This window comes from Rhizobium sp. 25PS6 (assembly GCF_032464655.1).
Classification (GTDB): domain Bacteria; phylum Pseudomonadota; class Alphaproteobacteria; order Rhizobiales; family Rhizobiaceae; genus Rhizobium; species Rhizobium laguerreae.
The window spans coordinates 1-225,422 of sequence record NZ_JAWDIV010000005.1 but is presented as its reverse complement, the minus strand read 5'-3'; the positions used below and the strand labels follow the sequence as shown (position 1 = coordinate 225,422).

General features: G+C 59.9%; 216 protein-coding genes, 1 tRNA gene and 6 pseudogenes (1 of these 223 running past the window's edge). 117 read left to right on the top strand and 106 right to left on the bottom strand.

Annotated features, from left to right (window positions below; translation table 11 throughout):
- Positions 1 to 455, top strand: the 3' portion of a protein-coding gene (locus RWK44_RS09690) for a paraquat-inducible protein A (RefSeq protein WP_316028719.1). Its footprint begins 112 nt before the window's first position; 455 of the gene's 567 nt are visible here — the last part of the coding sequence; its start codon lies off the left edge, out of view; its stop codon occupies positions 453 to 455.
- A gap of 23 nt (positions 456 to 478) precedes the next feature.
- Here RWK44_RS09690 and sciP read toward each other — a convergent pair whose 3' ends face one another.
- Positions 479 to 754: a CtrA inhibitor SciP gene (gene sciP, locus RWK44_RS09685; RefSeq protein ID WP_007533628.1), complete on the bottom strand. Its 276-nt coding sequence runs from the start codon at positions 752 to 754 to the stop codon at positions 479 to 481.
- Positions 755 to 1,134: 380 nt separating this feature from the next.
- On the opposite strand from sciP, the gene RWK44_RS09680 reads away from it, so the two are divergent.
- The 3 genes and pseudogenes from RWK44_RS09680 to RWK44_RS09670 all read left to right on the top strand — a co-directional run.
- A complete protein-coding gene (locus RWK44_RS09680; protein WP_260692956.1) occupies positions 1,135 to 1,518 on the top strand; it encodes a hypothetical protein in 384 nt (127 codons plus the stop codon).
- A complete protein-coding gene (locus RWK44_RS09675) occupies positions 1,494 to 1,706 on the top strand; it encodes a hypothetical protein (protein WP_260692955.1) in 213 nt (70 codons plus the stop codon). The genes RWK44_RS09680 and RWK44_RS09675 overlap by 25 nt, the downstream gene beginning before the upstream one ends.
- Positions 1,707 to 2,060: 354 nt before the next feature.
- A pseudogene (locus tag RWK44_RS09670) lies at positions 2,061 to 2,213 on the top strand (LuxR C-terminal-related transcriptional regulator); the annotation flags it as partial.
- 130 nt (positions 2,214 to 2,343) lie between these two features.
- Here RWK44_RS09670 and RWK44_RS09665 read toward each other — a convergent pair.
- Positions 2,344 to 3,069, bottom strand: a complete 726-nt coding sequence (locus tag RWK44_RS09665; protein ID WP_026265403.1) for a sugar transferase — start codon at positions 3,067 to 3,069, stop codon at positions 2,344 to 2,346.
- Positions 3,070 to 3,706: 637 nt separating this feature from the next.
- Positions 3,707 to 4,504, bottom strand: a complete 798-nt coding sequence (cysQ, locus tag RWK44_RS09660) for a 3'(2'),5'-bisphosphate nucleotidase CysQ (protein ID WP_025395698.1) — start codon at positions 4,502 to 4,504, stop codon at positions 3,707 to 3,709.
- Positions 4,505 to 5,047: 543 nt separating this feature from the next.
- Between cysQ and RWK44_RS09655 the strand changes: the two genes are divergently transcribed.
- The 6 genes from RWK44_RS09655 (at position 5,048) to RWK44_RS09630 (ending at position 10,583) form a co-directional block, all read left to right on the top strand.
- Complete coding sequence (locus RWK44_RS09655; RefSeq protein ID WP_003542342.1) at positions 5,048 to 5,950, top strand: branched-chain amino acid ABC transporter permease; 903 nt, start codon at positions 5,048 to 5,050, stop codon at positions 5,948 to 5,950.
- Between the two features lie 4 nt (positions 5,951 to 5,954).
- A complete protein-coding gene (livM, locus tag RWK44_RS09650) occupies positions 5,955 to 7,346 on the top strand; it encodes a high-affinity branched-chain amino acid ABC transporter permease LivM (RefSeq protein WP_025395697.1) in 1,392 nt (463 codons plus the stop codon).
- Entirely contained in the window at positions 7,346 to 8,224 is an 879-nt protein-coding gene (locus RWK44_RS09645) for an ABC transporter ATP-binding protein (RefSeq protein ID WP_003542337.1), read from the top strand. The genes livM and RWK44_RS09645 overlap by 1 nt, the downstream gene beginning before the upstream one ends.
- Complete coding sequence (locus tag RWK44_RS09640; RefSeq protein WP_003542336.1) at positions 8,224 to 8,967, top strand: ABC transporter ATP-binding protein; 744 nt, start codon at positions 8,224 to 8,226, stop codon at positions 8,965 to 8,967. The genes RWK44_RS09645 and RWK44_RS09640 overlap by 1 nt, the downstream gene beginning before the upstream one ends.
- 19 nt (positions 8,968 to 8,986) lie before the next feature.
- A complete protein-coding gene (locus RWK44_RS09635; protein WP_017961754.1) occupies positions 8,987 to 9,340 on the top strand; it encodes a DUF6867 family protein in 354 nt (117 codons plus the stop codon).
- A gap of 121 nt (positions 9,341 to 9,461) precedes the next feature.
- Positions 9,462 to 10,583: a branched-chain amino acid ABC transporter substrate-binding protein gene (locus tag RWK44_RS09630; RefSeq protein ID WP_077979108.1), complete on the top strand. Its 1,122-nt coding sequence runs from the start codon at positions 9,462 to 9,464 to the stop codon at positions 10,581 to 10,583.
- Positions 10,584 to 10,855: 272 nt separating this feature from the next.
- Here RWK44_RS09630 and RWK44_RS09625 read toward each other — a convergent pair whose 3' ends face one another.
- Together RWK44_RS09625 and RWK44_RS09620 are read right to left on the bottom strand one after the other, a co-directional pair.
- A complete protein-coding gene (locus tag RWK44_RS09625; RefSeq protein WP_017961753.1) occupies positions 10,856 to 11,773 on the bottom strand; it encodes a response regulator transcription factor in 918 nt (305 codons plus the stop codon).
- Positions 11,766 to 15,152: a hybrid sensor histidine kinase/response regulator gene (locus RWK44_RS09620; protein WP_025395695.1), complete on the bottom strand. Its 3,387-nt coding sequence runs from the start codon at positions 15,150 to 15,152 to the stop codon at positions 11,766 to 11,768. The genes RWK44_RS09625 and RWK44_RS09620 overlap by 8 nt, the downstream gene beginning before the upstream one ends.
- 179 nt (positions 15,153 to 15,331) lie before the next feature.
- On the opposite strand from RWK44_RS09620, the gene RWK44_RS09615 reads away from it, so the two are divergent.
- The 20 genes from RWK44_RS09615 to ureG all read left to right on the top strand — a co-directional run bounded on the left by RWK44_RS09615 (position 15,332) and on the right by ureG (position 32,604).
- Positions 15,332 to 17,236 carry an acid phosphatase gene (locus RWK44_RS09615; protein ID WP_316028718.1) on the top strand — a complete coding sequence of 635 codons (1,905 nt, stop codon included), beginning with the start codon at positions 15,332 to 15,334 and terminating at the stop codon, positions 17,234 to 17,236.
- 196 nt (positions 17,237 to 17,432) lie between these two features.
- A complete protein-coding gene (gene urtA / locus RWK44_RS09610) occupies positions 17,433 to 18,725 on the top strand; it encodes an urea ABC transporter substrate-binding protein (protein WP_132613830.1) in 1,293 nt (430 codons plus the stop codon).
- Between the two features lie 115 nt (positions 18,726 to 18,840).
- Positions 18,841 to 20,478 (top strand): urea ABC transporter permease subunit UrtB, encoded by a 1,638-nt coding sequence (gene urtB / locus RWK44_RS09605; RefSeq protein WP_316028717.1) that lies wholly within the window; start codon positions 18,841 to 18,843, stop codon positions 20,476 to 20,478.
- Positions 20,475 to 21,638: an urea ABC transporter permease subunit UrtC gene (urtC, locus tag RWK44_RS09600; RefSeq protein WP_316028716.1), complete on the top strand. Its 1,164-nt coding sequence runs from the start codon at positions 20,475 to 20,477 to the stop codon at positions 21,636 to 21,638. The genes urtB and urtC overlap by 4 nt, the downstream gene beginning before the upstream one ends.
- Positions 21,639 to 21,643: 5 nt before the next feature.
- On the top strand, positions 21,644 to 22,399 hold the full coding sequence (gene urtD / locus RWK44_RS09595; RefSeq protein WP_316028749.1) for an urea ABC transporter ATP-binding protein UrtD: 756 nt from the start codon (positions 21,644 to 21,646) through the stop codon (positions 22,397 to 22,399).
- Between the two features lie 197 nt (positions 22,400 to 22,596).
- Positions 22,597 to 23,292 (top strand): urea ABC transporter ATP-binding subunit UrtE, encoded by a 696-nt coding sequence (urtE, locus tag RWK44_RS09590; RefSeq protein ID WP_003542323.1) that lies wholly within the window; start codon positions 22,597 to 22,599, stop codon positions 23,290 to 23,292.
- Positions 23,293 to 23,443: 151 nt separating this feature from the next.
- Entirely contained in the window at positions 23,444 to 24,265 is an 822-nt protein-coding gene (locus tag RWK44_RS09585; protein ID WP_077979269.1) for an urease accessory protein UreD, read from the top strand.
- Positions 24,266 to 24,298: 33 nt separating this feature from the next.
- Entirely contained in the window at positions 24,299 to 24,601 is a 303-nt protein-coding gene (locus tag RWK44_RS09580) for an urease subunit gamma (protein WP_003542318.1), read from the top strand.
- A gap of 10 nt (positions 24,602 to 24,611) precedes the next feature.
- Positions 24,612 to 24,863: a DUF1272 domain-containing protein gene (locus RWK44_RS09575; RefSeq protein ID WP_077979102.1), complete on the top strand. Its 252-nt coding sequence runs from the start codon at positions 24,612 to 24,614 to the stop codon at positions 24,861 to 24,863.
- Between the two features lie 10 nt (positions 24,864 to 24,873).
- Positions 24,874 to 25,179 (top strand): urease subunit beta, encoded by a 306-nt coding sequence (locus RWK44_RS09570; RefSeq protein ID WP_003542314.1) that lies wholly within the window; start codon positions 24,874 to 24,876, stop codon positions 25,177 to 25,179.
- Positions 25,180 to 25,201: 22 nt separating this feature from the next.
- Complete coding sequence (locus RWK44_RS09565; RefSeq protein WP_131639738.1) at positions 25,202 to 25,609, top strand: lysozyme inhibitor LprI family protein; 408 nt, start codon at positions 25,202 to 25,204, stop codon at positions 25,607 to 25,609.
- Between the two features lie 16 nt (positions 25,610 to 25,625).
- Entirely contained in the window at positions 25,626 to 26,264 is a 639-nt protein-coding gene (locus RWK44_RS09560) for a Urease operon accessory protein (protein WP_131639770.1), read from the top strand.
- An 11-nt stretch (positions 26,265 to 26,275) separates the two neighbouring features.
- Complete coding sequence (locus tag RWK44_RS09555; RefSeq protein WP_017961742.1) at positions 26,276 to 26,542, top strand: AbrB/MazE/SpoVT family DNA-binding domain-containing protein; 267 nt, start codon at positions 26,276 to 26,278, stop codon at positions 26,540 to 26,542.
- Positions 26,529 to 26,939 carry a PIN domain-containing protein gene (locus RWK44_RS09550; RefSeq protein WP_077979099.1) on the top strand — a complete coding sequence of 137 codons (411 nt, stop codon included), beginning with the start codon at positions 26,529 to 26,531 and terminating at the stop codon, positions 26,937 to 26,939. Before RWK44_RS09555 ends, RWK44_RS09550 begins: the two co-directional genes overlap by 14 nt.
- Positions 26,940 to 26,948: 9 nt before the next feature.
- Positions 26,949 to 28,661 (top strand): urease subunit alpha, encoded by a 1,713-nt coding sequence (gene ureC / locus RWK44_RS09545; protein ID WP_316028715.1) that lies wholly within the window; start codon positions 26,949 to 26,951, stop codon positions 28,659 to 28,661.
- A gap of 31 nt (positions 28,662 to 28,692) precedes the next feature.
- Positions 28,693 to 29,364 (top strand): TIGR02117 family protein, encoded by a 672-nt coding sequence (locus RWK44_RS09540; protein WP_316028714.1) that lies wholly within the window; start codon positions 28,693 to 28,695, stop codon positions 29,362 to 29,364.
- Between the two features lie 331 nt (positions 29,365 to 29,695).
- Complete coding sequence (locus tag RWK44_RS09535) at positions 29,696 to 30,559, top strand: GGDEF domain-containing protein (protein WP_168284854.1); 864 nt, start codon at positions 29,696 to 29,698, stop codon at positions 30,557 to 30,559.
- Between the two features lie 86 nt (positions 30,560 to 30,645).
- Positions 30,646 to 31,224 (top strand): urease accessory protein UreE, encoded by a 579-nt coding sequence (ureE, locus tag RWK44_RS09530; protein ID WP_131665209.1) that lies wholly within the window; start codon positions 30,646 to 30,648, stop codon positions 31,222 to 31,224.
- A 6-nt stretch (positions 31,225 to 31,230) separates the two neighbouring features.
- Entirely contained in the window at positions 31,231 to 31,902 is a 672-nt protein-coding gene (locus tag RWK44_RS09525; protein ID WP_017961736.1) for an urease accessory protein UreF, read from the top strand.
- A gap of 90 nt (positions 31,903 to 31,992) precedes the next feature.
- Positions 31,993 to 32,604 carry an urease accessory protein UreG gene (ureG, locus tag RWK44_RS09520; protein WP_003542294.1) on the top strand — a complete coding sequence of 204 codons (612 nt, stop codon included), beginning with the start codon at positions 31,993 to 31,995 and terminating at the stop codon, positions 32,602 to 32,604.
- Positions 32,605 to 32,623: 19 nt separating this feature from the next.
- Here the strand turns inward: ureG and RWK44_RS09515 are convergent, their stop codons facing one another.
- From RWK44_RS09515 to RWK44_RS09480, 8 genes are all read right to left on the bottom strand, one after another.
- Positions 32,624 to 33,307: a Crp/Fnr family transcriptional regulator gene (locus tag RWK44_RS09515; RefSeq protein ID WP_131639735.1), complete on the bottom strand. Its 684-nt coding sequence runs from the start codon at positions 33,305 to 33,307 to the stop codon at positions 32,624 to 32,626.
- Between the two features lie 167 nt (positions 33,308 to 33,474).
- Positions 33,475 to 36,801, bottom strand: coding sequence for an efflux RND transporter permease subunit (locus tag RWK44_RS09510; protein ID WP_131665208.1), 3,327 nt, complete (start codon positions 36,799 to 36,801; stop codon positions 33,475 to 33,477).
- 12 nt (positions 36,802 to 36,813) lie between these two features.
- Entirely contained in the window at positions 36,814 to 38,004 is a 1,191-nt protein-coding gene (locus tag RWK44_RS09505) for an efflux RND transporter periplasmic adaptor subunit (protein ID WP_131639733.1), read from the bottom strand.
- Between the two features lie 507 nt (positions 38,005 to 38,511).
- Complete coding sequence (locus RWK44_RS09500; protein WP_131665206.1) at positions 38,512 to 39,483, bottom strand: ABC transporter substrate-binding protein; 972 nt, start codon at positions 39,481 to 39,483, stop codon at positions 38,512 to 38,514.
- A gap of 58 nt (positions 39,484 to 39,541) precedes the next feature.
- Positions 39,542 to 40,669 carry an ABC transporter permease gene (locus RWK44_RS09495; RefSeq protein ID WP_131665205.1) on the bottom strand — a complete coding sequence of 376 codons (1,128 nt, stop codon included), beginning with the start codon at positions 40,667 to 40,669 and terminating at the stop codon, positions 39,542 to 39,544.
- A complete protein-coding gene (locus RWK44_RS09490; protein ID WP_130684414.1) occupies positions 40,666 to 41,595 on the bottom strand; it encodes an ABC transporter permease in 930 nt (309 codons plus the stop codon). The genes RWK44_RS09495 and RWK44_RS09490 overlap by 4 nt, the downstream gene beginning before the upstream one ends.
- The gene (locus tag RWK44_RS09485; RefSeq protein ID WP_316028713.1) at positions 41,592 to 41,972 is read right to left on the bottom strand and encodes an endonuclease domain-containing protein; all 381 of its coding nucleotides are present in this window, start codon (positions 41,970 to 41,972) and stop codon (positions 41,592 to 41,594) included. Before RWK44_RS09485 ends, RWK44_RS09490 begins: the two co-directional genes overlap by 4 nt.
- A gap of 179 nt (positions 41,973 to 42,151) precedes the next feature.
- Positions 42,152 to 42,928 carry an ABC transporter ATP-binding protein gene (locus RWK44_RS09480; protein WP_131665204.1) on the bottom strand — a complete coding sequence of 259 codons (777 nt, stop codon included), beginning with the start codon at positions 42,926 to 42,928 and terminating at the stop codon, positions 42,152 to 42,154.
- Positions 42,929 to 43,022: 94 nt separating this feature from the next.
- Between RWK44_RS09480 and RWK44_RS09475 the strand changes: the two genes are divergently transcribed.
- Entirely contained in the window at positions 43,023 to 43,436 is a 414-nt protein-coding gene (locus tag RWK44_RS09475) for a cupin domain-containing protein (protein ID WP_003542280.1), read from the top strand.
- Between the two features lie 58 nt (positions 43,437 to 43,494).
- Here RWK44_RS09475 and hydA read toward each other — a convergent pair whose 3' ends face one another.
- The 4 genes from hydA to RWK44_RS09455 are packed head-to-tail and all read right to left on the bottom strand — an operon-like array spanning position 43,495 to position 47,127.
- Positions 43,495 to 44,949, bottom strand: a complete 1,455-nt coding sequence (gene hydA, locus RWK44_RS09470) for a dihydropyrimidinase (RefSeq protein WP_131665203.1) — start codon at positions 44,947 to 44,949, stop codon at positions 43,495 to 43,497.
- Positions 44,950 to 44,982: 33 nt separating this feature from the next.
- On the bottom strand, positions 44,983 to 45,588 hold the full coding sequence (locus RWK44_RS09465) for a hypothetical protein (RefSeq protein ID WP_168284610.1): 606 nt from the start codon (positions 45,586 to 45,588) through the stop codon (positions 44,983 to 44,985).
- Positions 45,588 to 46,841: a Zn-dependent hydrolase gene (locus tag RWK44_RS09460; protein WP_017961725.1), complete on the bottom strand. Its 1,254-nt coding sequence runs from the start codon at positions 46,839 to 46,841 to the stop codon at positions 45,588 to 45,590. The genes RWK44_RS09465 and RWK44_RS09460 overlap by 1 nt, the downstream gene beginning before the upstream one ends.
- 28 nt (positions 46,842 to 46,869) lie before the next feature.
- Complete coding sequence (locus RWK44_RS09455) at positions 46,870 to 47,127, bottom strand: hypothetical protein (RefSeq protein ID WP_222414037.1); 258 nt, start codon at positions 47,125 to 47,127, stop codon at positions 46,870 to 46,872.
- 16 nt (positions 47,128 to 47,143) lie between these two features.
- Here RWK44_RS09455 and RWK44_RS09450 point away from each other — a divergent pair, with 16 nt between their 5' ends.
- A complete protein-coding gene (locus tag RWK44_RS09450; RefSeq protein ID WP_168284608.1) occupies positions 47,144 to 47,794 on the top strand; it encodes a TetR family transcriptional regulator C-terminal domain-containing protein in 651 nt (216 codons plus the stop codon).
- 4 nt (positions 47,795 to 47,798) lie between these two features.
- Here RWK44_RS09450 and RWK44_RS09445 read toward each other — a convergent pair whose 3' ends face one another.
- From RWK44_RS09445 to RWK44_RS09435, 3 genes are all read right to left on the bottom strand, one after another.
- Positions 47,799 to 50,366, bottom strand: coding sequence for an HWE histidine kinase domain-containing protein (locus RWK44_RS09445; RefSeq protein WP_168284607.1), 2,568 nt, complete (start codon positions 50,364 to 50,366; stop codon positions 47,799 to 47,801).
- Positions 50,363 to 50,899 carry a biliverdin-producing heme oxygenase gene (locus RWK44_RS09440; RefSeq protein ID WP_168284606.1) on the bottom strand — a complete coding sequence of 179 codons (537 nt, stop codon included), beginning with the start codon at positions 50,897 to 50,899 and terminating at the stop codon, positions 50,363 to 50,365. The genes RWK44_RS09445 and RWK44_RS09440 overlap by 4 nt, the downstream gene beginning before the upstream one ends.
- 141 nt (positions 50,900 to 51,040) lie before the next feature.
- Positions 51,041 to 51,940, bottom strand: coding sequence for a LysR family transcriptional regulator (locus RWK44_RS09435; protein WP_316028712.1), 900 nt, complete (start codon positions 51,938 to 51,940; stop codon positions 51,041 to 51,043).
- Between the two features lie 102 nt (positions 51,941 to 52,042).
- Between RWK44_RS09435 and RWK44_RS09430 the strand changes: the two genes are divergently transcribed.
- The gene (locus tag RWK44_RS09430; protein ID WP_316028711.1) at positions 52,043 to 53,065 is read left to right on the top strand and encodes a zinc-dependent alcohol dehydrogenase family protein; all 1,023 of its coding nucleotides are present in this window, start codon (positions 52,043 to 52,045) and stop codon (positions 53,063 to 53,065) included.
- A gap of 57 nt (positions 53,066 to 53,122) precedes the next feature.
- On the opposite strand, the gene RWK44_RS09425 is transcribed toward RWK44_RS09430, so the two are convergent.
- The gene (locus tag RWK44_RS09425; RefSeq protein WP_221942979.1) at positions 53,123 to 53,533 is read right to left on the bottom strand and encodes a rhodanese-like domain-containing protein; all 411 of its coding nucleotides are present in this window, start codon (positions 53,531 to 53,533) and stop codon (positions 53,123 to 53,125) included.
- 68 nt (positions 53,534 to 53,601) lie between these two features.
- On the opposite strand from RWK44_RS09425, the gene ftrA reads away from it, so the two are divergent.
- Both ftrA and RWK44_RS09415 read left to right on the top strand, forming a co-directional pair.
- Positions 53,602 to 54,603, top strand: coding sequence for a transcriptional regulator FtrA (gene ftrA, locus RWK44_RS09420; protein ID WP_221942977.1), 1,002 nt, complete (start codon positions 53,602 to 53,604; stop codon positions 54,601 to 54,603).
- Positions 54,604 to 55,073: 470 nt separating this feature from the next.
- Complete coding sequence (locus tag RWK44_RS09415) at positions 55,074 to 56,084, top strand: SDR family oxidoreductase (RefSeq protein ID WP_316028710.1); 1,011 nt, start codon at positions 55,074 to 55,076, stop codon at positions 56,082 to 56,084.
- Between the two features lie 168 nt (positions 56,085 to 56,252).
- Here RWK44_RS09415 and RWK44_RS09410 read toward each other — a convergent pair whose 3' ends face one another.
- Positions 56,253 to 57,938, bottom strand: a complete 1,686-nt coding sequence (locus tag RWK44_RS09410) for a glycoside hydrolase family 13 protein (protein WP_222011523.1) — start codon at positions 57,936 to 57,938, stop codon at positions 56,253 to 56,255.
- Positions 57,939 to 58,118: 180 nt separating this feature from the next.
- Here RWK44_RS09410 and RWK44_RS09405 point away from each other — a divergent pair, with 180 nt between their 5' ends.
- The 4 genes from RWK44_RS09405 (at position 58,119) to RWK44_RS09390 (ending at position 62,465) form a co-directional block, all read left to right on the top strand.
- Positions 58,119 to 59,762, top strand: a complete 1,644-nt coding sequence (locus RWK44_RS09405; RefSeq protein ID WP_221942965.1) for an alpha-amylase family protein — start codon at positions 58,119 to 58,121, stop codon at positions 59,760 to 59,762.
- A complete protein-coding gene (locus RWK44_RS09400) occupies positions 59,759 to 60,766 on the top strand; it encodes a TIGR03885 family FMN-dependent LLM class oxidoreductase (protein ID WP_131639720.1) in 1,008 nt (335 codons plus the stop codon). The genes RWK44_RS09405 and RWK44_RS09400 overlap by 4 nt, the downstream gene beginning before the upstream one ends.
- A 90-nt stretch (positions 60,767 to 60,856) precedes the next feature.
- The gene (locus tag RWK44_RS09395) at positions 60,857 to 61,291 is read left to right on the top strand and encodes a DUF6766 family protein (RefSeq protein ID WP_077979075.1); all 435 of its coding nucleotides are present in this window, start codon (positions 60,857 to 60,859) and stop codon (positions 61,289 to 61,291) included.
- Between the two features lie 337 nt (positions 61,292 to 61,628).
- Positions 61,629 to 62,465: an SIR2 family protein gene (locus RWK44_RS09390; protein ID WP_025395659.1), complete on the top strand. Its 837-nt coding sequence runs from the start codon at positions 61,629 to 61,631 to the stop codon at positions 62,463 to 62,465.
- On the opposite strand, the gene treZ is transcribed toward RWK44_RS09390, so the two are convergent.
- The 6 genes from treZ to RWK44_RS09360 form a co-directional block, all read right to left on the bottom strand.
- Complete coding sequence (gene treZ, locus RWK44_RS09385) at positions 62,462 to 64,450, bottom strand: malto-oligosyltrehalose trehalohydrolase (RefSeq protein ID WP_316028709.1); 1,989 nt, start codon at positions 64,448 to 64,450, stop codon at positions 62,462 to 62,464. The two genes, RWK44_RS09390 and treZ, sit on opposite strands and share 4 nt — an antisense overlap.
- A gap of 156 nt (positions 64,451 to 64,606) precedes the next feature.
- Positions 64,607 to 65,920, bottom strand: coding sequence for an NAD-dependent dihydropyrimidine dehydrogenase subunit PreA (gene preA / locus RWK44_RS09380; protein ID WP_316028708.1), 1,314 nt, complete (start codon positions 65,918 to 65,920; stop codon positions 64,607 to 64,609).
- A gap of 15 nt (positions 65,921 to 65,935) precedes the next feature.
- Positions 65,936 to 67,297 carry an NAD(P)-dependent oxidoreductase gene (locus tag RWK44_RS09375; RefSeq protein WP_222011521.1) on the bottom strand — a complete coding sequence of 454 codons (1,362 nt, stop codon included), beginning with the start codon at positions 67,295 to 67,297 and terminating at the stop codon, positions 65,936 to 65,938.
- A 408-nt stretch (positions 67,298 to 67,705) separates the two neighbouring features.
- A complete protein-coding gene (locus RWK44_RS09370; RefSeq protein ID WP_206116930.1) occupies positions 67,706 to 68,701 on the bottom strand; it encodes a sensor histidine kinase in 996 nt (331 codons plus the stop codon).
- 193 nt (positions 68,702 to 68,894) lie between these two features.
- Positions 68,895 to 69,689, bottom strand: a complete 795-nt coding sequence (locus tag RWK44_RS09365) for a response regulator (RefSeq protein WP_020051313.1) — start codon at positions 69,687 to 69,689, stop codon at positions 68,895 to 68,897.
- Between the two features lie 33 nt (positions 69,690 to 69,722).
- The gene (locus tag RWK44_RS09360) at positions 69,723 to 69,905 is read right to left on the bottom strand and encodes a hypothetical protein (protein WP_155247516.1); all 183 of its coding nucleotides are present in this window, start codon (positions 69,903 to 69,905) and stop codon (positions 69,723 to 69,725) included.
- A 153-nt stretch (positions 69,906 to 70,058) separates the two neighbouring features.
- On the opposite strand from RWK44_RS09360, the gene RWK44_RS09355 reads away from it, so the two are divergent.
- Both RWK44_RS09355 and RWK44_RS09350 read left to right on the top strand, forming a co-directional pair.
- Complete coding sequence (locus tag RWK44_RS09355) at positions 70,059 to 70,265, top strand: NepR family anti-sigma factor (protein ID WP_024319398.1); 207 nt, start codon at positions 70,059 to 70,061, stop codon at positions 70,263 to 70,265.
- A gap of 9 nt (positions 70,266 to 70,274) precedes the next feature.
- Positions 70,275 to 70,832 (top strand): RNA polymerase sigma factor, encoded by a 558-nt coding sequence (locus tag RWK44_RS09350; RefSeq protein ID WP_003542247.1) that lies wholly within the window; start codon positions 70,275 to 70,277, stop codon positions 70,830 to 70,832.
- 365 nt (positions 70,833 to 71,197) lie between these two features.
- Here RWK44_RS09350 and RWK44_RS09345 read toward each other — a convergent pair whose 3' ends face one another.
- The 7 genes from RWK44_RS09345 to hemP form a co-directional block, all read right to left on the bottom strand.
- The gene (locus tag RWK44_RS09345) at positions 71,198 to 71,599 is read right to left on the bottom strand and encodes a hypothetical protein (protein WP_027663891.1); all 402 of its coding nucleotides are present in this window, start codon (positions 71,597 to 71,599) and stop codon (positions 71,198 to 71,200) included.
- 9 nt (positions 71,600 to 71,608) lie between these two features.
- The gene (locus RWK44_RS09340) at positions 71,609 to 71,953 is read right to left on the bottom strand and encodes a hypothetical protein (RefSeq protein WP_316028707.1); all 345 of its coding nucleotides are present in this window, start codon (positions 71,951 to 71,953) and stop codon (positions 71,609 to 71,611) included.
- Between the two features lie 147 nt (positions 71,954 to 72,100).
- A complete protein-coding gene (locus RWK44_RS09335) occupies positions 72,101 to 72,895 on the bottom strand; it encodes a heme ABC transporter ATP-binding protein (RefSeq protein ID WP_316028706.1) in 795 nt (264 codons plus the stop codon).
- A 24-nt stretch (positions 72,896 to 72,919) separates the two neighbouring features.
- Positions 72,920 to 74,032 (bottom strand): FecCD family ABC transporter permease, encoded by a 1,113-nt coding sequence (locus RWK44_RS09330; protein ID WP_316028705.1) that lies wholly within the window; start codon positions 74,030 to 74,032, stop codon positions 72,920 to 72,922.
- A gap of 2 nt (positions 74,033 to 74,034) precedes the next feature.
- A complete protein-coding gene (locus RWK44_RS09325; RefSeq protein WP_077979069.1) occupies positions 74,035 to 74,964 on the bottom strand; it encodes a heme/hemin ABC transporter substrate-binding protein in 930 nt (309 codons plus the stop codon).
- Between the two features lie 11 nt (positions 74,965 to 74,975).
- Entirely contained in the window at positions 74,976 to 76,025 is a 1,050-nt protein-coding gene (locus tag RWK44_RS09320) for a hemin-degrading factor (protein ID WP_077979068.1), read from the bottom strand.
- 8 nt (positions 76,026 to 76,033) lie between these two features.
- Positions 76,034 to 76,216 (bottom strand): hemin uptake protein HemP, encoded by a 183-nt coding sequence (hemP, locus tag RWK44_RS09315; RefSeq protein WP_029872401.1) that lies wholly within the window; start codon positions 76,214 to 76,216, stop codon positions 76,034 to 76,036.
- 177 nt (positions 76,217 to 76,393) lie between these two features.
- Between hemP and RWK44_RS09310 the strand changes: the two genes are divergently transcribed.
- The 5 genes from RWK44_RS09310 to RWK44_RS09290 all read left to right on the top strand — a co-directional run bounded on the left by RWK44_RS09310 (position 76,394) and on the right by RWK44_RS09290 (position 79,433).
- Positions 76,394 to 76,816, top strand: a complete 423-nt coding sequence (locus tag RWK44_RS09310; RefSeq protein ID WP_131665237.1) for a hypothetical protein — start codon at positions 76,394 to 76,396, stop codon at positions 76,814 to 76,816.
- Positions 76,817 to 76,972: 156 nt separating this feature from the next.
- Positions 76,973 to 78,325 (top strand): energy transducer TonB family protein, encoded by a 1,353-nt coding sequence (locus RWK44_RS09305; protein WP_222011519.1) that lies wholly within the window; start codon positions 76,973 to 76,975, stop codon positions 78,323 to 78,325.
- Positions 78,326 to 78,432: 107 nt separating this feature from the next.
- On the top strand, positions 78,433 to 78,840 hold the full coding sequence (locus RWK44_RS09300) for a DUF2325 domain-containing protein (RefSeq protein WP_131665189.1): 408 nt from the start codon (positions 78,433 to 78,435) through the stop codon (positions 78,838 to 78,840).
- Positions 78,837 to 79,109, top strand: coding sequence for a hypothetical protein (locus RWK44_RS09295; protein WP_131665188.1), 273 nt, complete (start codon positions 78,837 to 78,839; stop codon positions 79,107 to 79,109). Before RWK44_RS09300 ends, RWK44_RS09295 begins: the two co-directional genes overlap by 4 nt.
- Positions 79,110 to 79,118: 9 nt before the next feature.
- Positions 79,119 to 79,433, top strand: a complete 315-nt coding sequence (locus RWK44_RS09290) for an antibiotic biosynthesis monooxygenase family protein (RefSeq protein WP_027663899.1) — start codon at positions 79,119 to 79,121, stop codon at positions 79,431 to 79,433.
- A gap of 300 nt (positions 79,434 to 79,733) precedes the next feature.
- Here RWK44_RS09290 and RWK44_RS09285 read toward each other — a convergent pair whose 3' ends face one another.
- Positions 79,734 to 80,105: a DUF423 domain-containing protein gene (locus RWK44_RS09285; protein ID WP_131665187.1), complete on the bottom strand. Its 372-nt coding sequence runs from the start codon at positions 80,103 to 80,105 to the stop codon at positions 79,734 to 79,736.
- Positions 80,102 to 80,512 (bottom strand): group II truncated hemoglobin, encoded by a 411-nt coding sequence (locus tag RWK44_RS09280; RefSeq protein ID WP_316028704.1) that lies wholly within the window; start codon positions 80,510 to 80,512, stop codon positions 80,102 to 80,104. Before RWK44_RS09280 ends, RWK44_RS09285 begins: the two co-directional genes overlap by 4 nt.
- A 168-nt stretch (positions 80,513 to 80,680) precedes the next feature.
- Here RWK44_RS09280 and RWK44_RS09275 point away from each other — a divergent pair, with 168 nt between their 5' ends.
- The 4 genes from RWK44_RS09275 to RWK44_RS09260 all read left to right on the top strand — a co-directional run bounded on the left by RWK44_RS09275 (position 80,681) and on the right by RWK44_RS09260 (position 83,634).
- The gene (locus RWK44_RS09275; RefSeq protein ID WP_131665185.1) at positions 80,681 to 81,244 is read left to right on the top strand and encodes a TetR/AcrR family transcriptional regulator; all 564 of its coding nucleotides are present in this window, start codon (positions 80,681 to 80,683) and stop codon (positions 81,242 to 81,244) included.
- An 18-nt stretch (positions 81,245 to 81,262) separates the two neighbouring features.
- A complete protein-coding gene (locus RWK44_RS09270) occupies positions 81,263 to 81,604 on the top strand; it encodes an SMR family transporter (RefSeq protein ID WP_131665184.1) in 342 nt (113 codons plus the stop codon).
- A gap of 191 nt (positions 81,605 to 81,795) precedes the next feature.
- Positions 81,796 to 82,581: a ThuA domain-containing protein gene (locus RWK44_RS09265; RefSeq protein WP_316028703.1), complete on the top strand. Its 786-nt coding sequence runs from the start codon at positions 81,796 to 81,798 to the stop codon at positions 82,579 to 82,581.
- Positions 82,582 to 82,590: 9 nt separating this feature from the next.
- Positions 82,591 to 83,634 (top strand): Gfo/Idh/MocA family protein, encoded by a 1,044-nt coding sequence (locus RWK44_RS09260; protein WP_131665183.1) that lies wholly within the window; start codon positions 82,591 to 82,593, stop codon positions 83,632 to 83,634.
- Between the two features lie 93 nt (positions 83,635 to 83,727).
- Here the strand turns inward: RWK44_RS09260 and RWK44_RS09255 are convergent, their stop codons facing one another.
- From RWK44_RS09255 to RWK44_RS09230, 6 genes are all read right to left on the bottom strand, one after another.
- Positions 83,728 to 84,123, bottom strand: coding sequence for a DUF1236 domain-containing protein (locus tag RWK44_RS09255; protein WP_017961691.1), 396 nt, complete (start codon positions 84,121 to 84,123; stop codon positions 83,728 to 83,730).
- A gap of 130 nt (positions 84,124 to 84,253) precedes the next feature.
- Positions 84,254 to 85,363, bottom strand: a complete 1,110-nt coding sequence (locus RWK44_RS09250) for an ABC transporter permease (protein WP_316028702.1) — start codon at positions 85,361 to 85,363, stop codon at positions 84,254 to 84,256.
- Between the two features lies 1 nt (position 85,364).
- Entirely contained in the window at positions 85,365 to 86,492 is a 1,128-nt protein-coding gene (locus RWK44_RS09245; RefSeq protein WP_168284590.1) for an ABC transporter permease, read from the bottom strand.
- On the bottom strand, positions 86,489 to 88,234 hold the full coding sequence (locus RWK44_RS09240) for an ATP-binding cassette domain-containing protein (protein WP_168284589.1): 1,746 nt from the start codon (positions 88,232 to 88,234) through the stop codon (positions 86,489 to 86,491). Before RWK44_RS09240 ends, RWK44_RS09245 begins: the two co-directional genes overlap by 4 nt.
- Positions 88,231 to 89,244 (bottom strand): secretion protein HlyD, encoded by a 1,014-nt coding sequence (gene hlyD / locus RWK44_RS09235; protein ID WP_168284588.1) that lies wholly within the window; start codon positions 89,242 to 89,244, stop codon positions 88,231 to 88,233. Before hlyD ends, RWK44_RS09240 begins: the two co-directional genes overlap by 4 nt.
- The gene (locus RWK44_RS09230) at positions 89,241 to 89,945 is read right to left on the bottom strand and encodes a CerR family C-terminal domain-containing protein (RefSeq protein WP_168284587.1); all 705 of its coding nucleotides are present in this window, start codon (positions 89,943 to 89,945) and stop codon (positions 89,241 to 89,243) included. Before RWK44_RS09230 ends, hlyD begins: the two co-directional genes overlap by 4 nt.
- Positions 89,946 to 90,391: 446 nt before the next feature.
- Between RWK44_RS09230 and RWK44_RS09225 the strand changes: the two genes are divergently transcribed.
- Positions 90,392 to 90,544, top strand: a complete 153-nt coding sequence (locus tag RWK44_RS09225; RefSeq protein ID WP_009988813.1) for a hypothetical protein — start codon at positions 90,392 to 90,394, stop codon at positions 90,542 to 90,544.
- Positions 90,545 to 90,804: 260 nt separating this feature from the next.
- On the top strand, positions 90,805 to 91,119 hold the full coding sequence (locus tag RWK44_RS09220; protein WP_221942903.1) for a hypothetical protein: 315 nt from the start codon (positions 90,805 to 90,807) through the stop codon (positions 91,117 to 91,119).
- Between the two features lie 107 nt (positions 91,120 to 91,226).
- Here RWK44_RS09220 and RWK44_RS09215 read toward each other — a convergent pair whose 3' ends face one another.
- Positions 91,227 to 92,243 (bottom strand): NAD-dependent epimerase/dehydratase family protein, encoded by a 1,017-nt coding sequence (locus RWK44_RS09215; RefSeq protein ID WP_168284585.1) that lies wholly within the window; start codon positions 92,241 to 92,243, stop codon positions 91,227 to 91,229.
- A gap of 282 nt (positions 92,244 to 92,525) precedes the next feature.
- Here RWK44_RS09215 and RWK44_RS09210 point away from each other — a divergent pair, with 282 nt between their 5' ends.
- Entirely contained in the window at positions 92,526 to 93,482 is a 957-nt protein-coding gene (locus tag RWK44_RS09210) for an endonuclease/exonuclease/phosphatase family protein (RefSeq protein ID WP_131665178.1), read from the top strand.
- 36 nt (positions 93,483 to 93,518) lie between these two features.
- On the opposite strand, the gene RWK44_RS09205 is transcribed toward RWK44_RS09210, so the two are convergent.
- The 3 genes from RWK44_RS09205 to RWK44_RS09195 all read right to left on the bottom strand — a co-directional run bounded on the left by RWK44_RS09205 (position 93,519) and on the right by RWK44_RS09195 (position 96,834).
- Entirely contained in the window at positions 93,519 to 93,824 is a 306-nt protein-coding gene (locus RWK44_RS09205; RefSeq protein ID WP_026158824.1) for a hypothetical protein, read from the bottom strand.
- A gap of 118 nt (positions 93,825 to 93,942) precedes the next feature.
- Positions 93,943 to 95,370: a mannose-1-phosphate guanylyltransferase/mannose-6-phosphate isomerase gene (locus tag RWK44_RS09200; protein WP_131665177.1), complete on the bottom strand. Its 1,428-nt coding sequence runs from the start codon at positions 95,368 to 95,370 to the stop codon at positions 93,943 to 93,945.
- A gap of 39 nt (positions 95,371 to 95,409) precedes the next feature.
- Positions 95,410 to 96,834 carry a phosphomannomutase gene (locus RWK44_RS09195; protein ID WP_316028701.1) on the bottom strand — a complete coding sequence of 475 codons (1,425 nt, stop codon included), beginning with the start codon at positions 96,832 to 96,834 and terminating at the stop codon, positions 95,410 to 95,412.
- 239 nt (positions 96,835 to 97,073) lie between these two features.
- On the opposite strand from RWK44_RS09195, the gene ung reads away from it, so the two are divergent.
- The 3 genes from ung (at position 97,074) to RWK44_RS09180 (ending at position 99,460) form a co-directional block, all read left to right on the top strand.
- Positions 97,074 to 97,775, top strand: a complete 702-nt coding sequence (gene ung / locus RWK44_RS09190; RefSeq protein ID WP_020051285.1) for a uracil-DNA glycosylase — start codon at positions 97,074 to 97,076, stop codon at positions 97,773 to 97,775.
- Positions 97,776 to 97,910: 135 nt separating this feature from the next.
- Complete coding sequence (locus RWK44_RS09185) at positions 97,911 to 98,843, top strand: VOC family protein (protein WP_131665175.1); 933 nt, start codon at positions 97,911 to 97,913, stop codon at positions 98,841 to 98,843.
- A gap of 11 nt (positions 98,844 to 98,854) precedes the next feature.
- Positions 98,855 to 99,460, top strand: coding sequence for an alpha/beta hydrolase (locus RWK44_RS09180; RefSeq protein ID WP_131665174.1), 606 nt, complete (start codon positions 98,855 to 98,857; stop codon positions 99,458 to 99,460).
- A gap of 104 nt (positions 99,461 to 99,564) precedes the next feature.
- Here RWK44_RS09180 and RWK44_RS09175 read toward each other — a convergent pair whose 3' ends face one another.
- On the bottom strand, positions 99,565 to 99,807 hold the full coding sequence (locus RWK44_RS09175; protein ID WP_003542164.1) for a KTSC domain-containing protein: 243 nt from the start codon (positions 99,805 to 99,807) through the stop codon (positions 99,565 to 99,567).
- Positions 99,808 to 100,090: 283 nt separating this feature from the next.
- Between RWK44_RS09175 and RWK44_RS09170 the strand changes: the two genes are divergently transcribed.
- Positions 100,091 to 100,480, top strand: a complete 390-nt coding sequence (locus tag RWK44_RS09170; RefSeq protein WP_376776733.1) for a TolC family protein — start codon at positions 100,091 to 100,093, stop codon at positions 100,478 to 100,480.
- The gene (locus RWK44_RS09165; protein ID WP_131665173.1) at positions 100,481 to 101,272 is read left to right on the top strand and encodes a metallophosphoesterase; all 792 of its coding nucleotides are present in this window, start codon (positions 100,481 to 100,483) and stop codon (positions 101,270 to 101,272) included.
- Between the two features lie 116 nt (positions 101,273 to 101,388).
- Here the strand turns inward: RWK44_RS09165 and RWK44_RS09160 are convergent, their stop codons facing one another.
- On the bottom strand, positions 101,389 to 102,717 hold the full coding sequence (locus RWK44_RS09160; RefSeq protein ID WP_077979043.1) for a UDP-glucose dehydrogenase family protein: 1,329 nt from the start codon (positions 102,715 to 102,717) through the stop codon (positions 101,389 to 101,391).
- A gap of 269 nt (positions 102,718 to 102,986) precedes the next feature.
- The gene (locus RWK44_RS09155; protein ID WP_131665172.1) at positions 102,987 to 103,586 is read right to left on the bottom strand and encodes a transglutaminase-like cysteine peptidase; all 600 of its coding nucleotides are present in this window, start codon (positions 103,584 to 103,586) and stop codon (positions 102,987 to 102,989) included.
- 307 nt (positions 103,587 to 103,893) lie between these two features.
- On the opposite strand from RWK44_RS09155, the gene RWK44_RS09150 reads away from it, so the two are divergent.
- The 5 genes from RWK44_RS09150 to RWK44_RS09130 all read left to right on the top strand — a co-directional run bounded on the left by RWK44_RS09150 (position 103,894) and on the right by RWK44_RS09130 (position 110,639).
- Positions 103,894 to 105,318 (top strand): O-antigen ligase family protein, encoded by a 1,425-nt coding sequence (locus RWK44_RS09150; RefSeq protein ID WP_316028700.1) that lies wholly within the window; start codon positions 103,894 to 103,896, stop codon positions 105,316 to 105,318.
- Between the two features lie 289 nt (positions 105,319 to 105,607).
- Complete coding sequence (locus RWK44_RS09145; RefSeq protein ID WP_131665170.1) at positions 105,608 to 106,819, top strand: polysaccharide biosynthesis/export family protein; 1,212 nt, start codon at positions 105,608 to 105,610, stop codon at positions 106,817 to 106,819.
- A gap of 80 nt (positions 106,820 to 106,899) precedes the next feature.
- Positions 106,900 to 107,604: a hypothetical protein gene (locus RWK44_RS09140; RefSeq protein WP_043294748.1), complete on the top strand. Its 705-nt coding sequence runs from the start codon at positions 106,900 to 106,902 to the stop codon at positions 107,602 to 107,604.
- 54 nt (positions 107,605 to 107,658) lie between these two features.
- Entirely contained in the window at positions 107,659 to 109,935 is a 2,277-nt protein-coding gene (locus RWK44_RS09135; protein ID WP_025395618.1) for a polysaccharide biosynthesis tyrosine autokinase, read from the top strand.
- Positions 109,935 to 110,639: a hypothetical protein gene (locus RWK44_RS09130; protein ID WP_131665169.1), complete on the top strand. Its 705-nt coding sequence runs from the start codon at positions 109,935 to 109,937 to the stop codon at positions 110,637 to 110,639. Before RWK44_RS09135 ends, RWK44_RS09130 begins: the two co-directional genes overlap by 1 nt.
- Before the next feature lie 147 nt (positions 110,640 to 110,786).
- On the opposite strand, the gene RWK44_RS09125 is transcribed toward RWK44_RS09130, so the two are convergent.
- On the bottom strand, positions 110,787 to 111,482 hold the full coding sequence (locus tag RWK44_RS09125) for an Ig-like domain-containing protein (RefSeq protein WP_017961667.1): 696 nt from the start codon (positions 111,480 to 111,482) through the stop codon (positions 110,787 to 110,789).
- A 689-nt stretch (positions 111,483 to 112,171) separates the two neighbouring features.
- Between RWK44_RS09125 and RWK44_RS09120 the strand changes: the two genes are divergently transcribed.
- The 4 genes from RWK44_RS09120 to RWK44_RS09105 all read left to right on the top strand — a co-directional run bounded on the left by RWK44_RS09120 (position 112,172) and on the right by RWK44_RS09105 (position 118,180).
- Positions 112,172 to 113,782, top strand: coding sequence for a right-handed parallel beta-helix repeat-containing protein (locus tag RWK44_RS09120; RefSeq protein WP_316028699.1), 1,611 nt, complete (start codon positions 112,172 to 112,174; stop codon positions 113,780 to 113,782).
- Between the two features lie 465 nt (positions 113,783 to 114,247).
- The gene (locus tag RWK44_RS09115; protein ID WP_131665167.1) at positions 114,248 to 116,014 is read left to right on the top strand and encodes a type I secretion system permease/ATPase; all 1,767 of its coding nucleotides are present in this window, start codon (positions 114,248 to 114,250) and stop codon (positions 116,012 to 116,014) included.
- A 15-nt stretch (positions 116,015 to 116,029) separates the two neighbouring features.
- Positions 116,030 to 117,337 (top strand): HlyD family type I secretion periplasmic adaptor subunit, encoded by a 1,308-nt coding sequence (locus RWK44_RS09110; RefSeq protein WP_029872369.1) that lies wholly within the window; start codon positions 116,030 to 116,032, stop codon positions 117,335 to 117,337.
- A gap of 147 nt (positions 117,338 to 117,484) precedes the next feature.
- The gene (locus RWK44_RS09105; protein WP_221998095.1) at positions 117,485 to 118,180 is read left to right on the top strand and encodes an SGNH/GDSL hydrolase family protein; all 696 of its coding nucleotides are present in this window, start codon (positions 117,485 to 117,487) and stop codon (positions 118,178 to 118,180) included.
- 42 nt (positions 118,181 to 118,222) lie between these two features.
- Here the strand turns inward: RWK44_RS09105 and RWK44_RS09100 are convergent, their stop codons facing one another.
- The 14 genes from RWK44_RS09100 to RWK44_RS09035 all read right to left on the bottom strand — a co-directional run bounded on the left by RWK44_RS09100 (position 118,223) and on the right by RWK44_RS09035 (position 131,662).
- Positions 118,223 to 118,699 carry a glycosyltransferase gene (locus tag RWK44_RS09100; protein WP_017961662.1) on the bottom strand — a complete coding sequence of 159 codons (477 nt, stop codon included), beginning with the start codon at positions 118,697 to 118,699 and terminating at the stop codon, positions 118,223 to 118,225.
- Positions 118,696 to 119,154 (bottom strand): glucuronosyltransferase, encoded by a 459-nt coding sequence (locus tag RWK44_RS09095; protein ID WP_011653119.1) that lies wholly within the window; start codon positions 119,152 to 119,154, stop codon positions 118,696 to 118,698. Before RWK44_RS09095 ends, RWK44_RS09100 begins: the two co-directional genes overlap by 4 nt.
- A gap of 209 nt (positions 119,155 to 119,363) precedes the next feature.
- Entirely contained in the window at positions 119,364 to 120,344 is a 981-nt protein-coding gene (locus RWK44_RS09090) for a glycosyltransferase family A protein (RefSeq protein ID WP_025395609.1), read from the bottom strand.
- Complete coding sequence (locus RWK44_RS09085; RefSeq protein ID WP_131665166.1) at positions 120,341 to 121,225, bottom strand: glycosyltransferase family 2 protein; 885 nt, start codon at positions 121,223 to 121,225, stop codon at positions 120,341 to 120,343. The genes RWK44_RS09090 and RWK44_RS09085 overlap by 4 nt, the downstream gene beginning before the upstream one ends.
- Entirely contained in the window at positions 121,222 to 122,196 is a 975-nt protein-coding gene (locus tag RWK44_RS09080; protein WP_316028698.1) for a glycosyltransferase, read from the bottom strand. The genes RWK44_RS09085 and RWK44_RS09080 overlap by 4 nt, the downstream gene beginning before the upstream one ends.
- Positions 122,197 to 122,287: 91 nt before the next feature.
- Positions 122,288 to 123,256, bottom strand: coding sequence for a glycosyltransferase (locus RWK44_RS09075; protein ID WP_221998004.1), 969 nt, complete (start codon positions 123,254 to 123,256; stop codon positions 122,288 to 122,290).
- A gap of 167 nt (positions 123,257 to 123,423) precedes the next feature.
- Positions 123,424 to 124,368: a glycosyltransferase gene (locus tag RWK44_RS09070; RefSeq protein WP_221998002.1), complete on the bottom strand. Its 945-nt coding sequence runs from the start codon at positions 124,366 to 124,368 to the stop codon at positions 123,424 to 123,426.
- An 83-nt stretch (positions 124,369 to 124,451) separates the two neighbouring features.
- Positions 124,452 to 125,273, bottom strand: a complete 822-nt coding sequence (locus RWK44_RS09065) for a galactosyl transferase (protein ID WP_131665162.1) — start codon at positions 125,271 to 125,273, stop codon at positions 124,452 to 124,454.
- 12 nt (positions 125,274 to 125,285) lie between these two features.
- Positions 125,286 to 126,317: a polysaccharide pyruvyl transferase family protein gene (locus tag RWK44_RS09060; protein ID WP_131665161.1), complete on the bottom strand. Its 1,032-nt coding sequence runs from the start codon at positions 126,315 to 126,317 to the stop codon at positions 125,286 to 125,288.
- Between the two features lie 29 nt (positions 126,318 to 126,346).
- The gene (locus tag RWK44_RS09055; protein WP_221942868.1) at positions 126,347 to 127,849 is read right to left on the bottom strand and encodes a lipopolysaccharide biosynthesis protein; all 1,503 of its coding nucleotides are present in this window, start codon (positions 127,847 to 127,849) and stop codon (positions 126,347 to 126,349) included.
- 151 nt (positions 127,850 to 128,000) lie between these two features.
- Positions 128,001 to 128,903 carry an exopolysaccharide glucosyl ketal-pyruvate-transferase gene (gene pssM / locus RWK44_RS09050; RefSeq protein WP_316028697.1) on the bottom strand — a complete coding sequence of 301 codons (903 nt, stop codon included), beginning with the start codon at positions 128,901 to 128,903 and terminating at the stop codon, positions 128,001 to 128,003.
- The gene (locus tag RWK44_RS09045; protein WP_003542119.1) at positions 128,900 to 129,406 is read right to left on the bottom strand and encodes an acyltransferase; all 507 of its coding nucleotides are present in this window, start codon (positions 129,404 to 129,406) and stop codon (positions 128,900 to 128,902) included. The genes pssM and RWK44_RS09045 overlap by 4 nt, the downstream gene beginning before the upstream one ends.
- Positions 129,406 to 130,557: a glycosyltransferase gene (locus tag RWK44_RS09040; RefSeq protein ID WP_131665158.1), complete on the bottom strand. Its 1,152-nt coding sequence runs from the start codon at positions 130,555 to 130,557 to the stop codon at positions 129,406 to 129,408. Before RWK44_RS09040 ends, RWK44_RS09045 begins: the two co-directional genes overlap by 1 nt.
- Before the next feature lie 31 nt (positions 130,558 to 130,588).
- Positions 130,589 to 131,662: an endo-1,4-beta-xylanase gene (locus RWK44_RS09035; protein ID WP_168272591.1), complete on the bottom strand. Its 1,074-nt coding sequence runs from the start codon at positions 131,660 to 131,662 to the stop codon at positions 130,589 to 130,591.
- 139 nt (positions 131,663 to 131,801) lie between these two features.
- Here RWK44_RS09035 and RWK44_RS09030 point away from each other — a divergent pair, with 139 nt between their 5' ends.
- Positions 131,802 to 132,242 carry a hypothetical protein gene (locus RWK44_RS09030; RefSeq protein WP_221942866.1) on the top strand — a complete coding sequence of 147 codons (441 nt, stop codon included), beginning with the start codon at positions 131,802 to 131,804 and terminating at the stop codon, positions 132,240 to 132,242.
- 30 nt (positions 132,243 to 132,272) lie between these two features.
- Here the strand turns inward: RWK44_RS09030 and RWK44_RS09025 are convergent, their stop codons facing one another.
- Complete coding sequence (locus RWK44_RS09025; protein ID WP_221943248.1) at positions 132,273 to 133,163, bottom strand: DUF6030 family protein; 891 nt, start codon at positions 133,161 to 133,163, stop codon at positions 132,273 to 132,275.
- Between the two features lie 124 nt (positions 133,164 to 133,287).
- On the opposite strand from RWK44_RS09025, the pseudogene RWK44_RS09020 reads away from it, so the two are divergent.
- From RWK44_RS09020 to RWK44_RS08985, 8 genes and pseudogenes are all read left to right on the top strand, one after another.
- Positions 133,288 to 133,485, top strand: a pseudogene (locus tag RWK44_RS09020) (class I SAM-dependent methyltransferase); the annotation flags it as partial.
- A 172-nt stretch (positions 133,486 to 133,657) separates the two neighbouring features.
- Positions 133,658 to 134,083: a helix-turn-helix domain-containing protein gene (locus RWK44_RS09015; protein ID WP_011653108.1), complete on the top strand. Its 426-nt coding sequence runs from the start codon at positions 133,658 to 133,660 to the stop codon at positions 134,081 to 134,083.
- A 6-nt stretch (positions 134,084 to 134,089) separates the two neighbouring features.
- The gene (locus RWK44_RS09010) at positions 134,090 to 135,937 is read left to right on the top strand and encodes a peptide antibiotic resistance protein (RefSeq protein WP_131667017.1); all 1,848 of its coding nucleotides are present in this window, start codon (positions 134,090 to 134,092) and stop codon (positions 135,935 to 135,937) included.
- Between the two features lie 20 nt (positions 135,938 to 135,957).
- A complete protein-coding gene (locus RWK44_RS09005) occupies positions 135,958 to 136,170 on the top strand; it encodes a hypothetical protein (RefSeq protein WP_003561841.1) in 213 nt (70 codons plus the stop codon).
- A 42-nt stretch (positions 136,171 to 136,212) separates the two neighbouring features.
- Entirely contained in the window at positions 136,213 to 137,421 is a 1,209-nt protein-coding gene (locus RWK44_RS09000; protein WP_221942856.1) for a YcaO-like family protein, read from the top strand.
- Positions 137,418 to 138,125 (top strand): TfuA-like protein, encoded by a 708-nt coding sequence (locus RWK44_RS08995; protein WP_131667019.1) that lies wholly within the window; start codon positions 137,418 to 137,420, stop codon positions 138,123 to 138,125. The genes RWK44_RS09000 and RWK44_RS08995 overlap by 4 nt, the downstream gene beginning before the upstream one ends.
- Before the next feature lie 103 nt (positions 138,126 to 138,228).
- Complete coding sequence (locus RWK44_RS08990) at positions 138,229 to 138,477, top strand: hypothetical protein (protein ID WP_003542090.1); 249 nt, start codon at positions 138,229 to 138,231, stop codon at positions 138,475 to 138,477.
- 78 nt (positions 138,478 to 138,555) lie between these two features.
- Positions 138,556 to 139,310 (top strand): IS5 family transposase gene (locus RWK44_RS08985; RefSeq protein WP_376775281.1). Its coding sequence is split into 2 segments (ribosomal slippage): positions 138,556 to 138,892 and positions 138,892 to 139,310, totalling 756 coding nucleotides; the frame shifts between segments, so codons are not numbered across the junction.
- 370 nt (positions 139,311 to 139,680) lie between these two features.
- Here the strand turns inward: RWK44_RS08985 and RWK44_RS08980 are convergent.
- From RWK44_RS08980 to RWK44_RS08950, 7 genes are all read right to left on the bottom strand, one after another.
- Positions 139,681 to 139,887: a hypothetical protein gene (locus tag RWK44_RS08980; RefSeq protein ID WP_003542083.1), complete on the bottom strand. Its 207-nt coding sequence runs from the start codon at positions 139,885 to 139,887 to the stop codon at positions 139,681 to 139,683.
- Positions 139,888 to 141,203: 1,316 nt separating this feature from the next.
- Complete coding sequence (locus tag RWK44_RS08975) at positions 141,204 to 142,328, bottom strand: glycosyltransferase family 2 protein (RefSeq protein WP_222000747.1); 1,125 nt, start codon at positions 142,326 to 142,328, stop codon at positions 141,204 to 141,206.
- Positions 142,325 to 144,079, bottom strand: a complete 1,755-nt coding sequence (locus RWK44_RS08970) for an ABC transporter ATP-binding protein (protein ID WP_131666901.1) — start codon at positions 144,077 to 144,079, stop codon at positions 142,325 to 142,327. Before RWK44_RS08970 ends, RWK44_RS08975 begins: the two co-directional genes overlap by 4 nt.
- Positions 144,072 to 145,148: a glycosyltransferase family 2 protein gene (locus tag RWK44_RS08965; RefSeq protein ID WP_222000748.1), complete on the bottom strand. Its 1,077-nt coding sequence runs from the start codon at positions 145,146 to 145,148 to the stop codon at positions 144,072 to 144,074. Before RWK44_RS08965 ends, RWK44_RS08970 begins: the two co-directional genes overlap by 8 nt.
- A gap of 7 nt (positions 145,149 to 145,155) precedes the next feature.
- On the bottom strand, positions 145,156 to 148,158 hold the full coding sequence (locus tag RWK44_RS08960) for a trifunctional glycosyltransferase/class I SAM-dependent methyltransferase/polysaccharide deacetylase (RefSeq protein ID WP_222000749.1): 3,003 nt from the start codon (positions 148,156 to 148,158) through the stop codon (positions 145,156 to 145,158).
- Positions 148,152 to 149,372: a glycosyltransferase family 2 protein gene (locus RWK44_RS08955; RefSeq protein WP_222000750.1), complete on the bottom strand. Its 1,221-nt coding sequence runs from the start codon at positions 149,370 to 149,372 to the stop codon at positions 148,152 to 148,154. Before RWK44_RS08955 ends, RWK44_RS08960 begins: the two co-directional genes overlap by 7 nt.
- A 31-nt stretch (positions 149,373 to 149,403) precedes the next feature.
- A complete protein-coding gene (locus tag RWK44_RS08950; protein ID WP_131644878.1) occupies positions 149,404 to 150,357 on the bottom strand; it encodes an NAD-dependent epimerase/dehydratase family protein in 954 nt (317 codons plus the stop codon).
- Between the two features lie 804 nt (positions 150,358 to 151,161).
- Between RWK44_RS08950 and RWK44_RS08940 the strand changes: the two genes are divergently transcribed.
- On the top strand, positions 151,162 to 151,317 hold the full coding sequence (locus RWK44_RS08940) for a hypothetical protein (protein WP_222000751.1): 156 nt from the start codon (positions 151,162 to 151,164) through the stop codon (positions 151,315 to 151,317).
- An 8-nt stretch (positions 151,318 to 151,325) separates the two neighbouring features.
- On the opposite strand, the gene RWK44_RS08935 is transcribed toward RWK44_RS08940, so the two are convergent.
- Positions 151,326 to 152,696, bottom strand: coding sequence for a DUF882 domain-containing protein (locus RWK44_RS08935; protein WP_316028696.1), 1,371 nt, complete (start codon positions 152,694 to 152,696; stop codon positions 151,326 to 151,328).
- 631 nt (positions 152,697 to 153,327) lie between these two features.
- On the opposite strand from RWK44_RS08935, the gene RWK44_RS08930 reads away from it, so the two are divergent.
- From RWK44_RS08930 to RWK44_RS35120, 6 genes and pseudogenes are all read left to right on the top strand, one after another.
- Positions 153,328 to 153,585 (top strand): hypothetical protein, encoded by a 258-nt coding sequence (locus RWK44_RS08930; protein WP_246644887.1) that lies wholly within the window; start codon positions 153,328 to 153,330, stop codon positions 153,583 to 153,585.
- Between the two features lie 115 nt (positions 153,586 to 153,700).
- Positions 153,701 to 154,123: a cysteine rich repeat-containing protein gene (locus RWK44_RS08925; RefSeq protein WP_025395584.1), complete on the top strand. Its 423-nt coding sequence runs from the start codon at positions 153,701 to 153,703 to the stop codon at positions 154,121 to 154,123.
- A gap of 24 nt (positions 154,124 to 154,147) precedes the next feature.
- On the top strand, positions 154,148 to 154,717 hold the full coding sequence (locus RWK44_RS08920) for an OmpA family protein (protein WP_316028695.1): 570 nt from the start codon (positions 154,148 to 154,150) through the stop codon (positions 154,715 to 154,717).
- Between the two features lie 18 nt (positions 154,718 to 154,735).
- Complete coding sequence (locus RWK44_RS08915; RefSeq protein WP_316028694.1) at positions 154,736 to 155,422, top strand: hypothetical protein; 687 nt, start codon at positions 154,736 to 154,738, stop codon at positions 155,420 to 155,422.
- A 21-nt stretch (positions 155,423 to 155,443) separates the two neighbouring features.
- On the top strand, positions 155,444 to 156,169 hold the full coding sequence (locus RWK44_RS08910) for an LssY C-terminal domain-containing protein (protein WP_222062771.1): 726 nt from the start codon (positions 155,444 to 155,446) through the stop codon (positions 156,167 to 156,169).
- 38 nt (positions 156,170 to 156,207) lie between these two features.
- Positions 156,208 to 156,357: pseudogene (locus tag RWK44_RS35120) on the top strand (IS481 family transposase); the annotation flags it as partial.
- A 211-nt stretch (positions 156,358 to 156,568) separates the two neighbouring features.
- On the opposite strand, the gene RWK44_RS08905 reads toward RWK44_RS35120, so the two are convergent.
- The 4 genes from RWK44_RS08905 to xylF all read right to left on the bottom strand — a co-directional run bounded on the left by RWK44_RS08905 (position 156,569) and on the right by xylF (position 160,264).
- Positions 156,569 to 156,645, bottom strand: a tRNA-Arg gene (locus RWK44_RS08905).
- A gap of 205 nt (positions 156,646 to 156,850) precedes the next feature.
- Positions 156,851 to 157,633, bottom strand: coding sequence for an ATP-binding cassette domain-containing protein (locus tag RWK44_RS08900; protein WP_003542059.1), 783 nt, complete (start codon positions 157,631 to 157,633; stop codon positions 156,851 to 156,853).
- Between the two features lie 14 nt (positions 157,634 to 157,647).
- A complete protein-coding gene (locus RWK44_RS08895) occupies positions 157,648 to 158,961 on the bottom strand; it encodes a sugar ABC transporter permease (protein WP_168257936.1) in 1,314 nt (437 codons plus the stop codon).
- A gap of 262 nt (positions 158,962 to 159,223) precedes the next feature.
- On the bottom strand, positions 159,224 to 160,264 hold the full coding sequence (gene xylF / locus RWK44_RS08890) for a D-xylose ABC transporter substrate-binding protein (protein ID WP_316028693.1): 1,041 nt from the start codon (positions 160,262 to 160,264) through the stop codon (positions 159,224 to 159,226).
- 227 nt (positions 160,265 to 160,491) lie between these two features.
- Between xylF and RWK44_RS08885 the strand changes: the two genes are divergently transcribed.
- Entirely contained in the window at positions 160,492 to 161,715 is a 1,224-nt protein-coding gene (locus tag RWK44_RS08885; protein ID WP_316028692.1) for an ROK family transcriptional regulator, read from the top strand.
- Positions 161,716 to 162,037: 322 nt separating this feature from the next.
- On the opposite strand, the gene iolG is transcribed toward RWK44_RS08885, so the two are convergent.
- Positions 162,038 to 163,030, bottom strand: coding sequence for an inositol 2-dehydrogenase (gene iolG, locus RWK44_RS08880; protein WP_316028691.1), 993 nt, complete (start codon positions 163,028 to 163,030; stop codon positions 162,038 to 162,040).
- Positions 163,031 to 163,311: 281 nt separating this feature from the next.
- On the opposite strand from iolG, the gene RWK44_RS08875 reads away from it, so the two are divergent.
- Entirely contained in the window at positions 163,312 to 163,596 is a 285-nt protein-coding gene (locus tag RWK44_RS08875; protein WP_027664007.1) for a hypothetical protein, read from the top strand.
- 299 nt (positions 163,597 to 163,895) lie between these two features.
- Here the strand turns inward: RWK44_RS08875 and RWK44_RS08870 are convergent, their stop codons facing one another.
- The 3 genes from RWK44_RS08870 to RWK44_RS08860 form a co-directional block, all read right to left on the bottom strand.
- Positions 163,896 to 164,771 carry a Hint domain-containing protein gene (locus tag RWK44_RS08870; protein WP_316028690.1) on the bottom strand — a complete coding sequence of 292 codons (876 nt, stop codon included), beginning with the start codon at positions 164,769 to 164,771 and terminating at the stop codon, positions 163,896 to 163,898.
- A 309-nt stretch (positions 164,772 to 165,080) separates the two neighbouring features.
- Positions 165,081 to 165,569, bottom strand: coding sequence for a hypothetical protein (locus RWK44_RS08865; protein WP_222000756.1), 489 nt, complete (start codon positions 165,567 to 165,569; stop codon positions 165,081 to 165,083).
- Between the two features lie 61 nt (positions 165,570 to 165,630).
- Positions 165,631 to 166,635 carry a LysR family transcriptional regulator gene (locus tag RWK44_RS08860; RefSeq protein ID WP_131664515.1) on the bottom strand — a complete coding sequence of 335 codons (1,005 nt, stop codon included), beginning with the start codon at positions 166,633 to 166,635 and terminating at the stop codon, positions 165,631 to 165,633.
- A gap of 270 nt (positions 166,636 to 166,905) precedes the next feature.
- Between RWK44_RS08860 and chvE the strand changes: the two genes are divergently transcribed.
- The 8 genes from chvE (at position 166,906) to RWK44_RS08820 (ending at position 175,983) form a co-directional block, all read left to right on the top strand.
- Positions 166,906 to 167,970, top strand: a complete 1,065-nt coding sequence (gene chvE, locus RWK44_RS08855) for a multiple monosaccharide ABC transporter substrate-binding protein (protein WP_020051228.1) — start codon at positions 166,906 to 166,908, stop codon at positions 167,968 to 167,970.
- A gap of 92 nt (positions 167,971 to 168,062) precedes the next feature.
- On the top strand, positions 168,063 to 169,601 hold the full coding sequence (mmsA, locus tag RWK44_RS08850) for a multiple monosaccharide ABC transporter ATP-binding protein (protein WP_029872334.1): 1,539 nt from the start codon (positions 168,063 to 168,065) through the stop codon (positions 169,599 to 169,601).
- Entirely contained in the window at positions 169,598 to 170,803 is a 1,206-nt protein-coding gene (gene mmsB / locus RWK44_RS08845; protein WP_077979000.1) for a multiple monosaccharide ABC transporter permease, read from the top strand. Before mmsA ends, mmsB begins: the two co-directional genes overlap by 4 nt.
- A gap of 117 nt (positions 170,804 to 170,920) precedes the next feature.
- A complete protein-coding gene (gene araD1, locus RWK44_RS08840; RefSeq protein WP_011653084.1) occupies positions 170,921 to 171,916 on the top strand; it encodes an AraD1 family protein in 996 nt (331 codons plus the stop codon).
- Positions 171,917 to 171,985: 69 nt separating this feature from the next.
- Entirely contained in the window at positions 171,986 to 173,419 is a 1,434-nt protein-coding gene (locus RWK44_RS08835; RefSeq protein WP_131664516.1) for an aldehyde dehydrogenase family protein, read from the top strand.
- Between the two features lie 61 nt (positions 173,420 to 173,480).
- Positions 173,481 to 175,220: an L-arabinonate dehydratase gene (araD, locus tag RWK44_RS08830; protein WP_020051223.1), complete on the top strand. Its 1,740-nt coding sequence runs from the start codon at positions 173,481 to 173,483 to the stop codon at positions 175,218 to 175,220.
- Between the two features lie 113 nt (positions 175,221 to 175,333).
- Positions 175,334 to 175,576, top strand: coding sequence for a type II toxin-antitoxin system Phd/YefM family antitoxin (locus RWK44_RS08825; protein WP_168284952.1), 243 nt, complete (start codon positions 175,334 to 175,336; stop codon positions 175,574 to 175,576).
- On the top strand, positions 175,573 to 175,983 hold the full coding sequence (locus RWK44_RS08820; protein WP_316028689.1) for a type II toxin-antitoxin system VapC family toxin: 411 nt from the start codon (positions 175,573 to 175,575) through the stop codon (positions 175,981 to 175,983). Before RWK44_RS08825 ends, RWK44_RS08820 begins: the two co-directional genes overlap by 4 nt.
- Positions 175,984 to 176,176: 193 nt before the next feature.
- Here the strand turns inward: RWK44_RS08820 and RWK44_RS08815 are convergent, their stop codons facing one another.
- Genes RWK44_RS08815 through RWK44_RS08805 form a run of 3 tightly spaced genes read right to left on the bottom strand, consistent with a single transcriptional unit; the run spans position 176,177 to position 179,364 of the window.
- Complete coding sequence (locus RWK44_RS08815) at positions 176,177 to 177,001, bottom strand: transglutaminase family protein (RefSeq protein WP_020051220.1); 825 nt, start codon at positions 176,999 to 177,001, stop codon at positions 176,177 to 176,179.
- 12 nt (positions 177,002 to 177,013) lie between these two features.
- Positions 177,014 to 177,955, bottom strand: a complete 942-nt coding sequence (locus tag RWK44_RS08810) for an alpha-E domain-containing protein (protein ID WP_020051219.1) — start codon at positions 177,953 to 177,955, stop codon at positions 177,014 to 177,016.
- The gene (locus tag RWK44_RS08805) at positions 177,955 to 179,364 is read right to left on the bottom strand and encodes a circularly permuted type 2 ATP-grasp protein (RefSeq protein WP_064247914.1); all 1,410 of its coding nucleotides are present in this window, start codon (positions 179,362 to 179,364) and stop codon (positions 177,955 to 177,957) included. The genes RWK44_RS08810 and RWK44_RS08805 overlap by 1 nt, the downstream gene beginning before the upstream one ends.
- Positions 179,365 to 179,750: 386 nt before the next feature.
- Here RWK44_RS08805 and RWK44_RS08800 point away from each other — a divergent pair, with 386 nt between their 5' ends.
- Positions 179,751 to 180,653, top strand: a complete 903-nt coding sequence (locus tag RWK44_RS08800) for a DMT family transporter (protein WP_168284950.1) — start codon at positions 179,751 to 179,753, stop codon at positions 180,651 to 180,653.
- 54 nt (positions 180,654 to 180,707) lie between these two features.
- Here the strand turns inward: RWK44_RS08800 and RWK44_RS08795 are convergent, their stop codons facing one another.
- From RWK44_RS08795 to RWK44_RS08785, 3 genes are all read right to left on the bottom strand, one after another.
- Positions 180,708 to 182,441: a DEAD/DEAH box helicase gene (locus RWK44_RS08795; RefSeq protein WP_168284960.1), complete on the bottom strand. Its 1,734-nt coding sequence runs from the start codon at positions 182,439 to 182,441 to the stop codon at positions 180,708 to 180,710.
- Positions 182,442 to 182,687: 246 nt separating this feature from the next.
- Positions 182,688 to 183,803 carry a DNA alkylation repair protein gene (locus RWK44_RS08790; protein ID WP_316028688.1) on the bottom strand — a complete coding sequence of 372 codons (1,116 nt, stop codon included), beginning with the start codon at positions 183,801 to 183,803 and terminating at the stop codon, positions 182,688 to 182,690.
- Positions 183,804 to 183,957: 154 nt separating this feature from the next.
- Entirely contained in the window at positions 183,958 to 184,986 is a 1,029-nt protein-coding gene (locus RWK44_RS08785) for a LacI family DNA-binding transcriptional regulator (protein WP_131664520.1), read from the bottom strand.
- A 162-nt stretch (positions 184,987 to 185,148) separates the two neighbouring features.
- On the opposite strand from RWK44_RS08785, the gene RWK44_RS08780 reads away from it, so the two are divergent.
- Both RWK44_RS08780 and RWK44_RS08775 read left to right on the top strand, forming a co-directional pair.
- A complete protein-coding gene (locus tag RWK44_RS08780; protein WP_222000759.1) occupies positions 185,149 to 186,096 on the top strand; it encodes a dihydrodipicolinate synthase family protein in 948 nt (315 codons plus the stop codon).
- A gap of 194 nt (positions 186,097 to 186,290) precedes the next feature.
- Positions 186,291 to 187,676, top strand: coding sequence for an MFS transporter (locus tag RWK44_RS08775; protein ID WP_316028687.1), 1,386 nt, complete (start codon positions 186,291 to 186,293; stop codon positions 187,674 to 187,676).
- A 126-nt stretch (positions 187,677 to 187,802) separates the two neighbouring features.
- On the opposite strand, the gene RWK44_RS08770 is transcribed toward RWK44_RS08775, so the two are convergent.
- On the bottom strand, positions 187,803 to 188,111 hold the full coding sequence (locus RWK44_RS08770) for a hypothetical protein (protein WP_168330357.1): 309 nt from the start codon (positions 188,109 to 188,111) through the stop codon (positions 187,803 to 187,805).
- 319 nt (positions 188,112 to 188,430) lie between these two features.
- Between RWK44_RS08770 and RWK44_RS08765 the strand changes: the two genes are divergently transcribed.
- Complete coding sequence (locus tag RWK44_RS08765; RefSeq protein ID WP_316028686.1) at positions 188,431 to 191,808, top strand: PAS domain-containing hybrid sensor histidine kinase/response regulator; 3,378 nt, start codon at positions 188,431 to 188,433, stop codon at positions 191,806 to 191,808.
- Here RWK44_RS08765 and RWK44_RS08760 read toward each other — a convergent pair.
- The 3 genes and pseudogenes from RWK44_RS08760 to mnmD form a co-directional block, all read right to left on the bottom strand.
- Positions 191,802 to 192,109: pseudogene (locus tag RWK44_RS08760) on the bottom strand (type II toxin-antitoxin system RelE/ParE family toxin). The gene RWK44_RS08765 and the pseudogene RWK44_RS08760 sit on opposite strands and share 7 nt — an antisense overlap.
- Positions 192,106 to 192,358, bottom strand: a pseudogene (locus RWK44_RS08755) (type II toxin-antitoxin system ParD family antitoxin). The pseudogenes RWK44_RS08760 and RWK44_RS08755 overlap by 4 nt, the downstream one beginning before the upstream one ends.
- A 79-nt stretch (positions 192,359 to 192,437) precedes the next feature.
- Positions 192,438 to 193,154 (bottom strand): tRNA (5-methylaminomethyl-2-thiouridine)(34)-methyltransferase MnmD, encoded by a 717-nt coding sequence (mnmD, locus tag RWK44_RS08750; protein ID WP_316028685.1) that lies wholly within the window; start codon positions 193,152 to 193,154, stop codon positions 192,438 to 192,440.
- Between mnmD and RWK44_RS08745 the strand changes: the two genes are divergently transcribed.
- The 8 genes from RWK44_RS08745 (at position 193,153) to RWK44_RS08710 (ending at position 198,653) form a co-directional block, all read left to right on the top strand.
- Positions 193,153 to 194,331 (top strand): NAD(P)/FAD-dependent oxidoreductase, encoded by a 1,179-nt coding sequence (locus tag RWK44_RS08745; RefSeq protein ID WP_316028684.1) that lies wholly within the window; start codon positions 193,153 to 193,155, stop codon positions 194,329 to 194,331. The two genes, mnmD and RWK44_RS08745, sit on opposite strands and share 2 nt — an antisense overlap.
- A gap of 114 nt (positions 194,332 to 194,445) precedes the next feature.
- Complete coding sequence (locus tag RWK44_RS08740; protein ID WP_316028683.1) at positions 194,446 to 195,153, top strand: DUF1045 domain-containing protein; 708 nt, start codon at positions 194,446 to 194,448, stop codon at positions 195,151 to 195,153.
- Positions 195,154 to 195,263: 110 nt separating this feature from the next.
- Complete coding sequence (gene puuE / locus RWK44_RS08735; protein ID WP_316028682.1) at positions 195,264 to 196,187, top strand: allantoinase PuuE; 924 nt, start codon at positions 195,264 to 195,266, stop codon at positions 196,185 to 196,187.
- Complete coding sequence (gene uraD, locus RWK44_RS08730) at positions 196,187 to 196,693, top strand: 2-oxo-4-hydroxy-4-carboxy-5-ureidoimidazoline decarboxylase (RefSeq protein WP_221942693.1); 507 nt, start codon at positions 196,187 to 196,189, stop codon at positions 196,691 to 196,693. The genes puuE and uraD overlap by 1 nt, the downstream gene beginning before the upstream one ends.
- Entirely contained in the window at positions 196,690 to 197,052 is a 363-nt protein-coding gene (locus RWK44_RS08725) for a HepT-like ribonuclease domain-containing protein (RefSeq protein WP_020051203.1), read from the top strand. The genes uraD and RWK44_RS08725 overlap by 4 nt, the downstream gene beginning before the upstream one ends.
- Positions 197,036 to 197,557, top strand: a complete 522-nt coding sequence (locus RWK44_RS08720) for an ureidoglycolate lyase (protein ID WP_221942691.1) — start codon at positions 197,036 to 197,038, stop codon at positions 197,555 to 197,557. Before RWK44_RS08725 ends, RWK44_RS08720 begins: the two co-directional genes overlap by 17 nt.
- Positions 197,554 to 197,910 carry a hydroxyisourate hydrolase gene (gene uraH, locus RWK44_RS08715; protein ID WP_316028681.1) on the top strand — a complete coding sequence of 119 codons (357 nt, stop codon included), beginning with the start codon at positions 197,554 to 197,556 and terminating at the stop codon, positions 197,908 to 197,910. Before RWK44_RS08720 ends, uraH begins: the two co-directional genes overlap by 4 nt.
- Positions 197,911 to 197,912: 2 nt before the next feature.
- Positions 197,913 to 198,653 (top strand): metallophosphoesterase family protein, encoded by a 741-nt coding sequence (locus tag RWK44_RS08710; protein WP_221942689.1) that lies wholly within the window; start codon positions 197,913 to 197,915, stop codon positions 198,651 to 198,653.
- Positions 198,654 to 198,788: 135 nt separating this feature from the next.
- On the opposite strand, the gene RWK44_RS08705 is transcribed toward RWK44_RS08710, so the two are convergent.
- The 8 genes from RWK44_RS08705 to puuD form a co-directional block, all read right to left on the bottom strand.
- The gene (locus tag RWK44_RS08705; RefSeq protein ID WP_221942677.1) at positions 198,789 to 200,540 is read right to left on the bottom strand and encodes a flotillin family protein; all 1,752 of its coding nucleotides are present in this window, start codon (positions 200,538 to 200,540) and stop codon (positions 198,789 to 198,791) included.
- Between the two features lie 2 nt (positions 200,541 to 200,542).
- Positions 200,543 to 201,190 (bottom strand): OB-fold-containig protein, encoded by a 648-nt coding sequence (locus tag RWK44_RS08700; protein WP_131664529.1) that lies wholly within the window; start codon positions 201,188 to 201,190, stop codon positions 200,543 to 200,545.
- 5 nt (positions 201,191 to 201,195) lie between these two features.
- On the bottom strand, positions 201,196 to 202,353 hold the full coding sequence (locus tag RWK44_RS08695) for a PspA/IM30 family protein (RefSeq protein ID WP_221942675.1): 1,158 nt from the start codon (positions 202,351 to 202,353) through the stop codon (positions 201,196 to 201,198).
- 132 nt (positions 202,354 to 202,485) lie between these two features.
- Complete coding sequence (locus RWK44_RS08690; RefSeq protein ID WP_221942474.1) at positions 202,486 to 203,628, bottom strand: alpha-hydroxy acid oxidase; 1,143 nt, start codon at positions 203,626 to 203,628, stop codon at positions 202,486 to 202,488.
- 109 nt (positions 203,629 to 203,737) lie between these two features.
- Positions 203,738 to 203,953 (bottom strand): type II toxin-antitoxin system RelE/ParE family toxin, encoded by a 216-nt coding sequence (locus tag RWK44_RS08685; protein ID WP_316028680.1) that lies wholly within the window; start codon positions 203,951 to 203,953, stop codon positions 203,738 to 203,740.
- A gap of 86 nt (positions 203,954 to 204,039) precedes the next feature.
- Positions 204,040 to 204,300, bottom strand: coding sequence for a type II toxin-antitoxin system ParD family antitoxin (locus RWK44_RS08680; protein WP_062939676.1), 261 nt, complete (start codon positions 204,298 to 204,300; stop codon positions 204,040 to 204,042).
- Between the two features lie 53 nt (positions 204,301 to 204,353).
- A complete protein-coding gene (gene guaD / locus RWK44_RS08675) occupies positions 204,354 to 205,661 on the bottom strand; it encodes a guanine deaminase (protein WP_316028679.1) in 1,308 nt (435 codons plus the stop codon).
- Positions 205,658 to 206,896 carry a urate hydroxylase PuuD gene (gene puuD, locus RWK44_RS08670; RefSeq protein WP_316028678.1) on the bottom strand — a complete coding sequence of 413 codons (1,239 nt, stop codon included), beginning with the start codon at positions 206,894 to 206,896 and terminating at the stop codon, positions 205,658 to 205,660. The genes guaD and puuD overlap by 4 nt, the downstream gene beginning before the upstream one ends.
- A gap of 113 nt (positions 206,897 to 207,009) precedes the next feature.
- Here puuD and RWK44_RS08665 point away from each other — a divergent pair, with 113 nt between their 5' ends.
- Entirely contained in the window at positions 207,010 to 207,696 is a 687-nt protein-coding gene (locus tag RWK44_RS08665; RefSeq protein ID WP_316028677.1) for a Type 1 glutamine amidotransferase-like domain-containing protein, read from the top strand.
- A gap of 161 nt (positions 207,697 to 207,857) precedes the next feature.
- Positions 207,858 to 208,190 (top strand): hypothetical protein, encoded by a 333-nt coding sequence (locus RWK44_RS08660; protein ID WP_131664534.1) that lies wholly within the window; start codon positions 207,858 to 207,860, stop codon positions 208,188 to 208,190.
- A gap of 87 nt (positions 208,191 to 208,277) precedes the next feature.
- On the opposite strand, the gene RWK44_RS08655 is transcribed toward RWK44_RS08660, so the two are convergent.
- The gene (locus RWK44_RS08655) at positions 208,278 to 209,174 is read right to left on the bottom strand and encodes a LysR substrate-binding domain-containing protein (protein WP_077978970.1); all 897 of its coding nucleotides are present in this window, start codon (positions 209,172 to 209,174) and stop codon (positions 208,278 to 208,280) included.
- Between the two features lie 101 nt (positions 209,175 to 209,275).
- On the opposite strand from RWK44_RS08655, the gene RWK44_RS08650 reads away from it, so the two are divergent.
- Positions 209,276 to 209,479, top strand: a complete 204-nt coding sequence (locus RWK44_RS08650; RefSeq protein ID WP_131664535.1) for a hypothetical protein — start codon at positions 209,276 to 209,278, stop codon at positions 209,477 to 209,479.
- On the opposite strand, the gene xdhC is transcribed toward RWK44_RS08650, so the two are convergent.
- From xdhC to RWK44_RS08630, 4 genes are all read right to left on the bottom strand, one after another.
- Positions 209,455 to 210,270: a xanthine dehydrogenase accessory protein XdhC gene (gene xdhC / locus RWK44_RS08645; RefSeq protein ID WP_316028676.1), complete on the bottom strand. Its 816-nt coding sequence runs from the start codon at positions 210,268 to 210,270 to the stop codon at positions 209,455 to 209,457. The genes RWK44_RS08650 and xdhC overlap by 25 nt on opposite strands.
- 293 nt (positions 210,271 to 210,563) lie before the next feature.
- The gene (gene xdhB / locus RWK44_RS08640) at positions 210,564 to 212,903 is read right to left on the bottom strand and encodes a xanthine dehydrogenase molybdopterin binding subunit (RefSeq protein ID WP_316028675.1); all 2,340 of its coding nucleotides are present in this window, start codon (positions 212,901 to 212,903) and stop codon (positions 210,564 to 210,566) included.
- 253 nt (positions 212,904 to 213,156) lie between these two features.
- Positions 213,157 to 214,623, bottom strand: a complete 1,467-nt coding sequence (xdhA, locus tag RWK44_RS08635) for a xanthine dehydrogenase small subunit (protein WP_316028674.1) — start codon at positions 214,621 to 214,623, stop codon at positions 213,157 to 213,159.
- Positions 214,624 to 214,650: 27 nt separating this feature from the next.
- Entirely contained in the window at positions 214,651 to 215,427 is a 777-nt protein-coding gene (locus RWK44_RS08630) for a 3-hydroxybutyrate dehydrogenase (RefSeq protein WP_168284938.1), read from the bottom strand.
- 157 nt (positions 215,428 to 215,584) lie between these two features.
- On the opposite strand from RWK44_RS08630, the gene glpK reads away from it, so the two are divergent.
- The 7 genes from glpK to map all read left to right on the top strand — a co-directional run bounded on the left by glpK (position 215,585) and on the right by map (position 222,171).
- The gene (glpK, locus tag RWK44_RS08625; RefSeq protein ID WP_316028673.1) at positions 215,585 to 217,078 is read left to right on the top strand and encodes a glycerol kinase GlpK; all 1,494 of its coding nucleotides are present in this window, start codon (positions 215,585 to 215,587) and stop codon (positions 217,076 to 217,078) included.
- Between the two features lie 173 nt (positions 217,079 to 217,251).
- Positions 217,252 to 217,626 carry a YciI family protein gene (locus tag RWK44_RS08620; RefSeq protein ID WP_316028672.1) on the top strand — a complete coding sequence of 125 codons (375 nt, stop codon included), beginning with the start codon at positions 217,252 to 217,254 and terminating at the stop codon, positions 217,624 to 217,626.
- A complete protein-coding gene (locus RWK44_RS08615) occupies positions 217,623 to 218,882 on the top strand; it encodes an RNA polymerase sigma factor (protein WP_020051181.1) in 1,260 nt (419 codons plus the stop codon). The genes RWK44_RS08620 and RWK44_RS08615 overlap by 4 nt, the downstream gene beginning before the upstream one ends.
- Before the next feature lie 100 nt (positions 218,883 to 218,982).
- Positions 218,983 to 219,450, top strand: a complete 468-nt coding sequence (locus RWK44_RS08610) for an SRPBCC family protein (protein WP_131664542.1) — start codon at positions 218,983 to 218,985, stop codon at positions 219,448 to 219,450.
- A 178-nt stretch (positions 219,451 to 219,628) separates the two neighbouring features.
- Complete coding sequence (locus tag RWK44_RS08605; RefSeq protein ID WP_168270614.1) at positions 219,629 to 219,919, top strand: GIY-YIG nuclease family protein; 291 nt, start codon at positions 219,629 to 219,631, stop codon at positions 219,917 to 219,919.
- 390 nt (positions 219,920 to 220,309) lie between these two features.
- Entirely contained in the window at positions 220,310 to 221,371 is a 1,062-nt protein-coding gene (locus tag RWK44_RS08600; protein WP_316028748.1) for an LLM class flavin-dependent oxidoreductase, read from the top strand.
- Between the two features lie 41 nt (positions 221,372 to 221,412).
- Complete coding sequence (gene map / locus RWK44_RS08595; RefSeq protein WP_316028671.1) at positions 221,413 to 222,171, top strand: type I methionyl aminopeptidase; 759 nt, start codon at positions 221,413 to 221,415, stop codon at positions 222,169 to 222,171.
- Between the two features lie 266 nt (positions 222,172 to 222,437).
- On the opposite strand, the pseudogene RWK44_RS08590 reads toward map, so the two are convergent.
- Positions 222,438 to 222,701, bottom strand: a pseudogene (locus RWK44_RS08590) (PadR family transcriptional regulator); the annotation flags it as partial.
- An 89-nt stretch (positions 222,702 to 222,790) separates the two neighbouring features.
- Between RWK44_RS08590 and RWK44_RS08585 the strand changes: the two are divergent.
- Complete coding sequence (locus RWK44_RS08585) at positions 222,791 to 223,975, top strand: YbfB/YjiJ family MFS transporter (protein ID WP_316028670.1); 1,185 nt, start codon at positions 222,791 to 222,793, stop codon at positions 223,973 to 223,975.
- Between the two features lie 124 nt (positions 223,976 to 224,099).
- Positions 224,100 to 225,365 carry a peptide antibiotic transporter SbmA gene (gene sbmA, locus RWK44_RS08580; protein WP_163882532.1) on the top strand — a complete coding sequence of 422 codons (1,266 nt, stop codon included), beginning with the start codon at positions 224,100 to 224,102 and terminating at the stop codon, positions 225,363 to 225,365.
- Positions 225,366 to 225,422: the final 57 nt, after the last annotated feature.

The window sequence follows — 225,422 nt, the reverse complement described above, 5'->3', positions numbered from 1 at the left end:
TCGTGGCTGCGCCGTTCTTCCTGGCGCTCGGCCTCGTCTTGCCGCTGGTCCGTTTCGAGACGCTGTATTTCTTCGACGAAACGCCGTCGCTCATCGAAATCATCGTCCCGCTCTGGCAAGGCGGGGACGGGCTGCTGGCGGCAATCGTCGCCCTGGTTTCGATCCTGCTCCCGTTTCTGAAGATGATCGGCATCACCGTGGAGGCGATGGGGATCACCGCAGAAGCGACGGCCTCCGGGGGTGGGGCCGGCAGCCTGTTCTATCGTCGCGTCGTACCGCATCTGTCCAAGTGGTCGATGATGGATGTGCTGCTCGTCGCGATCGTCATTGCGGCGGCGAAGACGACGGGGCTGGCGGATGCCTTCACGCAGCCCGGCCTCTGGTGCTACGCGGCCTCGTCAGTGATTTCGGGCCTTCTTCATTCCCTCATGGGAGATGCGTCCGGCCCGAAATAAATGTCGTCGATGCTGGGGTGTGATCAGTGACGATATTGCTGAATGCGCGTGGTGCGCAGGCCGGCAAGACCGTGGCTGTTGATCGACGACTGCCAGGACAGGAATTCTTCGACCGTGAGCGTGTAACGCTCGCAGGCCTCTTCCAAGCTCAACAAGCCACCGCGGACAGCCGCGACAACCTCTGCCTTCCGGCGAATCACCCAGCGCCGCGTATTGGGCGGCGGAAGATCCGCGATCGTCAGGGGGCTGCCATCGGGGCCGATGACATATTTTACTCGGGGACGTATCATTTCGGTCATTGGACTCTCTACACAACGCAAGACCACGAGCCCCACTCTAGCCTGCCACATTTAAAAATTGCCTAAACCCATCGTAAGACTTTGATAACAAATTTAGACGCCCGCCCTGGCCGGCGATGGGGCCGCTGTCTGCCGCCACATCAATTTGTAGCGCCTGCATGGGAGCCATGCGGAATAAATATTAGCTGATTTCCCGGGACGATCTTATAAGGGCGGCAACATAAGGATGAGCGCAAGACTTCGTCTCCGTTCTTCCCGCTGTATCAGTCCAGTTCGCGTTTTTGATGCTTCGTATCCTCGGGATGCGGGCAGAAACCGTCTTTGCTGATGTCCCGGGGACAGCAAGGCCGAGCCGAAGCTGGCCATTCGAGGATATGAAGTTGAAAAGACGTGAACGCGCAGTCGGCGACTGCGCTGAGGATGCTGCATTTTCGCCTTCGCAGGCCGATCGCGCCGGGGTTTCGGCCGACGACGGCAAGGAACGGCTCGACGCGATGGCGAAGCTTGTGGGTCTCGATTTCTGTCTGCTCTCGGCTTTCCCGCGGGGCGATCGCACAGCTTTCACCGAAAACCGGTTGATCAGCAATTGGCCGCGAAGCCTTGTCGGCTTTTACGAGGCTGCCGATCTCTTCTATTGCAGCAGACTGGTGACCGCGATGAAGCGGATAATCGTGCCGATCTTCTGCGAGGAGGGGTCGTTTGCGGGCAGCGCCTCCAATCAGGAAACCGCAAACTCAATGTGCTCTTTCAGATGCATGGGCTGAAGAATACCTTCGCCTTCACGCTGCACGACGCTGACCTGAAACAATACATCTTCGCCTTCTCAGGCGGCTGTCCTATGCCCACGCGAGAGCAGGCGATGGCGCTGCTCTACGGCTCCATGGAGGATGGCCCGTTAGAGACGCTCACCCGGCGCGAAATCGAATGCCTGCGACGCTGCCTGATTCCTTAAATCGGAATCGATTTAGAGCCTTTCCTGGTCAGCTTGAAGCATTCTGTTGGCTCAAACGGAGTCGGATGGTCGACCGGCCGGCGCGCGTCGTAGCCAAGCTCTACGGCCAAGCCGGCCGGTCGATCAGCCGGCCCGTTTCAGCCAACCCGAAGGGCCGGGCATCTTTCCGCCAGGACAAAGGCGATCGGCTCGGACGTACCAAGAGGTATGCCCTTCGCCAATCGCCTTTGCCCTGACGAAAACCTGCTCCGGCAGAATGCTTCAATCTAACCCGGAAAGGCTCTAAGGAATCAGGCAGCAATTCAAAGTGCTACAGCGTCCTTTGCGCGTCTAAAAAGACGCGCAGCGCTGTAGTCGGCGGCCGGCAAGAGCAGCGACGAGATCGCGATCATTCTCGATCTCTCGGCACATACGGTGGTGGGTTATCTGAAGGGCGCGATGCGCAAGCTCGATTCGGTCAGCCGCATGCAGGCGGTCGCCGGAGCATTCCGGTACCGGCTGCTCTGAGGCAGCCGGCCCTTCTCACAAAGCTAAAGCTGGGAAGCATGTAGCGCAAAATGTGCATCGCTTTTTGTGCGACATGCGCAAAAACAAAGACTAAAGCGCGAGCAGCGAATCTGAAAGATCGCGACGCGCTTTAGAAGCCTTTTCCGCGGGTCAGCTCCGACACGATGGTTCCGAAAATGATGCGCATGTCCATCAAGATCGAAAAATTCCCGACGTAGTAGAGATCGCTGGCGATACGGGCGCGCGCCTTGGCCGGACGATCGGTCGGACCGCGCAGGCCGCGCATCTGGGCAAGACCCGTCATGCCGGGGCGCATCGCATGGCGCTGATGGTATTCCGGTACGAGCTCTTCGTAGAGCACGCCGCCGGCGCGCATGCCGATCGCATGGCAGCGCGGGCCGACGACCGACATGTGGCCCAGCAGTACGTTCAGCAGTTGCGGCAACTCATCGACATTCGTGCGGCGCAGAATGGCACCGACGCGAGTGACGCGCGGATCGTTCATCACCGTCTGGGCAACGCCGGAGACGTCGCAGAGGTCGGTGCGCATGGAACGGAACTTGTAGACCTTGATGGCCTTGCAGTTCTTGCCCCAGCGGGTCTGCTTGAAGAGCACCGGCCCTGGGCTGTCGATCTTGATCAGCAGGGCGACGAACAGAAGGAAAGGGGCGAGGACGAGGAGGGCGCTCAACGACGAAACAATGTCGAACGCCCGCTTCAGGACCAAATCCACCAACGGCGCCTGCGGCGCATCGCTGTGGATAACAGGGGTCTGAATCTTCAGGCTCGGCTGCTGGCGGCGGCTCGGCCGGAAGGACTCTGTCGAAATGCTGTTGTTTAATTCCGTGATGCTCAAGGATCGTACTCTGTTGTCTTCGAGGGGGCGCGGCGGCAATAGGCGATCAATGGTTAACCCTGTCACCAGGGCTGCACTTAGGTCTTGGTAACCCTACTAAAACGGAAAAATGCGACAATTGTGTAATGGTGTCCAGAGAAATATCGCATCGCAACAAATCTTTCGCATCTGCGTTAAGTTGAGGCAAACTCATGATATTTCGTTAATAATTGGAATTTCGTCAAGGTTTTTAGGACTTTGGCGAGGGTTTGCGCGGGCTGGCGACGCGCCGTTTCGGCACGTGACCCAGGTCTCTTAACTGTATTTCTTAAGGGAACACGAGGCGAAATTTCTCTGATGAAGATATCGATCATCCTAGAAGCCGTGTCAAAATGTGACAGAATCAAGGCAGGCTTGGTGAAGCGATAGCGTCTGGAAAAGATGCAGACGACGAGTTTACGGCCAGAATCAGTTGGTGAGACCCGATCGCGCGAATCACTCCACAGCTCGAAATGGACATGCTTCCAGACACGCAGGGGGGAGGTTATTTGGCGGGCAAAGAGACGGCCCGCTCAGGGGGCGTTTGTCGGAGATCGCGGATTGGCGGCGAGGCAAAGGATTGCGCCGCCTGCCGGTATTCAGCGATATCCGCGGGTGATCACGCCGGTTCGAGGACGCGTTTCCTGCCACCCCAGGAGATGAAGTTCGGGTTGGCGAAGTCGAAATCGGCCGCCGTTCCCGTCTTGCCGTAGGTCAGCGGCATTCCGTCCAGCGTCACTGTCGAACCGCCGGCGGCACGCAGCACCGCATCACCGGCCGCGGTGTCCCATTCCATCGTGCGGGTGAAACGCGGATAGACGTCGGCCTTGCCTTCGGCGAGCAGGCAGAACTTCAGAGAGGAACCGATATTGGTGCATTTGAAGATCGCGTGGTCGGCGAGGAAGCTCCCGGTCTCCGGGCTGTTGTGGCGAAGGCTTGCAAGCGCCAGCCTGTCGTCCGGCTGTTCGCGCACCGTGATTGCGCTGCGTGCGCCAACCGTGAAATCGTCCATGACGACGAGCCTTTCGGCGTGGCCGCGTTCTCCAGAGAAAGCAAGCCCCAGCGCCGGCGCATAGACGATGCCGGCCACCGGGGCGCCGTTCTCGATATAGGCGATGTTGACGGTGAATTCCTGCCGTCCGTCGACGAATTCACGGGTGCCGTCGAGAGGGTCGACCAGGAAGAAGCCTCGCCCGGCAATGTCGGGCACTTTTCCGGCGGCGACCGATTCTTCCGCCACGACTGGTATTTCGGGATAATCTCTGGCGAGATGAGCGAGGATGATGCGTTCGGCCTCCTCGTCGGCGACCGTGACCGGACTTGCATCCGCCTTCATGGCGACAGGGAAGCCTTCGCGCAAGACCGTGATGATGGCCTTGCCGGCTTCGAGCGCCGCCTTTTCAAATGTCCTCAGCATTGTCCTTTTGCCGTTCGCCACGCGGCGAGCACCCCGCTGTCGCTCGTCCGCAAACCATCCCTGTCACAACCAGATACGCAAGTTAATATGGTGTTCCCCGTCGTGCTCCGCATCCCTCAATACGCAGCCTGATGATGCTACCATAAGTTTTCAGCCTTGTCAGACGAAGATGCGGCATCGCTGGTGAAATGGCATTCGTCAAAGGGGCTGCCTTGGGGTCTGAATTTGCTCCATCTTCCAATTCTGTGGAATAGCTTACGCAGCAAGCAGTGCAGGAAATCGACGGCGATATCTCCGGATGGTTAACCCAGTTGTAGTTTCTGGCTAAAAATAGGCCCCGCTCTGCCGCTTTTCTGTGGATTTTGGTTCAAAACGCGCCATTTAGGCCTGTTCTGACAAGAATCTGTCGGAGTAAATCCTTTTTGTCTTCACATTTCCAACGAAACCGCTATGCATTCGGCCTATGAGGTTCCCTGAAACGGGGAACCAAAGAACCAAAAAGAGATGCAGCATGTTTCGCTCGCATCCAGGGGAAAACGACATATGGAGTATTTCGTCCAGCAGCTCTTAAACGGGCTGACGCTCGGATCCATCTATGGCCTTGTGGCTATTGGCTATACGATGGTTTACGGCATTATCGGCATGATCAATTTCGCCCATGGCGACATCTTCATGCTCGGTGGCTTCGCCGCTCTTATCGTCTTCCTCGTCCTCACATCCATCTTCGCAGGTCTCCCGGTGGCCGTTCTGCTGCTGGTGATGCTTGTCGTTGCGATGCTGATGACGAGTTTGTGGAATTGGACGATTGAGCGCGTGGCATACCGGCCCCTGCGCGGGTCCTTCCGCCTGGCGCCGCTGATTACTGCGATCGGCATGTCGATCACGCTGTCCAACTTCATCCAGGTGACGCAGGGTCCACGCAACAAGCCGATCCCGCCGATGGTGAGCTCGGTCTACCAGTTCGGGAACATCTCGGTGTCGCTGAAGCAGATCATCATCATCGTGATCACCGCAGTGCTGCTGACGATCTTCTGGTACATCGTCAATCGTACGGCACTCGGCCGTGCCCAGCGCGCCACTGAGCAGGATCGCAAGATGGCCGCGCTGCTCGGCGTCAACGTCGACCAGACGATCTCCATCACTTTCGTTATGGGTGCGGCACTCGCAGCGGTCGCCGGCACGATGTACCTGATGTATTATGGCGTTGCCTCGTTTAACGACGGCTTCACGCCTGGTGTGAAGGCCTTCACGGCAGCCGTTCTCGGCGGTATCGGTTCGTTGCCCGGCGCCGTCTTCGGCGGCCTCCTTATCGGCCTTATCGAGTCGCTGTGGTCGGCATACTTCACCATCGCCTACAAGGACGTCGCGACCTTTGCGATCCTGGCTTTCGTGTTGATCTTCAAGCCGACCGGCATCCTCGGGCGGCCGGAAGTCGAGAAGGTATAACGTCATGGCAAACACCGAAAATTCTGCAGGCAAGCCCGATGCCGGACTTGTCCGCAAAGGCCTTACCGAAGCTCTTTTCGCCGCCGTCCTGTCGTTCGGCATGTTCGTTCTCTATGTCGGCCTCAAGACCGACCAGAACATCAGCAATGAGTTGATCATCGTCCAGCGCTGGGGCCTGCTTGCGATCTTCGTCGCGGTCGCTGCCATCGGCCGCTTCGCCATGGTCGTTTTCATCAGGCCGAATATCGACCGCCGCAAGCTCAGCAAGGCGCGCGAGGGCGAACTCGATATCTCGACAGAGAAGAGCTTCTTCCACCGGCATTTCCTGAAGATCGCGCTGATCGCGCTGCTGCTTTATCCCATGGTGGTGGTGGCGATCAAAGGCCCTCAGGGCTCGCTGACATATGTCGACAATTTCGGCATTCAGATCCTGATCTATGTGATGCTCGCCTGGGGGCTGAACATCGTCGTCGGCCTTGCCGGCCTGCTCGACCTTGGCTATGTCGCCTTCTATGCCGTCGGCGCCTATTCCTACGCACTGCTTTCGAGCTATTTCGGCCTGTCCTTCTGGGTGCTGCTGCCGCTTTCGGGCATTTTCGCCGCACTCTGGGGCGTCATTCTCGGCTTCCCGGTGCTGCGCCTGCGCGGCGATTACCTTGCCATCGTGACGCTTGCCTTCGGTGAAATCATTCGTCTCGTCCTCATCAACTGGACTGAAGTGACGAAGGGCACCTTCGGTATCTCAAGTATCCCGAAGGCAACACTCTTCGGCATTCCCTTCGATGCGACGGCCGGCGGCTTTGCCAAACTCTTTAACCTGCCGATCTCCTCGGCCTATTACAAAATCTTCCTGTTCTATTTGATCCTGGCGCTCTGCATGCTGACGGCCTATGTCACCATCCGGCTGCGCCGCATGCCGATCGGACGCGCCTGGGAAGCTTTGCGTGAAGACGAGATCGCCTGCCGTTCGCTCGGCATCAACACGGTGACGACCAAGCTCACCGCCTTTGCGACGGGCGCGATGTTTGCCGGTTTCGCCGGCTCGTTCTTCGCCGCCCGCCAGGGCTTCGTCTCGCCGGAATCCTTCGTCTTCCTGGAATCGGCCGTCATTCTCGCCATTGTTGTCCTTGGCGGCATGGGGTCGTTGACCGGCATCGCGATCGCCGCCATCGTCATGGTCGGCGGCACCGAGTTGCTGCGCGAGATGAGCTTCCTAAAACTCATCTTCGGACCAGATTTTACGCCGGAACTTTACCGCATGTTGATCTTCGGCCTCGCCATGGTCGTCGTCATGCTGTTCAAGCCGCGCGGCTTCGTCGGCTCGCGTGAGCCGACAGCCTTCCTCAGAGAGCGCAAGGCGATATCCGGAAGCTTCATCAAGGAGGGCCATGGTTGATGAGCCCCGTGACGACGAATACGATGTCTGACGACACTCTTCTCAAGGTCGAACACCTGTCGATGAAGTTCGGCGGCCTGATGGCCATCAACGACTTCTCCTTCGAAGCCAAGCGTGGCGATATCACCGCGCTGATCGGGCCGAACGGCGCCGGCAAGACCACCGTCTTCAACTGCATCACCGGCTTCTACAAGCCGACGATGGGCATGATCACGTTCAACCAGAAGAGCGGCAAGCAATACCTGCTGGAGCGCCTGCCGGACTTTCGCATCACCAGGGAAGCCAAGGTCGCGCGTACGTTCCAGAACATCCGGCTGTTCTCCGGCCTGACCGTTCTCGAAAACCTGCTGGTTGCCCAGCACAACAAGCTGATGAAGGCATCGGGTTATACAATCCTCGGCCTTATCGGTGTCGGCCCCTATAGGCGGGAAGCGGCCGAGGCGATCGAGCTTGCCCGTTTCTGGCTTGAGAAGGCCGACCTTATCGACCGCGCCGACGACCCCGCCGGCGACTTGCCCTACGGCGCCCAGCGGCGTCTCGAAATCGCCCGCGCCATGTGCACCGGTCCGGAACTGCTTTGCCTGGATGAACCGGCTGCCGGCCTCAACCCACGGGAATCGGCAACGCTCAACGCTCTGCTGAAGAGCATTCGCGCCGAAACCGGGACGTCGATCCTGCTGATCGAGCACGACATGTCTGTGGTCATGGAAATCTCCGACCACGTCGTCGTCCTCGAATATGGTCAGAAGATTTCCGATGGCACACCGGATCACGTGAAGAACGATCCGCGGGTCATCGCGGCCTATCTCGGTGTCGAGGATGAGGAAGTGGAAGAGGTGATCGCAGCCGTCGAGCAGCTCGAAGGAGGCGCAAACTGATGGGCGATGAAGTAATGACGGGTCAACCGCTCCTTCAGGTGAATGGCGTCGAAACCTATTACGGCAATATCCGGGCGCTGGCCGGCGTCGATGTCCACGTCAACAAGGGCGAGATCGTCAGCCTGATCGGCGCCAACGGCGCCGGCAAGTCGACACTGATGATGACGATCTGCGGCAGCCCGCAGGCCCGCACCGGTTCGGTGGTCTTTGAGGGCCGCGACATCACCCGCATGCCGACGCATGAAATCGCCCGTCTGCGCATTGCACAGTCGCCGGAAGGCCGCCGCATCTTCCCGCGCATGACGGTTCTGGAAAATCTTCAGATGGGCGCTGGCCTCGATAATTTGAAACACTTCGCCGAAGACGTCGAGAAGATCTTCACGCTCTTCCCGCGTCTCAAGGAACGTCACGCCCAGCGGGGTGGAACACTTTCGGGCGGCGAGCAGCAGATGCTGTCGATCGGCCGCGCGCTGATGGCGCGCCCGAAACTGCTGCTTCTCGACGAACCCTCGCTCGGTCTTGCGCCGCTGATCGTCAAGGGCATCTTCGAGGCGATCAGGAAGCTCAACGAGGCGGAGGGGCTGACCGTTTTCCTCGTCGAGCAGAACGCGTTCGCCGCCCTCAGGCTTTCTCACCGCGCCTACGTGATGGTGAACGGCAAGGTGACGATGAGCGGCTCCGGCAAGGAGCTTCTTGCCAATCCCGAGGTCCGCGCCGCCTATCTCGAAGGCGGAAGACACTAGCTCGAAAGGAGAGTTTGACATGCAGGGACTTTTCTTCGAAGCGGATGCCGGCCCCCTTGTGGCGATCCGTGTCATCGTCTTGCTCTTAGGCTTCTGGACGGCCTGGCGCGCCGGCAAAGCGGTTGCCGAGGGCTGGAGCGACTATCCGCTGGTCATCGTCTATACATTTCTGCTCGCCTGGGCGATGCAGTTCCTGCATCATGCCCTGTTCAATGGGCCGATGCTCAACGCCTTCTACTATATCCTCGACTTCGTGACGCTGCTGGTGTTCTCGACGGCCGGCTTCCGCTACCGCCGCACCAATCAGATGGTTAACAACTATTACTGGCTGTACGAGAAAACTTCCGCGTTTTCGTGGAAGGACAAACATTGACAGTCCGTTGAAACTAGGCATGAATTGCCTTCCGAGTGGAACAAGCTTTCCTGGCGCAGTCAATGGTGGGTAGTGCGCTGGGCCTTAGACCGGAACCCGCCCAAAAATTGGGAGTAATAATATGAAAAAGTCTCTTCTGTCGGCGGTGGCTCTGACGGCGATGGTCGCCTTCAGCGGCAACGCGTGGGCCGACGTTCTCATCGCTGTCGCTGGTCCGCTGACTGGCCCGAACGCCGCGTTCGGCGCTCAGCTCCAGAAGGGTGCTGAACAGGCAGCCGCCGACATCAATGCGGCTGGCGGCATCAACGGCGAGCAGATCAAGATCGAGCTCGGCGACGACGTCTCCGACCCGAAGCAGGGCATTTCGGTCGCCAACAAGTTCGCTGCTGACGGCGTCAAGTTTGTCATCGGCCACTTCAACTCGGGCGTTTCGATCCCGGCTTCGGAAGTCTATGCCGAAAACGGCATCCTCGAAATCACCCCGGCCGCGACGAACCCGACCTTCACGGAGCGGGGCCTCTGGAACACGTTCCGCACCTGCGGCCGTGACGACCAGCAGGGTGCCATCGCCGGCAAATATCTTGCAGATCACTTCAAGGACGCCAAGATCGCTGTCGTTCACGACAAGACCCCCTACGGTCAGGGCCTTGCCGACGAAACCAAGAAGGCTATGAATGCCGCTGGCGTCACGGAAGTCATATACGAAGGCATCAACGTCGGCGACAAGGACTTTTCGGCCCTCATCGCCAAGATGAAGGAAGCCGGCGTCTCGATCATCTATTGGGGTGGCCTGCACACCGAAGCCGGTCTCATCATCCGCCAGGCGGCCGACCAGGGCCTGAAGGCCACGCTGGTTTCGGGCGACGGTATCGTTTCGAACGAACTGGCCTCGATCGCTGGTGACGCCGTCGCCGGTACGCTGAACACCTTCGGCCCCGATCCGACGGCGAACCCTGCGAACAAGGAACTCGTCGAGAAGTTCAAGGCCGCTGGTTTCAATCCGGAAGCCTACACGCTCTATTCCTACGCTGCGATGCAGGCGATCGCCGGGGCCGCCAAGGCTGCCGGTTCGCTGGATCCTGAGGCCGTTGCCAAGGCCATGAAGGAGAAGGGCCCGTTCCCGACCGTTCTCGGCGACATTTCGTTCGACGAAAAGGGCGACCCGAAGATTCCTGGCTACATCATGTATGAATGGAAGAAGGGTCCGGACGGCAAGTACAGCTACTTCCCGCAGGGCATGTAAGCCTCGCTTCCCATTTTGGGACATGATTATCGAAGCCCGGTTCCGACCGGGCTTCTTTCTTTTTGCGGGTGTTTCAATTCCGGCTTGGCTACCGTGCCGCAGTCGCTCATCGATCGATCCACGAAGACGGCGCGTTACGGCGCCCGGCAGCTCGCTTCGGTGAAGGGGATGCTGACGGCGAAAAATGGTACGATCCGGCGCTTCGGCGAATGGAGACCGTCATGGTCCCGCGGCATCTCGGCAGCGCCACGGAGCTAGCCTCCATCACCCTCTTACATCTCGTACAGCACGTGCGTGGCTTTCACGGCGGCCGAGGCGCGGTTCTCGACGCCGAGCTTCACGTAAATCTGTTCGAGGTGTTTGTTCACCGTCCGCGCCGACAGTCCCAATATTTCGCCGATGTCGCGGTTGGCCTTGCCCTTGGCGATCCAGAGCAGCACTTCGGATTCGCGCTGGGTGAGCGAGAAGCGCTGGCGCAGCACCTCGTCGTCGCTGCGCTGACTGGCGGCGGTGAGGCGGAAGAGATATTCGTCAGGGCCGATTGCGCCGAGGAAGGCGAGCTGCAACGCTGCCTGGCCGGCATGGGCGATCGAGATGATGCCGTCGCGCACTGCGGCGACGCGGTCGCGCATCCAGCCGGCGATATGGCGGACGACGATTTCCATGCCGTCGTCGCTGCCCATGGCGGCATTGACCAGCCGTGTCGCTTGCGGCGTTGACCAGTGGATGGCGCCGTCGCCCTTGACTGCCAGCAGATGACGGCCGGCTGCGTCCAGGGCGATGCGGGCGCTTTGGGCCGAGCGAGCGTTGCGCAGATGGACGCGGATGCGGGCGCGCAGTTCATCGATGTTGATCGGTTTGCTGAGATAATCGACGCCGCCGGATTCCAGCGCGTGCACGACATGCTCGGTCTCGGTCAGGCCGGTCATGAAGACGACAGGCACCTGCGCTACAGCAGCATTCGCCTTCAGCCGGCGGCAGGTCTCGAAGCCATCCATACCCGGCATCACCGCGTCGAGCAGGATAAGATCGGGCGTGATGCGCTCGACGATACCAAGTGCCGCCGTGCCTGATGTGGCGATCAGCACGGAGAAGCCGGATTGTTCGAGCGCGTCGGTCATGAAGCCGAGGGCTTCGGCGGAGTCGTCGACGAGCAGAACGATGTCGCGGGGGAGGGCCGGCTCAGCCAATGGATTCCACCTTTTCGTCGAAGTCGTGCAGGAAGGTCATGAAGCCGGCGAGATCGAAGGCGGCGACATAGGCGCGAAGTTCCTCCGTGAATGGCTGATTTGCCTCCACCTTGGCAAGGTCTGAAAGCTTGGCTTCAATGCCTCTGATATAGCCGATCTCGCCGAGCCGCAGCAATTCCTGCACATGGGCAGCACCTGGGCTCAGCATCGGCGCTTCGATCTTGACAGGAACGGCTGGCGTGGCATCGGCATAGATCCATGTCAGGCCGAGATGCAGGGCGAGCTTGTCGCGCAGTTGGCGGATGTCGACCGGCTTGCCGATCGCATCATTGTGGCTGTCGTCGCTGTCGCTGAGAACGGCCGCATCACCGATATTGGCCGACAGCATCAGCACCGGCGCCGTCTGGCCGGCCTCACGCAGACGCGAGACGAGCTGCCAGCCGTTCATGCCGGGCATCAGGATATCGACGAGGAAGAGGTCCGGCATGATGCCCTCGATCAGCGTCAGGCATTCGCCGCCGCCTGCCGCCGTCAGCACGATGAAATCGAGCGGCGCCAGGATCTCGCGCATCATCTCGCGGTGGTCCTCGTTATCGTCGACGACGACGACCGTGCGGCGCGGGCCGTCATAACCGACAATGCGCTTCTCCTGCGGCGCTGTGGCCACGGCGCGCATGACGGCGGACAGCATCAGCCGGACGCGGAAGGTCGAGCCTTCGTCCTTCACGCTTGCAACCGAGATCTCGCCTCCAAGCGTATTGGTCAGAAGCCGGGTGATGGTGAGGCCGAGGCCGAGCCCCGGCATCGGCCGCACGCTTTCGGCCTCGCCGCGCTGGAAGGGTTCGTAAATACGGGGCAGGTCTTTCTCCGTGATGCCGCGGCCGGTATCGGCAACGGCGAAGGTCGCGACCTGGCTGCGATAGCCGACGTCGAAGGTGACGCTGCCTTCGTCGGTGAACTTGATGGCATTGGAGAGCAGGTTGACCAGGATCTGGCGCAGGCGCTTTTCGTCGGTGCGGACGAATTGCGGCAAGGCCGGCGCGCGCTCATGGATGAAGGCAAGCCCCTTTGCCTGCGCCTGCGGGCGGAACATATCGACGATCTGGTCGAGGAAATCCTGGATGTTGATCTCGTTGGAATAGACCTGCAGGCGGCCGGCCTCGATCTTGGAAATATCGAGCAGGCCGTCGATCAGCCCGGAGAGGTGTTCGGCGCTGCGGCGGATGACCTTGATCGAGGATTGGCGCGGCGCCGGGATGGTCTCGTCGCGTTCGAGGATCTGGGCGTAGCCGAGCACGGCGTTCAGCGGCGTGCGTAATTCATGGCTGAGCCCGACGACGTAGCGGCTCTTGGCGCGGTTGGCGGCCTCGGCTGTTTCCTTGGCGTTCTGCAAGGCGGCGTCGGTCTTTTTGTGGGCGGCGATTTCCTTGAGCAGCAGCGTGTTCTGGCGTGATGATTCCTCCTCGGCAACGACGCGGCTGTCATGGGCGAGCACATAGAACCAGCAGACGACGCCTGAGATCACCGAGAAGACGAAGAAGACGATGAGGATGGTGCGATTGACGACCTCACCCGTCTCGGGCGAGGCAGAGGCGACCTGATGGGCGATCATCGCCAGGATTGCACCGATGGCGGTCAATGCCAGCACGACGGCGATGCCGTAGCGGCCAAGGCGCGTCGTCAGCTTCCCCAGAATGGCTTCCGGCAGCAGCGCCTTGGCGACGGTGCCGACCTGCGCGTTGAAACGGGCGGCCGGCTTGCACATGTCGTGGCAGCGGCTGTCGAGCGAGCAGCAGAGCGAGCAGATCGGCGCGGCGTAGGCCGGGCACCAGGCCATATCCTCCGGCTCGAAGGGATGCTCGCAGACCGAGCAGGTGATGTTCGTCAGGTTCTTCCAGCTCTGGCGCGGCTTGCGGGCGAGATAGAACTTGCCTTTCGTTGCCCAGGCGATGACAGGCGAGGCGACCAGCGCGATGACGAGGGTGATATAGGGCGCGAGCGAGGCGGCGATCTCGCCAAAGGCGCCGAAATGGGCAATCAGCGACACCGTCGCCGACAGCGTCATGGCGCCAAGGCCGACCGGGTTGATGTCGTAGAGGTGGGCGCGCTTGAACTCGATGCCGGGGGGAGCCAGCCCCAGCGGCTTGTTGATGAAGAGATCGGCGGAGATCGTGCAGAGCCAGGCCATGGCGATGATCGAGAAGATGCCGAGCGTCTCCTCCAGCAGCCGGTAGATGCCGAGTTCCATCAAAAGCAGGGCGATCGCCACGTTGAACACCAGCCAGATGACGCGGCCGGGATGGCTGTGGGTCAGCCGCGAGAAGAAGTTCGACCAGGCGAGCGAACCGGCATAGGCGTTCATCACGTTGATCTTCAGCTGCGAGACGACGACGAAGGCGGCCATCAACAGCAACGCGCCATTATGCCAGGGGACCATGTAGCCGAAGGCGGTCAGATACATCTGCGCCGGGTCGGCAGCGCGATCGAGGGGGACGCCCGAGGTGAAGGTCAGCACGACCAGGAAGGAGCCGGCAAGCAACTTCGGCGCGCCGATGATGACCCAGCCGGGCCCGGCGAGAAAGATCGCCAGGCGGTGGCGCCACTTGCGCTGCGGGTCCGGCGGCAGGAAGCGCAGGAAGTCGGCCTGTTCGCCGATCTGCGACATCAGCGCCAGGATGACGGCGGAGGCCGCGCCGAACTCCACCAAATCGAATTCGGCGATGGTGCCGGGTGGGCCGGAGGCATGGCGGATGCCGGCAAAGGCGCGCCAGAGATCGAATTTTTCCCAGTCCAGCAGGGCGATGAAGATGAAGGGCAGGATATTCAGCACGATCCAGAAGGGCTGGGTCATCAGCTGGAACTTGCTGATCAGCCGTACGCCGTGCGTTACCAGGGGGATCACCATGACGGCGCTGATGATGTAGCCGATCCAGAGCGGGATGCCGAGGGTGAGCTCCAAGGCCCCGGACATGATCGAAGCCTCGATGGCAAACAGCATGAAGGTGAAGCTCGCATAAATCAGCGAGGTGATGGTCGAGCCGATATAGCCGAAGCCCGCGCCGCGCGTCAGCAGATCGATGTCGACGCCGTGGCGAATGGCGTAGCGGCTGATCGGCAGGCCGATCGCCAGCATCGCGATCGAGGCGACGATAATGGCGTAAAAGGCGTTGGTGGTGCCGTAGGAGAGGGTGATTGCGCCGCCGATCGCCTCCAGCGCCAGGAAGGAGATTGCGCCGATCGCCGTCTGTGAGATGCGCTGCGAGGAGAAATGGCGAGCGCTCTTGGCAGTGAAGCGCAGCGCGTAATCTTCCAGCGTCTGGTTGGCGACCCAGCGATTGTATTCGCGTCTTACCGGAATGATGCGTTGGCGCGCTGCCATGTCTTCCTTTCCGGCATTCCGGTTGGGCTCATCGTCTCTCCGGCAGTTTTGGCGGGATGGTTGGGAAAGGCAAGAGGCAGGCACCGACTGGTTCACAGAATGGCAATATTTTTGCAATTGATCTGTCACATGAGAGCTCTAACTCTCCCGGCGTTCGTTCAACCATTTCGGGTATCACCATGTCTGTTTTAAGCCTTTGCCGCCTGGGCACCGCCCTCGTCTGCCTCCTTTCGATCGTGCCATCGCTTGCCAGCGCCGAGCAGTCCACGGCGGCGAAAGCGCCTTATGCGCAGGCCGGAAAGACCAACAAACGCGGTGACGCCTGCTTCTCGACGGCGGACACCAACGCGGCCGTTCACCTTCTCTCCGGCTTCCTCGAAATCTGGACCCCGCGCACGCCTTTCGTCGATGCGGGTGTCGAAGCCCCGGCCAAGGACAATTGCCCGGCGGTCGCCAGGACGGATTGGGATGGTATTCCCGCCAGCAAGACCGACGGCCATATCGTCAACCAGGCCGTCCATGACGCCAACATTGCCTATGTCGTCAATGCGACGCGGGCGCGGACGGCCGACCAGGCGGTCGCCGCCTATCTCGATGATCGGCGCGGCAAGAATGCCAGCATCGTCGATGGCCTCGGTCCGCTGACGGCTGCCTGGAAGGCCGGATCGAAGCAGACCACCACGATCACCGCGGTGGCGGCCGACGCGACGACGGTCAAATATGACGACAAGGGCAATAATCGCGGTGCCGGCAGCAAGCCGGACACGGAAAACAAGACCGATGCCAATCCCGAGATGGGCCTTGCAATCGACTTCATCAACGCCGCAAGCGGTGACGGCTCGACGGAACCTGCCAAGCGCTACTTCAAATACGCCCGTCCCTACCGCTGGAGCCAGGACGTATCGGTCGTCCCGACGCTGGAGCCGGCCAAGAGCGGTAAGGCGGCGGAGGACGGCGGTTTCCCGAGCGGGCATACGGCGGAAGCCTGGCGGGATGGGCTCGCCATGGCCTATCTCGTGCCGCAGCGCTTTCAGGAAATGATCACGCGCGCCAGCGAGTTGGGTGAAGACCGCATCCTCGCCGGCATGCATTCTCCTCTCGACGTGATGAGCGGCCGCATGCTCGGCACGGCTACGGTCGTCTACAACCTGAACAAGGCCGAGAATGCGGCGCTGAAGAGCGATGCTTACGCCCAAGTGCAGGCATGGCTCGTCGCCACATCCGGCGTTGCGGATGCGGGCGCGCTCGAGGTTGCCGCCCATGCGGCACCGCTGGCTGCAGACCGTTTCGCCGATCATGACGCCAATCGCGCTTACGTGCTGCAGCGCCTGAGCTACGGCCTGCCAACGATTCATGCGACCGATCAGCCGGCGCGTGTGCCGCAGGGCGCCGAAGCGCTTCTCGAAACGCGTCTGCCCTATCTGGACGGCGTGCAGCGCCGCGACGTGCTGAAAACGACGGAGATCGCCTCAGGCTACCCGCTCCTCGACGATGCGGAAGGTTACGGTCGTCTCAACCTGTTTGCAGCCGCCGACGGGTACGGCGCGTTCGAACAGGACGTAACGGTGACGATGGACGCGGCAAAGGGCGGTTTCAATGCGATCGATACATGGCGGAACGACATCACCGGCAAGGGCAGGCTGGTAAAGCGCGGCGAAGGCATCCTCGGGCTATCGGGCGCGAACAGCTATGCCGGCGGCACCGTGCTGGAAGAGGGCGCGCTGGTGGCCCTGTCGCCGTCGGCCTTCGGTCTTGGCGGGCTGAGGGTTAACGGTGGTTCGCTCGTTCTGGCGACCGACAGGCGGCTGACCGTGAGCGGCGATTATCAGCAGCTCGCCAATGCCGCGGCGAAGCCGGCGCTCGGCGCGAACGGCGGAGGCACGCTGGTCGTCGAGGGCAAGGCGGCGCTTGCCGGCGACCTTAACGTGACGTTTGTCGATGGCTATGTCCTGACGCCCGGAACCAAGATCGAAATCCTGAAGGCGAGTGCCGTGACCGGCACCTTCGGCAAGTTCACCGTCTCCGGCCACAAGGCGAGCCTCTCCTACGGCCCGACATCAGTCACCTTGACGATCGACGGATAATTCCTCCGAGAAAATCGACAGGGCATCTCCCGCGGTGGGGGATGCCACCTTTCTCCCGGCCTGCTGCCTGTTTGACCCCCGCGCCTACGTCAATCGACGTATGTGTTTTCGCGCTGCAGCACCCGATAGTTCTTTAAGCAACAGTTAATCTCCGTTTCCGGTCTGTTGCGGAACAAGAAGAGGGGAGTTCAACCAGATGAAGCTCAAATCCACTATTACGGGCGCAGCGCTCGGCGCCGTCATGGCGGCGTCGGCCGCCTTTAGCGGTGCAGTTGCCGCCGATGACACGATCAAGGTCGGCATTCTGCACTCGCTCTCCGGCACCATGGCCATCTCCGAGACCACGCTCAAGGACGCCATGCTGATGCTCATCGACGAGCAGAACAAGAAGGGCGGCCTTCTCGGCAAGAAGCTTGAGGCCGTCGTCGTCGACCCGGCTTCCGACTGGCCGCTGTTTGCCGAAAAGGCACGTGAGCTGATCCAGAAGGACAAGGTTGCCGCCGTCTTCGGTTGCTGGACGTCCTCGTCGCGCAAGTCCGTTCTGCCGGTTTTCGAAGAGACCAACTCGATCCTCTTCTACCCGGTCCAGTATGAAGGCGAAGAGTCCTCGCGCAACATCTTCTACACCGGCGCTGCTCCGAACCAGCAGGCCATTCCTGCTGTCGACTACCTGATGGAAAAAGAAGGCGTCAAGCGCTTCGTTCTCGAAGGTACGGACTACGTCTATCCGCGCACGACCAACAAGATTCTCGAGGCATACCTGATTTCGAAGGGTATTCCGAAAGAAGACATCATGACCAACTACACGCCGTTCGGCTTCTCCGACTGGCAGACCGAAGTTTCCAAGATCAAGGAATTCGGTTCGGCCGGCAAGAAGACCGCCGTCGTCTCTACGATCAACGGCGATGCCAACGTTCCGTTCTACAAGGAACTGGGCAACAAGGGCATCAAGGCAACCGACATCCCCGTCGTCGCCTTCTCGGTCGGCGAAGAAGAGCTTGCCGGCCTCGACACCAAGCCGCTCGTCGGCCATCTCGCTGCCTGGAACTACTTCGAATCGGTCGAAAGCTCGGCCAACAAGAAGTTCATCAAGGACTGGCACGCTTTCACCAAGAACGACAAGCGCGTGACGAACGACCCGATGGAAGCTGCGTATATCGGCTTCAACGCATGGGTTAAGGCCGTCCAGGCTGCCGGCACGACCGATACCGACAAGGTTCTCGACACCATTATCGGCGTCAGCGTTCCGAACCTCTCGGGCGGCTATGCGACCGTCATGCCGAACCACCACATCACCAAGCCGGTGCTGATCGGTGAAATCCAGGCCGACGGCCAGTTCGAAATCGTCCAGCAGACACCTGCCGTCGTCGGCGACGAATGGTCAGATTTTCTGCCTGACTCCAAGGATCTGATCTCCGATTGGCGCAAGCCGATGTCCTGCGGCAACTTCAACGTCGCTACGGGCAAGTGCGGTGGCAAGGGCTCCTGAGTACGACCCCGATCCGATGATTGCATGAAGGATTCCGTCCGGGTTTGATCCCGGGCGGAAGCTCCGTCCCAGCGATTGCGCCGCGAGGCCAACACTATCAAGGGCGAGAAAGCCGATGTATCGCGCCATAAAGATTTTCCTCATCACGGTTTGCCTGGCATTTTCGGGCCTGACATTTTCGGGCGTGATGATCTCGAGCGAAGTCCAGGCTCAGGACGATATCCACGTGCTCATCGACGCGCTCGGCATCGGCGATTTCCCGGAACGCGAAGTGGCCATCAAGGCGCTGGTTGCTTCCAAGGATCCGCATGTCAGCCAGATCCTGCAGCAGTTGAGCGACGGTCTTCTCTACGTCAATTCCGATGGCGGCCCGGTTCTCCTCCAGGGCGGTACCGATGACGAACCGACCTATTCCGATCCGATCACCGGCGAAGCCGCTGCCGATGTCGATCCGGACCTGATGACGAAGGTCAAGATCAACAACGCGCTTCGCGGCGTCATCGGCGCCGCCACCAGCCAGTTGACGCTGATGAGCCCGGATCGTTCCGCGCGGCTTGCCGCGGCGCAGGGCCTCCTGAAAGATGCCGATCCCGCCAATCTCGACCTGCTGAACACGGCGCTTGCGGCCGAAAAGGACGCTGAGATCAAGAATACGATGGAAGCGGCACGCGCAGTGCTGCTGCTCAAGACGGATGCGAGCGTCGAAGACAAGAAGGCTGCGATCGATACGATCGCGGCGCGCGGCAATCGCGATGCGCTGACCATCCTCACGACCACACTCGAAACCGCGCCTGACGACCTGAAGCCGGCGATCCAGGCGGATATCAGCTCCATCAATCGCAGCCTGGCGCTATGGGATATCGTCCAGAACATCTGGTACGGATTGTCTCTCGGCTCGGTGCTGCTGCTTGCTGCGATCGGCCTTGCCATCACCTTCGGCGTCATGGGCGTCATCAACATGGCGCATGGCGAAATGGTGATGATCGGCGCCTACACCACCTATGTGGTGCAAGAGTACATCACCTCCGCCTTTCCTGAACTTGCCGATTATTCGCTGGCCTTTGCCGTGCCTGCGGCCTTCGTCTTTACCGGCTTCGTCGGTCTGGTGATCGAGCGCGCCGTCATCCGCTATCTCTACGGCCGGCCGCTCGAAACGCTGCTCGCCACCTGGGGCGTGTCGCTCATCCTGCAGCAGGCGGTGCGCAGCAGCTTCGGCCCGACCAACCGCGAGGTCCGCAATCCGACCTGGATGTCCGGCGTCTTCGATCTCGGCGGGCTCTCCATCACCTGGAACCGACTGTGGATCATCGTCTTTTCGATGGTGGTCTTTGTGGCGCTGCTCCTGCTGCTCAAACGGTCCGCCTTCGGCCTGCAGATGCGTGCCGTTACGCAGAACCGGCGCATGGCGTCGTCGATGGGCATCCGCACCGGCTGGGTCGATGCCTTCACCTTCGCGCTCGGCTCGGGCATTGCCGGCATCGCCGGCGTGGCGCTCAGCCAGATCGACAATGTCTCGCCGAACCTCGGTCAATCCTACATCATCGACAGCTTCATGGTCGTCGTCTTCGGCGGTGTCGGCAATCTCTGGGGCACGCTGGTCGGTGCACTCTCGCTCGGCGTCGTCAACAAGTTCCTCGAGCCCTTCGCCGGCGCCGTGCTCGGCAAGATCCTGGTGCTCGTCCTCATCATTCTCTTCATCCAGAAGCGTCCCCGCGGGCTCTTCGCACTCAAAGGAAGGGCGGTGGAAGCATGATAACGGCCTTCCTTCTCCGATCACTCGATCGCAAGATCGTCATTGCCACCGCCCTCCTGCTTCTGGTCGCCGTCCTTGTGCCGGTCCTGAACCTGATGACGGGGCCGAGCAATCCGCTGCACGTGCCGACTTATATCATGTCGCTGTTCGGCAAGTATCTGACCTATGCGCTGCTGGCGCTGGCGCTTGATCTCGTCTGGGGCTTCTGCGGCATCCTCTCCCTCGGCCACGGTGCCTTCTTTGCGCTCGGCGGCTATGCGATGGGCATGTATCTGATGCGCCAGATCGGCACGCGCGGCAGCTACGGAGACCCTGTTCTGCCCGACTTCATGGTGTTCCTGAACTGGAAGGATCTGCCCTGGTTCTGGTACGGCTTCAACCATTTCTGGTTTGCGGCGCTGATGGTGCTCGTCGTGCCCGGCCTGCTAGCCTTCGTCTTCGGCTGGTTTGCTTTCCGCTCACGCGTCAACGGCGTCTATCTCTCGATCATCACCCAGGCGATGACCTACGCGCTGCTGCTGGCCTTCTTCCGCAACGACATGGGCTTCGGCGGCAATAACGGCCTTACCGACTTCAAGGACATTATCGGTTTCAACGTCCAGGCTGACGGCACGCGTGCAGTCCTCTTTGCGGCAACTGCGATCTTCCTGGCGCTGTCGCTGCTGCTCGCCTCGGCGATCGTGCGCTCAAAGTTCGGCAAGGTGCTGGTCGGCGTGCGCGATGCTGAAAGCCGCACGCGCTTCCTCGGTTACCGCGTCGAGCACTTCAAGCTCTTCACCTTCGTCGTCTCGGCGATGATGGCCGGTATTGCCGGTGCGCTCTACGTGCCGCAGGTCGGCATTATCAATCCCGGCGAATTCGCGCCTGCCAATTCGATCGAAGTCGTCATCTGGACGGCGGTGGGCGGGCGGGCGACGCTGATCGGCCCGATCATCGGCGCGATCCTCGTCAACGGCGGCAAAACGATCTTCACCGGCCTCTTCCCGGAGTTCTGGCTGTTTGCGCTCGGCGGCCTCTTCGTTGCCGTCACGCTGTTCCTGCCCAAGGGTGTCGTCGGCACGATCGCCCAATATCTCGGAAAGCGGAAGAAGGTCTCCAATTCTGCTCCGCCGGCGGTGCAGGAAGATGGCATCGAGCCGAAAATACAGGCAGCGGAGTGAGCACTATGATCCCCGACGTCAAACCCAACAGCGTGCTTTATCTGAACGGCGTCTCGGTTTCCTTCGATGGCTTCAAGGCGCTGAATTCGCTGTCGATCGTCATCGAACCCGGCGAGCTGCGCGCCATCATCGGCCCCAACGGCGCCGGCAAGACGACGATGATGGATATCATCACCGGCAAGACCAGGCCCGATGAGGGTGAGGTGTTCTTCAACGGCACGATCGATCTTACCAAGAAGGACGAGGCCGATATCGCCCAGCTCGGCATCGGCCGCAAGTTCCAGAAGCCGACAGTCTTCGAAAGCCATACGGTGTGGGACAATCTGGAGCTGGCGCTGAACCGCCGTCGTAGCGTGTTCTCGACACTGTTCTACCGGCTTTCGGGCGAGGACAAGACGCGCATCGACGAGATCCTCGAAACGGTGCGGCTGACGCATCGCCGCGACGAATTCGCCGCCAATCTCTCGCACGGGCAGAAGCAATGGCTGGAGATCGGCATGCTGCTGGCGCAGGAGCCGAAGCTCCTGCTCGTCGACGAGCCGGTGGCCGGCATGACGGATGCGGAGACGGCGGAAACTGCGATCCTGCTCAAGGATATCGCCAAAACCCGGTCTGTCGTCGTCGTCGAACATGACATGGGCTTCATCCGAGACCTCGGCGTCAAGGTGACCTGCCTTGCTGAGGGATCGGTGCTGGCCGAAGGGTCGATCGATTTTGTGAGTTCGGATCCGAAGGTCATCGAGAACTATTTGGGGCGGTGAGCGTCGCGTTTGCCGGATGCCCCTCACCCTCACCCTTTCCCCGTAAACGGGGCGAGGGGACGTGCCATGCGAGAGGTGGACGAGGGACGGACAGGTCGCGGCATATTCCCTTCTCCCCGCAAGCGGGGAGAAGGTGGCGGCAGCCGGATGAGGGGCAGCGGCCTGCTCCGACAGCAGTTTGATTTAAAGGGAAACCGATGCTGACAGTCGAAAACGCAAACCTCCACTACGGCGCCGCTCAGGCGCTGCGCGGCATCTCGATCAAAGCGGAGATGGGCAAGATCACCTGCGTGCTGGGGCGTAACGGCGTGGGGAAGAGTTCTCTTCTGCGCGCCGTTACCGGCCAGCATCCGCTGTCGGCCGGTACCGTCACCTTCAACGATACCAAGCTCAACGGCTTGCCGCCCTTTGCCCGCGCCAAGCAGGGCATCGGCTATGTGCCGCAGGGGCGCGAAATCTTCCCGCTGCTCACCGTCAAGGAAAATCTCGAAACCGGCTTTGCTCCGCTTGGCCGCCGCGACCGCAACATCCCCGATGACATCTTCAGTCTCTTCCCGGTGCTGAAGTCGATGTTGTCACGTCGCGGCGGCGATCTTTCTGGCGGGCAGCAGCAGCAGCTGGCGATCGGGCGCGCCATGGTGACACGGCCGAGGATTCTCGTGCTCGACGAGCCGACCGAGGGCATTCAGCCATCGATCATCAAGGATATCGGCCGGGCGATCCGCTATCTGCGCGACTCTACAGGCATGGCGATCCTGCTCGTCGAGCAATATCTCGATTTCTGCCGCGAGCTTGCCGACTATGTCTACATCATGGATCGCGGCGAAATCGTGCATGAAGGGCTTGCCGAGACGTTGGATACGCCGGAGGCCCGCCGCCACCTGACTGTCTGACCGGCAGATGCCGCATTTTGCAGCAGAGGGCGCGGCGCCTGGGAAACCTTCCGCCGCCGGCAAAGGTCTGCTCGGGGCGGCATAGGAATTGCTTGCTTTCTGCTATCCGCGCGCTTGAATGAAAACCAGGGGCGCGGCCGAAAGGGACGATATGACGATCGCGGCGGCAGGCACGAGACCGCAAAGAGCGGAAGGGCGCGGGCATCTGGCGGCAAAGCTGTTCGATGGCCGCACGCGCATCCGTGAACTCTATCAGGAGGGGGCGGCGAAAATCCGCCTGCCCGATACCTTCGACGCCTCCATGGAAGCCGTCATCATCAATACTGCTGGCGGTTTGACGGGCGGCGATCGGATGGATTGGAGCGTGGATGCCGGCCCCGGCACGCGCATCGACGTCACCACTCAGGCTTGCGAGAAGATCTACAAGGCATCGGCCGGCATCGCCGAGGTGGCGACCAGCATCAAGGTCGGAGCCCAAGCCCGCGTCGACTGGCTGCCGCAGGAAACGATCCTCTTCGACCGGGCCGCACTTTTCCGCCGGCTGGATGTCGATCTTGACGAGAGCGCCGAATTTCTGGCCGTCGAAGCCGTGCTGCTCGGCCGCAAGGCGATGGGTGAGGCGGTGGTATCGGGGCTGTTCCGCGATCGCTGGCGGATCCGCCGCTCGGGTCAACTGATCCACGCCGAAGAACTCAGGCTTTCCGAAGGTGTGGCGGCACTGGCGGCGCGGCAGGCCGTGCTCGGCGGACAGGTGGCCTTTGCGACGTTGCTTTATGCCGGGCCGCTTTCAGAAGCCTATCTTAGCAAAGTCCGGCCGCTGGTCGAAGGATCGATGGGCGGTGCGAGCGCTTGGAATGGCAAGCTCGTCGTTCGCCTAGCAGCGGCCGACGGCTTCTCGCTCAGAAAAATCCTGATCCCCGTCATTTCCGCCTTGCGCAATGGTGCGCCTGTGCCGAAAGTCTGGAATCTATGAACGTAAGCATTCGGTCAAGCAGATGGACAAGCGATGAACCTCACTCCGAGAGAAAAAGACAAGCTGTTGATTTCGATGGCGGCGATGGTGGCGCGGCGGCGACTGGAGCGCGGCGTCAAGTTGAATTACCCCGAAGCGATCGCGCTGATCAGCGACTTCGTCGTCGAAGGCGCCCGCGATGGCCGCCCGGTTGCCGAGCTGATGGAAGCTGGCGCCCATGTGATCGGCCGCTCCCAGGTGATGGAGGGCATTGCCGAGATGATCCATGACGTGCAGGTGGAGGCAACGTTCCCGGATGGAACCAAGCTCGTCACCGTGCACGAGCCGATCCGGTGAGGAGATAGGGATGCTCGAGCTCAGGCCCAATTGCGAATGCTGCGACAAGGATCTGCCGCCTGATAGCACTGAGGCACGGATCTGCACCTATGAATGTACCTTCTGTGCCGATTGCGTGGACGGCGTGTTGAAGGGTGTCTGCCCGAACTGCGGCGGCAATCTCGTCGCGAGGCCCATTCGGCCGGCGGCGATGCTTGTCAAAAATCCAGCGTCGACGAAGCGTGTGCTGAAAGCTGAGGGCTGCGCGCCCAAGGCGGCTTAAGGAGGACGAGATGATTCCAGGCGAAATCATTGCCGCAAGCGGCGACATCGAACTGAATGCCGGCGCGCCGACGGTGACGCTGGAGGTTTCCAATACAGGCGATCGGCCGGTGCAGGTCGGCAGCCACTATCATTTCGCCGAGACCAATGCGGGACTTTCCTTCGATCGCGCGGCGGCGCATGGCAAGCGGCTCGATATTCCGGCAGGGACGGCGGTGCGCTTCGAGCCGGGGCAGACGCGCTCGGTGACGCTGATCCCGCTTTCCGGCAAGCGCGAGGTTTACGGCTTCCGGCAGCTGGTGATGGGCAAGCTTTAAGAACAATAATCTGGAGGAATGCATGCGCTTGAATATCTGCCTCGTCGGGGCGGCGATGCTGCTGACGGCAGGTGCTGCCTCTGCTGAGGATATCGATTGCAACAGTCCCAAGACGCAATCGGACATGACGTCTTGCGAGGCGGCGCGTCATGAGGCCGCCGACAAGGCTTTGAATGCGCAATACAAGAAGACCCGCGCCGTCTTGGCAGCGATCGACAAGGACCTGGATGGCGACATGAAGGGCGCGGAGCAGGCGCTGGTCAAGGCGCAGCGCGCCTGGATCGATTATCGCGATGCCGAATGCGACGCCTTCGGCTTTCAGGCCCGCGGCGGCACGATGGAGCCGATGCTGGTTGCCGGATGCCTCGCCAACATTACGGATAAACGCACGAAAGAGCTGAAAGAGCTCGAAGATATGATGAGCAACTAGGGTGATCAGGAAGATCATGATCGTCGGCAATGGCGACATCGGAGAGGCAGAGGCTGGTGTCATCGATGCCGCCGATTTCGTCATCCGCTTCAATGACTGCCGCTCCTATGGGGCCGGCGGCAGCCGCACGGATGCCGTTGCGGTCTGCAACACCGGCAGGCCGGCAAAGGCGATGCTTGGTTCGCGTGAGTGGCGCGCCCATCCGGGCGTCGTGTCGGCCGGCGAAATCTGGAGCGTGCGCGACCCGGAAAAATTCGCCGCGATGCGGGCGCCGCTTGCCGTCTCGCATCCGGAACTCGACGATTTCTGCGACGACTATACCGCTGAGTTCAGCGCCTTCTGCGCAGACACCGGCAAGACGCACGTCATCATCGACAAGTCGATTCACGATGCCGTCGATGCAGCGATTTCGGCTTTTGATCCTCAGCCATACGTGGTGCCGAGCAGCGGCATGATCGTGATCGGCGAGGTGCTGGAGAGACGTGACGAGGCCGAGGTGACGCTCGCTGGCTTCGGCCATGTCGGCTGGGAATGGCATCCGTTCGCCGCCGAGCGGCAGCTGGTGGACCGGTATATCGACGAGGGGCGGCTTCGGCGGCTTGGGACAAACATTGCGGCATCCGGCAAAACGCCTTACATTTTGAACAAAAGGTAAGGAGACTTGTTATGGCGACATCGGCAAAGGTCACATCGAAAAATCAGATCACGCTGCCTGCAGGGTTGCGCAAGTCGTTGGACATTCATGCCGGAGACCGGATCGATTTCGTCGCGAATTCCAACGGCGTTTTCGAAGTTCGTGTGCTGAGAGAAAGTCTTGCCGACTTGATAGGAGTTCTGAAGAGCGACGAACCGGTTTCGGGCGATGACATTGAAAAATGGATCGCCGAGGCGCGCGGTGCAATGGCGACGGGATCATGGAATGCTGGGGATTGATACGAATATCCTGCTCAGGATCTTTCTCACCGATCTTTCCGAGGGGGACCACACGCCGGACCAGTTCGCCCTGGTTCGCGCTGCCGTTGTGGGGAGCCGCGAACCGTTCTTCGTCAACCATGTGGTCGTTGTCGAGACGATCTGGGTGCTTCGGCAGAAGCTGAAATACAGCAAGGAGGTCATTGCCGGGGTCATGACAAGGCTGCTGCACATGTCAAATGTAATGGTCCAGGACGCTGCGACCGTAGAGGCATCGTTGAGCAGCTTCATCGCATTTCCGGGCGATTTTTCCGACCATCTCATCGGCGAAATCAACAAGCGAAACGGCTGCCGCACGACCCTGACTTTCGACCGGGCCGCATCGAAATCTCCCAATTTTTCGGAACTCCAGAGGTAGAACCAGAATATGCCCTACAAGATCTCGCGCGCCGCCTATGCCGGCATGTTCGGACCGACCACCGGCGACAAGGTACGCCTTGCCGATACGGAGCTTTTCATCGAGATCGAGAAGGATTTCACCATCTATGGCGAGGAGGTGAAGTTCGGCGGCGGCAAGGTGATCCGCGACGGCATGGGACAGAGCCAGGTGACGCGGGCGGATGGCGCGGTCGATACGGTCATCACCAATGCGGTGATCGTCGATCATTCGGGCATCTACAAAGCCGATATCGGCCTCAAGGATGGGCGCATCGTCGCGATCGGCAAGGCGGGTAATCCCGACATGCAGCCGGGTGTCAACATCATCGTCGGCCCGGGCACGGAGGCGATCGCCGCCGAAGGCAAGATCGTCACCGCTGGCGGCATGGACAGCCATATCCATTTCATCGCACCGCAGCAGATCGAGGAAGCGCTGATGAGCGGCATGACCTGCATGCTTGGCGGCGGCACCGGTCCGGCACACGGCACGCTCGCCACCACCTGCACGCCCGGTCCCTGGCATCTCGCGCGCATGATCGAAGCGGCCGACGCCTTCCCGATGAACCTCGCCTTTGCCGGCAAGGGCAATGCCTCGCTGCCGGGGGCGCTGACCGAAATGGTGCTGGCGGGCGCCACCTCGCTGAAGCTGCACGAGGATTGGGGCACGACACCAGGCGCCATCGACTGCTGCCTGTCGGTTGCCGACGAATACGACGTGCAGGTGATGATCCACACCGATACGCTGAACGAAAGCGGCTTCGTCGAGGATACGATCGGCGCCATCAAGGGCCGCACCATCCATGCCTTCCACACGGAAGGAGCAGGCGGCGGGCATGCGCCTGATATCATCAAGATCTGCGGCCAGCCGAACGTCATCCCGTCGTCGACCAATCCGACGCGTCCCTATACGGTCAATACCATCGCCGAGCATCTCGACATGCTGATGGTCTGCCACCATCTGTCGCCGTCGATCCCCGAAGATATCGCCTTTGCCGAAAGCCGGATCCGCAAGGAGACGATCGCCGCCGAAGACATCCTGCACGATATCGGCGCCTTCTCGATCATCTCGTCCGATAGCCAGGCCATGGGCCGCGTCGGCGAGGTGGCGATCCGCACCTGGCAGACGGCCGACAAGATGAAGCGCCAGCGCGGCCGGCTGAAGGAGGAAAAAGGCGACAACGACAATTTCCGCGTCCGCCGCTATATCGCCAAATATACGATCAACCCGGCGATTGCCCATGGTCTCAGCCGTGAGATCGGCTCGGTCGAAGTCGGCAAGCGCGCCGACCTCGTGCTGTGGAATCCGGCCTTCTTCGGCGTGAAGCCCGATATGGTGCTGCTCGGAGGCTCGATCGCGGCCGCCCCGATGGGCGATCCGAACGCCTCGATCCCGACGCCGCAGCCAGTACATTACCGGCCGATGTTTGCCTCCTATGGCAAGAGCCTCACCAATTCCTCCGTCACCTTCGTCAGCCAGGCCGCGCTCGACGGCGGCCTGAAAGGCCGGCTCGGCGTCGCCAAGGAACTGGTCGCGGTGAAGAATACGCGCGGCGGCATCTCCAAGGCATCGATGATCCACAACGACCTGACACCCGAGATCGAGGTCGATCCGGAGACCTACGAGGTCAGGGCGAACGGTGAGCTGCTGACTTGCGAGCCGGCGAGGGTGCTGCCGATGGCGCAGCGCTATTTCCTGTTCTAGGCCCACGTCCGATGTGTGATGGACGGCTGCGATGAGGACAGGTATCCGCTGGTTGTTGCGGATCGTATTCCTGCTCGTGCTTTCGGCGGTCTGCGGGACCCTTATTCCCCGGCCGCTGATTGCGCCGGTCAAGGCGTCATCTGCCGCAGTGACGCATCGGGTTCTGCTGCTGTCAGGCCCGATCCATACCGATATTGCCATTCCGCTCGACGCGGAAACGCGGGCTGCCTTTTCCTTCCTCGACAATACCGATTTTCCGCTCGGCCATCCGAGCGCGGAGTGGCTCATTATCGGCTGGGGCGGTCGTGCCTTCTATCTGGAAACGCCCATATGGGCGGAGCTGAAGCCGCTGCCGGTGTTGCGCGCGCTGACGATCGACCGTTCAGTGCTGCATGTGGACCTTGCTGGCCCTATCACCGAGCCGCAGCCCACCGTTGCGGCATTCAATGTCAGTGAGGATCAATTAGCGCAGCTGCGCGACTTTATCTCCGAGAGCTTCGTCCGCGACGCGGGCGCGGTGGTGCCGATTCCGGGTGTGGGTTACGGCGAGATCGACCGGTTCTTCGAGGCCAGGGGATACTTCAACGCCCTCTTCGGCTGCAACACCTGGACTGCCGCTGCCCTGCGCTCGGCTGGGCTTCGAACAGGCATATGGAACCCGCTTCCACAAGCATTGCGATTGTCTGTTTCTGTCTACAATTGAAGCAGCCGTCGAGCCGGTCCGCTCTTAAAGGGAATTGTGAATAGCGCTCTCCATCTGGTTGTAAAAATCGGTGGAAAAACCGGTATTTTCTTCAGTTAAGCCATTCTGGAGCAACCGCGTCTGGAAGCTCTATAAATCCCTTTTATATCAATTATTTAACTGTCTCTCTGCGCTGTTCGATTCAGGGACTGGAAAGCTGCATCCTTTGCTAGAAAAATTCTGTCCACCAAAACGTCCAAAACCGTTCGAATTTTAACGAGTCAATTAAGACACCCGCAGCAATTGGGCTCTTATCAATGCCTGGAAACGCCGAGCAGGAAGGTTGATTCTCATGAGAAACTGGATTTCGCTGCAGGCCGATTTCGGCGATCTTCAATACCGCAGGAACGTCTATGTCTTCGCCCTGAAGATGGCTTTTCTTGCCGTTATTCTCTCAGGAGTCATTATCGCATTGACGATGCCATCGCTCGATCTTCTCGGGCTTCTACCGGTGACGCTCGCCCATGCAATCGGCTTCAGCGCGATCTTTTCCTGGCTGATCGGCGGTACCGTTTCCGGCATGCTGTCGCTGTTTGCCGGCTTTGCCATGCGCGATCTTGCGCTCTCGCGGGCGGAATTCGAAAAGCTCAGCCGCACGGATACGCTTTCCGGACTGCTCAACCGGCGCGCCTTTGCCGAGGCGCTTGAGAATATCGATGGCAACGCGTCCCTAGTGATTTTTGACGTCGATCGTTTCAAGACGATCAATGACCGCTTCGGCCATGGCTGCGGCGATGCCGTTATCGTCGCCGTTTCGGGCATGCTCACATCCGCCTTCGATGAGGTGTCCGTCGTCGCACGGCTGGGTGGGGAGGAGTTTGGTGTGATCCTATCCGGCGAGCCGCTGGAGGCACGGATGCAGCGTATTGAAGGTGTCCGGGCCCGGATCGCCGGCGGCGCCATCAAGGCCGAGGGGCACGATATCCGCATCACCGTTTCCGGCGGCATTGCCGATCTCGTCGCCGGGCGCAACAAGCAGGCGGTTTATGCCTCCGCCGACCGGGCGCTCTATCTCGCCAAGGCGCTCGGGCGCAATCGCGTCGTACATGAACGGGAAGGTCTTCATCACGCCTGGCACGGGCTCGTCGAGAACGGCGTCGACGGCGAGAACAGAGGCCCGGAGAGCGACAATGTGATGCAGGCTTACGGAATATAAAAGCCGAAGCCGGACGAAAGGCCATTGGTGCTTGCATCGGGAAGAGCTATTTTGCATGGTCGTCCTCTCAGAAAAACGGACATGTCATGCAGCGCGTCACCTCCTATCTTCCCGCCGGAACCCCTTCCTCCCACCCAATCGCCCAGGTCAAGCTGCCGCATGATCTGCGCCATCTGCGCCGCAAGCTGCTGCATCTGGAAAATGGTGAGATGGTCATGCTCGATCTCAAGGATCCGGTGCTTTTCGCCAATGGCGACCTGCTGGTGCGCGACGACGGCGAACTGATCGAGATCCTCGCCGCCGACGAGAAACTCTTCGAAATCCGCGGTCGCGACCGCACCCATCTGGTCGAGCTCGCCTGGCATCTCGGCAACCGGCATCTTGCCGCGCAGATCGAGGAAGACCGCATCGTCATCCTCCGCGATCATGTCATCCGCGCCATGCTGCAGGGTCTCGGCGCCGTCGTCCTCGAGATCGACGAGCCGTTCCAGCCGGCGCGCGGCGCCTATCATTCCCAAGGCGGGCATTCGCATGGGCATGACCACGATCACAATCATGACCACGGGCATGATCACGGCCATGACCACGATCACGAACATGGCTACGAGCATGAGCATGAGCACCGCCACGATCGCGGTCATGATCATGACCACAAGCACGACTGAGTCTTGATGACCAGGGATCGCGAGCTGCAGGCATTGCTGCGCCTGACGGCATGGCTCTCGCCGGCCTTTCCGATCGGCAGCTTTGCCTATTCGGGCGGGCTGGAGCGGGCGGTGGCCGACGGGCTCGTTACGGATGCGACCTCGCTTGCGGCCTGGATCGGCACGCTGGTCGGGAATGGGTCGGCCTGGAACGATGCGGTGCTTCTGGCCGAAAGCCACAGGCAACAGGCAGAACCCGCACGCCTTGCCGAAGTCGCTGCACTCGCCGAGGCGCTGGCCGGATCACGCGAGCGGCATCAGGAAACGATGTTGCTCGGTGAGGCTTTCCTCGCAGCGGCGCGGGCCTGGCCCGACGGGGTGTTCGAGCGGCTACCTGACAGGGTCGCGTATCCCATTGCGGTCGGGGCGGTGACGGGCGCCCATGGCATAGGGCCCGAGAAGGCGCTCGCCGCCTTCCTGCATGCCTATGTCTCACAAGCGGTTTCATCAGGTATCCGCCTCGGTGTCGCCGGGCAACGGGATGGCCTCGCCGTTCTTGCCGGTCTGGAAGACCGTATCGCGGAGGTCGCCCGGCGGGCGGCAGCCTCGACGCTCGACGATCTGGGTTCGGCGACAGTGCAGGCCGATATTGCCAGCCTGCGCCACGAGACGCAGGCGACACGGCTGTTCCGTTCGTGATTGTCCGAAATTATCGCTGCGGCTGCGTCATTTGACGGTGGCGCGGGCGGGCGGCTTCGTTATCATCGGGGTTCGATTGGAGTAAGGCACATGAAATCGAGAAACGGTCCTTTGCGTGTCGGCATTGGCGGGCCGGTCGGCTCGGGCAAGACGGCGCTGACCGAAAAGCTCTGCAAGGCGATGCGCGACGATTATTCCGTCGCCGTCGTCACCAACGATATCTACACGACCGAGGATGCCGAGGCGCTGGTGCGGATGCAGGCATTGACTTCGGACCGCATCGTCGGTGTCGAGACGGGCGGCTGCCCGCATACCGCCATCCGCGAGGATGCGACGATCAATTTGCAGGCGATCGCCGGCCTTAACCAGCGGATCCCCGATCTCGACGTCGTCTTCATCGAATCCGGCGGCGACAATCTGGCAGCGACCTTTTCGCCCGATCTTGCCGATATCACCATCTATGTCATCTCCGTCTGCCAAGGCGAGGAAATCCCGCGCAAGGGCGGGCCTGGCATCACCCGGTCGGACCTGCTCGTCATCAATAAGAAGGATCTGGCGCCTTATGTCGGCGCCGATCTCGAGGTCATGGACCGGGATGCAACCCGCATGCGTGCGAGCCGCCCCTTCGTCTTCTCCGACATGAAGCGCGGCGACGGCGTCAGCTCGATCGTCAGCTTCCTCAGGGAGCAGGGCGGGCTTTAAAGCGGGATGGTTTTGGCGATCAGATCTGCCGCAGCACTTTGACGTCGCGGACGGCGATTGCCCGGCCGCGCACCGTGACACCCTTCGTCTTCAGCGCCGAGAAGGCGCGCGAAAGCGCCTCCGGTGCGAGGCCGAGTTTGCGGGCAAGCAGATTTTTCGGAAAGGGCAGCCGCAGCGAAGCGGTCGCACCGTTCTCGATGCAATGGGTCAGCAGATAGTTAGCCACGCGCTGCGGCGCGGTCTGCATGCGGTCGCTTGCCAGGCATTCCATCGTCGAGATCAGATGCAGCGACAGGCTGCGCATGATCGCCTTGCCGATCCGCGGCTGCTCATCGAGCAACAGCCGGACCTTGGCGATATGAAAGCACGCCAGCACGGCATGATCCATCGCCTGCGCGCCGTAACGATAGGTTTCGTCGGCGTGGATCAGGCATTCGGCGAAACTGTCGCCGGGCTCGCAGATGCGGATATCGGCCTGCCTGCCGTCGCCCTTGTGACGATAGAGCCTGACATAACCGCTGAGCATGCAATAGAAATAGGCCGCCTTGTCGCCCTCCTCGAAGAGAACGGCGTGCGGGTCGCAGAGGAGAACGGTGGCGCAGGCGCGCAGGGCTTCAGCCTCGTCGTGGTCGAGCCCGGCCATGAAGTCAGCCTTGGCGAGCACAGCGGCCTCATGGCCGTCGAATGTCGGCGTTCTGTTCATCTCCCGGTCCCCTGATATGGCGGTCTTTTCAATTCCTTATGCCTGCCGGGCAAAATACGGGAAGGAGACGGCGATGGAATTGATTTTGGTCAACCGTCAGAGATGAATGAAAAAAAGCGAAACGGGCCGGGAGATCGCTCCCGGCCCGTTCAATTCCTCGGCTTTGCTTATTCAGCCGCGAAGGGCGGCAGGCGCAGCACGTTGGTGTCGTTGCCATTGGCGGTCTTGCGTTTGCTTTCCGGCTTTTCGATCGCGGTCAGGCGCTCCTCCAGCGAGTCGATGTCGCCGCGGTTCTCCCGGGTGACGCGGGTGAGATCCTCGCGCGACAGCGGCAGTTCCTCGTCGTCCTTCCTGCCGACCAGGCGGCCGAAAGCCCAGCCGAGCAGGCGGGAGAGGTCGTCCATGATCAGGAAGAAGGAGGGCACGACGACGAGCGAGAGCACTGTCGAAACGATGATGCCGCCGATCACCGCGATCGCCATCGGCGCGCGGAATGAGCCGCCTTCGCCGACACCGAGAGCGGAAGGCAGCATGCCTGCCGACATGGCGATCGAGGTCATGATGATCGGCCGGGCGCGTTTGCGGCCGGCTTCGACCATGGCCTCGACGCGGGCCATGCCTTGATGGCGCATCTCGATTGCGAAATCGACGAGCAGGATGGCGTTCTTGGTGACGATACCCATCAGCATCAGGATGCCGATCATGACGGGCATCGACAGCGGATTGTTGGTGAGGATCAGGCCGGCCGCGACACCGCCGATGGCGAGCGGCAGCGAGAACAGGATGGTGAAGGGCTGGATCACGTCCTTGAAGAGCAGGATCAGCACCGTCAGCACCAGCAGCAGGCCCATCAACATGGCGTTGACGAAACTCTGCTGCATCTCGGTCTGCACCTTGGTGTCGCCGCTTTCTGCAAGACGCACGGAAGCCGGAATATTGGCCCCATTGACTATCTCGCGGAAGCGGGCGGAGGCTGTGTCGAGTGCGACGCCCTGGGGCAGATCCGAACCGATCGAGACGACGCGGTAGCGGTTGTTGCGCTTGATCGAGCTTACGCCTTCCGAATAGTCGATATTGGCGACGCTCGCGAGCGGAACGGTGCCACCGTTGGCGGTCTGGATCTTCAATGTCCTGATGGCCGCGAGATCGCGACGCATGTCGACTGCGGCCTGGACCCGGATCGGGATCTGGCGATCGTCGAGCGAGATCTTGGCTAGGGCGGCATCGACATCGCCGATGGTGGCGACGCGGATCGTCTCGGAGATCTGCTGCGGCGTGATTCCGAGGCGGGCGGCCTCATCCATGCGCGGATGAACCTGCAGTTCCGGACGGGGCAGCGAGCCGTCGGCGCTGACATTGGCAAGCAGCGGATCGGCGCGGAGCTTGGATTCCAGAATGCCGACGGCGTCGTTCAGGTCCTTGTCGTTCTTGGAGAGGAAGTTGAAGGAGAGGTCGCGTTCGCCACGGTCATTGAGCTTCAGGATACGGACATCGGGAATGTCGCGCAGCTTGGCGAAGACTTCCTTTTCAATATCCCATTGCGGGCGTTCACGGCCGTGGACTTCCACTTTCGGCAGCATCGGGCCGACGACCGGTATGTCGCCGAGCACGTCGTTGACCACCTTCTTGACGAGCGATTGATCGAGCTTGTGAAGCGCGAGCGTGATGGTCGCACGGCGCAGTTCGAGATCGCCCTTCGGCGACGCGCCGCCGAGGACGAAGACGCTTTCGACGCCGTTGATGTCCTTGACCCTGTCATAGATCGCATCCGTCGTCTTCTCGGTATCGTCGAGCCGTGCATTGGGCGGCAGCTCGACGGAGAGAACGATGCGTGAGGCATCTTCCGGCGGCAGGAAGCTGCCGGGAACCTGCATCAGCAGCAGAACAGAGCCGGCCAGGAAAGCGAATGCGACAATCAGCGTGGCATAACGCGTGTACCAGCGGCCGGTCGTGCCACGTATGAGACGCGTGTATCCCCGCATCAGCAGGCCATCATTGTCGTGATGGTCTTCCATGCCGTCTTCGGCGCGCATGAGATAGGCGGCCATCATCGGGGTGATGAGGCGCGCGACCATCAGCGAGAAGAAGACCGAGAAGGCGACGGTCAGGCCGAACTGGATGAAGTACTGGCCCGGAATACCCGGCATGAAGGAAACGGGCACGAAGACGGCGATGATCGTGAAGGTGGTGGCGATGACGGCAAGACCGATTTCATCGGCCGCTTCGATCGCCGCCCGATAGGGCGTCTTGCCCATCTTGATGTGGCGGGCGATGTTTTCGATTTCCACGATCGCATCGTCGACAAGAATGCCGGTCGCAAGCGTCAGCGCGAGGAAGCTGACGAGGTTCAGCGAGAAGCCCATCATGTCCATGATCCAGAAGGTCGGGATCGCGGACAAGGGTAGGGCGATTGCCGAAATCAGCGTCGCACGCCAGTTCCTGAGGAACAGGAAGACGACGATGACGGCGAGCAGCGCACCTTCGAGCAGCGTATGAATGGCGGCTTCGTAGTTGCCGTAGGTGAAATAGACCGAATCATCGATCAGTTCGATCTTCACATTCGGGTTTTCGGCTCGCACCTTGTCGAGATTCTGCGCCACGGTTTCGGCGACGCTGACTTCGCTGGCGCCCTTCGAGCGGAAAACGCCGAAGGTAACGACCGGCGTAGCGTTGAATCTCGAGAAGGATTTAGGCTCCTCATAGGTGTCCTTGATAACGCCGAGATCGGATAGTTTGACGAAGCGGCCGTTCGGCAGGCCAATGGTCGTATTGGCGAGGTCAGCGACGTTGCGGGCGTCGCCGAGAACACGGATCGCCTGTTCGCTGCCCGCCACCTGGCCGCGGCCCGAACCGAGGTCGATGTTGGTGCCGCGCAGCTGCTGGTTCACGCTCGCGGCAGTGATGCCGTAGGCATTGAGCTTGTCAGGGGTGAGTTCGATACGCACTTCGCGCTCTGCGCCGCCGTAACGGTCGACGCGGCCGATGCCGGCCTGTCCTTGCAGCGAACGCTTGATCGTGTCGTCGACGAACCAGGAAAGTTCTTCCAGCGACATGGCAGGCGAGGAAACGGCGAAGGTCTGGATCGCCTGTCCCTCGACATCGACCTTGGAGACGATCGGTGCTTCGGCCGTTGCCGGCAGGTCGCTGCGAATGCGGTCGATCGCATCCTTGGTGTCCTGGACAGCCTGCTCCGTCGGCACTTCCATCCGGAACATGACGTTTGTCTGCGAGCTGCCGTCGGTCACCGTCGACTGGATTTCGTCGATGCCGGTGATGGAGGCGACCGCGTCTTCGATCTCCTTTGTAACCTGCATTTCGAGCTCAGCCGGCGAAGCGCCGCTCTGCGTCACGCTGATCGAAACGAGCGGCACGTCGATGTTTGGAAAGCGCGTGATCGGCAGCGTATTGAAGGACTGCATGCCGATGAACATCAACAGGCAGAAGGTCAGGAGCGGCGCGATCGGATTTCGAATGGACCAGGCTGAAAAATTCATCGGATGGTCTCTTTAGTTGGAAGCCGGGGGCTGTTCACGCACCGGTGTGATGTGGTCGCCGTCGCGAACGTAGGCGCCCGCCTTGGCCACGACCTCGTCGCCGGTCTTCAATCCTTCTATGATCTCGACATAGGCACCGTCCTGGATGCCGGTCTCGATCTTGGCGAATTTCACCACACCATCCTCGACCTTGCGGGCGGAGGAGCCTTCATTGCCGGTGAGCACTGCGGTCAGGGGAAGCGCTACGCCTTCAGTCTCGCGGACGATGATCTCGGCGCTGCCGTACATGCCGGAACGCGCCTTGCTGTCATCATCGATGGAGATATGAACGAGGCCGAGGCGGGTGACGGGATCGACGGTCGGCGAAACCAGACGCACGGCGCCGGAAAGTCTCTCGCGGCTACCGGAAAGCGAAATCGTCGCCTTCTGGCCAGCCATCACCCTGACGATATCGCTTTCGGCGATTTCGGCGACAAGCTCGATATCGCCGTTGCGGATAAGCGTGAACATCGGGTCGCTGGTGCCGGCAGCAATGGCGCCGACCTTGGCGTTCTTTGCCGAGATCGTGCCGGCGACCGGCGTCTTCACATCGGTGCGCGCCAGCTTCAAATCCGCATCTGCGATCTGGCTGTCGAAGACCTTGAGATCGGCTTCGGCGACCTCGATCGCCTGTTCGGCAGAGACGACACGGGCGTTGGCGGCGGCGGCAGTCGCATCGGCCTGTTCGACCTGGGCGGTGGAAACGGTACCCTTCTTGACCATTTCCTGAGCGCGAGCCTGCTGCTGCCTCGCCTGTTCGGCATTGGCCTGTGCCTCGATGAGTTGGGCGCGCAGTTGGGCGAGGCTTGCCTCGCCTTTGGCCCTCGTCGCCATCATCTGGCTCTTCTCCAGCACCAGCGCGTCATCGTTGAGCGTCGCCAGCGTGCTTTCGGCCTGAACCTTGTCGCCGACATCGGCTTTCAATGTTCGGATCGAGAGGCCTTCGACCTGCGGCTGGATATAGACTTCCTCGACGGGCTTGACCGTTCCTGTGCCGATGACACGGTCGACGAGGGTGCGGTTCACCGCCGTGGTGACGACGATCGCCGGCAGGTTCTGCTGCGGCTTTGCGACCGGCGTTTCTTGCGAAAAAGCGGTGGATGCAGCAAGTGCCGCTGCAAAAAGAGTAGAAGCGCCTAGAATTCCAATTGGCTTGCGTGCCATGCGTCTTCGTCCAATCTTATGATAAGGTTGGCCGAACTCGAGCGTCTGCCACTCAGCGCGCGATCAGGCCACTGCCCTTCCTGCATTCTCAGAGGTATCCGCCGATCCTTTGCCGTCTTCATCCCTCGCCGGCAAATTCGGCTTGTAGGTGGTATCGATTTGCTCGATCTACAAGTCCGGCAGAAAACAATTCCCCATTTGGCGATAATAATTACCATCCGACGTCAATCAATCACCGCAAGGTTATGTCAACATTACGAAGATTGATCGCGTCTTATCTCTAAGACGTTTGACGCCCGATAAATGCGACAGTTGCAAGGCTTTTTTTTCCAGTTACCAGATGCTGATAATGTAAGCCGACTGGCCTAAAATCTAAATCAGCATCTAGATCAAATAAATAGAGCATGATGTCGTCCGAAAACAGCGTACACTTTTCGGCATCATGCTCTAGAATAGACAAAACGCGCGGAAAATCTCCCGCGCGTTTCGCTTCGCAATCTCGCCGAATTATTTGGAAGCGGCGTCGGTGATGTCGTGCGTCCAGGCGCCCGACGGCTCCTTGCTGATGATCTTCTGATCGAGCAGCGCCTTTGCGGTGCGGGCATAGAGCGCCTCGTCCAGCTTGCCGGAGCTGTCGCCGACCAGCTTGGCGACTTCGCCCATCATGCGCTTCTGATGGTTGTCGTCCTGGCCGCCATTGTCCATGACGATCTCGGCGGCCTCGTCGGGATTCTCGGTGGCATATTTCCAGCCCTTCATCGAAGCGCGGACGAACTTGACCATTTTCTCCTTGAAGGCCGGGTCTTTCAGCTTGTCTTCCATTGCATAGAGGCCGTCTTCGAGAAGGTCGTTGCCCATTTCAGTGTAGTTGAAGACCGTCAGTTCTTCAGGCTTGAAGCCGGCATCGATCGCCTGCCAGTATTCGTTATAGGTCATGACGGAGATGCAGTCGGCCTGCTTCTGGACGAGCGGCTGCACGTCGAAGCTCTGCTTCAGCACGGTGACGCCGTTCGGACCGCCTTCGGTCGACAGGCCGAGCTTGTTCATCCAGGCGAAGAAGGGATACTCGTTGCCGAAGAACCAGACGCCGAGCGTGTGGCCCTTGAAGTCGGCTTCGGTCTTGACCGGGCCGTCCTTGCGGCAGACCATTTCCAGGCCCGACTTCTGATAGGGCTGGGCGATGTTGACGAGCGGAACGCCCTTTTCGCGGGCAACCAGGGCGCCGCCCATCCAGTCGACGATGACATCGGCGCCGCCGCCGGCAATCACCTGCTCGGGGGCGATATCGGGGCCACCCGGCTTGATCTCGACGTCGAGGCCTTCTTCCTTGTAGAAGCCCTTGTCCTTGGCGACATAATAACCGCCGAACTGGCTCTGCGTGACCCATTTCAGCTGCAGCACCACCTTGTCGGCGGCCATCGCATGGGCCGATGCAAGCGACATCGCGCTCGCCATCATTGCAACCATCAACTTTCTCATTTTCTTATCCTTACCCTCTGAAGTTATGCCCGGACCCGTTTCTGGAGCCCGCGCGCGCCTAGCCACCACGGATAGACGGATGCCAGAACGTCACCGCCCGTTCGGTCAGGGCGATGATGCCATAGAAGATCGAGCCGGCCAGCGCCGCGACGGCGATTTCCGCCCAGACCATGTCGACATTCATGCGGCCGATCTCGGTGGAGATGCGGAAGCCCATGCCGACGATCGGCGTTCCGAAGAATTCCGCAACGATGGCACCAATCAGCGCCAGCGTCGAGTTGATCTTCAGTGCGTTGAAAATAAAGGGCATTGCCGCCGGAAGCCTGAGCTTCAGCAGCGTCTGCCAATAGCCGGAGGCATAGGTGCGCATCAGGTCGCGCTCCATGCTGCCGGAGGCGGCAAGGCCGGCGACGGTATTCACCAGCATCGGGAAGAAGGTCATGATGATGACGACCGCGGCCTTCGACGGCCAGTCGAAGCCGAACCACATGACCATGACAGGGGCGACGCCGATGATCGGCAGGGCCGAAACCATGTTGCCGATCGGCAGAAGGCCGCGGCGCAGGAAGGCGATTCGGTCGGCGAGCACTGCGACGACGAAGCCACTGAGGCAGCCGACGATATAACCGATCAGCACCGCCTTGAAGATCGTCTGCCTGACGTCCGCGCCGAGGATGGGCAGCGACGCCATGAACCGCGCGCCGATGGCGCTCGGCGGCGGCAACAGGATGAAGGGAACGCCGGCGCCGCGAGTGACCGCTTCCCAGAGAATGAGGATCCAGGCGCCGAAGATCGACGGGATCAGGAGTTGGAGCGCCGACTTGCCGAAAGTGGTGACGGGCTGCAGTTTCGACAGTTCGGTGACGCATCGCCAGGCAAGCAGCCAGCAGGCGAAGAGCAGCAGGAAGAACGCCCGCGTCGCCGTTCCCTCGTTGCCGGAAAGAGCCGAAAGCAGCATCCAGGCGGCGCCATGCGCGCCGATAAACAGCACGGTGGCCCGATAGGCCGGCGGCTGCGGTGCGAATGACAGCAGGGCAGCCGCGATGACGATGGTGAAAATGAGGCTTGCCGTGCCGTCGGTAAGGGATCGCGCTGCGCCCTCGGCCAGGAGCGGCAGGGCCGCCAGCGCCCCGACACAGAGGAGGAGGGCAACCACGCCTTGCCAGGAGAAGGTCAGATGTCTCATGCCGGCCTCCCGCCCATGGCGCGGTCGACGATCTTCGCCGCAACGCCGACAATCGCAACCAGGATGCCCGCCAGCAGCGATCCGGCGACGAGGGCGGCCCAGATATCGATAGTCTGGCTGTAATAGGAGCCGGCCAGCAGCTTCGAACCGATGCCGGCGACGGCACCCGTCGGCAGCTCGCCGACGATGGCGCCGACGAGGCTGGCGGCGATCGCGACCTTCATCGACGTGAAGAGGAAAGGGATGGAGGCTGGAACGCGCAGCTTCCAGAAAGTCTGCATCGGACTGGCATAATAGGTGCGCATCAGGTCGAGATGCATGATTTCTGGCGAACGCAACCCCTTCACCATGCCGACGGCGACCGGAAAGAAGGAGAGGTAGGTGGAGATCAGCGCCTTGGAGACGAGGCGGGAGGCGTCGGAATCGAGGTTCAACAGATGCGCAACGGCATTGTCGCCGGTCAGTACGTTGTAGGAGATGATGACGATCATCGGCGCGATGGCAAGGATCGGTATGGTCTGGCTCGCCACCAGCCAGGGCATCAGCGAGCGATCCATGGCGCGGTTATGGACGATCAGCACGGCGAGAAGGATGCCGAGCAGCATGCCGAAGCCGAAGCCGAGCAGGGTGGAGGAGAGGGTTACCCAGCTGTGATAGACGAGGCTGCGGTTGCTTGAAAGGCTGCGCAGAAAGGTGTTCTCGTAGACGTTCTGCGCCACCTGATGCGGCGCCGGCAGGATCGGCTTCGGCTGCGCCAGCGTTTTGCCGATGAATTCGAGGGTCGTAGGTGTGGCGCCGGCGCGGCCGTCCATGTCGCGCTGGAACGGCGCGTTCATCAGGATGGCGGCGACATACCAGATGACGACGAGGGCCAGCAAGATGGTGGTGACCGGGACGATCTTGTCCTTGAAGGTGTCGGGTTTCATGCCAAAGGCTCCTTCAAGAATGGAGCAGCGTGTTTCTCGACGGTGAGAAACACGTAATCGGGTCCATCAAGTACTTGGGCATTGTCGAAGCGCAGCACTTTGAAACCCTCATTGCGCAGGAATGCATCCCTGGCAAGATCGTGGCGGCGGCCGTCGGCAGTCTCGTGGCTGTCACCGTCGACCTCGACGATCAGTCGTGCTGAAAGCCAGGCGAAATCGGCGATATAGGGGCCGATCGGCGTCTCGCGCCTAAACCGGGCGCCATAGGGCCTGAGATCGCGAAGCATATCCCACACGGCAGCTTCCGCCTTTGTCAGTTCACGGCGGAGGCGTTTTGCCGTTTGGCGGGTTTTGAGGGTGATGTTTGAGTGTGGCATCTAGACCCCTCCCCAACCCCTCCCCACAAGGGGGAGGGACTTAACCGTCGAACCCGTGGGTGGCGGCAGCGCTCTCCCGCGACGTTCCATGGAGCATTCAGCGAGCGCCGCGTGTTTGCCCCTCCCCCTTGTGGGGAGGGGTTGGGGAGGGGTCTTGCCAAACAACACGCTCCCGCTCCTCATGCGTGGCCCGTCCTCAGCCCTTCGCGGACGCGATGGGCGATTTCCAGGAACTCCGGGGTTTCGCGGATGTCGAGCGGGCGCTCGGCCGGCAGGGTCGAGTCGATCACGTCGGTCACGCGGCCCGGGCGCGGAGACATCACCACGATCTTGGTCGAGAGGTAGACGGCTTCGGGGATGGAATGGGTGACGAAGCAGATCGTCTTATTGGTGCGGGTCCAGAGTTTCAGCAGCTCTTCGTTCAGATGGTCGCGGACGATCTCGTCCAGGGCGCCGAAGGGCTCATCCATCAACAGCAGGTCGGCGTCGAAGGCGAGCGCACGGGCGATCGAGGCGCGCTGCTGCATGCCGCCGGAAAGCTGCCAGGGGAATTTCGTCTCGAAGCCCGAAAGACTGACCAGATCGAGCGCTTCGGCGATGCGCCGCGTCCGGTCGGCGCCGGAATAGCCCATGATCTCTAAGGGCAGGGCGATGTTGTTTTCGATGGTGCGCCAGGGATAGAGCGCCGGTGCCTGGAAGACATAGCCGTAGGCGCGGGCCTTGCGAGCCTCTTCCGGCGTCATGCCGTTGATCGAGATCTCCCCCGAGGTGCTCTTTTCGAGATCGGCGATGACACGCAGGAACGTGGTCTTGCCGCAGCCCGAGGGGCCGATGAAAGAGACGAAATCGCCCTTGCGGACATCGAGATTGACATTGCTCAGTGCACGCACCGGGCCATCATTGGCCTGATAGGTGAGACAGAGATCCTTGGCGGATACGACGGAGGGTGTTTGCATCAATGCGACCAGTCTTGTTTTCGCCGCGGAAAAGCGGTTTGCGTGCTATCATTACCGCCGGTTTTATCGACGACACACTCCATGGAGGATGAGGATGGACGTGACATCAAAGCCCACCTGCCACATCGTTCGCCCCAACCATGCCTATGACGGCAAGCAGGGGCTCAGCTATTTCCAGGGGGTCGCGGCCGAGACGGTCGGCGCCAAGGGCATCTGCATGCACCTCCTGACGATCCCGCCCGGTGTACGCGCCAAGGCGCATCTGCACGAGGCGCACGAGACGGCGATCTACATGCTCTCCGGCGAGGCCCATACCTGGTACGGAGACCGGCTGGAGCATCACGTCATCGTCCATGCCGGCGAACTTTTCTATATCCCGGCCGGCGTGCCGCACCTGCCGGCAAACCTCAGCAGCACGCCGTGCACGGCGATCATCGCCCGCACCGATCCGAACGAGCAGGAAAGCGTCGTGCTTCTGCCGGAGTTGGACGCTTTGGTGCCGGCGTGAGGTCATTGGCATAGAGGCAGCGGTCCCCGGTTGATGGCCGTATCGTCATGCGCCATCGTCATACGCCGCTTGCCGGAATGCCGCTACGCGTCACCTTGCGCGGCGCGGTGATGTCCTTCCACTGTGAAAGCGCCTTGCTGACAGCCGTGACCGGCTCGCGCCTGACGAATTCGCCGTGGCCCTCGCGGGTCTTGATGGTGTTTTCCTCGATTGCGACAACGCCGCGCGTCAGCGTATAGCGCGGCAGGCCGGTCACTTCCTTGCCTTCGAAGACGTTGTAGTCGATCGCCGATTGCTGGGCCTTGGACGAGATGGTCTTGGAACGTTGCGCGTCCCACACGACGATGTCGGCATCGGCGCCGACAAGGATCGCGCCCTTCTTCGGATAGATGTTGAGGATCTTGGCTATGTTGGTCGAGGTGACGGCGACGAATTCGTTCATCGTCAGCCGGCCAGTGTTGACGCCATGGGTCCAGAGCATCGGCATGCGGTCTTCGAGGCCGCCGGTGCCGTTCGGGATCTTGGTGAAGTCGCCGAGCCCGAAGCGCTTCTGCGCCGTGGTGAAGGCGCAATGGTCGGTGGCGACCACCTGCAGCGAACCGGAGGCAAGCCCTGCCCAAAGCGAGTCCTGATGCTGCTTGTTGCGGAATGGCGGCGACATCACCCGGCGGGCCGCGTGATCCCAGTCGGGATTGGAATATTCGCTCTCGTCGAGCGTCAGGTGCTGGATCAGCGGTTCGCCATAGACGCGCATGCCTTTGGCACGGGCGCGGCGGATCGCCTCGTGCGCCTGTTCGCAAGAGGTGTGGACGATATAGACCGGGCAGCCGGCCATGTCGGCGATCATGATGGCGCGGTTGGTGGCCTCACCTTCCACTTCGGCGGGCCGGGAATAAGCATGCGCCTCGGGGCCGTTATTGCCCTCGGCGAGCAGCTTTGCCGACATCGAGGCGACGACGTCGCCGTTTTCGGCGTGCACCAGCGGCAGGGCGCCGAGTTCGGCGCAGCGCTGGAAGGAGGCGAACATCTCATCATCGTCGACCATCAGCGCGCCCTTGTAGGCCATGAAGTGCTTGAAGGTGTTGATGCCCTTGTCGCGGACGATGGTCTCCATCTCCTTGAAGACCTGCTCGCTCCACCAGGTGACCGCCATGTGGAAGGAATAATCGCAGTTGGCGCGAGTCGATTTGTTGTCCCACATGGTCAGCGCCTCGAGCAGCGACTGGCCGGGGGCGGGCAGGGCGAAATCGACCACCATGGTCGTGCCGCCGGAAAGGGCGGCGCGCGTACCGCTCTCGAAATCGTCGGAAGAATAGGTGCCCATGAAGGGCATTTCGAGGTGGGTGTGCGGATCGATGCCGCCCGGCATGACATAACAGCCGGTGGCATCCAGCGTCTCGTCGCCCGAGAGGTTCGGACCAATCTCGACGATCTTGCCGCCGTCGATTTTCACGTCAGCCTTATAGGTCAGGTCGGCGGTGACGATGGTGCCGTTCTTGATGACTGTGGTCATGGCTGCTGTTCCTTTCCCTGCGATCTTATTGACTTACGGCTCCACTGCCATCGTGGGCGTGCCGTTTCTAAAGAGCGCCGCACCCTTGGCGATAAGGCTGTAGACGGCCTCCTCACTCAACTCATTCGGCTTGTCGCGCTTCTCTTCGTAATACCAGTCGGGCTGCTCAAGGACGTCAATGCCACCCACCGACAAGGACCAAATGCCATCGCATTCGCGAAAGTAAAAATCCTTGCCGTCGATCAGCCCGGTTGACTGTACGGGTTGGCTGTCCTTGGGACGTTCGATCAGTATGCCAGGCGTGGAAGGGCCAAGTTCGATGCGAACGACACCGGGCCCAGGCCCATAGATATAGTAGGTTTGGTGGAGCGCATCTGGGTCGCGGTCATCTGACTTGGCCAGCTGAACACCAGAAGGTTTATATCGCCAAAAGCTCGATATTTGCGGAAGCTTGATCCGCTCGCCTGCCGTGTTGATGCCAATGTAGAAGATCTGCACGCCAGGGATGTCGTCCCACGGACCTTCGTTCACTGGCGTCACATTGGCGGTGGCCCACGCGAGGTCGTCGGCAGTTCGCTGAGTTTCGAACTTAAAGATATCAGGATAATCGAGATAAGTGGTTGGCAAATCTGATGCCATCACACCACGATCTCCGCCGTCTCGACCACCGCATGGAACAGCACATCGGCTCCCGCCATCGCCCATTCCTTGGAGATTTCTTCCGCCTCATTGTGCGAGAGCCCGCCGACGCAGGGGCACATGACCATTGTTGCCGGTGCGACCTTGGCGGCCCAGCAGGCGTCGTGGCCGGCCCCGGAGATAATGTTCATGTGGCTGTAGCCGAGCCGCTCGGCAGCGTCGCGCACCGACGTGACCAGTTTCGGATCGAAGGTAATCGGCTCGAAGTGGCCGATCGCCTCGATGGAACAGCCGACGCCGAGTGCGTCGGTGATCTCAGGCGCCTTCGCCTCGATCTTTGCCCGCATGCGGTCGAGCTTCTCCTTGTCGGGCGAGCGGATGTCGACGGTGAAGACGACCTTGCCGGGTAGTACGTTACGGGAGTTCGGAGAGAAGAAGACTTGGCCGACACCGCCGACGGCGCCTGGCTGTTCACCCATCGCCACGTCCTGGACCATTTCCAGAATGCGGGCCATGGCGAGACCGGCATTGACGCGCAGGTTCATCGGCGTCGAGCCGGTATGGGCTTCCTTGCCGGTCAGCGTGAATTCCAGCCACCAGAGGCCCTGGCAATGGGTGACGACGCCGATCTGCTTTTCCTCGGCTTCGAGGATCGGTCCCTGCTCGATGTGATATTCGAAATAGGCGTGCATCTTGCGGGCGCCGACCTCTTCGTCGCCAACCCAGCCGATGCGCTTCAGTTCGTCGCCGAACAGATTGCCCTCGGGGTCCCTGCGATTATAGGCAAAATCCAGGCTGTGCACGCCCGCGAAGACGCCTGACGCCAGCATGGCAGGGGCAAAACGCGCGCCTTCCTCGTTGGTCCAGTTGGTGACGACGATCGGATGTTTGGTCTTGATGCCGAGATCGTTCATGGTGCGCACGACTTCGAGGGCTGCGAGCACGCCGAGCACACCGTCATATTTGCCGCCGGTCGGCTGGGTGTCGAGATGCGAGCCGACATAGACCGGCAAGGCATCGGGATCGGTACCGGGGCGGGTGGCGAACATCGTGCCCATGCGGTCGACACCCGTGGTCAAACCGGCATCGTCACACCATTTTTTGAAAAGGCTGCGGCCTTGCGCATCGGCATCCGTCAGCGTCTGGCGATTGTTGCCGCCAGCGATGCCGGGGCCGATCTTCGCCATGTCCATGAGACTGTCCCAGAGACGGTCGCCATTGACGCGCATGTTCTCGCCTGGTGCTGCCACCATTTCGTATGCCCTCACCTGTTTGCGGCAGTCATGCAAAGGGCATGCCCGCCTGTTCCCGTGGTCCTTTCCTGCGCCCCCTTATTGGTTTTGTCGAGCGCCGGAAAATCGCCAGTTGCCTTTGTTTTGCATCTGGCGGATAATTTGACCGATTGGTAAACATTACAACTTCCACCGCCGGGCTCAAGACGAAAATCACGAAAATTGCCGATAAAAATACGGGCAGTTGCTCAAGGAAGCGGCGAGGGTCGTCCCCAACCAAAACTTGAGCGAAGAAATTGAATTTCAAGGGGAAATAACAGCCTGTGACCATACCGAGAGCAGCGAAAACCCTAAGGCGGACGCGAATCCAGGAGGAAAAGGAAGAGCAGATCCTGGAAGCAGCCCTCGATGTGTTTTCGGCAAGCGGCTTCCGTGGCTCGACCATCGACCAGATCGCCGAAGTGGCCGGTATGTCGAAACCCAACCTGCTCTATTATTTCCGCACCAAGGAAGCCATGCACCGGGCGCTGATCGACCGGGTGCTCTACACCTGGCTGGAGCCGCTGCGCGCCTTTAACGCCGAAGGCAATCCGGAGACGGAAATCCGTAGCTATATCCGCCGCAAGCTGGAAATGGCCCGCGATTTTCCGCGCGAGAGCCGGCTTTTCGCCAACGAGGTGCTGCAGGGCGCGCCGCATATCGAGGACGAGCTGAAGGGGCCGCTGAAGGAACTGGTCGACGAGAAGGCGGAGGTCATCCGCGCCTGGGCGAAATCAGGCAAGATCGCCAAATGCGATCCCTACCACCTGATCTTCTCGATCTGGTCAACGACGCAGCATTATGCGGATTTCGATGTTCAGGTGCGCGCCGTGCTGGGGCAGGAGCATTCAGGCGAAGGGCGCTTCGAGGATGCGGCGCGGTTTCTGGAACAGCTCTTCATCGGCGGCCTGCGACCGGATCCCCTGGAGGCGTGAGGGTTTACCCTCTTCTTGGAAGCGGCACCCGAGCAAGAATATCCGTCATGCCTTCCATCGTATAAGGCTTCTGTAGCACGGGCGCGTCCGAGTGGCTGTTGGCCTGGGCGATGCCCTCCCCATAGCCCGTGGCAAAAACGAAGGGCACGCCTTCGGCAGCCAGCCGTTCGGCAATTCCGAAACTCGTCTCATCGCCAAGATTGACATCGAGAAGCGCCAGATCGAAGGACTGGCCTGCCAGAATTTCCATCGCCTCAGTGACACTTGGCGCCGTAGCCACGTCGGCGCCCAGGCGGCGCAGGATGTCCTCGCCATCCATGGCGATGATCAGATTGTTTTCCACCAGCAGTACGTTCAGGCCGAAAAGCGGCTGATCGTCGGGATTGGTCTTGGGTTCGGTCGTTCCGAGCGGAGCCGGATTTGATCGTTCGCTCGTGGGGCCGACGACATGTCGCGCGGGGATGGAGAAATCGGCCTCGAGCCCATCCTTGGCGTAGCGGACCTCGGCTTTGCCGCCAAGGTCATAGGGGATCGAGCGGCGGATGATCGTCGAACCGAAGCCATGGCGTTTGGGTTCGACGACGGGTGGACCATTCTTTTCGCGCCAGCTAATGCGCAGATTGCCCTCGTCGTCGCGATGCCAGCCGAGTTGGACGGTGCCGCTGCCAATTCCGGAAAGGCTGCCATATTTGGCGCAATTGGTCATCAGCTCATGGAAAACAAGGGCGGCGGTGGAAAAGGCCTGCGGTTCCAGCAGCACATCCTCGCCGCTCATCTGGATGCGTTGCGCGTTTTTCCCGAGATAGGCGGCGGTCTCTGCGAGCAGCAATTGCCGAAGCGAAGCGGGCGCCCAGTGATCGCGGGTGATCTGGTCATGGGCGCGGGCGAGTGACTGGATGCGGCCCTCGAGCTGGCGAATGTAGTCGCCAAGGCCGACCGACGTTGCCTGCGACTGCCGGATAATGCCGGTGATGAGGCTCAATATGTTGCGGACGCGGTGGTTCAGCTCGGCAATCAGCAGTTCCTGGCGCTCGTTTGCCGTCTGGCGCGCCATGCTGACCTCGTCGGTGAGGCGCAACACCACTTCGATCAGTGTGACGCGGATGGTTTCGGCGACACGGCGCTCGGCGTCCGTGAAAGGAAGGGAGCGGTCGCGCACCAGTTCCGACCAGGCTTCGAAACTCTTGCGCGGCGTCAGCCTCGGGCCGTTCGGCCCGTATTCCACCGGCTTGTGTGGGTCGCCGCCCCAGCGGACGGTGCGCACCAATTCCTGACGGAAAAGCACGACATAATCGCGCGGCGAACGCGAGATCGGGATGGCGAGCATGCCTGCCACCGCATCGTCGACCTCAAGGTCCGGATAGGTTTCTGAGAGCCTGTCCACGGCATAGATTCGGCCGGCAGCGCTACGGTTGAGGTGGCGGACGAGGGCTGCGAAACTTCTCTCATTCGGCCCGATGCCGGCGAGTGCCAGCCGGCCGTTGATCCAGACGCCGATCCCGTCAGCAGGAATGGCATCGGCGAGCGCCTCAATCAGCCAGGCCGGATCGTCGAGCAGGCTCGCATTGTCTGCCACGGAGGTGAGAAGCCGGTCGGCGATGCGGCGCGCCTTGGTCTCATAGTCGAGAGCCAGCCGCCGTTCGCGGCTTTCAAGACGCGACGCAAACATCTGACCGAAGAGTTCGGCAGTGGAGCGGCTTTGGGCCGAAGGCAGACGCGGGCCGTAATGATGGCAGGCAAATAGGCCCCAGAGCTTACCGTCCACGACGATCGATATGGAGAGCGAAGCGCCGACGCCCATGTTTTTCAGATATTCGATGTGGATCGGCGAAACAGAACGCAATACCGACATGGAGAGGTCGAGCGGCTGGCCGTGCTCGTCGCGTTGCGGCAGGATCGGGACCGGGACGGCGTCGACATCGGCAATGATGCGGAACAGGTTGCGCAGATAAAGCGCGCGCGCCTGCACCGGAATGTCGGAAGCCGGATAGTGCAGCCCGAGAAACGAGCCGATGCCGGCCCGGGCGGCTTCCGCCACCACTTCGCCGGAACCGCCTTCGTCGAAACGATAAACCATGACCCGATCGAAGCCAGTCAAGGCGCGCGCCTGTCTTGCACCTTCGCGGAAGAACGCCTCCAGTGTTTCCGTGTGGTCGAGCCGGGACATCATGCTGCGCATGGAGAGCGAAGCGACGTCGCGCCGGTCATCCTGGCAGCGCTCGCCTTCGATGATGACCTCACCTCCGTTCAGGTGCAGGGCAATGTCGAACTTGTTATGATCGGACATAAGGGCAATGCCGAAAATGCGCTCGACGATGTCGGGACCGCGCAGCGTGGTAAGCTTGTTGCGGATGGCGTGGAGTGCTTCTGACGTGATCAGCGAAACAACGGGACGGCCGATCGCGTCGGACTGAGCAACACCGAGGAACTCCACCAGATTTGCGGAGGCGTGCATGACGATCCAGTCTGAGGATATCGCCAGGAGAAAGCCGAAAGTTTGAACCGATCCGAGCTGATGGATCGGTTCACGGTCGCAATTGGTGAGGTCGACAGGTTCGTGCGTGCCGCTCATGGGACGGCTTCCAGCGTGAGGTGCCCGGCTTTGAGGAAGAGATTGAAGACATCGCGGGCGGCGGCGACGGCAGCAGCGTGATCCTCCAGGTTGGTCGCATCAAGACGATCCATGAAAAGACGCATGGCGCCCTTCGGGCCTTGCGGGCTCAGATAGCTGTTGGGCAAGTGGTCGGGCACGGCCTTGGCGAGCAGCGCGCCGCCGAGCTTGGAGCCTTCCAAGACATAGGCAGCACCCCAGGCCGCTGCTTCGCAATGCAAGGCAAGTTGAGGAAGAGGCGCGGGCAATCTATCGCCGAGTTCCCTTATGTCGGCAGCGAGCCGATGCGCGCGCCTTCGTTCCGGCCAGTCGGGCAGCAGGCGAGCGATCCCGGCTTCCTCAAGCGCATGTTCGACTGATGGTACGACCTGGGCATGCGCGCGCAGGAATGCCTTGTAATCCTGGGTGCACGAGAGATTGAAACTGCCGAAGAGAGCGTCGACCGCGGCGTGGCAATCTGCAGTTTGGGCGCGGAGGGCGCTGCGAAGTGACATGCTGACCGTGTTCCGAGTGATATGGCGGCCGTCCACAACGGACGGTGAACTAGCGGATATACTGCGGCATCGGGTGATTTCCAGGGAAACGTTTAGGAATTACATGGGTTTCCCGTCGCTCGCAGACGCGCGGCGAGCGCTTCAGCCCATCATTGCCGGCAGTCCGGCGGCGAGCGTATCGATCGCGAGCCGCACCTTCGGCAGCATGACCGGGGAGCGCAGCCACACGGCATGGGCATCGAAGACATTGGCCGGTTCGTGCTTCAGCACCTGAATGAGCCGGCCTGCCAACACCTCCTCGCGGACCAGCCAGCAGGGCAGCCAGGCAAGTCCGCGCCCGGCGACGGCCGCATCGGAAATCGAAGCGAGATCGTCGAGCCGCAGTCGCGCCTTTGGCGGCATCCGCCGCCCGGGATCGGCTGCGGTCGGAAAGATCCAGCCCCTATCGTCATCGCCCCGCCTGTAGACGATGCCTTCATGCCGCGCAATATCGAAGACCGTCTGCGGCGCGCCATGTTTTTCCAGATAGGCGGGCGATGCGCAGACGGTCATGCGCTGGCGGGCGATCGCCCGGGCCATCAGATCCGGATTGTCCTTCAACGGCCCGTTGCGGATGACAAGATCGAAGCCGTCCTCGAGCAGGTCGACGATGCGGTCGTTGAAGGAAAGGTCGAGTTCAAGATCCGGATGTTCATCGAGCAGGCGTGCCAGGATCGGCGCGATGCAGTGGCGGCCAAAAAGCACCGGCATCGAGATGCGCAGGCGGCCGCGCACATCCCGTCGGCCGGATTCCAGCATGGCTTCCCCGAGGCGGATTTCCTCGACCGCCCGCAGGCAGCGCTCGTAGAAGAAGCGGCCTTCCTCGGTGAGGCTCTGCATGCGTGTCGTACGGTTGAAAAGCCGCACGCCGAGACGCTGTTCCAGACGTGCGATGGTCTTGCCGACCGCCGAACGCGTGAGGTGAAGCCGCTCGGCGGCGGCCGAAAAGCCACCTGCCTCGACGGCTTCGACAAAGATCGAGATACCCTTCAGCTGTTCCATTTGTTTCCTCTTTGGAACCATTCTGGAGAATTAATATCGCAACTGGTGCGAAATATTCAACGATATGTTTTGCGCTCCCTGCAATGGACAAGGAGCAAGACAATGCAGACAACACGGCAATGGCAGATCGACGCGGTAGGGCCGGAGCGCCAGCTGACGATCGGGGAGCGGAGGCTTGAACCGGTTTCGGGAAACAGGGTTCTGGTGCGGACGGAAGCCGTCTCGCTCAATTTCCGCGATCGGCTGGTGATGGAGAGCGGCATGGGGTTGCCGCTGCAATTTCCCTTCGTGCCAGCTTCCGACATGGCAGGGGTCGTCGAGGCAGTCGGACCCGATGTCAGCCGTTTCAAGCCGGGCGATCGGGTCATCTCGACCTTTTCGCCCGACTGGGTCGACGGACGCGGGTTGGGCGATGCGCGCACGCCACCTTACAAGACGCGCGGCGGCTTCTATCCCGGCGTCCTCTCGCAATACACCGTGCTGTCGGAGGAGTGGTATTCACGCGCGCCTGACACGCTCGATGCGGCGCAGGCGAGTACCTTGCCTTGCGCCGGACTGACCGCCTGGTTCGCACTGATCGAACGCGGCGGCCTGAAGGCTGGCGACAAGGTTCTGGTGCAGGGCACCGGCGGTGTGGCGCTCTTCGGTCTGCAGATCGCCAAGGCGCATGGTGCGGAAATCTTCATCACATCAGGCAGCGCCGAGAAGCTCGGCCGCGCCGTTGCCCTTGGCGCCGATCACGCGATCAATCGCCATGAGGGCGACTGGGTTGAGCAACTCTATCAGTTGACCGGCGGCTATGGCGCCGATCACGTGCTTGAGATCGTCGGGGGCCCACATCTCGGCCAGGCGCTGAAGGCGGTGGCGATCAATGGCCGCATTTCCGTCATCGGCGTGTTCGAGGGGTTCGAGGTTTCCGGCCCGGCCGGCCCGTTCCTGCTCAAGGCGCCTGTTGTGCAGGGCATTTCCGTCGGCCATCGCCGTGCGCTTGAAGATCTGGTGCGGGCAATTGACCAGACCGGGCTGAAGCCTGTGATCGACAACCGTTATGCCTTCGACGAATTCCCTGAGGCGCTCGATCACCTCTATCGCGGGCCTTTCGGCAAGGTGGTCGTCGAGTTCTGACGGCCGCGATTTTCCCTTCTCCCCGCTGCAATAATTGTAGGGGGAGACGGGAGGCCATCATGCGGCAGCAGGGACGCCCTGTTCGAAGGCGAAGCCTTCATCGGCCCAGCCGGTCATGCCGCCGATCATCAGCTTGGTCTGAAGCCCGAGATTGGCGAGGCGGAAGGCAGCCTTGTCGGCGCCGTTGCAGTGCGGGCCGGCGCAATAGACGACGAACAGCGTATCGCTTGCCCATGTCGACATGCGATGCGCCGTCATCTTGCCGTGCGGCAGGTTGATGGCTCCGGGAATGTGGGACTCTGCGAAGAGCTGCGGCGAGCGCACGTCGAGGAGAACGAAATCGACTTTGCCGGCCGCAAATGCGGCATGCACGTCGGAGCAATCGGTTTCGAAGGCAAGCTTGGCGGCAAAGTGAGCGACAGCAGCATCCGGCGCTGCAGCAGGTATTTGGGAAACGGCGCTTGGCATCGGTTTTTCCTTTTTCTGAAGTTGCCGCCTGGTATCGCCGATGCTAGAGCTTTGTGAAATTGGCCATCATGACCGACAGCGTAAAGATCATGCCAAACTCATCGCCGCAGCAGACCAAAGGACCGTTGGTCGCCGCACTTGCCTATGACGGGCTCTGCACCTTCGAATTCGGCATCGCCTACGAGGTCTTCGGCCTGCCACGGCCGGAAATGGGCGAAGGCTGGTATCGCTTCTCGGTTTGCGGCATCGAACCGGGTCCGCTTCGCGCTGCGGGAGGGCTGACGGTGGCAGTCGACAAGGGACTGGAAGTGCTTGACGAAGCGGACCTGATCGTCGTGCCGGGTTGGCGGTCGATCGATGCCGCCGTCCCTGAGCCGCTGGTTTCAGCGCTCAAGGCCGCGCATGAACGCGGCGCAAGGATCATGTCACTTTGCTCAGGTGTTGCCGTTCTTGCCGGGTCGGGTCTGCTAACGAACCGCAGGGCGACGACGCATTGGCGTTATGTCGCCTCGATCGCCGCGCGTTATCCCGACATCGCACTCGACGCCGACGTTCTCTACATGGACGAAGGCAGCCTGCTGACGGCGGCGGGCAGTGCTGCCGGCATCGATCTCTGCCTGCATGTGGTGCGCGGCGATTTCGGTTCGGAGGTCGCAAACAGCGTCGCCCGCCGCCTGGTCGTGCCGCCACACCGCGAAGGCGGACAGGCGCAGTTCATTCACGCGCCGGTTCCCGAGGAACGCGAGGGTATCCGCTTGGGGCCGCTGATCGAATGGATGCGCGAAAGCCTTTCCGAGGACCAGCCAATCAGCCTGCTTGCGAAAAGAGCGGGCATGAGCATGCGCACCTTCCAGCGGCGCTTCGAAGCGACGACGGGCCTCAGCGTCGGCGAATGGCTGCTGAAGGAGCGGCTGCGTCATGCCCGCGATCTGCTGGAGAAGGAACTTGCCGTTTCGCTCGATGACATCGCCGCTGCCAGCGGCTTTGGAACACTGGCAACCATGCGGCATCATTTTCGCAGGCGGCTCGGGACAAGCCCTCATGCCTATCGAAAATCATTCGGTGGCTAAGGCATCCTTTGCCTGCATTTAACCTAGCTAGAGCCTTTCCGGGTTAGATTGAAGCATTCTGTTGGCTCAAACGGAGTCGGATGGTCGACCGGCCGGCGCGTGTCGTAGCCAAGCTCTACGGCCAAGCCGGCCGGTCGATCAGCCGGCCCGTTTCAGCCAACCCGAAGGGCCGGGCATCTTTCCGCCAGGATCAAAGGCGATCGGCTCGGACGTACCTGGGGGTATGCCCGTCGCCAATCGCCTCTGCCCTGACGAAAACCTGCTCCGGCAGAATGCTGCAATCTAACCCGGAAAGGCTCTAAATGGCCGCTCTCGATCGCATCTCGAGAGGGCGCGTGGTGATGAGCGACATCTCAGCACGCTCCGAGACAGCAAGAGTTGCCTGAAAGGCGCGATGTTCGCTGGCCGGGAACTTCAATGGCGCCGGGTTGTTTGCGCAGAAAGTGGTAAATCGGAAGGACGCTTCGACTATGACAACCAATCTCAAGGATGCTGTCGTCGTCATTACCGGCGCATCGAGTGGTATCGGCCAAGCCGCAGCCGAGGCATTCGCCAGGCAGGGGAGCAGGCTGGTGCTCGCGTCGCGCAACGGTGCCGCGTTGGAAAAAGTGGCAGAGGGCTGCCGCCTCCTTGGCGGCGAGGCCACTTCAGTTGTTGCGGATGTCACCGACCCCGATGCCGTCAAGGCTCTTGCCTCGAAAGCTGCCTCGTTCGGCAAGATAGATGTCTGGGTCAGCAATGTCGGAGTCGGCGCGGTTGGTCGGTTCGAGGAGACGCCCATTGAAGCGCATGAGCAGGTCATCCGCGCGAACTTGCTGGGACATATCAACGACGCACACGCGGTTCTGCCGGTGTTTCTGCGCCAGGGGAGAGGCGTCTTCATCAATATGATTTCGCTCGGCGGTTTTGCAGCGGCGCCGTTCGCCACAGCCTACAGCGCCAGCAAGTTCGGGCTTCGCGGATTTTCCGAGGCCTTACGGGCGGAGGTGGCGGATAAGCCTCGCATTCATATCTGTGATATTTACCCCGCCTTCGTCGATACGCCCGGCCTGATGCATGGCGCCAACTATGTCGGCCGGAAGGTCTCCGCGCCGCCGCCGCTGATCGATGCTCGGCGCGTTGCCGAAGCTATAGTCCAGGTGGCAAAACATCCGCGAGCAACGACCACCGTTGGCGCCGTAACTAACGCAACACGTCTCGCTCACTTGCTGGCGCCAAACCTGGCGGCGCGTTTGCTCGGCCGCTTCATGGCGGCCTATTTCAACCGCGCATCACCTGTCGCGAAAAGTGACGGTAATCTCTATCGGCCTTCCCAGGACACGGCACATATCGATGGCGGTTTACGTTCGCGCTCGCGGTCATCGCTGCCGGCGCCTCTGATGCTGGGCCTTGCAGCCCTTGCTTGCTTCGCGATCGGCGCGGCCATAGCATCGAGGGGCAGCCGGCGCCAGCCTCTTTCTCTGCCCCGGCGCTTGCGATAGCCGAGAAGATCCCAGCCTCGAGCACAGCAAAAGCCCAAGCAACTGTGATCGGATACCAGCTTCACCTAGAGCATGATGCCGAAAACTATGAGCGGTTTTCGGGCGACATCATGCTCTAACTCTTGAATTGAGAACAGGATTCAGATTTTAGGCCGACCCGGCCTAAAGTCATCCTGTTCTAGACGCTATGGCGAAGGCCTCGTATGGGCTGAGTTCAATGGTCTCGTTGATCATGTTCACCGGTTCATAATTGCAGATGAGACATTCTCCGTTCATGCCGAGCTCCGATGGCAAACTCAGCGCAATGTGCCGTGGGGTGAAGTTGGCGACGACGATCATCCGAGTCCTGTCGAATGTACGGGTATAGACGAAGACATCAGGGTGTTGGTCGAGCCAGGATCGGTATTCCCCGTATACGATGACAGGGCACGTCTTCCGGAGAGCGATCAATTTGCGATAGTGGTTCCAGATCGAGCTCTCGTCCCTAATGGCCGCTTCAGCGTTGACCTTCGGATAATTGGGATTGACTTCGATCCAGGGCACGCCGGTCGAGAAACCGCCATAAGGGGCCGCGCTCCATTGCATCGGTGTGCGGGCGTTATCGCGGCCGTTCTCGTTTGCTCCGCGAATAAACTCTTCTGGGGAAAGGCCGGCCTCCACGTGCAGCCTGTGCATGTTGAGGGTTTCGATGTCCCGGTACTGTTCGATGGAGGTGAACGGGACGTTCGTCATGCCGATCTCCTCACCCTGATAGATGAAAGGCGTGCCTTTCAGGAGATGCAGCACGGTCGCCAGCATCTTGGCGGACTCCACGTGATAGCCGGTGACATCGCCGTAGCGCGAGACGGCGCGTGGCAGATCGTGATTGCCCCAGAAGAGCGAATTCCACCCATCTTCGGACAAGGCAAGCTGCCACTTGCTGAGGACCGTCTTGAGATTGACAAGGTCGAGCGGTTTCGGGCGCCATTTCCCATAGACCGTGTCCCATTGCTGGGTGACGTGCTCGAACTGGAAGATCATCGACAGTTCTTGGCGGTCACGCCCGGAATAGAGGAGGGCCGCGCCGGGAGTGGCGCTCCAGGCTTCACCAACCGTAAGAATGTCGCGGCTGCCAAACGTCCTGGCATTCATCTCCTGCAAATAGTCGTGCAGATGCGGTCCGTCCTTGATGAGCTCCCGGTCCACCTGCTTGCCGATGTAATCAATGACATCCATACGGAAGCCGGCAATGCCGCGCTCGAGCCACCAGTTCATCATGTCATAGATTTCCGCCCGTACCCTCTCGTTCTCCCAATTGAGGTCCGGCTGACGGCGGGAAAACATATGCAGGTAATATTCGCCCGTTGCGGGGTCCAGCGTCCACGCCGGCCCGCCGAAGGAGGACTTCAAGCCGTTCGGCGGTCCTCCGCCCGGCGCAGGCTTTCGCCAGATGTAGAAGTCGCGGAATGGGTTGTCCGAACCCTGACGGGATTGAAGAAACCACGGATGCTCATCGGAGGTGTGGTTCACGACGAGGTCGAGCATGATGCCGATTCCTCGATCTTTTGCATCCGCCACCAACTGGTCGAAATCTGCGAGCGTGCCAAACTCGGAGGCGATGTCCCGATAGTCGGATATGTCGTAACCATTGTCGTCCATCGGCGACTTGTAGATCGGCGACAGCCAGATGATGTCGATCCCGAGCTTTTTGAGATAATCGAGCTTTGAGGTGATGCCGGGGAGATCGCCGATGCCATCGCCGTTCGAGTCGCAGAAGCTGCGCGGATAGACCTGGTAGACAGTTGCGGTATGCCACCATTTCGGTTGGAGAGGTGATCGCTCGGGACTTGCCAGCGGTGTCGTGGAGTCATCCATCGGAGGCTTTCCTATCTGTTCGGGATATTCGGAAAACACCGGTGATGTCTGCAGGTTCCACCGGCGCAGACCTTCCTTCCGCTTCCCCCGGCACCCGTGGACTTGGCGCAATCCGAGGAACCCCCTCGTTCCGGAACCGTTAGAAGGGGTGGCAACAGAGATTATCGGGAGACCGTCGCGGTGCCGAACCGAAGCAGCAGCTGGTATGAGGAGGCAGTGATCTACAGCATCGATGTCGAGAAATTCGCCGATGGAAATGGCGACGGCATTGGCGACTTCGTGGGCCTGACTGAAAAGCTGACCTACCTTTCAGAACTCGGAATCACATGCATCTGGCTCCTGCCGTTTTATCGCAGTCCGGATCGCGATAATGGTTATGACGTCAGCGATTTCTATTCGATCAACCCAAAGGTCGGAACGCTTGACGACTTCCTGACATTTCTGCACAGCGCCGGTGAGCATGGGATTCGGGTGATCATCGATCTCGTCGTCAATCATACATCCGATCAGCATCCCTGGTTCCAGGCCGCCAGGCGGGACGACGAGACGCGCTACCGCAGTTATTATGTCTGGAGCGCCGATCCTCCGCCTGTCGCTTCCGGGGCCAAGTCGATTTTTCCGGGCGAAGTGGACAGCCTCTGGACCTATGACGAAGTGGCGAGGGCCTATTATTTCCATAGTTTCTATGAGTTTCAGCCTGAACTGAACGCTGCTAATCCGCGGGTTCGCGAAGAGATCTTGCGCATCGTCGACTACTGGATCGCGTTCGGGGTCAGCGGGTTCAGGCTTGACGCCGCGCCGCTTATCATTGCCGATAAAGGACTTGAGCATGCCAATCCTCGTGATCCACATGGTATCCTAAGGGAGATCGGCAGCTATCTACAAAGCAGGCGGCCGGGTGGTGTGCTCCTTGGTGAAGTCAATCTTCCGCCGGAGGCTTCCGATGCCTATTTTGGGGAAGGAGACCAACTCCAGCTTCTGCTCAACTTCATGCTCGCCTGCTATCTCTTCGCAGGCTTCGCTGGGGAAGACGCGGCCTCGATCAATCAGGGACTGAGCCTGCTTCCGGAGCCACCGCCCGGTTGCGCGTGGGTCAATTTCCTGCGCAATCTCGACGAGCTCGATTTTTCCCGGGTTCCTGCGGATTTGAAGAAGAACGTCTTCGACGCCTTCGCGCCGAAGGAAGAGATGCAGGCATTCGGCCGCGGCATCCGCCGTCGCGTTGCGCCCATGTTGAACGGCGACCAACGACGAACCGAACTCGCCTTCAGCATCATCTTTTCGCTGAGCGGGCCGCCGCTTATCGTCTACGGCGACGAGATCGGTATCGGCGAGGACCTTTCCCAGCCCGGACGCAATGCAGTGAGGGTACCGATGCAATGGTCGGCGGAAACGAATGCCGGTTTCTCCGGTGCCAACGCCGGAAAACTGTGTCAGCCGATCGTCGCGGAGGGACCGTTTTCCTACAAAAAAGTCAATGTTGCCGACCAATCCAACGATCCAAATTCCCTGTTGAACGGGATCAGGCGCTTTATTTCTCTTCGCAGGAACCAACCGATCTTCACGAAGGGGCGGCTGGTGAGATTGAGCGCCGAGGATCCGGCTGTTTTAGTCCACGGCTTTGAAGACGCCGGGTCGCTTCTGTTGCTCGTTCACAACCTTGCTGGCCGGCGTATTAAGACGGAAATCAATTTTGGCGGAATGCAGCCTGGGAAGTTTCGAGATCTGATCGGCGAGGTGGAGTACGCTGGCGCCATCCAGCCACGCCTGGAACTCGAGCCCTATGCCTATCACTGGTTTATTTCCGTGGGTAACGGATCATGACGCTCATCGGTTATCACGCGTCCCATGAACAATTTTCGCCAAGCGAGCTTCTCGGATATGTGCAGGCTGCGGAAGCTGCGGGTTTCGGTGCCGTGATGTCGTCCGATCACCTGACGCCGTGGAGTGAGAGGCAGGGTCAGTCGGGCTTCGCTTGGGCTTGGTTAGGGGCGGCGCTCCAGGCCACGCGATCTATTCCCTTCGGTATCATAACAGTCCCTATGGGCTGGCGTTATCATCCAGCGATTACCGCACAGGCCGGCGCGACGATCGCGGAAATGTTTTCGGGACGGTTGCCGTGGATAGCGGTGGGCAGCGGGCAGGCCATGAATGAACACGTCATCGGTGAACGCTGGCCTTCCAAGGCCGAAAGAAATGAACGGCTGCAGGCGGCGGTAGAGATCATGCGGGACTTGTGGTTGGGGAAGCTTGTCAGTCGGGCAGAGCCCATCAAAGTCGATCAAGCCCGCGTCCATACTCTCCCTGATGAGGTCCCGCGCATTGTTGCCGGCGCTCTTTCGCCAGAAACGGCCGAGTGGGCGGGAGGCTGGGCGGATGCGCTTATCACCATCAATCAGCCGCCCGACAAGCTCGGCAAAGTCGTCGACGCCTTCCGGCGTGGCGGCGGGCAGCAAAAGCCGCTCTACTTACAAACGCATATTTCCTATGCCGGCTCCGAAGAGGAAGCCAGAGCAAGCGCTTTCGAGCAGTGGCGAAGCAACGCAATTTCTGCTGCGATCTCGGAAACCCTTCGTTTGCCCGAGGAGTTCGATGAGGCGTGTCTGAAGGTGCGGCCGGAAGATATGGATGAGCATGTGCGCATCTCGGCCGATCCGCAACAGCATGTCGAGTGGCTAAAAGCCGATGTCGAGATGGGATTTGAAGAAATCTACATTCACAATGTGGGGCGCAATCAGCGCGAGTTCATCGAAGCCTTCGGACGCGAGGTCCTGCCCGCCTTCAGGACTGGCACACCGGTTGCGGCATCGAGCTCCCTAGGGGAATAACTTGAAGGGCCGGCCAGGGGATTAGCTGATGAGGATCAACAAATGCGGCTGATTTCGCACTCGCCGCCCCAGCTGTCCAAAGGAGGTATCATGTTCAAGAAATACGCCTACGCCTGGATCACCGTCGGCTTCTTTCTATTTTCGCTCACCGGCCATTGGTTATTTGGTTGGTTTGCTTTTGTCGGCGAGCAGCAGAACCACGGTCAGGTGCCTGATGTTAATGCCTATCTCATGGAGATGGGCAGAGACACCTTTGAAAATTGGCAGTCCGAATTCCTGCAATTGCTCTGGCAGGTCGTCGGTCTTGCCTACTTTCTCTATATCGGATCTCCGTCTTCGAAGGAAAACGATGACCGTACCGAAGCGAAGCTGGACGCTCTGATCAGATTAAATGCCGGAGAGAAGGCTGATGCGATCATTGCCGAAATCGACAAGCACTTCATGAGAACCGGCGGACATGCGGGACCGTACGCCCACGACTTAGAAACGCGCAGAGGCCCACAGAGGATCGGCGACGCCACTTAGCGGTTCAGCTTTTCATGGAAGCGCAGGACCGCTCTAACCTTTTGTTTTCGCGCAATTCCGGACAGAAAACCACTTCGCACTTTTCCTGGAATTGCTCTGGGCAGGCTCAGGCGGACCACGAAGCTGCCGCATCCTTGCAGCCGGACCCGCCGAGAGAGGCGCGAACCGTGCTGCGTGGTGACGGATTGCGGAGGACAGCAGTCATGCGCGCCAAGGAAATCGAAAGCGGCCACGGCTCTTCCTGCGCAAAGTCTTTAAAGCACCCCACGGAGGTACGCTAGCGCACGGAAACAACTCTCTCCGGACCACGTTCGATCTACGGCAGTCAGGAGGATTCGTGCCACACGATGAACAGATATTGGCGATCGCTAGCGCGCTTGAACGCCGGCAGGCCATTTTGTTCGTTGGGGCAGGAATATCGATGAGCGTCGGTTTGCCGTCGTGGACCTGCCTCATCGACCACATGTTGACGGACCTCGGCCTGCCTTCCTCGTTCGCCGCCGCCCACGGCACGACCTACCAGGAAATTGCCGAATATTACCGGTTGAAGCACGGTTCATTGTCTCAATTGGTCGAATGGATGAAATGCGAGTGGCAGATTTTGCCGGAGCAACTGAGGACATCGGAGTTGCATCGGCTCATCGTCGAATTGGATTTTCCTCTCGTTTACACCACTAATTACGATGCAAATCTCGAAATGTCCTATGAGACGTTCGGGCGGCCATTCACGCGGATCACAAGCGCGAAAGACATGGCGACCGCGCCGGTCGGCAAAACTCAAATCGTCAAATACCACGGCGATTTCTCCGATCCGGACACACTGGTGCTGACAGAGTCGGATTACTTCGATCGCCTGTCCTTTGATGCTCCTTTGGACATTAAATTCAGGAGCGATGCCTTCGCCTCGACATTGCTGTTTATCGGCTACAGCATGTCCGATCTGAACATTCGCTTTTTGCTCCATCACCTGTGGTCGACATGGCGGCGAACCGGACTAGACCGACACCGGCCGCCGCTGTTTCTCTTCATGCACGAGCCGACCGAAGTTCAGGTGCATGTTCTGAAGAGGTGGGGCGTTACTGTCCTCAGCGGCGATGGCGAGAGTTCAGGCGACTCCCTCTCTCATTTTCTCGAACGTCTGCTTCAACGACGAAACGCGAAGGCCCGCAGTTAGGTGCCGGGGTCCCCGGCTCGCAAGATGCCGGCTTGCCAGTCCTCTATAGGCATTGCTGAGGCGTTTTGCCGATTCTGGAGTTTTAGTGGGGCGAGGACCAGGGCAATATCCCCGTTCAATACCCAACGCTTCCGAAAATCACACGGGCGGCGTCCGCTGCCACCGTAGGTGGCATCTTCACTCGACCAAGAGAGATGCCATTGGTGAGCTTCTGGTGGAGCGAAAAGCGGATCCGGCAGACTATCGATCACGAGGTCATTGCCGAAGTTGATCAACAATATTCTTTCGTCCGACGGTTTCCCCGCGAAGAACCTCAGGAGGAAGGCGGAGCTGGACAAAATATTACCGTCCATTTGGCCGTCACGAGCGCAGGCTTGGCGAGAAAATGCCTTGTTTGTCTGACGTAGATTCAGCAGGTCGCGATGAAGCAGCACGAGCGCCGCGTTCCTCTCCCATTCAGCCCAATCGAGCTTCACCTTCTCAAACGTCGTGCGAGCACACGGATCCGCCAACTGTCTAATGAGCTCTTCATCCCTCAGGTTCGGGAATTGGCTGATGAAACTGCGCCGCCCCTGCCGGACGATGTCGGCGATTTCCCCTTGGTGATCTGCGAAATAATAGAACGGAGAAGAGGAACCAAATTCTTGCCCCTGAAAAAGCATGGGCGTTTGCGGCCCCAGCAGTTGGAGCGCCGTCAGAGCCCGAAGGCGGGCTGGCGATGTTATCTGGCCGATCCTGGCGCCTGTGCCGGAATTGGCGACCTGGTCGTGATTCTGGAGGAAGTGTACGAAATTCCACGGCTTGAGGTCGAGCCCAGCCGTTCCACGCGATTTATCCTGCCAATCATATCGCTGCCCCTGAAACAGGCAGCCATATTTGGCGGCAGAAACGAGCTCCTGGGCCGTACCGCGGTGATCATGATAATAGGCTTCGCTGCGGTCGGTTAGCGCCACCGTCGCGGAGCGGTGGAAATCGTCATTCCATAAGGCGTCCAGCCCATGCCCTCCCACATCAGCCGGCCGCACCATGTTGGTTTGTTGCGGCTCATTTTCGCTCACGAGGTAGATCTGCCGCTGTCCCGCTGCTGCCCGAGCCTCCCTCGCAATGACGGTGATGATGTGTTCGTGGCTCGAATCGAACAAGGCCTGCGTGGCGTCGATACGCAGTCCATCAAAGTGGAATTCATCGATCCAGTAGGCCGCGTTCTTCGCGACATATTCGCGAACGCCACGGCTGTTCGGACCGTCGAAGTTGATCGACTTGCCCCATTCGTTCGAGTAACGCTCTGTGAAATAGTCTGGCGTGAATTCGCAAAAACGCTCGCCCTTACCGAAGTGATTGTAGACGACGTCGAGGATCACCCCAATGCCGATCCGGTGGGCTTCGTCGACGAAACCGCGCACATCATCCGGTGTTCCATAGAGCCGGGTCGGAGCGTAGAGCAAGGTGCCGTCGTAACCCCAGCCGAATTCGCCTTCAAACTCATTTATCGGCATTACTTCCAGGCAGTTGATGCCGATAGCGCGAAGTCTTTCCAGCTTTTCCCGGCCTGCCGCAAAGGTACCTTCCCTTGTGAAGGTGCCGATGTGCATCTCATAGAGAGCAGCTCCGAAGGCGGGCATTCCTTGCCAATCGTGATCACTCCACTGGTACCGCGCCGGGTCCACGACGACTGATGGCCCCGATGGGCCATCCGGCTGAAAACGCGAGGCAGGATCGGCAAGAAGATCATCCGCGTCTCCAAAGTGAAATTGGTATCGCGTCCCTGCATCCAGGCCGGGCAGATGGAGGCAGAAGTAGCCGCCGTCCTCCGCCGTCATCTGATGTTGGGAATTTCCCTCGATCACGAGGAAACAGCGTTCTCTGGCAGGGGCCCATAGCCTGAACGAAACGCAGCCGGCATCAACCTCCGCTCCGATCGGGAGGCGTTGGCGCGAACGGGGACGCATCGTTTCCGACTTTTCGCTGCTTGAGTGGTCGTGCATGGCTCTCTCGTGGAATCGCCTGCGCTAACTTCGGCAGCCTTATGATGTCCCCGTAATCGCCTTTCGCCACCTTTGGAGCCGCCCATCAAGCCCGAAACTTGCATTGCGGTACAGGGCAATACCGCGAACCGAGCTTGTCCGCGGCATTGCAAGTCCTCACTCCGCCGCCTGACGCGCCATCGGGTTGTTCGGGTGCGTAGTCCAGTTGGCATAGTTCGGGTCGACGACCCGGCCGGTGCGTTTGTCGAGGGTGCCGGCGGGAAGCTGTTCCATGGTGATGCAGTTCTCGACCGGGCAGACGCTGACACAGAGATTGCAGCCGACGCATTCCTCGTCCATCACCTCGAAATGGCGAGCGCCATCGACGAAGTTGGTGATCGCCTGGTGCGAGGTGTCCTCGCAGGCGATGTAGCAACGGCCGCATTTGATGCAGGCGTCCTGATCGATCTTCGCCTTGGCGATGTAGTTGAGATTTAGATACTGCCAGTCGGTGACATTTGGGACGGCGCGGCCGGTAATGTCGTCGAGGTCTCGGTGGCCCTTCTCGTCCATCCAGTCGGAGAGGCCAGTGATCATCTCCTGGACGATCTTGAAACCGTAGGTCATCGCCGCCGTGCAGACCTGGACGTTGCCGGCGCCGAGGACAAGGAATTCGGCAGCGTCCCGCCAGGTGGTGATGCCGCCGATGCCCGAGATGGGCAGGCCGTAGGTTTCCGGATCGCGGGCGATCTCGGCCACCATGTTGAGCGCGATCGGCTTTACCGCCGGGCCGCAATAACCACCATGGCTGCCCTTGCCGCCGACCGTCGGGTTGGGGGCGAAGTTATCGAGATCGACGGAGACGATCGAATTGATCGTGTTGATCAGCGACACGGCATCGGTGCCGCCGGCCTTGGCGGCGCGGGCCGGGCGGCGAATATCGCTAATGTTGGGCGTCAGCTTGGTGATGACCGGCATGCGGGTGTACTGCTTGCACCAGCGCACGACCATCTCGATATACTCAGGCACCTGGCCGACCGCCGAACCCATGCCACGTTCAGACATGCCGTGGGGACAGCCGAAATTGAGCTCGATGCCGTCGGCGCCGGTCTCTTCAACCAAGGGCAGGATTGCCTTCCAGGCCTCTTCCTGGCAGGGCACCATGATCGAGGCGATCAGCGCCCGGTCCGGCCAGTTCATCTTCACCTGCTTCATTTCCCGCAGGTTGGTATAGAGGTCGCGGTCGGTGATGAGTTCGATATTGTTCAAACCGAGCAGGCGGCGGTCGGCGCCCCAGATCGCACCGTAGCGTGGGCCGTTGACGTTGACGACGGGCGGGCCTTCCTCGCCCAGCGTTTTCCAGACCACACCGCCCCAGCCGGCCTTGAAGGCGCGCTCGACATTGTAGGCCTTATCGGTCGGCGGCGCAGACGCCAGCCAGAACGGGTTCGGGGATTTGATGCCGACGAAATTATTACGGAGATCAGCCATTGTTCATTCTCCCCTTCAAGCGACGGCGACAGCCGGAGCGGCTGCTGCAGTGAGGGCACGATGGATGGATTCAGCCGCGTCGCGACCGTGGGCGACCGCCGAAACCGTGAGATCGTCACCGCCGAAGACGCAGTCGCCACCGGCCCAGACGCCGTCGAGCGAGGTATGGCCTTCGCCATCGACGGCGATGCGGCCGGATTCCATGCGCAGCGAACCGAGAGCAGAGGCGTCAAAGCTCTGGCCGATCGCCTTGAAGATCTGATCGGCGGCAATCACGCCTGTCTCGCCGGTGCCGACGAGGCGGCCGTCGAGGATTTTGGTGTATTCCACCTCGATCGCGGCGACTTTGCCGTCTTGCGAAAGGATCGATTTCGGCGCCAGCCAGTGGCGGATGATAACGCCCTTGGAGCTTGCCAGATCCTGTTCGAATTCGGAGGCGTTCATGTGCTCCTTGCCACGGCGGTAACAGATCGTCACCTCCTCGGCGCCGAGCAGCTTTGCCTGCACGGCAGCGTCGATCGCCGTCATGCCACCGCCGAGGACGACGACGCGGCGGCCGATGGCGATGTCGCTTTTGTCTTCGGCCTGGCGGAGTGCGGCGATGAAATCGACGGCGTCATCGACGCCTGCAAGGTTTTCGCCCTCGATGCGCAGCGCGTTGACACCGGCAAGGCCGATACCGAGGAAGACGCCGTCATATTGCGCCTGCAGATCGGAAAGCGAGAAATCGCGGCCGATACGCTGCCCATGCCGAACCTCGATGCCGCCGATCGAAAGGACGTAATCGACTTCCTTCTGGGCGAAGTCGTCGACGGTCTTGTAAGTGGCGATCCCGTATTCGTTGAGACCGCCGGATTTTTCCCTGGCATCATAGATGACGACGGAATGGCCGTTCACTGCCAGGCGATGGGCGGCGGCAAGGCCGGCCGGGCCTGCGCCGACGACGGCGATCGTCTTTCCGCTCGGTTCGGCTCTGGCATAGAACTGCCGGCCCGCCTGCATGGCGGCATCGGTCGCATAACGCTGCAGGCGGCCGATCTCGACCGGCCGCTCTTCAGCCGTGTTGCGCACACAGGCCTGTTCACAGAGTTCTTCGGTGGGACAGACGCGGGCGCACATGCCGCCGAGGATGTTCTGGTCGAAGATCGTCTTTGCCGAGCCGATTGGATTACCGGTCGAAATCTGGCGGATGAACAGCGGAATGTCGATCGAGGTGGGACAGGCCGTCATGCATGGCGCGTCATAACAGAAATAACAGCGGTCAGCGGCGACCAGCGCCTCATGACTATCGAGGCGCGGATGAAGATCGGAAAAATTAGCCTCATACTCGGCGGGCGAAAGCCGGCCAGGATGAATCCCGGTTTCCAGTCGTTCCATTGAAGTTCCCTCATTATTGGTAAACGGCCTGTGAGGGAAAGCGTAACTCAGGTTTAAAAATTTATCAAACGGTAAAATTTTGACGATTTTTGCGTGTAATCCCGCAAGCAATCCACTGTTTTTGCTGGAAGAATTTAATCCGTCTGCATCGGTGAAACGGCTGAGCGCGCGACGAGGGAAGGGCATCCGAAAAAAGATTCAAAAAAGCCGAATTTTTTTTGGATGGCAGGGAACCAAAGTTTGATGTCGCCGTTATTGCGATATCCGGATGGTGATCGCATCGACCCAACATGCGCGCCCCCAACCCACTATCCGGACGTACTCACGGTCCCCTCCCGGTGAGTGAAGACAGCCGGTGCGCCGCCCTCGCACCGGCTGTTTTTCCGTTTAAGGCTGTCTCCAGGGCTTTCACACTCGCTTGAAGATCTCGAATTCGGTTTCCGGAATGGTCAGACGGTACTCGATGCGGCCGGGAACGAGGTTCAACTCCGCCTTGCCGTTGACCGACGAAGGCACGACACGCTCCAGCACTGTGCGGCCGAAGCTGTTGTCGCTGAATTCGTGGACTTCTGCCTGATTATGCAGAACTTCCGCCCAGGCGACTTCGATCGCCTTCCGGTCGTTGATCATGGCTTCGCGGCAATTCAGCGTGATGGAGGCGGCGCCGCCTGATATCGCGCCGAAGGAGGCAGAGTTGACGATGAGTTCGTGGAGGGCAAGCCCGAGATGCACGGCGGCATTCGGCGTCAGGTGAGCGTTGATGCCATAGATCGGCATGGAGCCGGCCGTCTCCGGCCAATAGGGAGCAAACTGCTTTTCGGCGAGTTCAAAGAGATAGGCGCCGCGCCAGCTCGAATCCGTAATCAGGTCCTGCGAGTTGGAAAGCGATTGCAGCCGTCCGCGGAATTTGAGGAGGAAGCTGTCGAGAGAGAGCGTGTTGCGGGCCGTCTGGGTGGCAATGCCCTGAATTATGGCGAGAAGGTTCTTCGAGCGGTGTGAGAGTTCGCGGAGCAGCGATTTCAGAACTTTTTCGCGATGCCGGCTTTCGGTGACTTCAGCCATGACGGACAGAAGTCCATGTTCGCCGCGTCCGCCGGTGCGCTGGATCTTCAGTTCATAAGTGCGCCTTTCGCCGTCGACGTCGATCTCGACCTCGGCATTGTTGGGGATGCCGGTTTCCAGCACCTTGTGCTTCAGCGCCGTCAGATATCGGCCGTGCGCATCGCCAAAGAGGACAGCGTCGCTGCTGCCGGGCGCAAAGAGTGCTGCAAAATGCGGCGGCAGATTTTCAGCGTAGAAAATCGACAGTCGGGCGTCCTGGCAGAGGATCGAAATCCCGGCGCTGCCGAGCGCGCGTTCCATCATTGCGGCTTTGCCTTCGAAGGTAAAAGGCATGCCGGACAATGGTTCAGTCGTATTCACTCGGCCGCCTTTCCTTGTGACATCTTGAACGTCGCTGAAGGGAGCGCCCTTCCAGACACCGCCTGCCAAATCTAGAACAAAGCGCTGCAAAAAACCGTTAAAGCCACCGGAGCGTCCCGGTAGCACCGGAACGCATGCTTTGGCGATTTAGTTCCGAAGGCCGGAAAATTGCGTCTCAGGCGGCTACTCTGGTCGATTCATTGAAGAAGAGAGCTTGGCTGATCAATGCCTTGACCATGTCGGGATTGAACGGCTTGGTGACAAGGAAAGTCGGTTCCGGGCGCTCGCCGGTCAGAAGCCGTTCCGGGAAGGCGGTGATGAAGATCACCGGCACGCTCGACGTCTTGAGGATGTCGTTGACTGCGTCGATACCGGAGCTGCCATCGGCAAGCTGGATGTCGGCCAACACCATGCTCGGTTTGGTCTTGTTGTAAAGCGCCACGGCCTCGGCATGCGTACGGGCAATGCCGGTGACGCGATGGCCGAGGCTCTCGACCATCTGCTCGATATCCATGGCGATCAGCGGTTCGTCTTCGATGATCATGATATCGGTTGCGACCTGACGGGAAATCTCCTGCGACGCGACGTCGAGCAGATGCATGACATCCCGTTCTTCGGTTTCCAGAATTTCGGCGATTTCGGCGACGCGGAAATTCTCCACGGAAGCCAGTAGGAATGCCTGACGGGCGCGCGGCGACACCTTGGAAAGGTTCAGCGTGGCGCGCTGCTCCCAGGCATAGGGCGAAGTCGGCTCTGGAATCTGGACTGCGGTGGAACCAAACAGTTGCGTGAACAGTTTGTAGAGTGCGACCCGGTCATTCGCCGTATCCGGGAAAATCGACAGATCGGCGATAATGGCTTCGAGAACGGCGGCGACATAAGCGTCGCCCGAAGTCTGAGTGCCGGTAAGGGCGCGGGAATAGCGGCGCAGATAAGGAAGGTGCGGCGCAATCCGAGTAGAAAGTGTCATTAATGGGCTCCTGCATACAGGCCGGCATTGGCTTCAATGAGCGGTTAACGCCGCCTTGATAAAAAAGTTCCGGAACGGCAGGAACTTTTTTCGTTGCGCCGCATTATTCCAGCCGACGAAGAAAGGGCGTAGCGTTTTGACCCATGCAACAGCAAATGCCAGCGACATCGACAATGGAACGTTCGATGTCGATGGTTGAAATCGTGTTTGATCCATCCACGCCCCCTAGAACAGGATGATTTTAGGCCGGGTCGGCCTAAAATCTGAATCCTGTTCTAAATTAGCAAGTTAGAGCATGATGTCGTCCGAAAACCGCTCCCACTTTTCGGCATCATGCTCTGGACAGACAACCGGCGAGAAGACGAATTGATGACTACACGCAAGAAAGAAGCAGCCGACCAGCGAAAGCTGGAGCTGCGGGCAAGCGACATCCTGGACCCGAACAATCAGATCGGCGTCAGGCTACGGTCGCTCTATGCGGCTGCACAGGATGAGGCGATTCCCGATCGTTTTCTCGACCTTCTCGAAAAGCTTGACCATGCTGAAATGATGGCTTCTGCCAAGATGGCCGAATAGGATCGTCGCATGGAAGACAAATCGCAACCCAGCTTCAAGCGGGAACTGCTGGCGGCACTCCCAAGCCTTCGCGCCTTCGCGATCTCGCTCATCGGGCGGCACGACCGTGCCGACGATCTCGTCCAGGACACCATCATGAAAGCCTGGGCCAAGCAGGATCATTTCGAGATGGGCACCAATATGAAGGCCTGGCTCTTTACGATTCTGCGCAACGAACTCTACAGCCAGATGCGCAAGAGCGGCCGCGAAGTGCAGGACAGCGACGGGCTGTTTACCGAATCGATGGCGATGCACCCCTCGCAATATGGCGCGCTCGATCTCCAGGACTTCAAGAAGGCGCTCGACCAGCTGCCGCCAGATCAACGCGAGGCGATCATCCTCGTCGGCGCCTCGGGTTTTTCCTACGAAGAGGCGGCCGAAATCTGCGGCTGTGCCGTGGGTACCATCAAGAGCCGCGTCAACCGTGCCCGCCAGCGGTTGCAGGAATTGCTGCAGATATCAGGCGAAGCTGATTTCGGCCCCGACGCCACCTCGGCGCCGCTGACATCGAAGGCTTTTGCCTTCTGAAGAGGGTTATATTTAGGAGGAAAGCCGGTCGCCGCTCGGGGCGCCGGCTTTTTTGCGTTGTCGGGAACAATGTTACGGCGGTGGATTGTTTCGCGGGGGCACCACCTCTCCATCCTCATTCCTGTGCTCGTCACAGGAATCAAGTGCGCCCAAGTCCTTGGGCGCGAAAGACTTTTCCCGCTTGCGGTTATTGAGTTCATTCACGGCGCAGACGCGCCGTGGCTGGATTCCTGTGACAGGCACAGGAATGAGGGAGTGTGAGGTGGGCGTCCTTGCCTAATTTTCCGCTCGTATGTGAGGGGGAAAATTATTCACTCTCTCCATTTTCGTGGCGAGTATGCATAATGAGGAGAGCGAGTCCCTCTTCAATCCTCGCGCTTCGAGCCCACCAGATTGGCCGCGACGATTGCTGCCAGAACACCGGCAGTCAGGAGCGGCTGGGCGCGGATAAGACCGAGCCCGACCGTTGCCAGCGATTCGAGCGCCGCACGGCGTTCGCGGGTGCGGCGTGCTTCCCGGGCGTTGATGATCGACATCGCCACCAGGGCGATGATGGCGATCAGCAGCGCGCACGCGGCCAGAAAGAGGGCAGCGCCGACCGGGCCGTAGATGCCGGCGAGCCAGATGGCGCCGGCGGTGACGGCCAGCGCGTAGGCGGTGAGAAGGAAGAGCACGGCAAGCGCAATGAAGATGCCATTGCGTTTGGCGCGCGCAACGGTCCGGTGCACGCTTGCGCCCGTCAGCAGGCTGAGGATCGGTAAGAGCATCGCGCTTCCTCAGCGCCGGGCGAAGAAGGCGATGGCAAGGCCGAAAGCGGCCGCGGCGCCGATGGTCGCTAAGGGATGCTTGCGCACGGTCTCGCGCATTTCCGTCGTTCCACGCTCATAGCCGTGCTGCAATTCGCGCAGCAGATCCTCGCTGCGGCCAAGCAGTTCCTCATAGCCGGCACCGGCCTGGCTACGGATTTTCTCGCCCTGATGGCGTGAGCTCTTGCCGACGAGGCGCGTCAGTTCGGCGAGTTCGTTGCGCAGCGCCTCGATCTGCTCCTCGATGCCGGATTCCAAATTGTGGAAGGTGCCGTTGCGGCGGCTGCGGCCGGACTGGAAGATAGAATAGCTCATGGCTGTCTCCATTGGCTGGGGCGCGCGCAAGCCCGCCTGTTTCGCACGAGGGTCACCACCGTCCGTTGCATGAATGATATCGCCCGGCATTGACCCAGATCATGCCGGAAACGTGCCGGGCGATCAAAAGTTCCGCCGGAGCAGTGCTTAGGGGCGGGAAACGGCGCTATGGGCGAGCACGAAGGGCGTGCCGTCTGATGGCACCTGGTTGATGCGCAGCGCGCAACCGAACACCGAGAGCATCGCTTCGTTCGTCAGCACTTCAGCGATGCTGCCGGCGGCGGCGAGCCGGCCGGATTTCATCAGCACGATGCGGTCGGCAAAGAGCGCCGTCAGGTTGAGATCGTGCATGACGGCGATGACGCCGCCGCCGCGTTCGCAGAAATCGCGGGCGAGCGTCATGATGGTCAACTGGTGGCTGATGTCGAGGCTCGAGACCGGCTCGTCGAGCAGCAGCCAGCAGGGTTTGCCGTCGACGACGGGCTCGGCGATCTGGCAGAGCACGCGGGCAAGCTGCACACGCTGCTGCTCGCCGCCGGAGAGTTCCTGATAGAAACGGCCTTCGAAGCCGGTCAAGTCGACGGAGGCAAGTGCTGCCGCCGCCGTCTGCTCGGCCTTGTCGGGATGCAGGTTGAGACCTGACGTCAGGCCCATGCGGACGATCTCGCGCACGGTAAAGGGAAAGGAGATGGTGCTTGCCTGTGGCAGCACGCCACGAATGGCGGCAAGCTGCCAGGGTTTCAGTCCCTTCACTTCGTCGCCGCCGATGCGCACCGAGCCGCCATAGGCAAGTTCGCCAGAGATGGCTTTCATCGTCGTCGTCTTGCCGGAGCCGTTCGGCCCGGCAATCGCCGTCAGCTCGCCGGCTCTTGCGGTGAAGGAGACGTCGTTGATGATGGTTTTGCCGGAAAGGCGCACGGAGACGCCGGAAACTTCGATCATCGCAATATCACTCACAGGGGTCACTCACAGGGCAAGGCGCGAACGCTGCCGCAGCAGGATCCACAGGAAGAACGGCCCGCCGACCGCCGCGGTGATGATGCCGATCGGCAGCTCGGCCGGGGCCACCAGGGTGCGGGCCAGGACATCCGCGAAGATCAGCAGAGAGCCGCCGAGAAGAGCTGCGGCCGGCAGCAGGAAACGATGGTCGGGGCCGATCGCCATGCGCAGGATATGCGGCACGACGATCCCGACGAAACCGATGCCGCCGCTGACCGCGACGGACGCGCCGGTCGCCGCAGCGACGCCGACGATCGCGACATTCTTCAGCCGCTGCACCGGAACGCCCATATGAAAGGCGGCCGCCTCGCCGAGCGTGATGGCATTGAGGCCGCGGGCCATGAAGGGCAGAGCGGTGAAGGACAAGAGGATGATCGGGCTGGCGGCGGCGATCTTCGTCCATGTGGCGCCGGCAAGCGAGCCCATGCTCCAGAAGGTCAGGTCGCGCAGCTGCTGGTCGTTGGCCATGTAGATCAGCAGTCCCGTGATGGCGAGGGCGAGTGCGCCAAGCGCGATGCCGGCAAGCAGCATCGTCGCCACCGAGGTCTGTCCGTGACGGGTGGCGATCCTGTAGAGCAGCAGCGTCGTGACGAGGCCGCCGCCGAAGGCCGCCGTCGGCAGAGCGTAGATACCGAGAAGCGCCTCGAGCGGAGCTGCGAGGCCGCCGCCGAGCACGATCATCGCGACCGCGCCGAGGCTTGCGCCGGAGGAGACGCCGACGAGGCCGGGATCGGCCAGCGGATTGCGGAACAGGCCCTGCATCACCGTGCCGGCAACGGCCAGTGAAGCGCCGATCAGGAAACCGAGGATCGCCCTGGGCAGGCGAATATCGAAGATGATGATCCGGTCACGCGTGCTGAGCGCCGCCTCGGAGCCGGCCATGTTGCTGATGACGTCGAGGATCGAGGCATCCGAGGCGCCTGTTGTCACCGAAAACAGCATCGAAAAGACCGAGCCGACGACGAGCAGCGCGATCGCCAGCAAGGCGAGCCGCGTCCTGTCGCCCGCCTGCCTGATTTCGCGGATGTCCGCCATCGGGAATCGTCGCCTTCGTTCCACCATGGCTTGCGGCAGGGCCATGATCAGCCCCCGTAGATCGCCGTGTTGAGCTCACGCGCGGCGGCTGCGGTGCGCGGGCCGAAGCCGAGCAGGTAGATGCCATCCATTCGGATGATCGCTTTTTTCTCGCCTGCCGGCGTCAGTGCGATCGCCGGCTGAGCCAGCAGGTCCTCGTTCTTGGTGCCGGCGCCGTCGCCGCGATTCATCATCAGGATGATGTCGGGCTTGGCTTCGATGATCGCCTCGTCCGTCAACGGCTTGTAGCCGGGGAATGCGCCGACGGCGTTGATGGCGCCGGCGAGCTTGACGATGCCATCGGCGGCCGTGCCGGTGCCCGATGCCATGATCCGGCCGTTCTGGGCGCTGAGGATGAAGAGAACGCGCTTGCGCTCGGCCTCCGGGCGCTTCTCGGCATCGGCGATCGCCGCATCGAGGTCAGCCGCGACCTTTTCTTCAAGCGCCTTCGCCTTGTCGGGCACGCCCAGCAGCGTGCCGACACGGTCGATCTTGGCGATGATGCCGTCGCGGGTAAAGGCGCTCGGCACGGTCTCGAAGGGCACGCTGGCATTCTTCAGCACAGCCAGCGCTTCCTGCGGGCCTGAACCTTCGACGGCGATGATCGCCGTCGGGTTCATGGCGAGGATGCCTTCCGGTGAGAGCGCGCGCATGTAACCGACGTTCGGCAGCTTCAGCGCCGCCTCCGGATAGATGCTCGTCGTGTCCCGGGCGATCAGCCGGCTTTCCTCGCCGAGCGCATAGACGATCTCGGTGATGTCGCCGCCGACCGAAACCAGGCGCGACGTGTCGAGCTTCTTTTCCTCGGCGTGGGCGGCGCGGATGAAGGCGAAGCCTTCGACGGTCGGCGCCGTCGGGATCAGCGGCAGCGCCATGATGGCCGCCGTCAGGGCCAGTTCCCAAGGACGGATCCGGCGCAGATTGTTACGCATCGTCATCGTAGCGATCCTTATGCGGCCACACTTGCTGCCCGCGGCAGGTTTTCCATGATCTCGCGCCACTCGGCCCGTTCGTCGGAACCTTCTTTCCGCTTGCCGAAGAACTGGATGATCATCTCGCCTTCGGCATTGTAAGCCTCCAGCGAGGTGACGTGGCCGTCCGTGGTCGGCTTGCGTACGGCCCAGGTCTCGGCGATGTGATCCTGGCGCAGATGCAGGTGAAAGGTCGGGTCCATGATATTGATCCACGGCCCCATCGGCTGCACGTTGAAGATCGGGCCGGAATGGATCTGGACGATGCCGTTATTGGCGACGAAGCACATGATCGGCAGGCCGGATTTCACCGAGGCATGCATCATGTCTGCCGTCGCGCTGTTGTCGAGCTTCCAGGCATAGTCGTCGCCGACGGTGCGCACGGCCGCCTGGCGGCCGATCTTCAGGCGCTTCAGCATGCCGAAGAACTCATGCGTATCGGTGAGTTTGCTCCAGTTGTCGCGCAGTTCGTCGCGGTTGACGTCGGCGGTCTCATCGACGGCATTTGAGGTCTCAGCCTCGACAAATTCCTGCGACTGGTCTTCCAGCTTCAACTCGGCGACGATCGCGTGATAGGCCTCGACATTCGAGCTCGGGCGCAGGTGCACCTTGTGCACGGCGTTGCCGGCCTTGTCGAAATATTGCAGGCTGAGGCGCTCTTGATCGCCATCCTTCTTGGATACGGCGAAACCATGCTCCCAGCGGCTCGGGAAGATGCGCAGATCGATATTCTCGCCGAGAACGATCGCGGCCTGCGCGCCGCTCTTGATGTTTTCGAAGACACCGATCTTCTCGTGAACGGCACTTTCGTTGCGCGACAGCGCCATTACTTCGCCGAGGCCGGCCACGTGCTCGAGAAGCTTCAGCGCACTGCCATCGATTCGGGTCACGCTGATGCCGGTTTCGGCGGCGACGAGGGCTGCCTCGGAAATCTTCAGCTGGGCGGCGATATCACGCTCGCGCATTTTCGGATTCTCGGCGCGAAACGCACGGATTTCGGCTGGCGCCGGTCTTGTCTGTTCGGTCATGTCCTACCCTACTTATTGAGAATGAGCTTGCCCTGACGGGTGATCTTCAGGCGATAGACCAGGCCGCCATGTCTTATCATGATCTCGTTCGTGCCGCGGAAAAGATCCGCGCTTTCGACGATCCGGTGCTGCGCCGCAGGCTCGCTCTGCAGCGGCACATGCTTAAAGTTATCTGGCTTTTCAACCATCATTTCGGTTGGCAATTCCATGAGGCCGGTGATCAGGGGTCCCCGGTTGTGATGACAATTATCTTGACTTTCATACTCATAGTTTTTTAAAGACGCAATAGGAGACTACTGCAGTCAAGTTTTTGAGATTGCTGATATGAGGCCGCCTGGCGGCGGTTCGCGACAATGGCGGAGAAGATGATGACGGTTAGGTTTGCGGCTGTTGCAGCCGGCATGGTGATGGCGGTTTCAAGCATATGCCAGGCGCAGGACGAGGGAACCGCCAAACTGGATGTCGAACTCAACGCTCTGGCGCCATCGCAAAAGGGCTGCATGATGACTTTCGTTGCCGAGAACAATCTCCAGACCCCGATCAACAAGATCTCCTTCGAGCTCGCCTTTTTCAACGACAGGAATGCCGTCGACCGCATCACCGTGCTCGACTTCCGCGATCTGCCGCAGGGCAAGAAGCGCGTGCGCCAGTTCGATATGCCGAATGTGAAGTGCGAGACGGTCACCCGCATCATCATCAACGACACGCCGGTCTGCGACGGCCCGGCGGCAGGCGAATGCATGAAGGGTCTCGTCACCCGCTCGCAGATTTCGGTTCCCTTCGAGGGCTAGAGCGGTTCAGCTTTTGAGGGAAGCGCAGAACCGCTCTAACCTTTTGTTTTGACGCAATTCCGGACGGAAAACCGCTTCGCACTTTTCCTGGAATTGCTCTGAGAATACGCCGGGGATGAATCCCGGCGGGCATGTCCAGACTGTCCGAGGCATAAGATGGCAATTTCAGCGAAGACCAGATCGAGACAGGTGCTCATCGGGGAGCCGGACGCTGACGGCGGTCTGAACGACAACAACATGCATCCCGGCCACGAGCTTTCCGACCTGCGCAATGTGCAGCGGCAGCCGGCCGGCGAGGCGGTGGTCCACTACGCGCGCTTCGCGCAGATACCCTCCTTTCCCGATCATCCGGAAACCGAACCGACTGCCTCTGTCCCTGCGCCGCCGATGGATGCGGCGGTGGAAAAGCAGGGGGACGAGAAGAAGCCGGTGCGGCGACGGGTGGCGCTGACTTGCATCTGCTCGCTGATCTTTCACGCGACACTGGCGGCTGTGCTGCTGATTGCTTTCCCCAAAGCTCCGGAGGAGGCAATCGAAGAAGCCGGTCAGGCGATGAGCGTCGTCATGTATGGCGATTCCGATATCGACCAGGCTGCGGCCGGCGAGACCGAAACGACCATCCAGCAGGAAATCATTCCCGAAGAAGTGCAGCCTGACACGATCCAGCCGACGCAAACGGCGGAAGTTCAACCGGAAACCATGCAGCCGACCGAAGTTTCGCCCTTCGAAGCGCAGGATCCTATTCAGCAGGCGCCGGCACCGGAAGTGACGCGCGTTTCGCCCGAAACGGCCGCGGCCGTCGAGCCGGAGATTCTGGTGTCCGAGGTGCCGGCGGAGGAGTCCGTCGCGCAACCAATGTCGACGGTCGTTGCTGAACAGCAGCAGTTGCCGCTCGACGCAGTGCCGCCTGAAGTGCAGCCATCCGAGGTACAGCCAAGCGAGGTGCAACCTGCGGAAACCCTGCCGGAAGTCGCGGAGACTCCACAGGAGGTGAAGCCCGTAGAAACGACAGAAATTCAGCCGGAACCGGAACAGCCGCCCGAGGCTGTAACGCCGACGCCAAAGCCGAAAGTGGCAAAGGAAAAGCCCAAGCCGGTCGAGAAGAAGCGTCCGCCGCAGAAGGCCGCTGGCGACAAGGGAGAGGGGCAGCAGACGTCAACGCGTGGCGTCGCCGAAGGCAATTCATCGGCGCAATCCGACAACAGTTCGCAGGCCGCCAACGGCAATAACGGTGTGGGGACGGCCGCGACCGCAAACTATACAGGCAAGGTCCGTAGCCGTATTCGGCGTGCGATCAGGAAGCCCCGAGATGTCGAAGGCAGCGTTGTTGTCACCTTCTCAGTCAACGGCGGCGGCGGCCTGACCTCCGCTCGTGTCTCGCGTGGGTCCGGCGTTCCGGAGATCGATCAGCTTGCTCTCGATGCGGTGCGTCGTGCGGCACCTTTCAGCCCCCCGCCCGGTGGGCAGGCGATGACCATGTCAGCGCCTATCGAGGTCGCGCCACGATAATATGATAAAAATAATCAACTTTATACTTTACTCTAAAAATCAAGTTTAATAAAGTCCACCCGCACACGCAGGAATCGTGTGACGATCAACGAGCGAACGGGTGGCATATGGCTCGCAAGGGCAAGAAGGGTTTGAACCGGGAGGTCCGCGATAACGCGGGCGAGGACGCCGGTCAGGCATCCCTCGGGCGATCCAAACTGGATGGCCGCAGTTTCCTCTATGTCGGTGGCCGTGACTGCCAGGTGGCGCATCTTCGCCAGATCTGCAGCAATTTCGGCGCCGAGCTCATTCATCATGATGGCGGGTTGCGTGAAGCGGTTTCCCGCATCGATACCGTGCTTCCCTCGGTCGACTGCGTGTTCTGCCCGATCGACTGTATCAGCCACGATGCCTGCCTGCGTGTGAAGACCGGCTGCAAGAAATTCGGCAAGACCTTCATCCCGCTTCGCAACGGCAGCAAGTCCAGCCTGGAACGTGCGCTGCAGACGATGAACGAACGAGACAATTCCCGATGAACGACCAGCGCCCCGACGGCTTCGCCATGATCGGCCTGCATAAGCTCGCCGCGCAGACAGGCGAGGGCCTCGTGCCCGAACTCTACGAACTTTTCCAGCAGCATGCCGAACGCCAGCAGATCTACCAGAATGTGACGCTATTCCCGACCTGGGAAGCGCGCATGCCCGGGGAAGCGACAACAAGACCGCTTGGCCCAGCAGCGGCAAACGGCGATAATGTTCTCGCCTTTCCCTTGCGTTCTGCAAGGGCGGGCAAGAAGAAAGAGTAGGGAGATTCCATGTATATCGCAATGAACCGCTTCAAGGTTGCAACCGGGAGCGAAGGCGATTTCGAGACGGTCTGGCGCAATCGCGATTCCAGCCTGCCCGAGGTGCCCGGTTTCGTCGAATTCCGCCTGCTGCGCGGCAAGGCCAACGAAGAGGAGGGCTATACGCTCTATTCCTCGCACACGGTCTGGAAAAGCGAAGCGGATTTTCAGAACTGGACGAAGTCCGAGAGTTTTCGCGCAGCGCACCGCAATGCCGGCGATCACAAGGCGATCTACAAGGGGCCGCCGGTCTTCGAGGGCTTCAACGTCGTCGACGGCATTTAACTGCGGTCGATACGGTTTCGCCTTTCGGTTGGGTGCCAAAGGCGTGTGAGCTTGGCCTCCTCTTCTCCCCAGCGGGGAGAAGGTGGCCCGAAGGGTCGGCTGAGGGGGCCACACGGCACGCCATTCATTGCCCTTTGCTGCGCTCAGCGCATTCGCGGCTTTGCCGCTCACCCCCTCAACCGCCTGCCGGCACCTTCTCCCCGCTGGGGAGAAGAGACGTGTGGCGGCGTCTTCGCCCTCCTTCTCCGTCGAGTGAGAAGATCGGAACTGTTCGTTGAGCAACGCTCCGAACCGTCGATCTCAAGTCCTGACGCGCAGAACCGCGCCTGCCGCAACGGCCAGCCAGCCAAGCATCATCGCCCAGCCGCCGGTCGGCGCGGCATAGGGGAAGAGGCCGGAGCCGGAAAAGCGCAGGGTGACGAGATCGCCCGCAAAAAGCAGCGTTCCGACAATCATCAGCAAACCGGCCAGCCAGGCGGTTTTAAGCTTGGCGTTGCCGAGAGCCAATGCCAGCAGGGCAGGGGCGTGGGCAAGGCACATGGCAGATGCGGATGCCGCAAGATTGGCCTCGCCACCGCCATGGGCAGCAAGGGCGGCAAGCGCCACGCCGGCTACGCCAAACAAGCCGGCGAACAGATAGAACACCGGCTCCAGACGCGCGTTCAAGCTCATGGTTGCTCCTTGTTGTCGGGGGCCCTGTTCTGCATGTGATAGGCGAGCCGTTCCACCGGCGCCCAGATGAGATCGCGCAGCGCCTGGCTTGATATCGTCTCGTCCAGGGCACGGCGGAAGCAGAGCAGCCACTCGTCGCGCTCGACAGGGCCGATCTCGGCGACGAAATGGCGGCTGCGCAGACGCGATTGGCCGCGCTTGTCGGTATAGAGCGGCGGGCCGCCGAGATAACCGGTCATATATTCGTAGAATTTCTCTTCGCTGCCCTTAAGGCTCGGCGGGTGCACGGCGCGCACGTTTCTCGCCTCCGGCAGTTCGTCCATCAGCTCATAGAAGCGGTGTGTCAGTGCCCGCACGCCAGGATCGCCGCCGATCGCCTGATATAAAGTGGTGACCTTCTCCGTCACGAAACCATCCCCATTGCCTCAACCATTCCCCGGCCTCTTCATGCACCGGGTGGAAAATGATCGCAACTGTCATCAAGGTGCCGCGGCATTTCGCGCATAATGCCGGCACGGCAGGGGTCCCAGCCAATCCTAATTGACAAAACCGTCCGGACGGTATCTTTTATCTACATGTCGAACGCTCATCATCGCAAGAAACAACCGGTGCTCGTGCGCCAGCAATTGCTGGAGGTCGCCGCGCGCCTTGCTGCCAGCGACGGCATGGCCGCCGTCACGCTTGATGCGGTTTCCGCCGCCTCCAGCGTCAGCAAGGGTGGGCTGCTGCATCACTTCCCGACGAAAAATGCGCTGCTCGATGCCCTGTTCGAGAGCCTGCTCGAAAAGTTCGACGCCGATATAGAGGAACTGATGCGCGGCGATCCGCTACCGCAGGGGCGCTTCACCCGCGCCTATCTCAGGGCGGTATCCGGTCTCAAGGAGCGTCCCGACGATTCCAGGAGTTGGACGCAGGTGACGATCGCGCTTCTTGCCGAACCCCGGCTGCGTCTTCGCTGGCGCCAATGGGTGCAGACGCGGGCCGAGGAATATATCGGCACTGACTCCTCCCTCGACGCACAAGTCGTGCGTTTCGCCGCCGACGGACTTTGGTTCGCAGATACGTTGGAAAGCCACGATATCAACGGCGTTTTGAGGCGGGATCTCATCGATCGCCTTGTCGAACTGACCAGCAAGTAATTCGAAAAGGAATGCGCCATGAGCCAGGCCGCCGTCTACGGGCTGCTGTTTGCAGCCATCGTGCTCGAGGTCATCGGCACGACCGCACTGCAACTGTCGCAGCAGTTCACCCGCATCGGGCCGACGGCACTCGTCGTCGCCTGTTACGCGGCCGCCTTCTATTGCCTGTCGCTGACGCTGAAAACCATCCCCGTCGGTATCGCCTACGCGATTTGGAGCGCTTTGGGAATCGTGCTGATTTCCTCGGTCGGCCTGGTGTTCTTCAAGCAGCGCCTCGACCTGCCAGCAATCGTCGGCCTCGGGCTGATCATAACAGGCGTTTTGGTCGTCAATCTATTTTCTAAATCGGTTTCCCATTGATATCGCTGTGATATTGCCAGTCTGTTTTTCTGCCTTAGGTCGGTAAATTTTCCCCTTTGTCAAAATACTGACAAAGGTCTATGTGTTCCTTGGACGTGGAGGAGACGAGGCGCAGCCACCGCCGTTTTCCAAAGCGCTTTGAACCCTGCCTTCCCGCCTATCGATATTTCCAGGTCCTACAGGAGCACATCATGGCCATTCGCACCGTCGTATGGGGAGAGAATATCCACGAGAATAGCAATGAGATCGTCCGGGGGATCTATCCCGAAGGCATGCACACGACGATCGCCAAGGCGCTGAACACCGATCCAACTATCTCGGCGACGACGGCGACGCTGCAGGAGCCGGAACACGGCCTCAGCGAAGCCCGCCTTACCGAGACCGACGTCTTGACCTGGTGGGGCCACAAGGATCACGGCGCAGTTTCCGATGTCGTTGTCGAGCGTGTCGCCAAGCGCGTCTGGGAGGGCATGGGCCTGCTGGTGCTGCATTCCGGCCATTTCTCCAAGATCTTCAAGCGGCTGATGGGCACGCCCTGCGCGCTGAAATGGCGCGAGGCGGGTGAGCGCGAGCGTTTGTGGACGATCAACCAGCGCCATCCGATCGCCGCCGGCATCGGAGAGCATTTCGAGCTTGAGAACGAGGAAATGTACGGCGAGCAGTTTTCGGTGCCGGAACCGCTCGAAACGGTGTTCATCTCCTGGTTCCAGGGCGGCGAAGTGTTCCGCTCGGGCCTGACCTGGCGCCGCGGCGCCGGCAACATCTTCTATTTCCGCCCCGGCCACGAGACCTATCCGACCTATCACGACGTCAATGTCCAGAAGGTGCTGATCAACGGCGTGAAGTGGGCCTATAACCCTGAGGGGGCGTTGACTGGTATCACCGATGCTCCAAATGTGCCGGTAGAAACAGCACTGGAGCCGATCGTCGAACGCGGCCCGAGACTGCACCAGGCCGGCGAAGCCGGTTACCGCTGAGGAGCATCCATGCGACTACTCGTTCTTGGCACGGGGGTGATGGCGAAAAACCAGCTCGCCCGCTTCCCCCTCATCGACGGCGTGACGGTGGTCGGCGCCGTCGACACCGATCCCGAGCGGCTTTCGGCCTTCGCCGACAAGTTCAACATCGAAAAGCGATTTCTTTCATTGGAGGAGGCGATCGCCTGGGGTGAATTCGATGCGGCGACAAATGTCACGCCCGACCGCATCCATCACCCGACGACGATGGCGCTGATTGCTGCGGGCAAGCACGTCTTCTGCGAAAAGCCGCTGGCGGAGAACTATGTGAAGGCGCTGGAGATGACGGAGGCGGCCGAAAAGGCCGGCGTCATCAACATGGTCAACCTCACCTATCGCAACGTCGCGCCGCTGCAGCGCGCCCGCGAGATGGTGCTCGCCGGCGAGCTCGGCACGATCAGACACGTGGAAGCCTCCTATCTCCAGAGCTGGCTGGTGTCGCGTGCCTGGGGCGACTGGCGCACGGAATCGACCTGGCTGTGGCGGCTTTCCACCGGCCACGGTTCGAACGGCGTGCTCGGAGACGTCGGCATCCATATTCTCGATTTCGCCGCCTATGGCGCGGCGACCGACATCGATCACGTCTTTGCGCGGCTGAAGACCTTCAACAAGGCGCCGGGCGGCCAGATCGGCGAATATCTGCTCGATGCCAATGACAGCTTCACCATGTCTGTCGATTTCGCCAACGGCGCGCTCGGCGTCATCCATGCCAGCCGCTGGGCGACAGGGCATCTGAACGAGTTGAAGCTGCGCATTTATGGCGAGAGGGGCAGCCTCGAGGTCATCCATCGTCCCAGTGGTTCCGAGCTGCATGGCTGCCTCGGCGAGGATGTCGAAACCGCCACCTGGACGAAGATCGAGGTTGAACCGGTGGCGACCAACTACCAACGTTTTGCCGAGGCCGTGGCAAGCGGCATCCAGCCAGACCCGAACTTCCGCCACGCCGCCAACCTGCAGAAGGTGCTCGACCTTGCGATGGTGACCGAGCGCGAGCGGCGCGAGCTGAAGGTTTGATCCGCCCGATCAAACAGCACGACCGCCGTCCTTTCGGGGCGGCGGTTTTCGCTAGAAGAAAGGGTCCGTGGGAGCCGTACCCTTTCTTCCTGTTTATTCAATCACCTGCACCACGCGGTGGGTGCGGGGTTCGACGATCACACGGCGATCGTTGATGACCGTGTAAGCATATTTCGGATTGTCAGGCACCGGCGTCACGACGACATCCGCCGGAAGCGGCTTGCCGACGACAATCGGTTCCTGGACGACCACAGAAGCGGTCGGGGCCGGCTGCTGCTGGACATAGGTGACGACCTCGCGCGGCGGCGGATCGATCACTGCGCCGGCGACACCGCCGGCCACGCCGCCAACGGCAGCACCCACAGGACCGCCGACGATTGCGCCGGTGATGGCGCCGCCGGCTGCACCGGTGACGGCTCCGTCAGCGAGCGCATTGGTGGCGAGCGACGACAGCGCAAGGGCGCTGGAGACAAGTAGGATCTTGTACATTTTGCTTCTCCTTTGCTGGGGTTGCGCTTGGGTAACGACCGCGCCAATCCGAGGTTCCGGCAGGAGAGAGTCACGCTTTGGACGGCCGGTTCACATAATGTGAGGCAGCTGAAGCATGGGTCCGAAGGCATTATTCAAGCCGCCGGCGGAAAAGCCAGGCGGCGGCGCTGAGCGTAACAGTGGCGATCAGCGCTAGTGGGATTGTCTGGTTCACCACCTCGCTCAGCGGAATATCCTTGAGGAAGACGCCTTTGACGATCACCAGGAAATAGCGCAGCGGATTGATCAGTGTCATCGGCTGCAGCCACCCCGGCATGTTCTCGATCGGCGTCGCGAAGCCTGAGAGCAGCATGGCGGGGACCATGAACAGGAAAGCGCCGAGGATCGCCTGCTGCTGTGTCATCGACAGCGCCGAAATGAACAGGCCGAGGCCGGCGACCGAACCGAGATAGAAGATTGCGCTGCCGTAAAGCAGGAAGAGCGAGCCGCGCAGCGGCACGTCGAAGAGGAAGACGGCGGCCAGGATATAGACGGTGATGTGGAAGAGGCCGATCATCATCGGCGGGATCAGCTTGCCGATCAGGATCTCGTGGATCCGCAGCGGCGAGACCATCAACTGGTCGAAGGTGCCGAGCTCGCGCTCGCGAGCGATCGACAGCGCCGTGACGATGAGGCCGATCAGCAGCGCGATGCTGGCGATCAGGTTCGGCACCATGAACCATTGATAGGTGAGGTTCGGGTTGAACCAGTTGCGCGGCACCGTCGAGACGATATCTGCGCCGGCACGTTTGCCGGCCGGCGTCTCGGCGGCGAGGGCGGCGCCGATCTGGGAGAGATAGCCCGCGACGATCTGCGAGGCGTTGGAGCGGCGGCCGTCGAGCACCACCTGCAGGTCGGCCGGCGCTCCCGCCTCAATATTGCGCGAAAAGTCCGGCCCGATCTGAACGACGGCAATGGCAGTTTGGTTGTCGATCGCCACCCGGTCGTCTGCTTGGCTTCCTGCAATCTCGATCTTCCGGAAGGTCGGCGAGCCGTCGATGCGCTCGATCAGTTCCTGGCCCCAGTGACCGCTGTCGCGGTTGAGGATCATCACGTCGACATTGCGGACTTCGAGCGTCGCCGCATAGGAGAAGACGAGAAGCTGGACGATCGGCGGGCCGATCAGGATGGCGCGGCCCTTGGGATCACGCAGGACGGCGAGCAGTTCCTTGACGATCAGGGCGTAGAGCCTTGCCCACATCTCAACCGATCCTCTTTCTGGTGCTGCGGGCCGCCAGCACGAACATGATGGCGCCGATCGTCAGCATCACGCCGATCGCCTCCAGAAACATCGGCCAGATGTCGCCGGCCAGGAACACCGTCTGCAGGCTGGGGATCAGGTAGCGCGCCGGCACGATGAAGGTGATCCACTGGATCACGGTCGGCATGGAATTGATCTCGAAGAGGAAGCCAGACAGCAGGAAAGCAGGGAGAAAGGCCGAGATCAGCGCCAGCTGCGAGGCAAGGAACTGGTTCTTCGTGGCGGTCGATATCAACAGGCCCTGGCCGAGCGCCGGAATCAGGAAAGCGGCCGACAGTGCATAAAGAGCAGCGACGGAGCCGCGGAACGGCACGCCGAAGAGAAAGACCGCAAGCAGCACGCAAAGCGTCATCGAGGTGAGGCCGAGCAGGAAATAGGGCAGGATCTTGCCGGCGAGCAGTTCGACCGCCGTCACCGGCGTCGCCATCATCGCCTCCATCGTGCCTCGCTCCCATTCGCGGGCGACGACGAGCGAGGTCAGAAGCGTGCCGACTAGCGTCATGACGATGGCGATCGAGCCGGGCACAAGGAAATTGCGGCTGGTTAGTTCGGGATTGAACCAGAAGCGCTGCTCGACTGAAATGGCGGGACTGTGGGAGGCGACGTCCGCCTGCCTCTGCCGCTCCCAGTTGGCAACAGTGCCCTGGGCATAGTTCTGCACGAAATTCGCCGTGTTCGGTTCGGAGCCATCGACGATCACCTGGATATCGGGGCGGTTGCCGGCGGTGTAGCGCGTGGTGAAGTCGGCGGGGATGACGACGATGCCGCGCAGCTTGCCGAGCACGAGGTCTTCCTCGAACAGACGCCGGTCGCGGCCGATGGCCACATCGAAATAGCGCGAAGCCTGGAAACTGGCCGACAGATCCTGCGTCAGCGGCGTCATCTCCTCGGTCACGAGGCCGATGCGGGTGCGGGTGGTATCGAGCGAGACGCCGTAGCCGAAAAGAAAAAGCAGAATCAGCGGCAGTACGAAGGCGATGAGGATGCTGCTCGGATCGCGGATCGCCTGAAAGCTTTCCTTGCGCACGAGCGCCTGGAGACGCCGCATCCGGCCGGAAGAGGTGCTCATGCGGCATCCTCCTTCTCGGATTGCTGTACCAGGGCGATGAAGGCATCCTCCATCGTCGGGTCGGGCAGCTCCTTGGTCGCGACGCGGGCCTTCAATTCATCGGGCGACCCGAGCGCGATCGAGCGGCCGCGATAGATCAGCGAGATGCGGTCGCAATATTCCGCCTCGTCCATGAAATGGGTGGTGACGAGCACGGTGACGCCCTTTTCGACCAGCGCATTGATATGCGTCCAGAATTCGCGCCGGGCGATCGGATCGACGCCGGAGGTCGGTTCGTCGAGGAAGAGGGCGCGTGGCTCGTGCATGACGGCGCAGGCAAGCGCCAACCGCTGTTTCAGGCCAAGCGGCAGGTCTTTGGCCGGCTGGCTGACATGGCGCCCGAAATCGAAGATGCCGGCCATCAGCTCGATGCGCTCGCGCCGGTGTCTTCCGCGAAGGCCATAGACGCCGGAGAAGAATTCGAGGTTCTGCATGACGGTCAGATCGCCGTAGAGCGAGAATTTCTGCGCCATATAGCCAAGCTGGTTGCGGGCCTCGGCGGCATCGCGGCGAAGGTCGAAACCGGCAACGCGGCCTTCTCCGCCGGTCGGCTTCAACAGGCCGCAGAGCATCTTGAAGGTGGTGGATTTGCCGGCGCCGTTCGGGCCGAGCAGGCCGAAGATTTCGCCGCGGCGGATATCGAAGCTGATATTGTCGGCAGCGGTGAAATCGCCGAAGCGCTTGGTCAGCCCCTTGGCCTCGATCACCGGCCGGTCGTCATCGCCCTTCGTCGGCTCTTGCGCCTCGGCCAGCCTCGAACGGCCGCCAGGACCACCGCCCAGCATGTCGATGAAAGCATCCTCGAAGCGCGGCGGGGCAGGGGTGAGCGTTGCGCCATCGCCGGCCGAGCCGATATCCGGTTTCTTGTCCCTGGCGGCGACGAGGCGGATCGCTTCGCCCTGGATCACGCCGTCGATGACGCCATCGGCCTGCAGAAGCCCGGCGAGCACCTGCCGGCGGCGCCCTGTCATGCCCGAGACGCGGAAAACCCGGTCGTTGACGCGACCGGTCATGTCATCAGGTTTTCCCGAAAAGAGCAGCTTTCCCTGGTTCAAGAGCAGCACATGGTCGCAGGCTTCAGCTTCGTCGAGATAGGCGGTCGACCAAAGGACGCCGATGCCTTCCTTCGTCAGGTTCTCGACCATCTTCCAGAGGTCGCGGCGCGAGATCGGGTCGACGCCGACGCCCGGCTCGTCGAGCAGCAGCAGGCGCGGCTTCTTCAGAAGCGCGCAGGCAAGGCCGAGCTTCTGCTTCATGCCGCCGGAGAGCTTTCCGGCGAGCCTACCGGTGAAGCGCTTGAGGTCGGTAAAAGTGAGCAGCTCGTCGAAGGCGCTTGCGCGTTCGCTCTTCGGCAGGCCCCGCAGATCGGCATAGAGATCGAGGTTTTCCTGCACCGAAAGGTCCTCATAGAGACCGAAGCGCTGCGGCATGTAGCCGATCGCCGCCTGGATGCCGGCGGGGTTCTTGCGCGTGTCGAAGCCGAGAACCTCCATCGTTCCCGTGTCGGGCAGCATCAGGCCGGTCATCAGGCGGATCAGCGTCGTTTTGCCGGCGCCGTCAGGGCCGACGAGACCGGTGATTGCGCCGCCGCCGATCATGCCGGAGACGGCGTCAAGAGCGGCTGGCGCATCGCCGAAGCGCTTGGTGACACCGTCGATCCGGACGAGCGGCTTGTCGCCCCGGCCGGTCTCGGCGGCGGTCATTGTCCGCCCGCCGTCGGCGTTGGAAAACGCACGGTGACCGGCATGCCCTGGCGCAGATCCGGGCCGGGCTTGTCGATGACAACACGCAGGCGATAGACGAGGTCGGTCCTAAGTTCCGGCGTTTCCACCGATTTCGGGGTGAATTCGGCAACCGGCGAGATGAAGCCTATCGTGCCTTCATAGGGTTTGTCGGGCGCCGTATCGGAGGTGACCGCAACCTTCATGCCGGGATGGATGCGGCCGAGATCGGGTTCGGCGACATAGGTGCGCACCCAGACGGGTTCTGTCAGCGACAGCACGAACACAGTGTCTGCCGGCGAGACGATCGCGCCATTCTCTCTGACGCGGGAGAGGATGACGCCGTCGTTCGGCGCGCGCAGTTCGGTATCATCAAGCGAGGTGCGGGCGGAGGCAAGCGTTGCCTGCGCCGCCTTCAACTGGGCGTCGGCGGCGGCGATATCCTCGACACGGGAGCCTTCCAGCAGCAGTTTCAACGCCTCGTTGGCGGAGTCGGAGCGTGCGGCGGCCATGGCCCTTGCAGCGGTCGCCTGATCAAGGCTGGCCTCGGAGATCGTGCCCTGCGGGCGCAACTGGCGGGCGCGGTCATAGGCGAGATTGGCATTGCGGAGATCGGCGATACTTTCGTCATAGGCGGCGCGCGCCTGGGCGATCTCTGTCGGCCGCGGACCGGCCTTCAGCTTGTCGAGCGTTGCCTGGAGGGCTGCGACATTGGCTTCGCCCGAGCGGACCGCGAATTCATAGGGTGCCGCATCGAGCTTTGCCAGAACCGTTCCCGTTTTGACGACGTCGCCTTCGTCGGTATGGAGTTCGGCGAGACGGCCGCTGACACGGAACCCGAGCGAGACCTGGCGGATATCGACATTGCCGTAAAGGACGAATTCGCGGCTGGGCTCAGGCAACCAGCCGAGCTTTTGGGGCAGGGCGTACCACCAGGCGGCGGCACCCGCCGCAACGAGAAGAAGGATGGCAATGGGAAGGATGCGTTTCATGCTGCACTTCCTTTCGATGCGCCGATGGCATCGACCAGCTCTGCAGCCAGGCCGCGCACGGTTTCCACCTGTTCCGGGCCGACGCCATCCCACTCCATCTGGGCGAGCACGGCTGCATGGGCGACGCGAAAGACGAGAATGCTGCCGAGAAGGGTGAAGGTGCGCAGGCGCACATGTTCCGAGGCGGGGTCCTCATGAAGGATGGCGCCGATCAGCCGCCGGCTCATCTCGATCATCGGCCGCATGAGGCCCTGATAGATCCGTGTGAAGGCTTCTGTCGGCTCCATCTGCTCGCGGATCAGGAAGCGCGCCCAGGATTCGGACTCCTTGCCGACGAACAGCGTCACCATGGTCTGCAAAATCTCGGTCAGGAAATGGCGAGCCTCCGCTTCACCAAGCGGTTTGCCTGCAGCGTCGAGCGCCAGCAGATGCTCGCCGACGCGCGCCCTCATGTCACCGACATGCGTATTGATCCGCATCATCAGATATTCGGCGGTGGCGATGTAGAGACCTTCCTTGCTGCCGAAATAATAGGGGATTGCCTGCAGGTTGACGCCGGCCGCTTCCGTGAGCTGGCGCGTCGAAGCGCCGTCGAAACCATAACGGCCGAAGACGTCGAGGGCGGCGGATAGCATCTTCTGACGCGCGATCTCGGCACGGGCGGAGGCTGGTGAAGGTTGGTTATCGCGTTCCTGAGTCATGACGGGTTTATAACGCCGATGGAGAAATAAGTCAATCGATTGATATATTCTGTAGGTGGATGTTATCGACCAATGCCTTTGCTGAGGCAAGGCAAGAGCGTGACATCGCTCATGGCTGGATGCGTGGCTTGATTGGGGGGCGAGATGTGCCGTTCAGCGGTTCAGCGTCAATTCGGATCAGGGCGATCTCAGCTGTTCTGGAAAACGTTCGGAAACAAGGCAAAGAGACCCGTGGGGACGGGTCTCTCAGGGTTCTCGGGCTGGGAAGAGGAACCAAGCCTCGGGGTCGGCTGCCAACAGGTAGCGATACAATATCGCTAATTTTCACGACACTAATATGTCTGGTCTCGACCGACCGCAAAACAAAAAAAGCCGCTACTTTTTCGTGATCCCTGCGGCACTGTTTTGACACAAAACTGCCTTGCTCTTTCCGTATCGCCGGTTCGATGCGTATTCAGATTTATATTATCGCGCTGCTGCTCAGCGCCATCATGTGGTCGATCTCGTTCGATGCGGCGCGAGAATCCTATCATGCCGCGCAAAGCGCGGGATTGATGCCGAACCTGCACATCAACAAGAAGCTGGATCGCATTCTATAAACTGCGATGAAGTGTCCAGGTCAGCGGTACAATTGATGTCGCATTCTCGACATCGGGCCAGCGAATGTTTTTGCTATGCGCTCGTGAGCCTTCCGGACAGAAAGTCAAATTTCGTAAAATTTGACCGATCTGCTTAAAAGCCCTGAAAATACTGATGTGTAGAGTGTTCTCATGAAAGCGACCGAAGCGTGGACAGACGCGTCGATCGTTTGGAGCCGGGCAAACCGAACGCCCGCTGATCCGCAAACGGGGACTTCAACATGCACAGAACTCTTGCCGCTATCGCCTTGACCCTGAGCATCACTGCCGCTGCCGAGCCGGCATTCGCCGTCGGCCCCGCCAGCCTTGCCCGCGACCTGATGTACACCTCCGCCATCGGCCATGCGCCCGAAGTTCCGTTGACGACTCGCGCCGGTTTCGTGCGCCCAGGCGTTCCTTTCGTCCTGCGCAGCCCGGCTGCGGTCGAGGGCGAGGGCTATCGGCTCAAGACCTATTCGCAGAGCCTGACCGTTGTCGTCGGTTACGTGTTTTCGACGGCGGTCGAGGCCGTGCAGGCAGTTACGTTTCTTCGCTGATACCTAGCCAGATCTTAGGCCGATCAGGGCCTGAGATCATCCGCACCTAAAGCGCGTCGTATGTCGTTGTCGCAAAACAACCGCTACGCACTTTTACGCGACATCCGCTAGGCGTCGAGTTCGCCGCGCACATCGAGATACCAGTCGACGAAGGCCTTGACGCCGATCTCCAGGGTCGTATCCGGCTTGTAGCCCGTCAGCGCAACGAGCAGATCGGGGGCCGCGAAGGTACGCGGCACATCACCCTTCTGCATCCCCAGCATCTTGCGGATGGCAGGACGGCCGAGCGCTTTTTCCACCGTTTCGACGAAATCCATCAGGCTGACCGGCTGGCCTCCGCCAATATTGACGACGCGAAAGGGCGCCTGGCGCGAAAGCGTTTCGACAGCCGTGTTTTCGAGGCGATTATCCTCGGAGGGAACGACCGCCGATAGCCTGACGATCGCCTCGATCAGATCGTCTATATAGGTGAAGTCACGGCTCATATTGCCTTCGCCGTAGATCTCGATCGGCTGACCTTCAAGCATGTTCTTGGTAAATTTGAACAGCGCCATGTCGGGCCGGCCCCACGGGCCATAAACGGTGAAAAAACGAAAAGCCGTGGTCGGAATCTTGTGAAGATGGGCATAACTGTGCGCCATCAGTTCCATCGATTTCTTCGTCGCCGCATAGATGGTCAGCGGCTCGTCGGCGCGATCGGTCTCGCGAAAGGGGACGGTTGCATTGGCGCCATAGATCGATGATGTCGAGGCCAACATCAGATGGCGGATTTCGACGCGCCGCGCGATTTCCATGATGTTCCACGAGCCTTCGACGTTCGAACGAAGATAGGCCTCGGGATTTTCCAGGCTGTAGCGCACGCCGGCCTGTGCGGCGAGGTGAATCAGGATATCGGGCTTGGCCGCCAGAACAGCCGCTTCCAGCGCTGGCCGGTCCTCGAGCATTGATATGACGGGTTTGAAGGCCGGAAACTGGGAGAGTGCCGCATGGCGCATCTCCTTGAGCTTGACGTTGTAATAGGGAGTCAGGCCGTCGAAGCCTGTGACGTCATGCCCCTCTTGCAGCAGGCGCCTGGCCAGATGAAAACCGATAAAGCCGGCAGTCCCTGTAATGAAGTAGCGCATTCCCACCTTTTCTCGACTTCCCGCCGACGGCAAAGAGCCGATTCCGTATCAAGTGACCCCACTTACAAGATAAAAAGAGGCCGAGTCGATAGGTCTTTGAACGAGAAGGCCACAGCACCGTCTCTACTGTCGGCGGACTGTCCGCTGTTGCCTTGCCGGATGAGGGCGGGACTATCGATATCGTCTGTCGGTCAGCCGCAACTCCCCGGCCGTTATGCTGCATTGCAACATGGTGGCTTGCATGTTATGGCCGGCCGGTCGTCTGCAAGCAGGTCAGGATCGATGAGAGATATAATTTATTGGATTCTCTGCGCGTTTCTGACCGTTGCCATCGCCATCGTGTCGTTACGCTATGTCACGAACTTCTGGCTTCTGTCCTTCGTCTACAGCTTTCAATTTCACCTCGGCGTCGTGTTCGTCGCCGCCAGTCTCGTCGTTCTGACTATCAAAAGGCAGATTTACGGCTTTATCCTTCTGCTTGCCTCGCTTCTTCTCATCGCTCACGGCGTCATCATGCTGCGCGAGTTCTCGCAGGACGACAGAGGCGCCGACAGGCCGCCGCTTTTTCGTCTGATGTCGTTCAACATCGCGATCGACAACTGGAAAAACTCGACTGAAATCACCGACATGGTGATCGCGTCGAATGCCGACGTCGTCAATCTGCTCGAAGCCAAGCCGCTGACGTTTCACCTGCAGCAATTGTTCAAGACCTATCCCTACCATATCGGCTGCGATGCCGGGAAGGATACATGCGATACGCTGGTGCTGTCCAAACGCCCCTTTGTCAGCCGGCAGGTCGCGAGCATGGGCAGTCTTCGAAAAAACAGGCTGGTCGTAGCAAGCGTCGACTTCGGCGGCGAAACTATCAATCTCGTTTCGGCGCACCTGACCAAACCATATTTCGACGATTTCCAGATGGCTGAATTGGAAGATCTCGGCAAAGCGCTTGGCTCGATCGACGGCCCGCTGGTGCTGTCAGGCGATTTCAACTCCTCGGCGATCGCCCCGAGCATCCAAGCTTTCCTGCGCGAGCAGAAGCTGAAAACGATCACGCCAGAACCGGCAACATGGCCGATCGGCGCCGGCGCGCTGGGGATCGCCATCGACCACGTATTTGCACGCGCGCCGCTTCATCTGACATCGCTGAAACGTCTCGACGACAATCTCGGCTCGAACCATTCGGGCTTGATCGCCGACTTCGCTCTCGACAAGGACGGCGGAACTTCAACGGCAAAATGACTTACCTGCGCAAGAAAATCCTGCCGGGGCTACAGATCAGAATCTGGTTCGGCCGCCTTTTTTGTCGATCATTTGAAACCTCTTGCCGTCGGTCTTCACGTTGACGCAATCGGTCTTCTTGCTGGGAAACAGGACGCACACCTGGCCATTGGTTATCTTGTAGCCATTCTTATTGCCGTCGCGATATTCGTAGCCGTTCTTGCTTTCTTTCAGTTCGGACGTACCGGGCAGGTGCTGGCGAATTTCCGACTCGCTTGCGGTTCGCATGCTTGCCGTTTCGGCAAACGCCATTCCTGGCACCATAATTGCAAGAAATCCGGCGAGGACGGGCAAGGTACGCATCAGGGGGATCTCTCCGGTCATGTCTTTCGGTACATCCATTCTACGAGAACCCCAAGAGGAAATTCAACAGCGAGGATGGTCGCGCCGAAAAGGCCCGACCATCGCTCCGGCTGCGATTTTACGTCCTTCCAAACTCATCGACGATACGAATGATGTCGTCCTCGCCGAGGTAGGAGCCCGTCTGAACCTCGATGAGCTCGAGAAGAATCTTGCCGGGGTTGGCGAGGCGGTGGACTTCGCCCAGCGGAATGTAGACGCTTTCGTTCTCGCGCAGCATACGCACGTTCTCGCCGACCGTCACCTCAGCCGTTCCCTTGACGACGATCCAGTGTTCGGAGCGATGGTGGTGTTTTTGCAGCGAAAGCTTCTTACCCGGCGTGACGAAGATGCGCTTCACCTGGAAGCGATCGCCGTTGAAGATGGAGGTATAGCCGCCCCACGGGCGATAGGATGTCGGATGGGTTTCGGCGAATTTCGCAGTAGTGGAAGACGAGGCCAGCATTTTAACCAATTGTCCAACATTCTGGCTGTCTTTAAGCGGCCCGACATAGACGGCGTCCTCGCTGGCGATGACGGCGACATCCTCCATGCCCTGGACGGCAAGATGCACGCCATGGGTCATAACGAGCGAGTTGCGGGTATTGACGACGGTGGTGTTTGCAGCGGCGACATTGCCGTTGTTGTCGCGTGCGCCTGATTTCCAGACGGCATCCCAGCTTCCCATGTCCGACCATTTGAACGGCGAGGGGACGACGGCGGCCTTGGAGGTCTTTTCCATGATCGCGTAGTCGATGGAGATATCGGGGCTCTTGGCGAAATGGTCGGCGTCGAGGCGGGTGAAATCAAGGTCGCGGCTTGCCTTCGAAACGGCCTTGCTGGCCGCCTTCAGCACATCGGGCGCATATTCCTGCAGCTCGGCGATGAGTTCCGTCACCGGGAACATGAAGATGCCCGAGTTCCAGTAGAAGCCGCCGTCGGCGAGCATCTGCTCGGCCTTCTCGAGTGCCGGCTTTTCGATAAAGCGCTTGACCTTGTGCGCACCGTTTTTGAGCGCGTCGCCGATCTCGATATAGCCGTAGCCTGTCGCCGGCTCCGTCGGGTTGATGCCGAAAGTGACGAGGCTGCCTTCGGCAGCGGCATCGCGGGCAATGCGGATGCAATCGAAATAGCTCTCATCGGCGAGGATCTCGTGATCCGAGGCGAGCATCTGGATGATGGTGCCCTTGCCGAACAGCTCGCCAGCGAGCGTTGCAGCGGCGGCCACTGCTGCGGCAGTGTTGCGGGCGACCGGTTCGAGCAGCACGGCAGCGAGAGGGACGGCGAGCGCGCGGGCCTGCTCGGCGACCAGGAAGCGGAATTCCTCATTGGTGACGACGATCGGGGCTTCATAGAGGTCCGGATTGGAAACGCGTTCGAGGGTTTCCTGAAACAGCGTCTTGTCGCCGACGAACTGGATGAATTGTTTCGGTGCGGTGGCACGGGAAAGCGGCCAGAGCCGCGTGCCTTTGCCGCCGGCCATGATCACGGGAACGATTTTCTGCGTCATAGGCGGGTTCCTTGAAATAAACGGCTTGTTCGTCGCATGTTAGCGGGCGCCTGCCCAGTCTGTTATTCGATTGAGCCCTGTATCCAGCAGCTTCAGGGCGGCTGCTTCGCTGCCGGCCTCCGTGTAGCAGCGCATTTCCGGGGCATTGCCGGAGGGGCGGAAATGAATGATGCCGCCATCCCTCAGCGTCACCCGAAGTCCGTCGATGTCGGACTTCGTCGCCACTTCGCCGATCGGCTGCAGGAAAGCCGAGAGATTTTCGTCCGAAGCGCGCAGATGCTCCATCAGCGCGGCACTCGTTTCCAGCGGAAAATTCTCCAGGCGGTCGGCGGCAGCAAAGGGCAGATGATAGGAGGTGGCAACGGCCGAAAGCGGCTGCTTGCGGGTGGCGACGAGCGATAGGATCGCGAGCATCGGGATAAAACAATCGCGTGTCGGCAAGGCACGCACGTTCCGGCCGTTGATATCAAAGGCGGTTGCAGTCAGCAGGCCGCCATTGGCTTCAAAGCCCATGACATGATCTTCGCCGGCCGCCACGGCCTCTTCCATGCCTGAAATAACGAAGGGTGAGCCGACGCGGGTGCGCCGGACGGCGAAAGAGCCCGCGGCCTCGATGCCGGAATTGGAGGTAACCGGTGTCACCACCGTGCCGGCACCGAGGAAATTGGCTGCCACAAGGCCGAGAAGGTCACCGCGCAACGGCGTGCCGGTTTCGTCTGTGACCAGCGGGCGGTCGCCGTCACCATCGGTAGAGACGATCGCATCGAACTTGTGCTCGGACACCCAGCGCTTCATCAGCGTGATCGTCTCGTCGGAAACGGCTTCGGTGTCGACGGGAATGAAACTCTCGGAACGTCCGAGAGCGGTGATCTCGGCGCCGTAATGGGCGAGAACATCAACCAACAGGTCGCGGGCGACGCTGCTGTGCTGGTAGACACCGATCTTCATGCCAGACAGCGCGCCCTGCGGAAGCAGGGCAGCATTGCGTTCGAAAAAGAGCTGCCGGCAGATCGCTTCATGCTCCTCCGTCTCGGCTGGCGCCTGCGTCACCGCTTCACCGGTTCGCTCGATCTCGGCCGCCAATGCGGTGATAGCAGCCTCGTCCGATTTGTCGATCTCACCATCCGGGCGGTAGAATTTGATGCCGTTGCGGTCCGCCGGAATATGCGAGCCCGTAACCATCAGGCAGGCGGCGTTGCTCTCGAGGCCATAGAGGGCAAGGGCGGGTGTGGGGACGGTGCCGCAGTCGAATATCCGGAAGCCAAGCGCGGCAAGCGCACCGGCACAATTCCCCGAGATTTCAGGGCTTGAATCGCGAAAATCGCGGCCGATCAGAATGACGTCGCCGGCCCGCGCCTTGCCGGTCTGCAGCAGATATTTGCCGAACGCGGTGGCGTAGAGGGCGGAGGCGCGTCCTTTGAGGTCGACTGAAAGTCCGCGAAGGCCGCTCGTGCCGAATTTCATGGGAAGACATGGCTCCGATTTCACGATCAAAGTTCTACTCAGGCCGCCTGCCGGCGTAAATACCAAAGCCATCATATAGTTAAATACGGACGACGGTGCCTGGGACAGCCTCTTGCAATCTTCTCTCACCGAATTCTGGAGGTGTAGACCCATTGCCGCGCCGGCAGGCATTGCAGCGTAGATCGATTTTGTTAGAACCGTGTGTCCGTTGTTTCGTCATATGCGAAGGATTTTCCTAGATGAGCGATACATCCGTCAGTCTCGAGGAGAGCTGGAAAGCCGCGCTGGAGGGGGAGTTTTCAAGCCCCTATATGCAACAGCTCAAATCCTTCCTCGTCGCGCAGAAGCAGGTCGGCAAGCGGATTTTCCCCAAGGGCAGCGAATATTTCCGCGCCCTCGATCTGACGCCGATCTCCAACGTCAAGGCCGTCATCCTCGGCCAGGACCCGTATCATGGACTCGGGCAAGCCCATGGACTGTGTTTCAGTGTCCGGCCGGGCGTGCGCATACCGCCCTCCCTGGTCAATATCTACAAGGAGATGGAGACGGATCTTGGCATAGCGCCGGCACGTCACGGTTTTCTCGAACATTGGGCAAAGCAGGGGGTCCTCCTGCTGAACAGCGTGCTGACCGTCGAGGAAGGGCAGGCGGCTGCTCATCAGGGCAAGGGGTGGGAACGCTTCACCGACGCCGTCATCCGCAAGGTCAACGATGAATGCGAATCCGTGGTCTTCATGCTGTGGGGTTCCTATGCCCAACGCAAGGCTGCCTTTGTCGATACGACGCGGCATCTCGTGCTCCGGGCGCCGCATCCCTCGCCGCTTTCGGCCCATAACGGTTTTTTTGGCTGCGGGCATTTTTCGAAGGCGAATGCCTTCCTGCAGTCGCGCGGACGTGCGCCGATTGACTGGCAATTGCCGGCCGATCCCCATGGGGCGTAGATGTGAACGGACTTTGGCGTTCGTTCACTAAAAGAAGACAATGCGTTTTGGTCTACGGGTCTGTTCTACGGGGGTTTCAGCGCGCATCTTAGCCTCATCGAAAGCCCGCAACGGCGGGCATGAAAGGGGTTTGACATGCTCGATCAGATCAAGGGTCTGCACCACGTCACGTCGATGGCGCAGGATGCCCGCACCAACAACCAGTTTTTCACCAATGCGCTCGGCCTGCGACGCGTCAAGAAGACGGTGAATTTCGACGCGCCCGATGTCTATCACCTCTATTATGGTGACGAGACTGGTGCGCCCGGCACGGTCATGACCTATTTCCCGTTCCCGAAGATGGCGCAGGGCCGTCCCGGTACCGGCGAGGTCGGCACGACGGTGTTTTCCGTTCCACAGGGCTCGCTCGGCTTCTGGAGCGATCGCTTTGCCGCGCTTGGTGTCGGCGGCCTGAAGGCCGAGGAAAGTTTCGGCGAAAAACGGCTGAACTTCTCCGGCCCGGATGGCGATGGCTTCGCGCTCGTCGAGGTCAAGGATGACGCCCGCCAGGCCTGGACACAGGGCGGCATCAGCGAAGACCATGCCATTTACGGCTTCCACTCCGTCGCCATGCGGCTGAGGGACGAAGGCGCCACGGCCGAACTCTTGAAGTTCATGGGCTATGAGGTCGCCGAGGAAAGGGACGGCGTCAAGCGGCTGATCAAGCCCTCCGGCAATGGCGCGCATCTCATCGATCTCGAGACCATGCCGAACATTGCCCGTGCCCTTCCGGGTGCCGGCTCCGTCCACCATGTCGCCTTCGCCGTCGAAAACCGCGAGAAGCAACTAGAAGTGCGCAAGGCGCTGATGGACACCGGTTATCAGGTCACGCCGGTGATCGATCGCGATTATTTCTGGGCGATCTATTTCCGCACGCCGGGCGGCGTGCTGTTCGAGGTCGCGACCAGTGAGCCCGGCTTCGACCGCGACGAGGATACGGCCCATCTCGGCGAAGCCCTGAAACTGCCGCAACAGCACGCCCATCTTCGCGCGCTGCTCGAGCAGCATCTGCAGCCGCTCGAAGTGTGAGGAGGGGCGATATGACCGAAACCGGATATGTGCACCGGCTGCATGCCGGCGCACCTGATAAACCCATCCTGCTGGTGCTGCACGGCACCGGCGGCGACGAGAACCAGTTCTTCGACTTCGGCCGGCGCCTGCTGCCTGAAGCGACGATTGTCTCGCCGCGCGGCGATGTTTCCGAACATGGCGCGGCGCGCTTCTTTCGCCGCACCGGGGAGGGGGTCTACGACATGCCCGATCTCTCACGCGCGACGGAGAAGATGGCCGCCTACGTCAAGGCATTCGCTGACGAGTACCAGGCTTCCCATATTCTCGGCCTGGGTTTTTCGAACGGCGCAAATATTCTTGCCAATGTCCTGATCGAGAAGGGTATCTTCGATGCCGCGGTTCTGATGCACCCGCTCATCCCGTTTCAACCCGAAGCCCAGTCGACGCTGGCGGGGAGAAAGGTGCTGATGACGGCCGGGCAAAGGGATCCTATCGCGCCCGTCTCCATGACCGAGGCGCTGTCCGAACATCTGAAAAAACGAGGGGCGGAGATCAGGGTGGTCTGGCACCCCGGCGGTCACGAGATTGCGCCACTCGAGATCAATGCGGTCCGCGATTTTCTCGGCGGTTATTGACGGCGTGCACCATCGGTCGGCGGGAAACTGGTTTGCGGGACCGGCGACTGCCGGTCCCGCATCTTTGCTGAAACAAGGATCCTATCGTCGTGATCGATAGGACATTAGGGGCGAGGAGGATATTTGCCCCTGATTGCCTTCATGTAGAAATTTCCCGGTGATTCCGCCATCGTCAACCCGACGACGACGCCCTTGGGAACGCCTTCATATTCTCGCCTCTGACCGTTGGTCAGATAGACCCGTAGATGCCGGCTGTCTTCGTCGTAGGTGATCGCCTCGATAAGTTTCGAATCAACCGCAGTTTCCACTTTGCACCCCGCAATTTTGGATCTGAGATTCCTGATCAAGAAATGTCATTCACACTCGCAACGTGCCATCATTATGCTGCGCTGCGGGGGCGTCAAGCGTCATCTTCTTTAACGTTCATTTTTTCCTGATGGCTCTCGTTATAGTTGATTTTTGCAGCTCTTTCGAAGGTGTGGCCTGTGGAAATCCGATACCTGTGGCTTCTCCATTTGGGGAATATTAGCCGAGAATGTCGCGAGAAACACAATAATCGCCGGCTTAACGCCGGATTAACCATCATATCGCAAACTATAGCGTATTATTAACCGCAGCACCCTCTGACGTATGAATGATTACATTCGCAAAGCGGAGCGTGACCTCGCCGCTGCAACGGCCGATATCGGCGTTGCCGAGTCGCAGGCGCTGCGTGCTCAGGTGAAGACCACGCAGGAGATTCTTGCGCTTTCAATCGGGAGCTACAAGGATGGACAATCATCCTTGCTTGATGTGCTGGATGCGCAGCGTTCGGCCGCGACCAGTCAGGCCAACCTGGCGCAGGCGGTGCAGCAAATGGCGAAGGACTATGTCACTCTGAATGTGGCAATTGGTTCGGGTTACAACTTCGGTGGGCCGCGATCAGGCCAAATTCTTATGAACACTGAGAGCCTCATGCCGTTTCAGCGATGGATAAGAGATGGATTATTCCGCAACCCGCCATTCGGTCGGGTCTCATAAATGGGTTCCATGTTTAACTATCTAGCGCCGTGGCGACGACAGATACCGATACTGGCTGGCAACCGTAAAAGACGCGCTCGGCTGACATTTGCCGAAGGCGAATTCGCTGCGGTCTACGCGATGAGCGATGTTCACGGATGTTATAAAGAACTCGTCGAGGCACATCGCCGCATCGAGGAGGATGCCGCCCGCATTCCGGGGCCGAAACTCATCGTCATGCTCGGCGATTATGTCGATCGCGGGCCGGATTCGAGCGCGGTGCTGGAATTCCTGAGCAAGACCCCGCCGCCGGGGTTTCAACGTTTCGTCCTGTGCGGCAATCATGACGCGGAGCTGGCGAAGCTCTATCGCAAACCGGCGCGCATTCTCGAATGGCTCGGCTTTGCCGGAACGGAGACGCTGCACTCATACGGTATCGATATCGAGTATCTGCTGCAGTCGGCGGCTGGAAGCGAAACAATCGCCCGCGTCATTCGCAACATGATACCCGAGCGGCATATCCAATTTCTGGAATCGCTGCCGGTCATGCTGCGGATGGGAAGGATCCTCTTTGTTCATGCGGGCATCCAACCGGGCGTCGAGCTCAAGAGGCAGAAAGACAGCGACCTTATGTGGATCCGTCAGCCCTTCTTGGATGAAGGGCCGCAGCTTCCTGTCCTGGTGATTCATGGGCACACCCCGGCGCGAATCCCGACATTCGGTCCGCAGCGCATCGGTATCGACACCGCAGTTTCGGCGACGGGCCGGTTGACCGTGCTGACGATAAAGGGGACGCGGGTCGGAATTCTTTAAATCGGTGAGCATGGTGTCGTCCGAAAACGCCTACAATTTTCGGCGTCATGCTCAAGACCAAACGCCGCGGATTATGCTCCGCGGCGTCAGGACGATCAGATGTTCAGGAGGCTATCTCAGGCGCCGGTCGCTTCCTGATAAAAGTTGGTGCCGATGCCGGTATAGGTAAAGCCGTGTTTGCGGACCTCGTCGCTGCGGTAGATATTGCGCAGATCGACCAGGATCGGAGCGCGCATCGACTGCTTCAGGCGATTGAAATCGAGCGCGCGGAACTGGTTCCATTCGGTGACGATGACAAGCGCATCCGCACCAGCGGCCGCTTCATAGGGACCGCTCGCATATTCGATGTTCTCGATCACCTTGCGGGCGTTTTCCATGCCCTCGGGATCGTAGCCGACCACTTGCGCGCCGTTGTCCTGCAGGGTCTGGATGACTGCGATCGCCGGGCTGTCGCGCATATCGTCGGTGTTCGGCTTGAAGGTCAGGCCGAGGATCGCGATCTTCTTGCCGCGAATGTCTCCACCGACGGCCGAAATGACTTTGCGTCCCATCGCCCGCTTGCGGTTGTCATTGATCGAGATCGTCGTCTCGATGAGACGCATCGGCGCGTCGTAATCCTGCGCCGTCTTGGCAAGGGCAAGCGTATCCTTGGGGAAGCACGAACCGCCGTAACCCGGGCCGGCATGCAGGAACTTGGAGCCGATACGGCCGTCGAGACCGATTCCGCGCGAAACGTCCTGGACGTTAGCGTCGACCCGTTCGCAGAGATCGGCAATCTCGTTGATGAAGGTGATCTTCATCGCGAGAAAGGCATTGGCCGCATATTTGATCAGTTCCGAGGTGCGGCGGGTGGTGAAGACCAAGGGGGCCTGGTTGAGATAGAGCGGGCGGTAGACCTCGGTCATGGTTTCGCGCGCCCGGTCGTCGTTCAGGCCGACGACGATACGGTCGGGACGCTTGAAGTCTTCGATCGCCGCACCTTCACGCAGGAATTCCGGATTGGAAACGACGGCGACATCCGCCGCAGGATTGGTTTCGCGCATGATGCGCTCGACCTCGTCTCCGGTGCCGACCGGCACCGTCGACTTGGTGACGATAACGGTGAAGCCTTCCACATAGGTGGCAATCTCGCGTGCCGCGGCGTAGACATAGGAAAGGTCTGCGTGGCCGTCGCCGCGCCTGGACGGCGTGCCGACTGCGATGAACACGACATCGGCGCTGCGGACGCTTTCGCCGACATCCGTCGAAAACGATAGCCGGCCGGTGCTGGTATTTTCCGCGACCAATTGCTCCAGGCCCGGCTCGTAGATCGGAATGCGGCCTTCGCGAAGGGCTTCGATCTTACTCAGATCCTTGTCCACGCAGATGACGTCGTGGCCGAAATCCGCAAAGCAAACGCCTGAAACGAGGCCGACATAGCCTGATCCAATCATCGTGATGCGCATATTTCCCTCAAATCATTAGAGTAGAACGTCATGCTGCGTCGCAGCATGACGTTCGTCATAGTTAATCTGGACGAAAAGACAATACCGAAGATCGCCTGAAACCCACATCGGAAATCGAACTCCGGGCACCGCAACTTGCCGCGCGCTGCCCCGTCGACAGCCCAAACATAGGTTTGTGTGGGCGATATGACAAGTCGAGCGGCTCGTCAGAGCAGGCTCGACTTCAATCCGGAAACAGGATCAATCAGTCTATGTCGCTGTCTCGGCTGTTATAGCCGGTACCAGACATAGGGGTCTGTTCCCGATTGGATCTTGTCCCAGCGCAGATCGGTATCGCGCCAGTTCTTGATGCTGCTTTTCCTGTTGTCGAGCACGAGATCGCCCTTGTCGGTTCTGACGACGAGGACCGCGTGTCCTTCACCGGAGGGCGTATATGCCGTCGCGATCCGCAAAGCGCGCGACGACCAGCCCATCGCGATCAGCCGGCTGCGTTTGGTCAATGCGAAATCTTCGCAGTCGCCGCTGCGCACATTCACCTTCCAGACGTCGCCATTCAGTTCGTTGCGGGGGTCGTTCCGGCCGATCATCGTACGATTGACGGCGGTGTTGACGTCCTTCAGTTGCAGCATTTGCTTGTCAGTCATCGCAACGACCGCCAAACCATTGTTATCGCGGCATTCAGTCGGGTTCTGGGCGCAGAACAGCACTTGGGCGAAAGGTGGAATGATCGTGCCTTTTTCAGAGATATAACTGACCGCCGAACTATCGGTCAGACCGCGGGCAAAACCTGCGGGACCGGCGGCAAATGCCGAGCATGCATTGCCTGCTGTAAAGGCCAGTGCCAGAAGTGTAACGACTGTTTTCTTCATCTCTTAAATCCCCGTTACGGGCAACCGATTGAGATCAGGCTTGCCTTTTGTCTCAGTCAATGGCATGGCGACTTAGTGATCTGCCAAGTATTGGCTGCAGAACGTCTGTCCCGTTCCTGCTGCTTCAAGGAGCATAGCCAGGGCTTGTCTCGATTGATTTAAACGTTTCGCGACAATTTTAAATGATGTGGAATTCTGTTGCACTTTAACACGCAGGCGCTTGATATGCAACTTATGTTAGTACGGGAATATTAACCGTACTGGTTGTAGGCCCCTCATTCCCGCTGCTGCCGGTGAGCGAATTCAAATGTTATCCAACCTCATCAACAGGCAGATCATGCGGGAGGTGATCCTCGTTGTCTTCATTTGCCTGGTGATATTGACTTTTATTCCGTTCGGAAGCGTCACGCCCTTTCCCTTCGCCTTCGCTGCGATCGGAATGTTTGTGCTGGCGATTATTTCCGCGCTGTTGTTCGGGGAGCCGAGGCAGACCAGATCGGTTTTCAGCATCGCTTTGTTTCTACTCGTAGTGCTGATAGGCTGGGCGTTCATCCAGACCATCGAACTGCCTTCCAATTGGTTGGCCAATCCTGCCTGGAGTGCTGCGCGTGATCTGGCAGGTGTCCAGTACGCAGCGATCTCGGTCGAACCGGCCGACACGCTTGCGTCGATCCTGTGGATCGCCCTGCCTTTCGTCACATTTCTGACCGGGCTGCTCTTATGCGATACCGATCAGCGCGCGCGGAAAGTGCTGACGGGGCTCGGGCTTACGGCGGGCATTGTCGCTGTTTTCGGCCTTCTGCAGTTTTTGCTGTTTCCCAACATTCTGATCGTCGTGGAGAAACGCGCCTACCTCGACAGCCTGACTGCGGTCTTCGTTAACCGCAATACCGCCGCGACCTTCCTCGGGCTTGGAACGCTGCTGATGCTGACCCTGGTCAGGGACATAGCTCGTTCCTATTCAAACTATCCGCCCGGCGAACCGGGCCGAAACGCGCTTCTCTTGAGATCGTGGATCTATATCCTGCTCTTGTGCGCATGCTTCACCGCGCTGATGTTGAGCCGCTCGCGCGCCGGGATATTTGCGACCTTTGTTGCCGCTCTCATCTATTTTCCATGGCTTGTCCTCAATTGGAACGGCTCGAGGCGTTATCTGAGACCGGCGCCAAGATGGCGTTCGTTGCTGATACTCCTCTCGGCGATTGGTTTCGTCGTACTGCTGCTGACACTGTTTGCGGGCCAGGCGATTTTGCGCGCGCAAGAGCGGCGACTCGAGGATGATGATCGGTTTTGCATTCTGCCTGGCATATGGCGTGCCATTTCGGATCATTGGTTGACGGGAACGGGGCTCGGAACCTTCCGGACCGTGTTTTCCGCCTACCGCGATCCGGCCTGCGGAATTTTCGGAGTCTTCGACCGCGCGCACAATTTCTATCTCGAAGGATTTCTGGGCCTCGGAATATTGTTCCCGATTGCGACGGTCCTTGCCTTCTCGGTGCTTGCCAGAGTGTTCCGGCGCGGGTTCGCCCAAAGACGGCGTCTCAGGCATTATGTTCTTCTTGGCCTGGCGGCGACCGTTTTGGTCGCCCTTCATGCGGCGGTCGATTTTTCGCTGCAGATACCGGGTTTTGCGGTGTTTTACTCCGCCTTCCTGAGTGCTGTTGTCGCGATATGCCTGGGACGCAGCAACGGAGAGGCGGACATGGCATATGAGCGGCCGTTAACCACGTAAAGTTTAAATGGATGGATTTTAATAAGATTTTCGGAAAAGATCGATTGTGCAGGTGCGAACGGTTGACTCTGAAACCCTAGAAATTTTATAGCGGGTGCAGCCTTCGGATTGTTGCGACGCAAGAAAAGTCGGACCGAAGTCGTTTTTCGCTTCCTAAGGGGCTCGGCGTTGCCAGCCTGCCACAGTTAGGGGAATGTTAATCGGCTTTAAGTGTTATTGATCGGGGATTGTCTTGTATTTTGTCAGATTGCGGGGCAGTAGCTTCAGGGGCGTAAACGCAGGGTATTCTATGGGTTGTTCTCGTATCGGTAGTACACGCGTCGCCATTGTTGTAGCGCTAACGACTATATTGGCAAGCTGCACGTCGTTGCCAAGATCCGGTCCCGATCACAAAGATGTTGATCGAGATGCGGCGGTCAAAGTGACAACCAAGGAACGTCGCGTCGGTATCGACTACGCCCTGGTTGATCTCAGCAAGAACGTCCTGTCGTATTTTACCGCCCCCCAGCCGACCTCGTTCAAAGGGTTTGGTGGTGGTCGAGGCGGGGCGCCTGAAATTCCGCTCGGTTACGGCGATGTCGTTCAGGTCGCCATCTTCGAAGCTCAGTCGGGCGGCCTCTTCATTCCGTCCGATGCAGGTAGCCGACCCGGCAATTACATCTCGCTGCCGGAGCAGACCATCGATAGAAACGGAACAATCACAATTCCCTATGCGGGCCGGGTTCCGGCTGCCGGTCGCCTGAAGGAGACCGTGGAGCAGGACGTCGAGGATCGCCTGGCGAGCCGCGCGATCGAACCGCAGGTGGTTATTACGACAACAACAAGCCGCTCCAGCCAGGTTGCTGTGCTCGGCGATGTCAACAATCCCCAGCGCGTCGAGATCAGCCCGGCCGGCGAGCGTGTTCTCGATATCATTTCCGCCGCGGGCGGTTTGACGACCAACAATATCGAAACGAATGTGACGCTGCAGCGCCGCGGCAAGACGGCAACCGTCGCCTACACTACGCTGTTGAAGAACCCGGCAGAAAATATCTACGTTGCGCCGGATGATACGATCTCGATCGATCATGAGCGCCGCACCTATCTGGCGCTCGGTGCCGCAGGCACCAGCGGTCGCTTCGATTTTGAAGAGTCTGATCTAACCCTTGGAGAGGCAATCGCCAAGGCGGGCGGCCTACGCGACGACCGCGCCGATCCGGCTCAGGTCCTGCTTTATCGTCTTGTTCCGAAGAAAACGGTTCAAGCGATGCATGTGGACACGACGAGATTTGCGGGTGAAATGGTTCCGGTGATCATTCGTGCGAATATGCGCGACCCGGCAACCTTGTTTGCTGTTCAGCAATTCAAGATGGAAGACAAGGATATTATCTATATTTCCAATTCGGACTCTGTCGAACTGGTCAAGTTCCTTGACATCGTAAACTCGGTATCGTCCACTGTTTCCGGCGTGGCCGACGATGCGAACGATACCAGTAACGCGGTACAGGATCTTGGAAATTGATTGAAATAGGCGTGCCGGCATCGATCGCGGATGATCAATGCCGGCGGCCTATATAGCGGATTTGATGAAGGGCTACGGTTATGGCAAGGTCAGGTGTTTATCGTAAGCTTGCATATAGCGGAATTGTCGTCGCGATGTTTGCCGGCATGAATTCAAGCGCTTTTGCGGCAGCTTGCTTGGGTCCGGCAAATCTGACTTCCGTCGATGTCAGCGGATTTACGGCTAGCCCGGCCGTTCTGCTCGACATGTCCGATCCGTTGGTTTTGTCATCGCGCGTTCGCGCGCTGGTTGGAAGCAGCAATGATGCGCTATCGCCAGTGATTGAGCAGGCCAAGAAGGCCAGTGCCGCACAGATGGCGGCTATCGGCTCCGGTCTCGGACGGGCCGCAAACAGCTGCCAGGTAACGGATCCGCAATTCAAGCTGGCGATCGAAAAGGCTGTTGCCGAGGCGGCGAGTGCCGATCCGAATCTGGCGCCGCTGCTTGCAGCCTTTGCAAAGGTCCTTGCCGAAGGCGGGACCGCGGCGCTCGGCCCGGGTGCAAGTGCTGCCGCCGCCGCATCCGGCATCGGCAATGACGGGCAAGTTGGACAAACTGGGCCTGGAGCGGACGATGGTACGCCGTTCGACGGCGCTGCGACAACAGCGGGTACGCTGAAGGTTTCGAATGCCGGCGCAGATGATTCATCGTCGACTTCAACGACGACGATCCTCAGCACCGGAGCGGGAGGGCAGTCGTCTACCGATACGACGGAATCGACGAGTCAGAGTGTCCCGGTCATATAATAGCTGGAATTGCCCTTAGATCTTAGCGCTTGACGCATTTGTTGGAGATCGAAATTGCTATCGCCAGATAAACTTACACCGCGTATCGACCCCTCCCGCGATACCGGAAATGATGCTGATTTCATCGATTTCGACAAGCTCATCGCAATCGCCCGCCGACAGTGGCGGATGGTTGCGGCGTGCGGTTTCGCCTTTGCCATTCTCGGCATTGTGTATGTGTTGACTTCGGTGCCTGTCTACACCGCCGACACCAGCGTGCTGATCGACCGCAGCGATAGTCAGGTGATCAACCAGCTGGCGGCTTTCGGCCAGATGGACGATGACGAAGGTACTGTCCTCAGTCAGGTCGAGCTTTTGAAGTCCGACACCATCGCCTATGCTGTTGTCGACAAACTGAAACTCGTCGACAATCCGGTGTTCACGGCACCGAAAAGCTCACTTTTTTCTGTTTCAACGTTGAAATCCTTCGTGAATTTTCGGTCATGGTTTGCCGATGACGCAGCCGTCGCACCCGATCCGGAAAGGAAGCGGCGAAGCGCTGCGGAGACCGTCGCGGGCAATATCGACGTCGAACGCGTCGGTCGCTCCTATGTCCTCGATGTCAGCTATACCGCGCAGTCGCCCGATCTGGCGCGTGATATCGCGGCTGCCATCGCCGACGTCTATCTCGTCGACAAGCTCAATTCGAAATACGAGGCGACACGCCGGGCCGGCCAGTGGCTGCAGGAGCGTATCGAAGAGCTCCGGCAGCAGGCGTTGGACACCGATCTTGCGGTTCAGAAATTCCGCGGCGAGCATGGGCTTGTCGAGGCCGGATCCGGGACGTTGATCAGCGAGCAGCAGCTTTCCGAGATCAATACCCAATTGATCAATGCGCAGGCCGAGACAGCGAAGGCCGAGGCAAGATATGCGCGCGTCAAGTCGATCATCGACGCCAAGCAGACCGATGCGATCGTCACGGATGTGCTCGATAGCTCCATTTCGAACGACCTGCGCAAGAAATATCTGGAGGCTTCCAAGCTCGAGACCGAAATCGAGGCACGGCTCGGTCCCGATCACGTCCAGGCGGTTCGGCTTCGTGCGGAAATGGAAGAGTATAAAAGGCTCATGTTCGACGAGTTGAACCGCATCGCCGAGAGCTACCAAAGCGAGTTGCAGGTCGCAAAGTCGCGGGAAAATTCTTTGCGCGACAGTGTTACGCAGGCGACGGGCGTTGCCGCAACGGCTGGCGAAACGCAGGTGCAGCTTCGCGAGCTCGAGCGTACGCGCGATACCTATAAGAATCTCTATCAGAGCTTCTTGACGCGCTACCAGGAAGCAATTCAGCAGCAGAGCTTTCCGATTACCGCTGCGCGCATCATCACGACGGCGGAGACGCCGACGAAGCCGAGCGCTCCGAAGAGAGCTCTCGTTGTTGCTTTCGCGATGTTCGTGGGATGTGCATTTGGAAGTGGTATAGCTGCCTTCCGCGAATTCCGGGATCGGTTCTTCCGCACCGGCGATGATGTCCGGGACGTGCTCGATGTCGAGTCTCTCGGTGTCATGCCGCTGATTGAAAACAACGTCGATGATCCGACGCTTGTTGATCCCAGCAATCCGCGAAGCATCGCCAGGGGTGGAAAGACGACGACCTATGTCGAGGAGCATCCGCTCTCGGCATTTGCCGAGACGCTTCGAAGCGCCAAGATTGCCATCGACCTCAGTGCTGCCGATCAGCGCTGTAAGGTCATCGGTGTCGTGTCGAGCTTGCCCGGCGAGGGGAAGTCGACGACATCCATCAATTTTGCCAAGCTCCTGGCGATGCAGGGTGCGCGTTGCCTGCTTATCGATGGCGATATGCGCAATCCCGGCGCCACCCGGGCGATCGGCCGCCATGCCGAGGCCGGCTTGCTCGAGGCGATCGTCGACAGCCGTCCGCTCAAGGATCTGATCCTTCTCGATCCAAAAACAAAGCTCGCATTTTTGCCGACGGTGGCACGATATCGTGTTCCGCATTCGTCGGAGCTACTCGCGTCACGCGGCATGGATCAGCTTCTTGAAACGGCGCGTCAAAGCTTCGACTATATTATCGTCGACCTGCCACCCCTGGCGCCGGTTGTGGATGCGCGCGCTATCAATTCGAAGCTCGATGCGGTGGTTTTCGTTATCGAGTGGGGAAAAACATCGCGCAAGGTCGTGCAGTCGACCCTGCTGTCCGAGCCGGAACTCTATGCGAAATGCGTCGGTACTATCTTGACCAAGGTCGACCCGTCGCAGATGAAACTCTACCGGACATTCGGTTCGAGCGAATATTATTATAAGCGTTATTCGCGATACTATACCGAAAGCTGATGATCCGCAGTCAGTCCGTTTCGATTACCAGGATCGCCTTCGTTATCGTAGCCGTCGTCTTGGTGGTGCTGGCCGGTCGTGAGCTCTACGCTTCGATAAGAACGGCCAGCATCTCGATCGTCGCCGAAAGGATCGAGCGGGGCGAGACCGTTGCGGATGATGTCGTGACCAAATATGCCTCGCGCAGTGTCGACGTCGTTGACGGACATTATTGTCGATCCGACATCGTGGCTGCTGGCGTAACCCTCGTTCTGGCGCAACTCGATCGGCAGAATGTCAATGTCAATTACGATGGCTGGGCCGCTGCGGCATCGAGTGCGCGCCAGTATCTGCGGCATGCGCTTTCGTGCATGCCGACGAACAGCAATTTTTGGCTTCGCCTTGCGGCCGTGCAGTCGACAATTGCAGAAGAGCCGGTCGCGATTGCGGGAATGATGAAGCGTTCGGTTGTGCTCGCGCCCTACGACCAGGTGATGATCCTGACGCGGTTTTATTTCTGGAACGATTTTACCGATGCAACGCTTGCCGCGGCAAAGCGCGCGCTCGATAGCGATCTTACGACGATGCTGAAGCTGGGCGATCGTTGCAGGGTCAACGCCACGATAAAAGAGATTAGCCCACAGCTCCGCCCGATCTTCGATCGAAGCTGGATAAACGTTGGAGAGGCCGCGACGGCGCGGTTCCGACAGCGCTGCAGCAAGTAATCATCAAGGCTGGTTTTTAAGGACAGTTCCGAGATCGTGGCCGGCAGGCTGAGCAGCTACGGCTCTTTCTCTGGGCGAATTCAACTTGCATAAAAAAACGCCCGCAGCCTGCGCGGCGGGCGTCGCTTTTTGGTTGGCTATTGATGATCAGACTTCTGCGTCCGCACCAGTGATGTTGAGTGTCAGAACGCCGGCGTCGGTGTGGCCTTCGCCGTCGGAGATCTTGTAGAACTGGATAGTCTCCGTGACCTGATCCCCCGGAGCGATATCTGCTGTCAGATCATAGGTGAATGATCCATCCGCTTTGACATGGAACGTGCCATACGTGCCGGCGACGTCGGTTGTTGCGCTTGGATCGCCGTTTACGGTCGTGGTGCCGAATAGCCGGAGGAAGAGATGACCATTGTCGCCGGCAATGTCGTTGTCCAGGGCGTTGCCGCTAATGGCGTCGCCTTCGGTGAAGCTGTAGTTGTCGTCGACAGCGATCGGCTTTACCTGACTTACGCCCTGAATATTCAGGGTGAACAGGCCGACATCGGTGTTACCGGCACCATCAGAGATCTTGTACGAGACCTTCTCCTGGAGCAATTCACCATTGGTGAAGCCGACCTTGGCAGCGTCGCTCAGAACATAGGTATAGCTGCCGTCCGGCTTGACGAAGAAGGTGCCGTAATCGCCCTGGATCTCGGTGACCTGGCTGTTGCCTTGCTTGGAGCCAACGCCCTGCTGATCGAAGAAACGAAGGAACAAGTTCCCATCGGATGTATCGTTCGCCAGCAGATTTCCGGAAATAGCGTCGGTTTCCAGGAATGTTGCACTATCATCTGTTGCATGAATAGCCATTACTGTCTCTCCTCGAATTATTCTTTGCCAGGTCAATTCTGACCTTTAGCGAGCGGGTCGATTAAGGATATCTTAATACAGAGAGTCAAGGGTGCAATTAACAGCAGGTGAACATTTTCGGGTGTATTATACAATAATGACACACCTGTAACACGCATAAGGCGATGAAACGCATGGCAATTATTACGTTAATAATAAGTGAAAATACCAAATGGTAGATTCTGCCCCCTGTTTCTTCAGAGGAGAAGAATGTTTATTCGGGCGCAATTTATAAGAATACGCCGAGCTGCTTATGCGCAGATGAGATGTTGATATAATCACTACGGGCTACAGGCTGAAATCTCAGTCTTGCTTCGGTTTCTGTACCGGCGTCTGCTTTTCGACAAAGTAACTGATATCATGATTTTGTAACATTTGTGTATCAAGTAATGTTTCTCGCGAAACGCAATTGGCGTAAACTAATATGCGATGCGTGGAGAATAATCTTATTTACACTAGAGATATTGGGTAACATCGTCATAACTGCGCGATGAAATTTTTGTTGCAATGCAAAATATTCGAGAAACGAAGATCTTTTGTGGGAAGCGTAAGAATTATCGCGAGATAGAACGCATTTTAGTGTTCCATTTTAGGAGGCAGAGAGAGATCCGCGGGTAAAAGATTTTCCAGTATCTTTGGGAGATCACGGCGTGACCGTCTACTATGTAAATTCGGCAACAGGATCCAATCAGAACAGTGGAGTGAGCGAGCAGTCGGCTTTCGCGACACTTTCCGCTGTCGAATCCTTGAGGCTAAAGCCGGGAGACAGCGTGCTGCTTGCCGCCGGAAGCGTGTTTAACGAGCAATTCGACCTGAAATACTCCGGCACTGTCAGCTCTCCGATTACAATTGGCAGTTACGGCGTTGGCGATGCGCCGGTTATTCACAGTAGCAATGACGGTATCCACGGCTCGAAGGCTTCAAACATCATCGTGGAGAACATCAAGATTGCTGATACCGGCGGTGCGGCGATATATGCGGGAAATGTCTCCAACTGGACCGTCCGCAACGTCGAGGTCGAAAATACCGGACTTGCCGGCAAGCCCGGTTCCGTCAATTTCCAGAGCAGCCAGAACATTACCATCGAGAACAGCAAGATTTCCGGGGTAAATGGAGACGGCATCTGGATGGATAAAGTGATTGGCGTTACCATCGTTAATAATCTCGTCATCAACAGCCAGGGCGCTGCGGCAGACGCCGTTCAGTTGAACGACAGCAGCAATATCCTGATCAAGGGTAACCACCTAGAGCAGACGGAGACTAATAGCGCAAAGGGCGTCCTGGTGCTTGTTCGGGCTGCAAATGCAGCAGTCGAGGACAACACCGTGATCGGCGGCGGTTTCGGGATAGGTGCCAACGCGGGCACGAATATCGCCATCCACGACAACGACATCTCGGGATATGGCGGCTATAGCTGGTCCTACGGTATCGGCCTTGGCGATCAGGGCAATGCGACAAATTACGATATCAGTGGAAACTATATTCATGACGGCGTCTGGGGCGTGTCGATCAGCGCTGCAGGTTACCCAAGTTATGCACGCACCGATATCGATATTTACGGTAATGTCTTTGACGACCTGTCGTCCTCGGCGCTGAAGGTCGACAGGCCTGCATCCGGCTCTTTCCATGATAATATCATCGACAGCGCGGTGTCGACGTTGACGATGCCCGTCGCAATTGCCCTCCAGAGCACCTTCTTGATCAACGACAATAAGACCCTGGAGCAAGCGCAGGCCGAACTCGACGCCACGAGTGGCGACACCCCGTCCAACAGTGAGACGCCTACCACGCCGGTTGTTGAGCCGCCTGTCGAACCGTCAACACCGACGCAGACAAGCACTCCGGCGCCCGCGGACGAAGTGCAGGTTCCGACCGCACCCACCGTCGCCGGTCCCAGGATTGTTGCAGCCCATGACAGCCTGAAAATCTCCACGGATACGGGCAGCGCCTATCATGGCAACCTCCTCGAAAACGATAGCGCAATCAATGGAACCGTGCTTCTTCGTCGCTTCGGTGACAGTGCCGTGGATAAGCATGGCCTGACGCTGACCGGGAAATACGGCGTCATCCATGTGGAGAGCGATGGTGATTACACCTATACGGTCGATGCGGTGAAAATCGCCGGTCTCAGCGGAAAGGTCAGCGAATCCTTCCAATATAAGATTTCTGACGGCGCTTCTCACATCGATACCGACTCGCTCGGCGTGTATATCAATGTGGACGCGTTCCATAACAGCCAAGCGTCGCACCTGCTGGTTTGAATCCAGCCAAATTAGAGAGCGACGGCCCGCTGTTCAACACTTGAAAACTTGATGATGAAGGGGTGTCGGCGGTCGAGGGCGCGGATAAAAAATAGTTCCGGCGTTCATAGGAAAAATGAACTATAGATTGAATTTGTAGTTAACGCCCCAGTAAACGTCGCTAATATGCGCGCGATACGTTCATCCTTCTGCGCGGTTGTTGAGCAATTTGCGATTTTCACTTGCTTAGGTTGGTATATTTAGCGTAGCGTCAAGTCAGAATCCCTGAGGCCGCTCGTTATAAATTGGAATTTTTGGTCACTTTTTGGTTGGATTCATGTAATAGGTCGTGGGCTTGCAAGCGGGTCCGGCGCCGGTTCGGGGGTCCAAGGCAGTCGTGTCATTGATCGGGCGTGATGGACCCGGAGCTGGAGTGTGCGCCGGCATATTTGCTTTCGTGCGATGCGGTAAGAGAGGGATTACTTCGTGTTTCAGAGTTCAGCAGCTGATGTCAGCGAGCCATCCAAAGCATTAAAGAAATGCAAGGGAGGGCTTGTTTTCATTGGAATAGCAAGCGGGCTTATCAATATCCTATACCTTACAAGTTCATTTTTTATGCTTGAGGTGTATGACCGGGTCATTCCCAGCAAAAGCATACCTTCGCTGGCTGTCCTGGCAATACTTGCGTTGATGCTTTACTCGTTTCAAGGAGCGTTCGAGGTTCTGCGAAGCAGGATGCTTGTGCGTGTTGCCGGTGCGCTTGACGAGATGGTGAACGGGCGTGTGTTCCGCGCGCTGATCAAGGCTCCGTTGAAGGTCAAAATCGGCGGCGACGGGCTTCAGCCGTTGCGCGACTTCGACCAGATCAGAACCTTCCTGTCCGGCCAGGGCCCGACAGCGATGTTCGATCTGCCATGGTTGCCGTTCTATATCGTGATCTGCTTCCTCTTTCATCCGGCGATCGGGTATATCGCGATCGGTGGAGCGCTGGTTCTCGCCATCCTGACGTTCATGACCAATCAGGGAACGCGTACGCTCTCAAAAAAGCAGTCTGACTCCGCTAACATGCGAAATGCCTTCGCGCAGACCTCGATCCGCAACTCCGAAGTTATTCACGCCATGGGCATGGCGGGGACGATGGCCGAAATCTGGGACCGCAAGAACAGTGAATACCGGACAATCACTCGGCAGGCATCGGATGTTGGCAATGGATATGCGACCTTGTCGAAGATTTTCCGTATTGCTTTGCAATCGGGAACGCTCGCGACCGGCGCAATACTGGTCATTCAAGGGCAGGCCTCTTCGGGAATTATCATCGCCGGCTCGATATTGACCTCTCGCGCTCTGGCGCCTGTCGAAGCGGCGATCGGAAATTGGCGTGGTTTCGTTTCTGCTCAGCAGAGCTGGGCGCGACTTTCGAGCCTGCTGAAAGCCATTCCTGAGATTCCGGCCCCTCTTGCGCTCGCGGCTCCTACCAAGCAAGTCACTGTCGAAGGACTGGCGAGCGGGCCGCCGGCGGGTCAGCGCCTGGTCATTTCCGATGTCAGCTTCGGCCTAAGGGCGGGGAGCGCGCTTGGGGTCATTGGTTACAGTGCCTCGGGTAAGTCGTCCTTGGCACGGGCGATGATGGGCATCTGGCCGACCGTCAGAGGATCCATTCGCCTTGATGGCGCAGCACTCGATCAGTGGGACGGTGACGCGCTTGGCCGGCATATTGGTTATCTCCCACAGGATGTAGAGCTTTTCTCGGGGACTGTTGCCCAGAATATCTGCCGTTTTGCGAAGGAGATGTCACCTGAGGCGGTGGTTGCTGCGGCGAGGGCGGCGCGTGTTCACGATCTCATTCTTCGTCTGCCGAACGGTTACGAAACCGAAATCGGCGAAGGCGGTGCTGCGCTTTCGGCTGGCCAGAGACAGCGTATCGCGCTTGCAAGAGCGCTTTACGGCGACCCATTCCTCGTCGTGCTCGACGAGCCAAACTCCAATCTCGATGAAGAAGGCGAGCGGGCGCTGAGTGCCGCGATCATGAGCGTGCGGGCGCGGGGCGGCATTGTGGTCGTCATCGCACATCGATCCGGGGTTCTGGCGGTCTGCGACTTCGTGCTGATGATGCAGGACGGCCGCATGATCGCGTTCGGTCCCAAAGAAGAAGTTCTGGCGAGAGTCAGCCGGCCGGAAGCGGCGCGCACGCCGATTGCCGAGCGCGTGGCTCAGCTTAAAGTCGTGGTCGACGGCATGAATGCGGCCGAATAGGCCAGAGGGAAGATCGTGAGTAAAGTTATCAGTGAATCGAAACGCTCCCTCAATCGGCATGTTGCCGTTGTCGGTGTGCTGTCGATAGCCCTCGTTTGCGGCATTGGCGGTTGGGCGGCGACGACAGAGCTTTCGAGCGCAGTCATCGGCGAGGGCGTGATCGTCGTCGACGGCGATGTCAAGAAGGTCCAGCACCTGACAGGTGGTATCGTGTCGGAATTGCTGGTTTCCGAAAACGACCATGTGACGGCCGGGCAGGTGCTGATACGGCTCGATGGGACGACGACGAGAGCGAATCTCTCGATTGTGGAAAGCACGCTCGCTCAGCTTTATGCGCGCCGCGCCCGTCTGAAGGCGGAACGAATCGGCGCAGATTCGTTCGAGGTCGAGGAAAACATCAGGGATCTGACATCCAGCACCTCTGCAGAGAAGCTTCTCGATGGCGAGCAGAAGTTGTTTGACAGTCGCAGGACGGCGCTTATCGGAATGAAGAGCCAGTTGGCATCGCGCAAGGACCAACTGGGCGAGCAGGTAAAGGGATTGGTCGTTCAGATCAATGCCACCAACGATGCCTTGGGCTTGATCGAACAGGAGCTCGAGGGCATTGATACGCTCTACAAGAAGGGCCTCGTCACGCTTCAGCGTTTGAATACGCTCAAGCGCGCCCGCGCCGATCTCCAGGGCAACAGCGGCCAGGAAATCGCAGCTAAGGCGGAGGCCGAAGGTAAGGCAATCGAGATCGATCGCCAGTCGATCCAGCTGGATGAAGATCGTCGTTCGGAGATTGCAAAGGACCTGACCGACGTCGAGGCGCAGATCGCCGAATATGAAGAGCGGCGCGGAACCGCAGTCGATCAGCTGCACCGCCTCGACATTACCGCACCGTTGACTGGGCGAGTTCACGAACTCTCGGTTCACACTGTCAATGGTGTCATCGATCCTGGTCAGACGCTGATGCTCGTCGTTCCGGAAAATAACGAACTTACGGTCGAGGCGAAAGTCGCCACCCGCGATATTGACCAGGTTCACGTCGGCCAGTCCGTCGATGTGCGTTTCAGTGCTTTCGATCAACGCACGACGCCTGATGTGAGCGGTGAGATTACCTCGATCGCGCCCGATATCGTCAAGGATGAGCGCACGGGCATCAGCTACTATCCGCTGCGCGTCAAGCCGAAAGCTGAAAGCATTGCCAGGATGAAGACGATAAAGCTCTATCCCGGCATGCCGGCGGAGGTCTTCATCAAGATCGGCGATCGGACCGTGATATCCTATCTGACGAAGCCGCTGACCGATCAGATGCAGCACGTATTTCGCCAGGAGTGATTGGCGGCTGTTTCGCGTCGTTAATAGCCCCGACGTTTCAAAGCAGCCGTTGTCATCCGCCAGGGGGATTGGATGGTTTCGCATTGCTCGAACAGGCATGCGCGGCCATTTCACGAAATTGTCTCAAGCCTGCTGCAAGGTCTCCTCATGATATGTTTGGAGTTTTGGCGAGCGGTGCTGATTGAGAGGCGACCGGTCTATGGACTGGTTCTGTTTCTGGCGTGTCTGTTGATGCTTTCGGCGGTCAGGAACGGTTATGCCGATCGTCCTGTGCCGCTGAAAATAGTGGCCTTCGGAACATCCTTGACGGCGCGAGGGGGATGGCAGCCTGCCCTAGAGACGGAGCTTGCAGCCTGCTTGCAGAAGCCGGTGAAGATCGAGAGCGTTGCAAAAAGCGGTGAAACGTCACTGTGGGCTCTGACCCAGATCGATCGCGTCGTTGCCGAGCAGCCGGATATCATCCTGATTGAGCTCTACGCCAATGATGCGACATTGCATCGGTTCGTGTCGCTTGCGAAAAGCCGAAAGAATATTGGCGACATCCTCGACCAACTCCAGCAGCGCCTGCCGCAAGCGCGGATCATCGTCATGGCCATGAATCCGTTTTCAGGATTGCGTGGGCTGATCCGTCCCTTTGTCGACAGTTATGTCTCCGCACATGAGGCGGAGGCGCAAAAACGTGGTCTGGAGTTTGTCGACCACCGGCCCAATTGGGAGCGCCTGACGCCGGATGATCTGGTCACGGCAATTCCTGATGGCGTGCATCCTCTGCCCGACATAGCCTCCAAAATCATTGCGCCTGAGCTTGTCAAACGTATCGCCGGCAACAATTGCGGAGAATGAAAATTCGCTCGTAAGCGTCAGAGGCTATGACGGCTCTCGGGGTCAGACTGCCGTAATATAGTTTTTCAGGTAGGTGACCAGTGAAGCCCGACCGGCTTCCGACGAATCTTCGTGAGATGGGCTATCCAGCTCTTCGAGCAGATAGTTCCGGAGATCGTCATCGGTGTGTGCGACATAGATGCCCGGCCGGCCCACGAGCTGGCTCACCGTGGCGAGCTGATGATCGTTCCGGTGCTCGCCGAGAGCCGCCTGTCGGGGAACGAGAATGATCGGCTTTCCAAAACGCTTGGCCGTAAGCACGGTGCCAATTCCCGCATGAGAAACGATGACACTTGCATCGCGAAAGACGTTATCAAAGTCTTTTGGCTCGATATTCTTGATCCATTTCATATTCTGTGGCGTGTAGGTGCCCTTGCCGATCTGCGCCAGAACCGGTTTCGACAGTTCGTTTGCGAAGGTGTCGACAGCCTTGACGAGGCGATCAAACGGCAGTTGCGTTCCGACGGTGACAAGGATCAAAGGACAGCTCCTGCGTAATGGGGGCCATCCGGCCTCGACAGATGTTGCCATTGCGTGAGCCAGAGCGTCGCAATATGGCCGGCCAGTTTACCCGATAGGGACAGCTTCTCGACATTGGCGACGCTATCGATCCAGATCGTCCGCTTGCCCGTCAATTTGCCGGCCAGCAGGCAAAAAAGCCCGGGTGCGGCACCGGTCGAGATGATGACGTCGGGCCTGTGCTTGATGACGATGGAGAAGGCGGTAAAAAAGCACCGGATCGACATGGTAATCGAGTCGCGGCTGCAATCGGGAAGGACTAGTCCGCCGCGAATGTCGTATTTTGCAAGCAGTCCCGGGATGGTCGTTGCAAAGACGATATCGCAGCCCTCGAATGCGCCGCGCATGGCCATCAGCTGTTCCCAGTGGCCGCCTCCTGACGAGGCAGCGAGAACCTTCAATTTTTTCTCAGTCATAAACAGGCATCTCCTAGATTTGACCGATGGATAAGGGCGAAAACCGTTCTGTTCGAACAGCGTTTGCGTCACGATAGTTCAGTGGAAGTGTACCATTTCTGGCCCGGTTGGTTGAAGCCACGAAGTTGATAAACCGGCAATTATGCATGATGTTTTCGTCTGAAACAGCATAACGGCCAAATCTCATCCGAGCGCGCCCGCGCAAATGATCAGTGAGCGGCATTGGGTTTGTACTCCTGATATGCATGTCCGAGAATCCCGTTAACCATGCCCGCGCCGCGCAGAACATGGGTGAGGGCACGCATGCCCCAATAGGGTGAAATCAGGATCGCCGGCAGCATGGCCAGCCCAAGCATGACTCTCGTGGCGCCATAGGCCGCTCGGTAGATCCGGCGCTTCAGGTTGCCGTGCAGGACCTCGCTGACTGCGAAGGTATTGCCGAGCCGGTATTGTCTTTGCAATACCCATTTCCAGGTCATCCGGCTGGCCGGAACGATATCATGGACAAGCGCCTTGTCAGCCCAGAAGACCTGCATGCCACGGCGGATGGCTTGGTTGAAGAAAAGGTAATCCGTGCCCCCGGTGAAGCGCATCTTCTCTTCAAAACGCAGATTCCATGAACGGATCAGGGGATAGTCGAACATGACGTTGTTCGATGCCGCATAAGAAATGCGTTGACCGTCCTTGTTCTTTTTACGCTCGAACACCCTTGCCTTGATGAAATATTCCGGCGGGTTTTCTGGATAGACCGGTTGGACGGGGCCATAGACGCAATCGGCGCGGTTTTTCTCCCGTGTCTCCAGCATCGCATCCAGCCAGCTGTCGACGGGCCATTCGTCATCGTCGAGAAAGCAGAAGAGGTCAGTGCCTGGAGGTGCCGAGTCCAGTGCGCGATTGCGTGCAAAGGGTATGCCTTGGTTTTGTTCAATGACGTAGATCAGGTCGTAGGCACCTGTTTGGCCAAAGCTCTCTACCGTGGTCCTCGCGCTGCCGGCCGCGTCATTATCCACGATCACCATGGTGAGATGATAGGGACGGTCCGGATGCCGGATTTGGCGGGTCATGACGTCAAGCAGCTTGGCGATCCCGTCGAGGCGCCGATAGGTCAGCACACCGACGGCAATCTTCAGCGGTGCGGCGCCTGCTTCTGTGCCGACGGATGAATGCGGAAAAGTCTCTTGCTGATTCATGACTGTCCTCTCCGCAGCATATTTCCCAAACGCTTGCGCGCCGCCATCAAGGCCACTTCGGTCGCGGCAGCATCGCCGAACGGACCGCCGGCCACTGTGTTGCGAGCTTCGCTCGGGAGCTTCAGAAGCGATGTCGTTTCGGCAATTCCGCCGGCCACGAGGCTCTTGCCGAGTGCCTGGAGGCCGTCATAGCGGCGTGCCAGTTCCAATCCTGTCGCGATCATGATCCGCGGGCGCAGTGTTTTTGCCCTGCTTGTGCCCGTATAGCGGTTCGAGGCATGAATGCGTTGAAAGGTCAGCGGTGTTTCGACGATGGCGCCGCGACCCAGATAGGCGGCTGCAAATTTGATGTAATTGTCGCTGAGGACGACGTCTTTCGCGACAGACATTGGCAGGATCTGGGACAGCAGCTCGCGGCGGAAGCTCAAGCCGGAGGTCGGCACCGGAAGCGAGGGAAAGCCGCCTTTGCGCAGCGTGTCCCGCTTGTCGAACAGCGTCACCTGCAGCTCCGCGGGAGGCTGGTCGTCTTCATTGGTCGTCACGCGGTCGAAGCACCAGTCGATCTCGTTGCGATCGTAGATCTCGGCGATGCGCGCGAGTTTGCCCGGCAAAAACGCATCATCGGCATCGAGGAGAAAGAGGATATCGCCGCTTGCGGCCGCAAAACCCGCATTGAAGCTCGAGGCCTGGCCGCCATTTTCCTTCAAGACGGTCAGGATCCGCTCGCCATAGGAAGCAAGAATCTCATGGGAATCATCGGTGGAGCCATCGTCGACCGCGATCACTTCGAAATCGGGATAGACCTGCGACAGAACACTGTCGATGCATGGGCGCAAATACTGGCCGTAATTGAAATTGTTGATAAGCACCGATATTTTCAATGCACGACCTCCTGCGCTAGTCGACCAGAATGATTTACCGCCGGTGCGTATCGGCGAAGTCCGGCGCGGTAGCCACGCATGTAATAGTACTTCCAGATGGCCCAGAACCGCTTCCTTGATCGCGGCAACGGATAAAGGAGGGCTGCCCGAACCGCCCAGTTGGCGCTCTCGATCCAGGTTCTTAAGGGGATTCCCCCGATCCTTATACCTTTTGGAATGTCCTCGGCGAAGAGCGCTGGCATTCCATAGCCAAGACGTTCCCCACGCTTCTGTACCCAAGCCTCTGTCACGCTAGAGGCTGGAATCCAGTGATGAACAATGGCCTCAGCGCACCGACAGGTTTTCACGCCGCTTCGGGATAGGCGGCTGACGATTTCCGTATCCTCTCCCATTGCGAAAAGACCTCCTGGAAGCGGCCCGATATCTTCGCGGAATCGAATATTGCTGCCAAGCAATTCGCGACGCACAGTCGTGTTCGGACCCCAAATTTTTGTCGGGTCGCATGGGCCACTGGATTCCTGGTCGGCTATGGCGAAGGTTGATCCCATGGGAATCCAGTCCAACAGCGGATCCCCATGGGGATAATGCTCCCAATTTGGAAGAATTCGGCCGCCGATAACGCCGAAATCCGGGTTCGCCTCCGCGCATGCAGCGATCGAACTCAACCAGTTCGCATCTGCCTCGACGTCGTCGTCCGTAAAAACGATCAGCGCTCCTCGAGCGATCGCCAGAGCTGCGTTCATAGCGCCTGATTTGCCTGGGCGGGTATGATTAACAACAACAATTGGAAGCTTCTTTGCATATTGATCGAGAAGCTCCTGTGTTTCGTCTTTACTGGCGTTGTTGACGGCAATCAGTTCCCATTGTTCGACTGGAAGGGTTTGCCCCAACATCGAATCCAGCATCTGTTGAAGCCGTCTGCTGGCGCCGTTGAAGGACGAAAAGATGACACTAATTCTCGGATCCGTCATCAAACCCACTCGCCTCCTGACGCGCGAAAATCCTGCCCGCTGCCTCCGCAGCTGGAGCACTTCCTGTCGATGCCGCGGTTTAGTACTTTCGTCATTTGGCACCGACCTGAGAGTAGATCGTTTTATTCATCGTAGATCGCTGCTTGAGAAATTGGCGCAGGATCCCGTGTCTCACCGACTGCGCCCAGAGCAATTTGAAGCGAACGCCGCTTGGCGGAAATCTCTTGACGACAACGCTGGCCGGCACCATCAGAAGCCATCTCAATGCGCTAGCGATGGGCAGACCGCCAATTTTCGTTTTGCTGTCGAAGAGGTCCGGCCGAACGATAACCAAGCCCATGCCATAGCGCTCGCCGCGCCGCAAAACCCAGCCTTCGTTCACATAGCCCTTCCTGACAATGTGCCGAACCCTGGGACGTCGCGAGTGAAAAGCCTTGGCTCCATTCTTCTCCAACCTGAGAGCGAAAGCAGTATCCTCACCCATGGGGAACTGAGCGACAGTGGCATCCGGGCCGAGGCCGTCGTGAACGATATAACCGGATCCTAAAATGGAACGACGGAAGGCCGAATTCGGCCCAGATATCAATGCCGCTGAAATCGGCCCCTCGGGTAAACCGTCATTTAGCGCATAAAGAATCCCCAGATGCCCGTATTTGATGAGCCACGATGCCGGCCTTTCCTCCCATTCGGGCGTTATTAGGCCGCCGAATATGGCAAACTGTGGCTGCTGATCCGCCAAGGTGAGAAACTGCTCGATCCAATCCGGCGCGGGAATGACGTCGTCATCGGTTAAAATGACGAGTTCACCCTCCAGATGGCGGAAGCCCGAAGTCAATGCGTGTTGTTTGCCTTGTTTTAGCTCAAAATAAACTTCCAGTGGAAGCCGCGCCTTAAAGGAATTCAAGACTGATGCAGTGTTGTCGCTGCTGTTGTTGTCGACCGCGACGATTTTCCATTCTTCCTTCGGTAGGGTCGAAGCGCATAGTGCGTCAAGCATCGTTGGCAGGGTTTTCTCGCCGTTATAAGTTGAGAACAGTATTGTGACCTTGACTTTGCTCATTTGATGCTCCGGACCTCATTTTGGTCTGATCGCTCCCCAGTGCGGATTGGGTCACGCCTTACCGATGACTTGGCCTGCCATAGAACGCTGTCGCTGCGTGGCCGCATACTGCCATAAATTGCCGATGGGCACCGTAGATTTTAAATTACTGCCTCCTCGGCAATGAATTACTGTGTCATCGTCTGAGAAACGTATCGGCGAATTCCGGCGCGATAGCCGCGCATGTAGTAATATTTCCAGATCGCCCAAAAACGTTTCTTCGATCGCGGCATGAGATAAAGCATTGCTGCCCGGCAAGCCCATTGTGCGCTTTCGATCCAAGTCGGAAGCGGAACTCCGCTTAACCTCACCCCTCCAGGCACCTCGTCGGGAAAGAGCGCCGGCATGCCGTAGCCAAGCCGCTCGCCTCTTTTCTGTACCCAATCCTCCGTCACGCTCGATGCCGGAATCCAATGATGGACCACGGCCTCGGCGCATCGATAGGACTTGGCGCCATTGGCCGCCAGGCGAATGATGATTTCCGCATCTTCACCCATGGCAAAAATCTTTCCGGGAAGAGGACCGATATCTTCGCGGTAGCGCACGCTTGTTCCGAGCAGCTCTCGCCGGACGATCGTATTCGGGCCCCAGACTTTCGTCGGGTCACACGGTCCGCTTTGGGTGTCATCGACTATCGCAAAGGTGGATCCCATCGGAATCCATTCGATAAACCTGTCTTTTGGTTCTTTCTCCCATTCAGGGACGATTCTGCCGCCGAAGACGCCATAACTCGGATGGGCTGCGGCGCAGTCGACGATCGCTTTCAGCCAGTTCGGTTCGGCACGAACATCGTCGTCCGTAAAGACGACGAGATCCCCCTTCACCCGATCCAAGGCCATATTCAGCGCGCCGGACTTTCCCGGCTTGCGCTGCTGCAGGATGGTGATGGGAAGCTTGTCGCTATAGGTTTCCAAAAGATCAAACGTGCCGTCATTGCTATTGTTGTCGACAGCTATCAGTTCCCACCGATCATGGGGAAGCTCCTGGCGCACCAAGGAATCCAAAGTATGGCGCAGCCGGCGGCTGGCGCCATTGTAGGATGAAAAGAGCACGCTGACCAATAGATCCGACATCAGTTAACAACCCTCTTGGTGAAGTCGAAAGAGAAGAGCTTCATATTTTGACCGCCTGTGCGATGTTCGAATGGGATCGGCGCTTACGCGGGGTTCGACCGAGTCTTACCGAAAAACTCGCGCCTGTGACCCTCGCCGAGTATCCTCAGCCTACGAAGATTGCGCAACCATCGCCGCGGTTTGGTGAGTACGCCGCGGTTCAGGAAATACTGTTGCAGCAGGCTCGGTGCCTGACTATGCGATCCGCCGTGGGCGACCCGATAGACCGCCCCGCGAAAGGGAAGCTTCGTGAGCGGCGCTCCCCGTTGCGCAAGAATATCCGCTATTCGGACATGGCTGCCCAGCATCGACTTGATCCAGTCGAGCGAAGCATCCTCAAAGCGGGTCGGCAGTTCGTAGAGATCGGTACGAATGATCAATGAGGTACCGCAGAGATGGCTGAAGTCGTCATGGCCAAACAGGAAGTTGCCGCCATCGTCCCAGATATAACCATGGTCGATCGTCCATCCGTTGGCGTCCCGATTTTCGGACACGTGTTGAACGATTCGCGAACTAACGAAATCGTCGTCATCAACAATCATGAAGAAGCGACTGTCGGCGGCGTTCAACATTCCACTGAGAACGCGACGGCCTTTGTCTGCCCGGAAGGCATCAAGGAAGTCTTCCTTGCTGCCCTTTCCAAGCTCATGCAGGTCGTTCGGCGGAAAGGTGACACGCAGGGCGGAGAATTTTTCCGGCAGGTCAGGCAGATCGGCACCTTCGTTTGCCACGATGATGCCGCGCCAGTCCCCATTGGTCTGGTTGGAAATGGAAGCCACGGTCTGGGTCAGATTTGCCTTCAGCCTGCTCCAGTCGCGGGCATTGTCCTGATGTCGGACCGGGATAATGAAGGTGACAAGTGGCATTGAATGACCCCCTTAAGCCCGCAAGCTCACAGCTTCTTTTTGATCGACACGCCCCTTGGCCGCCTGAACACGCGCCCACTCTATTCCGTCCTCGAGCGAGGTTGCCTTGTATGAAAGGTCGGTTCCGCCGGAGAATGCATTCATGAAGCGGCGAATCTTTCCATAGCTGTTGTCCAGTACGGCATGCGGGCGGCCGAGCAGCAGCGAGCAGATATGGACGTGCAGGCGATCGGTCACGATTGCGCGGGCACGCGAAATCTGACTGATGCCGCGCTCGAAGCGGTTGTGTGCCGCAGCGTCAAGCCTGCGCAAGGCAACTTCGCTCGGCTTCAATGCGAGATAAGCCGAAGCTACCCCCAACTTCTTGGCGATATCCACCTTCCGTTTCGACTCGGTAATCCAGTCTTCCACAGGAATATCGGCAGGGATCTTCCGATCGGTACCGCCAACCCGTTCCGCATCCTCGCGCAACATGGCGAGGACAGGAATCTGTGTCGCCCTTTCCGGAAGCGGGCCGATGGCAAAAGCCATATCGGGGCATAGTCGTACGGTGCAGTCGAAGTGCTTCTCGGAAAACTCCTTCGATTCTTCATCGCGCACAAGCAGCACGAAATTCTTGTGGTGCCCGATTGCCCGTTTGGATTGCTCGATGCGCTCAGGCGAACTGTAGTGGATCGACTGCGGGAACTGGATGATCTGCCGATCCGGGAAACGCTCCATGATGGCTTCACGGAAATCCTGGTGGGCAACCCAGATATCGCCGAAATTGCCGCCGCCGTGAATGAAGATCGGGCCGGTCGGTACCCGCCGTTTCAGTTCGTCGGCGGAGAAGTCGTACAGCCTCGAAACATAGTCCGGGCGCTTGCCGAAGCGATCCTTGAGATAGGCCATCTCCCCTAACCAAATTGCCGAGTCGCCGCAATTGCGGATGTCGGGAAAGTCGAGAATCGCAAGCGGTTCGTCGCGCGAGACGTAGTCCTTCAGGCAATCATGGATCATGCCATTGAGTTTTGCGATCAGCTCCGATCTGGATTGGCTGGTCATTCTGCCTCTCTTGTTGATGTTCGTTTACTTCAGGCCGACTTGGGTACGGCAATACGTTTTGCTTTTGACAGGAACTTGACAATAATGCGGTGAACTTCGGTTTCTGGGCCGTCCGGCTTCTTCATCGCAAGCCAAAGAACAAAGCTCGATCCGACATAGATGATGCCGCCGGTGATAACCAGAACGGCGAGATGAAGGGCCAAGTGCAGCTTGTCGGTTGGCATGCTGAGAATATTCGACAATCCCCAGATCCCGGCGGCCATCAAGGCGACGCTGGCAAGCGCGCGGAAGTTTGCTGCGAGCTGCCGGAAGAATGGCAGGTTGATCAAGCGCTTGACGAGAAGCATGTTGACCACGGTGGAAATCAGGCCGGTCAACACGCGTGCATAAACGACGCCCGGAAGACCGTACATCATCAAGCCGGCGATGATGATCGGAATGCGAACCACCAGCATCTGCGTATCGCGGATGAACAGCATCTTGGTATGGCCCTTTGCCATGCCCAGAGGCTGGACGAGCGAGCCGAGGGTCTGCAGGGCAAAGACCGATGCAAGCGCCTGCACGATGAAGATCGCGGGTGCCCACTTCTCTCCCAGGGCAAGCCTCATCATCGGATCAGCCACGACAGCCATGCCAATACCGGCCGGAAGCGCCACCGCCGCCAGCAGCGCCTGCGCCCGCTGATAAGCTGCGACAAGCCGGACCGGATCGTTGCGGACCTTGGAAAAGCCTGGATAAATGGTCTGGTTCAACGGTGCCGTGGCCTCGCGCGTCGGCAGCGTCGAAAGAGTGTTGCCGACGGTATAATGGCCAAGCTGCGTGGCGCCTAGCATCTTGCCGATCAGCAGATATTCGATCCGCCAGTTCAGCGTGTTGACAATCTGCCCTGCCGTCAGCCAGAGCGAGAAGGAAAACAGTTCGCGTGCATGCCGGAAGGTTATGCGCGGCCAGAACGGCAGAACGGTGTAGGAAACGATGATATTGGTCACTTGATAGGCGAGGGTGCCGATAACGAGAGCCCAATAGCTCTGGTAGATCGCGGCAATTGCCACCGTCACCACGAAGCCGACAAGCTTTTGCGAGACGTTGAGTACAAACTCCTGCCAAAATATCAGATCGCGCTGGAGCATGACACGGCGCGGATTGGCCAGACCGCTCAAGAGCAGGCTGAAACTCAAGGCAAGCATAACGCTCGTCAGCCGAGGCTCGTTATAGAATTCGGCGATCGGATAGGACGCGGCGGCAAACAACAGTGCCAATATCGCGCTTCTGGTCACGCTCAAGGTCCAGACCGCGCTGAAGTGAGTTTCGCTCGGAGACTCGTGGCGGATAAGTGCCTGATTGAGCGAGAGTTCGGTCACCGAACTCAAGATGACCTGGATCGTCGTTGCAATGGCGACGAGACCAAAATCTGCCGGCAGGAGATACCAGGCGAGCACAAAGGTGCTGAGTGCCGAAAGCCCGTTGACGATGGCGCGAGACAGACTCAGCCACATGCTACCCCGAATCAATCGGTCGGTAACGCTGCTCATGGGCGAACGACTCCTGAGGTCTGGGATATTGACGATTTGAGGCGCGCGCAGGCCCCTCCAGAGTGCCTCTTACCCTTGCTGGAGCAAAGAGCGTTGGTAGCGTCGGAAAGCATCATGCCTTCTTGCCTCGTCGGAAACCCGGTTTGCGACATCACAGGGCGCTTACCGCCTTCTTGGAAAAATCTTGCTTCAGCCGATCCAGCTCGACCAGCATTTTCTCGTGCGCTCTTACGATAGCCTCGTCGGAGCTGAGCTGTCCCGGCTTTTCAGCCACCCGCTGCAAAGTTTTGATCGTCGAGCCGAAGACATGGTTGCCGGTCAGCTGCCGGATGCGGCGGTGACGGAACGTTATGTTCTTCAACAGGTATGTGTTTTTCCGCACCAGCGACGCGCCTGCTTCAACGAGGTTGGACGGGCCGATCGGATCGAAATCGATCTCCAGATCGAGCGCACTCGCCCAATCATACCACTTGGCGCGATTGCCCGGCGCAATCGGCCGGATCGCCCGCCAGGGAACGCGTAACGCATCTGATATAATGCAGCCATGCATCGCTTCGGAGACGACCTTATGCGATGCGCTGATTTCGGTCAGAACCTTTTCCACCGACCAGCGGGGATCGATATAGTGAATGCCGGCGAGTTCGCAAACCTTATCCCAACTGCCGTACATGGCGCTTTCGTAGTGCGGCATGAAGGAGACCGGGTAACGCTTTTCGATGCTTTTCGCATCCCAGCAGCTGCGCGTGAGGATGCCCGAATCGCCGATGGCGTAGCTCGGATCGATGCCGAGGACCTCGGCGGTCTTCTTTCCACGCACGAAATAGAAGGTCCAGTTGCCGTCGACTTTCGGTGGGTTGGTGTAGCCGCCGTAACCCGAGCCGAAGACGATCTTCTGCATGTTCGGGTCGAAATTGTCGTAGAGGATCGAGCCGATGCCGAGAAAGAGCTGGCTTTCGTCCTCATCGAAGAAGCCGGGCAGCAGACGCTCCCAGAGCCAATGGTTCAGTTCGTCGCCAAAATTCTCGTGTTTCCCCCGGTAGGCAAACATCTTCATCGTGCTTCTCCAGTCGGCAGGTGCGTCACGATCTGCGAGACCGTCTCGTCTTCGCGTGCCATGCGTCCGTAACGCGAAATGATCTTGATGTCGCTGCGGATAATCTTTGCCGGATTGCCCGCCACGAGCGAGCGCGGCGGCACGTTCTTGGTCACCACCGAGCCCGAGCCGATGACACATTCGTCGCCGATCTCGACGCCGGGCAGAATGATGCTGCGGGCGCCGATGAAGCAGCGCTTGCCGATCCTCGTGTGGAGGTAGAGCCCGCGTGTGAGATCGTGGGTGAGAATCGCAGCCTCAAAGGCGACGTAAGTTTCCGCGCCGATATGCAATCCCTTCGGATTGGTCTTGTCGAAACGAACGCTCAAGGAAAAGCTTGCCGTCGGATCGATGTCCATTCCCCAGAATTTCGTATAGTAGAGCCATTTGGCCGTCACAATGCTGTTCCGCAGCGGCCGAAATACATTCAGTCCCCACTTCGGCTTTTTTCCTGTCTGCACCATCAAGTCCGACCCCGGCTGGAAAATTCGTCTAGCACGGAACTGTAATAGTCCTCGAGCATCCCCGTTTGGCGACGTAAGTCGAAACGCTCGGCCACCAGAAGCGGTGCCCGCGCGCTAAAGGCTGTCCACAGAGCCTGGTCGTTGAGCAGCCTTCCGACTGCCTCGGCCATTCCCGCGACATCCCGCTCCTCCACGAGATAACCAGTTTTCCCCTCTTCGATCGCTTCGCCCACGCCTCCCGAGCGAAATGCGACGACCGGAGTGCCGACGGCTTCCGCCTCGAGATTGGCAAGGCCGAAAGCTTCGGCGTGACCATTGTCGAGGGTCACGCTTCCATGGAGATAAAGCTCCGCACTGGCGAGCAGGTCTCTTATCTCAGTCTGCGACAGATTTTCATGGATCGTGACGCTTGGCAAGGAACGACGCGCCAGTGCTTCGATTTCCTCCTTCAAGGGACCCTGGCCGACCATGACAAATTCGACAGGGGTGCCGGCAGCAGCCACACGCGAAAGCGCATCGATCATGAAACGATGGCCCTTATAGTCGACGAAGCGGGCAATTGAAACCACGAGCCCTTTTTTTCGCGGACGGGGCTCTATTTTGAAGAGATCGAGATCGATGCCGATGTGATGGCGATAGACACGTTCGGCGCGAAAGCCGAGCGCCAGCAGCCGGTCGCGGATGAAATCGGAAACGGCGATGTTCCAGCTGTTCCAGCCGGCCATCTCGCTCCGGCCTTTGGCAAAGAAGCGCACCTGATTGAAGCCACCCGGCTTTTTCGGGTCACCGCGATAGGTGGCGTCGAAGCCGTGGAACGTCGTGACCAGCGGCTTGCCGGCGGCACGTGCCAATGGACCTATGACATACCCGTTCTTGCCAAAATGGGCGTGAACGAGATCGGCTTTGCCGATCGCGGGAAAGAGGAAGGGAAGGCCGATCTGCGGGATTTTCAGAAGCAGTTCACCGGCCCGTGCAACGGGCGACCGACGGATGTCATGAACCGGAACAGTGGATTTTTTCGTATGGGCCGAAGAAATTCGCGAGCCAGCAAGAATTTCAGCTTCGAAAGAACGAAACGCTACCGCCTGGTTGAGAACAAATGCCTGGCTGGCAGGCAAAAATTTTTCCACATAAATAACGGCTTTTTTCATGAATCTGTTTGCGTCTCCGTTGTCTTGTGCATCACATCGCCTCTATTGCCCGCCGGATCCCTTCAACCGCACTTCTTGGCGCATTGCTTTCGTCGTACAGATTAACGCGCTTCGTGCAAGCCGCAGCGGGATCGGTCGCTTTCTCATCGGGCGCGCCGTATTTTTCCGACATGCCCCATACCGTCACGCCTTTCAAGTCGCCATGTTCGGCCGCGACAGTGATCACCTCGCTGAAAATATCGGCGTAGGATGCCGGCGTGAAGGCTTTGTCGCGGTTCAGGAAGTGACAGGACGCATCCAGTTCGGTGATGAAAACACCGACACCCATGTCCTTCAGCGCCGCGCAGAAGCGCCCCATTCCTTCCGGATCGATCCGGTCGAGGCCGGGGCGGAAATGCGCCTGCAGACCCACTGCATTGATCGGCGTTTTTTTGGCGACGAGATCCTCGACGATTTTCAGGATGCGCGCGCGCTTCTGTTCGAACACGTCGGATTTTTTCTCCAGATGCGTTTCGTTGAGCACCAGCGTCGCGCCGGGATTGGCCTGGTGCGCCATGTCGAAACTCATACGGATATAATCGTCGCCAAGAAGGCGTCGGAAAACACAATCCCGCAGATCCGGTGCATCATACTCCAACGGTTCGTTTACCACATCCCAAGCATCGATCGAGTTCTTATAGCGAGTGACAACCTGTTTTATATGACGGTTCATCGTCGCCTGAATGGTCTTTGCGTCGGTGATATCAGACACCCAGCCCGGGACGCGATACCAGATCAGCGTGTGGCCATAAACCCTCATGTTGTTTTTTCGTGCAAATGCAACCATGCGGTCGGCGCTGCCGAAGCTGAAAACACCCGGTCTCTTTTCCGTCGAATTCCACTTCAGCTCGTTTCGCAGCGTTATCGAATTGACGTTGTCGATGTAGATCTCGGCAGCGATTGGATCGTTGATGTTTTGCAGGTCGATTGCCGATCCGAATCGGAACGACTTGCTGTCGGCAAGGACGCGCAACCCTGCAGCGGCAGGCACCTGTGCCAGGGCTTGGCCCGTACGGACATACAACAGAGCGAGCGGAACCGAGGCGAGGAAACGTCTTCTATTCATCCTATCTCTCACTGTTAGCTTTTTTCATGTCCGCGGTGGAATTTGAAAGGCCGGACTCGTCGGCACCGAACCATCACGAGATTCGCGTTCAATTCAGCAGAGTAATACAACCTCAAATATACTTTCCCGGCAGGGGATATTGTCAGTGTCTGCTAGACTTTTCAGCATACTCCAAGATATAAACCGCTCGGGGAGGGCGCTCGTGATGGAAGATTGGTCCAGCTATGTGATGAGCTATTTTCACATGGCATTTCAAAATGCCGTTTTTTTTATGGCGACCGTTCGAAACGGTCTGTCTGTTCTCGATGACTGGCAGTTCGCGGTCCTTGTTCTCGGCATCATCGGCATCATTTCCCTCCCGTCCGCAGCGCTGGTCAGAATGTCGTGGCGGTTGCACCGATCGGAAATCGTCATTCGCTCGCTGAACGAAGACCTTGCGCAAGTCACGCAGGACCTCAATGTCGAGCGTGTCTGGCGTCTGGCGGGTGGGGACAGCACCGAACGGCCGAGTGCGGACAGTTTGAAAGAGCTCTACAAGATAATGGCCAGACATCACGACGATGCGAGTCACATGGCGTGATCAGTCCGTGCATGGCATGAAGCCGAAGACCTAATGCCGATGTTCCTGACTTTCAGCCGGCGTTTCGGTATGGGAAGGTTTGGAGACTGATTCCGGTTGCGCGCTGTCGATCTCGACTGCGGGGTCCGGCAACGGCAGCCATCTTCTGCCGGAAAAATAATTTCTGGTACTTTTCTGAGGTCCTGAAGTCGCATCCAGCGAGAGCGTGAAGTTGTAATTCCCGGGATTGAGTACCTCGCGAGTGAAGCCGATACTGGCTCCGAAGCCGTCTTCCTTGATGTCCTTCAGATTCTTGATCGCGTTCAGGGTCTCGTGAAAATCGAGCCATTGCGGTTGCTGCAGCATGATTTCGAAAATTCGCAGAATGCCAGGATCGAGCTGGCCATTTTCATCGGTCTCGGGATTGATGATTTTCACGCGCATATTGTTGATCGTGCCGGCGGCGTCGCCGCGAACGATGACGAAGATGGAGCTCGGGAGCTGATCCTTCTTCCGCTTGCCGCTCTGCTCGAAAAAGCATTCAAATGTATCGGCGTTGAAACTCGCTGCCGCCCAATCGCTGGTTTCGATGCCGGCATTGCGCAGCGCCGCACACATTGCGGCGCCGGATATCCGCCATGTCCGCAGGAAAGTCGACGCGGTCTGCACCACCGGCGGTTCGATGACATGCAATGGAAGCATGAAGGTGGCCGGTGGTGTCGGGCGGGGAAGGGCCTTGGGGGGAGGCGGTCTGACCTCCGGGGGAAAGAGATCGAAGCCAAAATAATGGCCAACCGTCTTTAAGTGTTTCATGTTGTTGGAAAGCAGCACCGTTCCCATGACCAGCGAGAGGGAAATCGTCAGCAGCAACCAGAAGACCACGGGAACCCGCGGTTTCCCCACCGGCTGTTTTGCATATGCGGACGACGAATTATCGGGCAAGCTTGTCTTCTCCGGCGCGCGAGAAGGGGTTTCGATCGGGCTGTCTAAATCCAGCAGTATACATTTATCCGTTAAATATCTTTGGCTTCTTGGCGGCAATTGGGCACCTTTGTGCCTCGTCATTGGGCATATCAAGTTCTGGTCGAAAAACACGCTGAGCACGCTGCTGGATGCCGGCCTCGACAATGTTCGTTTTGAGTATGTCGGAAGAATTCCGGTTTTCGCCAAGTCGATGATCGCCGTTGCGCAAAAACCTCTCAGAGAGGGTGTCGGAGCGGCAACGATTTCGGATAGCATTCGTCCGCTACGAAGTGCGCGATAGAGCGCGCGGGTGCACCCGCGCCAAATGGCGCCGCTGCGATAATCCACAGGTTGTTTTTTACTGAGTGAGCTGCTGAAAAAAAACCTTACGAAATATTTACTTTTAGTTGCATTCTTGCTTAAACTCTCCATTATACAGCCGGGCGTGCTGATCAAGCGGGAGACTTATTCACATGAAGGCTAAATCGCCGAATTCGATTGACGTCTATGTTGGCAACCGCGTGCGCGTTCGGCGAAAGACGCTCGGGATGACCCAGAACGGCTTGGCCGAACTTCTGGGCATTACCTTCCAGCAGATCCAGAAATACGAAAAGGGAACGAATAGAATAGGCGCCAGCCGTCTTCAGCGCATATCCGAGATTCTTCGCGTGCCCGTCGGCTTTTTCTTCGAGAACGGCGGCTCCGGGCCGATCGACGGCGCGACGAATGAATTGAACAGCTTTTTGTCCTCGAAGGAGGGGCTGGCACTCAACAAGGCATTCATCGCCATCGAGGATCCGAATATCAGGCAAAAGCTGGTGGCGTTGGCCAAAAGCCTGGCAGTCGCGGGATTGCCTGACAGCGACAGTGAGCTGCAGGATTCGGTTGTGAACAGCTGAGGACGGATCGTGCACCTGCAGACATTCGGCGATCTGCGGTTGATCGAGACGAATGGCGACCCGGTTCGCTATCCGATCAAGGGCCTGTTGATGATGGCCCATCTCTATGCCGGCGCGAGCCATGAACTCAGCCGTTATGAATTGGCTCAGTTTCTATGGAATGACGTCGAACCCGAACTGGCGCGGCTCAATCTGCGCAAACTGCTTTCCCGCATCCGCGAGACAGACGGCGGACGCGCCGAAATGCCCTTCGATTTCACCGCCAACACGGTTCGCCTCAACACGCAGGGGGTTTCCAGCGATCTGGATATTTTTCGCGCCGGCGGTTCGCCGCTGGAGCGGCTGAACGCGATCGCCGAACTGACCCAGCGTGGGTTCATCGGAAATATCAAGCCAGCGACAAAGCTGATAGAGGCGTGGATCAGGGCGCAACGGGACGCTCAGGCGCTGCAATTGCGGCAGGCATTGCTGGATGCGTTGCCGGATGCGCAAAAGCCCGGCGCTGCGCGCTCCATTTCCGGCGCCGCCCTGCAGATCCTCGAACGGGATCCGAATGACGAGCAGGTCAGAGCCTTGCTGCACCGACTATCCGGCGGTTCGTCCCTCAGCGAGAGATTGCCGAACGGCGACGGCCATGCCAGGGTGCAGGTGAAGCGTTCCGAGGCCGGCGGTGAGACAACTGCCGATATCGAACGCGTATCGCAGGCGCCGCTGATCCTACCTCGGCTGGTGCTGCTTCCCCCGACATCGAAACATGCCGATGCCGGGCTTGCGCTTGCCAACGCCCTGATCGAAGACGTCACGATCGAACTCTGCGCGCTCAGAAACATTTCCATCGTAGCGCCCCATACGGCCGGCCAGATCCGCCGTGACTCCGAGAAGGCCGCCGTGGTCGCCCGTCACTCGATCGCCTATCTTCTGGATACACGGCTTTCCGAAGAGGGATTGTTCGCCCAGCTGGTTTATTTTCCCACGGACGAGATCATCTGGGCTAATCGCTTTACGATGACGCCCGATATATTGCCGCGTCAGAGACGGCTGATTGCGCAGCAGTTGACCATGTCTGTGGCCCGCGAACTGGCTGAAAACGAGGAAGAGCGCTTACGCTTCGAGGCCAATCCTGAGGCCTATCACGCCTATCTGGTCGGCTCGAGCCTGATGAGCAAATTGACATTGCCGCATATCCGCCGGGCCCGAAAAGCTTTCAAGCAGTCGCTGTCGCACAAGGCGGATTTCTCTCCGTCATTTACCGGGCTGGCGAGAACTTTCACCAGCGAGTGGCTCGTGACGGCGCAGGGAAACAATGAGCTGCTGCATCTGGCGGAGCAGAACGCGCTTCGGGCCATCGAGCGGGATCCGGCATCAGCGGCGGGCCATCGCGAGCTTGGCGTCACCAAACTCTATCTCGGCGATGTCGATGCCAGTGTCGCCGCACTTGATCTGGCCGAACAACTCAGCCCGCATTTTGCCGACGTCATCTACAGCCATGCCGACACGCTCGTGCATGCATCCCGCCCCGGCGATGCGCTCGCTAAGATCAAAAAAGCGATTTTGCTCAATCCGATCGCGCCCGACGCCTACCTCTGGTGCGCTGCGGGAGCGAGCTTCTTCCTGGAACAGTACGAGGAGGCCATCGCCTATGTCGAGGCGATGAAAGACAAAGCGCCGGCCCATCGCATCGCCGCGGCCAGTTGCGCAATGATCGGCGATCGAAAACGGGCGCTATTCCATCGGCAACGAGCCGAAAGCATCAACCCGGTCTTCGACGTCGAGAAGTGGCTCGCCATCGTTCCCTTCAAGGAACAGTGGCAAAAAGAGCTTTATCGAGAGGGCCTGCTGAAGGCCGGTTTTTAACAATAGCTGAGGGGCATTACATGGCGAAAGCTGTCATTATAGGTATACCTGGTGAGGCGGGTCTCTGGCTTGCCGATCTCGACGCGGGTACGGTCAAGCCTCTCAATCCGACGGGGGAATTGGCGACTGCAAACGGCCTGCGCAAGGCCGGCGGCACATTCGTGAAGGGCGTCGACCTCGCCGTCGCGGTTTCCTCGGCGCAGGTTGCCCTTTCCGGTCACGTCGACGGCTGAGCCGGCATTCTGACGCATCGGTCCATATATTCCGACAGGGTCATGTCGCCGCGGGAAACCCTTTCCCGCGTCGAACCTCTTTTGGCCGGATTCGGCATCACCAGGGTTGCGCGACATACCGGACTGGATGATATCGGAATCCCGGTCTGGTGCGCATACGCCCCGAATTCCCGCTCGATCGTGATTGCCCAGGGAAAGGGTCTGACCGATCTCGATGCCAAAGTTTCCACCGTCATGGAAGCCCTTGAACGGGCGGTCGCCGGCGAGCCCACCGTCGATCTCGTCCGCGGCACCTCTTCCCGTCTGCAGGCAATGGGGCACAAGACCGACGCGCTGAACTGCCTGACCGCTCTTCATAAACCCGATCTCGGACCGGACGAGGAGACGGAATGGGTTTGCGGCGTCAATATCCTCAACGGCGAGGAGGTCTATATCCCCTTTGAAGCGGTGGTGCTCGACCGCACACGTGACGCGCGATACTGGATGTCGTCGGATGGCCTAGCCTCGGGAAACAATGTCGAGGAGGCAATCTTTCACGGGGTTCTGGAGCGGATCGAGCGTGACGCCCATGTGTTGTGGCAGGTGGGCGCGGAAGCGGATCGTTATGCCGGCTGCACCGATCCCCGCGGTTTTGAGGACGGCGCCCTGGACGGGTTGATCGACAAGATCGAAACCTCGGGATTGGCGCTCAAGCTCTTCGATATCACCAGCGACATCGGGGTCCCCTGTTTCACCGCCATGCTGGGTCCTGGGAATCCCCTTCTGGGCCCCCGGGATATTCACGGCGCCGGGGATATTAGGCTTGAGGACATTCGCCTCGTCGAGGTGACCGGCGGTACCGGGGCTCATCCGTCTCCTGTCCGCGCGGCCATTCGGGCGGTGACGGAAGCCGTGCAATCCCGTCTGACCTATATCAGCGGAGCCAGGGACGATATTTCGCCTGTAACTTTCTCACGACGCCTGCCGCCGCTGCTGCGACAGGCCTTCGATGCGGTTGCCGGCCCGCCCGCCGCCGCCATCGGCCGTGACGGGGTGGTAGGACATCGGCAACAGGATCTGGCGCAGTTGCTGCAGCATGTGCTCGACGCGCTCAGAAACAGGCGGATCGTTTCGGTGATCGCCGTGCGCCTCAGCGAGAACACGCTTCCGTTCAGTGTTGTCAAGATTGTCATTCCCGAGCTCGAAAATCCGGAGGGGGAGCGCGCCCGGCGGTTTGGAACGAGGGCGCTTGCCAGGGCAATAGGGTTTTGAAGCTCATTTTCGCAGGTCCCAGTCTTCCCGATGCGGCGTCGCTTGCCGGCGAGGGGATACGCGTCTTGCCGCCTGCCACGCAAGGCGATGTCCTGGCCGCGGTGGAGCAGGGTGCCAATGTCATCGGCCTGATCGACGGCGGCTTCGAATATGCCGCACCGGTCTGGCACAAGGAAATTCTCCATGCTCTGTCGTTGGGTGTCGCGGTTCTCGGGGCGGCAAGCATGGGCGCGTTGCGCGCTGCCGAATGTCATCCGTTCGGCATGATCGGAATCGGCCGCATTTTCGAAGACTATCGCACCGGCCGGCTGGTCGACGATGCCGCCGTCGCGCTCACGCACGCGCCGAGCGCGCTGGGCAGCAAGCCACTGACGGTACCGCTCGTCAATGTCAGCGCAACGCTCGATGCGATGGAGGATCGCGGGCTGCTGGAAAGTCGGTTGCGCCAACAGCTCGACGATGCCGCAAGCGCGATATTCTTCAAGAAGCGAACGTGGCGGGCGGTCGTCGAGCAGTGTGCAGGGCTGGCCGAGCCGGATCGTCAGCGACTGCTGGCGACACTTCTGTCGAACGCCGTCGATCAAAAACGCATCGATGCCTTGGGATTATTGAAAGTGGTGCAGGACGTCCGCGACATTCGCTCGACTGCCGATCTGCCCTGGAAACTGCACAACACCTCATTCCCCACGCGCCCTGCATTGTGAACTGAAATCGGCAATAGTCACCGAGGGTTGTGTCACGCTTTTTTCACGGGCTGGATCACCTCCACACGCGTATCATTTCTTCAATTCATTGGAGAAATGGGGCATGGGCGTGACATCGGTTGTCAAGATAGATGCAGACCAAGGGGCGGAAGACGGTCTGGAAGAGCTCGTCGCGTTGGCGCGGATGATCGCCTATGCGCGACAGGTCGCTCAGGATGTCAAACTCCCGTTCGCGACGAATTGCCTCGACCTTGCGCTCGAGGCAGTGAAGCAGGAGGTGGGGGAGGGTTTGACCAGGGAACTGGCTGAATTGAGTTCTCCGGTTCCGCAAGTGAGTGTGAGAAGTCATTAGGCCGTAGTGACGATTTAACGTCTTGGGATTCCCAAGGGCAAGCAAATCAGATTCAACGCTGACTTTTGGAGGTCAGTGATGGATTGCGATGCCCTTCGGGATGATCAATGGGAACGGATCAGAGGTTTTGTGCCGGGAGGGACCAAGGGTAAACGCGGTCCGCGCACGAACAATCGATTGTTTCTGGACGCGCTGTTGTGGATGGTCCGTTCCGGCAGCCGCTGGCGCGACCTGCCCGAGCGACTGGGCGACTACCGCTCGGTGAAACGGCGTTACTACCGCTGGATCGAAATGGGTGTGCTCGATGAGATGCTGGCGATGCTTGCCCGAGAAGCAGACCTGGAATGGCTGATGATCGACAGCACCATCGTGCGGGCACACCAGCATGCGGCAGGGGCGCGTAAGATCAAAGGGGGGCGGATGCCCAGGGCCGGTCTCGGGGCGGATTAAGCACCAAAATCCATGCTGCAACGGAGGCACTCGGGCTTCCGGTTCGTCTGATCGCATCTCCCGGACAGCGTAACGACATCGCCTTTGCTCACGATCTCGTCGATGGCATCCAGGCTGCCGCTACGATTGCCGACAAAGGCTATGATGCCGATCATTTGTGCGACAAGATCACTGAAACCGGTGCTGACGTCGTCATCCCGCCGAAACGCAACCGCAAGCTCCAGCGCCCCTATGACGCCGATCTCTACAAGGAGCGAAACCGTATCGAACGCTTCTTCAGCAAGCTCAAACAGTTCAGACGCGTCGCAACCCGATATGACAAGCTGCTCGCAAACTTCATGGGCTTCGTTAAACTCGCCGCTATCGCTATCTGGCTCAAATAGTTAAATCGTCACTACGGCCTAGTACGGCGCGTCCGGTCAGACGCGACGAGAACGCTCCATCACTTCAAACGCGCGCATAACCCCGAAAGCGAGCTTCGATTTTCGGGGTTATTGCGTGTGCTTGGGCGCAAGCGCGCGGAAACGGACGCTTGGTATGTGCCCATGCTTCAAGCGCTTCGGGTCAATTGTCGGTTAGGGAAGCCCGGCTCGTTTCCGGCCGCTGGCGCTTATTCGGAAGCTATTCGTCTCACGGATGGTTTCAAGCGAGAGGTAAGCGGCTTCGCTGACGTTGCCTCCGGGCAGGGAGGCGGCGCGATTTCGCACTCAATGTCTTCTGCACGACCAGCCGATCAACGACCGACCCTTCATCTCAATGGGTCAGGTTGCGCTTCTGGGCCAGCAACAGAATGTAATCGTCGGCAATGTCTGCGATGGCCATTGCGACTTCCGCCGGATCGCATCCCTCGACCTTCGTATTTGCAATGAACTGATAGACCGCCTTCTCGATCTGCTTCCGGCAGATCATCACGCGCTCATCGTAACCAAATTCCGGAATCTGCGATGCTATATCACTCATCAGGTCGGCTCCCTCACTACTTACAGTGACCATGACACAAATTATAAGTTGAGCAAGCAAATGCTTTATGAAGGGTTAATTCGTTTGGGAGGTGCGACCATTTCGACACAGGTCAGCCATCTTACAGGCCGCCCGCGTGTTGAATCAGGACATGTCAACTGCGCCGCGAGCAATCGCTTGTGTCGTATCGGGAGGCTCGTCAAAGAGGACAGGAATGTCTTAGGTCGTTGAGTTTTGTGCCGGTATTTCAATTGCGAGCCCAGGCTCATATGTCGACTTTTGAAAATCCAGACCGAATGCTGTTGGCCGACCTGTTCGGTGCAGGTCGCAGGCAGATAAGAGATACTCTTTATTTATCAATATATTACACTTCAGTCCAGCGGTCGTGTTTTGCATCGGCAACTTTTCTCCTCGCGACCGTCCCAGGATTGTTGGGCCATCGGCGGTGACCAATCTCACCGATGATGCAGGCATTTGCCGGGGTTGTTGAGAGCCCGGCGGCAGAAGTAGCTTTCGGTAGATCTTCTGTTCCCAAGTCGAAGGTAATGCTTATGCTCCTTTAAAGTGTATTCACAATAAATGAAATCGATAATTGAGTTCATCAGGATAAAATTTATCAAAAGGTAAAATTATTAATTTCAGACAATGGTTGTATTTAAAAATCAATTGTAAGACGATTAAGTTTATACATGATGGTAATCATTTGATTTGTTGTTCTTAATTGCGGCAGTGATGCTTATGAAATTCTATCGGATAGTAATCTCGAATTGATGATGATCTTTCTGCCTCCGCAATTTCATTGCGGATCCGGAAGCATCACCGAGGTGAATTGAGGCGATGGTCGAAATATTGACGGAATAGAACCCGAATTTTGCTCTTCACTTGCCGATGACGGGGGATTTTCTGATCAAACCGAACTCAACAGCGATAGTATCGCCATCCGCGGTGAAATCTATTTATGCCGATGCAGCGATAACGGCTGTCGCATTTGTGGCAATCAGCCAAAAAAGCAAAGTCGAGGACCCGCCGGGGTGGGTGACGGGTCCTCTGCTAAGAATGCTTGCACGTGCATAAGGATGATTACAGTAAAACTCTGTATTGTCACAGATCATTATTGGGGTAATTGCTTTTTTTATATCTTGTTCTCTTATTTGCTATTACTATTCTGATTAATTATCAAATTCGTAATAGAAGGTGGCGAGGTAGTCGCCACGCTGTTTGAAGTGATGGGTTGTTAAACCTTTAGATTTTTGAGCAGCCGGGCGAAAAACTGCCGCCGGCGCTGGCGCCACCAACAGATGTGTAGTCGGCAGGCATCAAGCCTCCTGCGACGAGGCCGCCGCAGAGCATTGGCCGGACCGATCGATCTCCGACAAGTGCCTTAACAATGCCTTCGTCCTGAAGCGTGTCCAACCGCCAACCAATGGGACAAGTGGGTCTATCTCTTCGAATTTCCTGAAATTCTTTCCCTTTTGTTCCTTGACTGGCCAGGCTTTGAACAATGTCCTGCGTGCGGCTCTGTCGGCTTTTGAAAGGATCAATTTGAACAGGATGCCGGAAGCAAGCATTGGGCTATGATGATAAATGTGCTTGAGTGAGGTCGCGGCGCGGCGCCAATCTTTCAATGCGGCAAATTTTGAAAATGCATAAAGATTCGCCGACGCGCGGGCGCAATTGACGACAAAAGTTGGAAGCTGTGGATTGCGGGCGATACATTGCTCCGTCACAGCCAGAAGCGATAGCGCCATTTGCGACCTGTCGGAAGACATGGCTGCTGAATGAACACGATATCCCACTAGACCCAACGGCACCGTCTCGATCTTGAAATGCTCAGCTGTACGAAGTTCGAAGTCGAAATCCTCGCATCCTCCGATACCCTGCCTGGCATAACTTGGATCGTAGCCACCGATCTTCTCAATGACTGCGCGGCGAACCATGAAGCCGCTGCCATTGCCGACGAAGCGGAATACGAGATGACGGGTGAAAATGGTGTCCCTGGCGTTCAGTGACGAACCGGATCTCATGCAATATCCCTCGGGATCGATGAGACGGTGAAGAGCATAGACCGCGCCCCAGGTGTTCGGCAGGGGATGGAGAGCCGAAAGCATTCTTTCGATATAGGTCGGATGCCACAGGTCGTCGGCATCGAGGAAGGCGATATAGTCGGATTTCGATGCTTCAATCCCAGTGTTGCGAGCCGCGGCGACGCCACGGTTTTCAGTCGAGACAATCCGGATCCTTGGATCACTCGCGGCAAAATGGCGACAGATCGAGGCTGTGTCGTCCGTCGAGCCGTCGTCGACGATGACGATCTCCAGCGCCTTGTGGGTCTGGTCGATGACAGACTGGAGCGTCTGGGCAAGGTAGTCTCTGGCGTTATAGGCGGGGATCACGACGGCCACCCAAATCCCGGACATCGTTGACATATCCATCTCCGTCACCCGAGCTTCGACGTGGGAGCGGGGGGGCGGAGATCGATCCGATTCTTCATCAGCCTGGCCACAGCGGGCCGATGGCTAACGACGATGAGCGTTCTGCCGGCGTCTTCTTTCATCGCCGAAAACACCCGCATCTCGGTATCTTCGTCGAGCGCGCTCGTCGCTTCGTCCAACAGCAGGATCTGAGGCCGGCCGGCGAGCGCGCGCGCCAGGCCTATGCGTTGCCTTTGTCCGCCCGAAAGCCGGATCGCCTCGTCGCCCAGCCATTCATCGAAGCCATACGGCAGATCGTTGATGAACTCCGTTGCGCAGGCCACGTCGGCCGCCCAGCGGATATCCTGCTCCGAGATATCGCGACGAAACCGGATGTTGTCGAGGACTGTGCCCTCCATCAGTTCAACGTCCTGACCCGACACGGAGAGCAGCTCCAGCCAGCTGGAACGGTCAATGGTTGCGAGGTCCCTGCCATCAACGGTGATCATGCCTTGGGTCGGCGGATTGAGATCGAGTATCATGTTGAGGATTGTGGTTTTGCCGGAGCCGCTCGGCCCCGTCAGAGCCGTCGTTTCGCCTGCCCTGATCGAGAAGCTGAGATCGTCAACAGCCGGGGCGTTCGACCGCTCATAGGCGAACGAGACGTTGTGGAAGACAATCGCCTCCGCCAGGCGGGTGACCGGCTCTCCTTGCGAGGTCAGTTTGATGTCATCCTTCTCCGCAAGCAGCGCCAGGACGTTTTGCAGGGACGCTTCCATCTCGTAAAGACTCAGAATCTGGGAATCGAATCCTTTGATATGCGGCTGCAGCCTGTAGAGAAGGATCGTGGCCGAGAGCGCCGCCTTGAAATCCACCGGCAGGAATTCCGAGGATAGAATGATCGTCAGGATGACACCGAACGTCAGGATTTCGCTCACAAGCGACGTCGTCGCGCCCATCCAGTCCGACCGGCGCCAAGTCTGGCCGACCTCCCTGGAAAGCGCCGCGAAGAGCTGCTGGTGGCGCTTCTCGAGGCCGAAGCTTTTGACGGCCTTGGCAGTTTGCAGCGTTGTCCAGCTCAGTTGCGTCAATGCCTCCACTGCCGCCACCGCCGAGGCTCCCACGCGCCGGTAGGCGCCGGCAAAGAAGCCTAATGCGAAATTATGGAGGACGCCGAAGATGAGCCCGAGCAAAGCGATCGGCCAGGCCATGACCACCATGCCGACGCCGAAGATCACGATCGTGCCGAAATTAACCCCCAACCGCACCAGGCTGGCATGCGCCGAAGAGACCGCATAGGATTCCGTGGCGATGACGTTGATCAGGTCGCTCCGCTCATAGTCCTGAAATCGCTGGAAAGGAATAGCCAGGACCTTAGCGTAGAGGCGATCCCGCATCCTGTCGCTAATCCGATGATTGATCGCGCTCGAGATGAGCGAGTTGGCGCATCCCAGAAAAATCCGCAGGAGGATGGAGCCGATGAGAATGCCGATCAGGACAGGCTTGGAAAGGCTGAGGTCGATGTTGCCGAAAAACGCCGGGAGCCATGCAATGGCGGAGCCGGAAACCGGGCCTTGCTGCCCGAGAAGAAAGACCAGGCTGACCAGAAGGGTTATCCCGATCATTTCCGAAAGGCCGGTGAGAATTCCGAGGACGATCATCACCGTCATCTTGAACCGCAGCGCCGGCACGAGTTGCCGAAGCTCGCGGAACCGAGCTGCCACGATCAGGTTGTAGGCGGTGGCCGGCTTGGCGGATGCAGGTTTTCGAAACCTATTCATTGTCGGCCACCCGCTGAGCGATGGGGCTGGGCGCTTCCCTGGCCGGCATGCCGGCGTATCGATCGCGGAAAGCTGTTCCGGCTTGCGGGATGACCGCGGCGAAGCGGGTTTTGGGTCGGGCCGGAGGCTTGCCCAGGGCGCGCCTCGCTATCCGTATGCCGTGGCGTTTTACCTGCCGCCATCCCTGCTGCATGCCATGGACGATAAGGCGTGAGGGGTATTTGCTCACCATCATCGGCGCCAGCTTTTTGAGCTGCGCATAATCGTCGTCGAGAAACGCCTTTTTGAAATACCAGGAGGCGGTGTTGAATTCGGCGGTCCGGATATCACGCTCAAAATGTGGATAGCGGGCGATGATCGGCGCCATCACCAAGGCGTGGGACTTCAGCATCCGATAGGCATTGCTGGACATGTTGCCCTTGGTGAAACGATAGCCGGTCAGAAAATCGGGTACCAGCGCGAAGGGCAGCGTTTCGGCGAGCGCCAGATAAAGTTTCAGATCCTCACACCCCTCGGCGCCGTTGTCGCGCAGGCCGGCGTCATAGCCGCCGCAGCGAAGAATCTCCGCCCGCGGCATCAAGGGCGTGCTGCCATTGCCGATGAAATTTTCCCGCAACAGCGGTTCGAAGATGTTTCCTTGATGCAGGACCGGGCGCGAATGGCCGAAAATGATGCCGTTTTCGTCGATCGCCGCATACCAATTGTAGGCAACTCCGTTTCCGTGGGGAAATTTCAGCACTGCCTCAAGCTGGAGCTCGATCTTGCTGGGATGCCACACGTCATCGGCATCGACAGGGGCTATATAGAAGCCGCGCGCCTCTTTGATGCCGTGGTTGCGCGCCCGCGCAACCCCACCATTGTCCTGGCGGAGAACACGGACACGGCGATCGGTCAAGCCATAGTCGCGCGCAAGATCGAAGGTGCCGTCCCGCGATCCGTCGTCGACCACCAGGATTTCGAGCTTGTCGTAGGACTGGGCAGAGACGCTTCGCAATGTTTCGACAAGCGTCTTCTCGGCATTGTAAGCCGGTATGACGATGGTGACCAAGGGGGATGCTGCGGCAGTCATGGCTTTGTCATCCGATAAAGGCTCCCGGCAGGCCGATGAGTTCAGGGAAGGCTTCAAGCGGGCGATCCCCGCGCACCTCGAAGCGCGGCAGAGCGAAGAAATTATCGGAGAAGGTAGCCTTCGCCGGCCGGGTCGTGAAGCCGACGCTATAGCCGGCAAGCGCCAGAATGCCTGGGACCCTGAAGTCTGTCCCGCCATAAGGAAGTGCGATCGATTCCACCGGGGCGCCCAGCCGGCTCTGCAGCGCGTCGCGCGATAATATGGCTTCGGCCAGCAGGGCTTCGTTATCAATCGCACTGGCTGGTGTGTGGGATGCGAGGTGGGAGCCGAAGCTGATGCCCTTTTGGTGCAATTCCTGAATTTGCGACCACGACATCAGCGGTGCAGGTTCTCCATGGGCGGAATCCCAATCTGACCGACCGCCGACCTTATCGGTCACGACGAACACGTCGGCGCTGAAATCATTCTCGGCAAGGATCGGGTAGGCGTTCGTCTGGAAATCCAGATAGGCGTCGTCGAAACTCAGCATCACAGGCCGGCCCTGGATCGGCTTGCCGCTGCGCAGAAGATTTGCCAGGTTCTGCGCGGTCACGCTGTAATAGCCCTGTCGCCTCAGGAACTGCATCTGCTTGCGGAAAATCTCCGGCGGCGTGCGGAAGCGCCGGAGTGCAGCGGGGCCGTCTTCTGCGATCCTGTGATACATCAGAATGGGAACCGAGGTGGTCACCTCCGTCTTCCATGCCGCCTCGCGCGCGATGCCCGCCGGTCCGCAGATAATGTGCTTTGCCACATCCGTATCCAATGGGGCTCCGTGCGCTTCGATCCGCAGGGCGGGATCGGCCACGGCACCTTTCCTGAATCGGTGGATGGCGTAAAGCTCGGTGTCGATCGTCTCTTCCAAGGCGAGGCCGGCCTGCGCGGCAAAAACCCGTTTTATCGTCTCGACACCGAAAGGATGGCCCCAATCGAAACCGGTTCGGCCGGGTTCGTCCTGGCGGATATGCGCGTGGGCAGTGATTAGGTAGCCGTCCGGCTTCACTGCTGCGGCCATCTTCCGGCAGACGGCCGCAAGCATCTCCTCATCCTTCATATAGTAGAGGACTTCGGAACAGATAACGAGATCCTGCTCGGGCGGAACATCGCTTTTGACGAAATCGAGAACACGAAGCTCGACGTTACCATGGTCGCGGCACCGCTTGATCGCCCTGTCGATCGCGCGCTGGGAAATATCGGTGGCCGTCAGCCGACCGACCTTTGGCGCCAGCTTCTCAGTAAAGATTCCTTCGGCGCAGGCGAGTTCGAGGGCCTTTTCGATCCCTTCCGGGATCAGGCTCAACGTCTGCGCATATTTGACTTGCTCGTAGACCGAGATGTAATTCCACGGATCCGGGCGTTCGAACATATGCTCCCAGTATTCCTCTTCCGACTGAGTGGGAGCAGTCTGTTTTCTTTTCTCCGACCTTGGCTCGGGAGAATTTCGAAACGGCGGTGCCAGTCGATGTTCGAAATCCCGCAGGATTTCGGAAATCCGGGCGTCATTGTCCTGTTTGTCGCCGGACGCTGTGGCAAGGAGGGCATTGCGTCCGACACGCACCAAAAACCTTTCGAGACGCCCTCGCCGCCGGCCGCTTTTGATGATCAGTCCGCCGAAGGTCCTGTAGCCGCGCAATGCCTCCCTTGTCCAGGAGCTGGCATAGGCGAGTGCGTGGGGCGTTTGCAGATGCTCGTCTGCCTGCATCTCATGCATGATCAGCCTGATCTGCGCCCGGATCGAAAGATCGCCCCAGAATGGCCCGACAAAGGAGCCGACATGTTGTCCGCCGGACATGGCGTGCATGACGAGCGTGTCTGATGGTTCGGCCTTGGGGATTCGCGAAAGCGTTTCGAGCGCGACACTGACCACCTGGACATTGCCAAGCGTGAATGACCGCAAAGGGTTTGCGGCGGATATGTGCCAAGAAACGGCGTCAATGATCTTGCGCCCAGCGCCAGGCATGGAATGATTCTGAATCAGCTGGATGAGCGAAAGGAACGTCGGTCGCCATTTATCGAGAACATCGATGAGACCGTCTGCCCGATCGATAAAGAGCCCTGTCTGCAGGCCATGGAGGATTACGCCGGCAAAAAGGTTTTCATAACCCGCGGCGTCCGGTATGTCAGGCAGAAGCGCTGCAAGAGCTGCAATATCCAAAGCCGGATCGAGCTTGGCCGCGACGACCCAGGCGAGCATGCGCAGTTGGCTGACGGGAGGCGTGATCCAACCTGTCTCCGGCCCCCCGGCCGACAAGCCCTCCTGCATCTGCAGCGCCTGCGCTTTCGTCGTCACGCGAACCGCGTCGCGCACCAGTTTGACCGGATCGCCGGACAGCGAACCGGCCTTCATGCGATAGAATGCGAGGCACTTGTCCACATGGCAAAATTCGGCGCCTGCAAAGGCCATGCGGAGCCAGAGATCCCATTCCTCGCCGGTCTGCAAGGTTTCATCCATGCCTTCCAAAAGCTCGAAAAGGCTTTTGGGAAAGACGACCGTATGGATGGCAAGGGCGCAGAAGGAGGAGAATTCGCGCTTGGCGGCATCTCCCGTCAAGATGGGAGCCTGTTCTACCCGCAGCAGCCGGCCGCCCGGAGCAACGCGACGATAATCGCAATAGGCGAGAACAGGTGGAGATGCATCCTCTGCCACCGGCTGCATGTTTTCGATGAAGGTCGGATCCAGCCAGTCGTCGGCATCCAGCATGCAGAGCAGGGGAGCGACCGCAAGGCGTGCAGCGTGGTTTCGCGCCGCGGCGGCGCCGGCATTCGGCTGACGGGCGAGGCGAATACGGCTATCCGTTCTTGCTATGCCCTCAAGCACCTCCCAGGTGCGGTCGGTCGAACCGTCATCGACCACGACCGCCTGCCAGTTCGATCGCGTCTGCTGCTGCAGGCTGGCAAGGCATTCGGCAAGCGTATCGGCTGCATTGTAGGCGGGGATAAGGAATGAAATGTCAGGCGTCGCGGCGATTACCATGCGGGCCTCTTCCATCGCCGCAGAACGTATAGAGCGCCGTTTACGCTTCCGAGCATTTCCTGCTTCAAGAAGAAGTCATGCGACGTCGCGCCTTTGCGCAGGCGTTTGCGGAGCCGTCCGGCATAATATTTCGGAAAGGAGATGAGGATGCGCCTGAGGTTGCCGCCGTTTCCGGTATTCTGATACTGGACGAGCAGCGCCGCGATATGGCCGCTCATATATTGGTAGATCTGTTTGGCGAGCCCTTTCATATCCTTGCGATGAAAATGCCAGGATACAGCTGTCGGCTCGTAGCGGCAGACATGGCCATGATGGAGAAGCCGGTTCCAGTATTCGGAATCGCCCGAGCATCCGGCCGCGCCCATATCCAGGCGGACATCGAACAGGCCGATCTCCTCGAAGACCTTGCGTCGGAAGGCCTGACTTGCGCCGGCTCCGATCGTCCAGACCGGAGCGCCGTAACGCCTGTGTAGGCCATAGAAATCCTGATCGAAATCCTGCCGCAGATAACCCCTGCCAAAGCTCCAATGCTTTTCGAAGATAAATTGTGCGGGCGTTGCAAGTTCTCCGGGAAGAACCAACCCGGTTACGCAGGCGATCTCCGGCAGATCGAACCCCTTCATCAGGTTTTCCAGCCAGCGCTCGTGGAGGACGACGTCATCGTCCGTAAACGCGACGAATTCGGTTCTCGCCGCACGAACCGCAGCGTTGCGCGCATAATCCAGCCCGACCCGATCTTCACGGACATAGGTTGCGCCCGATTCCTCCACCACACGACGTGTCGCATCACCGGCGGAGGCGTTATCCACCACGATGATCTCGATGGGGCCGAGCGACTGTTTGGGGATCGAGGCCAAGCACCGACGTAGCTCCTCCGGCCGGTCCTTGGTGCAAATCAGAATGCTGACATCGCGGTTGCGCACCGGGGTTTGTGTGACATGACGCGCATGCTCGAGGGTCTCGGGCCGCACGATACGCTCGGCGAGTGCGGCAGCCGTCTCTGGCCTTTCGATATAGGTCTGTCCGACGGGAAGACCATCCGACAGAAAGACCACGAGCCCATCGGAGATCGGGGGCGAAACGGCATCGAGACGAGAGGAGGCGAGATCGAGATAGTGAATCGGTACGGGAAAACTCATATCCTTCAGATCGGACGGAATTGCTTCTCGCATCATCACTCTCTCAATCGCACCGTGAACATACGCCGCGCGCATCCAAGACGCGAGTCTCGAAAGCCGACATGGTTTATTCCGCGGCGTGCCTCATTTGGTCCCTGAACCAGTCGAGAGTCATCGCCACGCCCTGTTCGTAGGTGATTTTGCACGACCACTCGGGCATGACATAGTGCGCATTGGTCAAATCCGGCCGTCTGTTCGTGGGGTCCTGCGGCGGTGACGGTTCGAAGACGATCGGCACGCCGCCAACAAGTCTGGAGACATATTGCGCGACTTCGAGAACCGAAATCTCGCGATCATTGCCGACGTTCAGAGGCCCCTTATAGTCGGTTTCATTCATCCAGAAATATCGCGCGAAACCATCGACAACGTCATCGACATAGCCCCAGCTGCGAGACTGAAGGCCGTCGCCGAACACGGTAATCGGCCGGCCCGAAAGCGCCTGGGTGATGAAGTTGGAGACTGCGCGGCCATCGTCGGACCGTGTCCGCGGGCCATAGATGTTGAAGGGGCGAACGATCTTGACGTCGAGCCCCTGGGTACGCTGCATCTCGAACAGCAGCGACTCCGTGCATCGTTTGCTCTCGTCGTAGGATGAGCGAGGTCCGGTGCAGTCGACCTGGCCCTTATAGGATTCCGGCTGCGGCGACACCAGAGGATCGCCATAGACTTCGGAAGAAGAGGTGAAACCGAAACGTCCACCCTTCTTCAGTAAGTCGAGCAACCGGAACGCCCCGAGAAGATTGGCGGAAATCGTCCTCTTCGGCTCCTTCATGTACCACGGCGGCGATGCGGGGGATGCAAGGTGATAGATTTCGTCGAATTTATCCGACGTCTGCAGCGTCTCGACGTCGGATTTCACGAAATGGAAACGGGGGTCTCTGATGTGCGCGATATTTTCGAAAAGCCCGGTCCAGAGGTTGTCAACAACGACCAGCTTCTGAATGTCCGTCCTCAGCAAAAGTCGATCACACAAGTGGGATCCGATGAAGCCAGCCCCGCCAGAAATCAATACGCTTTTCATTGCATTGCGCCTCGTGACTTGAGAAATGTGCCTGTTTATTAGCATCGCCTGTAATGCATGGCAATTATTTAGAGGAGTTCTAAGAAATACTCACTCATTAATGTTAATCGTTAAATGTACCTACTTTAAGGTGATTGTCGCTGCCGATGCCGCGCTCGATAACGAGCGACCGCACCGGACCGGATACTACAGATGAGCGTTGCGCGATCATCACGACCTGCCCTATCTCGACTATCCGTGCCATGAGAAGTCCGCCCCATCTGCGGGTACGATCGAAGGAAACCGCATGGTTTCGAGAACCTATCCGACGCGTTCCGGATACAGAGCTGAGGTTGCTCATCGACAAGCAGGTCGCTCGGCGGCAACCGGGATCCTTGATGTGCTATATTTTCGAAAGGTCCAGTGTAAACATTGTCAACAACAACCAGTTTCCGGACAGCGCTTCCTAAGTAGAAGTCGGTCACAGGCGATCCAATGAAGCCGGCTCTGCCAGAAATTGATACGCTTCTCACATCAACGCGCCTCATTACTTCAAGATATATTATTGTTATTACAGCGATTGAACGTTTGGTATGGGCACGAAGTCCGGGGTTGGATCGGACTTTGGTCTGAATTTTCCGCGCGCAGAAACGATCGTCGTCGTCTTTTCAAGCGCCTGGACAACGCTTTAACACATTGGATCTACCTCATTTTTCTTGAGCATAGATTCCGATTTTCGGGCCGATACGCGCGCATCGCCCATAAGGTGTGGCAATTGTTTAGGAGATCCTAAAAAATCTAGTCGGCCATACGCAGATACATGGAATGTCACGCCTTCGTGGTGCCGCTCGGCTGTTGCTGGTGACCGCACAGGCTTCTGGCACTGGGCGGCGGCACCTGGTTTCTCGGGACCGCCAGCCCGGTTCCACCGTGGCCGTTCTGGCGCTTCTGACCGGCTTCGTGCTGCGCATCAAGCCTTGACGATGAGGTCAGCCCTCCGGGGACGAGACAAGCCGGTTGGCATCGAACTGGGCGGCGACCGGAATGATATCCTCACCTGACGTCGCGACATTGACCTCACGATGAACCGTGCGTGGGGAAATGCGAGGCGCGCTCAATCCCATCACCTCGCCAGGAGAATGCAGCGCCCATTTCATCAGCGCCGCTTCGGACGTCGATCCGAGGAAATTTGCTTCTTCCCAGGAAGCGGTCATGGGCAGGGAGGCGATCATGTTCGTGCCCTGCTTGGAGGCCTGGTGTGCAACAAGGCCGGGTTCGAAGCGGGCATAGGCTGGCAATGCAGACGCCGGTTTCTCCGGAAGGACATCAATTGGACCGATCGACGCAGTCTCTATTTTGTCATCCATATCTGCGTTGTGCTCCAGGGCGGGCGGCCGCGTCGCTGGTATCGGAATCGGGAAAGATGGAACATCCCCAGCGGACCGTTTGTCATCTCGCGGGGTGGCGCCGGTCTGCAGCGCGAGCGCATTCAATGCACGGCTTTTCGGCGTGGGCAGAAGCGCCGTCACGAGTTTATTGTCTGTGGTATCGCCGTTCGACCTGGTCGACGCGCTCACGTCTTCGTCTTCTCCAGCGATGCTGGCGATCTGGATTGAGCTAGGGCTGCCGCGTTTCCTGTGATTCGCAACCGCCTGATTATATCCAGGCAGAGGCCGGCCGTCGGCCGGAAGATGTATCGTCTGCCCATTCGGAAATATTCGGGCGAGTTCCTGCCGGGACATGCGGGGCCAGGCCCTGACGTTGCCGACGTCGAGATGCACGAAGGGCGATCCCGAGGTCGGATAATATCCGACACCGCCGACCTGCATCTGCATTGCAAGCGCACGCAGCGTCGAAAGCTTCACGCCGGGAACGTAGAAATCCATCGCCTTGCCCAGCATGTGCTGGCTCTTCTTGGCGACGCCCGTGCTGCGCGAGCGGTTGCGGAGCATGTTGTTGGTGGTGGGCGAACGATAGGCGGAGACGATGTGGATGTAGTCCTTGCCGCCGCTGCGCTTGTATACTTCCCAGACCAGGTCGAGCAGTCGGGGATCCATCCGGGTCGGCTCGTTCCTTCGCCAGTCGCGCAGAAAGCGATTGATCTGGGCGAGGCCCTTCGGATCGAACTTTCCGTCCCGCTTGTAGGTAATCGTGGCCCTCTCGCCCGTATGGGTAAAGAACAGCTTCAGGGCACGATCTTCCGCCGAGGCAAATGATGCGGAGCCGACAAGTGCCGGCAGCGCAAACAGAGCCGGCAGAATGGTCTTTGCGACGAACCGTTCCGCACGCGACACGACCGTGGCAATTCCGCCCAAGGCTCCGCCCGATAATCCTTGCACTGGATACTTCAACACGAACAATTCCGTCCTACACCAAACACTCGACGGCGTGCGGGAATCTCCGCATCCATCACGCTCAGTAAAGCCAGCTTATGGTCAATAAATTGCTAACGAGTGGATGCGTGAGCTCGGCGGATTGAGGATGCGGATCATCCCAAGCGCAGTCCGACCCTGCGCCCGCGGGAGGAGAGCATCGAGCGCATTGTGTGCTGCTCTGAAATCCCCGCCGCTCTGAAACGGTTACAACCGCTCCCGACCTTCAGTCTCCCCGAACAGGTGACTTCAACTCCCGCCTAGCGGCTGACCAGAACATGCATCGACCTTAAGCCCGGATCAATCAATAGGGCAGGCCAGCTGGGAATGAGGCATCCGATGCGTCGGAACTGGAAAGGTTCGCTGAACAAACTCCAGCTCTATCCTCAGAAGTTTGGACTATCCTCATGGCCCTCCAACTCAGGGCACCCCCTGATGTTGCCGAAACCGATCGTTCGCCGGTCGCCCGATTCATCCAGACCACTGAGCACGATGATATTCTCATCCTGCCGGTCGGCAGAGCATGTGTGATCCATTCGGTCATCGGCCCGGTGGCGGGCCAGCCATGCGAGGAGACCTTACCGTGAAACCCATCCTGATCTCCGTCACAGCGCTGCTGATGTCGACCGGACTGGCGAGCGCAGCCGAGCCGATCGTCGGAAACTGGAAGACGACGCTCGGCGACGCCGCCGCGATCGAGCCGTGCGGCGGCGGTTTCTGCATCACGATGAAGAGCGGCAAGCATACCGGCGAATGGCGACATCGGCGTGCGCGGCCTCCCGACGGCGGCGGTCGACGTCTCGCCTCTGGATGTGCTCGAGGATATTCACGCGACAGATGGCGAAGTGCTCGCCGGAAGTCGACTCCTTCGCGTTGAACGCCGTGTCCTACGGTTCGTGTAACCGTAACATACTTCCCTTCTCACCCCCGAAGGCGCACCAGATACGTGCGGAGAGTTTCTCCGACGATCAATCGTTCACGATGGGGGTAGCATGTCGACGAGAACCAGACTGTTAGGAGGGGCGCTGGTCGCGTTCCTGGCGCTCACCGGGGCGGCCCGTGCCGATACCATCAGCTTCGCCGACGCGGTGAGCACGCTCGCCAACGACTGCGGATCCGACATCAAGAAGTTCTGCAAGGGCCTGAACCTCGGAAGCGGCCGCATCCAGAACTGTCTCGAGGCCCATGCCGCAAAAGTCTCGCCGACCTGCACGTCGACACTGGCGAGTGTCACCACCTCGATCGAGCAGCGCCTTGCCGCCCAGTCGTCGTTCACCGCGATCTGCAAGCATTACGTCGCGCAGTTCTGCAGTGGCGTGGTGGGCGAGGGCAACATTCTTTCCTGCCTGAACAAGGCGACGCGCGTGAACGAAGGCCAGTGCGGCCAGGCAATCATCGACGCCGGCTGGCGGTGAACGATGTTGAAGGGACACAGGATCATGAAGAGCTTTCGACTTGCAACGATATTTGCCGCCGGACTGCTGCTGGCACCCGGCCACCCGTTCGCACAGGAACTGAGCGGCTCGCAGGTGGTGCGCACGCTCGGCAGATTGCAGGGCGGGGCTCCGGCCATCGACCTCGCGTTGCTTATGGAAGAAGTGGCGGCGAGTGCAGGCAAGGGCGTCGCCGCGCTTCCCGACTGGCAGAAACTTTCGAAGCTGTCGCAGCTCATCGTCGAGATCGACTTCGAGAACGACTCCATTGCCATCGAACCGAAATCCTATCGCACCGTCGGCATGATCGCCGACGCCCTGCATCATCCGAACCTGTGGCGCTACAAGTTCCTTGTCGTCGGACACACGAGCTCGACGGGTGACGCCAAGCACAATCTGGACCTCAGCCAGAAGCGGGCGAACGCAATCACGGAGGCGTTGTCGACGACCTTCGCCATCGCCCCGGACCGTCTGTTCGCGATCGGCGTCGGCGAGGAGTGGCTCGTGGATCCGTCGAACCCGCAGGCCGCCGATAATCGTCGCGTCCAGCTCGTGAACCTTGGTCTCGTGAAGTAGCAAAAAGGAGAATTCTCCATGAAACGCCATATACGGATTGGCACTCTCGCCGTAGCCTGCCTCGTGTCGTTCGCGGGAGCGGCGCAGGCCGAAGACGCGATCACGGCCCCCGCCGCCAAGACCATTGGAGCGACCACGGCCACGAAGATGGTGCCGTCGCTCGCCGTCCTCAATTCCGGCGGGGCGACGCTGGTCGATGGCAAGCTGACGATGACGGGCGTCACCCCGAACTCCATCGTGTTCGCCGACCGTCCGGTACGATCGGCCGGACATGTTCTCACGATCGAGTTCATCAAGGAATGGGACGAGGGCAAGGACAGCTTCGCTGTCGACCCGCCGAACGCGACGATCTCGGTCATGAGCAGCGATGGGACGGCGGTCGAAGATGCGGTCGTGGTCCTGACCAAGCCAAAGCTGGATGGCGGCACGCTGACCTTTGACGTCAAGGTTCTCGAGGGGGAGCTCACAAAGGCTAATGGACCGGCTTCGCTTTTCATCGACATGTTCGTGGCGCGCGCCGGAATGGGGCGCGTCGGCGTGGTTGGCGTGGGTGCGGTCGGCTTCCACGGCGGCTGGTATGCGCACCCTGCGGCCCGCTACGGCGCCGCGGTCGCGACGGGCGCGGCCATCGGTGCCGCGGCGGCCTCCGCGCCATACTACTATCACCCCCCTTGCGGCTACTATCCGTATCCGCCCTGCTACTGAAGTCGGGAGCGGCACATTGCAATGGAACAGGGGAGAAGCAGTCGAGGCAGATGGAAGTCGGCTGCTGGCGTTCTTGCCTCCGTCCTCCTGGCGTATCTGCTCGTCTGCTACCTGGTCATGCCGGAGCTGTGGATCTTCCGCGACCGGAGCACCGTTGCCGATCTCAGCCGGATGGTCACCACGACCGGCGACGACATTCCGGGCGACCCGATCAACGTCGGCGTCGTCGGCCCGCAGCAGCAGGTGATCAAGGCCTTCGCCGCCTCGGGCTGGGATCCCGCCGACAGGATAACGTTGCTCTCCTCGGTTGAAATCGGCCTGAGCGTGGCGCTTGATCGGCCGGATCTCGATGCACCCGTCAGCCCGCTGTTCTTCGACGGCCGGAAGCAGGATCTGGCTTTCGAAAAGTCTGTCGGGCGTAGCGCTGACGAGCGCCACCACATACGCCTCTGGCAAACGGCGACCGTCGGCGCCGACGGCCAGCCGCTGTGGCTGGGCTCCGCGAGCTTCGACCGCGGCGTCGGCGTCAGCCACGACACCGGGCAAATCACCCACCATATCGGGCCCGATCTTGACGCCGAGCGCGAACTGGTGATCGGCGACCTCAAGGCCGCCGGGGAGATCTCCATGACCTACGAGCGCGCAGGCGTCGGTGCGACAAGAGATGGTCGGAACGGCGGTGGGGATCCGTACTTCACCGATGGTCGAATCCTTGTAGGGGTGCTGCGATCGGCCGAAAAGCGATAGGATTGGCGACAGCGGGACAAGGGCGAGGGGAGCGACCGCATGCGGTGCTCGACCGCAACGGGCTGGTCCAGCACCGCAAGCGACGGCGCAACAGAGCTATTGGAACGCCACTCTCCCAACCTCGCCAACCCAACGACCTGTGGTGCGCCGATTACAAGAGCGAGTTCATGCTCGCGGACAAGCGCTACTGATATCCATTGACGGTCACCGGGCAGGCCGTTGGAATCAAACAGGTCGAAGACCACATATGGCTCGCAAGCTTCATGGATTACGATCTGGGATACTTCGATGACGAAACATGCAGGCTCGAACCACTGCCGAACCCTTTCGGCTCAAAAGTGTTACCTATGTCTCAGGAATAAACCGTAACCCATGTGTCCAGAACGGACCTCAGTTTAGTGGCGCACCCGACAGGATTCGAACCTGTGACCTTTGGAATCGGAATCCAACACTCTATCCAGCTGAGCTACGGGTGCATGCCTAAGGCGGTTTGAATCGCCTGTCCGATGGGTGGTTCTTAGCCTAGCTTGCGGCCGGCTTCAATCGCGAAATTCTCAGAATTACCGGTGCTTGCAGTTTGGCGGGTGTTTTTATCCGTCAGCGCCGAGGACCGTTGCATAAAAACTCCGCCGGCCTTGCGGGCGGCGGAGCTTTGTTGTCGCGGCTGTCGCCTTACGGCGGTCAGATCTGCATGGCGCCGGGGCCGGGGATGGCCTTTGGCGGCACCTTGCCGAGGATGATCATGCCGAGGACTTCGTCCTTGGTCACGTCCTCGGTGCGGGCGTGGCCGACGACCTGGCCGTTCTTCATCACCGAGACGCGGTCGGCGAGGTCGAAGACGTCGTGGATGTCGTGACTGATGAGGAAGATGCCGATGCCTTCCTTCTTCAGCTGCTTGATCAGCTCGCCGACCTGCGCCGTCTCCTGAGGGCCGAGGGCCGCCGTCGGCTCGTCCATGATCAGGATGCGGGCATTGAAGAGGATCGCACGGGCGATCGCCACCGATTGCCGCTGACCGCCCGAAAGCGCCTTCACCGGCTCCTTGAAGCGCTTGAAGTTGGGGTTCAGCCGCCCCATCACCTCGCGGGCCGAGGCTTCCATCGCGACGTCGTCGAGCGTGCCCCAGCGGGTCTTCAGCTCGCGGCCGAGATAGAGGTTGGCGGCGGCGTCGACATTGTCGGCGACGGCGAGCGTCTGGTAGATCGTCTCGATGCCGTATTTCTTGGCATCGCGCGGATTGCGGATGTCGGCGGGCTCGCCGTTGATCAGGATCTCGCCGCCATCGCGCTTGTAGGCGCCGGAGAGGATCTTGATGAGCGTCGACTTGCCGGCGCCGTTGTGCCCGAGCAATGCCACGACTTCGCCGGGATAGAGATCGACGGAGGCATTGTCCACGGCGTGAATGCCGCCGAAGGAGATCGAGATGTTTTTCAGTTCCACGAGGGGAGTGCGTTGATCAGCCATGTTTTGGGCTCCTCTCACTTGGCACGGGAGCGATAGACGGTGTCGAGCCAAACCGCTACGACGAGGACGGTGCCGACGACGACGCTCTGCAGCGGCGTGTCGACATGCGCCAGCACCATGCCCGATTGCAACGACTGCATGACGAGCGCGCCGAGCATGGCGCCGGCGATGGTGCCGGTGCCGCCTGCCAGCGACGTTCCGCCGATGACGGCGGCGGCGATGGTGTAGAGCTCGTCGAGCGTACCCTGCGAGTTCGTTGCGGCGTTGAGGCGGGCGGTGGAGATCGCCGCCGCGATGGCTGCGAGAATGCCCATCAGCGCGAAAATGCGCACGGTGACCCAGCGGGTCTTGATGCCGGCGAGCTCGGCCGCTTCGGGGTTGCCGCCAATCGCGAAGACGTAGCGGCCGAAGCGCAGCCTTGTCGCGATGAAGGTCATGATGATGCCGACGACGATCGCGATCAGCACCGGCACGGCGATGCCGTAGGGGATATCCAGGCCGGTTTCGGGCCAGGGAATATTGTTGGTCTCGGCATATTTCTTGGCGATGTTGATCGGCCAGTAGTAGCTGTTGGCGATCCAGACCGCGCCGAGGATGAGCACGCAGCTCAGGACGGCGAGGAAATATTCAGCCCATATCGGCCGGCGTGGGAAACCGAAGCGGCGGCGCTGCCGGCGCGAGCCGACGATGCTGGCGATGACGAAAAGGCAGGCGCAGATGCCGACGATCCAGCTCCAGGTGGCGCCGATCGAGCCCTCAGCACCGCCGCCCATAATGCGGAAGGTCTGGTCCATCGGGGCAACCGTCTGGCCGCTGGTGACGAGCCAGGTGGCGCCGCGCCAGACGAGCAGGCCGCCGAGCGTGACGATGAAGGAGGGAACGTTGAGGAAGGCGATGATGATGCCCTGGAAGGCGCCGATCAGGCAGCCTGCCGCCAATCCGACCAGCAGCGTGATCGCCCAGGTGAAGGGGCTGTCGAAGCCGATATATTCCGGCAGGATCTTGGCCTGCGTCACGCCCATGATCATGCCGCAGAGGCCGAGCACGGAACCGACCGACAGGTCGATGTTGCGGGTGACGATGATCAGCACCATGCCCGTCGTCATGACGGCGATGTCGGTGGTCTGGACCGAGAGGTTCCAGAGATTGCGCGGGGTCAGGAAGAGGCCGCCGGTGATGATGTGGAAACCGATCCAGATGATGATCAGCGCGCCGATCATGCCGAGCAGACGCGTGTCGATCTCGGTGGCGCGGAAGAAGCGGGTCACCAGATTGGCTTCCGCCGCTCGCGGTCCGCTTGATGTTGTGGATTTTACCATTTCGGCCATGGGTTTGCCGTTCCCCCACTTTGTTTGGACGGATGCGCCGTCGTGCTAGAGGCTGCCATCGGCGTCATGCGTCTGTTCTTCAACTCACCATCGCGATGCTTCCGGAAGCCGGTCGCGTGGCGTTGCGACACCCTTCCGGCAGGGAATGAAAACCCGCGATGGTGCGGCGAGGCGGAGAAACTTCGTCGATCGAATTCTCATCCGCATCCGGCGCCGCAACGGTGTTCCGCTGCGGCGCCGGCAATTTCAGTGCAGAGCTTGCTTACTTGCAGGCAGCGACGCTGTCGGCCTTCACGCCCTGGCAGGCTTCAGCCTTGGAAATCCAGCCGGCGTCGATGACGACGTTCAGGTTTTCCTTGGTGATCGCAAGCGGCTTCAGGAAGACCGACTGCATTTCGACGCCCTTGGGGCCGCCCTTGAAAGCCTGGGCGCCGTCGATGTTGCTCATGTCCTTGCCGCCGGCGAGGTCGAGTGCGATTTCAGCGGCGCGTTGGCCGAGTTCGCGGCTGTCCTTCCAGACGGAAACCGTCTGCGTGCCGAGAGCGATGCGGTTGAGCGCTGCCTTGTCACCGTCCTGGCCGGAAACCGGAACGGAGCCGGCGAGGCCCTGTGCGTCGAGAGCAGCGATGGCGCCACCGGCGGTGCCGTCGTTCGAAGCAACAACGGCGTCAACCTTGTTGTTGTTGGCGGTCAGGAACTGCTCCATGTTGCGCTGAGCGTTCTCCGGCAGCCAGCCGTCGGTATAGGCCTCGCCGACATTCTTGATCTTGCCGGCATCGATGGCGGCCTTCAGGACTTCCTGCTGGCCCGAAAACAGGAAATCTGCGTTCGGATCGGAAGACGAGCCCTTGATGAAAACGTAGTTGCCTTCCGGCTTGGCCTTGAAAACGCCTTCAGCCTGCAGGCGGCCGACTTCCTTGTTATCGAAGGTAATGTAGAAAGCAGCCGGGTTTTCGATCAGGCGGTCATAGCCGACGACGGGGATACCTTCAGCGGCGGCCTTTTCGATGGCCGGGCCGATCGCATCGGAGTCCTGGGCGAGAATGATCAGCGCGTTGGCGCCCTGCGAGATCAACGATTCGACGTCGGTAAGCTGCTTTGCGGCAGAAGACTGCGCGTCAGCGGAAATATATTTGGCACCCTTGGCTTCGAGAGCCTTCTTGATGGCGGCTTCGTCCGTCTTCCAGCGCTCTTCCTGGAAATTCGACCAGGAAACACCGACGACGAGATCGGCAGCCATGGCAGCGGTATGCACGGAAACGAGGATGGCAGCACCGGCCATCAATTTCAAAATAGACTTCATAATGTCCTCCCGAGTGGATTGCGACCGGCCCAGCCCATGCTTCCTCCGGCCACGGCGAAAAGCTGTCGAGAAAGGTTTGGATTTTTTTCTCGACAGTCGAGAAATTTAGTGTCAGAGATTTTTTCAACTGTCAACACGGCACTGCCGGCTTAATTTCCTTGCGAAACACCGGCTGGAGATGCAGTGGAAAGCCGAGGGCGGAGTAAGCAGGGGAGAGGGCGGCATTCATGCTGACCAAGTCGAGCACGGAGCTGGTCCGGCAGCGAAACAGCGTGCTCGTGCTGTCTGTGCTGCGCCGCCACGGTGCGCTCGCGCATACCGAAATATCCGATTTCACCCGGCTTTCGTCGGCCACCATTTCGGCGATCACCACTGAGCTGGAAAAAGCCCAGATCATCGAAAAATCGGAACAGCAGCCGGCAAGCGGCCGCGGCCGGCCGCGCGTGCTGCTGCGCCAGCGGCGCGATTGCGGTTATCTCATCGTCGTCATCATCTCCTCGGATGCGGTGCAATATTCGCTGGTCGATTATGCCGGCAAGCTGATCGACCGCTTCAGCGAGGAACGTTCGCATGATCCGGCAGGCGCCGTACGCTTCGTCGCGGCGGTGCGGGCCGGGCTTTTGCGCATTCTCGATCGCTCGAAGATCAGCCAAGAAAAGGTGCTGCTGATTTCGATCAGCAGCAAGGGGCTGGTCAATTCCACGGAGCCGGTTCTCGTCTGGTCGCCGATCTTCGGCAGCGACCAGATCGATTTCGAATCGGCACTCCGGCCGGATTGGCAGGCCAAGGTCATCCTCGACAACGAGACGCTGCTGGTCGCAGCCGCGCTCGGCGCGCGTGAAGAGATGGTGAAGGGCGCCGCTTTCCGTTCGCTCGCCGCCCTTTCGCTCGGCCATAGCGTCGGGCTCGGCATCGTCAGGCGCGGGAACCAGACAGGCCAGGAGATATCGGCGCCCAATTTCGGGCACATGCTGCACGTGGCCAATGGTGGACTCTGCCGCTGCGGCACCCGCGGCTGCATCGAGGCCTATGCCGGTTTCTACGCGATCCTGCGCAGCGCCTTCGAGGTGCCGCTCGATACGATCCCGGCAAAGTTCGTGCCGGTGGCGGAACTGGACAAGATCGCCGCAAAGGCGCGACAGGGTCACCGGGTCCCCGCCTTCGCCTTCCGCCAGGCGGGGCTGGCGCTCGGCAACGGGCTCTCGCGCATGCTGAGCCTGACGGAGCGCATGCCGATCGCCATCACCGGGCCGGGCACGCGTTATTACGACCTTCTCCGGCAAGGGATCGAAGAGGGTCTGGGGCAATCGCATATCGTGCGCATGGAAGGCATGCCCGAGATCAGGGTGGTGGCCGACGAGCAGATCCTCGTCTTCGAAGGACATCTGAACCGGGCGCTGTCGGTGATCGACGAGGATATCGTTGTCTCGGGCGTTCAGGGAGCGGATTGAGGATGCATCGCTGAGGACGAATGATTGGGCTTCGGCACAGGTCAAAGCTATCAGTTTCATTCATCAGCCCGGTCTGTACCCCAAAGAAAACCCCTCCCCAACCCCTCCCCACAAGGGGGAGGGACTTAAACTGCCGCACTCGCTTTCCAAATCTTCGGCGTTTCGGGATGGGCGGCGCAGGTGCCGCAGGTTAGCCCCTCCCACCTGTGGGGAGGGGTTGGGGAGGGGTCTTTTGAGGCCCGCCCGCGCGCTTCATTAAACGCGAAATGGCCGGGCGGGCGCCCGGCCATCTCATGCATGGCTTCCGGTCGGGAGAGAGCCGTCAGCCGATCTTGATGAGCTTGCCTTCCTTGACGGACAGGACCGCGGCATCGGCGAGTGCCAGCGCTGCGAGACCATCGGCGCCCGATGGAGAGATCTTGGTGCCCCTCTCGATCGCGGCGATGAAGCCGGCGATCTCGTTGGCATAGGCTTCGGTGTAACGGGTCATGAAGAAGTCATGCAGCGGCGGGCGGGTGTAGCCTTCGCCGTTTGCGACTTCGATGGAGACCGGCCGCTGGTTCTCGGCCGAGACGAGGCCCTTGGAACCATGCACCTCGATGCGCTGGTCATAGCCGTAGGTGGCGCGGCGGGAGTTGGAGATGACGGTCTGCTTGCCGGATTTCGTCTGCAGGATCACCGAGACGCTGTCATAGTCGCCGGCTTCGCCGATTGCCTTGTCGATGAGCACGGCGGCGGTCGCGAAAACCGACACCGGTTCCTCGCCGAGCAGGAAGCGAGCCATGTCGAAATCGTGGATCGTCATGTCGCGGAAGATGCCGCCCGAGCGCTTGATGTAATCGACCGGCGGGGCGCCGGGATCGCGCGAGGTGATCGTCACCATCTCGACATCGCCGATCTTGCCTTCGTCGATGACCTTGCGGACAGCCATGAAATGCGGATCGAAGCGGCGGTTGAAGCCGACCATCAGCTTGGCGCCGGTCTCTTCCACCACCTTGATGCAGGCCTTGACGCGGGCGACGTCGAGGTCGATCGGCTTTTCGCAGAAGATCGCCTTGCCGGCGCGGGCGAAGCGCTCGATCAGATCGGCATGGGTATCCGTCGGCGTGCAGATGACGACGGCGTCGATGTCCTTGGCTGCCTCGATCGCCTCGATGGTGCGGACCTCGCAGCCATAGGCGGAGGCGATGGCTTCAGCTGCCTGCGGAAAGGCGTCGGCGACCGCGACGAGCTTTGCATTGGCGTCGCCGCTGACAGCCTTCGCATGAACCTTGCCGATGCGGCCGGCGCCAAGAAGACCAAATCTCACTGTCATTCCAACCTCCCTTGAATTCGGAACAAATAAACCGAATTGTAAAATTTCTGGAATTTTCATTCCACCTTCTCTGCGTCGCGTCAAGGCCTCGGATCTTTCACATTTGCAAGATTCGACCCGGAGCATTTCCGGCTCGGATTGAAGCGTTCTGCTGGAGCCGGCTTGTCGAACATTCGATACCGTTTGAGCCAACAGAATACTTTAATCTGGCCAGGAAAGGCTTTAGAGACAAGCGCGGCACAGGCCGAGGGCAGTGCGACATATCCGAGCGCGGGGTAAAGATGCAGCTGATCGATCCGAACCATCCGGCATACCGGCGCCTCTGGGTGCGAGTTGCCATCGTTGCCGTCTGCTTTGGCTGGGCCGTGGTCGAGTTCGTCACCGGCGATCCGTTCTGGGGCGTGCTCGCGGGCGGGGCGGGCGCCTATTCCTTCTACATATTGTTCTGGACCTTCAAGCCGCAGCCACCAGCCACCGAGCCGGTCGTGCAGCCTGACGCCGAAGAAGAAGAAGAAGGGCCTGCTGCGACCGCTGAAAAGCCTTCCAAGGACGGGCAGGCGGAATAATCAGCGGGCGATTCGCCGCAGCGCTTCGTCGATCAGCATATTGGCGAGCATCATCCGCTTCGTCGCATTGTCGCGGAAGGGCAGGGTAACACCGTCGGATAATTGGCGCGGGTGAGGACGCGGCGCTTCTCAGGGAGTGTCGGCAGCTTACCGGCGCCTTTGAGAAGAAGGCCGAATAGTCGAAGCGTGCCGCGATCTTTCTGATGCGCGCCACGCTTGAGGTCTTTGTTTGATACGATCGCAAAACCGACGCACGGCTTCACGTGCAGCCAGCACGATCCCTGCGCATTCCCGTCCTGTCAGAGTGACAGTTCCTTGGCTTGCGCGTCGATCTTTTCGCAGGCATTCCCGAATGGATCGTGCAGCGGTACCAGCGGCGAAACGCCGAGCAGGAGAAGCGCTTTCAAATGTGACCAGCCACCTCCCAGCAACGGCGCAAAGGATGTCATCACGATGCGTTCCTTGCCATAGAGACGCTCGTACTCTGGAAAATTGCAGAAGTTCTCGTGATTGCTGTTCTTCAGATGGAAGGACTCGGCCTCAGCACCTTCGGCAAGGATAACTTCGTGCGTATCGAGCATGACGGCATAGTACTCGATCGATACGTCAGCGGCGGGAGTGACCGATGCAATCGTTTTACCGTTCACGAGGTCCTTCACCTGGATCAGAATGCCGTTCAGGTACAGCGCATGGCCAGGCGACAGATAGAGATCCGAGTGGGGTGTTTGCCCGTCCAGTGCGTGGTGGGAAACCCGGATCGGCACGACGTCGTTGGGCCAGCGCGCGCCGCTCTTCTTGAAACTTTGGCGGCCGACCCACTTTACCGGGCGGGTGCTGCCGTCAGGAAGGGCAACGCGATCGCCGATGCTGAGATTCTCGACAGGCTTCTCACCGCAATCCGTGAGGATCGCCGTTCCCCGCAGGAAGCAATTTGGGCCGCTCCCGCTGCCGCCACCACCACCACCTCCACCTGAGCCACCGCTCCCGCCAGAGCCTCCGTGTCCACCGGAGCCGCCCCGTCCCCAAAGCCGCCCCAGCGCGTTGGCCGGAGAGGTGGAAATTGCCGTGGCCAAGGCTGCCACGCCGGCAAGACGAGCACCAGCGGCTGCGGCTACGCCTAGAAAATGTCTGCGCGCATTGTTGCGCGGCAGCTTCGGATCTTCCGTAGATGACATGTTGGCGGTCTCCTGAGAACATTTGCACCACGCTATGTTACAACAGGTTGTATCGCATTCAATTTCGCTAAACAGCTACGGCCTACCGAAAAGGGAGTAGGCATGGTCTACTGGGGTCCCGAAATATGCTATTGCTGGTCGCAAAAAGCGGCACATTTCTCTGCTACCCGAGCGCGAAAGAATCAAACTGCGTGCCATGGGCACCTGTTGAATCGCGGGAAAAACAGCCCATATAGAGTTCGCGAATCGAGTCGGAAACGGCGGCTCTTCCAAAGCCTCGGAACTTTTGCCTGCGTTCGCGAGAAAGCTTCAGCTGTGCGGCAGCCGGCGCATCGCCTCGTCGATCAGCAGATTGGCGATCATCATGCGCCTGTTGGCATTGTCGCGGAAAAGCTCTGGGACTCCATCAGGATGATTGGCCTTGGCAAAGGCGCGCCGCTTCTCGTTCAGCGTCTGTTGGGTATCGGCGGCAGCGATCGCCAGTTCCGCAGCAATCTCTTCCGGAGCGATGCGGGCGAGATGGTCCGGCATGACGGGCTGGGGTGGAGGCGCAGCCGCCGGTGCCTCCGCGATCGCGGCGGCAGCATCAAGATCCAGATTGTCGAAATAGGCCTGGCCGACCCGTTGCGAGGCGGTCGAGACATCTTCCATGACATCGAAGGCCATGACATCGAAGGCAAGCCCGGTGCCGAGGCCGGAGACGCGATGGACGGCCGGCGCCCCGGCGTCTTCGTCCGTCTCGCCCTCCGCCTTCAGCCGCTCGAGGACTGATTGAAATACCGACTGTCCGAACAGCATGCGCTCCCTTTCGACGCGTGCATTAAAGGCGGGCAAGATGGCGCAGGGCTTGCGGGTGTCGTCAGCCGGCCTGCTTGCGGCTCTCCTCGAGGATGATGTCGTAGAGCAGCCTTGCACTCGGCGGCAGCGCCCGTTCCCTCGCCGTGATCATGCTGTAGGGCTTGACGTTGATGTCGAAATCGATCGGCAGCATGCGCACATCGGAGGCATTCGAGCCCTGGCTGGCCAGGAACTGGGCGACGTCGACGGCAACGGGAGCGATCGCATCGGTTTCGCAGACGATGGCGCAGGTGAGCAACAGCGAGGAGGTGTTGACGATGTTTTCGGGCAGCGCCACGCCGCGCGACAGGAAAACGTCCTCGATCGTGCGGCGCAGCAGCGTGCCCGGCGGCTGGAACACCCAGTCGTAATCCCTGACCTCTGAAAGGCTGCTCGTCTTCTGCTTCATAAGCGGGTGGCTGCTGCGCACGATCAGGCAAGCCCGCTCGATGCCGATCTCCGTCACCTCGAACAGGCGCGGATTGAGATCATCGGGAATGCGGCCGATGATGAAGTCATGGCGGGCGGCGAGCAGCTCGCGGGCAAGCACGTTGCTCGTCTCCACCTGGATGTTGATCTCGATGCCCGGATAGGCCTTGCGCACCTTGTTGATTGCCGGAACGACGAGGCTCATGGCCGGCGCCGTCACCGCGCCGATGAAGACCGACCCGCCCTTGCCGCTTTTCAATTCACCGATCTCGCGGCTCGCCTCGCGCAGCTCCAGGAGGATCTTGCGAGCCCTTCGGGCAAGCGCTGCGCCGAAGGTTGTCAGCACCACGCCGCGGGCCACCCGCTCATAGAGCGACGTCTTGGTAATCGATTCCATTTCGGACAACATCCGCGATGCGGCGGGCTGCGAAATGTTCAGAACGTCGGCTGCGGCGGAAATCTGTCCGCTATCTTCGATTGCGACGATCATGCGCAGGTGATTCAGCTTAAGTCCTGCACGTAAAAGGCTGTCATCGCCGAAATTATCGCTGTGGATATCGATGTGATCCATCGAAAATAGCTCGGAAACAATCGCCATGGTTGCAGCCTCCTCACTGCGCTCCATCAAAAGTAATACTTTTTAACGATATACCAAAATTGTTATGCATATTACCACTTATTCTATTTGACAGTTATAGGAATCCATACCAGTTTGCCGCCGTGTGCTGGTTGGCACTCAACACGTGTGAGATCGTGGAGGAGACCTACTTCGTTTCTCACCATCTGAAGTAACTATCCAATACGGAACCTGCCACAGTTTCGGGGCGGGCGATTTTTCGTCCGCCGTCTATTAACAAGGGAGAGAGAAATGAAATCCATTATCTCATTGATGGCTGCGGCCGCCTTCGGCGTCGCTTCGTTCGTTATGCCTGCCATGGCGCAGGACAAGGGGCTCGTGGGCATCGCGATGCCGACGAAGTCTTCGGCTCGCTGGATCGACGACGGCAACAACATCGTCAAGCAGCTCGAGGCCGCCGGCTACAAGACCGACCTGCAGTATGCTGACGACGATATTCCGAACCAGCTTTCGCAGATCGAAAACATGGTCACCAAGGGTGCCAAGGTTCTCGTCATCGCTTCGATCGACGGAACGACGCTTTCCGACGTTCTCCAGAAGGCTCATGACGCCAACATCAAGGTCATCGCCTATGACCGACTGATCCGCGACTCGGCCAACGTCGACTACTATGCGACGTTCGACAATTTCCAGGTCGGCGTTCTGCAGGCTGGTTCCATCGTTGACGCCCTCGGCCTCAAGGATGGCAAGGGCCCGTTCAACATCGAACTGTTCGGCGGCTCGCCGGACGACAACAACGCCTTCTTCTTCTATGATGGCGCAATGTCCGTCCTGCAGCCCTACATCGACAGCGGCAAGCTCGTCGTGAAGTCCGGCCAGACCGGCATGGACAAGGTCGGCACGCTGCGTTGGGACGCTGCAACGGCCCAAGCCCGCATGGACAACCTGCTCTCGGCCAACTACACCGACGCCAAGGTCGATGCCGTCCTGTCTCCCTATGACGGTCTGTCGATCGGCATCATCTCGTCGCTGAAGGGCGTCGGCTACGGCACTCCGGACCAGCCGCTCCCGGTTGTTTCCGGTCAGGACGCCGAAGTTCCGTCGGTCAAGTCGATCATTGCTGGCGAACAGCACTCGACGGTCTTCAAGGACACCCGCGAACTCGCCAAGGTCACTGTTGCCATGGTCGATGCCGTCATGTCCGGCAAGGAGCCCGAGGTCAACGATACGAAGACCTACGACAACGGCGTCAAGATCGTTCCGTCCTATCTGCTGAAGCCGGTTGCTGTCGACAAGACCAACTACAAGCAGATCCTCGTCGACGGCGGTTACTACACCGAAGACAAGCTGAAGTAATGAGAGGGACCGGAACCCGCGCTTGCGGGTTCCGGTCTTCGATTTTATGATCGCCCGGCCGCTCGACGGCCGGAGGCGCTGGAAGTTTGACTATGGACAATACCATCCTCGAAATGCGGAGCATCACCAAGACGTTCCCGGGCGTCAAGGCGCTGGAGAATGTGAACCTCAAGGTTCGCCAGGGTGAGATCCACGCGTTGGTAGGCGAAAACGGGGCCGGTAAATCGACCCTGATGAAAGTACTATCGGGCGTCTATCCGACGGGAAGCTATGAAGGCGACATCGTCTACGAAGGCGAGACGCGCAACTTCAAGGTCCTAAAGGACTCCGAAGAAATCGGCATCGTCATCATCCACCAGGAGCTGGCGCTCGTGCCGCTGCTGTCGATCGGCGAAAACATCTTCCTCGGCAACGAGAATGCCAAGAACGGCGTCATCAGCTGGGAAGAGACTTTCAACCGCACGAAGAAGCTGCTCACCAAGGTGGGCCTGCGGGAATCTCCGAACACGCTGGTCACCGACATCGGCGTCGGCAAGCAGCAGCTCGTCGAGATCGCCAAGGCGCTGTCGAAGAGCGTGAAGCTGCTCATCCTCGACGAGCCTACCGCTTCGCTCAATGAGAAGGACTCGGACGCGCTGCTCAATCTGCTGATCGAGTTCCGCAATCAGGGCATCACTTCGATCATCATTTCCCACAAGCTGAACGAGATCCGTAAGGTTGCCGACCAGATCACGGTGCTCCGCGACGGCATGACCGTCAAGACGCTCGACTGTCACACGGACGAGATCAGCGAAGACATCATCATCAAGAACATGGTGGGCCGAGATCTGGCCGACCGTTATCCGCCGCGTTCCGTGCCGATCGGCGAGACGATCTTCGAAGTGAAGAACTGGAACGCCTATCACCAGCAGCACCGCGACCGCCAGGTGCTGCACGACATCAACGTCAACGTCCGCAAGGGCGAGGTTGTCGGCATTGCCGGTCTCATGGGGGCTGGCCGCACCGAATTCGCCATGAGTGTTTTCGGCAAATCCTATGGCCACAAAGTCAGCGGCGAGGTCTTCGTCAATGGCAAGGCTGTCGATGTCAGCACTGTGCGCAAGGCGATCGACGCCGGTCTTGCCTATGTCACCGAGGACCGCAAGCAACTCGGTCTCGTGCTCAGCGACAGCATCCTGCACAATACGACGCTTGCCAACCTCAATGGGATTTCGAGCAATAGCGTCATCGACGACATCAAGGAGATGAGGGTCGCGACCGATTACCGGTCGAAGCTGCGCATCCGCTCCTCTGGCGTCTTCCAGGAAACGGTCAATCTTTCGGGCGGCAACCAGCAGAAGGTCGTGCTGTCGAAGTGGCTGTTTTCCGATCCCGATATTTTGATCCTCGACGAGCCGACCCGCGGCATCGACGTTGGCGCAAAGTACGAAATCTATACTATCATCAACCAGCTTGCCGCCGATGGAAAGGGCGTTCTGATGATCTCATCGGAAATGCCCGAACTGCTTGGCACATGTGACCGCATCTACGTGATGAACGAAGGACGCATCGTCGCCGAATTGCCGAAGGGAGAAGCAAGCCAGGAAACTATCATGCGCGCTATCATGCGCTCAGGGGAGAAGAGACAATGACTCCGGTCAACCCGACAACCGAGCACAGCAACGTCGTTTCCGTTGCCGATTATATCCGCGGCAATATTCGTGAATACGGCATGCTCATCGCACTCGTCGCGATCATGGTGTTCTTCCAGTTCTATACCGGCGGCATTCTCTTCAAGCCGGTAAACCTGACGAACCTTGTTCTGCAGAACTCCTTCATCGTCATCATGGCGCTCGGCATGCTGCTCGTCATCGTCGCCGGCCATATCGACCTGTCGGTGGGCTCGATCGTCGCCTTCGTCGGCGCGCTCGCGGCGATCTTCACCGTGTCATGGGGCATGAACTTCTGGCTTGCCGGCCTGATCTGCCTGATCGTGGGCGGCATCATCGGCGCGGCGCAGGGCTATTTCATCGCCTATCACCGCATCCCATCGTTCATCGTGACGCTTGCCGGTATGCTTGTTTTCCGCGGCCTGACGCTGACGGTTCTGAACGGCAAGAACATCGGTCCGTTCCCGAGGGAGTTCCAGGTTATCAGCACCGGCTTCCTGCCGGGCGGCATGATCGATATTGCAGGCACACCCGTGCAGTCGACCTCGCTGATCCTGACCGTGATCCTGCCTGTCATCCTCTTCTACCTCGCCTGGCGCCGCCGCAAGGTGAACGAAGACCACGGGATCGACGTCGAGCCGATGGGCTTCTTCATCGTCCAGAACATGGTCGTTTCGCTCGCCATCCTGTGGATCGGCTATCTGCTCTCCACCTATAAGGGCCTGCCGAACGTTCTCGTCGTCATGCTGGTGCTGATTGCGATCTATGCCTTCATCACCCGCCGGACCACGATCGGCCGTCGCATCTATGCCATGGGCGGCAATTCGAAGGCGACCAAGCTTTCAGGCATCAATACCGAGCGGCTGAGCTTCTACACCTTCGTCAATATGGGCGTGCTTGCAGGCCTTGCCGGCATGATCATCGCGCTGCGTCTGAACTCGGCAACGCCGAAGGCCGGCGTCGGTTTCGAGCTCGACGTCATTGCTGCCTGCTTCATCGGCGGCGCCTCGGCGTCCGGCGGCGTCGGCAAGATCACCGGTGCGGTCATCGGCGCGTTCATCATGGGCGTCATGAATAACGGTATGTCGATCGTCGGGCTCGGCATCGACTTCCAGCAGATGGTGAAGGGCCTCGTGCTTCTCGCCGCAGTGTTCTTCGACGTTTACAACAAGAACAAGGGCTGAGCGCCTCAAGGCGCCAGCCAGGCATTCGCAGCCTATGAATGATGGATTCCGGCTCCTGATGGAGCCGGACAGGCGGAGCTTTTTCCTGTCTTCGCCGAAACGAGAAGGATCGAAGACGTGCTTATTTCACAGATCAAGGGTGCAAACGGAGAGATCATCGTCGCCGTGCGTGAGCAGGGCGGCGCTGCAAGGTCGGTCAAGAACGCCGTCAGCGTCTATGCACTGGCGATGGAAGCCGCAGATGGCGGCAAGTCGCTTGCCTCGGTCATCGAAGCGCATGGCTACGGCGATGCCGTCGATCTTGAAAAGGCCTATGCGGAAGGCCGCTTCCTTCCGCCGATCACCCATCCAGATGCCGCGCACCTGCATCTGACCGGCACCGGCCTGACGCATTTGGGCTCGGCGGCAACGCGCGATTCCATGCACAAGAAGACCACTGAAGCCGCCGAGGAAACCCTCACGGACTCGATGAAGATGTTCAAGATGGGCCTCGAGAACGGCAAGCCGAAGGCCGGCGAAAAGGGCGTCCAGCCCGAATGGTTCTACAAGGGCAACGGCCATGGCGCCGCAGCCCCCGGCGCCCCGCTCATCTCGCCTTCCTTCGCGCTCGACGGCGGCGAGGAACCGGAGATGGCCGGCATCTACGTGATCGCCAAGGACGGCTCGCCCTTCCGTATCGGTTTTGCGCTGTCGAACGAATTTTCCGATCACGTCACCGAGCGGATCAACTATCTCTATCTCGCCCATTCGAAGCTGCGCCCGGCCAGCTTCGGCCCGGAAATCCGAGTCGGCGCGGCGCCTGAGGATATTCGCGGCACCTCGCGCATCAAGCGCGGCGACAAGGTGATCTTCGAAAAGCCGTTCCTGTCTGGTGAGGCGAACATGTCGCACACCTTTGCCAATCTGGAATATCACCATTTCAAATATGGCCTCTTCCGTGCTCCGGGCGATGTGCATGTCCATATGTTCGGCACGGCGACCCTTTCCTTTGCCGACGGCGTCAAGACCGAAGAGGGCGATGTCTTCGAGATCGAAGTTGCCGAATTCGGCCTGGCGCTCCGCAACCCGCTGAAGGTGGCCGCCGAGGAAGAGATCGCCGTCAGACAGCTCTGAATTCAAGACCTGGCCGCATTCGGTGGCCGGCTCTTTGCTCGTAGAAGGTAAAGGAGGCTTGTTAAGCCCATGACCATTTATCAAAACCTGATCGCCGGCGAATGGGTCGGCTCGAACGCGACGAAGAACATCAACCCGTCGGATACGAATGAGGTTGTCGGCCTCTATGCCGACGGCAGCGCTGATGACACGAGAAATGCCATTGCCGCCGCCAAGGCCGCCTTCCCAGCCTGGTCGCGCTCCGGCATCTGGGAGCGCCACGTCATCCTGAAGAAGACAGGCGACGAGATCATGGCGCGCAAGGATGAACTCGGTGCGCTGCTTGCGCGCGAAGAAGGCAAGACGCTGCCGGAGGCGACGGGCGAGGTGATCCGCGCTTCGCAGATCTTCGAGTTCTTCGCCGGTGAGGCGCTGAGGCTGGCCGGTGAGGTTCTCCCGTCGGTTCGCCCGAATATCGGCGTCGAGATCACCCGCGAGGCGCTCGGCGTCATCGGCATCATCACGCCGTGGAATTTCCCGATCGCCATTCCCGCTTGGAAGATCGCGCCGGCGCTCTGCTACGGCAACACCATCGTCTTCAAGCCGGCCGAACTGGTGCCCGGCTGTTCCTGGGCGATCGTCGATATTCTCAACCGCGCCGGCCTGCCGAAGGGCGTACTGAACCTCGTCATGGGCAAAGGCTCGGTCGTCGGCCAGGCCATGCTCGAAAGCCCCGACGTTCACGGCATCACGTTTACCGGTTCCACCGGTACCGGCAGGCGTGTCGCCGCCGCCTCGATCGAGCATAACCGCAAGTTCCAGCTGGAAATGGGCGGCAAGAACCCGATGGTCGTGCTCGACGATGCCGATCTCAACGTCGCCGTCGAGGCCGCCGCCAATTCCGGCTTCTTTTCCACCGGCCAGCGCTGCACTGCCTCCTCGCGGCTGATCGTCACCGAAGGCATTCACGACAAGTTCGTCGCAGCACTCACCGACAAGCTGAAGACGCTCGTCGTCGACAACGCGCTGAAGGCCGGCACCCATATCGGCCCTGTCGTCGATGAGCGGCAGCTGAAGACCGATACCGACTATATCGAGATCGGCAAGTCGGAAGGCGCCAAGCTCGCCTTCGGCGGCGAGTTGATCTCGCGCGACACGCCCGGCTTCTACCTGCAGCCGACGCTGTTTACCGAAGCGACCAACCAGATGCGCATTTCGCGCGAGGAGATCTTCGGACCTGTGGTCTCGTTGATCCGGGTGAAGGATTACGACGAGGCGCTGGCGACGGCCAACGACACGCCGTTCGGCCTTTCGGCCGGCATCGCCACGACCAGCCTGAAGCATGCCACGCACTTCAAGCGCAATTCCGAGGCCGGCATGGTGATGGTCAACCTGCCGACGGCAGGCGTCGATTTCCATGTGCCGTTCGGCGGCCGCAAGGGCTCGTCCTACGGCCCGCGCGAGCAGGGCAAGTATGCCGCCGAATTCTACACAACCGTCAAGACCGCCTACACCCTGGCTTGAGACAAGTGCGATAACCTGGGCCGTACGGGGCGGTCCGGCGATATCCTGAAGGATAGAGACGATGAAAAAGAAAGCGGAATGGCCGCGCAGGCTGAGGTCGCAGGAATGGTACGGCGGTACGAGCCGCGACGTGATTTATCACCGCGGCTGGCTTAAGAACCAGGGTTATCCGCACGACCTGTTCGACGGCCGGCCGGTGATCGGCATCCTCAACACCTGGTCGGATATGACCCCGTGCAACGGCCATCTCAGAGAACTCGCCGAGAAGGTGAAGGCGGGCGTATGGGAGGCCGGCGGCTTCCCGCTTGAGGTGCCGGTGTTCTCGGCATCCGAAAACACCTTCCGCCCGACCGCGATGATGTACCGCAACCTTGCCGCGCTCGCGGTGGAAGAGGCGATCCGCGGTCAGCCGATGGATGGCTGCGTATTGCTGGTCGGCTGCGACAAGACCACGCCGTCGCTGATCATGGGGGCGGCTTCCTGCGACCTGCCCTCGATCGTCGTCACAGGCGGACCGATGCTGAACGGCTATTTCCGTGGTGAGCGCGTCGGATCGGGCACGCATCTGTGGAAGTTTTCCGAAATGGTGAAGGCCGGCGAGATGACGCAGGCCGAATTCCTTGAGGCGGAAGCCTCGATGAGCCGTTCGTCGGGCACCTGCAACACCATGGGCACCGCCTCCACTATGGCTTCCATGGCCGAGGCGCTCGGCATGGCACTGTCAGGCAATGCGGCGATCCCGGGCGTCGATTCCCGCCGCAAGGTCATGGCGCAGCTGACCGGCCGGCGTATCGTGCAGATGGTCAAGGACGACCTGAAGCCCTCCGAGATCATGACGAAGCAAGCCTTCGAGAATGCCATCCGCACCAACGCGGCCATCGGTGGATCGACCAACGCCGTCATCCACCTGCTCGCCATCGCCGGCCGTGTCGGCATCGATCTTTCGCTTGACGACTGGGACCGCTGCGGCCGCGACGTCCCGACCATCGTCAACCTGATGCCGTCGGGCAAATACCTGATGGAGGAGTTCTTCTATGCCGGCGGCCTGCCGGTGGTGCTGAAGCGCCTCGGCGAGGCGGGCCTCCTGCACAAGGATGCGCTGACGGTATCCGGCGAAACCGTCTGGGACGAGGTCAAGGACGTCGTCAACTGGAATGAAGACGTTATCCTGCCGGCCGAAAAGGCGTTGACAGCTTCGGGCGGCATCGTCGTGCTGCGCGGCAACCTCGCGCCGAAGGGCGCGGTGCTGAAGCCTTCGGCGGCTTCGCCGCATCTGCTGGTGCACAAGGGCAGGGCTGTTGTCTTCGAGGATATCGATGACTACAAGGCTAAGATCAATGACGATAACCTCGACATCGACGAAACCTGCATCATGGTCATGAAGAACTGTGGGCCGAAGGGCTATCCCGGGATGGCCGAGGTCGGCAATATGGGGCTGCCGCCGAAGGTGCTGAAGAAGGGCATCCTCGATATGGTGCGCATTTCCGACGCCCGCATGTCCGGAACGGCCTACGGTACCGTCGTCCTGCACACCTCGCCGGAAGCGGCTGTCGGCGGGCCGCTGGCGGTCGTGAAAAACGGCGACATGATCGAGCTGGACGTGCCGAACCGTCGTCTGCATCTCGACATTTCCGAGGAAGAACTGGCAAGGCGGCTGGCCGAATGGCAGCCGAACCATGATCTGCCTACATCCGGCTATGCCTTCCTGCATCAGCAGCATGTCGAAGGGGCCGATACCGGCGCCGACCTCGACTTCCTCAAGGGATGTCGCGGAAACGCTGTCGGCAAGGACAGCCACTAGCGCGGTTCAATCCATAACGAGAAAAAGGCGGGGCACGACCCCGTCTTTTTCTTTGCACTTGTTCAATGTGGAAATGGCTCTCTATTCCGTACAGATGTACAGGAGATATAGTCATGTCCAAGACGGTCGGTGCGGCGGAGTTCAAGGCGAAATGCCTGAACCTTATCGACCAGATGGGGAAGGACGATGAATCTATCGTCATCACCAAACGCGGCAGGCCAGTTGCCGTGCTTTCGCCGGCACCTGGCCCCAGCAGACGCAGAAGTATCATCGGCGCGATGAAGGGCAGCGTATTGCGCTATGACGATCCGCTGTCTCCGGCAGTTGAACCCTCGGATTGGGACGCCGTTCGTTGATCGTCATCGATACGCATATCCTCGTTTGGGCAATGCAGGACGATGCACGCCTCGGTTCACAGGCCCGGCGCATTATCGACGAGATGACGGAGAGAAGCCGGATCCTGATTTCGGCGATTACGCCTTGGGAAATCGCGATGCTTGTGCAGAAAGGACGCCTGGCGCTCGGCGACGATGTGGGGCGATGGATCGACAGCGCGCTGTCTCTGCCCGGAATCCAGCTTGCACCGATTGAGCCCTCGATCACGATAGACAGTGTCCGGCTACCCGGCGAGTTTCATGCCGACCCCGCGGACCGCATCATCGCCGCTACGGCCCGTTTTCATCGCGTACCGTTGCTGACGGCCGACCAGGCGATCCTCAGCCACGGTGTGCGCGGTCACCTTCAGGTTCTTGCAGCGGGATAGGCTTTGGGTGGAGCCGAAATACACCAAGCGTCGCCCCAGACAAGGTTATGCCTGCGGCCTTAAAATCGAGTTAGTTTGTAACGAAAAATTGACAAACGGCAATTATGACGTGCGCCGCGTACCAGAAGTCGCGACGAACTCGGCAGCTACTCTATCGGCACCATCGTAGGGTGCGGTAAAGCTGTCTGTAGGCTCAGCTCTGGCTCTGGCTTTGCATCTGTCCGCCATCCTCGACCTTCACGGTGACCGACAGCGTTTCGCCCGGCGTGCCGATGCGCATGCCTGAAATCGGCGCGGCGTCGCGATAGCAGAGACCGGAGGCGACACGAATGTAGCGCGCATCCGGGCAGATCTCATTGGCGGGATCGAAGCCGACCCAGCCGAGGCCGGGAATATGGGCCTCGGCCCATGCATGGGTCGCAGCCTGTTCGATCTTTTCTTCCATCATCAAATAACCGGAGATGTAACGCGCCGGCACCTGCAGGGCGCGGGCAGCGGCGATGAAGATGTGCGCATGATCTTGGCAGACGCCGCTCTTCCTCTCCAGCGCCTGTTCGGCCGTCGTCTCGGTGTTGCTGGTGCCGGGCTTATAATCGACCGTCTCGTGGATCGCCGCCATCAGCGCATGCATGCGGGCAAGCTCATTGTCACCGCTGACGCCCTTGATGAGTTCCTTTACCAGCTTGCCGCCCTTGGTCAGCGGCGTGTCGCGTAGAAAGAGCCAAAGCGGGCAGAAACCGGTATGCGGGCCGGTGACGCCGTTATTGTCCTCGGTCTCGACTTCGCCTTCGGCCAGGATGCGCGTCACCTCCTGCTCGCCTTCCAGCGAGACGAGGTTGACGTGATTGCCGTACTGGTCGTCATATTCTACTTCCGGCGTGGCACCCTCGACGTTCAGGGCCCAGCCGAGCACTTTCTGTGCGGGGCTGGTCGGCGGCGTCAGCCGCAGCCTTTGCAGCGAGAACTGCGTCGGTCCGTCGTAGCGGTATTCGGTGAGGTGGCTGATCTTCAATCTCATATTGTTATCCGCTTATGCATAGAACCGGTAGCCGTCGGAAATTTCCGCGCCGAGCTTGTTGTTGCGCGAGACGAAATCCTCCAGGAACTCGTGCAGGCCCTGATCCATGATATCCCGGATCGCCCTCGTCTGCAGCGTGGTGCGGATTGAATCCGCGGTATCGTGGGCAGGGAGCCGCTCCTCGTAATTCTGGGCGAGATAGCCGAGATTGCTGACAATCTTCTCGTAGCAATAGGCAAGCGAGCGCGGCATCTGGACATTCAGCGTCAGGAAATCGGCGATGTTCATCGCCCGGTATTCGCCGTCATAGGCCCAGCTATAGGCGCGGTGCGCCGAGACCGAGCGCAGAATCGATTCCCACTGCACGTTGTCGAGGGAGGAGCCGACTGACGAAACCGAGGGCAGCAGCACGTAATATTTCACGTCGAGGATGCGGCTGGTATTGTCGGCCCGCTCGATGAAGGTGCCGATGCGGGCAAAATTATAGAGCTCGTTGCGCAGTGTCGAACCATGGAAGGCGCCGCGGATGAGCCCGGCGCGGCGCTTGATGACATCGATCACCTCTGGCATCTCGGCCGCCTTGACGCGCTTTTCGAGCAGCGACTTCAAGTCGATCCAGCATTCGTTGGTGGCCTCCCAGGTCTCACGCGTCAGCGCCGTGCGCACCATGCGGGCATTGTTGCGGCCCGAATCGATGCAAGACATGACGCTCGACGGATTGGTGTGATCGCGCAAGAGATAGTCGATCGCGTCGGCGTTGGTCAGCTTGTTGTGGCCTTCGTCATAAGCCTCGCGCACGCCCGCGCTTTGCAGCACGCCATCCCAATTGTCATCGCCAGTGCTGCTGCGGGTCAGCGACATACGCAACCCCGCATCGATCAGGCGGGCTATATTTTCGGCACGCTCGATGTAACGAAACATCCAGTAGAGGCCGTTTGCTGTTCTTCCGAGCATCAGTCCTCCAATACCCAAGTGTCTTTGGTGCCGCCGCCCTGGCTGGAATTGACCACCAGCGAGCCTTGCTTCAGCGCCACGCGGGTGAGCCCGCCCGGAATGATCTGTACCTTGTCGGATACAAGCACATAGGGGCGAAGGTCGACGTGGCGCGGCGCGATGCCCTTGTTGACGAGGATCGGCACGGTGGAGAGCGACAGCGTCGGCTGGGCGATGTAATTGTTCGGCTTGGCCTTCAGCTTCTCGGCGAAATCGGCACGCTCCTTCTTCGATGCAGTCGGGCCGACCAGCATGCCGTAGCCGCCGGAGCCGTGCACCTCCTTGACGACGAGGTCTTCCAGGTGTTCCAGCACATATTTCAGGCTGTCGGCTTCCGAACAGCGCCAGGTCGGCACGTTTTCGAGCAGCGCCTTGCGGCCGGTATAGAATTCGACGATCTCGGGCATATAGGAATAGATCGCCTTGTCGTCGCAAATGCCGGTGCCCGGCGCATTGGCGATGGTGATGTTGCCGGAGCGGTAGACATCCATGATGCCCGGAATGCCGAGCGCGGAATCGGAGCGGAAGGTCAGGGGGTCGAGGAAGTCGTCGTCGACACGGCGGTAGAGTACGTCGATCGCTTCGTAACCGCGTGTCGTCCTCATCTTCACCTTGCCGTCGATGACGCGCAGGTCCGCGCCCTCCACCAGTTCGACGCCCATCATGTCGGCGAGGAAGGAATGCTCGTAATAGGCGGAATTGTATATGCCCGGCGTCAGCACGGCGACACGCGGCTTGCCCTTGCAGCCGGGAGGGGCGAGCGAGGCGAGGCTCTGGCGCAGCAGGTAGGGATAATCCTCGACACGCTGCACCTTGTTCTCGTGGAAGAGTTCCGGGAACATCTGCATCATGGTTTCTCGGTTTTCCAGCATGTAGCTGACACCGGAGGGCGTGCGGGCATTATCCTCCAGCACGTAAAACTGGTCCTCGCCGGTGCGCACGATGTCGGTGCCGACGATGTGGGTGTAGACGCCGCCGGGCGGCCGGAAGCCGATCATTTCGGGGATGAAGGTGACGTTGTTCTCGATCAGTTCGCGCGGGATGCGGCCGGCGCGGATGATCTCCTGCTTGTGGTAGATATCGTCGAGAAAGGCGTTAAGCGCGATCACCCGCTGCTCGATGCCTTGCGCGAGCCTGCGCCATTCGCGGGCGGAGATGATGCGGGGAATGATGTCGAAGGGGATGAGTTTTTCGGAACTGTCGGCATGGCCGTAGACCGCGAAGGTGATGCCGGTCTTCCGGAAGATGTTTTCCGCATCGCGGGACTTGGCAATCAGATGCGCCCGATCTTGGCTGTTGTACCACTCGAAGTATTTTTCATAAGGCGGGCGAGGACTTTCGTCCCCGGTAATCATTTCATCAAATGCCAAAAGCGCGGCTCCCCTTTTTCTTCATTTGAATACAACGCAAATGGCAATGCAAGAACCATGCGCAGTTCGAGGAAAAGATTTTGCGCTGCGGGAAACGGGTGAAAATCTGGGCATTCTAAGTGATGCAGTGCGGCATGACGGATGGGGTGATCCCCAAGCTTGCGTAAAATCTGAGCATGTGATCGCTTTTCATTCGGTCAAGACGGTCGAATATGGTCACGCGCGTAGGGCTCCCCGCCCGCCCTCCGTGGTAAACGCCGGCTAGCGCGACCGCCACTAGGTCTCTGCCATCAGCGAAATTTCAAATAAACATCAACGCTTCGCCTTTGACGGCAGCCGCCGGGTGGGGCTATCAGCACGGCGACCCTTCTCTCCCGAGCCGCCCCATGTCCTTCGATCGCCTTGCCCCCGCCGTTTTCGTCCTGCTCTGGTCCACGGGCTGGGTGGTGGCGAAATACGCCTCGCTGCATTCCGAGCCCTTCACCTTTCTTTCGATACGTTACGCGCTGTCGGCGGCGGCATTCCTGGCACTCTGCCTGGTGGTGCGGGCGCAATGGCCGAACAGCCGGGCGACGGCGCTGCGCGCCGTCTATTCCGGCTTCTTCCTGCATGGTTTCTATCTCGCCGGTCTCTGGTGGGCGATCGCCAATGGCGTGCCGGCCGGCATATCGGGCATCATCGCAGCGCTGCAGCCGCTGTTGACGGCGATGGCAGCTCCCTTCCTCATCGGCGAGCGGCTGCAGCCGGCACAGAAGCTCGGCCTTGCCCTTGGCTTCGTCGGCATTGCCATCGCCATTTCGCCGAAGCTGCTTGATCCGGCGACCGCCGATCTCACGCATGCCGCCCTGCCGCTGGCGATCAACCTCGTCGCCATGGCGTCGGTCACCTACGGCACGCTCTATCAGAAGAAACACCTGCAATCCGGCGACCTTAGAACCATCGCGACCTTGCAATATATCGGCGCACTGATCCTCACCCTGCCGCTTTCGCTGATCCTCGAGCACCAGCATTTCGACGCCGCCGCGCAGGCCTATGGCGCGCTGGCCTGGTCGGTCTTCGGCTTGTCGATGGGCGGCGTCGGACTGCTGCTCTATCTGATCCGCCGGGGTCAGGTGTCACGCGCCGCCTCACTGATCTACCTGATGCCGCCAGCGGTTGCTCTCGAAGCCTTCATCGCCTTCGGGGAACCGCTGACCCTGCCGCTGATCGTCGGCACCGTGGTCGTCGTGACAGGCGTCTATCTCACGAACCGCAAGGCGTTCAGCGAGCATAGGTCCGCGGAGGCGTGATAATAAAAAGGCCGGAGATATCCCCGGCCTTTCTGATTTTCAATCGTTCGACGATCAGGCGCGTTCGCGGCGCTGCCCGCCACCGCTGCGGGAGCCGGAGCCACCGCGACGGTTGCCACTGTTGCCGTCGCGGCGCGGTTCGCCGGCCTGGGCCTGCTGCGGGCCGCGGTCCTCGCCATGCTTGCGGGCCGGGCGGCCGTGGGCATGGCGGCTGTTGCCGCGGTGATGACCGCTCGGCTCACCATTGGCATGGGCGCCGTGATGGGCCGGACGCTGCGGCTTTGCAGAGGCGCGGAAATCGGAGGTCGAGGTCAGATCATTGTCGGGGCCGAGATCCGGGGTAGTTTCACCGCGGCGCTGACCGCGGAAATCCTCGTTGCGGCTAGTCGGACGCTCCGGACGCGGACGACGCTCCTCGCCGCCGGCGCGGACTTCGCTGCCTTCACCTTCGCGGCGCGGGCGGCGTTCCTGACGGCCGCCGCGATGCTCCGAACGGTTCTGGTCGCCACGGCCTTCGCCACGACCCTGACCTTCGCGACCCTGGCCGCCATTGCGATTGCGGTTGTTGGCGTTGCCGTTGGCGCGACGGGGTCCGCCGCTGATGTTTGCCGGCGCTTCGCCGCTTGCGACAGTGATGTCGATGCCCATCAGGCGCTCTATATCACGCAGCAGCTTGGCTTCATCAGGGGCGCAGAAAGCGATGGCGATACCGTCGCGGCCGGCACGCGCCGTACGGCCGATGCGATGGACATAGGCGTCAGGCACTTCAGGCAGGTCGTAGTTGTAGACGTGGCTGACGGCCGGAATGTCGATGCCGCGGGCGGCGACGTCGGTGGCAATCAGCGTCTTGATGCTACCGTCGCGGAAGGCTTTCAGCGCCCGCTCGCGCTGACCCTGGCTCTTGTTGCCGTGGATCGAGGCGACGGAATAGCCGATGTTTTCGAGATGCTTCATCAGCTTCTCGGCACCGTGCTTGGTGCGCAGGAAGACCATGGCGCGGCCATCGGGGTTTTCGGTCAGCGACTTGCGGAGCAGCTCCGTCTTGTCGTTCTTGCCGGCGACGAAATGAACGTACTGCTCGACCTTGTCTGCAGCCTTACCTGGAGGCGTGACTTCGACCTTGACGGGATCGACGAGATATTCGCCGGCGAGATCGGCAATCGCCTTCGGCATGGTGGCCGAGAAAAGCATGGTCTGGCGCTTTTTCGGCACCATCTTGGCGATCTTGCGAAGATCATGCACGAAGCCGAGGTCGAGCATCTGATCGGCTTCGTCGAGCACGAGATAGCGAACCGCAGTCAGCGTGATCGCGCGGCGATTGATGAGGTCGAGCAGTCGGCCGGGCGTGGCGACGAGAATGTCGGTGCCCTTTTCAAGCTGAAGCTGCTGCTTGTTGATCGAGACGCCGCCGACGACGACATTGATGCGCAGCGACGACTTGCGGATGAACTTCTTCAGGCTCTCGGCGATCTGGTTCACCAGTTCGCGGGTCGGCGCAAGGATCAGCGTCCGCGTCGTGCGGTTGTCGGGGCGCCGTTCGTCGGCAAGCAGCTTTTCAATCAGCGGCAGGCCGAAAGCGGCCGTCTTGCCGGTGCCGGTCTGGGCAAGGCCGATCAGGTCGCGGCCTTCGAGGAGGAGGGGAATGGCATGTTCCTGGATCGGCGTCGGCGTTTCGATGCCGAGCTGGAACAAAGTAGCGACGATCGGCTTGGAGACACCAAGCGATTCAAAATTAGTCAAGGTATAACCTTTCGGGGCGCCACAATGACTATCGCCGGAACGCACCATGCGATCCGGTTTCATTCTGGCGTCAAGAACCCCGCGTGAAGTGGGAACTTGTGAGTTGGAAAAAGCTTTCCAGCGCTTCTGGCCGCTCATGGGAGTGCGGCACTCTATCGAAATGCGCTTTTGTCCCTTCTTCCTGCATCTGTATTTTTCAGCAGGGGCACGCTCACGCGGCGGCCGGAAGGGTGAAAGCTGACCCGCATTTGGGCTAGTTCGCGTGGAAAGTCAAGTGCAGTGCACAAGAAAGCCTCAGCCCGGGTCAGCTGAGGGCATGACGAGGACGAAGCTTTGCGATGCGGTCTCCGCGCCGTTGACGAGGATGGCGATGCGGTGTTTGCCGGGATAATAGCGCCGCGTGGTGATCGGCCGCATGGCGTGGCGGCGCTCAATCGCGTGGCTTTGCCCGGGAGCAAGCATTATCGTCTTGCATTTGAAGACCTTGGGCGAAAGTGAGCCATCGCCCTTCACGTGATGAATGGCGTAGTCGATCATCAGCGATTGCGTGATCTCGCCGGCATTCGTCACCCGGATTTCGAAATCCAGCCCTTCGCCGAACATCACCTCAGCATTCCTGAGCCGCAGTTCGCATTCGAGCGAAGCGGTGGCGGCGAAGCCGAAATTGGCGAGTGCCTGCGCGTGGCCTTTCTTCAGAAGCGTGCGCGAGGCATGTTTCAGCAGCCAGCGGCGTTCGGATGAAGCGCCGTCGATATGGCCGGCGATGAAGGCGGCGACCAGATCCGGGTGGTCCTTGGCGACGTCGTTCAGGCTGTTGGCCACGGATCGCCGCACATAATCCTCCGGATCATCCATCAGCGCGATCAGGATGGGCAGGATCGGCGCCGGATCCTTGACGAGCTGCGGCAGGCGCATCGCCCAGGGCAGGCGCGGCCGCGTTCCCTCGCTCGCCAGCCGGCGCACATGCTGGTCGGGATCGTCGAGCCAGCCGGAAATGATCGCCAGCGCGCGCTGCTGGTCGCGGTGGATAAAGGGTCGGATGCCGAATTCGGCGGTGAAATGCGGCGTCAGCGCCTTCAGGAGATCGAGACCGAGATCGAAATGATCAAGGCCGCATGCGGCGATGAACTGATTGACCGGCAGCAGCATCCAGCCGGAGAGCCCCGGCCTGCCGGCGGCAGGCAGGCTCGCCTTCAGAATAGCTGCGGCCTCCCGGAAATCGCCGGGGAGTGTTGCAAACAGCGCGTCGCGGATCAGGGCCGAGCGCTCCATCAGCTCCAGCGCGGTGAGGCCCTCGGTCGCCAGCATCACGAAGCGGCTTTTATCGAAAGTCGGCGCGTTGCCAGCAATGCGATCGGCCATATCACCGACCAATGCCTCATGCAGCAAGTTTTTGAGCGGTTCCGGCATGCTGGTCCTTCCTCTTTATGCCGCCGCCGCATGCCGGCCGCATAAGGGCAGCATGGTCTGCGAAAACATCTGGCGATTTGCTATCGGAGAATAGAGTGATCGCACCCACTCGATCATCGTGTGTAGATAGTGGTGTGTGCGTGTGTCGCGAGCTTTAGCGTATCGGTGCCGTCGATTTCCTTGGAATGAGGGTTGGGGCCGAGATCCGAATACGCTCGTCGGCAGGACTGTTGTCACCGGCAAGAAGATCAAGGGCGTTTGATGCAATTTGCTCGAACGGCACCCGCAACGTCGTCAGCGGCGTGGAGAGGTGGCTGACAATCGGAATGTCGTTATAGCCTACGATCGAGATGTCCTGCGGCACGGAAAGGCCAAGTTTCGTCAGTCCCGACAAGGCGCCGATGGCGGTATTGTCGTTGACCGCGAAAATAGCGGTTGGGCGCGGACTAAGGTGCATTAGGGTTTCGACGGCTACCGCACCGGACTCGATGCCGAATGTCGAGGGAATGATGTATGAGGGATCTGCATTCAATCCAGCCTCTTCCAGGGCGTGGCGGAAGCCCTCCACGCGGCCTCGCGAACTGGAGGCATAGGATGGACCGGCAATGACACCAATTTTGCGATGGCCGAGATCGAGGAGGTGGCGGGCCGCGAGGTAACCACCGAGCCTGTCGTCGCCGACCGACGAGAGGCTGTGGCCATCCGTCCGGAGCGCCAGGACATAGGGAATACCGCGTTTTGCCAGTTCGTCCGGAAAGTCATCGTCTTCCCGCGCCGTCGAAAGAATCAGACCATCGACACCGCGCTTCAGCAGAGACTCGGCCGCAAGCCGGTCTGCCTTTGGCTTGTCGTCGGTGGTTGCGACAATCGCGAAGCGGCCACTACGGCTGCAGGCCTTGGCCAGAGCTTCGTAAAGCATGGCCATGACCGTATCCGTCAGCCTGGGCACGATCACCCCGATTGTCATTGTGTTGCCGCGCCTAAGGCTCGCTGCAGAAACGTCCCGAACGTATCCCAGCTGTTCGGCAACCTTGCGCACGCGACGCGCGGTCTCGCTGTCGGAGCGGGGAAGCCTTTCGTCGAGAATGCGGGACACGGTAGACTTGGAGACGCCGGCCGCGGCAGCGACGCCGTGAATAGTGACGCGGGTCTGCCCCGGAACTTCATCCGTCTTTGAATTCATTGAGCCTTTTCCATTCGAGTCGGCAATCGGCCGCCACTGTCCAGCATGCACCAAAAAAGATATTGACTCCAGAGAATTCGAGAACGATAGTGGGAACGTTCCCGTAAACGATCCTATACCGATCGCGAGCGAACCGCGATTGCACGAAGGAGGAGACCAAATATGCAACCGATGGATATGCGCGGGCTGAGCCCGGCCCCCGTTACCGCTTTCACCCGCGACGGTGAAATTGATCACAAAGCCAACGCCAAAATCGCCAAATGGCTGGTCTCGATGGAGGACGTCAAAAGCCTCGTCATCCTCGGCCATGCCGGCGAGGGCACCTTCCTCACGGAAGAAGAGCGCCTTGCTCTCATCCGCACCTATGTCGAAGCGGTCGACGGTGCCGTTCCGATCATTGCCGGGATTACCGGTGAAGGCACGAGGGTCGCCGCTGAAGAGGCCAGGAAATGCAAGGCGGCTGGTGCCACCGGCGCACTCGTCTATCCGAACCACGGCTGGCTGCGTTTCGGCTTTCAGAAGGGAGCGCCTCAGGATCGCTACAAGGCAATCTGGCAGGAGTCTGGCCTCCAGTGCATCCTGTTCCAATATCCCGACGCCACCAAGGCATCATACGACCTGGATACACAGCTTGCGATTGCCACACAGGAAGGCGTCGTCGCCACCAAGAACGGCGTGCGCAATATGAAGCGCTGGTATGTCGAAATTCCGGAGCTGAAGAAAGCCAATCCAAAGCTGCAGGTTCTGAGCTGCCATGATGAATGGCTGCTGCCAACCATGTTCGATGTCGACGGTCTGCTCGTCGGTTATGGCAATATCGCGCCCGAACTGCTGATCGACCTGATCAAAGCTGGCAAGGCGCAGGACTATCCGGAAGCGCGCAAGATCTTCGAACGCCTCCTTCCGGTGACGCGTGCCGTCTATCACCGCGGCTCTCACATGGAAGGCACCGTGGCCCTGAAACTCGGCCTTGTCCACCGTGGTATCCTCGATCACGCCACGATCCGCGAGCCGCTGAAGAACCTTGGCGAAAAGGCCGAAGCAGAGATCTTTGCTGCCTTCGACGCCGCCGGTATTGGCCGCGTTGACCAGTTGCTGGCTGCCGAGTGACCTCTTGACGCCCCTGCGCAGGTCGCAGGGGCGCATTCCTAAGGGGAGGAAACCATGGAAACCCGCCGAGGCAGACTTGAACGTCTTTGAAGGCCATTGCTCTGACAGGACGAACTGACGCGCAGTAGCAACCATCAAGCAGGAGCGCCCCCGGCTGGGAGAGTGGTAGGCCACGGGGCGAGAAGGAGGAACCAATGAATGTCATGCAGCCTATGCCGGACGAGATGGCGAATGCCGCTGATCCTCAGGCCGAAATCAGCGCTCGTCTGGAGCGCCTTCCCATCACCCGCGAGGTATTCTGGGCGCGCAATATCATCGGCGCCGCAACGTTCTTCGACGGCTACACGGTCATCGCCATCGCTTATGCCATGCCCGTCCTCGTCCGCGAGTGGGGCCTGACGCCTTCACAGACAGGCATGATCCTGTCGATGGGCTATCTGGGGCAGTTGATCGGTGCGATCCTGTTTGGCTGGCTCGCCGAGAAGATCGGCCGGCTGAAAGTTCTTCTGTTCACCATCCTGCTGTTCGTCAGCATGGATGTCGCATGCCTGTTTGCTGCCGGGGCCGGCATGATGATGGCCTTCCGTTTCGTCCAGGGGATCGGCACCGGCGGTGAGGTCCCGGTCGCCAGCGCCTATATCAACGAGTTGATCGGATCAAAGGGGCGGGGCAAGTTCTTCCTCCTCTATGAGGTCATGTTCCTGCTGGGCCTCGTCGGCGCCGGGCTGATCGGCTACTTCATGGTACCGGTTTACGGCTGGAAGGCGATGTTCGTCGTCGGTCTCGTTCCGGCAATCATCATGGTTCCTCTGCGCTGGTTCCTGAAGGAATCACCGCGTTGGCTAGCTGCCAACGGCCGCTATGGCGAAGCAAACGCTATCGTCACCCGCATGGAAGAAAGTGCTCGTGCAGCCGGCAAGGAATTGCCCGAACCGAAGCTCATCCAAGCGCCGGTCCACCGCAAGTCGGACTGGCGCGAGCTTTTCCAGGGCGTCTACTTGAAGCGGACGCTTTCCATCTGGGCCATGTGGTTCACCGCCTATACGGTCGCCAACGGTACGATCACCTGGCTGCCAACCCTGTATCGACAGGTCTTCAACCTGCCGCTTCAAACCAGCATCTTTTATGGTTTCCTGACATCAGTCGGAGGCGTAATCGCCGCTGTGATCTGCGCGCTGCTCATCGACAAGGTGGGACGCAAGCGCTGGTATACGGGGGCGCTGCTTCTCGCTCCCGTGCCGCTGCTGGCTCTCGCATGGCTCGGCGCGACCTCTCCCATTCAGGTTTTGGTTCTAGCCGGTCTCGCTTATGCGATCGTTCAGACCGTCACATTCTCCCTTTACCTGTACTCGGCAGAGATCTACCCGACGCGCCTCAGGGCATTGGGAACCGGAACCGGCAGTGCCTGGCTTCGCCTGGGATCATCGGCCGGCCCGATCCTCGTCGGTACGGTGATGTCTTCCATGGGCATCCAGTATGTCTTTGCGAGCTTCGCAGCCATTCTGATCGTCGGTGCAATCATCACGATGTTGTTTGCGGTAGAAACCAAGGACCGCGTACTGGAGGAACTTTCTCCGTAACGGTTGAAAATACGGTCTGATCGGCTTTGATCTGGCGGATGAAAATCCGCCAGTTTCATTTGGTCGTCGTTGAGGGCACTGGGTCGGCGCCGCCGGGGGAGCAAGCGGCGCCGGATGCGGTTTTCGCTATCGCTGGCAGACTTTGACGCGATAGGGATTGCCCCAATCGTCGTGCAACCATTCGAAGTGGCAATAGTCCGGCCGGTAATAGGTCCGGTAAACGGGGTAGGGACGGTAAGCGGGATAGACGGGATAGGCCGGGTAGGCGGGACGGGCGGCCTCCGACAGCAGGGCGCCACCGACGACGCCAGCGGCAAGGCCGCCCCAGAAGGCATCGCGTGGACGGGCATCGGCGGTGGTGGCGGTGGCGAGCGAGGCGCCGGCAAAGGTCAGCGCGATCAGGCCCGTCGCCATGGTCTTATGAAGAACGGACATGGTATTTTCCTTTCATGGGCATGGCTTCCATAAAGCCATGCCGAAGACTCGGCCCGGATCGCGGCGGCGCAATGGCCGCGCAAGCGGTTTCGGCATTAAATTTTCGTCATGATTTCAACGGATCCCGACGTCGAAAGGATTTGTGACGGGTGTCCTTTCAGTCTCGTGCAAGCCGGGGCTGGTAATCCCGAATTATCTTCAGCTTGGTGAGCCGGCTCGTAAAATTCCGCTGTCGAAATTTATGGTTAAAACCTTGTTAAAAGCCTTGGCGTTATAGTTTTTGTAGTCGATATTTCATTTATTGCGGGAGCGATATTTTTTGAAATCAGCCGGGGAACTTCTGGAGTTGGCTTGCCGCCGGATCGCTGATCTGGATACCCCGGCCTATGTCAAGAACAGCGAACTGCGTTATATCGCTGTCAACGAGGCCTATGCCCGTTTTCTAGGCCGCGAGATCTCCGATTTCATTGGCAGGCGCAGCCGCGAGCTCTTCGACCGTCCCGAGGAAGAGGAGCGCGAGGACAAGGAACGCCGCGCACTGGTGTTCGGCACCGAGGAAAACGCCATCTGCTTCGATGCGGCGGGTGTCGGCCACGAACGCATCCAGATCGAAAGCTTCTCGCCGTCGCCGGACCGGGCTTATGTGCTCGGCATTTTCGAAGTGCGCGAGACGCCACGCCGAGCCCTTGGAGACGGGAAGGGCGCCGGTGATCATGGCCTTGCCGGCGATTTCGCCCGCGTGCGCGAGGCGCTGGAAAAGCTCGACCACCCGATCGGCATCTTCGCCGAAGACGGCCGGCCTCTGGTCGTCAACGCCGCCTATCGCAACGGCGAGAAAACGGTAGCCCCTAGCGATTCGAGCTGGCACGCGAGCGTCGACGAACGCGACCTGCTGCGCACCATCATGGAGGATCTGCCCGTCGCGGTTTTCGTGCGCGACGAGAAACATCGCCTCGTCTATGCCAACCAGTATTATGAGACTTTCAGCGGCCATGAGCGCTCGCGGGTGCTGGGAATGACCGAATATGAAATGTTCGGCCCGGAGGGCGGCGAGGCGATCTACCAGGAAAACCGGCTGTCGCTGGAACAAGACCTGTCGCAGGAGCTGGAAGGCGTAATGCCGAGCAAGGATGGCCGCATCCATCCCGTGATCTCGCGAGTCAAGCGTGTCGTGACGGCGGACGGGCGAGCCTATGTCGTCGGCTCCTTTTCTGATATTTCACCGCTCAAGGAGCGGGAGAAGGCACTGATCGAAGCGCGGAAGCAGGAAGAAGTGCTGCACCGGGATATCGAGAATATCCTGCGCTCGCTGCCGGTCGGCGTGCTGATCCTCGATAACGACCACCAGATCCTCTACGTCAACGACGAATTCTACAGCATCTGGGAGCTGCCGCTCGACGATCCCTTCGACGGCCGGCCCTTCATCGACGTCATCCGCCGCAATTATGAGCTCGGCCGCTACGACGGCACGCAGACGCCCGAGGAAATCTACGCTTTCCGCAAGCACCTGTTCGAAACCGAGGAGCCCGAGCCGATCGAGCTCGGCTGGGCGGGCGGCAAATCCGTCATCTTCGATAGCCGCCGTATCTCGAACGACCGGATCCTGCTGACCTATGCTGACATCACGGCTGTGCGTGAGCGGGAAAATGAAGTCCACGAGGCCCGTGCCGCGCTGGAACATCTCGGCGAGATGATGCGCGACGCGACACACGCCATGCCGCAGGGCCTCGCCATCGTCCAGGATGGCATTATCAAGATGTCTAATGAGGCGCTGGCTCATATCCTGGAGATTCCCGCCACCTATATCGAGACCGGGCAGGATTGGCTCGGCATGTTCGAATTCTGCGCGGCGCGCGGCGATTTCCACGAGGACGCGGCCGAGATTCTGCAGGGTTGGCGCGACAATATCGCGGCGAGGTTGCCGATCTCCACGGCCTTCCATGTCGGCGGCGAGCGCTGGGTGAACATGGATGCGACGGTCAGCAAGGGGCAGTACTGGGTGGCGCTTTTTACCGACGTCACCGACCTCAAGAGCCGCGAGGAGGAGCTGCGCCAGCTGCTGTCGCGCGCCGAAGCCGCCGATCGCGCCAAATCCGAATTCCTTGCCAATATGAGCCATGAGATCCGCACACCGATGAACGGCGTGCTCGGCATGGCGGAGCTGCTCGCCAAGACCAATCTCGATACGCGCCAGAAGACCTTCGTCGATATCATCGTCAAGTCGGGCAATGCGCTGCTGACGATCATCAACGATATCCTCGACTTCTCGAAGATCGACGCCGGGCAGATGAAACTGCGCAAGGCCGCCTTCGATATCACCGAAGCGGTGGAGGACGTGGCGACACTCTTGTCCTCGCACGCCGCCGAGAAGAACATCGAACTCCTGGTGCGGGCCGCACCCGACCTGCCCGCCGCCGTGATCGGCGACGCCGGGCGTTTCCGCCAGATCGTCACCAATCTGGTCGGCAACGCCGTCAAGTTCACCGAGCGCGGACATGTCTTCGTCGATGTCGGTTTCGAGGCGGCCGCCGGCGGCGAGATCATGGCGTGCATCCGCATCGAGGATACCGGCATCGGTATCCCGCCTGAGAAGCTCGAATCGGTGTTTGATAAATTCTCGCAGGTGGACGCCTCGTCGACCCGGCGGCATGAAGGAACAGGCCTCGGTCTTGCGATCACCGCCGGGCTCGTCGACCTTTTCGGCGGTTATCTCAACGTCGAAAGCGAATGGGGCAAGGGTTCCGTCTTCACCATCAACCTGCCGTTTGCGGTGGCGGCCGCCCGCCTTGAGCCGAAGCCGTTGCCGATCAACGTGCAGGGTGCGCGTATCCTCGTCGTCGACGACAATGAGGTAAACCGGCGAATCCTCACCGAGCAGCTGTCTCTCTGGGGTTTCGACGGCGTGGCCGCCGAGGGCGGCGGGACCGGGCTTGCGATCCTGGAGGCGGCGGCCGGTCTCGGCGTTACCGTCGATGCCGTCGTGCTCGACTATCACATGCCCGATATGAACGGCGCCGATGTCGCGCGCCGGCTGCGCGCCGATCCCCGCTTCGTCGAACTGCCGATCATCTTCCTGACGTCGATGGATATTTCGGGCACGGAAAAAGAATTTGCGGCGTTGAACGGGCACGCGCATCTGATGAAGCCGGCGCGCGCCAACGTGCTGCGCAACACCGTGGTCGAGGTGGTGCGCGCCAGCCGCGTCAAGCAGGCATCCGAGGCTGAGTTTGCCCGGCTACAGACGGAAGCGGCCGCGCCGGCGCCGGCGCCTCTGCCGCAGAAACGGACCGCTGAATTCGTCGACGTGCTCGTCGCCGAGGACAACGAGGTCAACCAGATCGTCTTCACACAGATCCTGCAAGGCACGGGTCTTTCCTTTCTCGTCGTCGAGAATGGCGAGGAGGCGGTCGCCGCCTGGGAGAGGCATACGCCGCGCATCATCATGATGGACGTCTCGATGCCCGTCATGAACGGCCATCAGGCGACCCGGGCGATCCGCGAAAGGGAAAAGGGGCCGGGCCACCGGGTGCCGATCATCGGCGTCACCGCCCATGCGCTCGAAAGTGACCGCGAACTCTGCCTCGACGCCGGCATGGACGACTACATGTCGAAGCCGATCAGCCCCGAGCTGCTCGAGGAAAAAATCCGCCAGTGGCTCGGAACGAGCGAGCAGCAGCCGGAGCGCACCAGCTACTGATTCGAACCTTCGGAAATCAGGATGCTCTCGAAATCCTGAGCGCCGTTGAGGATATGCAGGATCTCGATACGATCCTCGCCGACGCGATAAAAGATCAACAGTTGCCGTAAGGACGGCGGCGAAGGCCGGTGTGTTCGTAACGTCGAACCAATGAAAAACCGTTCGGCGTTTCTGCCAGACGCTCACACCGTTCCAGCAGTTCTTGGATGAAGCTTGCCGTCCGCTGCGGATTGTCCTCAGCGATATAGTCGCCAATACGTTCGAGATCCGCCTCCGCCTGGGTGGTGATCAAGACGATCACGAACGGCCGTCATATTTGGCCGCAAGGCGGGCGGCGACATCGCTGATGGGCTTAAAGCTGCCTGCTTCCGCGTCGGCGATCCCCTGGCTGATTGCCAGATCGAGCGCCATCAACCGTTTTTCCCGCTCCTCGACAAGCCGGACACCTTCCCGCGGAACTTCGCTGCGAGAGTTGTAACGCCCCGATTTCACGAGTGAGTTCGTTCACATAGTTTTCGAGTTGCTGTCCAAGATTCGCGCTGCTGGCTATATTGGTTCCTCTCGGACTATTATCGCACAGAGTGATAACTGTTAGCAGAGCCGTTTGAATCGATCGCACTTACCCGAGTTTACTTGATGCCGCAGAGCATTTCGCGCTTGCCGGCAAAGCCCTTGCGGCGCTCGACGGCAAAACCTGCGGCGATGAGGTTGCGGCGCACGAAGCCAGCCGCCGCATAGGTGGCGAAGGTGCCACCGGCTGCGCTTTTCTCGCAGACGAGCCGCATCAGTTGCTCCGACCACATATCGCTGTTGCGCGACGGGGCGAAGCCGTCGAGATACCAGGCGTCGAAGCCGGGCGGGGCTGCGGCCACGCCCTCCAAGGCATGGCCGCAGACCACGCTGAGCGTCGTCTGGGCATCGAGATCGAGCTCAACGATGCCATCGGGCGCTTGCGGCCACGCCGACGTCAGGGCCTCGCGTTCTGCATCGATCTCCGGCCAGTGCGACAGCGCCCGGCCGATTTCTTCGCCGCGCATCGGGTGGAGTTCGAAGGAGATGAAATGCAGGTGCTGGCCATCTGCACGGTGGAGTTTCCATTGCCGCCAGGTCTCGGCGAAGTTCAGCCCGGTGCCGAAGCCGAGTTCTCCGATCAGGAATGTCTGCCGCTCGTTCCAGCGCTCCGGCAGGCCGTTGCCGGCGAGAAAAACATGGCCGCATTCCAGCCGCCCGTCGGTCTGGCAATAAAAATGATCGCCAAAGGCGGTGGAATAGGGCATATCGCCGTCGCGCCATTCGAGCGGCTGCGGGGCGCCTGCGCCAATCTGATCGGGGTTCACGTCTGTCATGGAAAATGCCGATAATCCTGCGCCGGTCTCACGTCAATCGTCCTCAGAATTGCTGATCGTCGGCGGCGGCATCATGGGGCTCTGGGCGGCCGTCCATGCCGAGCGCCGGGGCATCCGGACTGTTATCAGTGATGCCGGCAGATTGGGCGAAGGTGCAAGCGGCGGCCTGCTCGGCGCGCTGATGCCGCATATGCCGGACCGGTGGTCGGAGAAGAAGCAGTTCCAGTTCGATGCGCTGGTCTCGCTCGAAACCGAGATCGCCGCGCTCGAAGCCGAGACCGAACTTTCTGCCGGTTACCGCCGTTCCGGACGGCTTATCCCGCTGCCGAAACCGCATCTCAATACAATAGCGCGTGGCCATTTCGAGGACGCCGAACGCCATTGGCGGGCGGGCGACCGCCGCTTCCACTGGCATGTGCTCGACGGGCCTGATGTAGACGGTTGGATTGAGGCGTCTGCCGGCGAGAGCGGCTTCGTGCACGACACGCTCGCCGCCCGCGTTGCGCCCCGCTTGCTGGTCGCAGCGCTCATCGCCTTCCTGCGGCGGGCAAAGCATGTTCGCATCCTGGAGCATGCGACGGTTGCCGGCCTCGATCCCGATCGCGGTACGGCCGAAATCAACGGCGAAACCATCGTTTTCAGTCACTGCATCCTGGCCGCTGGCCATCAGTCCTTTCCGTTGTTGCAGGGCCTGACGCCGGGGCTGAAACAACCGCTCGGCCAGCCGGTGAAGGGGCAGGCGGCATTGTTGAAAGCCGATATCGACCCGGCGCTGCCGACGATCTTCCTCGACGGGCTCTATGTCGTCGCGCATGAGGGCGGGCACGCGGCGATCGGCAGCACCAGTGAGAACCGTTTTGACGATCCTACATCCACCGACGTCCAGCTCGACGTGCTGATCGAAGCGGCGCGCGACATCGTACCGATGCTTCGCGACGCCCCTATTGTCGAGCGCTGGGCCGGGCTTCGCCCGAAGGCGATCGATCGGGATCCGATGATCGGTCGCCATCCCGACCACCGGCGCCTGATCGCGCTGACCGGCGGCTTTAAGGTCAGTTTCGGCCTCGCCCACCGGCTGGCGGAGGCGGCGATATGTATCGCAGGCGATACAGACTGCGGATTTTTGCTGCCGGAAAGCTTCGCAATTTCAAGCCACATCGCGGTGGCTTCACGTTAAACGTGAATTAGACGCCGCTGCCTTTCGTTATTCTGTCATGCAAATCACCTATCTGCTTGCGCATCGACAGCGCCGGATCTGAACGGCGCTCACTTCCTTGATGGAGGAAATTGCATGCGCTATGCTATTTGCTTCACGCCTCCGGCGAGCGACCCGTTGTCGCTCGTGGCCGCCAATTGGCTTGGCCGAAACGTGTTTTCGGGCGATATGATGGAGCCTCCGGCAGTTCGTGGCCTCGGCATTCACGAGATCGCCTTCCATACCGCCGTGCCGCGGCGCTACGGATTTCACGGCGTTTTGAAGGCGCCGTTCCACTTGTCCCGCGACATGCCCGAATCGCAACTCCTGCGCGATCTCATGCGTTTTTCCGGGACCTTTGTTCCCTTCCAGATTCCGCGTATCGAAGTCGCCCGGCTCGGCAATTTCTACAGCCTGCTGCCGAGCACGCCCTGCGAGCAGATCCAGTATCTCGCCTCGGCGATCGTGCAGGAATTCGATCGTTTCCGCGCACCGCTCAGCGAGGCCGAGATCGAACGCAGCGATCCGGACGGGCTGTCGGCGACGCAATTTTCCAATCTGCATCGCTGGGGCAATCCCTATGTGATGGAGGAGTTCCGCTTTCATATGCCGGTGACGGGCCCCGTCAACGCGATCGACATGCCGCGCATCGAGCCGGTATTGCGGACGATCTTCGAGCCTGTCCTCTGCGAACCTATCACGGTTTCGAACGTGGCGCTGATGATCGAGGAGGGCACTGGCGGTCCTTTCCGTGTTCATTCGCTGCATCCGATGGGCAAGGTCAGTGCGCGCAAGATCGCCTGAGTATCCGCTCTAAGGATTTGTTCCGTAACGGTAAATTCCGTTGCGCAGTTTCCGTCTCGACATTCCGGCTGCGGATGCTACCGTTCCCCGTCTTTTCAGAAGGTGATTTGATGGTATCCGAGACCTATCCGCGCAATCTCGTCGGTTACGGGCGTCTGACGCCCGATCCGAAATGGCCGGACGAGGCACGCGTCGCCGTGCAGTTCGTCATCAACTACGAGGAGGGCGGCGAAAGTTCGATCCTCGACGGAGATCCGGCTTCCGAAAACCTGCTGTCGGAGATCGTCGGTGCGGCCGCCTGGCCAGGGCAGCGCAACCTCAACATGGAATCGATCTATGAGTACGGTTCGCGTGCCGGCTTCTGGCGGCTCTGGCGGATGTTCACCGATCTCAAGGTGCAGGCAACCATCTACGGCGTGACGCTGGCGATGGCCCGCAACCCCGAGGCCGTCGCCGCGATGAAGGAGGCCGGTTGGGAGATCGCCAGCCACGGTTATCGCTGGCTGGAATACAAGGATTTTCCTGAAGATCTGGAGCGCAAGCATATCCTCGAAGCCGTGCGCCTGCACACCGAGCTTACCGGCGAGCGGCCCTACGGCATGTATCAGGGCAAGCCTTCCGACAATACGCTTCGGCTGGTGCAGGAGGAGGGCGGTTTCCTTTATTCCTCCGATTCCTACGCCGACGACCTGCCTTACTGGGTGAAGGGCGTCGACGGGAAACCCTTCCTGATCATCCCCTATACGCTCGAAACCAACGACATGCGTTTTGCGACGCCGCAGGGCTTCAATGCCGGCGATCAGTTCTTCACCTATCTGAAGGATGCCTTCGACACGCTTTATGAGGAAGGCAAGGCGGGCAGCCCGAAGATGATGTCGGTCGGATTACATTGCCGCCTCGTCGGACGTCCCGGCCGGGCGGCAGCGCTGAAGCGCTTCATCGAATATGTGCTGAAGCATGACAAGGTCTGGATTCCGCGCCGCATCGAGATCGCCGAGCATTGGCACAAGCATCATCAGCCGGAAGCGCTCTGATGATGTCGCGCGAGGATTTCGTTTCCCGCTTCGGCGGCGTCTTTGAACATTCGCCTTTCATCGCCGAGCGTGCCTATGACGCCGGCCACCTGACGGAGCCGCTGACGGCAACCGGCGTGCATGCGTCGCTAACCGCTGTCTTCCGGGCTGCAAGCCCGCAGGAGCGCCTCGGCGTGCTCAGCGCCCATCCTGACCTTGCCGTTGCCGGGCGCCTCGCGATAGCGGGCGAACTCACCGAAGACAGCAGGAAGGAGCAGTCCGGCGCCGGTCTCGACCGCCTGAGCCCGGCCGAACATGCCCGCTTCACCGAACTCAATTCGGCCTATGTCGAAAAATTCGGCTTTCCCTTCATCATCGCCGTCAAGGGGCTCGGCAAGGACGATATCCTGTCGGCCTTCGAAACACGGATCGGCAACGGCAGGGACGCGGAATTTGCGACCGCGACGGCGCAAGTCGAGCGGATCGCACTGCTGCGCCTGACGACGATGCTGCCGGAGGTTGAATGAACGAGCGGCGCGCGATCGACTATCTCAATGAGATGTATGAGGCGGCATCCGAAGCGCTGTCTTTCGTCGGCGGAATGGATGGGACGGCGTTCGCCGGGGACAAGCTCACTTTCAAGGCGGTCACCTTTTGCCACTTCACCATCGGTGCCGCGGCATCCCGCTTGCTGGTGACTCATCCGGAATTTGCGAGCGAGCATCCCGATCTGCCGTGGACGAAAATCTGCGGCACGGGCAACCGTATCCTCGACGGCGTCTTCGATCTCGATCCTTCCGACATCTGGGAGGCGACGTATCGCACGCTGCCGGAGCTTCTTTCCGCGATCGATGCCATCCGTCACTGGCATGCCCAAGGTGAGTGAGCGATTGCCCCCACATCTCGACATCCGTCGGCTTACGAGATCCGCCTTTGCTCCCTTCGGCGAGGTGATCGAAGCCGATCCCGCCTCGATGCGGCTCATCAATGGCGGTACGACGGAGCGTTTCCATGCGCTCGCCGCCGCCGAGGCGACGGGCGAGGGTGCGCGCGTCATCATCAACCTCTTTCGTGGCCAGCCGCGCAACTTCCCCTATGAAGTCACCATGATGGAGCGCCATCCTTTCGGCAGCCAGAGTTTCTCGCCGGTCTCGGGCCGTCCTTTTCTCGTCGTCGTCTCCGAGGATGAGCACGGTCGCCCGGGCAGGCCGCAGGTGTTTCTGGCGCGCGGCGACCAGGGCGTGAACTATCGCCGCAACGTCTGGCACCATCCGCTGATGGCGCTCGGCCAAGCCGCAGATTTCCTGGTCGTCGACCGTGACGGGCCGGGCAATAATCTGGAAGAATACTTCTTCGAAACCCCTTATATCATCAAAGAGCCAGCCCCATGACCGGACTGACCACACATGTTCTCGACACCGCTCTCGGCAAGCCGGCCGAGGGCTTGAGGATCGATCTTTTCCAGCTTGACGGCGAGATCCGCAGGCATCTGAAGACGGTGGAGACCAATGCCGACGGCCGGGTTGATGGCGGCCCCATCCTCATCGGCGAAAATTTTCGGGCCGGCACCTATGAACTGGTCTTCCACGCCGGCGATTATCTGAGGGCCAGCGGCACGCCGCTGCCGGATCCCGCCTTCCTCGATCTCGTGCCGATCCGCTTCGGCGTTGCCGACGTCACAGCGCATTACCATGTGCCGCTGCTGATATCGCCCTATGGCTATTCCACCTACCGAGGCAGCTAGAGATGCGTTTTGCGGCAATTGCCGATATCCACGGCAACCATCTGGCGCTCGAGGCCGTGCTTGCTGATATTCGTGCGCAGGAGATCGAGGAGATCGTCAATCTCGGCGATTTCTTCAGCGGCCCGCTCGATGCCGGCAAGACGGCAGACTTGCTGATGCCGCTTAGCCTGACGTCGGTCCGCGGCAATCACGACCGCTATCTGATCGAGCAGGAGCCGGCGGCAATGCATGCTTCGGATGCGGCCGCCTACGGTCAATTGTCGTCGTCTCATCTCGACTGGCTGCGCAGCCTGCCATTCGATCTCGTCTATCGCGGCGAGGTCTATCTGTGCCACGCGACGCCGAAGGACGACAATCTCTACTGGCTGGAATCGGTCTCGCCGGAGGGCTTCGTCCTCCTGCAGCCGTTCGAGGCGATCGAGGCATTGGCCGAAGGCATCGACCTGCCGCTGATCCTCTGCGGCCACAGCCACATTCCCCGTGCTGTGCGCCTCTCCGATGGCCGCCTGATCGTCAATCCCGGCAGCGTCGGATGCCCGGCCTATGACGACGAACTGCCTTATTATCACAAGGTGGAAGCCGGCCATCCGCTGGCGAGTTATGCCATTCTGGAAAAGGCGGCGGGCGGATGGACATGGCAGTTCCGGACCGTCGCCTATGACTATATGGCGATGTCGGCACTGGCCGCTAAAAGGGGCCGTGCCGACTGGGCCGGCGCGCTGGCAACGGGCTGGGTGAGATAGAGCATGATGCCGAAAAGTGTGTGCGGTTTTCGGGCGACATCATGCTCTAACTATTTAATTTAGAACAGGATTCAGATTTTAGGCCGAACCGGAGTAAAATCATCCTGCGCTAGTCCAGACCCGCTTGCGCGGCGATCAGTCCTTCTTTGGGGCCGGCTTCGGCGCCGGAGGGATGATCGTTTGTGTCGGCACTGCGGCCGGTATTGCCGGCTTTGCCGCGGCGGGCGTCGCCGGTCTTGCCGGTTTTGCACCATCGAGATTTCCAAGGAGGGATGAGATGGCATCGTCGCCTTCGAAGCCGGCTTCCTTCAACAATTTGTCGAGGATCGGTTTGTTGGCCTGGTAGGAGAGGAGCTGGCTAGCCAGTCCTTCACCGAGCCCGATGCCGTTTCCGCCGCCCGCTCCGTTTCCACGGCCAAGCATGCCGCCGGTGTCGAATATCCTGATATCCGAGATCTTCTCGATAGGCTTGACCGCTTCGGCGAGCGCCTGCGGAATGATGCGGATCCGTTCGCGGGTGATCTCGAACTCGATGATGGCTGAGCTCAGCTTGTTGCGGGCGTCGTTGAGCAATGCCTCGCTCTCGGCCGCGGCCTTGCCGGTTTCGAGAATGCCCTTGGCCTTGATGATCGCCGCATCCGCCTCGGCGGTGGCGAGCGTCTTGATGGCCTCGGCCTGGTCGCTTGCCGCCTGTTTTTCGGCTTCGGCGCCGACGGTAACGGCGGTCGCTTCCGTCTCGGCTTTCTTGCGTGCGTCGATGACGGCAATCTGCTTTTCGCGTTCGGCAATCTCGATCGCCTTGGCGGTGCCGACCTTTTCTTCTGCCGCTATCGCCAGCGCGCGCGCCGTTTCCGCAGCCGCCTTCGCCTCGGATTCCTCACGGCTCTTGTTGGCAACAGCGATGGCGCTTTCCTGTGCCACGATCTGGAGGTCACGCTTGGCTTCGGTTTCGCGTTGCTGGACGGCGCGGGCGGCGTCGATGTTGGCGCTTTCGCGAGCCTGCTTGGCAGATGCCTCGCGTTCGGCGATCGCCTGTTCGGAAGCGATGCGGGCTTCCTCCTCAGCGCGTTTTGCGGCCTGCTCCTGCTGCGCGGTTTCGGCGCGTGTCGCCGCGGATTTGTTGGCGATGTCCCGTTCCTGGCTGAGTTCGGCTTCCCGCTTTGTCCGCTCGATGGTCAGCGATTGCTGACGGGCCTCGAGATCCTTCTGGGCGATGGCGACTTCGGTGTCGCGGACGATCTCGTTTCGCTCCTTCTTGCGTCCCTCGGTGATGCGGGTCAATGCAGCCAAGCCTTGCGCGTCGAAGAAGTTGTTGGCGTTGAAATGCTTGATATCGGTCTGGTCGAGGCGTGTCAGCGACACGGATTCGAGCTCGAGACCGTTCGACTGGAGATCGGCGCCGACGGCCTCCTGCACGGCCTTGACGAAGTCCATGCGCTGTTCCTGCAAAGCATCGAGGTTCATCGTCGCCGCCACCGAGCGAAGACCGTCGACGAATTTCGCCTCGATCAGGATGCGGAGAGCCTCGGCGTCGTTGGTGCGGTTGCCGAGTGTCTGAGCCGCAAGTGCAATCGAGGAGGCATCGGGTTTCACGCGCACATAGAATTCGGCGCCGATATCGACGCGCATGCGGTCCTTGGTGATCAGTGCATCGCCTTCGCCGCGGCGAACCTCGAGGCGCAATGTCTTCAGGTTAACCCGGGCGGTCGAATGGAAGATCGGCAGGACGACCGAACCGCCGTCGAGCACGACCTTCTGGCCGCCGAGACCGGTGCGCACATAGGCCTCGTCGCGGCTGGAGCGCGTGTAAAGCGAGGCGAGGACAAAACCGATGCCGAAGATCAGAACAATCCCAATGCCGGCTGGTAGAATAACGTCGTACATCATTGCTATTGCTGCTCCCTCAAAGATTGATTATCCGCATCGGCGGGGTCGACCGGCGCGGGAATGGCGATAAACACATTTGCCTTGTGATCGACGAGAAGAACCGAAGCGCCGATCGCGAGCGGACCTTCGCCCTTGGCGGCTCGGGCTCGAAGCACATGCCAGTTTCCATGCTGATCCTTGACGCGGACGCGGCCCGGCAGTCCCTGATCGAGCGGGCCGATCGAGACCTCGGCGGTCCGGCCGAGCAGGGCGTCGAGATCGACCGCATAGGTCTCGTCGTGCGGTACAACACGCGCCACGGTTCTGCTCGATGCCCTGACCATGGGGATGGTTGCCAGCGCGGCAGGTATGACGGCTATCAAGCTTGGCAGCGGCGCCCAGAAGGCGTTGGCGACGGCCTGCAAGGCAAAGCCCGTCATCGCGAAGAAGCCGAGCGTCAGCATCATGAGGATCAGCAGGGGAACACCGCCGAGATTGAGCCAGGAAAGGTAAGCCAGGATGCCGTCATGGCCATGAACCTCCGGCTTTCCCAGAAATTCCGTCATCGAAAAGCCCATGACCATCGCGAGCATCTCGATCGCGGTCAGGCCGACAAGGATCGCTGCGGCGATGGCGAAGGGCGCACATTCCGGTGAAAAAAGGAGCTCCATCGGCGTTACCGGTTATCCGCTTTGAAGCGGGCGAGGCGCGCCTCGATCGCCTGTTCGCGGTGCAACCGGTCGAGTTCGTCCAGTTCGGAACTATGGGCATGCTCGCCAGCGGGAACCCCGGTCAGCCGCGAGACCGCTGCGGCAGCGCGGGCAGCGTCTGCACCCGGTGCGGGCTGGCTTTGGCCGGCGGCGGCGTGTTCGGGATGCCTTGCGATGCTGCGCTTGAAATCGGCAAGGCGAGCATCCGCCTCGCGGCGCGTGGCGAGCACGGCCTGCAGGGCTTTCTGGCCTTCGTCCACCTGTTCCCTGGCATCGGCCAGCGCCTTGTCGAGCGCTGCGATCTGGGATTCGAGATCGATCTGACGGGCGACGCCGGCCTTTGCCAGGTCATCCCGCCCGGAGGAGACGGCAAGGCGGATCTTCTGGTCGAGCGCGTTCATGTCTTCGACGATTTCGTCCCTGCGGCTCTTGATGCGGAATTCCTCCGCGCGCGCCTTGCCGAGATCGGTGCGGGCCTCATCAGCCGCCGCATCGATCTCGCGGACCGCCTGTTCGATGACGGCGATTTTGTTTACACCTTCCGCCTTGTCGATCGCCGCATTCGCGATGCCTGCAATCAGACGGCCCATGCGTGAGAGAATGCCTTCGTTCGTCATGTTTTCCTCCATCCGAGCGGAATTCGGCGTGACGCCGATGTGAATCTCGTAGCGATCCTGGCCGGCAACGAGGTAGGCCGGAAAAATACTCTCCCATCCCCGTGAATAACCCGCGACATCGAAGGGCACGGCAACACGTCCGTGCACCGTGGCGATCGTCAGGTCCGAAGGGCCTTTGATGGCGAAGAGCTTGTCATCGAGCGGCAGATGAGTCGGATCGGCGGTGACGCCGCGATTGGCGGCGAAATCGCGAAGGCCAAGCGTGACCAGCCTGGCCGGCAGGCCCGTCTGCTCGCGGACAGTTTCATAGGCAAGGTCATGCAACACGACGAGATTGGCGCCCGTCCTGTCAGAGACGAGGCCGGTCAGGATTTCGATCATCCTGAGATAGGCGGCAATGGTGTCGTCCAGCGCCTGCCGGGCACTGTCGTCAGGCGCCAGCGTGTAGCGCAGCAGCGATGGATGCGGTGTCTTGCCTGTGGTAGCCATAGGCAAAACATAAAGCACCGCTTTTGTGCTTTCAAGATGCTGCGCTAAAAACACAACCTAGTCTTAACGCGCAGTTAGAAGGACCGAGGGCAGCGTCCAGCATCGAGATATATTTAGGAAGCCGTTGCCGTGTCCGTCGCGGGCGGCAGGTCATTGCCGCCCGTCGATGATCGAAGAATTCACGTCGTTGATGTCGCGCTTGCCGCAGAGCGCCATGGTGATGTCCATCTCCTTACGGATGATGCCGAGCGCCAGCGATACGCCTTCCTTGCCCATGGCGCCGAGACCATAAAGGAAGGGGCGGCCGATATAGGTGCCCCTGGCGCCAAGCGCCACAGCCTTCAGCACGTCCTGGCCGGAGCGGATGCCGCCGTCGAGATGGATCTCGATACGGTCGCCGACGGCGTCGACGATCTTCGGCAGCATGCTGATCGATGAGGGGGCGCCATCAAGCTGACGCCCGCCATGATTGGAGACGACGATCGCATCAGCGCCGGTGTCGGCGGCTGCCTTGGCATCCTCCGGATCGAGTATGCCCTTGATGATCAGCGGGCCGCCCCATTGTTCCTTGATCCAGGCGACATCCGCCCAGGAAAGCCGCGGATCGAACTGCTCATGTGTCCACGAGGCCAGCGAGGCGATACTGGTGACATTTTTCGCATGGCCAACGATATTGCCGAAGTTGCGCCGCTTGGTCTGCAGCATGTCCAGGCACCAGAAAGGCCGGGTCGCCATCTGCCAGACATGTTTCGGGGTGAATTTCGGCGGCGCCGACAGGCCGTTGCGCAGGTCCTTATGCCGCTGGCCGAGGATCTGCAGATCGGCGGTCAGCACCAGCGCCGAGCATCCGGCCGCCTTGGCGCGGTTGATGAGGTTGAGGACAAAATCCTTGTCCCTCATCACATAGAGCTGGAACCAGAAGGGGCGCGTCGTTGCTGACGCCACGTCCTCGATCGAGCAGATGCTCATCGTCGAAAGCGTGAAGGGAACGCCGAACTCCTCGGCGGCGCGTGCCGCCAGCATCTCGCCATCGGCATGCTGCATACCCGTCAGGCCGGTTGGCGCCAGCGCCACGGGCATCGATACTTTCTGGCCGATCATCGTCGTTGCCAGCGTGCGGTTGGTCATATCGACCATCACCCGCTGGCGCAGCTTGATCTGGCCGAAATCGCTCTCGTTGGCTGCATAGGTCGATTCCGTCCACGCGCCCGAATCCGCATAGTCGAAAAACATCTTCGGCACACGGCGCCGTGCCAGCTTTTTCAGGTCGGCGATGGTGAGCGGGGTGGCCATGAATTGAACCTTCACATCTGAATGCGGCCATCGGCCATAACATGAATTTCGCAGGAGCGTGACGTGAAATTTCGAGGGATTATTCCCGGCGGCATTGCCGGAAAGCAGGTCATTCTTCCCACGGAATATCGTGAAGGTCGCTCGCCCCATCCAGGATGCGCACGATGCGGACGTCATCGTTGTCGACAGAGCAGAGCGCAAGCCATCTTTCGATCACGAGCACACGGACATCCGCGGCGATTTCCGGGCGCTTGGGACCCATCTGTGGATGCTGACCCAGAGAAGAAATGCGCTGCTCGATGCGGTCGATGATGGTATCGGCCATGGCCGAGCCGCTGTTGCCGGCAATCCACAACCAAAGTCCAGCATGTCCGAGCGGGCTCGGCTCGAATAGAAGACATCGGCCATCGATCAAGCTTTAGATGCTGCAAATCGTCGGCGCCCTTCGGCCTTCACCGCTTCAATATCCAGAGGCGAGAAATCGCCGCTTTTCACACCTTCACGCCATGCGTCCCGCAAACGTTCAATCTCGCGGGCTTTTGCACTGTCACGCTCTTCCAGAAGTCGCAGGGCTTCGCTCACGACATCGCTCGAAGAGTGGTAATCGCCGGAATCGATCTTCTTCTTAATGTAGCTCGCAAGTTCGTCCGGCACTGAAACGGTCAGGTCCATGGGCTTTCTCCTTAGAGAACTATGGGAAGATCGGCGAGTTTTTGCAAGTTCGCTTAAAGGGTCTTTTTCAAAGGAACACCGGCCACATAGGTCTCGGCGATCGCCCGATCGTCGCCCATCGTCTGCAGCAGGAAGAGTTCCTCGGGCAGCGTCTTCACCACTTCCATCTTCAGCGCCATAGCCGGTGTCGCCATCGCATCGAGAACGACGAGATCAGCTTCAGTGCCGGGTTCCAGCGTGCCGATCCGGTCTGCCAGCGACAGGGCTTCGGCATTGCCGCGGGTCATCAGGTAACAGCTTTCCAGCGGATTCAGCCGTTCGCCGAGCAACTGCTGGATCTTATAGGCCTCGTCCATCGTCCGCAGCATCGAATAGCTGGAACCGCCGCCGATATCGGTCGCCACGCCGATACGGACCGGCTTCTCCCGCCGCGCCAGCGCCTTCAACGGAAACAGTCCGGAGCCGAGGAAGAGGTTCGAGGTCGGGCAGTGGACGGCGACGGCACCCACCTCGCTCATGACGTCGGCCTCGCGCTCGGACAGGTGTATGCAATGGCCGAAGAGGCTTTTCGGCCCGAGCAGGCCGTAGCGGGCATAGATGTCGGTATAGTCGATCGCGTCGGGATAGAGCTCGCAGGTAAATCGGATTTCGTCGTGATTTTCCGAAAGATGCGTCTGGATGTGCAGGTCGGGAAATTCGCGGGCAAGGGCTGATGTCGCTTCCATCTGCGCCGGTGTCGAGGTGATGGCGAAGCGCGGGGTGATGGCGACGTGGTTGCGGCCCTTGCCATGCCAGTCCGATATCACCTGGCGGGTCTCGTCATAGCCCATCTCGGGCGTGTCGAGCAGGCCCTGCGGAGCATTGCGGTCCATCATCACCTTGCCGCCGACCATGCGCATATTGCGTCTCATCGCCTCGGCGAAGAAGGCGTCGGCCGAGGTCTTGTGCACGGAGCAATAGGCAACCGCTGTCGTCGTGCCGTGGCGGATCAACTCGTCGTAGAAATGCGTGGCGATCCTTTCAGCATGTGCGCTTTCGACGAAACGGCATTCCTCGGGAAAGGTATAGGTATTCAGCCATTCGAGCAGGTTGGCGGCGTAGGAGGCGATCACCTGCATCTGCGGAAAATGCAGGTGCATATCGATGAAGCCCGGCATGATCAGGTGCGGGCGGTGGTCGATCTCTACCGTGTCTGCGGCTGCTTTTGCCTTGACGTCGGTATAGGGCCCGATTGCCGTGATTAGCCCATTCTCGACCAGCAGGCCGCCATCCTCTTCGTAAAGATAGCTTTGGCTGTCGGCGAGGCTTAGCGGCGCGCGATGGAAGGAAAGCAGGCGGCCGCGCAGGAGTGTCGTCGTCATTGTTTCTTGCCTTCGACTGCGCTCTCGAACCAGGCGACCAGCAGCTTGCGTTCGTCCGGCGTGATATCGGTGATGTTGCCGGGCGGCATGGCATGGCTGCGGCCCGCCTGTATATAGATCTCGCGGGCATGGGCGGCGATTTCCGCGTCGTTTTCGAGCATCACGCCATTGGGCGGCCGCACGATACCCTCATAGACCGGCTCGGCCGCGTGGCACATGGAACAGCGCGTCGAGACCAGTTGCTTGACGGCGGGAAAATGCGGATCGCCGGCGAATTGCTGGAAGGCGGGCGCGACCGCCGCCGCATCGGTTTCGCCGGTCAGCAGCTTCGGCACGGTCGAAAGCCACATGATCAGGATGAAGAGAATGACGGTGACGATCCAGGTCCAGGTCGGCCAGCCCTTCCTGGCATGCGTCGTGTTGAACCAGTGGCGGATGGTGACGCCCATCAGGAAGACCAGAGCCGCGATCACCCAGTTGAATTGCGTACCAAAGGACAGCGGATAATGGTTCGACAGCATGAAGAAGATGACGGGCAGCGTCAGGTAGTTGTTGTGTAGCGAACGCTGCTTGGCGACCTGCCCGTATTTGGGATCGGGAACCCGTCCGGCGATGAGGTCGGCGACGACGATCTTCTGGTTCGGAATGATGATCATGAAGACGTTGGCCGACATGATCGTCGCGGTGAAGGCACCGAGATGCAGGAAGGCGGCGCGGCCGGTGAAAAGCTGCGTATAGCCCCAGGCCATGAAGACGAGAACGACATAGAGCACCGCCATCAGTCCCCAGGTGTTCCGCCCAAGCGGCGACTTGCAGAGCAGGTCGTAGACGACCCAGCCGACGCCGAGCGATGCCAGCGAGATCAGGATCGCAGTCGGTGGGCTGATGTCGAGCACATGCCGGTCGATCAGGAAGAGGTCGGCGCCGCCGTAATAGACGATGCATAGCATCAGGAAGCCTGATATCCAGGTGAAATAGCTCTCGTATTTGAACCAGGTCAGGTGCTCCGGCATCTGGGCGGGCGCCACCAGATATTTCTGGATATGATAGAAGCCGCCGCCATGGACCTGCCATTCCTCGCCATAGGCGCCGGGTGGCAGGTGCGGGCGTTTCACCAGTCCGAGATCGAGCGCGATGAAATAGAAGGACGATCCGATCCAGGCGATCGCGGTAATGACATGGAACCAACGCGCCGCGAAGGCGAGCCATTCCCATGCTATGGCATATTCATACATCGAGTTCCCCTATCTTCCTCCGACTCGTGACATTGCGGAAATTTTGGCGGGGAGGGAAGAGGAGATTGAAGGACCACACGCTCAATCGCTGACGCGACCAAAGGAGCAATGGAATGATCACCGCACTCTACAGCGATCAGGTCATCGCCGAAAACGCGCCGATGGACCGGCGGCTTGCCGCGCTCGTCCTCGCGCGCGGAAACCGCATCGGCTATATCGCATCCGGTCCGGACCCGCAGCGCGCGTTTTTCGATGAGAAACGGCAATATTACTTCAGCTACGGGCTTCCTCTTGATCCCTTCGTCGATCTAGACGCGCTTTCCGGCGGCGAGGAGACCAGGCGGCTGTTTTCCTGCGACGCCATCCACCTTTCCGGCGGCCACACCGGCGATTTTTTGAGAAGGTTGCGGCAGAGCGGCATGCTGGACAAGTTGCGCTCATGGGCACTGGACGACGGCATTCTTGTCGGAACCAGCGCCGGGGCGATTTTGATGACGCCGACAATCGCCGTTGACGCGCTCTTTTCCGGCGGTTCGCCTGATGCGGTGCAGGATGGCGCGGCTCTTGATCTCCTGCCCTTCGAATTCTTCCCGCATCTGAACGACGATCCCCGCTATCTCTCCGCGCTGCTGCGCTACAGCGAGACGACTGCAACCCCCATTCTCGCATGCCGGGACGGCGAAGGTCTCATCCTCGGCAACGGGCTCGTCGAGATATTCGGCGCTCCGCTGACGATTTCCGGCGGTTTTGCTGAAGCTTCCGATCGCGGCCGCATCGCCGATCTGCTGTCGCGTGCCTAAAAGCTGCCGAGAAGGCTGTGCATTATCTCCGCCCTATGCTGAATCTGCTAATTCAGCAGACCTTGAACTACGACGACTCGATTACAGTTATTTGCAGGCCGCCGGAGTGAAATAGAACCTTTAGATCATCGGCGGCGCATTCATCGACGGAGAAGATGCCCATGCGCAGCATTCTGACGTGTGTGATGATTGCGTATGCGTCGTTGGCGATGGCTCACGACGCACCCTCGGGGTGGAGTTATGACCCCTATTGTTGCAACGGCGACAGTCATAGCGGCGATTGCCAAATGATCCCTTCGAAAAGCGTGGCGGTGACGCCAGGCGGATATCGTGTGACGCTGATGCCGGGTGACCACCGGCTCGTCACGCATGCTCATGTCTTCCTGCTGCCAATGACGAAGGCAATGCAATCCGGCGATAACGACTATCATCTCTGTCTGTTCCCGAACGAGGATACGCCGCGCTGTTTCTATGCGCCGGAAATGGGATTTTGAAGCCGAGCCAGAGGACCGGGCCCGGCTCACGAACCGGGTCCGGCATGTCGTTGTCCGAAAATGGCTGCACATTTTAGGTGACATGCATTAATTTCCGGCTGCCTTCATCTCTTCGAGGATCCAGTTGCGGAAGGCCTTGATCTTGGGCACGTTGCGACGGTTTTCCGGGTAGACGAGCCAGTAAGCCTTGCCGTCGCTGCGGGTCAGTTCGAAGGGTTGATAGAGCCGACCGAGCGCGATCTCGGCCGCATAGAAGGCAGGATGAAGAATGGCGACGCCATGGCCGGCGATCGCGGCATCGGCTTCCACTGCCTGAGAGCCGAGCTGGTTGCGCGGGCGCCGATCGAGATCCGTGTCTGTGACGCCGGCAGCCTCGAACCATTGTTTCCACCAGATGTCACCGGCGTCGAAGAGATCGAAGTTCAGGAGATCGCGCGGCTCCCTGATGCCGCCTGCCGCCTCCGCCAACTTCGGGCTTAGCATCGGCGTGAACTCCAGGCCCATCAGCCGGTGCAGCGCCAGCCCCGGCCAGTTGCCGTCGCCCCAGCGGATGCCGACATCGATCTGCTCGCGGGCGAAGTCGATGATATCCGAACTCGCCTGAAAGCGCACCGCGATGGCCGGATGTTTCAAATGGAAGGAGCCGAGGCGCGGCGCCAGCCACTTCGAGGCGAAGGTATGGGTCGAACTGATGGCGAGCGTGCCTTCGACGCTGTCGCGCGCCGTCGCCATCGCGTCGTGCAGCATGGCGAAAGCTTCCGTCACCTTCGGCGCCAGCCGCTCACCGGTGTCTGTCAGTGCGATCTGGCGAGGACGGCGAAGGAAGAGCGGCTCGCCGACATTCTCCTCCAGCAGCTTGATCTGATAGCTGACGGCCGTCTGCGTCATGCCGAGTTCGTTGCCCGCCTTGGTGAAACTTCCGAGCCGGGCAGCGGCCTCGAAGACGCGCAACGCATTCAGCGGGAATTGTTTCGACAGCTTCATGGATAAGTTCTCTTGATGCAGGCAGACGGTTGTTCGATTGGAATTGCAGCATTTTTGGCCGCAAACTGCAACTCATACAATCAATCTATCGAGGTGATGTCATGGACTGCCATGTTATCGAAGAGAGCCGGCCGCAGCCAAGAATCCAGATTTTCCGGCGCCTTGCCGGCTGGCTGGCAAGCGGCCCTGACCGTTTCTGCCGTCTGCCCCGGCTCGATCTCACTGCTGCGCCGGACCGCGTTAAGCGCGATCTTGGTTTCCTCGACGGGCGCGATCCCTATTACGAGGACGAGCGCATGCGGTAGGCAGCGAGCGCCGTCAGGATCTCGGCGGCGGTCAAGGCGGCGATCACCTCAGGGCGCTTGTCCCTGACCGCGGCGCCGCCGATCGGCAGCGTCAACCGCTCGAGCCAGCCACGCTCACCGCCGCCTTCCCGGGAAAGCCAGCTGGCGAAGGTGGCGCGCTTGGTGGCCGAGCCGATCATGCCGGCATAGGCGAGATCCGTTCTTTCCAGCGCTTCGCGGGCGATGAGGAAATCCAGCGCGTGGTCGTGCGTCAGGATGACGATCGCGCCGCCAGCCGGAATATCCTTCACCAGCGCTTCGGGCATCGGCATGAGCCGCGTCTTCGTCTCGGGAGGCAGGTTGGCGAGTTCCTCCTGCCGCGTCTCGACAACCGTCACCGACAGCGGCAGCGGCGCAAGGGCCGTTGCCAGCGCCCGGCCGACATGGCCGGCGCCGAAGAGATAGACCGCCGGCAGACACTCGATCTCGCCGGCAAGTCTTGCCTCGATTTCCTCGGTAACCGCCCGCGTCACCCGGCGAAACCGCAATTGCGTGCGCCCACCGCAGCACTGACCGATCTCAGGCCCGAGCGGGATATCCATCTCCGCCATCCCGCCGGTTCCCGCGAGCAAGTCCCGCGCATTCGCGATCGCCATGAATTCGAACTGGCCGCCGCCGATCGTGCCCCATAACGCGGTTTGCGATACCAGCATGAAGGTACCGGCCTCGCGTGGGGTCGAGCCCTGCGTGCCGGTGATATCGACGAGGATGCAGTCTGGGTGGGCGGCGAGGAAGGGGTGGATGCCGGTCATGGATGGCTGACCGATGGGTTCGCGGGTGTGTCACCCCCCTCTGTCCTGCCGGACATCTCCCCCACAAGGGGGGAGATCGGTATGAGGCGGCGGCTTCCCGGAACAGAGAAGTCGTAGCGCAGAGTCGGACTTTGGTGATGTAGCGGCAAGGTAGTAAGGCGCAGAGCATTCCTTCTTGCTGATCTCCCCCCTTGTGGGGGAGATGTCCGGCAGGACAGAGGGGGGTATCGCTCACTCCAAGCTCTCTGCCCGTCCTGCTCAGCCAACAAACCAGCCGGACGCGTTTCCATCTGTTATACCCGCTTCATCCGCTCGACCGCCATCAGCACCCGTTCCGGCGTCGCCGGGGCGTCGAGCCTCGGGCAGACCTTGTAGTTGGCCACACTTGCTACCGCCATCGACAGCGCTTCCAGCACCGAGATCGCCAGCATCAAGGGTGGTTCGCCGACGGCCTTGGAGCGGCCGATGGTGGCCTCAGTGTTCTCGGACCATTCGGCAAGGCGCACGTTGAAGATCTTCGGGCGGTCGGAGGCGAGCGGGATCTTGTAGGTCGAGGGAGCATGGGTGCGCAGCCGGCCCTTGTCGTCCCACCAGAGCTCTTCCGTCGTCAGCCAGCCCAGGCCCTGGACGAAGGCGCCTTCGACTTGGCCCATGTCGATCGCCGGGTTCAGCGAGCGGCCGACATCGTGGAGGATGTCGGTGCGATCGATCAGATATTCGCCGGTCAGCGTGTCGATCGACACCTCGGTGCAGGAGGCGCCGTAGGCGAAATAATAGAAGGGCGTGCCGCGGCCGGCCTTGCGGTCCCAGTGAATCTTCGGCGTCTTGTAGAAGCCGGCGGCGGAAAGCTGGACGCGGGCGAGGTAGGCCTGCTTGATGAAATCGGGGAAGGGGATCTCGATCTCGCCGACGCGCACGCGGTTCGGCAGGAAGACGACGTCGGCGGCCCCAACATCCCATTTCTCGGCGGCAAAGGCGACAAGCCGTTCCTTGATCTGGCGGGCAGCGTCATAGGCGGCCATGCCGTTCAAGTCCGAGCCGGAGGAGGCGGCGGTGGCCGAGGTGTTCGGCACCTTGGCCGTCGTCGTCGCGGTGATCTTTACCCTGTCGATATCGACCTGGAAGCTGTCGGCCAGCACCTGCGCCACCTTGGTATAGAGGCCCTGGCCCATTTCGGTGCCGCCATGGTTCAGGTGGATCGAGCCGTCCTGGTAGATGTGGACGAGGGCGCCTGCCTGGTTGAAGGCGGTCATGGTGAAAGAGATGCCGAATTTCACCGGCGTCAGCGCGATGCCCTTTCTTATGTAGCGGCTGTCGCGGTTGAAGGCGATGATGGCGTTGCGCCGCGCCCGGTATTCGGCCGTTTCCTCCAACTCCTCGACGATGCGGGCGATGATGTTGTCCTCGACCTCCTGATGGTAGGGGGTGAGCGTACGCCCGGAGCCCGGCTGACCATAGAAATTCAGCTTGCGGACATCAAGCGAGTCTTTGCCGACGGCATAGGCGATCTCCTCGATGAAGCGTTCGGCGCCGAGCATGCCCTGCGGCCCGCCGAAACCGCGGAAGGCGGTGTTAGAGACGGTGTGCGTCTTCAGCGGCTTCGAGGTCAGATGCACATGCGGATAGAAATAGCTGGAATCGGCATGGAAGAGGGCACGGTCGGTCACCGGCCCTGAGAGGTCGGAGGAGAAACCGCAGCGCGCCGCATAAGTGGCGTCGACCGCATGGATGCGGCCTTCAGCGTCGAAGCCGAGTTCGTAATCGACGAGGAAATCGTGGCGCTTGCCGGTGGCGCTCATATCCTCGTCGCGATCAGGGCGGAATTTGATTGCGCGGCCGAGCTTCTTGGCGGCGATCGCCGCAAGTGCTGCGAACTGATTGCCCTGCGTTTCCTTGCCACCGAAGCCGCCGCCCATGCGGCGCACGTTGACTGTCACTGCGTTCGAAGGGATGTCGAGTACGTGGCCGACGATGTGCTGGATCTCGCTTGGATGCTGCGTCGAGGACCAGACGGTGACCTCGTCGTCCTCGCCGGGGATCGCCACGGCGATATGGCCTTCGAGGTAGAAATGCTCCTGTCCGCCGATGCGCATCTGACCTTTCAGACGCATGGCAGCATTCGTCATTTCCGTTTCCGGCTCGCCGCGGTGCAGCGTCATCGGGGTGATGACGAGCGGGCTGCCATTGGCGAGCGCGCCGTCGATATCGCTCCAGTGCGGCAGGTCGCGATAGTCGATCTTTGCCAGCTGCGCGGCGCGGCGGGCGGCATCACGCGTCTCGGCGATGACGGCAAAGATCGGTTGGCCATGAAACTGAACTAGAGTTTCGGCCAGCAGCGGCTCGTCATGGCTGCCGTTGGAGCTGACGTCGTTGATACCGGGCACGTCCTTGCCGGTGAAAACCCAGACGACGCCGGGATGCGCGGCGACCGCGGAAAGGTCGATGCTGAGGATTTCGGCATGCGCCCGATCTGAGAGGCCGACGGCGCCATGCAGCAGATCTGCGGGTTCGGGAATATCGTCGATATAATCAGCGGTTCCGGTGACATGCTTATGCGCTGAATCATGCCGCAGCGAGCCGTGCATCGGGCCGTTGATGATGGCTTTGCGGTCTTCGAAGGTGGATTTGTCCATTAGCGGTGTCCTCCGCGAAGGGAGTGACGGGAGGCGGTTACTCCGCACTCCCTCATTCCTGTGCTTGTCACAGGAATCCAGCGACCGCGCGTCTGCGCGGTGAATGACTCATATGACGCGGAGGAAAGGTCTCCCGCGCCCGAAGACTCGGGCGCACTGGATTCCTGTGACAAGCACAGGAATGAGGGAGTGGAGGAGAACGCGACTGTTCCCATCAAAGCTTGCAGTCTGGGAGCAGAGGTCGATCTCTCCATCACGCCACCTCCTCAAACCGCTTCAGCTCCGCCGGCGCTCCAACCGTTTCCAGATAGAACCGCGTCAGTAGGTTCTTCGCCGTCAGTTGCCGGTATTCCGCCGTGGCGCGCCAGTCGGTCAGCGGCTGGTAATCGGCATCGAAGGCGGGTCGGGTCGCCTCGATCGTCGCTTCCGTCCATGGTTTGCCGATCAGTGCCACCTCCACCGTGCGGGCGCGTTTCGGCGTTGCCGCCATGCCGCCGAAGGCGATGCGGATGTCGGTAACGATTTCGGTCTCATCGAGCGTCAGCAGGAAGGCGCCGAGCACGGCCGTGATGTCCTCGTCGCGGCGCTTGGTGATCTTGTAGGCGGCAAAGCGGCTTGTTCCCGCCGGATAGGGCACGTAGACGCTTTCGACGAATTCGCCGGGCTTTCGGTCCTGCTTGCCATAGGCGATGAAGAAATCCTCGAGCGGCATTCTGCGCTGACCTTCCAGGGACCGCAGCGTCAGCGTCGCGCCGAGCGCGATCAGCGGCGGCGGGCTGTCGCCGATCGGCGAGCCGTTGGCGATGTTGCCGCCAATCGTGCCCATGTTGCGCACCTGCTCGCCGCCGACGCGATCGATCAACCGGCCGAGCGCCAGGATTTTCTGAGAGGTTGCTTCGAAGGCCTTGGTGTAGCTGACGCCGGCGCCGATGGTAACGCCGTCCTCGCCTTCCGTGACCGATTGCAATTCGCTCAAATGATTGATGAAGACAACCGGGCTCAGCCTGCGCATCTGCTTCGTCACCCAGAGGCCGACGTCCGTCGCGCCGGCGACGATAATTGCGTCGGGTTCCTGCGAGAGGACCTCGGCCAGCGCCTGGACCGAAGCCGGCACGATCAGCCGGTCCTCGCCATTCGCAATCCTGATCGTACCGCTCGCCTGCATTGCCCAAAGCCGCGAGACGATTTCAGAGCGCGTCCGTTCCAGCGGATCGAAGAGCGTGCTCGGCCGCATCAGGCTCACCTGCTCGGCGGCCTTGACGATCGGCTCATAGCCCGTGCAGCGACAGAGATTGCCTTGCAGCGCCTTTTCGATTTCCTGGCGGCTCGGCTTTTCCTTGGCGAGCCAGAGACCGTAAAGCGACATGACGAAGCCTGGGGTGCAGAAGCCGCATTGCGAGCCATGACAATCGACCAATGCCTGCTGGACGGGATGCAGGGCGTCGTCCCTGCCGGCCAGATGCTCGACCGTTACCACATGGGTGGCGTGCAGCGAGCCGATGAAACGGATGCAGGCATTGACGGATTCATAGGCGAGCTTGCCGTCGGCCAGCCGGCCGACGAGCACGGTGCAGGCGCCGCAATCGCCCTCGGCGCATCCTTCCTTGGTGCCCGTCAGCCGTCGCTTCAACCGCAGAAAATCGAGAAGCGTCTCGGTCGGCGCGACATCGGTAAGCGTGATGTCCTCGCCATTGAGGATGAAGCGGATGCTGTCGTTCATGATGTTCCCGGTTGTTTTTCCAAATGGTTAAGCCGCCGTCCAGCCCCCGTCAATCGAGATATGCGTTCCGGTCACCTGGCGGGCGGCGTCGCTGGCGAGGTAGAGCGACAGTGCGCCGATCTCCTCGGCCTTGACGAATTCATGCGTCGGCTGCGCCTTGAGGATGACTTCGCTCTTTACCTGCTCCTCGGTCATGCCGCGGGCCTTGGCGGTGTCCGGGATCTGCTTCTCGACGAGCGGGGTCAGCACGTAGCCGGGGCAAATGGCGTTCACGGTCACGCCGAACTCGGCAAGCTCGAGTGCTGCCGTCTTCGTCAGGCCTAATATACCATGTTTTGCCGCGACATAGGCGGATTTGAAGGGAGAGGCGACGAGGCCGTGGGCCGAGGCAATGTTGATAATGCGGCCATGCTTCTTCATCTTCATCAGCGGGATTGCGGCGCGCATGGTATGAAAGGAACTCGACAGATTGATCGCGATGATCTGATCCCATTTCTCGATCGGGAAATCCTCGATCTTCTCGACGTGCTGGATGCCGGCATTGTTGACCAGGACATCGACGCCGCCGAAGGTCTTGGCAGCCGTTTCGATCAGGTCGGCGATCTCGGCCGGCTTCGTCATGTCGGCCGGATGATAGAGCGCCCGGCCTTTGGACAATGATTCAAGCCGTTCGACGATCGCATTGATTTCATCAGCCTTTCCGAAACCATTGATGACGACGTTGTCGCCCGTTTCGGCGAAGGCAGTGGCGATCGCAAGGCCGATGCCGCTGGTGGAACCGGTGACGACAACTGTTCTGCTCATGCTGTTCTCCCTGAAATCGCGATGCTGCGTTGCAGCGTTCACTGCGAGGTTATGCCTAAAGCCGGCGGGCTGGCAATTCCGCTTTATTCGCTTTTCTCGCCCGCATCCGTGGCCTATTGATTTGTCACGATAATCCACATGTTAAGGGAGGAATTTCATGAGCGGATATGTTCTGGCGATCGATCAGGGAACGACGTCGACGCGGGCGATCGTCTTCGATGGCGACATGCATGTCGCCGGCAAGGGCCAGAAGGAATTTACCCAGATCTATCCGCGCTCCGGCTGGGTCGAGCACGATCCCGAGGAGATCTGGGATTCGGTCGTCTCCACCGTCCACATGGCGCTGCGCGATGCCGGGATCGAGGCTAGGGATCTTGCAGCGCTCGGCATCACCAACCAGCGCGAGACCGTCGTCGTCTGGGAGCGCGAGACGGGCCGGCCGATCCAGAATGCCATCGTCTGGCAGGACCGGCGTACGGCAAGCTATTGCGACAATCTGAAACGGCAGGATCTCGAGCGGCTGTTCACGAAGAAGACCGGGCTGATCCTCGATCCCTATTTTTCCGGCACCAAGCTCTCATGGATGCTGGCTAACGTGAAGGGCGCGCGGGCGCGCGCCGCCAGGGGCGATCTCTGCTTCGGCACGACCGACACCTTCCTGATCTGGCGGCTGACGGGTGGCAAGAGCTTCGTCACCGATGCCACCAACGCCTCGCGCACGCTGATGTACAACATTGCCGAAAACACGTGGGACGAGGATCTGCTTGAGATTCTGAGAGTCCCCGCCGCCATGCTGCCGGAGGTCAAGGATTGCGCCGCCGATTTCGGCACGGTCGATCCTGATATTTTCGGTGCTGCTATCCCGATCCTCGGCGTGGCCGGCGATCAGCAGGCAGCGACCATTGGCCAGGCGTGTTTTGCGCCGGGCATGATGAAATCAACCTACGGCACCGGCTGTTTCGCGCTGCTCAATACCGGCGCCGATATGGTGCGGTCCAAAAACCGGCTGTTGACCACCATCGCCTACCGCCTGAACGGCGAGACGACCTATGCGCTGGAAGGTTCGATCTTCATCGCCGGCGCCGCGGTGCAATGGCTGCGGGACGGGCTCGGCATCATCGGCAGCGCCGCCGAGACCAACGCCCTTGCCGAAAGGGCCGATCCGACACAGGAGGTCTACCTCGTGCCCGCCTTCACCGGGCTCGGCGCGCCGCACTGGGATGCGAAGGCGCGCGGTGCGATCTTCGGGCTGACGCGCAACAGCGGCCCGGCAGAACTCTCCCGGGCGGCGCTGGAGGCCGTCTGCTACCAGACCCGCGATCTGCTCGACGCCATGCAGAAGGACTGGAAGAACGGCACCGACGACACCGTGCTGCGCGTCGACGGCGGCATGGTCGCCTCTAACTGGACGATGCAGCGCCTTGCCGATTTGCTCGATGCCCCGGTCGACCGCCCGGTGATCCTGGAGACGACGGCGCTGGGGGCTGCCTGGCTCGCCGGCAGCCGGGCAGGGGTGTGGCCGGACCGGGACGGTTTTTCGGCGACGTGGAAACGCGATCGGCGGTTCGAGCCCGAGATGGACGAGAAGGTGCGGGCGGCAAAGCTCAAGGGTTGGAAGAATGCGGTCAAGCGGACGCTGAGTGAGGGGTAAGGGGGCGGATGGAGCCGCGATATAACTCCGCTCGTTTCTGCGAGATACTCGGCTATTTCTGTAGCCACGGCGTTGCCTGCTCGAGAAGATCACGAATTTCCGGTCAATAATTTTTTGATGCGGCCTGTCGGGTAAGCGGTTACTCCTTCGTCATTCAAAAAGAGGAGTGAGCGATGCTTTATGCAATCCTTTGTTACGCCCATGAGGAAACCGTCTTCGCCTGGAGCAAGGAGGAGGAGGCTGCCGTCATGGAGAAACTCTACGCCGTGCAGAAGCCGCTTGCCGCATCCGGCAAACTCGGGCCCGTCGGCCGGCTGATGCCGACGACGGCTGCGACCACGGTGCGCAAGGGCAGGGACGAGCCCTTGGTCATCGATGGGCCTTTTGCGGAAACGAAAGAGGCGCTTCTCGGCTTCTATGTCGTCGACTTTGAAACGCTCGACGAGGCGATCACCTTCTCGAAGCAGCTTTCATCCGTCAATCCAGGTTCCACCTCTTACGAAATTCGGCCTTTCTACGTCTTCAGGCCCGGAGATGCTTCATCATGACAGACATTGCCTGGATCGACCTCGCGCTTGCATCGGCCCGCCCGAAGGCGCTCGGCGCGCTGCTGCGCTATTTCCGCAATCTCGATACCGCGGAAGAGGCGTTTCAGGAAGCGTGTCTGAGGGCGATCCGGACATGGCCGGAGAAAGGGCCGCCGCGTGATCCCACAGCCTGGCTCATCTTCGTCGGCCGCAACAGCGGCATCGATGCGGTGCGCAAACGGGCGAAGATCCAGGCTCTGCCGGATGAGGACGTCATTTCCGATACCGAGGATGCCGAAAGCGATATCGCCGAGCGGCTGGATGATTCCAATTATCGCGACGATATCCTGCGGCTGCTGTTCATCTGCTGCCATCCCGATCTGCCGGCGACCCAGCAGATCGCGCTGGCGCTGCGCATCGTTTCCGGGCTTTCGGTGCCGCAGATCGCGCGTGCCTTCCTGGTTTCCGAAAGCGCCATGGAACAGCGCATCACCCGCGCCAAGGCGCGCGTCGCCAAGGCTGGGGTGCCTTTCGAAACGCCGAGCCCGCAGGAAAGAGCCGAACGGCTCTCGATCGTCAGCACGATGATCTACCTGATCTTCAACGAGGGCTACAGCCAGGCCGATCCCAGGCACGAGGCGGCTGCCTTCAGCGACGAAGCGATCCGGCTAGCTCGGTTGATGCTGCATATCTTCCCGTCGGAACCGGAGCTGATGGGGCTGCTTGCGCTCATGCTCCTGCAGATCTCGCGCCGGCCGGCGCGCTTCAATGCCGGAGATGAGATCGTGCTGCTCGAAGATCAGGACCGGTCGCTCTGGAACCGGCCCTTCATCAACGAGGCTTTAGCGCTGCTCGACAAGGCGCTGCGCCATCGTCAGCCCGCTCCTTATCAGATTCAGGCAGCCATCGCCGCCGTTCATTCCCGCGCAAAACGGGCCGAGGATACCGATTGGGTGGAGATCGATCTGCTCTATCGCGCGCTCGAGCGTCTCCAGCCGTCGCCTGTCATAACGCTCAACCGGGCGGTGGTCGTCTCCAAGCTCCAGGGTGCGCAGGATGCGCTCGACCTCATCGATCCGCTTGGCGAGAAACTCGGCGGCTATTTCTACTATCACGGCTTACGGGGCGGACTGCTGAAGCAGCTTGGCTTGACCAGCCAGGCGCGCGAAGCCTTCGACCGCGCCATTGCGCTCGCCCATTCGGCGGCTGAAGCAGCCCATATCCGTCGGCAGATCGACAAGATGCAGGAAGAGGCCACGCAGCCGATCGCAAAATAAAATGCGAAAAAGCCGGAGCGTTGTCGGAACGGCGAACTCTGACACGTCCTTGTAACAACCTGAGAGGAAACAGGTTTCATTCAAATGGAGAGATGTCGAAATGACCGCCAGCACGCAACATGAACTCGTCCTCGTTCGCGAATTCGACGCGCCGCGCGAGAAGATCTACAAGGCATGGACCGATCCCGCCTTGCTGAAGCAGTGGTTCGTGCCGCGTCCCTGGGGTGTGACCGAAGCAACGCTCGACGTCCGCCCCGGCGGTTCCAGCGTCGTCGTCATGCATGACCCCGAGGGCAATCAATACCCGAACCGTGGCGTCTATCTCGAAATCGTCGAGAACGAGAAGATCGTCTTCACCGATGCCTATACCAGCGCTTGGGTGCCTTCCGAGAAACCTTTCTTCACGGGCCTCATCCTGCTCGAAGATCTCGGCAACGGTCGCACGAAATATACGGCCAAGGCGCTGCACTGGCGCGCCGAGGACAAGGAAGCGCACGAGAAGATGGGTTTCCACGAAGGATGGGGCAAGGCTGCGGACCAGCTGGCGGAGCTGGTGGCGAAGATGTGAGCGGCGCGGTGAGACCGCGTCGTGCTGACGCTTCAAGCAAGGTTTGATGCGGTTCGAAAAATGATTCCGCCGATGCTTCGAAGTCGTTGAATTCAGATTCGAATTCGCGGTTTTTGGCGTCTCTGACGAAGTAGGATTTCCCTATGCGTTCCACAGCACCATGTGTCATGCTTCTGGCATGAAGGGGTACGTCTACATCCTGGCATCCGCACGCAACGGCACGCTCTATACCGGTGTGACACGGGACCTTGCCGGCCGGCTATACGAACATCAGAACGAGCTGACGCCCGGCTTTACATCGAAATATGGCGTCAAGACGCTTGTGTGGTTTGAGGAGCATGACCTGCTGACGACTGCAATTACGCGTGAGAAGACAATCAAGAAATGGCCACGGCAGTGGAAGCTCAATCTCATTGAGAGGGAGAATCCCGACTGGGAGGATATTTCATTTCACCTCTTGGGTCTGTGAAGAGGTGAGTCTCTCGTCGCGCGGACGCGCGACTGCTGGATTCCTGTGACAGGCACAGGAATGAGGGAGCAAGAGGAACGCATCCTGCCACTCATGCCCTTTATCATCAGGTTTTAGACTGGATGAAGCAGTTGTTGTTGAACTCCCGAGTGCCAAGAACTCCCTCATTCCTGTGCCTGTCACAGGAATCCAGCAGCGCCGTGTCCACGGCGCAGAGACTCTTTAACATCCAAATGATCTCCACCCATCCAACCTGGTTGACGGCGGCCATCGACCGCCTGGGACATCACGCCACTTATCGAAATTCTCGAACATTTCGTTCCAGAATTTGTATTTGCGCTCCATTCTCGGCATCCTTATCTCAGCCGAGAATTCAACAGGATGCCGATGATGGAACTGGGGCTTTACACATTCGCCGACGTCAATCCGAACCCCTCCCGCAGCAAGGGCGCGGAAGGGGCCGAGCGGCTGAGGCATCTTATCGAGGAAATCGAGCTTGCCGATCAGGTGGGGCTCGATGTCTTCGGCCTCGGCGAACATCACCGGCCGGACTATGCTGCGTCTGCTCCGGCGGTCGTGCTGGCGGCGGCTGCCGTCAAGACCAGGAATATCCGGCTGACCAGTGCGGTCACCGTGCTCTCCTCCGATGATCCGGTGCGGGTCTTCCAGCAGTTTTCGACGCTCGATCTGATCTCCAGCGGCCGGGCCGAAATCATGGCGGGGCGTGGCTCCTTCATCGAGTCCTTCCCGCTGTTCGGCTACAATCTCGAAGACTACGATCAGCTTTTCGAGGAGAAGCTCGATCTGCTGCTGGCGCTGCGCGACAGCGAGGTTGTGGAGTGGAAGGGTGAGCTTCGCGCGCCAATCAACGGGCGCGGCGTCTATCCCAGGCCGCTGCAGGATACGTTGCCGCTCTGGGTCGCGGTCGGCGGTACGCCGCAGTCGGTGGCGCGCGCCGGCGCGCTGGGCCTGCCGGTGGCGCTGGCGATCATCGGCGGCGAACCGCGCCGTTTTGCGCCGCTCTTCGATCTCTATCGCGAGGCCGCGCGCCGGGCAGGGCAGGATCAGTCAAAGTTGAAGACCAGCATCAACGTCCACGGCTTCATCGCCGACACGACGGCGGCAGCCGCCGACCAATTCTACGGGCCGCAGGCGGAGGTGATGAACCGCATCGGCCGCGAGCGCGGCTGGGGGCCGACGAACCGGGCGCATTTCGACTTGTCGCGCGGGCCGAACGGCGCGCTCTTCGTCGGTGATCCCGAGGCGGTCGCCGAAAAGATCATCGCCCATCATGCACTCTTCAAAAACGACCGCTTCCTGCTGCAGATGGCGATCGGCCTGATGCCGCATGCCGAGATCATGCGCGGGATCGAGCTTTACGGCACGAAAGTCGCGCCGATCGTGAGAAAGGCATTGACTGGCAGCGGCGAAGGGGCGAAAGCCACGGCTTGAAAGGCGGCCACGACCGTCCTGCGCAAGGCCTGAACAGACGAATGGTTATCGCAAACGACGATGAACTGGTAAAGCTCAAGGAGATCGGCCGCATCTGCGCCAACGCCATCCAGGTGATGGCGGCGGCGATGGAGCCCGGCATGACGACGCTGGAGCTCGACCAGATCGGCCGCAAGGTGCTCGAGGATTCGGGCGCGCGCTCGGCGCCGGAGTTCTGCTATCAGTTTCCCGGCGCCACCTGCATCAGCATCAATGAGGAAATCGCCCACGGCATTCCCGGCCCGCGCGTCATCCGCGCCGGCGACCTCATCAATATCGACGTCTCGGCGGAAAAGGATGGCTTCTTCGCCGACACCGGCGCCTCCTTCGCGGTGCCGCCGGTCAAGCCGAAGATCGAGCGGCTCTGCCGCGACGGCAAGCGGGCGCTCTGGGTCGGGCTCAACCAGGTGAAATCGGGCGAGCCGCTTGCCAAGATCGGTGCAGCCGTCGGCGCCTTCGCGCAGAAGAACCGCTATACGCTGGTCGCCAATCTGGCGAGCCACGGCGTTGGCCGTTCGCTGCATGAGGAGCCGGCCGAGCTCTCGACCTGGCCGGACCCTTCCGAAAAACGGATGATGACGGAAGGTCTCGTCTTCACCGTCGAGCCGTTTCTCTCGCTCGGCGCGACATGGGCCGAAGGCGGCGATGATGCCTGGACGCTCTATGCCGATCCGAAGGCGCCGACCGTGCAATACGAACACACGGTGGTCGCGACGCGCAACGGGCCGGTGGTTCTAACCTTGCCGGACGAGCGGGCGTAGGGCGTTAGGGAGCGCCTCACCCTTCAAGGTTTGCATCTCCACGACGCTTTGTAGGGTGCGCCCACTTCTCCTCCCTCATTCCTGTGCTCGTCACAGGAATCCAGCCACCGCGCGTCTGCGCGGTGAATGACTCCATATGGGAGTTGAAGAGAGTTTCCCGCGCCCAAGGACTTGGGCGCACTGGATTCCTGTGACGAGCACAGGAATGAGGGAGGAGAGGTTAGCGCGCTCGTCAACTCACTGAACTTGCCGGCCAGCCTTCCTCTTTAGCCCCGCGTTCCCGGCCTGCCGCCTTGCAGGATTTCGGTGGCGGCGCGTTCGAGGATGCCGGCGATGCGGGCGGCTTCGGGTTTCGACCAGGAATAGCGCATCCTGAGCGCCGAGCGCAGCAGCATGCGGGCGGCGCGGATATCGCCGCCGTCCTGCATGAAGTCGTCGTCATCGCCATCGTCGGCGCCGTGACGGTCGGTTTCGAAGACATGCTTCACATAGGCCATCTTCTCACCGATGCGCCCGAGCCCGGCGAGCGTGAGCCGAGAATTTTGAAGTTTCGGGAAATTGATCGATTGATCAGAATTACTTGATTGTGGTGCCGGTGCTGCGGCGCGATAAGCGCTGCATGCTCATGCGCACCGGTCACTCCCCGCCGAATCTTGTCTCCACCGCCGCTGCCGGCGCCGTTGCCTTGGCCGCTGCCATGGGCTTCGGGCGCTTCTCCTACACGCCGATCCTGCCGGGCATGATCAGCGGCGTGCCGCTTTCGGCAGCGGATGCAGGCTTTATCGCATCGGCGAATTTCGTCGGTTATCTCGTCGGCGCCGTGCTTGCCGCCTATGGCTGGGCAGCGGGTCGGGAGCGGCTGGTGGCGCTGCTGTCGCTGCTGGCAACCGCCATCCTGCTCGCCGCCATGGCTACCACCGATTCCGTCGCCGTCTTTGCCATCATTCGCTTCCTGGCCGGTGTTGCCAGCGCCTTTGCGATGGTCTTCACCTCGTCGATCGTGCTGAGCCACGGGGCTGCCGCCGGCAACGATCATGTGCAGGCGGCGCATTTCGGCGGGCCGGGCGCTGGTATCGCCCTGTCCTCGGTCATGGTGTTTCTGATCGGCCTCGGCTTTCACGACGGGCCGGGCGGCTGGCGCGCCGACTGGATCGGCGGAGCGCTTTATTGCGCGGCAAGCCTCGTCGTCGTTTTCCTACTGCTGCCGTCGTCGCCGGCGCAATCGGCGCAGTCGGGCAAGGAGCCTGCACTGGTCTGGAACCGGCCGATGGTGCTTCTGACGCTGTCCTACGGCCTGTTCGGCTTCGGCTACGTCGTCACCGCGACCTTCCTCGTCACCATCGCACGTCTTTCTGCAACGGGACCCTTCGTCGAATTCCTGTGCTGGTTCATTGCCGGCCTGACGGCTGCGGTGGCGCTGTTTGCCTGGAAGCCGCTGGTCAAGCCGCTCGGGCTTGGCGGCGTTTATGTTGCAGCCCTTCTGGTCGAAGCCGCCGGCGTGCTAGCGACCGTAGCGCTGCCGGCTTCTGCTGCACCGCTGATCGGCGGGGCGCTGTTCGGGGCAACGTTCCTGGCGATCACCGCCTACGGTCTGCAGATTGGCCGCAAGCTTTCGCCTGAGAGCCCGCGGCGGATCCTGGCGATGATGACGGCTGCTTTTGGTGTCGGTCAGATCGTCGGGCCTGTTGTTGCCGGCTGGATCGCCGAGCGCAGCGGCAATTTTACGGTCCCGACAGTGATTGCCGCTGTGGCACTCGTCGCCTGCGCAGCGCTGGTGATGCCGGTAATCAGGAAAATCGCTTAAGCGATTACATCTCCGTAACAATCGGCTGAACCCATTGCTGCTTCCTTGGAACTGCCTTAGTTTCCGGCACAATCAGTGTTGACGACACTCCCGAGACTCACAGTTCAGGAAAGCAAAGCCCCCCGTGTTTCATTCCTTCTTCCCTCAGCCCAAAGCGTTCTTTACTTCGCTCGCAATCTGGACGCTGGCTGCGATTTTTGGCTGGTATTTCTTTGCCGCTGGTCTTGGTGCTTCCCTCGGTTTTGCACCGGTTCCTGAAGAACAGCAGCCGATCGACCTTTCGTTCTTCCTGCTGCCCGAAAATGTCTGGTTCTACGGCTATTTCCTTCTGTCGGCGGTAATCTTCTGCGGTGCATGGCATTTGAAGGCGCTGAACCACCCCTGGAAGATTTGGTCGATCTGGGGTTCGGCACTGATCATCTTCGTGACCTACTTCGGCGTCCAGATCAGCGTCGTGATCAATAACTGGCGCCGGCCGTTTGGCGACCTTCTGCAGAACGCATTGTCGAAGCAGCCGGGAATTTCCGTCGACAATTTCTACAGCCTGATGTGGGTCTTCTGCCAGATCGCGTTCCTCAGCATGTTCGTATCGATCATGACCGACTTCTTCACCAGCCATTACATCTTCCGCTGGCGAACGGCGATGAACAATTTCTACATGTCGAAGTGGGAAAAGCTTCGTCACATCGAAGGTGCCTCCCAGCGCGTTCAGGAAGATACGATGCGTTTTTCGAGCACGCTTGAAGGTCTTGGCATCAGCCTGATCAACTCGGTGATGACGCTCGTCGTATTCCTTCCAATCCTTCTGGCGCTGTCGCATTACGTGACCGAACTGCCGTTCATCGGGCCGGTGGCGAATTCGCTGTTCTGGCTGGCGCTGTTCTGGTCAGCGTTCGGGACGCTCCTGCTGGCGATCGCCGGCGTCAAGCTGCCGGGGCTGAATTTTCGCAACCAGCGCGTCGAAGCGGCATATCGCAAGGAGCTCGTCTATGGCGAGGACCATGCGGAACGGGCTGAGCCGCTGACCGTCAGAGAGCTCTTCGGCAATGTTCGCCGCAACTATTATCGCATGTATTTCCACTACATGTATTTCAATGTCGCCCGTTATTTCTATATCCAGGCCGACGCGCTCTTCGTGGTTTTCATGCTGGTGCCGACGATCGTGGCGGGCACGATCACCTATGGTATCTTCCAGCAGATCTCGACCGCCTTCGGACAGGTCAGCAACTCGTTCCAATATCTCGTCAACTCGTGGACGACGATCATTGAACTGCTCTCGATCCACAAACGCCTCAAGGCCTTCGAGGCGGCAATCGACGACGAACCGCTGCCGGAGATTGATCAGCGCTACCTGGAGCGTGAGACGGGCGTCGTGCACGCTGACGGTTGATGGCTGAGGGGTAGGGGATATTCTGCGAGCAATCGGAACGTTCGCGCTCGGGGCGCC

Excerpts from the sequence above, each read along its gene's own strand:
- RWK44_RS09320 (WP_077979068.1), bottom strand. The coding sequence starts at position 76,025 with ATGACCGAACAGACAAGACCGGCGCCAGCCGAAATCCGTGCGTTTCGC.
- RWK44_RS08915 (WP_316028694.1), top strand. The coding sequence starts at position 154,736 with ATGAAACGCCATATACGGATTGGCACTCTCGCCGTAGCCTGCCTCGTG.
- RWK44_RS08990 (WP_003542090.1), top strand. The coding sequence starts at position 138,229 with ATGGGCGTGACATCGGTTGTCAAGATAGATGCAGACCAAGGGGCGGAA.
- RWK44_RS08925 (WP_025395584.1), top strand. The coding sequence starts at position 153,701 with ATGTCGACGAGAACCAGACTGTTAGGAGGGGCGCTGGTCGCGTTCCTG.
- RWK44_RS09200 (WP_131665177.1), bottom strand. The coding sequence starts at position 95,370 with ATGACGCAGAAAATCGTTCCCGTGATCATGGCCGGCGGCAAAGGCACG.
- RWK44_RS08745 (WP_316028684.1), top strand. The coding sequence starts at position 193,153 with ATGGAAAATGCCGATAATCCTGCGCCGGTCTCACGTCAATCGTCCTCA.
- puuE (WP_316028682.1), top strand. The coding sequence starts at position 195,264 with ATGGTATCCGAGACCTATCCGCGCAATCTCGTCGGTTACGGGCGTCTG.
- RWK44_RS09250 (WP_316028702.1), bottom strand. The coding sequence starts at position 85,363 with ATGTGGGCAAGGCTCTACGCCCTGATCGTCAAGGAACTGCTCGCCGTC.
- sciP (WP_007533628.1), bottom strand. The coding sequence starts at position 754 with ATGACCGAAATGATACGTCCCCGAGTAAAATATGTCATCGGCCCCGAT.
- RWK44_RS09150 (WP_316028700.1), top strand. The coding sequence starts at position 103,894 with ATGTTATCCAACCTCATCAACAGGCAGATCATGCGGGAGGTGATCCTC.
- RWK44_RS09255 (WP_017961691.1), bottom strand. The coding sequence starts at position 84,123 with ATGTACAAGATCCTACTTGTCTCCAGCGCCCTTGCGCTGTCGTCGCTC.
- xdhC (WP_316028676.1), bottom strand. The coding sequence starts at position 210,270 with ATGACCGGCATCCACCCCTTCCTCGCCGCCCACCCAGACTGCATCCTC.
- RWK44_RS08800 (WP_168284950.1), top strand. The coding sequence starts at position 179,751 with ATGTCCTTCGATCGCCTTGCCCCCGCCGTTTTCGTCCTGCTCTGGTCC.
- RWK44_RS08940 (WP_222000751.1), top strand. The coding sequence starts at position 151,162 with ATGTCACGCCTTCGTGGTGCCGCTCGGCTGTTGCTGGTGACCGCACAG.
- RWK44_RS09565 (WP_131639738.1), top strand. The coding sequence starts at position 25,202 with ATGCGCTTGAATATCTGCCTCGTCGGGGCGGCGATGCTGCTGACGGCA.
- RWK44_RS08910 (WP_222062771.1), top strand. The coding sequence starts at position 155,444 with ATGGAACAGGGGAGAAGCAGTCGAGGCAGATGGAAGTCGGCTGCTGGC.
- RWK44_RS09495 (WP_131665205.1), bottom strand. The coding sequence starts at position 40,669 with ATGAGACATCTGACCTTCTCCTGGCAAGGCGTGGTTGCCCTCCTCCTC.
- RWK44_RS09325 (WP_077979069.1), bottom strand. The coding sequence starts at position 74,964 with ATGACGATGCGTAACAATCTGCGCCGGATCCGTCCTTGGGAACTGGCC.
- xdhA (WP_316028674.1), bottom strand. The coding sequence starts at position 214,623 with ATGAACGACAGCATCCGCTTCATCCTCAATGGCGAGGACATCACGCTT.
- urtD (WP_316028749.1), top strand. The coding sequence starts at position 21,644 with ATGATCCCCGACGTCAAACCCAACAGCGTGCTTTATCTGAACGGCGTC.
- RWK44_RS09215 (WP_168284585.1), bottom strand. The coding sequence starts at position 92,243 with ATGCGCTACTTCATTACAGGGACTGCCGGCTTTATCGGTTTTCATCTG.
- RWK44_RS09285 (WP_131665187.1), bottom strand. The coding sequence starts at position 80,105 with ATGAGCTTGAACGCGCGTCTGGAGCCGGTGTTCTATCTGTTCGCCGGC.
- RWK44_RS09080 (WP_316028698.1), bottom strand. The coding sequence starts at position 122,196 with ATGACGGATCCGAGAATTAGTGTCATCTTTTCGTCCTTCAACGGCGCC.
- urtC (WP_316028716.1), top strand. The coding sequence starts at position 20,475 with ATGATAACGGCCTTCCTTCTCCGATCACTCGATCGCAAGATCGTCATT.
- map (WP_316028671.1), top strand. The coding sequence starts at position 221,413 with ATGGTTATCGCAAACGACGATGAACTGGTAAAGCTCAAGGAGATCGGC.
- RWK44_RS09180 (WP_131665174.1), top strand. The coding sequence starts at position 98,855 with ATGACCGAAACCGGATATGTGCACCGGCTGCATGCCGGCGCACCTGAT.
- RWK44_RS08610 (WP_131664542.1), top strand. The coding sequence starts at position 218,983 with ATGACCGCCAGCACGCAACATGAACTCGTCCTCGTTCGCGAATTCGAC.
- RWK44_RS09040 (WP_131665158.1), bottom strand. The coding sequence starts at position 130,557 with ATGAAAAAAGCCGTTATTTATGTGGAAAAATTTTTGCCTGCCAGCCAG.
- RWK44_RS09525 (WP_017961736.1), top strand. The coding sequence starts at position 31,231 with ATGACCAGGGATCGCGAGCTGCAGGCATTGCTGCGCCTGACGGCATGG.
- RWK44_RS09415 (WP_316028710.1), top strand. The coding sequence starts at position 55,074 with ATGACAACCAATCTCAAGGATGCTGTCGTCGTCATTACCGGCGCATCG.
- uraH (WP_316028681.1), top strand. The coding sequence starts at position 197,554 with ATGACCGGACTGACCACACATGTTCTCGACACCGCTCTCGGCAAGCCG.
- ung (WP_020051285.1), top strand. The coding sequence starts at position 97,074 with ATGAGCGATACATCCGTCAGTCTCGAGGAGAGCTGGAAAGCCGCGCTG.
- RWK44_RS08930 (WP_246644887.1), top strand. The coding sequence starts at position 153,328 with ATGTCGACCGGACTGGCGAGCGCAGCCGAGCCGATCGTCGGAAACTGG.
- RWK44_RS09095 (WP_011653119.1), bottom strand. The coding sequence starts at position 119,154 with ATGACTGAGAAAAAATTGAAGGTTCTCGCTGCCTCGTCAGGAGGCGGC.
- RWK44_RS09070 (WP_221998002.1), bottom strand. The coding sequence starts at position 124,368 with ATGTCGGATCTATTGGTCAGCGTGCTCTTTTCATCCTACAATGGCGCC.
- RWK44_RS09170 (WP_376776733.1), top strand. The coding sequence starts at position 100,091 with ATGAATGATTACATTCGCAAAGCGGAGCGTGACCTCGCCGCTGCAACG.
- livM (WP_025395697.1), top strand. The coding sequence starts at position 5,955 with ATGGCAAACACCGAAAATTCTGCAGGCAAGCCCGATGCCGGACTTGTC.
- cysQ (WP_025395698.1), bottom strand. The coding sequence starts at position 4,504 with ATGCTGAGGACATTTGAAAAGGCGGCGCTCGAAGCCGGCAAGGCCATC.
- RWK44_RS09105 (WP_221998095.1), top strand. The coding sequence starts at position 117,485 with ATGATATGTTTGGAGTTTTGGCGAGCGGTGCTGATTGAGAGGCGACCG.
- RWK44_RS09270 (WP_131665184.1), top strand. The coding sequence starts at position 81,263 with ATGAGCCAGGCCGCCGTCTACGGGCTGCTGTTTGCAGCCATCGTGCTC.
- RWK44_RS09220 (WP_221942903.1), top strand. The coding sequence starts at position 90,805 with ATGCACAGAACTCTTGCCGCTATCGCCTTGACCCTGAGCATCACTGCC.
- RWK44_RS09230 (WP_168284587.1), bottom strand. The coding sequence starts at position 89,945 with ATGACTCAGGAACGCGATAACCAACCTTCACCAGCCTCCGCCCGTGCC.
- RWK44_RS08860 (WP_131664515.1), bottom strand. The coding sequence starts at position 166,635 with ATGGCGATTGTTTCCGAGCTATTTTCGATGGATCACATCGATATCCAC.
- RWK44_RS09485 (WP_316028713.1), bottom strand. The coding sequence starts at position 41,972 with ATGCCACACTCAAACATCACCCTCAAAACCCGCCAAACGGCAAAACGC.
- ureG (WP_003542294.1), top strand. The coding sequence starts at position 31,993 with ATGAAATCGAGAAACGGTCCTTTGCGTGTCGGCATTGGCGGGCCGGTC.
- RWK44_RS08825 (WP_168284952.1), top strand. The coding sequence starts at position 175,334 with ATGTCCAAGACGGTCGGTGCGGCGGAGTTCAAGGCGAAATGCCTGAAC.
- RWK44_RS09060 (WP_131665161.1), bottom strand. The coding sequence starts at position 126,317 with ATGACCAGCCAATCCAGATCGGAGCTGATCGCAAAACTCAATGGCATG.
- RWK44_RS09360 (WP_155247516.1), bottom strand. The coding sequence starts at position 69,905 with ATGGATCAAACACGATTTCAACCATCGACATCGAACGTTCCATTGTCG.
- RWK44_RS08690 (WP_221942474.1), bottom strand. The coding sequence starts at position 203,628 with ATGGCCACCCCGCTCACCATCGCCGACCTGAAAAAGCTGGCACGGCGC.
- RWK44_RS09275 (WP_131665185.1), top strand. The coding sequence starts at position 80,681 with ATGTCGAACGCTCATCATCGCAAGAAACAACCGGTGCTCGTGCGCCAG.
- RWK44_RS09335 (WP_316028706.1), bottom strand. The coding sequence starts at position 72,895 with ATGATCGAAGTTTCCGGCGTCTCCGTGCGCCTTTCCGGCAAAACCATC.
- RWK44_RS08720 (WP_221942691.1), top strand. The coding sequence starts at position 197,036 with ATGCCCAAGGTGAGTGAGCGATTGCCCCCACATCTCGACATCCGTCGG.
- RWK44_RS09465 (WP_168284610.1), bottom strand. The coding sequence starts at position 45,588 with ATGGCATCAGATTTGCCAACCACTTATCTCGATTATCCTGATATCTTT.
- RWK44_RS09205 (WP_026158824.1), bottom strand. The coding sequence starts at position 93,824 with ATGCGTACCTTGCCCGTCCTCGCCGGATTTCTTGCAATTATGGTGCCA.
- RWK44_RS09300 (WP_131665189.1), top strand. The coding sequence starts at position 78,433 with ATGGCTCGCAAGGGCAAGAAGGGTTTGAACCGGGAGGTCCGCGATAAC.
- RWK44_RS09430 (WP_316028711.1), top strand. The coding sequence starts at position 52,043 with ATGCAGACAACACGGCAATGGCAGATCGACGCGGTAGGGCCGGAGCGC.
- RWK44_RS09075 (WP_221998004.1), bottom strand. The coding sequence starts at position 123,256 with ATGAGCAAAGTCAAGGTCACAATACTGTTCTCAACTTATAACGGCGAG.
- RWK44_RS09340 (WP_316028707.1), bottom strand. The coding sequence starts at position 71,953 with ATGAGCTATTCTATCTTCCAGTCCGGCCGCAGCCGCCGCAACGGCACC.
- RWK44_RS08980 (WP_003542083.1), bottom strand. The coding sequence starts at position 139,887 with ATGAGTGATATAGCATCGCAGATTCCGGAATTTGGTTACGATGAGCGC.
- RWK44_RS09090 (WP_025395609.1), bottom strand. The coding sequence starts at position 120,344 with ATGAATCAGCAAGAGACTTTTCCGCATTCATCCGTCGGCACAGAAGCA.
- RWK44_RS09355 (WP_024319398.1), top strand. The coding sequence starts at position 70,059 with ATGACTACACGCAAGAAAGAAGCAGCCGACCAGCGAAAGCTGGAGCTG.
- RWK44_RS08775 (WP_316028687.1), top strand. The coding sequence starts at position 186,291 with ATGAATGTCATGCAGCCTATGCCGGACGAGATGGCGAATGCCGCTGAT.
- RWK44_RS08785 (WP_131664520.1), bottom strand. The coding sequence starts at position 184,986 with ATGAATTCAAAGACGGATGAAGTTCCGGGGCAGACCCGCGTCACTATT.
- RWK44_RS08835 (WP_131664516.1), top strand. The coding sequence starts at position 171,986 with ATGACCATTTATCAAAACCTGATCGCCGGCGAATGGGTCGGCTCGAAC.
- RWK44_RS09515 (WP_131639735.1), bottom strand. The coding sequence starts at position 33,307 with ATGAACAGAACGCCGACATTCGACGGCCATGAGGCCGCTGTGCTCGCC.
- araD (WP_020051223.1), top strand. The coding sequence starts at position 173,481 with ATGAAAAAGAAAGCGGAATGGCCGCGCAGGCTGAGGTCGCAGGAATGG.
- puuD (WP_316028678.1), bottom strand. The coding sequence starts at position 206,896 with ATGTATGAATATGCCATAGCATGGGAATGGCTCGCCTTCGCGGCGCGT.
- RWK44_RS09580 (WP_003542318.1), top strand. The coding sequence starts at position 24,299 with ATGAACCTCACTCCGAGAGAAAAAGACAAGCTGTTGATTTCGATGGCG.
- guaD (WP_316028679.1), bottom strand. The coding sequence starts at position 205,661 with ATGACGACGACACTCCTGCGCGGCCGCCTGCTTTCCTTCCATCGCGCG.
- treZ (WP_316028709.1), bottom strand. The coding sequence starts at position 64,450 with ATGCACGACCACTCAAGCAGCGAAAAGTCGGAAACGATGCGTCCCCGT.
- RWK44_RS08620 (WP_316028672.1), top strand. The coding sequence starts at position 217,252 with ATGCTTTATGCAATCCTTTGTTACGCCCATGAGGAAACCGTCTTCGCC.
- RWK44_RS09570 (WP_003542314.1), top strand. The coding sequence starts at position 24,874 with ATGATTCCAGGCGAAATCATTGCCGCAAGCGGCGACATCGAACTGAAT.
- RWK44_RS09550 (WP_077979099.1), top strand. The coding sequence starts at position 26,529 with ATGCTGGGGATTGATACGAATATCCTGCTCAGGATCTTTCTCACCGAT.
- RWK44_RS09260 (WP_131665183.1), top strand. The coding sequence starts at position 82,591 with ATGCGACTACTCGTTCTTGGCACGGGGGTGATGGCGAAAAACCAGCTC.
- RWK44_RS08585 (WP_316028670.1), top strand. The coding sequence starts at position 222,791 with ATGCTCATGCGCACCGGTCACTCCCCGCCGAATCTTGTCTCCACCGCC.
- RWK44_RS08790 (WP_316028688.1), bottom strand. The coding sequence starts at position 183,803 with ATGCCGGAACCGCTCAAAAACTTGCTGCATGAGGCATTGGTCGGTGAT.
- RWK44_RS09630 (WP_077979108.1), top strand. The coding sequence starts at position 9,462 with ATGAAAAAGTCTCTTCTGTCGGCGGTGGCTCTGACGGCGATGGTCGCC.
- RWK44_RS09195 (WP_316028701.1), bottom strand. The coding sequence starts at position 96,834 with ATGAAATTCGGCACGAGCGGCCTTCGCGGACTTTCAGTCGACCTCAAA.
- RWK44_RS08900 (WP_003542059.1), bottom strand. The coding sequence starts at position 157,633 with ATGGCTGATCAACGCACTCCCCTCGTGGAACTGAAAAACATCTCGATC.
- RWK44_RS09400 (WP_131639720.1), top strand. The coding sequence starts at position 59,759 with ATGACGCTCATCGGTTATCACGCGTCCCATGAACAATTTTCGCCAAGC.
- RWK44_RS08895 (WP_168257936.1), bottom strand. The coding sequence starts at position 158,961 with ATGGCCGAAATGGTAAAATCCACAACATCAAGCGGACCGCGAGCGGCG.
- ureE (WP_131665209.1), top strand. The coding sequence starts at position 30,646 with ATGCAGCGCGTCACCTCCTATCTTCCCGCCGGAACCCCTTCCTCCCAC.
- mnmD (WP_316028685.1), bottom strand. The coding sequence starts at position 193,154 with ATGACAGACGTGAACCCCGATCAGATTGGCGCAGGCGCCCCGCAGCCG.
- RWK44_RS09350 (WP_003542247.1), top strand. The coding sequence starts at position 70,275 with ATGGAAGACAAATCGCAACCCAGCTTCAAGCGGGAACTGCTGGCGGCA.
- RWK44_RS09560 (WP_131639770.1), top strand. The coding sequence starts at position 25,626 with ATGATCGTCGGCAATGGCGACATCGGAGAGGCAGAGGCTGGTGTCATC.
- RWK44_RS09435 (WP_316028712.1), bottom strand. The coding sequence starts at position 51,940 with ATGGAACAGCTGAAGGGTATCTCGATCTTTGTCGAAGCCGTCGAGGCA.
- RWK44_RS09000 (WP_221942856.1), top strand. The coding sequence starts at position 136,213 with ATGTCGCCGCGGGAAACCCTTTCCCGCGTCGAACCTCTTTTGGCCGGA.
- mmsB (WP_077979000.1), top strand. The coding sequence starts at position 169,598 with ATGACTCCGGTCAACCCGACAACCGAGCACAGCAACGTCGTTTCCGTT.
- RWK44_RS09635 (WP_017961754.1), top strand. The coding sequence starts at position 8,987 with ATGCAGGGACTTTTCTTCGAAGCGGATGCCGGCCCCCTTGTGGCGATC.
- ftrA (WP_221942977.1), top strand. The coding sequence starts at position 53,602 with ATGACCGACAGCGTAAAGATCATGCCAAACTCATCGCCGCAGCAGACC.
- RWK44_RS08770 (WP_168330357.1), bottom strand. The coding sequence starts at position 188,111 with ATGTCCGTTCTTCATAAGACCATGGCGACGGGCCTGATCGCGCTGACC.
- RWK44_RS08650 (WP_131664535.1), top strand. The coding sequence starts at position 209,276 with ATGGACTGCCATGTTATCGAAGAGAGCCGGCCGCAGCCAAGAATCCAG.
- RWK44_RS09490 (WP_130684414.1), bottom strand. The coding sequence starts at position 41,595 with ATGAAACCCGACACCTTCAAGGACAAGATCGTCCCGGTCACCACCATC.
- RWK44_RS08660 (WP_131664534.1), top strand. The coding sequence starts at position 207,858 with ATGCGCAGCATTCTGACGTGTGTGATGATTGCGTATGCGTCGTTGGCG.
- hemP (WP_029872401.1), bottom strand. The coding sequence starts at position 76,216 with ATGATGGTTGAAAAGCCAGATAACTTTAAGCATGTGCCGCTGCAGAGC.
- RWK44_RS09395 (WP_077979075.1), top strand. The coding sequence starts at position 60,857 with ATGTTCAAGAAATACGCCTACGCCTGGATCACCGTCGGCTTCTTTCTA.
- ureC (WP_316028715.1), top strand. The coding sequence starts at position 26,949 with ATGCCCTACAAGATCTCGCGCGCCGCCTATGCCGGCATGTTCGGACCG.
- RWK44_RS08630 (WP_168284938.1), bottom strand. The coding sequence starts at position 215,427 with ATGAGCAGAACAGTTGTCGTCACCGGTTCCACCAGCGGCATCGGCCTT.
- urtE (WP_003542323.1), top strand. The coding sequence starts at position 22,597 with ATGCTGACAGTCGAAAACGCAAACCTCCACTACGGCGCCGCTCAGGCG.
- RWK44_RS09210 (WP_131665178.1), top strand. The coding sequence starts at position 92,526 with ATGAGAGATATAATTTATTGGATTCTCTGCGCGTTTCTGACCGTTGCC.
- RWK44_RS08870 (WP_316028690.1), bottom strand. The coding sequence starts at position 164,771 with ATGTCATCTACGGAAGATCCGAAGCTGCCGCGCAACAATGCGCGCAGA.
- RWK44_RS08965 (WP_222000748.1), bottom strand. The coding sequence starts at position 145,148 with ATGACTGCCGCAGCATCCCCCTTGGTCACCATCGTCATACCGGCTTAC.
- RWK44_RS08740 (WP_316028683.1), top strand. The coding sequence starts at position 194,446 with ATGCGCTATGCTATTTGCTTCACGCCTCCGGCGAGCGACCCGTTGTCG.
- RWK44_RS09245 (WP_168284590.1), bottom strand. The coding sequence starts at position 86,492 with ATGAGCACCTCTTCCGGCCGGATGCGGCGTCTCCAGGCGCTCGTGCGC.
- pssM (WP_316028697.1), bottom strand. The coding sequence starts at position 128,903 with ATGAAGATGTTTGCCTACCGGGGGAAACACGAGAATTTTGGCGACGAA.
- RWK44_RS09310 (WP_131665237.1), top strand. The coding sequence starts at position 76,394 with ATGACGGTTAGGTTTGCGGCTGTTGCAGCCGGCATGGTGATGGCGGTT.
- RWK44_RS08655 (WP_077978970.1), bottom strand. The coding sequence starts at position 209,174 with ATGAAGCTGTCGAAACAATTCCCGCTGAATGCGTTGCGCGTCTTCGAG.
- RWK44_RS09510 (WP_131665208.1), bottom strand. The coding sequence starts at position 36,801 with ATGAATTTTTCAGCCTGGTCCATTCGAAATCCGATCGCGCCGCTCCTG.
- RWK44_RS08970 (WP_131666901.1), bottom strand. The coding sequence starts at position 144,079 with ATGAATAGGTTTCGAAAACCTGCATCCGCCAAGCCGGCCACCGCCTAC.
- RWK44_RS09005 (WP_003561841.1), top strand. The coding sequence starts at position 135,958 with ATGGCGAAAGCTGTCATTATAGGTATACCTGGTGAGGCGGGTCTCTGG.
- RWK44_RS09145 (WP_131665170.1), top strand. The coding sequence starts at position 105,608 with ATGGGTTGTTCTCGTATCGGTAGTACACGCGTCGCCATTGTTGTAGCG.
- preA (WP_316028708.1), bottom strand. The coding sequence starts at position 65,920 with ATGGCTGATCTCCGTAATAATTTCGTCGGCATCAAATCCCCGAACCCG.
- RWK44_RS08815 (WP_020051220.1), bottom strand. The coding sequence starts at position 177,001 with ATGAGATTGAAGATCAGCCACCTCACCGAATACCGCTACGACGGACCG.
- RWK44_RS09140 (WP_043294748.1), top strand. The coding sequence starts at position 106,900 with ATGGCAAGGTCAGGTGTTTATCGTAAGCTTGCATATAGCGGAATTGTC.
- RWK44_RS09165 (WP_131665173.1), top strand. The coding sequence starts at position 100,481 with ATGGGTTCCATGTTTAACTATCTAGCGCCGTGGCGACGACAGATACCG.
- RWK44_RS08605 (WP_168270614.1), top strand. The coding sequence starts at position 219,629 with ATGAAGGGGTACGTCTACATCCTGGCATCCGCACGCAACGGCACGCTC.
- RWK44_RS08680 (WP_062939676.1), bottom strand. The coding sequence starts at position 204,300 with ATGGACCTGACCGTTTCAGTGCCGGACGAACTTGCGAGCTACATTAAG.
- RWK44_RS09425 (WP_221942979.1), bottom strand. The coding sequence starts at position 53,533 with ATGCCAAGCGCCGTTTCCCAAATACCTGCTGCAGCGCCGGATGCTGCT.
- RWK44_RS08950 (WP_131644878.1), bottom strand. The coding sequence starts at position 150,357 with ATGAAAAGCGTATTGATTTCTGGCGGGGCTGGCTTCATCGGATCCCAC.
- xylF (WP_316028693.1), bottom strand. The coding sequence starts at position 160,264 with ATGAAGTCTATTTTGAAATTGATGGCCGGTGCTGCCATCCTCGTTTCC.
- RWK44_RS08920 (WP_316028695.1), top strand. The coding sequence starts at position 154,148 with ATGAAGAGCTTTCGACTTGCAACGATATTTGCCGCCGGACTGCTGCTG.
- RWK44_RS09035 (WP_168272591.1), bottom strand. The coding sequence starts at position 131,662 with ATGAATAGAAGACGTTTCCTCGCCTCGGTTCCGCTCGCTCTGTTGTAT.
- urtA (WP_132613830.1), top strand. The coding sequence starts at position 17,433 with ATGAAGCTCAAATCCACTATTACGGGCGCAGCGCTCGGCGCCGTCATG.
- RWK44_RS09295 (WP_131665188.1), top strand. The coding sequence starts at position 78,837 with ATGAACGACCAGCGCCCCGACGGCTTCGCCATGATCGGCCTGCATAAG.
- RWK44_RS09445 (WP_168284607.1), bottom strand. The coding sequence starts at position 50,366 with ATGAGCGGCACGCACGAACCTGTCGACCTCACCAATTGCGACCGTGAA.
- RWK44_RS09575 (WP_077979102.1), top strand. The coding sequence starts at position 24,612 with ATGCTCGAGCTCAGGCCCAATTGCGAATGCTGCGACAAGGATCTGCCG.
- RWK44_RS09125 (WP_017961667.1), bottom strand. The coding sequence starts at position 111,482 with ATGGCTATTCATGCAACAGATGATAGTGCAACATTCCTGGAAACCGAC.
- RWK44_RS09065 (WP_131665162.1), bottom strand. The coding sequence starts at position 125,273 with ATGCCACTTGTCACCTTCATTATCCCGGTCCGACATCAGGACAATGCC.
- RWK44_RS09440 (WP_168284606.1), bottom strand. The coding sequence starts at position 50,899 with ATGTCACTTCGCAGCGCCCTCCGCGCCCAAACTGCAGATTGCCACGCC.
- uraD (WP_221942693.1), top strand. The coding sequence starts at position 196,187 with ATGATGTCGCGCGAGGATTTCGTTTCCCGCTTCGGCGGCGTCTTTGAA.
- RWK44_RS08615 (WP_020051181.1), top strand. The coding sequence starts at position 217,623 with ATGACAGACATTGCCTGGATCGACCTCGCGCTTGCATCGGCCCGCCCG.
- RWK44_RS09480 (WP_131665204.1), bottom strand. The coding sequence starts at position 42,928 with ATGCAAACACCCTCCGTCGTATCCGCCAAGGATCTCTGTCTCACCTAT.
- RWK44_RS08665 (WP_316028677.1), top strand. The coding sequence starts at position 207,010 with ATGATCACCGCACTCTACAGCGATCAGGTCATCGCCGAAAACGCGCCG.
- RWK44_RS08960 (WP_222000749.1), bottom strand. The coding sequence starts at position 148,158 with ATGGTAATCGCCGCGACGCCTGACATTTCATTCCTTATCCCCGCCTAC.
- RWK44_RS09475 (WP_003542280.1), top strand. The coding sequence starts at position 43,023 with ATGGACGTGACATCAAAGCCCACCTGCCACATCGTTCGCCCCAACCAT.
- RWK44_RS09460 (WP_017961725.1), bottom strand. The coding sequence starts at position 46,841 with ATGGTGGCAGCACCAGGCGAGAACATGCGCGTCAATGGCGACCGTCTC.
- RWK44_RS08810 (WP_020051219.1), bottom strand. The coding sequence starts at position 177,955 with ATGCTCGGAAGAACAGCAAACGGCCTCTACTGGATGTTTCGTTACATC.
- RWK44_RS09555 (WP_017961742.1), top strand. The coding sequence starts at position 26,276 with ATGGCGACATCGGCAAAGGTCACATCGAAAAATCAGATCACGCTGCCT.
- chvE (WP_020051228.1), top strand. The coding sequence starts at position 166,906 with ATGAAATCCATTATCTCATTGATGGCTGCGGCCGCCTTCGGCGTCGCT.
- RWK44_RS08710 (WP_221942689.1), top strand. The coding sequence starts at position 197,913 with ATGCGTTTTGCGGCAATTGCCGATATCCACGGCAACCATCTGGCGCTC.
- RWK44_RS09330 (WP_316028705.1), bottom strand. The coding sequence starts at position 74,032 with ATGGCCCTGCCGCAAGCCATGGTGGAACGAAGGCGACGATTCCCGATG.
- RWK44_RS09500 (WP_131665206.1), bottom strand. The coding sequence starts at position 39,483 with ATGAGAAAGTTGATGGTTGCAATGATGGCGAGCGCGATGTCGCTTGCA.
- RWK44_RS09290 (WP_027663899.1), top strand. The coding sequence starts at position 79,119 with ATGTATATCGCAATGAACCGCTTCAAGGTTGCAACCGGGAGCGAAGGC.
- RWK44_RS08955 (WP_222000750.1), bottom strand. The coding sequence starts at position 149,372 with ATGCGCGCGGCGTATGTTCACGGTGCGATTGAGAGAGTGATGATGCGA.
- RWK44_RS09305 (WP_222011519.1), top strand. The coding sequence starts at position 76,973 with ATGGCAATTTCAGCGAAGACCAGATCGAGACAGGTGCTCATCGGGGAG.
- RWK44_RS09645 (WP_003542337.1), top strand. The coding sequence starts at position 7,346 with ATGAGCCCCGTGACGACGAATACGATGTCTGACGACACTCTTCTCAAG.
- RWK44_RS08685 (WP_316028680.1), bottom strand. The coding sequence starts at position 203,953 with ATGGCCGATACCATCATCGACCGCATCGAGCAGCGCATTTCTTCTCTG.
- RWK44_RS09130 (WP_131665169.1), top strand. The coding sequence starts at position 109,935 with ATGATCCGCAGTCAGTCCGTTTCGATTACCAGGATCGCCTTCGTTATC.
- RWK44_RS09160 (WP_077979043.1), bottom strand. The coding sequence starts at position 102,717 with ATGCGCATCACGATGATTGGATCAGGCTATGTCGGCCTCGTTTCAGGC.
- RWK44_RS09185 (WP_131665175.1), top strand. The coding sequence starts at position 97,911 with ATGCTCGATCAGATCAAGGGTCTGCACCACGTCACGTCGATGGCGCAG.
- RWK44_RS09365 (WP_020051313.1), bottom strand. The coding sequence starts at position 69,689 with ATGACACTTTCTACTCGGATTGCGCCGCACCTTCCTTATCTGCGCCGC.
- RWK44_RS09655 (WP_003542342.1), top strand. The coding sequence starts at position 5,048 with ATGGAGTATTTCGTCCAGCAGCTCTTAAACGGGCTGACGCTCGGATCC.
- RWK44_RS09265 (WP_316028703.1), top strand. The coding sequence starts at position 81,796 with ATGGCCATTCGCACCGTCGTATGGGGAGAGAATATCCACGAGAATAGC.
- glpK (WP_316028673.1), top strand. The coding sequence starts at position 215,585 with ATGAGCGGATATGTTCTGGCGATCGATCAGGGAACGACGTCGACGCGG.
- RWK44_RS08865 (WP_222000756.1), bottom strand. The coding sequence starts at position 165,569 with ATGCTGTTCGGACAGTCGGTATTTCAATCAGTCCTCGAGCGGCTGAAG.
- RWK44_RS09615 (WP_316028718.1), top strand. The coding sequence starts at position 15,332 with ATGTCTGTTTTAAGCCTTTGCCGCCTGGGCACCGCCCTCGTCTGCCTC.
- RWK44_RS08705 (WP_221942677.1), bottom strand. The coding sequence starts at position 200,540 with ATGATGTACGACGTTATTCTACCAGCCGGCATTGGGATTGTTCTGATC.
- RWK44_RS09535 (WP_168284854.1), top strand. The coding sequence starts at position 29,696 with ATGAGAAACTGGATTTCGCTGCAGGCCGATTTCGGCGATCTTCAATAC.
- RWK44_RS08600 (WP_316028748.1), top strand. The coding sequence starts at position 220,310 with ATGGAACTGGGGCTTTACACATTCGCCGACGTCAATCCGAACCCCTCC.
- RWK44_RS09345 (WP_027663891.1), bottom strand. The coding sequence starts at position 71,599 with ATGCTCTTACCGATCCTCAGCCTGCTGACGGGCGCAAGCGTGCACCGG.
- RWK44_RS09240 (WP_168284589.1), bottom strand. The coding sequence starts at position 88,234 with ATGACCGCCGCCGAGACCGGCCGGGGCGACAAGCCGCTCGTCCGGATC.
- hlyD (WP_168284588.1), bottom strand. The coding sequence starts at position 89,244 with ATGAAACGCATCCTTCCCATTGCCATCCTTCTTCTCGTTGCGGCGGGT.
- RWK44_RS08780 (WP_222000759.1), top strand. The coding sequence starts at position 185,149 with ATGCAACCGATGGATATGCGCGGGCTGAGCCCGGCCCCCGTTACCGCT.
- RWK44_RS08795 (WP_168284960.1), bottom strand. The coding sequence starts at position 182,441 with ATGGTGCGTTCCGGCGATAGTCATTGTGGCGCCCCGAAAGGTTATACC.
- urtB (WP_316028717.1), top strand. The coding sequence starts at position 18,841 with ATGTATCGCGCCATAAAGATTTTCCTCATCACGGTTTGCCTGGCATTT.
- RWK44_RS09410 (WP_222011523.1), bottom strand. The coding sequence starts at position 57,938 with ATGGATGACTCCACGACACCGCTGGCAAGTCCCGAGCGATCACCTCTC.
- RWK44_RS08700 (WP_131664529.1), bottom strand. The coding sequence starts at position 201,190 with ATGGAGCTCCTTTTTTCACCGGAATGTGCGCCCTTCGCCATCGCCGCA.
- RWK44_RS09045 (WP_003542119.1), bottom strand. The coding sequence starts at position 129,406 with ATGGTGCAGACAGGAAAAAAGCCGAAGTGGGGACTGAATGTATTTCGG.
- RWK44_RS09055 (WP_221942868.1), bottom strand. The coding sequence starts at position 127,849 with ATGAGCAGCGTTACCGACCGATTGATTCGGGGTAGCATGTGGCTGAGT.
- RWK44_RS08875 (WP_027664007.1), top strand. The coding sequence starts at position 163,312 with ATGCAGCTGATCGATCCGAACCATCCGGCATACCGGCGCCTCTGGGTG.
- RWK44_RS09155 (WP_131665172.1), bottom strand. The coding sequence starts at position 103,586 with ATGAAGAAAACAGTCGTTACACTTCTGGCACTGGCCTTTACAGCAGGC.
- iolG (WP_316028691.1), bottom strand. The coding sequence starts at position 163,030 with ATGACAGTGAGATTTGGTCTTCTTGGCGCCGGCCGCATCGGCAAGGTT.
- RWK44_RS09015 (WP_011653108.1), top strand. The coding sequence starts at position 133,658 with ATGAAGGCTAAATCGCCGAATTCGATTGACGTCTATGTTGGCAACCGC.
- RWK44_RS09620 (WP_025395695.1), bottom strand. The coding sequence starts at position 15,152 with ATGGCAGCGCGCCAACGCATCATTCCGGTAAGACGCGAATACAATCGC.
- RWK44_RS09640 (WP_003542336.1), top strand. The coding sequence starts at position 8,224 with ATGGGCGATGAAGTAATGACGGGTCAACCGCTCCTTCAGGTGAATGGC.
- RWK44_RS09225 (WP_009988813.1), top strand. The coding sequence starts at position 90,392 with ATGCGTATTCAGATTTATATTATCGCGCTGCTGCTCAGCGCCATCATG.
- hydA (WP_131665203.1), bottom strand. The coding sequence starts at position 44,949 with ATGACCACAGTCATCAAGAACGGCACCATCGTCACCGCCGACCTGACC.
- xdhB (WP_316028675.1), bottom strand. The coding sequence starts at position 212,903 with ATGGACAAATCCACCTTCGAAGACCGCAAAGCCATCATCAACGGCCCG.
- RWK44_RS08885 (WP_316028692.1), top strand. The coding sequence starts at position 160,492 with ATGCTGACCAAGTCGAGCACGGAGCTGGTCCGGCAGCGAAACAGCGTG.
- RWK44_RS09585 (WP_077979269.1), top strand. The coding sequence starts at position 23,444 with ATGACGATCGCGGCGGCAGGCACGAGACCGCAAAGAGCGGAAGGGCGC.
- RWK44_RS08725 (WP_020051203.1), top strand. The coding sequence starts at position 196,690 with ATGAACGAGCGGCGCGCGATCGACTATCTCAATGAGATGTATGAGGCG.
- mmsA (WP_029872334.1), top strand. The coding sequence starts at position 168,063 with ATGGACAATACCATCCTCGAAATGCGGAGCATCACCAAGACGTTCCCG.
- RWK44_RS09505 (WP_131639733.1), bottom strand. The coding sequence starts at position 38,004 with ATGGCACGCAAGCCAATTGGAATTCTAGGCGCTTCTACTCTTTTTGCA.
- RWK44_RS09540 (WP_316028714.1), top strand. The coding sequence starts at position 28,693 with ATGAGGACAGGTATCCGCTGGTTGTTGCGGATCGTATTCCTGCTCGTG.
- RWK44_RS09375 (WP_222011521.1), bottom strand. The coding sequence starts at position 67,297 with ATGGAACGACTGGAAACCGGGATTCATCCTGGCCGGCTTTCGCCCGCC.